The sequence below is a fragment of the Streptomyces sp. NPDC043176 genome (genome assembly GCF_056436715.1).
In genome coordinates, this window is sequence record NZ_JBWKCA010000017.1 from 1 (window position 1) to 184,142 (window position 184,142).

At 73.6% G+C, this 184,142-nt stretch carries 176 protein-coding genes and 1 tRNA gene; 70 read left to right on the forward strand and 107 right to left on the reverse strand.

The window, feature by feature from the left end; genetic code table 11:
- Positions 1 to 124 precede the first annotated feature (124 nt).
- The 3 genes from AC067A_RS25365 to AC067A_RS25375 form a co-directional block, all read right to left on the reverse strand.
- The gene (locus AC067A_RS25365) at positions 125 to 427 is read right to left on the reverse strand and encodes a hypothetical protein (protein WP_479244776.1); all 303 of its coding nucleotides are present in this window, start codon (positions 425 to 427) and stop codon (positions 125 to 127) included.
- 117 nt (positions 428 to 544) lie between these two features.
- Complete coding sequence (locus tag AC067A_RS25370; RefSeq protein ID WP_479244777.1) at positions 545 to 1,858, reverse strand: M14 family metallopeptidase; 1,314 nt, start codon at positions 1,856 to 1,858, stop codon at positions 545 to 547.
- The gene (locus AC067A_RS25375; protein ID WP_479244778.1) at positions 1,855 to 3,915 is read right to left on the reverse strand and encodes a Xaa-Pro dipeptidyl-peptidase; all 2,061 of its coding nucleotides are present in this window, start codon (positions 3,913 to 3,915) and stop codon (positions 1,855 to 1,857) included. The genes AC067A_RS25370 and AC067A_RS25375 overlap by 4 nt, the downstream gene beginning before the upstream one ends.
- A 201-nt stretch (positions 3,916 to 4,116) precedes the next feature.
- Here AC067A_RS25375 and AC067A_RS25380 point away from each other — a divergent pair, with 201 nt between their 5' ends.
- Complete coding sequence (locus AC067A_RS25380; protein ID WP_479244779.1) at positions 4,117 to 5,673, forward strand: M1 family metallopeptidase; 1,557 nt, start codon at positions 4,117 to 4,119, stop codon at positions 5,671 to 5,673.
- Between the two features lie 25 nt (positions 5,674 to 5,698).
- Here AC067A_RS25380 and AC067A_RS25385 read toward each other — a convergent pair whose 3' ends face one another.
- Both AC067A_RS25385 and AC067A_RS25390 read right to left on the reverse strand, forming a co-directional pair.
- Entirely contained in the window at positions 5,699 to 6,580 is an 882-nt protein-coding gene (locus AC067A_RS25385) for an oxygenase MpaB family protein (RefSeq protein ID WP_479244780.1), read from the reverse strand.
- 99 nt (positions 6,581 to 6,679) lie between these two features.
- Positions 6,680 to 7,165 carry a F0F1 ATP synthase subunit B family protein gene (locus AC067A_RS25390; RefSeq protein ID WP_479244781.1) on the reverse strand — a complete coding sequence of 162 codons (486 nt, stop codon included), beginning with the start codon at positions 7,163 to 7,165 and terminating at the stop codon, positions 6,680 to 6,682.
- Positions 7,166 to 7,290: 125 nt separating this feature from the next.
- On the opposite strand from AC067A_RS25390, the gene sph reads away from it, so the two are divergent.
- Positions 7,291 to 8,322, forward strand: coding sequence for a sphingomyelin phosphodiesterase (gene sph, locus AC067A_RS25395; protein ID WP_479244782.1), 1,032 nt, complete (start codon positions 7,291 to 7,293; stop codon positions 8,320 to 8,322).
- 10 nt (positions 8,323 to 8,332) lie between these two features.
- Here the strand turns inward: sph and AC067A_RS25400 are convergent, their stop codons facing one another.
- Together AC067A_RS25400 and AC067A_RS25405 are read right to left on the reverse strand one after the other, a co-directional pair.
- Entirely contained in the window at positions 8,333 to 8,833 is a 501-nt protein-coding gene (locus AC067A_RS25400; protein WP_479244783.1) for a hypothetical protein, read from the reverse strand.
- A gap of 91 nt (positions 8,834 to 8,924) precedes the next feature.
- Complete coding sequence (locus AC067A_RS25405) at positions 8,925 to 9,407, reverse strand: macro domain-containing protein (RefSeq protein ID WP_479244784.1); 483 nt, start codon at positions 9,405 to 9,407, stop codon at positions 8,925 to 8,927.
- A 78-nt stretch (positions 9,408 to 9,485) separates the two neighbouring features.
- On the opposite strand from AC067A_RS25405, the gene AC067A_RS25410 reads away from it, so the two are divergent.
- Entirely contained in the window at positions 9,486 to 10,220 is a 735-nt protein-coding gene (locus AC067A_RS25410) for a MerR family transcriptional regulator (protein WP_479244785.1), read from the forward strand.
- A 235-nt stretch (positions 10,221 to 10,455) separates the two neighbouring features.
- Here the strand turns inward: AC067A_RS25410 and AC067A_RS25415 are convergent, their stop codons facing one another.
- The 4 genes from AC067A_RS25415 to AC067A_RS25430 are packed head-to-tail and all read right to left on the reverse strand — an operon-like array spanning position 10,456 to position 16,226.
- On the reverse strand, positions 10,456 to 12,630 hold the full coding sequence (locus AC067A_RS25415; RefSeq protein WP_479244786.1) for a 3-hydroxyacyl-CoA dehydrogenase NAD-binding domain-containing protein: 2,175 nt from the start codon (positions 12,628 to 12,630) through the stop codon (positions 10,456 to 10,458).
- 38 nt (positions 12,631 to 12,668) lie between these two features.
- Positions 12,669 to 13,883 carry an acetyl-CoA C-acetyltransferase gene (locus AC067A_RS25420; RefSeq protein ID WP_479244787.1) on the reverse strand — a complete coding sequence of 405 codons (1,215 nt, stop codon included), beginning with the start codon at positions 13,881 to 13,883 and terminating at the stop codon, positions 12,669 to 12,671.
- A 46-nt stretch (positions 13,884 to 13,929) separates the two neighbouring features.
- Positions 13,930 to 15,072: an acyl-CoA dehydrogenase family protein gene (locus AC067A_RS25425; RefSeq protein ID WP_479244788.1), complete on the reverse strand. Its 1,143-nt coding sequence runs from the start codon at positions 15,070 to 15,072 to the stop codon at positions 13,930 to 13,932.
- Entirely contained in the window at positions 15,069 to 16,226 is a 1,158-nt protein-coding gene (locus tag AC067A_RS25430) for a CaiB/BaiF CoA transferase family protein (RefSeq protein ID WP_479244789.1), read from the reverse strand. Before AC067A_RS25430 ends, AC067A_RS25425 begins: the two co-directional genes overlap by 4 nt.
- 181 nt (positions 16,227 to 16,407) lie before the next feature.
- Between AC067A_RS25430 and AC067A_RS25435 the strand changes: the two genes are divergently transcribed.
- Positions 16,408 to 17,814, forward strand: coding sequence for a saccharopine dehydrogenase family protein (locus AC067A_RS25435; protein WP_479244790.1), 1,407 nt, complete (start codon positions 16,408 to 16,410; stop codon positions 17,812 to 17,814).
- A 98-nt stretch (positions 17,815 to 17,912) separates the two neighbouring features.
- On the opposite strand, the gene mmpA is transcribed toward AC067A_RS25435, so the two are convergent.
- Both mmpA and AC067A_RS25445 read right to left on the reverse strand, forming a co-directional pair.
- Entirely contained in the window at positions 17,913 to 18,032 is a 120-nt protein-coding gene (gene mmpA, locus AC067A_RS25440; RefSeq protein WP_479244791.1) for a morphogenic membrane protein MmpA, read from the reverse strand.
- Between the two features lie 49 nt (positions 18,033 to 18,081).
- Complete coding sequence (locus AC067A_RS25445; RefSeq protein WP_479244792.1) at positions 18,082 to 18,798, reverse strand: endonuclease V; 717 nt, start codon at positions 18,796 to 18,798, stop codon at positions 18,082 to 18,084.
- 223 nt (positions 18,799 to 19,021) lie between these two features.
- Here AC067A_RS25445 and AC067A_RS25450 point away from each other — a divergent pair, with 223 nt between their 5' ends.
- A complete protein-coding gene (locus AC067A_RS25450) occupies positions 19,022 to 19,555 on the forward strand; it encodes a GNAT family N-acetyltransferase (protein ID WP_479244793.1) in 534 nt (177 codons plus the stop codon).
- A gap of 47 nt (positions 19,556 to 19,602) precedes the next feature.
- Entirely contained in the window at positions 19,603 to 19,902 is a 300-nt protein-coding gene (locus tag AC067A_RS25455; protein WP_479244794.1) for a YciI family protein, read from the forward strand.
- 106 nt (positions 19,903 to 20,008) lie between these two features.
- Here the strand turns inward: AC067A_RS25455 and AC067A_RS25460 are convergent, their stop codons facing one another.
- On the reverse strand, positions 20,009 to 21,085 hold the full coding sequence (locus AC067A_RS25460) for a WD40/YVTN/BNR-like repeat-containing protein (protein ID WP_479244936.1): 1,077 nt from the start codon (positions 21,083 to 21,085) through the stop codon (positions 20,009 to 20,011).
- A 151-nt stretch (positions 21,086 to 21,236) separates the two neighbouring features.
- Between AC067A_RS25460 and AC067A_RS25465 the strand changes: the two genes are divergently transcribed.
- The 3 genes from AC067A_RS25465 (at position 21,237) to AC067A_RS25475 (ending at position 23,867) form a co-directional block, all read left to right on the forward strand.
- Entirely contained in the window at positions 21,237 to 21,392 is a 156-nt protein-coding gene (locus AC067A_RS25465; protein WP_479244795.1) for a hypothetical protein, read from the forward strand.
- Between the two features lie 169 nt (positions 21,393 to 21,561).
- The gene (ssgD, locus tag AC067A_RS25470) at positions 21,562 to 21,978 is read left to right on the forward strand and encodes a spore wall synthesis regulator SsgD (RefSeq protein WP_479244796.1); all 417 of its coding nucleotides are present in this window, start codon (positions 21,562 to 21,564) and stop codon (positions 21,976 to 21,978) included.
- Between the two features lie 245 nt (positions 21,979 to 22,223).
- Positions 22,224 to 23,867, forward strand: coding sequence for an ABC-F family ATP-binding cassette domain-containing protein (locus AC067A_RS25475; protein ID WP_479244797.1), 1,644 nt, complete (start codon positions 22,224 to 22,226; stop codon positions 23,865 to 23,867).
- 154 nt (positions 23,868 to 24,021) lie between these two features.
- On the opposite strand, the gene AC067A_RS25480 is transcribed toward AC067A_RS25475, so the two are convergent.
- The gene (locus AC067A_RS25480) at positions 24,022 to 24,495 is read right to left on the reverse strand and encodes an ATP-binding protein (RefSeq protein WP_479244798.1); all 474 of its coding nucleotides are present in this window, start codon (positions 24,493 to 24,495) and stop codon (positions 24,022 to 24,024) included.
- Positions 24,496 to 24,672: 177 nt separating this feature from the next.
- Here AC067A_RS25480 and AC067A_RS25485 point away from each other — a divergent pair, with 177 nt between their 5' ends.
- From AC067A_RS25485 to AC067A_RS25495, 3 genes are all read left to right on the forward strand, one after another.
- Complete coding sequence (locus AC067A_RS25485; protein ID WP_479244799.1) at positions 24,673 to 25,518, forward strand: helix-turn-helix domain-containing protein; 846 nt, start codon at positions 24,673 to 24,675, stop codon at positions 25,516 to 25,518.
- Positions 25,519 to 25,531: 13 nt separating this feature from the next.
- On the forward strand, positions 25,532 to 25,789 hold the full coding sequence (locus tag AC067A_RS25490) for a hypothetical protein (RefSeq protein WP_479244800.1): 258 nt from the start codon (positions 25,532 to 25,534) through the stop codon (positions 25,787 to 25,789).
- Positions 25,790 to 26,016: 227 nt separating this feature from the next.
- The gene (locus AC067A_RS25495) at positions 26,017 to 26,991 is read left to right on the forward strand and encodes an acyl-ACP desaturase (protein ID WP_479244801.1); all 975 of its coding nucleotides are present in this window, start codon (positions 26,017 to 26,019) and stop codon (positions 26,989 to 26,991) included.
- A gap of 33 nt (positions 26,992 to 27,024) precedes the next feature.
- Here the strand turns inward: AC067A_RS25495 and AC067A_RS25500 are convergent, their stop codons facing one another.
- Positions 27,025 to 27,276 (reverse strand): WhiB family transcriptional regulator, encoded by a 252-nt coding sequence (locus AC067A_RS25500; RefSeq protein ID WP_479244802.1) that lies wholly within the window; start codon positions 27,274 to 27,276, stop codon positions 27,025 to 27,027.
- Positions 27,277 to 27,516: 240 nt separating this feature from the next.
- Here AC067A_RS25500 and AC067A_RS25505 point away from each other — a divergent pair, with 240 nt between their 5' ends.
- Both AC067A_RS25505 and AC067A_RS25510 read left to right on the forward strand, forming a co-directional pair.
- Positions 27,517 to 28,296, forward strand: a complete 780-nt coding sequence (locus tag AC067A_RS25505) for an IclR family transcriptional regulator (protein WP_479244803.1) — start codon at positions 27,517 to 27,519, stop codon at positions 28,294 to 28,296.
- A 54-nt stretch (positions 28,297 to 28,350) separates the two neighbouring features.
- Positions 28,351 to 29,010, forward strand: a complete 660-nt coding sequence (locus AC067A_RS25510) for a TetR/AcrR family transcriptional regulator (protein ID WP_479244804.1) — start codon at positions 28,351 to 28,353, stop codon at positions 29,008 to 29,010.
- A gap of 278 nt (positions 29,011 to 29,288) precedes the next feature.
- Here AC067A_RS25510 and AC067A_RS25515 read toward each other — a convergent pair whose 3' ends face one another.
- Positions 29,289 to 30,188 carry an alpha/beta hydrolase gene (locus tag AC067A_RS25515; RefSeq protein WP_479244805.1) on the reverse strand — a complete coding sequence of 300 codons (900 nt, stop codon included), beginning with the start codon at positions 30,186 to 30,188 and terminating at the stop codon, positions 29,289 to 29,291.
- Positions 30,189 to 30,322: 134 nt separating this feature from the next.
- Positions 30,323 to 31,369, reverse strand: a complete 1,047-nt coding sequence (gene ligD, locus AC067A_RS25520; RefSeq protein ID WP_479244806.1) for a non-homologous end-joining DNA ligase — start codon at positions 31,367 to 31,369, stop codon at positions 30,323 to 30,325.
- 52 nt (positions 31,370 to 31,421) lie between these two features.
- Here ligD and AC067A_RS25525 point away from each other — a divergent pair, with 52 nt between their 5' ends.
- The 3 genes from AC067A_RS25525 to AC067A_RS25535 all read left to right on the forward strand — a co-directional run bounded on the left by AC067A_RS25525 (position 31,422) and on the right by AC067A_RS25535 (position 35,446).
- The gene (locus AC067A_RS25525) at positions 31,422 to 32,480 is read left to right on the forward strand and encodes an ATP-dependent DNA ligase (protein WP_479244807.1); all 1,059 of its coding nucleotides are present in this window, start codon (positions 31,422 to 31,424) and stop codon (positions 32,478 to 32,480) included.
- A gap of 499 nt (positions 32,481 to 32,979) precedes the next feature.
- Positions 32,980 to 33,174, forward strand: coding sequence for a hypothetical protein (locus AC067A_RS25530; RefSeq protein WP_051034050.1), 195 nt, complete (start codon positions 32,980 to 32,982; stop codon positions 33,172 to 33,174).
- Positions 33,175 to 33,352: 178 nt separating this feature from the next.
- Complete coding sequence (locus AC067A_RS25535; protein WP_479244808.1) at positions 33,353 to 35,446, forward strand: MDR family MFS transporter; 2,094 nt, start codon at positions 33,353 to 33,355, stop codon at positions 35,444 to 35,446.
- A 63-nt stretch (positions 35,447 to 35,509) separates the two neighbouring features.
- Here the strand turns inward: AC067A_RS25535 and AC067A_RS25540 are convergent, their stop codons facing one another.
- Positions 35,510 to 36,760, reverse strand: a complete 1,251-nt coding sequence (locus AC067A_RS25540) for an MFS transporter (RefSeq protein ID WP_479244809.1) — start codon at positions 36,758 to 36,760, stop codon at positions 35,510 to 35,512.
- Between the two features lie 78 nt (positions 36,761 to 36,838).
- Between AC067A_RS25540 and AC067A_RS25545 the strand changes: the two genes are divergently transcribed.
- Complete coding sequence (locus tag AC067A_RS25545; protein ID WP_479244810.1) at positions 36,839 to 37,723, forward strand: ArsR/SmtB family transcription factor; 885 nt, start codon at positions 36,839 to 36,841, stop codon at positions 37,721 to 37,723.
- A gap of 145 nt (positions 37,724 to 37,868) precedes the next feature.
- Here the strand turns inward: AC067A_RS25545 and AC067A_RS25550 are convergent, their stop codons facing one another.
- A complete protein-coding gene (locus AC067A_RS25550; protein WP_479244811.1) occupies positions 37,869 to 38,321 on the reverse strand; it encodes a YchJ family protein in 453 nt (150 codons plus the stop codon).
- A gap of 113 nt (positions 38,322 to 38,434) precedes the next feature.
- Between AC067A_RS25550 and AC067A_RS25555 the strand changes: the two genes are divergently transcribed.
- A complete protein-coding gene (locus tag AC067A_RS25555) occupies positions 38,435 to 39,778 on the forward strand; it encodes a 6-phospho-beta-glucosidase (RefSeq protein WP_479244812.1) in 1,344 nt (447 codons plus the stop codon).
- 69 nt (positions 39,779 to 39,847) lie between these two features.
- Complete coding sequence (locus AC067A_RS25560) at positions 39,848 to 41,740, forward strand: M64 family metallopeptidase (protein ID WP_479244813.1); 1,893 nt, start codon at positions 39,848 to 39,850, stop codon at positions 41,738 to 41,740.
- Between the two features lie 74 nt (positions 41,741 to 41,814).
- On the opposite strand, the gene AC067A_RS25565 is transcribed toward AC067A_RS25560, so the two are convergent.
- The 3 genes from AC067A_RS25565 to AC067A_RS25575 form a co-directional block, all read right to left on the reverse strand.
- A complete protein-coding gene (locus AC067A_RS25565) occupies positions 41,815 to 42,633 on the reverse strand; it encodes an SAM-dependent methyltransferase (protein WP_479244814.1) in 819 nt (272 codons plus the stop codon).
- A 73-nt stretch (positions 42,634 to 42,706) separates the two neighbouring features.
- Positions 42,707 to 42,943 carry a DUF397 domain-containing protein gene (locus AC067A_RS25570; RefSeq protein WP_015037566.1) on the reverse strand — a complete coding sequence of 79 codons (237 nt, stop codon included), beginning with the start codon at positions 42,941 to 42,943 and terminating at the stop codon, positions 42,707 to 42,709.
- Positions 42,944 to 43,819, reverse strand: coding sequence for a helix-turn-helix domain-containing protein (locus tag AC067A_RS25575; RefSeq protein WP_479244815.1), 876 nt, complete (start codon positions 43,817 to 43,819; stop codon positions 42,944 to 42,946).
- A 271-nt stretch (positions 43,820 to 44,090) separates the two neighbouring features.
- On the opposite strand from AC067A_RS25575, the gene AC067A_RS25580 reads away from it, so the two are divergent.
- The 3 genes from AC067A_RS25580 (at position 44,091) to AC067A_RS25590 (ending at position 45,830) form a co-directional block, all read left to right on the forward strand.
- The gene (locus AC067A_RS25580) at positions 44,091 to 44,522 is read left to right on the forward strand and encodes an ATP-binding protein (protein ID WP_479244816.1); all 432 of its coding nucleotides are present in this window, start codon (positions 44,091 to 44,093) and stop codon (positions 44,520 to 44,522) included.
- A 5-nt stretch (positions 44,523 to 44,527) separates the two neighbouring features.
- The gene (locus tag AC067A_RS25585) at positions 44,528 to 45,040 is read left to right on the forward strand and encodes a hypothetical protein (RefSeq protein ID WP_479244817.1); all 513 of its coding nucleotides are present in this window, start codon (positions 44,528 to 44,530) and stop codon (positions 45,038 to 45,040) included.
- A 73-nt stretch (positions 45,041 to 45,113) separates the two neighbouring features.
- On the forward strand, positions 45,114 to 45,830 hold the full coding sequence (locus AC067A_RS25590) for a class I SAM-dependent methyltransferase (RefSeq protein ID WP_479244818.1): 717 nt from the start codon (positions 45,114 to 45,116) through the stop codon (positions 45,828 to 45,830).
- Positions 45,831 to 45,922: 92 nt separating this feature from the next.
- On the opposite strand, the gene AC067A_RS25595 is transcribed toward AC067A_RS25590, so the two are convergent.
- The 4 genes from AC067A_RS25595 to AC067A_RS25610 all read right to left on the reverse strand — a co-directional run bounded on the left by AC067A_RS25595 (position 45,923) and on the right by AC067A_RS25610 (position 48,922).
- Positions 45,923 to 46,010, reverse strand: a tRNA-Leu gene (locus tag AC067A_RS25595).
- Between the two features lie 307 nt (positions 46,011 to 46,317).
- On the reverse strand, positions 46,318 to 47,016 hold the full coding sequence (locus tag AC067A_RS25600) for a class F sortase (protein WP_479244819.1): 699 nt from the start codon (positions 47,014 to 47,016) through the stop codon (positions 46,318 to 46,320).
- Positions 47,017 to 47,247: 231 nt separating this feature from the next.
- Positions 47,248 to 47,802 (reverse strand): hypothetical protein, encoded by a 555-nt coding sequence (locus AC067A_RS25605; RefSeq protein ID WP_479244820.1) that lies wholly within the window; start codon positions 47,800 to 47,802, stop codon positions 47,248 to 47,250.
- A gap of 163 nt (positions 47,803 to 47,965) precedes the next feature.
- The gene (locus AC067A_RS25610) at positions 47,966 to 48,922 is read right to left on the reverse strand and encodes a beta-ketoacyl-ACP synthase III (RefSeq protein ID WP_479244821.1); all 957 of its coding nucleotides are present in this window, start codon (positions 48,920 to 48,922) and stop codon (positions 47,966 to 47,968) included.
- 245 nt (positions 48,923 to 49,167) lie between these two features.
- Here AC067A_RS25610 and fdhD point away from each other — a divergent pair, with 245 nt between their 5' ends.
- Positions 49,168 to 49,995, forward strand: a complete 828-nt coding sequence (gene fdhD, locus AC067A_RS25615; RefSeq protein ID WP_479244822.1) for a formate dehydrogenase accessory sulfurtransferase FdhD — start codon at positions 49,168 to 49,170, stop codon at positions 49,993 to 49,995.
- A gap of 36 nt (positions 49,996 to 50,031) precedes the next feature.
- Here fdhD and AC067A_RS25620 read toward each other — a convergent pair whose 3' ends face one another.
- From AC067A_RS25620 to AC067A_RS25630, 3 genes are all read right to left on the reverse strand, one after another.
- Positions 50,032 to 50,415: a (2Fe-2S) ferredoxin domain-containing protein gene (locus AC067A_RS25620; RefSeq protein WP_479244823.1), complete on the reverse strand. Its 384-nt coding sequence runs from the start codon at positions 50,413 to 50,415 to the stop codon at positions 50,032 to 50,034.
- Complete coding sequence (locus AC067A_RS25625; protein ID WP_479244824.1) at positions 50,412 to 50,933, reverse strand: isochorismatase family protein; 522 nt, start codon at positions 50,931 to 50,933, stop codon at positions 50,412 to 50,414. The genes AC067A_RS25620 and AC067A_RS25625 overlap by 4 nt, the downstream gene beginning before the upstream one ends.
- A gap of 239 nt (positions 50,934 to 51,172) precedes the next feature.
- Entirely contained in the window at positions 51,173 to 52,249 is a 1,077-nt protein-coding gene (locus tag AC067A_RS25630) for a bile acid:sodium symporter family protein (protein ID WP_479244825.1), read from the reverse strand.
- Positions 52,250 to 52,409: 160 nt separating this feature from the next.
- Here AC067A_RS25630 and AC067A_RS25635 point away from each other — a divergent pair, with 160 nt between their 5' ends.
- The 3 genes from AC067A_RS25635 (at position 52,410) to AC067A_RS25645 (ending at position 56,322) form a co-directional block, all read left to right on the forward strand.
- On the forward strand, positions 52,410 to 53,276 hold the full coding sequence (locus tag AC067A_RS25635; protein WP_479244826.1) for a LysR substrate-binding domain-containing protein: 867 nt from the start codon (positions 52,410 to 52,412) through the stop codon (positions 53,274 to 53,276).
- Positions 53,277 to 53,558: 282 nt separating this feature from the next.
- On the forward strand, positions 53,559 to 55,385 hold the full coding sequence (locus AC067A_RS25640) for an AMP-dependent synthetase/ligase (RefSeq protein ID WP_479244827.1): 1,827 nt from the start codon (positions 53,559 to 53,561) through the stop codon (positions 55,383 to 55,385).
- Positions 55,386 to 55,527: 142 nt separating this feature from the next.
- Positions 55,528 to 56,322 carry an aldo/keto reductase gene (locus AC067A_RS25645; protein ID WP_479244937.1) on the forward strand — a complete coding sequence of 265 codons (795 nt, stop codon included), beginning with the start codon at positions 55,528 to 55,530 and terminating at the stop codon, positions 56,320 to 56,322.
- 136 nt (positions 56,323 to 56,458) lie between these two features.
- On the opposite strand, the gene AC067A_RS25650 is transcribed toward AC067A_RS25645, so the two are convergent.
- The gene (locus AC067A_RS25650; RefSeq protein WP_479244828.1) at positions 56,459 to 56,668 is read right to left on the reverse strand and encodes a hypothetical protein; all 210 of its coding nucleotides are present in this window, start codon (positions 56,666 to 56,668) and stop codon (positions 56,459 to 56,461) included.
- Between the two features lie 125 nt (positions 56,669 to 56,793).
- Here AC067A_RS25650 and AC067A_RS25655 point away from each other — a divergent pair, with 125 nt between their 5' ends.
- Positions 56,794 to 57,258 carry an RICIN domain-containing protein gene (locus AC067A_RS25655; protein WP_479244829.1) on the forward strand — a complete coding sequence of 155 codons (465 nt, stop codon included), beginning with the start codon at positions 56,794 to 56,796 and terminating at the stop codon, positions 57,256 to 57,258.
- 18 nt (positions 57,259 to 57,276) lie between these two features.
- Here AC067A_RS25655 and AC067A_RS25660 read toward each other — a convergent pair whose 3' ends face one another.
- Entirely contained in the window at positions 57,277 to 58,284 is a 1,008-nt protein-coding gene (locus AC067A_RS25660; protein ID WP_479244830.1) for a class I SAM-dependent methyltransferase, read from the reverse strand.
- 79 nt (positions 58,285 to 58,363) lie between these two features.
- Positions 58,364 to 59,299: an AraC family transcriptional regulator gene (locus tag AC067A_RS25665; protein ID WP_479244831.1), complete on the reverse strand. Its 936-nt coding sequence runs from the start codon at positions 59,297 to 59,299 to the stop codon at positions 58,364 to 58,366.
- Between the two features lie 106 nt (positions 59,300 to 59,405).
- Between AC067A_RS25665 and AC067A_RS25670 the strand changes: the two genes are divergently transcribed.
- A complete protein-coding gene (locus AC067A_RS25670) occupies positions 59,406 to 60,269 on the forward strand; it encodes a Rossmann-fold NAD(P)-binding domain-containing protein (RefSeq protein WP_479244832.1) in 864 nt (287 codons plus the stop codon).
- Between the two features lie 20 nt (positions 60,270 to 60,289).
- Here AC067A_RS25670 and AC067A_RS25675 read toward each other — a convergent pair whose 3' ends face one another.
- The gene (locus tag AC067A_RS25675; protein WP_479244833.1) at positions 60,290 to 61,249 is read right to left on the reverse strand and encodes a helix-turn-helix transcriptional regulator; all 960 of its coding nucleotides are present in this window, start codon (positions 61,247 to 61,249) and stop codon (positions 60,290 to 60,292) included.
- 39 nt (positions 61,250 to 61,288) lie between these two features.
- Here AC067A_RS25675 and AC067A_RS25680 point away from each other — a divergent pair, with 39 nt between their 5' ends.
- Positions 61,289 to 61,774 carry a hypothetical protein gene (locus AC067A_RS25680; protein WP_479244834.1) on the forward strand — a complete coding sequence of 162 codons (486 nt, stop codon included), beginning with the start codon at positions 61,289 to 61,291 and terminating at the stop codon, positions 61,772 to 61,774.
- On the forward strand, positions 61,771 to 62,238 hold the full coding sequence (locus AC067A_RS25685) for a hypothetical protein (protein ID WP_479244835.1): 468 nt from the start codon (positions 61,771 to 61,773) through the stop codon (positions 62,236 to 62,238). The genes AC067A_RS25680 and AC067A_RS25685 overlap by 4 nt, the downstream gene beginning before the upstream one ends.
- On the opposite strand, the gene AC067A_RS25690 is transcribed toward AC067A_RS25685, so the two are convergent.
- Both AC067A_RS25690 and AC067A_RS25695 read right to left on the reverse strand, forming a co-directional pair.
- Positions 62,225 to 62,971, reverse strand: coding sequence for a class I SAM-dependent methyltransferase (locus tag AC067A_RS25690; protein WP_479244836.1), 747 nt, complete (start codon positions 62,969 to 62,971; stop codon positions 62,225 to 62,227). The genes AC067A_RS25685 and AC067A_RS25690 overlap by 14 nt on opposite strands.
- Before the next feature lie 166 nt (positions 62,972 to 63,137).
- A complete protein-coding gene (locus AC067A_RS25695; protein WP_479244837.1) occupies positions 63,138 to 63,443 on the reverse strand; it encodes a 4a-hydroxytetrahydrobiopterin dehydratase in 306 nt (101 codons plus the stop codon).
- A gap of 98 nt (positions 63,444 to 63,541) precedes the next feature.
- On the opposite strand from AC067A_RS25695, the gene AC067A_RS25700 reads away from it, so the two are divergent.
- Positions 63,542 to 64,348, forward strand: a complete 807-nt coding sequence (locus AC067A_RS25700) for a helix-turn-helix domain-containing protein (RefSeq protein WP_479244838.1) — start codon at positions 63,542 to 63,544, stop codon at positions 64,346 to 64,348.
- Here AC067A_RS25700 and AC067A_RS25705 read toward each other — a convergent pair.
- Complete coding sequence (locus tag AC067A_RS25705) at positions 64,329 to 64,754, reverse strand: hypothetical protein (protein ID WP_479244839.1); 426 nt, start codon at positions 64,752 to 64,754, stop codon at positions 64,329 to 64,331. The two genes, AC067A_RS25700 and AC067A_RS25705, sit on opposite strands and share 20 nt — an antisense overlap.
- Before the next feature lie 248 nt (positions 64,755 to 65,002).
- On the opposite strand from AC067A_RS25705, the gene AC067A_RS25710 reads away from it, so the two are divergent.
- Positions 65,003 to 66,211, forward strand: coding sequence for a low temperature requirement protein A (locus AC067A_RS25710; RefSeq protein WP_479244840.1), 1,209 nt, complete (start codon positions 65,003 to 65,005; stop codon positions 66,209 to 66,211).
- Positions 66,212 to 66,261: 50 nt separating this feature from the next.
- Here AC067A_RS25710 and AC067A_RS25715 read toward each other — a convergent pair whose 3' ends face one another.
- From AC067A_RS25715 to AC067A_RS25730, 4 genes are all read right to left on the reverse strand, one after another.
- Complete coding sequence (locus tag AC067A_RS25715; protein WP_479244841.1) at positions 66,262 to 66,414, reverse strand: hypothetical protein; 153 nt, start codon at positions 66,412 to 66,414, stop codon at positions 66,262 to 66,264.
- Positions 66,415 to 66,475: 61 nt separating this feature from the next.
- Positions 66,476 to 66,859, reverse strand: coding sequence for a hypothetical protein (locus AC067A_RS25720; protein WP_479244842.1), 384 nt, complete (start codon positions 66,857 to 66,859; stop codon positions 66,476 to 66,478).
- 135 nt (positions 66,860 to 66,994) lie between these two features.
- Positions 66,995 to 69,145: a phage holin family protein gene (locus AC067A_RS25725; RefSeq protein WP_479244843.1), complete on the reverse strand. Its 2,151-nt coding sequence runs from the start codon at positions 69,143 to 69,145 to the stop codon at positions 66,995 to 66,997.
- A 229-nt stretch (positions 69,146 to 69,374) separates the two neighbouring features.
- Complete coding sequence (locus AC067A_RS25730) at positions 69,375 to 69,779, reverse strand: hypothetical protein (protein WP_479244844.1); 405 nt, start codon at positions 69,777 to 69,779, stop codon at positions 69,375 to 69,377.
- 135 nt (positions 69,780 to 69,914) lie between these two features.
- Here AC067A_RS25730 and AC067A_RS25735 point away from each other — a divergent pair, with 135 nt between their 5' ends.
- Together AC067A_RS25735 and AC067A_RS25740 are read left to right on the forward strand one after the other, a co-directional pair.
- Complete coding sequence (locus AC067A_RS25735; RefSeq protein WP_479244845.1) at positions 69,915 to 70,694, forward strand: MBL fold metallo-hydrolase; 780 nt, start codon at positions 69,915 to 69,917, stop codon at positions 70,692 to 70,694.
- Between the two features lie 94 nt (positions 70,695 to 70,788).
- Positions 70,789 to 71,520 carry a DedA family protein gene (locus AC067A_RS25740; protein WP_479244846.1) on the forward strand — a complete coding sequence of 244 codons (732 nt, stop codon included), beginning with the start codon at positions 70,789 to 70,791 and terminating at the stop codon, positions 71,518 to 71,520.
- Here the strand turns inward: AC067A_RS25740 and AC067A_RS25745 are convergent.
- The 3 genes from AC067A_RS25745 to AC067A_RS25755 all read right to left on the reverse strand — a co-directional run bounded on the left by AC067A_RS25745 (position 71,500) and on the right by AC067A_RS25755 (position 75,359).
- Complete coding sequence (locus AC067A_RS25745) at positions 71,500 to 72,558, reverse strand: MBL fold metallo-hydrolase (RefSeq protein WP_479244847.1); 1,059 nt, start codon at positions 72,556 to 72,558, stop codon at positions 71,500 to 71,502. The two genes, AC067A_RS25740 and AC067A_RS25745, sit on opposite strands and share 21 nt — an antisense overlap.
- Before the next feature lie 278 nt (positions 72,559 to 72,836).
- Positions 72,837 to 74,069 (reverse strand): aminotransferase class I/II-fold pyridoxal phosphate-dependent enzyme, encoded by a 1,233-nt coding sequence (locus tag AC067A_RS25750; protein ID WP_479244848.1) that lies wholly within the window; start codon positions 74,067 to 74,069, stop codon positions 72,837 to 72,839.
- 84 nt (positions 74,070 to 74,153) lie between these two features.
- On the reverse strand, positions 74,154 to 75,359 hold the full coding sequence (locus tag AC067A_RS25755) for a sulfite oxidase (RefSeq protein WP_479244849.1): 1,206 nt from the start codon (positions 75,357 to 75,359) through the stop codon (positions 74,154 to 74,156).
- A gap of 299 nt (positions 75,360 to 75,658) precedes the next feature.
- Here AC067A_RS25755 and AC067A_RS25760 point away from each other — a divergent pair, with 299 nt between their 5' ends.
- Positions 75,659 to 76,495, forward strand: a complete 837-nt coding sequence (locus AC067A_RS25760) for a methyltransferase domain-containing protein (RefSeq protein WP_479244850.1) — start codon at positions 75,659 to 75,661, stop codon at positions 76,493 to 76,495.
- Positions 76,496 to 76,675: 180 nt separating this feature from the next.
- Here AC067A_RS25760 and AC067A_RS25765 read toward each other — a convergent pair whose 3' ends face one another.
- Positions 76,676 to 78,670 carry a DUF5107 domain-containing protein gene (locus AC067A_RS25765; protein ID WP_479244851.1) on the reverse strand — a complete coding sequence of 665 codons (1,995 nt, stop codon included), beginning with the start codon at positions 78,668 to 78,670 and terminating at the stop codon, positions 76,676 to 76,678.
- A gap of 180 nt (positions 78,671 to 78,850) precedes the next feature.
- Here AC067A_RS25765 and AC067A_RS25770 point away from each other — a divergent pair, with 180 nt between their 5' ends.
- Complete coding sequence (locus tag AC067A_RS25770) at positions 78,851 to 79,183, forward strand: DUF6204 family protein (RefSeq protein ID WP_479244938.1); 333 nt, start codon at positions 78,851 to 78,853, stop codon at positions 79,181 to 79,183.
- Here the strand turns inward: AC067A_RS25770 and AC067A_RS25775 are convergent.
- The 3 genes from AC067A_RS25775 to AC067A_RS25785 are packed head-to-tail and all read right to left on the reverse strand — an operon-like array spanning position 79,171 to position 80,349.
- Positions 79,171 to 79,737, reverse strand: a complete 567-nt coding sequence (locus AC067A_RS25775) for a GNAT family N-acetyltransferase (protein ID WP_479244852.1) — start codon at positions 79,735 to 79,737, stop codon at positions 79,171 to 79,173. The genes AC067A_RS25770 and AC067A_RS25775 overlap by 13 nt on opposite strands.
- A gap of 13 nt (positions 79,738 to 79,750) precedes the next feature.
- The gene (locus tag AC067A_RS25780) at positions 79,751 to 80,101 is read right to left on the reverse strand and encodes a hypothetical protein (protein ID WP_479244853.1); all 351 of its coding nucleotides are present in this window, start codon (positions 80,099 to 80,101) and stop codon (positions 79,751 to 79,753) included.
- A complete protein-coding gene (locus tag AC067A_RS25785) occupies positions 80,098 to 80,349 on the reverse strand; it encodes a LapA family protein (RefSeq protein WP_479244854.1) in 252 nt (83 codons plus the stop codon). Before AC067A_RS25785 ends, AC067A_RS25780 begins: the two co-directional genes overlap by 4 nt.
- A 186-nt stretch (positions 80,350 to 80,535) precedes the next feature.
- Here AC067A_RS25785 and AC067A_RS25790 point away from each other — a divergent pair, with 186 nt between their 5' ends.
- Positions 80,536 to 81,309 (forward strand): GntR family transcriptional regulator, encoded by a 774-nt coding sequence (locus AC067A_RS25790; RefSeq protein ID WP_479244855.1) that lies wholly within the window; start codon positions 80,536 to 80,538, stop codon positions 81,307 to 81,309.
- Positions 81,310 to 81,503: 194 nt separating this feature from the next.
- Positions 81,504 to 82,592 (forward strand): adenosine deaminase, encoded by a 1,089-nt coding sequence (locus AC067A_RS25795; protein ID WP_479244856.1) that lies wholly within the window; start codon positions 81,504 to 81,506, stop codon positions 82,590 to 82,592.
- 35 nt (positions 82,593 to 82,627) lie between these two features.
- Here the strand turns inward: AC067A_RS25795 and AC067A_RS25800 are convergent, their stop codons facing one another.
- Genes AC067A_RS25800 through AC067A_RS25815 form a run of 4 tightly spaced genes read right to left on the reverse strand, consistent with a single transcriptional unit; the run spans position 82,628 to position 87,788 of the window.
- On the reverse strand, positions 82,628 to 83,590 hold the full coding sequence (locus tag AC067A_RS25800) for a S66 peptidase family protein (RefSeq protein ID WP_479244857.1): 963 nt from the start codon (positions 83,588 to 83,590) through the stop codon (positions 82,628 to 82,630).
- Positions 83,587 to 85,590, reverse strand: coding sequence for a S9 family peptidase (locus AC067A_RS25805; protein ID WP_479244858.1), 2,004 nt, complete (start codon positions 85,588 to 85,590; stop codon positions 83,587 to 83,589). The genes AC067A_RS25800 and AC067A_RS25805 overlap by 4 nt, the downstream gene beginning before the upstream one ends.
- Before the next feature lie 37 nt (positions 85,591 to 85,627).
- Positions 85,628 to 86,962, reverse strand: a complete 1,335-nt coding sequence (locus AC067A_RS25810; protein ID WP_479244859.1) for a M20/M25/M40 family metallo-hydrolase — start codon at positions 86,960 to 86,962, stop codon at positions 85,628 to 85,630.
- Complete coding sequence (locus AC067A_RS25815) at positions 86,955 to 87,788, reverse strand: M55 family metallopeptidase (RefSeq protein WP_479244860.1); 834 nt, start codon at positions 87,786 to 87,788, stop codon at positions 86,955 to 86,957. The genes AC067A_RS25810 and AC067A_RS25815 overlap by 8 nt, the downstream gene beginning before the upstream one ends.
- Before the next feature lie 429 nt (positions 87,789 to 88,217).
- On the opposite strand from AC067A_RS25815, the gene AC067A_RS25820 reads away from it, so the two are divergent.
- Positions 88,218 to 89,387, forward strand: a complete 1,170-nt coding sequence (locus tag AC067A_RS25820; RefSeq protein WP_479244939.1) for a hypothetical protein — start codon at positions 88,218 to 88,220, stop codon at positions 89,385 to 89,387.
- Between the two features lie 9 nt (positions 89,388 to 89,396).
- Here the strand turns inward: AC067A_RS25820 and AC067A_RS25825 are convergent, their stop codons facing one another.
- Both AC067A_RS25825 and AC067A_RS25830 read right to left on the reverse strand, forming a co-directional pair.
- Complete coding sequence (locus AC067A_RS25825) at positions 89,397 to 91,874, reverse strand: MFS transporter (RefSeq protein ID WP_479244861.1); 2,478 nt, start codon at positions 91,872 to 91,874, stop codon at positions 89,397 to 89,399.
- 239 nt (positions 91,875 to 92,113) lie between these two features.
- Positions 92,114 to 92,557: an SRPBCC family protein gene (locus AC067A_RS25830; RefSeq protein WP_479244862.1), complete on the reverse strand. Its 444-nt coding sequence runs from the start codon at positions 92,555 to 92,557 to the stop codon at positions 92,114 to 92,116.
- 146 nt (positions 92,558 to 92,703) lie between these two features.
- On the opposite strand from AC067A_RS25830, the gene AC067A_RS25835 reads away from it, so the two are divergent.
- The 4 genes from AC067A_RS25835 to AC067A_RS25850 all read left to right on the forward strand — a co-directional run bounded on the left by AC067A_RS25835 (position 92,704) and on the right by AC067A_RS25850 (position 97,491).
- Positions 92,704 to 93,744: an Rv2578c family radical SAM protein gene (locus AC067A_RS25835; RefSeq protein WP_479244863.1), complete on the forward strand. Its 1,041-nt coding sequence runs from the start codon at positions 92,704 to 92,706 to the stop codon at positions 93,742 to 93,744.
- A gap of 138 nt (positions 93,745 to 93,882) precedes the next feature.
- A complete protein-coding gene (locus tag AC067A_RS25840; RefSeq protein ID WP_479244864.1) occupies positions 93,883 to 95,568 on the forward strand; it encodes an alpha/beta hydrolase in 1,686 nt (561 codons plus the stop codon).
- 79 nt (positions 95,569 to 95,647) lie between these two features.
- Complete coding sequence (locus tag AC067A_RS25845; RefSeq protein ID WP_479244865.1) at positions 95,648 to 96,100, forward strand: RidA family protein; 453 nt, start codon at positions 95,648 to 95,650, stop codon at positions 96,098 to 96,100.
- A 134-nt stretch (positions 96,101 to 96,234) separates the two neighbouring features.
- Positions 96,235 to 97,491 (forward strand): MFS transporter, encoded by a 1,257-nt coding sequence (locus AC067A_RS25850; protein WP_479244866.1) that lies wholly within the window; start codon positions 96,235 to 96,237, stop codon positions 97,489 to 97,491.
- Here the strand turns inward: AC067A_RS25850 and AC067A_RS25855 are convergent.
- Entirely contained in the window at positions 97,462 to 98,064 is a 603-nt protein-coding gene (locus AC067A_RS25855; protein WP_479244867.1) for a HEAT repeat domain-containing protein, read from the reverse strand. The genes AC067A_RS25850 and AC067A_RS25855 overlap by 30 nt on opposite strands.
- Positions 98,065 to 98,404: 340 nt before the next feature.
- Here AC067A_RS25855 and AC067A_RS25860 point away from each other — a divergent pair, with 340 nt between their 5' ends.
- The 9 genes from AC067A_RS25860 to pssA all read left to right on the forward strand — a co-directional run bounded on the left by AC067A_RS25860 (position 98,405) and on the right by pssA (position 109,297).
- Positions 98,405 to 100,186: a 3-hydroxyacyl-CoA dehydrogenase family protein gene (locus AC067A_RS25860; RefSeq protein ID WP_479244868.1), complete on the forward strand. Its 1,782-nt coding sequence runs from the start codon at positions 98,405 to 98,407 to the stop codon at positions 100,184 to 100,186.
- Between the two features lie 115 nt (positions 100,187 to 100,301).
- The gene (locus AC067A_RS25865) at positions 100,302 to 101,120 is read left to right on the forward strand and encodes a TetR family transcriptional regulator (protein ID WP_479244869.1); all 819 of its coding nucleotides are present in this window, start codon (positions 100,302 to 100,304) and stop codon (positions 101,118 to 101,120) included.
- A gap of 402 nt (positions 101,121 to 101,522) precedes the next feature.
- Positions 101,523 to 102,860 (forward strand): crotonyl-CoA carboxylase/reductase, encoded by a 1,338-nt coding sequence (gene ccrA / locus AC067A_RS25870; protein WP_479244870.1) that lies wholly within the window; start codon positions 101,523 to 101,525, stop codon positions 102,858 to 102,860.
- 14 nt (positions 102,861 to 102,874) lie between these two features.
- Positions 102,875 to 104,911, forward strand: a complete 2,037-nt coding sequence (locus AC067A_RS25875) for a protein meaA (RefSeq protein WP_479244871.1) — start codon at positions 102,875 to 102,877, stop codon at positions 104,909 to 104,911.
- Complete coding sequence (locus tag AC067A_RS25880; protein ID WP_015037486.1) at positions 104,908 to 105,873, forward strand: HpcH/HpaI aldolase/citrate lyase family protein; 966 nt, start codon at positions 104,908 to 104,910, stop codon at positions 105,871 to 105,873. Before AC067A_RS25875 ends, AC067A_RS25880 begins: the two co-directional genes overlap by 4 nt.
- 5 nt (positions 105,874 to 105,878) lie before the next feature.
- Complete coding sequence (locus AC067A_RS25885; protein ID WP_030320137.1) at positions 105,879 to 106,403, forward strand: MaoC family dehydratase; 525 nt, start codon at positions 105,879 to 105,881, stop codon at positions 106,401 to 106,403.
- 2 nt (positions 106,404 to 106,405) lie between these two features.
- Positions 106,406 to 107,611: an acyl-CoA dehydrogenase family protein gene (locus tag AC067A_RS25890; protein ID WP_015037484.1), complete on the forward strand. Its 1,206-nt coding sequence runs from the start codon at positions 106,406 to 106,408 to the stop codon at positions 107,609 to 107,611.
- 170 nt (positions 107,612 to 107,781) lie between these two features.
- Positions 107,782 to 108,438: a phosphatidylserine decarboxylase gene (locus tag AC067A_RS25895; RefSeq protein WP_479244872.1), complete on the forward strand. Its 657-nt coding sequence runs from the start codon at positions 107,782 to 107,784 to the stop codon at positions 108,436 to 108,438.
- A complete protein-coding gene (gene pssA, locus AC067A_RS25900; RefSeq protein WP_479244940.1) occupies positions 108,431 to 109,297 on the forward strand; it encodes a CDP-diacylglycerol--serine O-phosphatidyltransferase in 867 nt (288 codons plus the stop codon). The genes AC067A_RS25895 and pssA overlap by 8 nt, the downstream gene beginning before the upstream one ends.
- A gap of 83 nt (positions 109,298 to 109,380) precedes the next feature.
- Here pssA and AC067A_RS25905 read toward each other — a convergent pair whose 3' ends face one another.
- From AC067A_RS25905 to AC067A_RS25930, 6 genes are all read right to left on the reverse strand, one after another.
- On the reverse strand, positions 109,381 to 110,382 hold the full coding sequence (locus tag AC067A_RS25905) for a GNAT family N-acetyltransferase (RefSeq protein ID WP_479244873.1): 1,002 nt from the start codon (positions 110,380 to 110,382) through the stop codon (positions 109,381 to 109,383).
- 154 nt (positions 110,383 to 110,536) lie between these two features.
- A complete protein-coding gene (locus AC067A_RS25910) occupies positions 110,537 to 111,802 on the reverse strand; it encodes an ABC transporter substrate-binding protein (RefSeq protein WP_479244874.1) in 1,266 nt (421 codons plus the stop codon).
- Positions 111,799 to 112,893 carry a branched-chain amino acid ABC transporter permease gene (locus AC067A_RS25915; RefSeq protein ID WP_479244875.1) on the reverse strand — a complete coding sequence of 365 codons (1,095 nt, stop codon included), beginning with the start codon at positions 112,891 to 112,893 and terminating at the stop codon, positions 111,799 to 111,801. Before AC067A_RS25915 ends, AC067A_RS25910 begins: the two co-directional genes overlap by 4 nt.
- Positions 112,886 to 113,776, reverse strand: coding sequence for a branched-chain amino acid ABC transporter permease (locus AC067A_RS25920; RefSeq protein ID WP_479244876.1), 891 nt, complete (start codon positions 113,774 to 113,776; stop codon positions 112,886 to 112,888). The genes AC067A_RS25915 and AC067A_RS25920 overlap by 8 nt, the downstream gene beginning before the upstream one ends.
- Positions 113,773 to 114,678 carry an ABC transporter ATP-binding protein gene (locus AC067A_RS25925; protein WP_479244877.1) on the reverse strand — a complete coding sequence of 302 codons (906 nt, stop codon included), beginning with the start codon at positions 114,676 to 114,678 and terminating at the stop codon, positions 113,773 to 113,775. Before AC067A_RS25925 ends, AC067A_RS25920 begins: the two co-directional genes overlap by 4 nt.
- The gene (locus AC067A_RS25930) at positions 114,675 to 115,493 is read right to left on the reverse strand and encodes an ABC transporter ATP-binding protein (protein ID WP_479244878.1); all 819 of its coding nucleotides are present in this window, start codon (positions 115,491 to 115,493) and stop codon (positions 114,675 to 114,677) included. Before AC067A_RS25930 ends, AC067A_RS25925 begins: the two co-directional genes overlap by 4 nt.
- Before the next feature lie 195 nt (positions 115,494 to 115,688).
- Between AC067A_RS25930 and AC067A_RS25935 the strand changes: the two genes are divergently transcribed.
- Positions 115,689 to 116,894: a PucR family transcriptional regulator gene (locus tag AC067A_RS25935; RefSeq protein ID WP_479244879.1), complete on the forward strand. Its 1,206-nt coding sequence runs from the start codon at positions 115,689 to 115,691 to the stop codon at positions 116,892 to 116,894.
- A gap of 29 nt (positions 116,895 to 116,923) precedes the next feature.
- Here the strand turns inward: AC067A_RS25935 and AC067A_RS25940 are convergent, their stop codons facing one another.
- Positions 116,924 to 118,075 carry a glycerate kinase gene (locus AC067A_RS25940; protein ID WP_479244880.1) on the reverse strand — a complete coding sequence of 384 codons (1,152 nt, stop codon included), beginning with the start codon at positions 118,073 to 118,075 and terminating at the stop codon, positions 116,924 to 116,926.
- Positions 118,076 to 118,476: 401 nt separating this feature from the next.
- Between AC067A_RS25940 and AC067A_RS25945 the strand changes: the two genes are divergently transcribed.
- Complete coding sequence (locus AC067A_RS25945) at positions 118,477 to 119,475, forward strand: ADP-ribosylglycohydrolase family protein (protein ID WP_479244941.1); 999 nt, start codon at positions 118,477 to 118,479, stop codon at positions 119,473 to 119,475.
- A gap of 47 nt (positions 119,476 to 119,522) precedes the next feature.
- Here AC067A_RS25945 and AC067A_RS25950 read toward each other — a convergent pair whose 3' ends face one another.
- The gene (locus AC067A_RS25950) at positions 119,523 to 119,726 is read right to left on the reverse strand and encodes a type II toxin-antitoxin system VapB family antitoxin (protein WP_479244881.1); all 204 of its coding nucleotides are present in this window, start codon (positions 119,724 to 119,726) and stop codon (positions 119,523 to 119,525) included.
- Positions 119,727 to 119,790: 64 nt separating this feature from the next.
- Between AC067A_RS25950 and AC067A_RS25955 the strand changes: the two genes are divergently transcribed.
- Positions 119,791 to 120,510, forward strand: coding sequence for an SIR2 family NAD-dependent protein deacylase (locus tag AC067A_RS25955; protein ID WP_479244882.1), 720 nt, complete (start codon positions 119,791 to 119,793; stop codon positions 120,508 to 120,510).
- Between the two features lie 30 nt (positions 120,511 to 120,540).
- On the opposite strand, the gene AC067A_RS25960 is transcribed toward AC067A_RS25955, so the two are convergent.
- The 6 genes from AC067A_RS25960 to AC067A_RS25985 all read right to left on the reverse strand — a co-directional run bounded on the left by AC067A_RS25960 (position 120,541) and on the right by AC067A_RS25985 (position 126,460).
- Positions 120,541 to 121,044 carry a methylated-DNA--[protein]-cysteine S-methyltransferase gene (locus AC067A_RS25960; RefSeq protein ID WP_479244883.1) on the reverse strand — a complete coding sequence of 168 codons (504 nt, stop codon included), beginning with the start codon at positions 121,042 to 121,044 and terminating at the stop codon, positions 120,541 to 120,543.
- 6 nt (positions 121,045 to 121,050) lie between these two features.
- A complete protein-coding gene (locus AC067A_RS25965) occupies positions 121,051 to 122,538 on the reverse strand; it encodes an AlkA N-terminal domain-containing protein (RefSeq protein ID WP_479244884.1) in 1,488 nt (495 codons plus the stop codon).
- A 92-nt stretch (positions 122,539 to 122,630) separates the two neighbouring features.
- On the reverse strand, positions 122,631 to 123,395 hold the full coding sequence (locus tag AC067A_RS25970) for a metallophosphoesterase (protein WP_479244885.1): 765 nt from the start codon (positions 123,393 to 123,395) through the stop codon (positions 122,631 to 122,633).
- Between the two features lie 113 nt (positions 123,396 to 123,508).
- Positions 123,509 to 124,129: an L-threonylcarbamoyladenylate synthase gene (locus AC067A_RS25975; RefSeq protein ID WP_479244886.1), complete on the reverse strand. Its 621-nt coding sequence runs from the start codon at positions 124,127 to 124,129 to the stop codon at positions 123,509 to 123,511.
- A gap of 9 nt (positions 124,130 to 124,138) precedes the next feature.
- Positions 124,139 to 125,542 carry a phytoene desaturase family protein gene (locus tag AC067A_RS25980; RefSeq protein ID WP_479244942.1) on the reverse strand — a complete coding sequence of 468 codons (1,404 nt, stop codon included), beginning with the start codon at positions 125,540 to 125,542 and terminating at the stop codon, positions 124,139 to 124,141.
- A gap of 81 nt (positions 125,543 to 125,623) precedes the next feature.
- Positions 125,624 to 126,460: an inositol monophosphatase family protein gene (locus AC067A_RS25985; protein WP_479244887.1), complete on the reverse strand. Its 837-nt coding sequence runs from the start codon at positions 126,458 to 126,460 to the stop codon at positions 125,624 to 125,626.
- Between the two features lie 223 nt (positions 126,461 to 126,683).
- Between AC067A_RS25985 and AC067A_RS25990 the strand changes: the two genes are divergently transcribed.
- Positions 126,684 to 127,493 carry a serine protease gene (locus tag AC067A_RS25990; protein WP_479244888.1) on the forward strand — a complete coding sequence of 270 codons (810 nt, stop codon included), beginning with the start codon at positions 126,684 to 126,686 and terminating at the stop codon, positions 127,491 to 127,493.
- On the opposite strand, the gene AC067A_RS25995 is transcribed toward AC067A_RS25990, so the two are convergent.
- On the reverse strand, positions 127,447 to 129,000 hold the full coding sequence (locus AC067A_RS25995; protein ID WP_479244889.1) for an NCS1 family nucleobase:cation symporter-1: 1,554 nt from the start codon (positions 128,998 to 129,000) through the stop codon (positions 127,447 to 127,449). The two genes, AC067A_RS25990 and AC067A_RS25995, sit on opposite strands and share 47 nt — an antisense overlap.
- Positions 129,001 to 129,308: 308 nt before the next feature.
- Here AC067A_RS25995 and AC067A_RS26000 point away from each other — a divergent pair, with 308 nt between their 5' ends.
- Entirely contained in the window at positions 129,309 to 129,443 is a 135-nt protein-coding gene (locus AC067A_RS26000) for a hypothetical protein (RefSeq protein WP_479244890.1), read from the forward strand.
- Between the two features lie 62 nt (positions 129,444 to 129,505).
- Here AC067A_RS26000 and AC067A_RS26005 read toward each other — a convergent pair whose 3' ends face one another.
- From AC067A_RS26005 to AC067A_RS26035, 7 genes are all read right to left on the reverse strand, one after another.
- Complete coding sequence (locus AC067A_RS26005; RefSeq protein WP_479244891.1) at positions 129,506 to 130,510, reverse strand: TIGR03842 family LLM class F420-dependent oxidoreductase; 1,005 nt, start codon at positions 130,508 to 130,510, stop codon at positions 129,506 to 129,508.
- 10 nt (positions 130,511 to 130,520) lie between these two features.
- On the reverse strand, positions 130,521 to 131,924 hold the full coding sequence (gene hydA / locus AC067A_RS26010; RefSeq protein WP_479244892.1) for a dihydropyrimidinase: 1,404 nt from the start codon (positions 131,922 to 131,924) through the stop codon (positions 130,521 to 130,523).
- Positions 131,925 to 131,967: 43 nt separating this feature from the next.
- Entirely contained in the window at positions 131,968 to 133,248 is a 1,281-nt protein-coding gene (locus AC067A_RS26015; protein ID WP_479244893.1) for an aspartate aminotransferase family protein, read from the reverse strand.
- On the reverse strand, positions 133,245 to 134,087 hold the full coding sequence (locus AC067A_RS26020) for a nitrilase-related carbon-nitrogen hydrolase (protein WP_479244894.1): 843 nt from the start codon (positions 134,085 to 134,087) through the stop codon (positions 133,245 to 133,247). Before AC067A_RS26020 ends, AC067A_RS26015 begins: the two co-directional genes overlap by 4 nt.
- Positions 134,088 to 134,449: 362 nt before the next feature.
- Entirely contained in the window at positions 134,450 to 136,006 is a 1,557-nt protein-coding gene (locus tag AC067A_RS26025; RefSeq protein WP_479244895.1) for a UL36 very large tegument protein, read from the reverse strand.
- Between the two features lie 90 nt (positions 136,007 to 136,096).
- On the reverse strand, positions 136,097 to 136,477 hold the full coding sequence (locus AC067A_RS26030) for a PPOX class F420-dependent oxidoreductase (protein ID WP_479244896.1): 381 nt from the start codon (positions 136,475 to 136,477) through the stop codon (positions 136,097 to 136,099).
- Between the two features lie 58 nt (positions 136,478 to 136,535).
- Positions 136,536 to 136,787, reverse strand: coding sequence for a helix-turn-helix domain-containing protein (locus AC067A_RS26035; RefSeq protein ID WP_386255443.1), 252 nt, complete (start codon positions 136,785 to 136,787; stop codon positions 136,536 to 136,538).
- A 32-nt stretch (positions 136,788 to 136,819) separates the two neighbouring features.
- Between AC067A_RS26035 and map the strand changes: the two genes are divergently transcribed.
- A complete protein-coding gene (gene map / locus AC067A_RS26040; protein WP_479244897.1) occupies positions 136,820 to 137,587 on the forward strand; it encodes a type I methionyl aminopeptidase in 768 nt (255 codons plus the stop codon).
- A gap of 8 nt (positions 137,588 to 137,595) precedes the next feature.
- Here the strand turns inward: map and ggt are convergent, their stop codons facing one another.
- Positions 137,596 to 139,404: a gamma-glutamyltransferase gene (gene ggt, locus AC067A_RS26045; RefSeq protein WP_479244898.1), complete on the reverse strand. Its 1,809-nt coding sequence runs from the start codon at positions 139,402 to 139,404 to the stop codon at positions 137,596 to 137,598.
- 104 nt (positions 139,405 to 139,508) lie between these two features.
- Between ggt and AC067A_RS26050 the strand changes: the two genes are divergently transcribed.
- Positions 139,509 to 140,243: a hypothetical protein gene (locus AC067A_RS26050; protein ID WP_479244899.1), complete on the forward strand. Its 735-nt coding sequence runs from the start codon at positions 139,509 to 139,511 to the stop codon at positions 140,241 to 140,243.
- On the opposite strand, the gene AC067A_RS26055 is transcribed toward AC067A_RS26050, so the two are convergent.
- Positions 140,194 to 141,450: a cytochrome P450 gene (locus tag AC067A_RS26055; protein ID WP_479244900.1), complete on the reverse strand. Its 1,257-nt coding sequence runs from the start codon at positions 141,448 to 141,450 to the stop codon at positions 140,194 to 140,196. The genes AC067A_RS26050 and AC067A_RS26055 overlap by 50 nt on opposite strands.
- A 148-nt stretch (positions 141,451 to 141,598) precedes the next feature.
- On the opposite strand from AC067A_RS26055, the gene AC067A_RS26060 reads away from it, so the two are divergent.
- Together AC067A_RS26060 and AC067A_RS26065 are read left to right on the forward strand one after the other, a co-directional pair.
- On the forward strand, positions 141,599 to 142,804 hold the full coding sequence (locus AC067A_RS26060) for a hypothetical protein (RefSeq protein WP_479244901.1): 1,206 nt from the start codon (positions 141,599 to 141,601) through the stop codon (positions 142,802 to 142,804).
- Positions 142,805 to 142,896: 92 nt separating this feature from the next.
- Positions 142,897 to 144,444 (forward strand): alpha/beta fold hydrolase, encoded by a 1,548-nt coding sequence (locus AC067A_RS26065; RefSeq protein ID WP_479244902.1) that lies wholly within the window; start codon positions 142,897 to 142,899, stop codon positions 144,442 to 144,444.
- Between the two features lie 38 nt (positions 144,445 to 144,482).
- Here AC067A_RS26065 and AC067A_RS26070 read toward each other — a convergent pair whose 3' ends face one another.
- The 12 genes from AC067A_RS26070 to AC067A_RS26125 all read right to left on the reverse strand — a co-directional run bounded on the left by AC067A_RS26070 (position 144,483) and on the right by AC067A_RS26125 (position 158,473).
- Positions 144,483 to 145,340, reverse strand: a complete 858-nt coding sequence (locus AC067A_RS26070; protein ID WP_479244903.1) for an amino acid ABC transporter permease — start codon at positions 145,338 to 145,340, stop codon at positions 144,483 to 144,485.
- Positions 145,337 to 145,981, reverse strand: coding sequence for an amino acid ABC transporter permease (locus tag AC067A_RS26075; RefSeq protein ID WP_479244904.1), 645 nt, complete (start codon positions 145,979 to 145,981; stop codon positions 145,337 to 145,339). Before AC067A_RS26075 ends, AC067A_RS26070 begins: the two co-directional genes overlap by 4 nt.
- 17 nt (positions 145,982 to 145,998) lie before the next feature.
- Entirely contained in the window at positions 145,999 to 146,913 is a 915-nt protein-coding gene (locus AC067A_RS26080; RefSeq protein ID WP_479244905.1) for a glutamate ABC transporter substrate-binding protein, read from the reverse strand.
- Between the two features lie 14 nt (positions 146,914 to 146,927).
- Positions 146,928 to 147,674: an amino acid ABC transporter ATP-binding protein gene (locus AC067A_RS26085; protein WP_479244906.1), complete on the reverse strand. Its 747-nt coding sequence runs from the start codon at positions 147,672 to 147,674 to the stop codon at positions 146,928 to 146,930.
- Positions 147,675 to 147,810: 136 nt separating this feature from the next.
- Positions 147,811 to 148,254, reverse strand: a complete 444-nt coding sequence (locus AC067A_RS26090; RefSeq protein WP_479244907.1) for a DUF6278 family protein — start codon at positions 148,252 to 148,254, stop codon at positions 147,811 to 147,813.
- Positions 148,255 to 148,334: 80 nt separating this feature from the next.
- On the reverse strand, positions 148,335 to 149,114 hold the full coding sequence (locus AC067A_RS26095; protein ID WP_479244908.1) for an exodeoxyribonuclease III: 780 nt from the start codon (positions 149,112 to 149,114) through the stop codon (positions 148,335 to 148,337).
- Positions 149,115 to 149,247: 133 nt separating this feature from the next.
- Entirely contained in the window at positions 149,248 to 149,880 is a 633-nt protein-coding gene (locus AC067A_RS26100; protein WP_479244909.1) for an MBL fold metallo-hydrolase, read from the reverse strand.
- 9 nt (positions 149,881 to 149,889) lie between these two features.
- A complete protein-coding gene (pcaDC, locus tag AC067A_RS26105) occupies positions 149,890 to 151,149 on the reverse strand; it encodes a bifunctional 3-oxoadipate enol-lactonase/4-carboxymuconolactone decarboxylase PcaDC (protein WP_479244910.1) in 1,260 nt (419 codons plus the stop codon).
- A gap of 117 nt (positions 151,150 to 151,266) precedes the next feature.
- Entirely contained in the window at positions 151,267 to 154,869 is a 3,603-nt protein-coding gene (locus AC067A_RS26110; RefSeq protein WP_479244911.1) for a tetratricopeptide repeat protein, read from the reverse strand.
- Positions 154,870 to 154,873: 4 nt separating this feature from the next.
- On the reverse strand, positions 154,874 to 155,992 hold the full coding sequence (locus tag AC067A_RS26115) for an AAA family ATPase (protein ID WP_479244912.1): 1,119 nt from the start codon (positions 155,990 to 155,992) through the stop codon (positions 154,874 to 154,876).
- On the reverse strand, positions 155,989 to 158,154 hold the full coding sequence (locus AC067A_RS26120) for a VMAP-C domain-containing protein (RefSeq protein ID WP_479244913.1): 2,166 nt from the start codon (positions 158,152 to 158,154) through the stop codon (positions 155,989 to 155,991). Before AC067A_RS26120 ends, AC067A_RS26115 begins: the two co-directional genes overlap by 4 nt.
- A 1-nt stretch (position 158,155) precedes the next feature.
- A complete protein-coding gene (locus tag AC067A_RS26125; RefSeq protein ID WP_479244914.1) occupies positions 158,156 to 158,473 on the reverse strand; it encodes a trypco2 family protein in 318 nt (105 codons plus the stop codon).
- Positions 158,474 to 158,683: 210 nt separating this feature from the next.
- Between AC067A_RS26125 and AC067A_RS26130 the strand changes: the two genes are divergently transcribed.
- Complete coding sequence (locus tag AC067A_RS26130; protein WP_479244915.1) at positions 158,684 to 160,741, forward strand: DUF4139 domain-containing protein; 2,058 nt, start codon at positions 158,684 to 158,686, stop codon at positions 160,739 to 160,741.
- Positions 160,742 to 160,748: 7 nt separating this feature from the next.
- Positions 160,749 to 162,329, forward strand: a complete 1,581-nt coding sequence (locus tag AC067A_RS26135; RefSeq protein WP_479244916.1) for a mucoidy inhibitor MuiA family protein — start codon at positions 160,749 to 160,751, stop codon at positions 162,327 to 162,329.
- 63 nt (positions 162,330 to 162,392) lie between these two features.
- On the opposite strand, the gene AC067A_RS26140 is transcribed toward AC067A_RS26135, so the two are convergent.
- The 6 genes from AC067A_RS26140 to AC067A_RS26165 all read right to left on the reverse strand — a co-directional run bounded on the left by AC067A_RS26140 (position 162,393) and on the right by AC067A_RS26165 (position 168,002).
- Positions 162,393 to 163,100 carry a hypothetical protein gene (locus AC067A_RS26140; RefSeq protein WP_479244917.1) on the reverse strand — a complete coding sequence of 236 codons (708 nt, stop codon included), beginning with the start codon at positions 163,098 to 163,100 and terminating at the stop codon, positions 162,393 to 162,395.
- Positions 163,097 to 164,272 carry an ROK family glucokinase gene (locus AC067A_RS26145; RefSeq protein ID WP_479244918.1) on the reverse strand — a complete coding sequence of 392 codons (1,176 nt, stop codon included), beginning with the start codon at positions 164,270 to 164,272 and terminating at the stop codon, positions 163,097 to 163,099. Before AC067A_RS26145 ends, AC067A_RS26140 begins: the two co-directional genes overlap by 4 nt.
- A 36-nt stretch (positions 164,273 to 164,308) precedes the next feature.
- Positions 164,309 to 165,109, reverse strand: coding sequence for an ATP-binding cassette domain-containing protein (locus tag AC067A_RS26150; protein ID WP_479244919.1), 801 nt, complete (start codon positions 165,107 to 165,109; stop codon positions 164,309 to 164,311).
- Entirely contained in the window at positions 165,106 to 166,161 is a 1,056-nt protein-coding gene (locus AC067A_RS26155) for an ABC transporter permease (RefSeq protein WP_479244920.1), read from the reverse strand. The genes AC067A_RS26150 and AC067A_RS26155 overlap by 4 nt, the downstream gene beginning before the upstream one ends.
- The gene (locus AC067A_RS26160) at positions 166,158 to 167,183 is read right to left on the reverse strand and encodes a sugar ABC transporter substrate-binding protein (RefSeq protein ID WP_479244921.1); all 1,026 of its coding nucleotides are present in this window, start codon (positions 167,181 to 167,183) and stop codon (positions 166,158 to 166,160) included. Before AC067A_RS26160 ends, AC067A_RS26155 begins: the two co-directional genes overlap by 4 nt.
- Positions 167,184 to 167,282: 99 nt before the next feature.
- The gene (locus tag AC067A_RS26165) at positions 167,283 to 168,002 is read right to left on the reverse strand and encodes a GntR family transcriptional regulator (RefSeq protein WP_479244943.1); all 720 of its coding nucleotides are present in this window, start codon (positions 168,000 to 168,002) and stop codon (positions 167,283 to 167,285) included.
- A 155-nt stretch (positions 168,003 to 168,157) separates the two neighbouring features.
- Here AC067A_RS26165 and AC067A_RS26170 point away from each other — a divergent pair, with 155 nt between their 5' ends.
- Positions 168,158 to 169,153 carry a Gfo/Idh/MocA family protein gene (locus tag AC067A_RS26170; protein WP_479244922.1) on the forward strand — a complete coding sequence of 332 codons (996 nt, stop codon included), beginning with the start codon at positions 168,158 to 168,160 and terminating at the stop codon, positions 169,151 to 169,153.
- 54 nt (positions 169,154 to 169,207) lie between these two features.
- Here AC067A_RS26170 and AC067A_RS26175 read toward each other — a convergent pair whose 3' ends face one another.
- From AC067A_RS26175 to AC067A_RS26185, 3 genes are all read right to left on the reverse strand, one after another.
- Entirely contained in the window at positions 169,208 to 170,386 is a 1,179-nt protein-coding gene (locus AC067A_RS26175) for a cytochrome P450 family protein (RefSeq protein WP_479244923.1), read from the reverse strand.
- A gap of 148 nt (positions 170,387 to 170,534) precedes the next feature.
- A complete protein-coding gene (locus tag AC067A_RS26180; protein WP_479244924.1) occupies positions 170,535 to 171,218 on the reverse strand; it encodes a response regulator in 684 nt (227 codons plus the stop codon).
- Positions 171,215 to 172,426 carry a sensor histidine kinase gene (locus AC067A_RS26185; RefSeq protein WP_479244925.1) on the reverse strand — a complete coding sequence of 404 codons (1,212 nt, stop codon included), beginning with the start codon at positions 172,424 to 172,426 and terminating at the stop codon, positions 171,215 to 171,217. Before AC067A_RS26185 ends, AC067A_RS26180 begins: the two co-directional genes overlap by 4 nt.
- A gap of 145 nt (positions 172,427 to 172,571) precedes the next feature.
- Between AC067A_RS26185 and AC067A_RS26190 the strand changes: the two genes are divergently transcribed.
- The gene (locus AC067A_RS26190) at positions 172,572 to 172,793 is read left to right on the forward strand and encodes a hypothetical protein (protein WP_479244926.1); all 222 of its coding nucleotides are present in this window, start codon (positions 172,572 to 172,574) and stop codon (positions 172,791 to 172,793) included.
- A 94-nt stretch (positions 172,794 to 172,887) separates the two neighbouring features.
- On the opposite strand, the gene AC067A_RS26195 is transcribed toward AC067A_RS26190, so the two are convergent.
- Complete coding sequence (locus AC067A_RS26195; RefSeq protein ID WP_479244927.1) at positions 172,888 to 173,817, reverse strand: DMT family transporter; 930 nt, start codon at positions 173,815 to 173,817, stop codon at positions 172,888 to 172,890.
- A gap of 113 nt (positions 173,818 to 173,930) precedes the next feature.
- The gene (locus AC067A_RS26200; RefSeq protein WP_479244928.1) at positions 173,931 to 174,539 is read right to left on the reverse strand and encodes a dihydrofolate reductase family protein; all 609 of its coding nucleotides are present in this window, start codon (positions 174,537 to 174,539) and stop codon (positions 173,931 to 173,933) included.
- Positions 174,540 to 174,709: 170 nt separating this feature from the next.
- Between AC067A_RS26200 and AC067A_RS26205 the strand changes: the two genes are divergently transcribed.
- Entirely contained in the window at positions 174,710 to 175,450 is a 741-nt protein-coding gene (locus AC067A_RS26205) for an SDR family NAD(P)-dependent oxidoreductase (protein WP_479244929.1), read from the forward strand.
- A gap of 357 nt (positions 175,451 to 175,807) precedes the next feature.
- On the opposite strand, the gene alc is transcribed toward AC067A_RS26205, so the two are convergent.
- Both alc and allB read right to left on the reverse strand, forming a co-directional pair.
- Positions 175,808 to 176,923 carry an allantoicase gene (gene alc, locus AC067A_RS26210; RefSeq protein ID WP_479244930.1) on the reverse strand — a complete coding sequence of 372 codons (1,116 nt, stop codon included), beginning with the start codon at positions 176,921 to 176,923 and terminating at the stop codon, positions 175,808 to 175,810.
- A gap of 1 nt (position 176,924) precedes the next feature.
- Entirely contained in the window at positions 176,925 to 178,259 is a 1,335-nt protein-coding gene (gene allB / locus AC067A_RS26215; RefSeq protein WP_479244931.1) for an allantoinase AllB, read from the reverse strand.
- 340 nt (positions 178,260 to 178,599) lie between these two features.
- On the opposite strand from allB, the gene AC067A_RS26220 reads away from it, so the two are divergent.
- On the forward strand, positions 178,600 to 179,409 hold the full coding sequence (locus AC067A_RS26220) for an IclR family transcriptional regulator (RefSeq protein WP_479244932.1): 810 nt from the start codon (positions 178,600 to 178,602) through the stop codon (positions 179,407 to 179,409).
- 343 nt (positions 179,410 to 179,752) lie between these two features.
- On the opposite strand, the gene AC067A_RS26225 is transcribed toward AC067A_RS26220, so the two are convergent.
- On the reverse strand, positions 179,753 to 180,433 hold the full coding sequence (locus AC067A_RS26225; RefSeq protein WP_479244933.1) for an ABC transporter ATP-binding protein: 681 nt from the start codon (positions 180,431 to 180,433) through the stop codon (positions 179,753 to 179,755).
- Positions 180,430 to 181,506, reverse strand: a complete 1,077-nt coding sequence (locus tag AC067A_RS26230; protein ID WP_479244944.1) for an ABC transporter permease — start codon at positions 181,504 to 181,506, stop codon at positions 180,430 to 180,432. The genes AC067A_RS26225 and AC067A_RS26230 overlap by 4 nt, the downstream gene beginning before the upstream one ends.
- Positions 181,507 to 181,618: 112 nt before the next feature.
- Between AC067A_RS26230 and AC067A_RS26235 the strand changes: the two genes are divergently transcribed.
- A complete protein-coding gene (locus tag AC067A_RS26235; protein WP_479244934.1) occupies positions 181,619 to 182,842 on the forward strand; it encodes a sensor histidine kinase in 1,224 nt (407 codons plus the stop codon).
- A gap of 3 nt (positions 182,843 to 182,845) precedes the next feature.
- A complete protein-coding gene (locus AC067A_RS26240; protein ID WP_123456135.1) occupies positions 182,846 to 183,472 on the forward strand; it encodes a response regulator in 627 nt (208 codons plus the stop codon).
- A gap of 121 nt (positions 183,473 to 183,593) precedes the next feature.
- Here AC067A_RS26240 and AC067A_RS26245 read toward each other — a convergent pair.
- Positions 183,594 to 184,142 (reverse strand): transposase (locus tag AC067A_RS26245; RefSeq protein WP_479244935.1); only part of this gene is annotated, 549 nt, incomplete at its 5' end.

Sequence of the window (184,142 nt, forward strand, 5' to 3'; positions counted from 1 at the left end):
CCCCCCCCCAAAGAACAGGTCGGGGGGGGGCCCCCCGCCCCCCCCCCCCCCGCCCCCCCCCGCCCCCCCCCCCCCCCCGGGGGCGGCCCCCCCCCCCCCCCCCCCCCCCCCCCCCGCGGGGGTCCTACTTCCAGAGCGGCGGCTTGCTGTTGTTGTCGGCGTCGGCGCACTGCCGGGCGCGGCGCTCCAGGGCGTCGGCCCTGGCGTAGGCCTTGCGGGCCTCGGCGGTGGCGCCGAGGCGCTTGAGCTGGGCGGCGCGGGCGCGCTCCTTGTGGGCGTCGGCGCGCAGCTTGGAGATGTTGCAGGTGATGGTGCCGGCGGCCGCGGGCGCGGCGGTGGCGGTCTGGCCGAGCAGCACGCCCCCGGCGAGCAGCGTCGTGGCGAGCAGGGCCGTGAGGGCGCGGCGTGCGGGCTTGGTGTGGTGCATGGTGGTTCTCCAACTCCGGGGCCGGACGGCCCGGTTCGAGGCATGGTCAGTACCGATCGGTAACTTTACCTCGGCAAAGAGCGGAATCGCGCCACGGCGCCACCGGTCACCCCATCGTCAACACTCCTCCACAGGACTCCCACTGACGAGGTGATAGGTCGCGCGCCCGTCCAGGAGCAGCGGGACGAGGGCGCGTTCCGACTGCCGCAGCGGGACGAGGACCCCGTCGCCGTCCGCCCTGACGGTGACCCCGTGCAGGTCGAGCTCGTCGCCCACCTCGGCGTACTGCGCGGCGGACAACCGGTAGCCGCACGGCGGGTCGGCGATGATCTCCGCGGGTTCGGGCGGGTCGTTGTCGGCACCGCCGAGATGGACGGGTCCCTGGTCGGCGAAGCCGGCGTGGCGGGCGGCGGCGGTGGCGGCGGTGAGCGGCCCCCGCCGTTCCTTCACGTAGGCGAAGGCTCCCTCCAGCGCCGCGTGCTGGGTGGCGACGCGCCTGCGGTGGTTGCGGGCCGGGTCCTGCTCCTCGGCGTCGTCGAGCGCGTCCACCCGGGTCTCGACGAGGAGACCGGCGGAGTGCTTGATGCCGGCCGTGTTGCGCAGGATCCGTTCCTGGCCGTCGCCGGCGACCTGCTTGACCGGCTGCCCGGTGACGGGGTCGGTCCAGATGCCGTAGATGCCGCTGCTGTACCCGGCGAGTCCGGCCGTGGGGCGGACGTAGGCCTCCGAGAGCGTCCGCGACTCCTCGTGGACGCGCGGGTCGGCGTCGAGGCTGCGGGGCCAGAGGGCCAGCAGGTCCTTGTCGTAGTAGCGGGGCGTGGCACCGTACTCGTGCAGGTCGTAGACGAGTTCGGGGCGCCGGTCGCGGAGGACGGCGGCGATGGCGCGCGCCTCGGCGGTGCGCAGGGCGACGTGGTCGCGGTTGACGTCGACACCGGCTCCGTTGCCCCGGGTGTCGGCGGCCCGGCCGTCGGGGTTGGCGGTGGGGACGACGAGGACGGTCGTCCGGGCGAGGAGGGCGCGGGTCTCCCGGTCCCGGGCGTACGCGAGGTCGCGCACCGTGCTCAGGCAGGCTTCGCGGCCCGCGGGTTCGTCGCCGTGCTGGCTGCAGACGAGCAGCACGGTGGTGGTGCCGTGCCCGCTGCCGAGGGTCGCGAGCCGGAGCGGACGCCCCTGCCCGGTCGTCCCGATCACGCGCACCGACAGCCGGTCGCTCGCCCGGTCGACGGCCGCGAGGAAGTCCCCTTCCTCGGCCTCGCTCGTCCAGCGGGCCCCCCGGCTCGTCTCGAAGCCGGTGCGGGGCGGCGGCGGGGCGGGCGCGCTGTCCGCCGCTTTGGCGGGCACGGTGACGAGCGGCAGTCCGAGGGCTGCGGCCCCCGCCACGAGGGCGAGGGCGCGCCGCGAACTCCGGTACGCGGTACCGAGCCTCACCGGACGGCTCCCGGCCCGGGCAGGCGCGGTCCGCTCACGGCGGCCGGCGGCACGGGGCCGCCCGGGGACGGTACGGCCGCCGGTGCCGACGGCAGGGCCGGGGCCGGTCCGGCCGTGGCCCGGGCGAAGGCGCCCGCGCCGCCGACGAGGGGCAGCCTCGCCCAGGTGCGGGCCAGGTCGAGGGTGAGGGTCGGGGTGGTCGACGGGGGGTCGAGCAGGTCCTTGTCGGTGCCCCCGACGATCAGTGCGAGGCGGTGTCCCGCCGGGACGACGTGGTCGGTGGCGGCGAGGTCCAGGGTGAGGGTGTACGCCCTGCCGGGGGTCAGCGGGCGCTCCCGGCCCGGGTCGGCCCAGGTGCCGAGGTCGGCCCAGCCCCGGCTGACGACCGTGAACCCGACGTCCGCCGTGCGGGCCGCCGTCTCCTTGAAGCAGGCGCTGTCGCCGGGGGTGCTCGCGCCCCAGCAGGTGCGGCCGGCGAGGGTGGTGATGCCCTCCCCGGCCGCCGCGTAGTCGCGGATGGTGTCGGGGCCGAGGTCGACGAGGACGGCGGAGAGGTGGGCGGTGGCGGTGGTCGGGGTGGCGGTGACCGTCACCGTGGACGAGCCGGAGATCCGCAGGTCGCGGGAGAGCGGGCGGGTGACGAAGCCGGCCTTCTCGGGGGTCGCGGTGTCGATCCGGGCGGCCCAGTCGAGTTCGCCGAGGCCCCGGTCGTCGGTGAAGGTCGCGGTGGAGCCGGGAGCGGCGGGCACGCGGCCGAGGACTCCGGCGCCGCTCGCTGTGCCGGGCGCGGGCCGCAGGGTGGTGGCCGTGGTGGCGCGCGGCGGCCACTGGCGGTCGGTGGTCCACCGGTCCGGGGCGCGCTCGATGTCGGCGACCGGTTCGCGGTCGATGCCGTTCTCGTATCCGAGCAGGTAGTGGTCGAACCAGCGGTGCAGGGTGCGGACCCAGTCGGCGCGCCGGAAGTCGAAGGGGTCGACGTGGCCGGTCTGCGAGAGCCAGATCTTCCGCTCGACGCCGTGGGCGGCGAGCGCGTCCCACCACCGGCCGAACTGGTTGGCGCGGACGTTGAGGTCCTGCTGTCCGTGGACGACGAAGACGCTGGCCCTGACCTTGGCCGCGTCCTTCACGTGGTCGCGTTCGTCCCAGGCGGCGGTCCGGTCGCCGCTGTACGGGGTGGCGGCGGTGATCCGGTCCTGGACCGCGCCGCAACGGGCCTGTGCCTCGGGGCTGTTCACGTACGCGGAGAGCCAGCTCGGGTTGGCGTCGTAGAGCGGGGCGCCCTGGGAGTGGAAGTAGTCGTACCAGGAGGAGATCGCACCGATCGGCACGATCGTCCTCAGCCCCTCGACGCCGGTGGCGGCGACGCCGTTGGCGACGGTGCCGTCCCAGCTCTTGCCGATCATGCCGACGTCGCCGGTGCTCCAGCCGGTGGCGCGGGCCGGGGTCGCGCCGGTGCGGGTCGTGTAGCCGCGGGCCCGGCCGTTCAGCCAGTCGACGACGGCCTTGGCGGACTGTACGTCGGAGCGGCCGCCGACGTCGTCGCAGCCGTCGGAGCGGCCGGTGCCGGCGAGGTCGACGGCGGCGAAGGCGTAGCCGCGCGGGACGAAGTAGTTGTCGTAGAAGAGCGGGAGGCCTACGGGGTTGCCGTCGGCGTCGTACGTCTTCTTCTGGCCCTCGTTTCCGCGCCCGCAACAGGCGTAGTACGGGCTGGCGTCCATGATGACCGGGATCCGCCGGCCCGCCGCGGCCGTCTCCCGGGGCCGGACGATGTCGACGGCGACCCGGTCGCCGTGCCCGTCGCCGTCGCCGTCGAGGCCGGTGTCGACCCAGACGGCCTCGCGGATGGCGTCGGCGTACGAGTGGACGGGCCGGGACTCGCGTACGGCGGGTGCGGACGGGGCCGCCTGCGTCGCCGACGCTCCGCCGGGGGCGGTCGCCGCGACGGGCCCGGGCCCCGCGGCGGCGGGAGTGACCAGGGTCGCGAACAGGGCGGCCGTGGCCACGAGGGTTCCGTACGACAGTCGGGCTCCGCGGGTTCTCCGCTTTCGCATCGGCATGCGCCGGAACGTACCCCGGTCGACTCCCGTGCAAAAGAGTGCCGGAGGGAATGGGGTGGCGGAGGGTTCATGTCGGCCGAATGGCGATCGTGTGACAGGGGGTCCACTGGACGTGACGGTGCGTCGGGACGCTGAATAGTGTCGTCGCCAAGGACCCGACGCCACCCACGCGTCCTACGTTTCTTATGACTTGGAGCACCCGTGCATCGCAGAATCACCGTTCCGAGCGCCCTCGCGGCCTCCTTGCTGCTGGCGATCCCGGCATCGGCGGCCGACTTCACTCCTGGTGCGGCCGGCATCGGGGACTCGTACTACCCCGCCAGCGGCAACGGCGGATACGACGTCTCCCACTACGACCTGCGCCTGAAGTACCAGCCGGCGACGGACCTCCTGGAGGGCACGGCGACGATCCTCGCCACCACCGGGCAGAACCTGTCCCGCTTCAACCTCGACCTCGGACTGAAGGTCAGCGAGGTCCGGGTCAACGGCCGGATCGCGCGGTTCGCCACCTCGGGCGACCACGAGCTGGAGGTCACCCCGGCCACCCCGCTGGAGAAGGGGAAGGCGGTGACGGTCGTCGTCCGCTACGCGGGCAAGCCCTCCGAGTTCAAGATCGACGGCTGGTCCGCCTGGGCCCGCACCCCGGACGGCGCCGTCGCCGCGCAGGAGCCGGACTCGGCCGTCTGGTGGTTCCCGTCCAACGACCACCCGCTGGACAAGGCCACCTTCGACGTCTCCGTCTCGGTGCCGGACGGCCACCAGGCCATCAGCAACGGCGTGCTGCAGTCGCAGTCCTCACGGCTGGGCTGGACCCGCTACAACTGGCGCTCCAACAAGCCGCAGGCGACCTATCTGGCCACTCTGGCCGTCGGGAAGTTCGACATCACGACGGACAAGACCGCGAACGGGCTGCCCGTCCTCAACGCCTACAGCAAGGACCTCGGCGACAACGCGGGCGCGGCGCGCGCCTCGATCGAGCGCACGACCGAGGTCGCCGAGTGGCTGGAATCGGTCTTCGGTCCCTACCCGTTCAACTCCCTCGGCGGTTACGTGCCCAACGTGACCAGCGGCTTCGCGCTGGAGACGCAGACCCGACCGTTCTACAGCCCCCGGCAGTTCGCCAACGGCGCGAACGTGTCGGTGGTCGTGCACGAGCTGGCGCACCAGTGGTACGGCGACAGCGTGTCCGTCCGCGACTGGAAGGACATCTGGGTCAACGAGGGCTTCGCCCGCTACGGCCAGTGGCTCTGGTCGGAGAAGGAGGGCGAGGGCACGGCGCAGGAGCTGGCGGACTACGTGTACGCCGTCCGGCCGGCCGACGACCCGTTCTGGACGGTCAAGCCGGGCGACCCGGGCCCGGAGAACCAGTTCCACACCGCCGTCTACGACCGGGGCGCGCTGGCGCTCCAGGCGCTGCGCAACGAGATCGGCGACGAGGACTTCTTCGCGGTCCTGAAGGGCTGGCCGCAGGAGTTCGCCTACGGCAACGCGCGGGTCGGCGACTTCGTGCGGTACGCCGAGCGGATCTCCGGCAAGCCGCTGGCGGCGCTCTTCGACACCTGGCTGTACCAGCCGTCGAAGCCGTCCGCCCCGACGGCGGCCGCGTCCGGCGCGGAGGCCGGGTCGGGCGCGCTCGCGGCGTCGCCGTCCGCCACCGGCAAGGCGGGCCGGGCCGGGAAGCCCGTGCAGCCGAAGTCGTGGAAGAAGATCGCCGCGACGGACACGGTCCACGAGCGGGACGAGCACGGCGGCCACTGAGCCCTGCCGTGACCGGGGCCGTCCGTCAGCGCGCGGCGCTGCGGGCGGCCTCGCGCGCCTTCCTGGCCAGGGGCAGGTAGCGGAGCCGTTCGGGCAGGACGGGGACGACGGCCCGGATGATCCGGGCGTACCGGCGCAGGGTCCGCTCCTGGGCATCGGTCCACTCCAGGCCGATGGCCTCCCTGGCGTCCGCCGGCATCAGGCCGACGGTGAGGAAGGCGCGCAGCCGCAGGAACGGTCGGCGCAGCACGGGCCAGAGGAGCCGGAGCGCGAGCCGGACGGGCAGCGGGCCGCGGTCCGGGGCGGGCACCGGGAGGTCGGTGTCCAGCAGCTCCCGTACGACGACGGTCGCCTCCAGCTCGTCGGCGAGGACCTTGCGGTAGTACGGCCAGAACTCCTCGACCGTCTGCGGCATGTCCCGGTCGTGGATGCCGAGGACCCGGCCGACCTGGAGCCACTCGGCGTACAGCTGCCGCTGCTGCGCCTCGGTGAGGGGGCGGGCGAGGAGGCCGAGACCGCGCAGGTAGACGGGGAATCCCGTCGCGTGCACCCAGGAGTAGTAGGCCGGGGTGAGGGCGTGGTAGCGGCGTCCGTGGGCGTCGGTGCCCTGGATGTCGCGGTGCAGTTCCCGGAGCCGGCGGCCCTCCCGCGCGGCCTCCTCGCCTCCGTAGATCCACAGCTGGACCGAGCGCAGGGAGCGCTCGCCGCGGCCCCAGGGGTCGGTGCGGAAGACGGAGTGCTCGTCGACGCCGGCGCCGATCGCGGGGTGGGCGACCTGCATGGCGAGGGCGGCGGGCAGCATGAGGAGTGCCCGGACGTCGCCGGCGACGGTCCACAGCACCCCGCCGACGGGCGGCGGTGCCGGGTCGTCGGCCGGGGTCCGGTCGGGGCGCGTCCCGGTCGTCATGGTCCCTCTCCTCCTCTGTTCCAGGCTGCCACCCACGACGAAGGGGCCGTCGCCCGGGCTCTCGCGGCCGGGCGACGGCCCCTCTGCGGGGTGTACGGGTCAGCCGCGGTCGGCGCCGACCGGCTCGCCGACGATGCGGGCGGCGAGGGCGTGGGCCCAGGCGTCGACGTCCGCGGTGAGCTCGCGCTCGGCGGCGGCGCGCTCGGCGGCGATCTTCTCGGCGCCGGCGGCGACGATGGCGTCGCGCTCGGCGATGCCCTCGGCGCGGGCGGCGGCGATGGCGGCCGAGCCCTCCTCGGTGGCGCGGGAGCGGATGCGCGCGGCGTCGTGGCGGGCCTCGGCGAGCTCCGCCTCGTACTGCTCACGGATCCGCGTGGCCTCGGCGCGCAGGTCGTCGGCACGGTCGGTGCCGCCCTCGATGGCGTCCTCGCGCTCCTCGAGGGTCCGCTTGATCTTCGGCAGGACGCCCTTCGCCAGGATGAGGAAGGTCAGTCCGAACACCACGAGGCCGAGGATGAGCTCGGCCCAGACGGGGTTGAGGGGACCGAGGTCCGTCTTGAAGATCTGCGAGTTCGCGAGGGTCATGCGCGCATTCTACCTGGTTCAAACAAGGACAATTTCGACACCGGGAGGAGAGTTGGCGTGATCGTGCTCGCTCGGCCAGATTCCCGGCATCCAAAGGCTACCGGAAGGTAACCGCGACTGATTGTATGTGCGGCGCCAGTCCAACCCCCCACGTCTCCACAGGAGTTCACGTGTCGATCGCCGCGTTCCGTCGCGTCCCCGGTGCCGCCTTCTCCCTCGCGCTCGCCGCCGCCACCCTGGCGGCCGCCGCCCCGGCCGCGTCCGCCACCTCCGCGGCGGCCGAGGCCCCCCGGCTGAAGGTCCTCACCTACAACACGTTCCTCTTCTCCAAGACGCTCTACCCGAACTGGGGCCAGGACCACCGGGCGGCGGCGATCCCCGCCGCCCCCTTCTTCCAGGGGCAGGACGTCGTCGTGATCCAGGAGGCCTTCGACAACTCCGCGTCGGACGCCCTCAAGGCGAACGCCTCCGCGCGGTACCCCTACCAGACGCCCGTCGTGGGCCGCAGCAAGACCGGCTGGGACGCGACCGGCGGGGCGTACTCCACGACGACCCCCGAGGACGGCGGGGTGACGATCCTCAGCAAGTGGCCGATCGTCCGCAAGGAGCAGTACGTCTACAAGGACGCGTGCGGCGCCGACTGGTGGTCGAACAAGGGCTTCGCCTACGCCGTCCTCGACGTCGCCGGCAGCCGGGTCCACGTCGTCGGCACGCACGCCCAGTCCACCGACCCCGGATGCTCGGCGGGCGAGGCGGCGCAGATGCGCAGCCGCCAGTTCAAGGCGCTCGACGCCTTCCTCGACGCCAAGAACATCCCGGCGAACGAGCAGGTGATCGTCGCCGGCGACATGAACGTCGACTCGCGCACCCCCGAGTACGGCACGATGCTCGCCGACGCGGGGCTGGCCGGGGCCGACGCCCGCACCGGCCACCCGTACTCCTTCGACACCGAGCTGAACTCGATCGCCTCCGAGCGCTACCCGGACGACCCGCGCGAGGACCTCGACCACGTCCTCTACCGGGCCGGGAACGCGCGCCCCGCAGGCTGGACCAACAACGTCGTCCTGGAGCAGAGCGCGCCGTGGACGGTCTCCAGCTGGGGCACGCGGTACACCTACACCAACCTCTCCGACCACTACCCCGTCACCGGCTTCTGACCGGGCCCCTTCAGTAGGGGTACCGCCCGAAGACGCTGTAGAGCCACACCCCGACCACCCCGGCGACACAGAGCAGGACCACCCAGGAGCCGGCACCCGTGTGCCGCTCCTTCCGGGGCCCGCGGCCGGGCCGGGCGGCGCGTGCCGCCCGGCCCGGCCTCGCGCGCTCCTCCGGCCTGCCGGGCCGCCCCGCCCGGGACGGCCCCGCGGCGGGCTCCGCGGCCGCCGCCACGTCGGCGAGCAGCCGGCGGCACACCGCCGCGAGCTCCGCCGTCCCGGCGGTCAGGTCCACGACCACCTCCGTACGCGCCGGCGCCGTCGTCCCCCCGTCCAGGATCCGCCCCGCCCTCAGCAACGCCCTGTCCTTGCCCCCGGTCGGCGCGAGGCTGATCCACCGGCGCACGTGCTCGCCCCGGATCACCATCCCGCCACCCCGCTCCCGGTACACGGTGTGCTCCCGCCACAGGACCACGGCCAACTCGTCCGCCGTCTCCCTGAGTTGCGTGTACATCCCTCTCCCCCGCTCCCTGCCCCTACACGATCAGCGGCCGACTCTAACCCGCCCTGCCGGGCGCGCCTACGACAGCCCGCCCCAGCGTCCCTTACCCGCCGAAGTCGTACACGGTGACCGGTATCCCCCGGTCCACCAACCGCCGGAGGACGAGCGGCTCGACCTTCTCCCAGGACCCGCCGGCGAGCCCGCAGCCGATGCGCGGCATGTGCACGGACGCACCGAGTTCCGCCGCCCTGTCCCCGAGCGGTCCGAGGGCGGCGTCGATCGCCTCGTACCGCACGGGCACGCCGCTGCTCCGTCCCGTCCGCATCCCCCGCTGTCCGACCAGGTTGGCCACCCAGACGTACGGCTCGACCTGGACGAACTGGGCCGCACCGAGGCCGAAGTCGTTCCGCGCCCGCTCGCGGTGCCAGCGCCGGTAGGCCGTCTCCGGTTCCGGCCAGCGCCGCGAGATCGCCAGGACGAAGCCCTTGCCCCAGCCCCCGAGGTCGTTGCACACGTGCGCGACGATCTTGACGCCCTTGCCGTGCGGTGCGGTCGCGTCCCCCCGGACGTACGTGATCCCGTTCATGACGATCACGCTACGACCCGCCACTGACAGTCGCCGCGCTCTTTTACACGGCTGGTGAGACAGCAATACTGTTGAACCATGGAGCAGGCGAGCGGCGCGCAGGAGCCGGTGTACACCGTGGACGAGCTGGCGGCGCGGGCCGGGGTGACGGTGCGGACCGTGCGGTTCTACGGGACGCGGGGGTTGTTGCCGCCGCCGGTAATCGGGGCGCGGAGGGTGGGGCACTACGGGCCGGACCACGTGTCGCGGCTGGCGTTGATCGAGGAGTTGCAGCGGCAGGGGATGACGCTGGCGGCGATCGAGCGGTATCTGGAGCAGCTGCCGGCCGACCTGAGTGCGCAGGACCTGGCGATCCACCGGGCGCTGGTGGCCTCGTGGGCGCCGGAGTCGGCGGAGACGATCACGCGGCGGGAGCTGGAGCGGCGGGCCGGTCGGGCCCTGGCGGAGCGGGACGTGGAGCGGCTGGCGGCGATGGGGGTGCTGGACCGGACCGACGAGGCCGACACGTACCGGCTCGACGGGTCGCTGCTCCGGCTGGGCGTGGAGCTGCTCGACGTGCCGATCGAGCACGAGACGATCCTGGCCTCGCGGACCGTGCTCCTGGAGCACGCGCGCGCGGCCGCGCAGGAGCTCTCCCGGCTGTTCCAGGAGCAGGTGTGGAACCCGTACCGGGAGAGCGGGGAGGACCCGGACCACCTGAGCGCGATGAGGTCGCTCTCGGCGCACATGCAGCCGATGGTGGTCCAGGCCCTCGTCACGGCGTTCCAGCGCTCGCTGAGCGAGGAGCTGAGGACGGCGTTCAGGAGCCGGTGAGGTCCGGCCGGGAACTCACGGGCTCGCGTCAGGAGCCGGCGAGGGGCCCGGCCGGCGGCCAGGGGCTCGTGGCCGGGGGTTCGGGGCGTGGCGGGGCCCAGGGCGGGGGCCCGGGGCCGGGGGCCCAGGGGCCGGGGGCCCAGGGGCCGGGGGCCCAGGGGCTCGCGTCAGGGACCAGTGGAGGCCTCGCCCGGAGCCGGTCCGTTCAGGGCCGGGCACCGGGCGCGCGCCGCGGTCAGGAGTCGGTGAAGGTCTCGCCTCGCTCGGCCTTCTCGACGAGGAGGGCCGGCGGGGTGAAGCGGTCGCCGTAGGTGGCTGCGAGCTCGTGGGCGCGGGCCACGAAGCCGGGGAGGCCGCCTTCGTAGCCGTTGACGTACTGGAGGATGCCGCCGGTCCAGGCGGGGAAGCCGATGCCCATGATGGAGCCGATGTTGGCGTCGGCGACGGAGGTGAGGACGCCCTCCTCCAGGAGGCGGACGGTGTCGAGGGCCTCGGAGAACAGCATCCGTTCCTGCATGTCGCGGAACGGGATCCCGTGGCCGGGCTTCGTGAAGTGCTCCCGCAGGCCCGGCCAGAGCCTGCCGCGCTTGCCGTCCTCGCCGTACTCGTAGAAGCCGGCGCCGCCGCTGCGGCCGGGGCGGCCGAACTCGTCGACCATGCGGTCGATGACGGCCTCGCCGGGGTGCGTGACCCAGGTGCCGCCCTCGTCCTCGATGGCCTTCCTCGTCTCGTTGCGGATCTTGCGCGGCAGGGTGAGGGTCAGTTCGTCCATGAGGGAGAGGACCTTCGCCGGGTAGCCGGCCTGGGCCGCGGCCTGCTCGATCGAGGCGGGCTCGATGCCCTCGCCGACCATGGCGACGCCCTCGTTGATGAAGTGGCCGATCACCCGGGAGGTGAAGAAGCCGCGCGAGTCGTTCACGACGATCGGGGTCTTGTTGATCTGCCGGACCAGGTCGAAGGCGCGGGCCAGCGCCTCGTCACCGGTCCGCTCGCCCTTGATGATCTCGACGAGCGGCATCTTGTCGACGGGCGAGAAGAAGTGCAGGCCGATGAAGTCGGTCCGGCGCTCGACGCCCTCGGCGAGGACGGAGATCGGCAGGGTGGAGGTGTTGGAGCACAGGAGGGCGTCGGGGGCGACGACGTGCTGGATCTCCTGGAAGACCTTGTGCTTGAGCGCGGTGTCCTCGAAGACCGCCTCGATGACCGCGTCGCAGCCCGCCAGGTCGGCGACGTCGCCGGTGGGGGTGATCCGGGCGAGGAGCGCGTCGGCCTTCTCCTGGGTGGTGCGGCCGCGCGACACGGCCTTGGCGCACAGCTTCTCGGAGTACGCCTTGCCTTTCGCGGCGGACTCGGCCGAGACGTCCTTGAGGACGACGTCGATGCCGGCGCGGGCGCAGGAGTACGCGATGCCGGCGCCCATCATGCCCGCGCCGAGCACGGCGACCTTGCGGACCTGGCGCCTCTCCACGCCCTTGGGGCGGCTCGCGCCCGAGTTCACGGCCTGGAGGTCGAAGAAGAAGGCCTGGATCATGTTCTTCGCGGTCTGGCCGATGACCAGCTCGGTGAAGTAGCGGCTCTCGATGGTGAGCGCGGTCTCGAAGTCGACCTGGGAGCCCTCGACGGCGGCGGCCATGATGGCGCGGGGCGCCGGGTAGGGCGCGCCGTTCAGCTGCTTGCGCAGGTTGGCCGGGAAGGCCGGCAGGTTGGCGGCGAACTTCGGGTTCGACGGGGTGCCGCCGGGGATCCGGTGGCCCGGGACGTCCCAGGGCTGGCGGGACTCGGGGTGCGCGTCGATGAAGGCGATGGCCTTGGCCATCATCTCCTCGGGGGTGGCCGCGACCTCGTGCACGAGGCCGTTGTCGAGGGCGCGCCCCGGGTTGTACTGGGTGCCCTGGAGCAGCACCTTGAGCAGGGCGTCGGTGATGCCCATGAGGCGTACGGTGCGGGCGACGCCGCCGCCGCCCGGGAGCAGCCCGAGGGTGACCTCGGGCAGGCCGATCTTGGAGCCGGGGGCGTCGAGGGCGACGCGGTGGTGGGAGGCGAGGGCGATCTCGTAGCCGCCGCCGAGGGCGGCGCCGTTGATGGCGGCGACGACGGGCTTGCCGAGGGTCTCGATGCGCCGCAGGGCGTTCTTGATCTCCAGGGCCGAGTCGAAGATGTCCTTGGCGTGCTCGGGGCCCGCCTTGATCATGTCCTTGAGGTCGCCGCCGGCGAAGAACGTCTTCTTCGCGGAGGTGTAGATGATCCCGCGGATGGAGTCCTTCTCGGCCTCCACCCGGTCGGCGATGGCGGTGATCGAGGCCCGGAAGGCCTGGTTCATGGTGTTGGCGGACTGGGCGGGGTCGTCGAGGACGAGGGTGACGATCCCGGTCGCGTCCTGTTCCCAGCGGATGGTGGTGCTCTCGCTCATGGCTCTGCTTCTCCGTAAGAGGGGTGCGGACGGGACGGTCAGACGCGCTCGATGACGGTGGCGATGCCCATGCCGCCGCCCACGCAGAGGGTGGCGAGGCCGTAGCGCTTGTCCTGGCGCTCCAGCTCGTCGACGAGGGTGCCGAGGATCATCGCGCCGGTGGCGCCGAGCGGGTGGCCGAGCGCGATGGCGCCGCCGTTGACGTTGACCTTGTCCAGGGTGGTGCCCATGTCCTTCACGAAGCGCAGGACGACGGCGGCGAAGGCCTCGTTGATCTCGATCAGGTCGATGTCGTCGATGGTGAGGCCGGCCTTGGCGAGGGCCTTGCGGGTGGCCGGGGCGGGGCCGGTGAGCATGATGGTCGGCTCGGAGCCGGAGACGGCGGCCGAGACGATCCGGGCGCGCGGGGTCAGACCGTACCGCTCGCCGACCTCCTTGGAGCCGATGGCGACGAGGGAGGCGCCGTCGACGATGCCGGAGGAGTTGCCCGCGTGGTGGACGTGGTCGATCTCCTCGACCCAGTGGTACTTCTGCAGCGCGACCGCGTCGAAGCCGCCCAGTTCGCCGATGTCCGCGAAGGAGGGCTTGAGGCGGGCGAGGGAGTCGGCGGTGGTGCCGGGGCGCAGGTGCTCGTCGTGGTCGAGGACGACGAGGCCGCTGCGGTCGCGGACGGGGACGACGGAGCGGGCGAAGCGGCCGTCCTTCCAGGCCGCGGCGGCGCGCTCCTGGGAGAGCTCGGCGTACTCGTCGACGTCGCGGCGGGTGAAGCCCTCGATGGTGGCGATGAGGTCGGCGCCGATGCCCTGCGGGACGAAGTTGGTCTCCAGGTTGGTCATCGGGTCGGCGAACCAGGCGCCGCCGTCGGAGGCCATCGGCACCCGGGACATGGACTCGACGCCGCCGGCGAGGACGAGGTCCTCCCAGCCGGAGCGGACCTTCATAGCGGCCATGTTGACCGCTTCGAGGCCGGAGGCACAGAAGCGGTTCTCCTGGACGCCGGCGACGGTGTCGGGCAGGCCGGCGGCGATGGCCGCGATCCGGGCGATGTCCGAGCCCTGGTCGCCGACGGGGCCGACGACGCCGAGGACGATGTCGTCGATGGCGGCCGGGTCGAGGCCGGGGTTGCGGGACTGGATCTCGCGGATGAGGCCGACGACCAGGTCGATCGGCTTGGTGCCGTGCAGGGAGCCGTTGGCCTTGCCGCGTCCGCGCGGGGTGCGGATCGCGTCGTACACGTACGCTTCGGTGCTCACGGGAAGCCTTTCGCGATGAGGGTGGGAGAAGACGGGCGGCGGGAGGTCAGCCGAGGAGGGAACGGCCGATGATCTCCTTCATGATCTCGGTGGTGCCGCCGTAGATGGTCTGGATGCGGCCGTCGGTGTAGGCGCGGGCGACCGGGAATTCGCTCATGTAGCCGTATCCGCCGTGCAGTTGCAGGCAGCGGTCGGCGACGCGCTTCTGGAGTTCGGTCGCCCACCACTTGGCCATGGAGGCGTGGACGGCGTCGAGGGCGCCCGCGGCGTGCTCCTCGATGCAGCGGTCGACGAAGGTCCGGGTGACGGCGCACTCGGTGGCCATCTCGGCGATCTCGAAGCGGACGTGCTGGAGCCTGGCGAGCGGACGGCCGAAGGCCTCGCGTTCCTTGACGTACCGGGTGGTGATCTCCAGGAGGTGCTCGGCGGCCGCGATGCCGGCGACGGCGATGGCGAGGCGTTCCTGGGCGAGGTTGGTCATCAGGTGGACGAAGGCGCCGTTGAACTCGCCGAGCAGGTTCTCCTTGGGGACGCGGACGTCGGTGAAGAACAGCTCGGCGGTGTCCTGCGACTTCTGGCCGATCTTGTCGAGGTTGCGGCCGCGCTCGAAGCCCTCCGCGCCGCGCTCGACGACGAGCAGGGAGAGGCCGTGGGCGCCGCCCTCGGGGGTGGTGCGGGCGACGACGACGACGAGGTCGGCGAGGATGCCGTTGGAGATGAAGGTCTTGGAGCCGTTGAGGATCCAGTGGTCGCCGTGGTCCTCGGCGGTCGTGCGGATGCCCTGGAGGTCCGAGCCCGCGCCGGGTTCCGTCATGGCGATGGCCGTGACGATCTCGCCGGAGCAGAAGCCGGGCAGCCAGCGCCGCTTCTGCTCGTCGGTGGCGAGCGAGGTGAGGTACGGGCCGATGATGTCGTTGTGCAGGCCGATGGCGAGGCCGGGGGCACCGGCGCGGGTGAACTCCTCGGCGAGGACGGCGCCGTAGCGGAAGTCGGGGTTGCCGCCGCCGCCGTACTCCTCGTCGACGGCGAGGCCGAGCAGTCCCTGTCGTCCGGCGGCGAGCCAGACCTCGCGGGAGACGATGCCGTCCTTCTCCCACTGCGCGTAGTGGGGCAGCACCTCCTTCTCCAGGAAGGTGCGGACGACCGCCCGGAAGGCCTCGTGGTCGGCGGTGTAGAGCTGGCGCTTCATGCTTCGGTCTCCTGGGTCTCGGTCGGGCTGTCGAGCGCGGGTACGGCCCAGTCGCGGGCGACGTCGGCGGTGTGGGCGCCGGGGAGGGCGGGGCCCGTGCGCAGGGTGCCGGGGGTGGCGGAGAAGCGGGGCGCGGGGGCGGGCTGGGCGATGCCGTCCCGCTCGGTGAAGGTGGCGCGGGCGGTCAGGTGCGGGTGGGCGGGTGCCTCGCGGAGGGAGAGGACGGGGGCGACGCAGGCGTCGGTGCCGTCGAAGACGGCTGTCCACTCCTCGCGGGTACGGCTCCGGAAGCGGTCGGCGACGGCCTTGCGCAGTTCGGGCCAGCGGGCGAGGTCGCGGCGGGCGGGGGCGGCGTCCTCGACGCCGAGGAGGCGGACGAACTCGGCGTAGAACCGCTCCTCCAGGGCGCCGACCGCCATGTGGCCGCCGTCGGAGGTCTCGTACACGCCGTAGAAGGGGCAGCCGCCGTCGAGGAGGTTGACGCCCCGGCGGTCCTGCCAGCCGCCGGCCGCGAGCATCGCGTGGATCATCGTGGTGAGGTGGGCGGTGCCGTCGACGATCGCGGCGTCGACGACCTGGCCCTCGCCGTGGGCCCGCGCGTGCTGGAGGGCGGCGAGGACGCCGATGACGAGGTAGAGGGAGCCGCCCGCGTAGTCGCCCACGAGGTTGGCGGGGACGGTCGGCGGGCCGTCCGGGTCGGGGCCGATCATGCCGAGGGCGCCGGTGATCGCGATGTACCCGATGTCGTGGCCTGCGGTGGGGGCGAGCGGTCCGTCCTGGCCCCAGCCGGTCATCCGGCCGTAGACGAGGCGCGGGTTGCGGGCGAGGCAGGGCTCGGGGCCGACGCCGAGGCGTTCGGCCACGCCGGGACGGTAGCCCTCGATGAGGATGTCGGCGCGTTCGACGAGGTCCAGCACGGTGGCGGGTCCGTCCTCGGCCTTGAGGTCGACGAGGACGGAGCGCTTGTTGCGGTTGGTGAGGTCGCGCGCCGGGTCGATGCCGAGTCCGGCGCCGCCGGGGCGGTCGACGCGGACGACGTCGGCACCGAGGTCGGCCAGGAGCATGGCGGCGAAGGGCCCGGGGCCGATGCCGGCGAGTTCGACCACGCGTACGCCGGTGAGCGGGCCGTTCCCGGCGGTGTGCGTCGTGCTCATCGAACCCCCAGGAGTGTGTGACACCAATGATGTAACACCGGAGATGCTAGGAACGTGTTCCACTCGGCACAAGCCCCTGAGCCGAGCAAGCGCTTGGAAATCGGCGCACCGCCGACTTCCGCTATCCTCCGCCGACGACGACCGCGCGCGGCGGCGCGGCACGGCCGAGACGAGGGCAGGCATGGACACAGGGGCGGGCACCGGACGCGAGGCCGGGGGGAGGCCTTCGGACGCGGTCGAACCGGCGGGCGCCACGGCGGCGGCCGGGGAGAAGTCTCCGGACGCGGCGGAGGCCGGTTCGGCGGCGGAGCCGGCGGACGGTACGGCGGCGGACGGTACGGCGACGGACGGTACGGCGGCGGACGCGGAGAGGCCTTCGGACGCGGTGGAAGCGGAGGGCGCTACGGCGGCGGACGGGGAGAGGCCGTACGACGTGGTCCTCTTCGGGGCGACCGGGTTCGTCGGCGAGCTCACGGCGGAGTATCTGGCCGGGAACGCTCCGGCACGGTGCCGCTGGGCGCTCGCCGGCCGCAACCGGTCGGCGCTCGCCGCCCTCCGGGACCGGCTCGCCGCACGGTGGCCGCACTGCGCCGGGCTGCCGCTCGTCGTCGCCGACGCCGACGACCCGGACTCGCTGCGCGACCTCGCCGAGTCCACCCGGGTCGTGGCCACCACGGTCGGGCCCTACGTCTGGTACGGCGACGGGCTCGTCGCCGCCTGCGCGGAGGCCGGCACGGACTGTGTGGACCTCACCGGCGAGGCCGAGTTCGTCGACCTGACCTACGTGCGGCACGACGCGCGCGCCCGGGAGACCGGCGCCCGGATCGTGCACGCCTGCGGCTTCGACTCCGTCCCCCACGACCTGGGCGTGTACTTCACGGTTCAGCAGCTCCCCGAGGACGTGCCGCTCCGCGTCGACGGCTTCGTCCGGGCCGGCGCCGCCTTCTCCGGCGGCACCTTCGCCTCCGCGCTCACCGCGATGGGCCGGGGCCGGGAGATCCTGCGGGCCGCCCACGAGCGGCACCTGCACGAGCCGCGCCTGGTCGGACGCCGGGCCCGCGCGCCGCTGGGCGGACCGCGGTTCAGCACGGAGACCGGCACCTGGGCGCTCCCGCTGCCGACCCTCGACCCGCAGATCGTGGCGCGCTCCGCCGCGGGCCTGGAGCGGTACGGGCCGGACTTCCGCTACCGGCACTACGCCTCCGTGAAGACGCTGCCGATGGCCCTCGGTGGCGCGGCCGCCGTCGGCGCGAGCGTCGCCGCCGCCCAACTTCCCTCGGTACGGGGATGGCTGATGGAGCGTTACTCGGCGGGCGAGGGGCCTTCGGCCGAGCGGCGCGCCCGCAGCTGGTTCTCGGTCCGCTTCGTCGGCGAGGGCGGCGGGCGACGGGTCTTCACCGAGGTGTCGGGCGGTGACCCCGGGTACGACGAGACGGCCAAGATGCTCGCCGAATCGGCCCTCTGCCTCGCCTTCGACCCGCTGCCGAAGACCGCCGGGCAGGTGACGACGGCGGTGGCCATGGGCGACGCGCTCACCGACCGGCTGCGCGCGGCCGGCATCCGCTTCCGGGTGGCCCACCGGGGCTGACCGTGCCGAGGCGCGATCCGGGCCCCGTCCGGGAACCTCTCCCCGGCGCTACTTTCCGGCCGGGAGGCGGGGACGGGCGGCACGGCGCGGGCGGGCGGTCATCCGAGCGTCCAGTCCGCGAGGACGTACAGGATGGCGCAGGCCCAGGCGAGGGCGGAGACGCCGCCGACGGCGAGGGCCACGGAGAGACCACGGGGTGCGGGAACGCGAGCTGTCATGACCCCCACTCTGCCGCGGGGGTCTGACAACGGGCATCCGTACGGCTACTCACCCGGGGTACTCAGACGGACCCGAGCGACCCCGCGCCTCCTTGAGCGCCATGCGGCAGAGCGAGTCGGCGTGGCGGGTGGTCTCGGGCACGCGGTAGCGCGGGGAGAGGAGCAGGGTGTGGGCGCAGGCGTTGTCGAGGGAGACGCGGTGGCCCACGGAGACGTAGACGGGCTTGACCCCGGCCTGGGTGCGCAGCGCCCTGCCGACCTCCTCCCCGTCGGCGAGCAGCGGGGCGAAGTCGCCGCGCGCGCCGCCCGGTTGCTCGTAGGTGAAGGCGAAGGGGTTCTTGGCGACGCCGATGGACGGCCGTCCGGTGAGCACCCCGAGGTGGCTGGCGAGGCCGAAGCGGCGGGGGTGGGCGAGGCCGTAGCCGTCGCAGACCAGGAGGCCCGGGTCCGCGGTGAGCTCGCCCAGCGCGGCGAGGACGGTGGGGATCTCCCGGAAGGCGAGGAGGCCGGGGACGTACGGGAAGGAGACGCGGCCGACCGCCGTGGCCTCCTCCACCACCTCCAGGGTCCGCGCGTCGAGCACGACGGCCGCGGCGGCGACGAGGTCCCGCTCGTCGTCGTAGGCCACGTCGAGCCCGGTGACGTGCCCCTCCCCCGGCACCGGCCCGCTCTCCCCGAGCACGAGCCGGGCCCGCAACTCCCGCTGCACGTCCCGCGCGGCGCCCTCGTCGGCGGGCCAGCCCGCCGGAATCCCGATGATCGTCATGATGGGTTCAGCCTAGGGCCTGTCCTGCCGGTCGGGCCGGGGTGGGGAGCGGGGCCCGAGGCGTGTGAGCCCGGGGCGGAGCGGGTCCCGGGGCGGAGTGGGCCCGGGGCGGAGCGGGCCCGGGGCGGAGCGGGCCCGGGCGGAGTGGGCCCGGGCGGAGTGGGCCCGGGCCCCGGGAGAAAAGGAATTGCCCGGGGCGGGCGGCTCGCGTTGGCTGGGCGGCATGACCGAACTGCGTACCGACCGTCTCGTCCTGCGCCGCTGGCGTGACTCCGACCTGGAACCGTGGGCGGCGATGAACGCCGATCCCGAGGTCCGGGAGCACCTGGGCGATCTGCTCTCCCGTGAGCAGAGCGACGCTTCCGTGGCCCGCTTCGAGGCCGACTTCGACCGGCGGGGCTTCGGGTGGCTGGCGGTCGAGGTGCGGGACACCGGGGCGTTCGCCGGCTTCGCGGGTCTGGACGAGGTGGACGACGGCCTGCCGTTCAAGGGCGTGGAGATCGGCTGGCGGCTGGCCCGCTCGGCCTGGGGCAGGGGCTACGCCACCGAGGCCGCGCAGGCGGTCCTGGCCCACGGCTTCGAGACGCTCGGCCTTGCCGAGATCCTCGCCGTCACGACGGCCACCAACCTCCGCTCCCAGGCGGTGATGCGCCGGATCGGCATGACCCGCTCCCCGGCAGACGACTTCGACGACCCCACCGCCCCCGAGGGCCCGCTGCGCCCCAACGTCCTGTACCGGATCTCGCGCACCCCGTAGCGGTACCGGTCCGAACGGCCGCCGGGGGCGGGGGTAGCCTGGCGATCATGTTCGTACTCGAATTGACCTACACCGCTCCCGTCGAGCGGGTGGACGCGCTGCTCGACGCGCACGTCGAGTGGCTCGACGCGCGCTACGCCGAGGGCGTGTTCCTCGCGTCCGGCCGGAAGAACCCGCGGGACGGCGGGGTGATCCTGGCCGCCGGGGTCGACCGCGCGGAGATCGAGAGGATCGCGGCGGCCGACCCGTTCAGCGTCGAGGGCGTGTGCACGTACCGGATCACGGAGTTCTACGCGACCAAGACGGCCGACGGGATCGCCGCGTACCGGGAACAGCTGCCCTCCTAGTCCTTCCCGGAACTTCCTGGTCCTGCCCGGGACTTCCTGGTCCTGCCCGGGACTTCCTGGTCCTGCCCGGGACTTCCTGGTCCTGCCCGGTCCTTGCGGTTCCTTCCTAGTTCTTCGTGACCAGTCGGGCGACGCGGCCCTTCTCGCCCGAGGCCCAGCAGGAGCCGTCCGCGGTGCAGTCCACCGTGTCGTACGAGCCGGTGTCGACGGTCCGCCAGGTGCGGCCGCCGTCGGTGGTGAGGTCGGTGCCGGTGGGGCCGACGGCGAGGGCCGCGCTCCTGCTGTGCGGGAGCCAGGCGACGCCGGAGCGGTAGGCGGGGGGCGGCGTGGCCGCGGGGCGCCAGGTGCGGCCGGCGTCGTCGGTGACCGCGCCGGCCTGCGGGGACGGCTGGTCCTTGCGGTAGTCGCCGCCCACCGCGATGCCGTGCGCGCGGTCGCGGAAGGCGAGTCCGAAGACTCCCCGGGCCGGGTCGCCCGCCGGGATCGGCGTGGTGGTGGCGGTCCAGGTCAGTCCCCGGTCGGCGGAGTGGAGCACCCGGGCGGTGGCGCCGCCGCCGGTCGCGAGCCAGACGTCCCGGGGTCCGGAGGACACCAGGCACTGGCCGCTCGCGGCGAAGCCGGCCTCGCCGGGCAGGGCGTCGGGCATGCCCGCGCTCGGCAGGACCTGCCAGGAGCGGCCGCCGTCGCGGGTGGCGAGGATGCGGTACCTGCCGTCGACCGGGTCGCTCATGGCGAGGCCGTGCCGGCGGTCGAAGAAGGTCATGCAGTCGTAGAAGGCGCGCGGGTCGGTGTTGCGGAAGGACTCGGTCCAGGTGGCACCGCCGTCCTCGGTGCGCAGCACCCGCGAGGCCTCGCCCTCGCCGATGGCCAGGACGACGGCGCGGCGGGCGTCGAAGGCCTCCACGTCACGGAACTCCAGCTCGCCCGCACCGGCCGGCGACACGTTTCGCCAGCTCCGGCCGCCGTCGGTGGTGCGCAGCACGGTGCCCCGGGAGCCCGCGGCCCAGGCGGTGGACCGGTCGACCGCGGCGAGCCCGCGGAAGCGGGCGTCGGTGCCGGTGGGTGTCAGCTGCCAGCCGGCCGCCGCCGTGGGGGTCTCCCCGGCGCGCGCGGGTGCCGCGAGGGTGAGCGCGAGCGCCGCCCCGATCAGCCCCACCGACATCATTCGTCTCGTCTTCCCCATGGACGTCATGGCGCCGGAAGCTAGTGCCCCGGGCCGGTCCCCGTCCAGGGTGCGTCCCGCGCCGGGCGTTCCCAGGGGGTGTCCGGCGGAGGGGCCGCCGGAGGTCCCCGGCTCCCCCACCTCCGTCCGCCGCAGCCCCTCCGGGCGGCTCGTGCTCCGCGGGGACCTGCTGGTCAGGGGGCCGTACGGCGACCGGCACGAGACCCGGGCGATGCTCTGCGGCTGCGGGGCCCCGGGGAACCGGCCGTCCCGCGACCACTCGGGACCGCGCGCCGAACCGGACGACGACGTGGCCGAGGAGCGCTGACGGCGGCTACCCGGCCCCGGCACGGCCACGGCGGCGACCCGGACCCGTGACACAGCTCACGTGGAGGCCGAGTGCACGTTCCGGCCGTCCCGCTCGTCCTTCCTTGTGTCAGGTGCCCTGGTGTCGGGGAGACGCACAGGATCCGAAGCCCGCGTGAGAGGAGCCGGACTTGTCCGCCGTCATCGAACAGTGCCTCCAAGCCCGTCTGGTCGCGTCCGCTCCCCGTATGGAGACCGTCCCCGCCACCCTGCGGTACGACCGCGGGGATCCGTACGCCGTGAGCATGGCGTTCCCGCCGCCGGCGACCCTGGAAGGCGTCGAGGTGTCGTGGGCGTTCGCGCGCGAGCTGCTCGTCCAGGGGGTCGAGCGGCCGGCCGGCGTCGGGGACGTACGCCTGCGTCCGTACGGGTACGACCGGACGGTGGTCGAGTTCCACGCCCCGGAGGGTGTGGCCATGGTCCACGTGCGGACGTCGGAGCTGCGCCGGTTCCTCGAACGCTCGGAGGACCTGGTGCCGGCGGGCCGCGAGCACCAGTACCTGGACTGGGACCAGGATCTGGCGGAGCTGCTCCGCGATCACCCGTAGGGGAAGCGCCCCCGTAAATCGTTTGCCCCTCCCCCGGTCCGGTCGTACCGTCGACACCGACCTTGTCGTCACCCGATCGGAGAAGGACGTTGCTCGTCTGAGGTTGCGAGACACCGAGCCGCGCGTGCCCCCTGTGCCGCGTGTGCCGTTCTCGACCTCGGCGTACGAGCCGTTCCTCACACTGCCCGCGCCCCGGTGTCTCTCGCGTTGCCCCATTTCCACGCTCACGCGACCGGGAGGCCTCCATGGCGCATCACCCCACCTTCATCACCTGTTCCGCTCTCTCCTTCTCCTGGCCGGACGGCACCGAGGTCCTCGACGACTTCCGGCTCACGGTCGGCCCCGGCCGCACCGGGCTCGTCGGCCTCAACGGCTCCGGCAAGTCCACGCTCCTGAAGCTGATCGCCGGTGATCTGGCGCCGGCGTCCGGGGAGGTCCGGGTCACCGGGGAACTCGGCTACCTGCCGCAGAACCTGGTCCTGGACACCTCGCGCCGCGTCGACGAGATCCTCGGCATCGCCGCGAAGCGGGCGGCCCTGCACGCCATCGAGGCGGGCGACCCCGCCGAGGAGCACTTCACCGTCCTCGCCGACGACTGGGACGTGGAGGAGCGGGCCCGGGCCACCCTCGACCAGCTCGGGCTCGAACACGTCGGCCTCGACCGGACCGTGGGCGAGATCTCGGGCGGCGAGTCGGTCCTGCTGCGCCTCGCCGCGCTGCTGCTCGCCCGGCCCGACGTCCTGCTGCTCGACGAACCGACCAACAACCTTGACCTGCACGCCCGCGCCCGGCTGTACGAGGCGGTGGAGAACTGGTCCGGGGTCCTCGTCGTGGTCAGCCACGACCGCGAACTCCTGGAGCGCGTGGACCAGATCGCCGACCTGCGCGACGGCACCGTCACCTGGTACGGGGGCAACTGGTCCGCGTACGAGACGGCGCTCGCCGCCGAACAGGAGTCGGCGGAGCGGATGGTGCGGGTCGCCGAGGCCGACGTGCAGCGCCAGAAGCGGGAACTGGTCGACAACCAGGTCAAGTCGGCCCGGCGCAAGCGGTACGGGCAGAAGAGCTTCGAGAACAAGGTCGCCTCCAAGATCGTGGCGAACGGCCGGAAGCGCGACGCGCAGGTCACGGCCGGCAAGCAGCGCACGCTGCACGCCGAGCGCCTCTCGGAGGCCAGGGAGCGGCTGGACGCCGCGGTGGAGGCGGTGCGGGACGACGACGAGATCCGCGTCGAACTGCCCCGCACCTCGGTGCCGCCGGGGCGCGAGGTCCTGTACCTCCGTGACCTGGAGCTGCGGTACGGGGCCCGGGTCGCGGGCGAGTTCGAGCTGCGCGGTCCGGAGCGCGTCGCGCTCGTCGGCCGGAACGGGGCCGGGAAGACGACGCTGCTCCGGACGATCGCCGGGGAGTTGGAGCCGCTCGCGGGCGAGACGGAGGCGCGGGTGCCGCTCCGCTTCCTGCCGCAGCGGCTCGACGTCCTCGACGACGGGCTGAGTGTGGTGGAGAACGTGGCCCGCTTCGCGCCCACGGCGACGGGGAACGCGATCAGGGCGAGGCTGGCACGGTTTCTGTTCCGGGGCGCGCGGGCCGATCAGGCCGTGGGCACCCTGTCCGGCGGGGAGCGGTTCCGGGCGACGCTGGCGGCGCTGCTTCTGGCGGAGCCCGCTCCGCAACTGCTGATGCTGGACGAGCCGACGAACAACCTGGACATGGCGTCCGTGCGGAAGCTGACGGCGGCCCTCGACGCGTACGAGGGGGCGTTGGTCGTGGCGAGCCATGACGTGGCGTTCCTGGAGTCGCTGGGGATCACCCGGTGGCTGCTGCTCGACGGTGAGCTGCGGCCGACGACGGCGGAGGAGGTACGGGGGACGGTGGCGGTGCCGCGCTAGCGGTGCCGGCGACCGCGGGTGTGGCGCCTAGGGCGGCGGATGTGGTGCCGACGGCCGCGGATGTGGCGCCTAGGGCCGCGGGTGTGGCGCCGGGGCTCTGCCTGCGGTGCGGCGCGGGCGGCGTCGGTGCCGCGTCGGTGGCGTCGGTGCCGCGCTAGCGGTGGAGCAACGCCCAGGACTTGGTGCCGCCGCCGGGAGTGAGGACGGGGGTGAGTCCCCAGTCGCCGCCGTGCGAGTCGACCGCCGCGGCCAGCAGCCACATGCTGCGGCTGCGGCGGTCGCGGCATTCCTCGGCCGCGGCGGGTGCGGAGTGGGCCGGATGCTGGTCGTAGACCAGGATCCGCAGGGCCTCGTACTGCCAGCGGACGCGCATGACCATCTCGCGGTCGGGGGTGAACCGGTATGCCGCGGCGACGAGTTCGGAGGCGGCGAGAGCGGCGGTCTCACCGAGCTCGGACAGGCCGTGGCGGTTCAGGAGCGAGGTGACGGACTCCCGGGCGAGTCCGGCGCAGTAGGCACCTCCGGGGAGGAGCATCGAGTAGCTGAGGTTCTCCGTGGCGGGAGGTACGGGCCCGGCCGCGGCGGCGGAGGGGAGGCAACGCAGGGCGCCCTTCATCGGGTTGCTCACATTTCCTGTGCATGGGGGACCTGCACACGGTTCTCGGTAGCGCCGTGTGAGACTTGCGCTACCGACCGTAGCGCACGAGCGGAGCACGGTGCTACTACTTGCGGGTACTCATGCCATTTCGGCCAAATCGACGCCCCTTCGGGCCGTCCCGGTCACGGAGCGAAGGGAAGACGGAGCGTGCCACCCAGGAGCAGCCCCACCGCGCGACAGCAGCGGCTGGGGAGCGAACTGCGCAAACTGCGCGAACAGTCCGGCATGTCGACCCAGCAGGCCGCCGCCCTCCTGGGCGTCGACCGCACCCGGATCCCGAACATCGAGGCCGGCCGCTTCGGGATCAGCGCCGAACGCGTCCGCACGCTCGCCTTCAACTACGGCTGCCCGGACACCGCGCTCGTCGACCAGCTCGCGGCGATGGCCCAGGAGCGGGACCGCGGCTGGTGGGAAGGGCACCGCGGACTGCTGCCGCCCGCACTGATCGACATCGCCGAACTCGAATACCACGCATCGGAGTTGCACACCGCCGTCACCACCCACATCCCGGGACTCCTGCAGACCGAGGAGCACGCGAGGGCCGTCTTCGACACCGCCGTCCCCCCGCTGCCCGAACCCGACCTGGAAGCCCGACTGGCCCTGCGGCTGCGCCGCCAGGAGGTCCTCGACCGGCCCGTTCCCTACGAGGCCGTGATCCACGAGGCGGCGCTGCGCATGCAGTTCGGCGGGCCCGCCGTCACACGGGGCCAGCTGGAGCACATCCTGGAGCACTCCGGCCGGGACACCGTCTCCGTCCGCGTGATCCCCTTCGCCGCGGGTGGTTTCCCCGGCGCCGGGCAGTCGTTCACCTATGTGTCCGCGCCCGTGCCGCAGCTCGACACCGTCCAGCTCGACTCCTCCCACGGCTCGCTCCTCCTCGACGCCGACATGAAACTGCGCCGGTACCGCGGCCTGCTGGACCGACTGCGCGCGCTCGCGCTCTCGGCGACCGAATCGCGCGCGTTCGTCCGCGCCATAGCCCTGGATCTGTGAAGGACCCCTCACCATGAACACCGTCACCGTCACCGCCATCGACGCCGCCACCGCCCCGGCCACCCCCGCACCCGCGCCCGCCGTCGAGATCGACTGGCACGCCCCTTTCTGCAGCGAGGGGGCGAACTGCTTCCGTTTCGGCCTGGACGACTCCGGGCACGCGTACATCGGCTCGACGCTCACCCCCGGCGCGTACGTCAGCGACTCGGTGGAGGCGCTGCGGGCGCTGATCTCCGCGGTGAAGGCCGGGGCCGCCGACCACTTGCTGTGAGCCGCCGGACGCCTGCGCTGCGTAGTCGGCCGGGTGGGCGGAGCACGCCGCCCGGGAGGTGACCTGCGGCTCCGGGAGCGCGCCCTAGCAGCGCACATAACGGAACGTAACCGGACATCGCCGGGACGGGCTTGGCCGAGGCCTTACGGAGCCTTAACCTACGGTTTCGTAACCTACGAATCCGTAGGTATGCCCGTATCCCCTCTCTCCGTCCCCAGGAGTTCCCCGTGACGCTCACCTCCCCCTCTCTCGGCAGCTCGGCAGAGTGGACCGACGCACGGCTGCTCTACGCCCTGGAAGAGGTCGTGGAGAAGGAGCTCAACCGGCACCTGAAGGTCACCAAGGACTGGATGCCGCACGAGTACGTGCCGTGGTCCGACGCCCGGAACTTCCCCGGCCTCTTCGAGGACGGCGAGGCCTGGGACCCGTCGCAGTCCAAGGTGACGGAGATCGGCAAGATCGCCCTCGTCGTCAACCTGCTCACCGAGGACAACCTCCCGAGCTACCACCACGAGATCGCCAGCCTCTTCGGCCGCGACGGCGCCTGGGGCACCTGGGTGCACCGCTGGACCGCCGAGGAGGGCCGCCACGGCATCGTGATGCGCGACTACCTCCTGGCCTCGCGCGCCGTCGACCCGGACAAGCTGGAGCAGTTCCGGATGGCGCACATGAGCGAGGGCTTCGAGTCCGACAACCGGCACTCGATGCTGCACTCCGTGGCGTACGTCGCCTTCCAGGAGCTCGCGACCCGGATCTCGCACCGCAACACCGGCCACCAGTCCGGCGACCCGGTCTGCGACCGGATGCTCTCCCGCATCGCCACCGACGAGAACCTGCACATGGTCTTCTACCGCAACCTGCTGGGCGCGGCCTTCGAGATCGCCCCGGACCTGACCATGCAGGCCGTGCGGGACGTCGTGGTCCACTTCCGGATGCCCGGACACGGCATGCCCGGCTTCGAGCGGGCGGCGGCGCAGATGGCGATCGGCGAGATCTACAACATGCGCATCCACCACGACGACGTCCTCCAGCCCGTCCTCCGCTTCCTCAAGGTGCTCCAGATCGACGGCCTCGGCCCCGAGGGCCTGCGCGCCCAGGAGGAGCTGGGCCTCTACATGGACGGCCTGGACAGCGAGGCGAGCAAGTTCGACGAGAAGCTCGCGGCCCGCAAGGCCCGCATGGCGGCCCGAGCCGCCGGCTGACCCCACCCGGAGAACCCCCCGGCGCGGGCGGACTCAGCGGCTCTGCCGCTTGAGCCGCCCGCGCTCCTTCTCCGAGAGCCCGCCCCAGACCCCGAACCTCTCGTCGTGGCGGAGCGCGTAGTCCAGGCACGCCTGGCGTCCCTCGCACGCCCCGCACAGCTGCTTCGCCTCGCGCGTCGACGAGCCGGGGGCCGGGAAGAAGAACTCGGGTCCGGCCTGGGCGCACAGGGCGTTCTCGCGCCAGGTGAGGTCGGGAGCGGTCAGCGTGTCGGTATCCGTCTGCATGCCTCCTACGGTGCCGCCACGCCGTAAACGGGCCATCAACGTTCGATCAATGGCGGATATCCGGCGCCCCGAGCGGTGTCCCGGCGACCCGGTGCGGCTCCCGCCTCGGCCCCTTCGCCCCGCGGCTGCCACGGTGTGGGACCGCGTATGAACGTCGTGTTTCCGGCCTGGCGGAAGCCCCGTGCCGACTCCCGCCATGTGGCAGCGTGGGAGCCCGATCACCCATGGGGAGCGAACCCAATGACGACCGAGGCCGGCATCGTCCGACCCCCGGCGGGCGCCCAGGCGGTCCGCCGCGCGCTGGACGTGCTGCACTGTTTCCACGACAACGGACCCGACCTGAGCGCCTCCGACCTCGCGCGCCGGCTCGGACTCTCCACCTCGACCGCGCACCGGCTGGCCCGGACCCTGCTCGGCGCGGGCTTCCTGGACCAGGACGCCCGGACCGCCCGCTACCGGCTGGGCCCCGCGATGACCGAGCTGGGCCGCCTCTCGTACCACCAGAGGGGGCTTCACCTGGCGGCGCCCGAGCTGTCCGATCTGGCCGAGCGGACCGGCGCGACGGCCGAGCTGGCGCTGCGCAGCGGTTCGCACGTGGTGGTCGTGGCGGGTGGCCCGGTGACCCCGAAGGTGGCGCTGCGGCGGCCCCTGCACTCGACGGCACCCGGGAAGGTCCTGCTCGCCTGGCCGCCGTCGGACGGTGCCGGGCCGCGGACGCCCCCGGTGCCGCACGCGTCCACGGAACCCCGGGAAGGGGACGCCGAGGCGGCGCGCGTACGGGAGGCCGGGTACGCGCTGGACGACGGCGAGCGCGCGCACGGGGTGCGGACCGTGGCCGTACCGGTCCTGGAGCGGGCGGGGCACGCGCGTTTCGCGCTCGCCCTGCGCTCGCACCCCGAACTGCTCAGCGACGCGCGGCTCGACTGGCACCTGGCGCAGGCCCGGGCCTGCGCGCGGGCCCTCGAAGTGCTCCTGCTGAGCCCTGCGGAGCGCCGGCAGCCCGGTGAGCGGGCCGGATAGGACGGTGCCGGCGGACGGATTTCCGCACGGTCGTGCGTTCAGTACGATGGGAGGATGAGCGGCGACACCGGGACCAAGACCGACGGGCGCGTCGAGCGCGGGAACCAGACCCGGCGCCTGGTGCTCGGCCGGACCATGGACATCGCCTCCGTGGAGGGGCTCGAAGGGCTGTCGCTGGGACGGCTCGCTACCGAGCTCCAGCTGAGCAAGAGCGGGGTCTTCGCCCTCTTCGGCTCCAAGGAGGAGCTCCAGCTCGCCACGATCCGCGCCGCCGTCGCCGTCTTCACCCGCGAGGTCGTCACCCCCCTCCAGGACGTGCCGCCGGGCGCCCGGCGGGTGCGCGACCTGTGCCGGAACTGGCTCGCGTACTCCTCGGGCCGGGTCTTCGCCGGCGGCTGCTTCTTCTACGCGGTCGCGGCCGAGTTCGACGCCCGCACCGGGCCGGTCCACGACGCCGTCGCCCGGACCCGGCTCGACTGGAGCACGTACATGGAGCAGTCCCTGACCGAGGCGCGCGCCGCGGGCGACTTCGCCGGGGACCTGGACGTCGAGCAGCTGGCCTTCGAGGTGATCGCCCTCATGGAGGCCGCGAACGCGCAGTCCGTCCTGCACGGCGAGACCTCGGCGTACGCCCGGGCCGAGCGGGGCATCACCGGCAGGCTGCGCGCCGAGGCGACGGACCGGGGACGCGCGGCGCTCGACGGGACGGCCTGACCGGCCCGGCCCCGAAGCTCCTTCCTTACGCGTCCCGCCACCCACGCATCCCGGGCGGTCCACGCGGTGCCGCCGCCGTCACGGTCACGGTGAGGGTCCGCTCGGCGGGGTCCGTCACCGACGCGGCCTCCGCGACCGCCGCCACCCCGGACCCCCGGACCCCCGGCCGGTCGACGACTCGACGGCGATCACGACGCCGGTGGGCCGACCGGGTGCCGGTCGGCCCGCCCGCTCCGGTGGCCGACCGGCACCCGGCCCTTCCCTGCGGGCACGCCGGTTCAGCCGGCCGCGACGCGGCCCCCGGGCCTCGGGGCCGTCGGTTCCGCGACGGGGCCGGCGGTCGCGAACTCCACGGCCGCGGCGACCACTTCGGGGTCCCTGAGGATGCGGCGGTGACCGAGGCCCCTGGTCACGACGAACCGGGCCCGGTCGCCGTGGGCCCGGGCGAGCAGCCGTGACTGGGCGAGGGGCACCATGTCGTCGGTCTCGTCGTGGAACAGCAGGACGGGAGCGGCGAGTTCGCCGGGGTCCCGGTCGGCGCCGAAGCGGTCCCAGACGCCGGGTTCGTCCGGGGCGAGGCGGCGTTCGACGTGGTCGCGCATGCACCGGATCACCCGCTCGTCCACGCCGAGGCCGGCCCGGAAGCCCGCGAGGAGCATGTCGAAGGAGCCGACGCTGCCGAGGCCCACGAAGCGGGCCGTGCGGACGCCGTCGCGGAGGGCGAAGAGGGAGGCGAGGGTGCCGAAGGAGTGGGCGACGACCGCGTCGAAGTCGCCGTGCCGGGCGTGCAACTCCCGAATGATCTCGCGGTATTCGAGGATGTTGCTGGCCCGGCCGGAGGCCTCTCCGTGGCCGGGGGCGTCGAAGGCGACGGGGCTGTAGCCGCGGGCGAGCAGCGCCTCGGCGAAGGCGGTGAGGCGCGAGGCGCGCGAGGACCAGCCGTGGACGAGGAGGACGGGCCGCCGGCCGTCTCCCCACGCGTAGGTGACGACCTCCTTGCCCCGGATCCGGAGGCGTCCGGTACGCGCGGCGGCGAACAGCTCCCGCTCCTCGGGCTTGAGCCGGGCCCGGCCGAGCGGGCGTACGAAGAGGTGGAAGGCGAGACGGCCGGCCGGTCCGGGGGCGACGCGGGCCGCGACGTTCAGGGTGGTGCGTACGAGCGGAGCCATCGGGTACATGCCGGTTCTCCTCGGTCGTCCTGGCTGTACAAAAATGCTAGCACGACCGTTCGTGTTGTTTTAGGGGTGAGAGGAGGCGGTACGGCGCCCGCCCGGACGGCACCGCCCCCCTTCGGGCCCGCGGAGCCCTCCCGTCAGCCCGCACCCTCGGCCCCGCCCCCCGTGGGCTCCTCCTTCGCGCGGCTCGGCTGCACCCGCTTCGGCTCGCCCGGCATCTTCGGGTGATCCGGCGGATAGGGCAGGTCCCCGAGGCCGCGCTCCGCCTCGTCGCGGCGGGCCAGTTCGAGCAGGGAGTCGAGGCGGAAGCGCTCCTCGTCCATGTCCGCGTGGACGTCGCCGACCTCGGCGTACCGGACGGGCATCGTCTTGATGTCGAAGTCCCGCGGCACGGCGTCGTCGATCTCCTCCCAGCGCAGCGGCGCCGAGACGGGGGCGTGCGGGCGGGGGCGTACGGAGTAGGCGGAGGCGATCGTACGGTCGCGCGCGGCCTGGTTGTAGTCGACGAAGATCCGCTCGCCGCGCTCCTCCTTCCACCACCGGGTGGTGACCCGGTCCGGCATCCGGCGCTCCAGCTCACGGCCGCAGGCGATGGCCGCCCTCCTGACCTGGCTGAAGGTCCACTCGGGCACGATCGGCACGAAGACGTGCAGGCCGCGGCCGCCCGAGGTCTTCGGCCAGCCGCGCAGCCCGTGCTCGTCGAGGACGGCACGGAGTTCGTGGGCGGCGCGGACGGCGTCTGCGTAGTCGGTGCCGGGCTGTGGGTCGAGGTCGATGCGCAGTTCGTCGGGGTGGTCGGTGTCGTCCCGCCGCACGGGCCAGGGATGGAAGGTGACGGCGCCCAGGTTGGCGGCCCAGAGCACGGCCGCCGGCTCGGTGGGGCACATCTCGTCGGCCGACCTGCCGCTGGGGAAGGTGACGTGCGCCGTCGGGATCCAGTCGGGCAGGTGCTTCGGCGCGTGCTTCTGGAAGAAGGACTCCCCGGTCACTCCGTCGGGGTAGCGCTCCAGGGTGGTGGGGCGGTCCCGCAGGGCACGGGTGATGCCGTCGCCGACGGCCAGGTAGTAGTGGACCACGTCGAGCTTGGTGTAGCCGGGCTCGGGGAAGTAGACCTTGTCGGGGCTGGAGACCCGTACGGTCCGGTCGCCGACTTCCAGTTCCAGCGCTGCCGTCTCGCCTGCCATGCGGGCCAGCCTAGAGTTCGCCGCCGACACGCGCATACCGGACAATCGCCCCATGGATCTTCCGGTGATGCCGCCCGTGAAGCCGATGCTCGCCAAGCCCGTGAAGCGGATCCCGCCCGGGATGCAGTACGAGGCGAAGTGGGACGGCTTCCGCTCGATCGTGCACCGGGACGGGCCGGAGCTCGTCATCGGCAGCCGCACCGGCAAGCCCCTCACCCGGTACTTCCCCGAACTGGTCGAGGCGCTCGCGGACCGGCTGCCTCCGCGGTGCGTGGTCGACGGCGAGATCGTGATCGAGCACGAGGGGCACCTCGACTTCGACCGGCTGGCCGAACGGATCCACCCGGCCGCGTCCCGGGTGCGGATGCTGGCCGAGACCACCCCGGCCCGGTTCGTCGCCTTCGACCTGCTCGCCCTCGGGGACGCCTCCCTGCTCGACGTCCCGCTGAGCGAGCGGCGCACGACGCTGGAGCGGATCCTCGGCGGGGTCGACGCCCCCGTCCACCTCACCCCGGCGACCCGGGACGCCGAACTCGCCGCCCGCTGGTTCGAGCAGTACGAGGGCGCGGGGCTGGACGGCGTCGTCGCCAAACCGCTGGACCTGCCGTACCGGCCGGACGCCCGCCTCATGTACAAGATCAAGCACGAGCGGACGGCCGACGTGGTGGTGGCGGGCTACCGCTTCCACAAGAGCGGGCCGGTGGTCGGCTCGCTGCTGCTCGGCCTGTACGACGACGGGGGCGTCCTCCAGCACGTCGGCGTGTGCGCGGCGTTCACGGCGCCGCGGCGGGCCGAGCTGGTCGAGGAGCTGGAGCAGCTCCGGATGGACCCGCCGGACGGACACCCGTGGGCGGCGTGGACCGAGGAGGCCGCGCACGAGGCAGCGCGCCTGCCGGGCGCGCCGAGCCGCTGGTCGGGCAAGAAGGACCTGTCCTGGGTGGCACTGCGTCCGGAGCGGGTCTGCGAGGTCGGTTACGACCACATGGAGGGGGACCGCTTCCGCCACACGGCCCAGTTCAAGCGGTGGCGCCCGGACCGGCTGCCCGGGTCCTGCGGCTACGGACAGCTGGAGGAGCCGGTCTCGTACGACCTGTCCGCGATCCTCACGTGACACCGCGCCCGGCCCCTCGTACCCCACAGGCCCCACAGGCCCCACAGGCCCCATGGGGCCCATGGGCCTCAGGGCCACCGCAGGCACAGGTCCGGTCCGGCCGGAAGCCCCTGGACCGGGGAGTGAGATCCTTCACATTCCCTCGATGATCAATGGGTTCCAAAACCCCCATATCGAGATCCCGTTCGACGGGATTCCGGACGATACGCAGGGAGGGTGCACAAGGCCCGGGCCTCCCGCGCACCCCCGCACCTGCGGGAACGTCGCCGGCGCCGGCCGGGGACGGCACGCGGTCGGCTCCCCCGGCGCCGCCGTGTTCGACCGGGGGTCCGGCGCGCCGCCGTTCCCCCGCGACCGGCCCGTGCCGGAACCTGTACCGCGATCCGGTACGTATGGAGAAGAGAACCTTCCGCACCCTTCCCGGACCGACTAGGACTGACCCGTGATCATCTCGCCCTCGCCCCTCGTCCCCGTACCGATCCCCGATCGCGTGGCCGCCATGATCGGCTCCTGCCTCCCGCTGCACGTCCTCCAGGCCGAGGTCGACGCGGACTGCGCGGCGCGCGAGGTGTACCGGTTCCGTGGACCGCTGTGCGCGGAGGACCGGGCGGACCGCGAGCACGCGCTCGCCGCGCTGGCGCGGGCCAACAAGATCCTGGCGAAGCACCATCCCCAGCTGCCCGTCACGCCCTGACGGAGCACCGGCGGGGACCGTCGTCGCGCCCTGACGGACCACCGGCGTGGGCCGTCGCCCCCTCCTGACGGAACCACCGTCAGGGCCCACGGTCACGCCCTGACGGACCACCGTCGGGGTCCACCTGTTCGGGCGTCCCCCGCATGCAGGCGACCGGTGCCGGTGTGACGCTGCGAGAGTGACCACGACCAGTGACGCAGCGCCCGCGCCTCCGGCCGCCACCGGGCCACCCGTGCTCGACAGCCGCCGCCGCAACATCGTCTTCGGCACGATCATGCTGGGCGTCCTCCTGGCCGCCCTCGACCAGACGATCGTCGGCACCGCCCTGCCCACCATCGTCGCGGACCTGGGCGGCGCCGCCCACATGTCGTGGGTGGTCACCGCGTACCTGCTGGCGGAGACGGTCGCGACCGTCCTCGTGGGCAAGTTCGGCGACCTCTTCGGACGCAAGGTGATCTTCCAGATCTCCGCGGTCGTCTTCATCACGGGCTCGTTCCTCTGCGGACTCGCCACCAACATGACGCTGCTGATCGTCTGGCGCGGCCTCCAGGGCATCGGCGCCGGCGGGCTCATGGTCACCTCGATGGCACTCATCGCCGACGTCATCCCCCTGCGCGAACGGGGCAAGTACCAGGGCGCGATCGGGGCGGTGTTCGGGGTCTCGACCGTCATCGGCCCGCTGCTCGGCGGTCTCTTCACCGACCATCTGACCTGGCGCTGGGCCTTTTACGTCAACGTGCCCATCGCGATCCTCGTCGTCATCGCCGCCGCCCGCACGATCCCCTCCGTGCGGTCCGCGAGCCGTCCCGTCATCGACTACGCGGGCATCGCCCTCGTCGCCGCCGGATCCAGCGCCCTGATCCTGGGCACGAGTTGGGGCGGCAACGAGTACGCCTGGACCTCCGGCGTCATCATCGGGCTCTTCGCCGGCGGCCTGGTCGCCCTGGCCCTCTTCTGCTGGGTGGAGACCCGGGCGGCGGAACCCATGCTGCCCATGCGGCTGTTCGGGAACCCCGTCTTCACCGTCTGCTCGGTCCTCAGCTTCGTCGTGGGCTTCGCCATGCTCGGCGCGATGACCTTCCTGCCGACCTATCTGCAGTACGTCGACGGGGAGTCGGCGACGATGTCCGGCATCCGCACCCTCCCCATGGTCGTCGGCCTGCTCATCGCCTCGATCTTCAGCGGCAACGTCGTCAGCAAGACCGGCCGGTACCGGATCTTCCCCATCGTCGGCTGTCTGGTGATGGGCTCGGGACTCTTCCTGCTCTCCCTCATGGGGCCGGAGACCGGCACCTGGCCGGAGTCGCTGTACATGTTCGTCCTCGGCGTCGGCATCGGCCTGTGCATGCAGGTCCTCACCATCGCCGTACAGAACACCGTCGACTACGCCGACCTCGGCACCGCCACCTCGGGCGTCACCTTCTTCCGTACGCTCGGCAGCTCGTTCGGCACGGCCGTCTTCGGCACGATCTACGTGAACTCCCTCAAGCCCAACCTGGCGTCGGGCGTCCTCGAGGCCACGGCCGTCGCCGGCAGCGTGGGCCTCCCACAGGCCGGCATCGCGCAGGCCGCGCAGAGCCCGGCCGGGGTGCACGCCCTGCCGGACCGGATCGCGGAGCCCATCGTCCAGGCCTACGCCGACACCCTCCACACCGTCTTCCTGTGGACCGTCCCCGTCGCCGCCGTCGGCTTCGTGGTGGCCCTCTTCCTCAAGCAGGTGGCACTCCGCGACTCGGCCCGTGCCGCCGCCCCCGACATGGGCGAGGGCTTCGGCTCCCCCACCATGTCCGGCGACTCGGAGAAGCTCCTCGAACTGTCCGTCGGCCGGATCCTGCGACGCCAGGACATGTCCACGGCCCGGCGCATCGTCGGCGGGTCCGACACCCGGCTCGACTTCGCGGGAGCCTGGGCGGTCATGCAGGTCGAGCTCTTCACCCGGACCGTCGGGCACGCCAGCCTGGGCCTGATCTCGGCCGGCCGGAGGGTGCCGCCCGAGGTGCTGCTCCCGGTCTTCGACCGGATGGTCGACGAGGGCTTCCTCGTACGGAGCGGCAACCTGCTCTCCCACACCACGGCGGGCGAGCGCGAGGCCCACGTCATCACGAAGGCCTGGGGCGACTGGCTCGCCGACGAGGTCGAGCGGGAACGCGGCCGCCCCAGCGAGCCCGAGCTGCGCGTCGCGACGGACGCCATCGCCAAGAAGATCGTCGCCGAGGACCTCGCGCACGGCATGCCGCGAAGCCAGGTACCGGCGGGCGTCGGCTCCCGCTGAGACCCCCCGGGAGCCCGACACCCCCGGGGGGGGCGTGCAGATCAGGCGATCGGCAGGACCCCCCTAGAGCCTGCCCCGGGTACCCCGTACCACCAGCAGCAGCGGTAGCACCGCGAGCAGTTCGCCCAGGGCGCCCGCCCACAGGGCCGTGCGCACCCCCGCGTACTGGCCGAGGAGGCCGCCGGCCAGGGCGCCGAGGGGCATGGCGCCCCAGGCGAGGAAGCGGAAGGTCGCCGTCACGCGGCCGAGGAGCGGGGCGGGGGTGAGCCGCTGGCGGAGGGCCACCGAGCTGATCCTGAAGGTCATGAAGGCGGTCCATCCGAGACCCTGGAGCAGGCACGCCAGCGCGTAGCGCCCGTCCGCCTGGAAGAACGGCAGGGCCAGCAGCCACAGCGCCCCGCTGACCAGGACGGAGACGCACATCGCGCGCCCCTCGCCGAGGCGGGCCGCGATCCGGGTCGTGAGGAGGCTGCCGAGGAAGCCGCCGAGCGCCTCGGCCGTGAACACGAGCCCGCACAGGAACGGCGACATGCCCAGGTCCCCCGCGAGCAGCACGAGGAGCATCGAGGTGCCGAGCGTGCCGCACAGGTTGGAGATCGCGGCGGTGAGCGTCAGCGCCCTCAGCAGCCGGTCACGGAACACGAACCGCAGCCCCTCCGCGATCTCGTCCCGCAGCCGGACGCCCGGGGCGCGCACGGGCCGGGGGTCCGGACGGCGGATCCGGGAGAGAAAGAGCGCGGAGACGAGGAAGCTGACGGCGTCGACGGCGAGCGCCACCGGGGCGGTCACCGCCGCGACGAGGGCTCCGCCCGCTCCGGGACCGCCGGCCGCCGTGACCGTGCGGGAGGCCTCCAGTGCCACGTTGGCCTCCACCAGACGGTCCTCGTCGACCAGTTGGGGCAGATGGCTCTGGTACGCGATGTCGAAGAAGACCGTGCAGACCGACAGTCCGAAGGCCACCGCGTACACCTGGGGAAGGGTCAGCACCCCGAGCCAGGCGGCGAGCGGCAGGGTGGCGAGGAGGGCGGCCCGGCCGAGATCGCCCGCGACCATCACGCGCCGGCGGCGCATCCGGTCCACCCACGCCCCGGCGGGCAGCCCGAGCAGCAGGAAGCCGAGGTACTCGCACACGACGAGCAGCCCCGCCTCGAAGGGCGACGCGTCGAGCGGGCCGATCGCCACGAGCGGGAGCGCGAGGACGGTGACGGCGGTGCCGGCCTGGCTCACGGTGTCACCGATCCACAGCCGGCGGAAGTCCGGCATCCGGAGGAGCCGGGGAGGGGTGCGAGAAGGGACGGGGGAGGTGGTGGTCATGTCGGCGAACACCATCACCCCCGGCCGGAGCCGACCAATGTTTTAGTCTGGGCGAAAAGCTCGTGGGCGGGGGCAGCGGTGGGAGAGATACGGTTCGGGGTGGACGACCTGGCGCAGCTCCGGTTCGCCGTGTCGCCCCTCTGGGAGTCCGTCGCCGCCCTGCGGGCCTCCGTCGACCCGGGGCGCCACGCCCTCCATCTGCCCTGGATCAAAACGGCGTCGACCGTCGGCCGGGAGCGCACCGACCTGCTCCCGCACCTTCCGGAGCTCGAAGCCCTCGCCCCGCCGCCGCGCTGCCCCCTCGCCGAGATCGAGGAGGAACTCGCCGTGCTCACGGGCCGGCCGGGACACGCGGAGGCCCTGCTCGCCTGGTGGCGGGCGGGGGTGCGCCCGTACTGGCCCCGGATCAGGGCCGTACTGGAGGCGGACCTCGCCTACCGCACGCGCCAGCTCGCCGAGGACGGCATCCAGGAGGTCTTCGCCCACCTCCATCCGAGCCTGCGGTGGGCGGAGGACAAGCTCACCGGGGCCGGCCTCCCGGCCCGGGGCGTCGCCCTGGACGGCGGCGGGATCACCCTCGCGCCGAGCGCCTTCACGACCCGCTGCGTGCTGCTTCAGGGACGGGACGCCGAACCGGGGCGCCCCGGCACGCCGCCGTGTCTCGTCTACCCCGCGCGGGGCGTCGGCACCTTGTGGGAGCGGCGCGCGGAGCCGGGCGACGGGCTCGCCCGGCTCCTCGGGCGCAGTCGGGCGGGGCTCCTGGGGCGCGCGAGCACCCCGACGACCACCACGGTCCTCGCCCTGCAGACGGGGCTGAGTCCGGGCGCGGTCTCGCAGCACCTCTCGGTTCTGCGGGACGCGGGTCTGGTGACCTCGCACCGGTACCGGCGGGAGGTGTACTACCGGGCCAGCGAGCTCGGGGAGGCGCTGCTCGGCGGGGCCCCGCGACAGGGCCCGGCCTGACCCGGGGGTTCAGGCCTGGTCGGGGGAAGCCGGGCCCGCGGGTTCAGAGCTCGCCGGGGACGTCCGGAGCCGGGGGTTCAGGCCTGGTCGGGGGAAGCCGGGCCCGCGGGTTCAGAGCTCGCCGGGGACGTCCTGACCCCGGCGTTCAGGCCTGGTCGGGGAAGTCGCCGTCCACGTACACCCAGGCGCCCTCGTGGCGGGCGAAACGGCTCCGCTCGTGCAGCGAGCCCGGCTCGCCGCCGTGCGCGAAGCGGGCGGTGAACGTGACGGTGCCGTGCCGGTGGAAGGCGGTTCCCTCGGTGGCGGCCTCGATCTCCAGGCCGGCCCAGCGCGTCCCGGGGTCGAAGTCGACGTCGTCCGGACGGGTCTCCGGCGCCCAGGTGCGCAGCAGATAGGCCTCGTCGCGGACGACGAAGGCGCTGTAGCGCGAGCGCATGAGGAGCTCGGCGGTGGGTGCCGTGCCGCCGGCTCCCGAGTGGAACCGGCCGCAGCAAGCGCCGTACGCGGCGTCGAGACCGCAGGGGCAGGGCGAGGTCGCGGTCACGGCGGGCGCGGCGGCGGCCGAGGGCGTGCGGGGGCGGGTCTTGCGTCGGGACATGGCGTCATTGTCCCCCACCCGGAGGTCGCGGCGGCGCCCGGGATGTGGACGCCGGCGTGGACGGCGGCCCGGAATCCCGCTGCTCAGGGGGCCCGCCCGAGTAGCGTACGGGCATGAGACTGACGATTCTCGGAGGCGGCGGATTCCGGGTGCCGCTGGTGTACGGCGCCCTGCTCGGCGACCACGCCGAGGGGCGGATCACCCACGTCACGCTGTACGACCTGGACGGCGCCCGGCTGTCGGCCATCGCGCGGGTCCTGGCGGAGCAGGGGGCGGGGGTGCCGGACGCGCCCGCGGTGACGACGACCACGGATCTGGACGAGGCGCTGCGCGGGGCGGACTTCGTGTTCTCCGCGATCCGGGTCGGGGGTCTGGAGGGCCGCGCGGCCGACGAGCGGATCGCGCTGGCCGAGGGAGTGCTCGGCCAGGAGACGGTGGGTGCGGGAGGCATCGCGTACGGGCTGCGGACCGTGCCCGTCGCGGTGCGCGTGGCGCGCAGGATCGCCGAACTCGCCCCGGACGCCTGGGTCATCAACTTCACCAACCCGGCGGGCCTGGTCACGGAGGCGATGTCCCGGATCCTGGGCGACCGGGTCGTCGGCATCTGCGACTCCCCCGTGGGCCTGGGCCGCCGCGTCGCGCGCGTCCTCGGCGCGAACCCGGACGAGGCCTGGATCGACTACGTGGGCCTCAACCACCTGGGCTGGCTGCGCGGTCTGCGGGTCGGCGGCCGGGACGAGCTGCCGCGCCTGCTCGCCGACGAGGCGGCGCTCGGCTCCTTCGAGGAGGGCCGGCTCTTCGGGCCCGAGTGGCTGCGCTCGCTCGGCGCCGTCCCCAACGAGTACCTGCACTACTACTACTACAACCGGGAGGCGGTGCACGCCTACCGGAACGCCGAGCGGACCCGCGGCGCCTACCTCCGCGACCAGCAGGCCGGTTTCTACGACGAGGCGGCCACGTCCGACACGTCGGCGCTCGCCGCCTGGCACCGCACTCTCGCCGACCGCGAGGCGACCTACATGGCCGCCAACCGGGAGGCCGCCGGGACTGGGGACCGTGCCGAGGAGGACCTGGAGTCGGGCGGCTACGAGAAGGTGGCGCTCGGGCTCATGCGGGCGATCGCGCGGGACGAGCGGGCCACCCTGATCCTCAACGTGCGCAACGGGTCGACGCTGGCGGCGCTCGACGCGGACGCGGTGATCGAGGTGCCCTGCTCCGTCGACGCGAACGGCGCCCATCCGGTGTCGGTGGCCCCGCTGCCGTACCACGCCGTGGGTCTGGTGACGGCGGTGAAGGGGGTCGAGCGCGAGGTCCTCGCGGCGGCGGAGAGCGGCTCGCGGGCGACGGCCGTCAAGGCCTTCGCGCTGCATCCGCTGGTCGACTCGGTGGCGGTGGCCCGCCGGCTGGTGGAGGGCTACCGGTCGGAGCACCCCGGCCTGGCGTACCTGCGGCACTGAACCGTCGCGGAACCGTACGGCCGGCGAACATCTTTACGGGGCGAGGGGCGCGGCCTAGGCTCGCGCCCCATGACCTCAGAGCGCAACGGAGCACGCAGAGGCCTGGCCCGACTCGTCGCAGTGTGTCTGCTGGCCGCCGGACTCGTGGGAGCGGGACCGGCGGCCGCGGAGACCCCGACGACCGGTGACGGTCCCGTCGTCGTCCCCGTCCAGACGACCGGGCCCGCCGACCGGCGGTTCAACCTGGTCTTCATGGGCGACGGTTACACCGCCGGGGAGATGCCCGCCTTCCGGGCGGACCTGGAACGGCACCTGAACACCCTGTGGAGCATCGAGCCCTTCGCCTCGTACCGTTCGTACGTCAACGTGTGGGCGGTGGAGGCGCCTTCGGCGGAATCCGGCGTCGACTGCGACCCGTCGCTGACGGCCCCGGCCCGTGACACCGCACTCGACATGGGCTTCTGGGGCGGCTGCAACCCGGACAGCGTGCAGCGGCTGCTCACCGTCGACAGCCGCAAGGCCGCCGCGCTCGCCGACCTCGTCCCCGGCACGAGCCGCGCCAACCGGCAGATCGTCGCCCTCGCCCACAGCTCCACCTACGGCGGCGCGGGCGGCGGTTACGCCACCGCGTCCGGCGGCAACGCGCTCTCCTCCCTCATCACCCCGCACGAGATAGGCCATTCGCTCGGCGGCCTCCAGGACGAGTACGACTACTACGCCCGCGGGGTCCCCGGTGAGGCCTACTCGGGGCCCGAGCCGAGCTCCGTCCACCACACCCTCCTGACGGAGGAGCAGTTGCGGGAGCGGCGGGCGAAGTGGTGGCGCTGGCTCGGCGAGGAGAGCGAGGCGGGCGGCACCATCGGACGCTTCGAGGGCGGTCTGTACAGCACGGCGGGGGTCTGGCGGCCGAGCCGTCACTCCCTCATGAAGACCCTCGGCTACGCCTTCGACCAGGTGGAGCGCGAGGTGATGGTCCAGGCGATCTCCGCGAAGGTGAACCTGGTCCAGGACCACACGCCGAACACCGCGCCGGTCGGCGCGGACAGGACGGTGTGGGTGGACACCCTGCACCCGACAGGCGGCGAACTCGCCGTCACCTGGCGGCTGGACGGCCGGACGCTGTCCACGCGTGGCGCGCGGACGGTCGACCTGCGACGGCTCGGCCTCTCCCCCGGCGCGCACGCCCTGACGGCGACGGTCACCGATCCGACGCCCTTCGTCCGCGATCCGGAGGTCCGCGCGTCGGCCGCGCTCACCCGTACCGTCGCGTGGACGGTGGACACCGCGCTCACCACGCGGGAGGAGCCGGTGAGGCCCGCGTTCACCGGGCACACGCCCCTCGGCGCTCCGGTGGGCTCCGGGTCGGTCGTCCACGCGGACACCACCCACCCGGCGGACCGCACCCCTGCCGTGCACTGGCGCCTCGACGGCCGCCCCGTCCGCCCGGCGGGCCGCAACGACCGTGACCTGGACCTGGGTTCGCTCCGCCTCGCCCCCGGCACGCACACGCTGACCGCGCGCATCCCCGGCACGTCCGAGGAGCTGGCCTGGACGGTGGACGCCCGCCCGGGGACGGCCTCGTACGAACTGTCCGCGCCGCTGCGCACGGTGCGGCGCCCGGACCGGCCCGTCGAGTACGTCTACGACGGCCCGTTCACGATGCGGCTGAGCGCGCGGGACGACCAGGAGGGCGCCGTCGTCAGCCAGTTCCGGGTGGACGGAGACGGCTGGTACACGTACTACGGCTGGCCGACGGACGCGGCCGCCCCGTTCCGGTTCACGCCGGGCGGCACCGTCATCGACGACCTGGTGTACGGGAAGCTCGGCCGCAGCCGCGCCGTGCCGTGGGACGACGCCACCCCGGACTACGGCACGCACACGATCGAGTACCGCACGGTCGACGCGGCCGGCAACGTGAGCCGGGCGCGGAGCTTCCTGGTGACGCTGGTGAGGAAGCCGTAGGACGCGGCGGACGGAGAGGGCCCGTGGACCGGATGCCGGTCCACGGGCCCTCTCCTCGCTCCGTACGTCTCGGGTCAGGGCTTGCGGGCCACGGCGGCCCACCCCGGGATGGGGTCGTCGCCCTGGACCGGGATGGGCTCGCCCAGCTCCGGGTGCCACTCGGCGGTGAGCGAGACACCGGGCTCGACGAACTCCAGGCCCTCGAAGAAGGCGGCCAGCTCGTCGCGCGAGCGGGGCCGCAGGGTCAGCCCGCGCGCCTTGTACATGGCGCTCGCCTTCGCCGCGCCCTCGGGGTCGAAGTCCCCGGTGACGTGCGAGAGGACGAGGTAGCTGCCCGGCGCGAGCTTCTCGACGATCTTGGAGACCAGTTCGTACGCGCCGTCCTCGTCCCCGACGAAGTGCAACAGGGCGAGCATCGACAGCGCGATGGGCTGGTCGAAATCAAGGACCTTTCCGGCCCTTTCGAGGATGACCTCGGGCTCGCGGGCGTCCGCCTGGATGTACTCGGTGGCCCCCTCCGGGGTCGAGCGCAGCAGGGCGGCCGCGTGGGCGAGCACGATCGGGTCGTTGTCGCAGTAGACGATGCGGGACTCCGGCGCGGCCTCCTGCGCGATCTGGTGCAGGTTGGGCTCGGTCGGGATGCCCGTGCCGACGTCCAGGTACTGCCGGACGCCGTGGGCGCTGAGCCAGCGGATGGCGCGGTGCATGAAGGCCCGGTTGACGCGGGCCATGTCGCGGCCCCGGGCGTCGACGGTGAGCAGCTGGCGTGCCATCGCCTCGTCGACCGGGTAGTTGTCCTTGCCGCCCAGGAACCAGTCGTACATCCGCGCGGGATGAGGCTTGCTGGTGTCGATGCGTATCTCACTCCGCGGCGATGCGGGGTCCTGGGTCATCGGCTCTCCTGGTCGGGACGAACGGCTGGCACTACAGCAAGAGTTACGCGATGGTAGCGGCGGGACGGAAGGGTCAGGTGAGCAGGAAGTCAGCCTGACCGGATTTGGCGCCCTGGATGAAAGCGGCGATCTCCCCGTGGGTGTAGATGAGCGCTGGTCCTTCAGGGTCTGCGGACTGTCGCACGGCGACCCTGCCGTCGGCCAGCTTCATGGCCTCCACGCAGTTGCCCCCGTTCCCGCCGCTCCACGGCTTGTGCCAGCCCTCGGCACCGAGCTCCGCGGCGGGCATGCCGTTGTATATGCGATCCATTCACAGCTCCTTGCGGAGATTCCGGAGAATCTCCTTCGTGCGTTGTGCAGTCGCGGCCTGCGCCGCCATGCGGTCCATGACCTCCAGGTGGGATGCCACCTCGGGGCGCGCGTCGAGGTAGACGGCGCCGGTCAGGTACTCGCTGTAGACCATGTCCGGCAGTTCGGGCATGGCGAAGCGGAAGAGGACGAACGGTCCGTAGGTGCCGGGGTGGTGGCCGGACCCGAACTCCGCGATCTGCAGGGTGACGTTCGGCGACTCGGACGCTTCGAGCAGCCGGTCGAGCTGGTCGCGCATCACCTCGGGCCCGTTGCCGACCGGTCGGCGGAACACCGTCTCGTCCATGATCACCCAGAACTTCGGGGCGTCCTCCCTGGTCAGCAGGGACTGGCGCTCCATCCGTAGGGCTACATGGCGCTCGGCGTCCTCGTCCTTGCCGGCATCGCTGCCGCCACCGACCGCCCCGCTGCGCAGAATGGCACGGGCGTACGCCTCGGTCTGCAGGAGACCGGGGATGAACTGGGGTTCGTAGGCCCGGATGAGGCTCGCGGCCCCCTCCAGGCTCACGTACATGGAGAACCAGCCGGGCAGCACGTCGTGGAACCGCTGCCACCAGCCGGGGAGGTTGGCCTCCTCCGCGAGGGCGATGAAGCCCTCGGCCTCGGAGTCCGAGATCCCGTACTCCTTCAACAGGAGCTGTACGTAAGGGATCTTCAGCGCGACCTCGGCGGTCTCCATCCGCCGGACGGTGGCCGGGGCCACCCGGAGGATCTTCGCGGCCTCCTCCCGCTTCAGGCCGGCCCGCTCCCGCAGATCCTGCAGACGCCTGCCGAGAACGACCTGTCCCACCGTGGGGGCGGACCGCGGCTCGCTCACTCTCAGACCTCCCCGACGCACTGTTTCGATGAGTGTGCCACGAAGCCGGGCCAGTGAGAACAAGGCACTCTGCAATTTTCAGAGTGCCACTTGCCAAGTGTCCGACTCAGGAGGACAGTGTTCCGGTGAACCAGTACACGCTGCCGCCGTGCGCCGTCAGGCCACGGCGACAGCGCCGTACGGCAGTCCTGCCCACTGTTGTGAGGAACCGGTCGTGGCTTCTGGTAACGCGCAGCCCTCAGGTCTCATGAGCCCGCGAGCCCATCGGGTCATGGCCCAGCGCCCACAGCAGCACACCGATCCCGTCCGCCGCTTCGCCTTCGAGCTCCCGGCCCTCACCGGATCCGTCGCACGGGCCCGTCGGCTCGCCGAGGAGCGGCTCATCCTCTGGGGCTGCGGCCCCGACATACGCGACACGGTCGCCCTCGTGGTCTCCGAACTCGTCACCAACGCCGTCGTGCACACCGCCAGCGACCGGGTGATCTGCGAGATCCGCGAGGGCGAGGACACCCTCCGCATAGCCGTACGCGACGAGGGCGGCCCGGCGGGACCGCGGATACGCGACTGCGGCGAGGAGGAACGCGGCCGCGGACTCCTCATCGTCGACGCCCTCTGCACCGCCTGGGGCGCCGACCGCACCGGCCACGGCACGGCACAGATCGTCTGGGCGGAGCTCGCCCACGGCATGGGGGAACCATGCTGAGGTCGATGGCCACCCTGCTGACCCCCCGGTCGGCCCGCAAGCCCCCGGAGAGCTCCGCCGTCCCGCGCCAGCGCGGCACCTTCGAGCCCCGCGGACCGCAGCCCAGGAGGATCGGCTCGACGTCCCCCGGCTCGGCGACGCTCGACTCCGCCGAACTCGGCTCCACCCGTCTCGCCGTCCCCGTCGGCCTCCATACGGGCCTCGGCTGCGACGCCGTCGGCGTCCCCGCCCGCTTCGGCTTCAAGATCCTCTCCCGGCTCCCCGGCAAGGGCTGCGTCTACGCCGACTCCGACTGGTGGTGGTGGCTGGTCCCCGCCCGCTCGGACCTCGACCTCGTCTGGCCGCTGCCGACCTGTTACGCCCCCGGCGCCGAGATCCCGGACCGCGGGCCGCGCCTCATCCACCACCCCGACGGCACCTCCCCCTACACGCCGCCGATCCCCCTCTACCTGCTGGCCTGCCAGCTCACGGGCACCGCCCCCGCGTGGCCGGCGCCCCCGGTGGGCAGCGCGCTCTGACGCGCCGGAGCGGGTCTCGCGACCAGGCCGGATCGGGCGCTTTCCGAGGCCGTCCCGGCATAGGGTCGGGGGCATGTTCTCCCCGCAGGGCCCCGGCATCCGCGAGCTGACCGTCCAGGCCCTCTCCTCCGTCGAGCACGGCTACGACCTGCTCGCCGGCAAGTTCGACGCGACCCCGTTCCGCACCTCCGACCGGCTCCTCGCCGCGGTGACCCGCACCCTGGAGACCCTCGGCCCCTTCGACTCGGGACTCGACGTCTGCTGCGGCACCGGCGCCGGACTCGACGTGCTGCGCGCCGTCTGCGCGGGCCGCGTCACGGGCGTCGACTTCAGTACGGGCATGCTGGCCCAGGCCCGGGCCGCCCACCCGGCCGCCGACCTCGTCCGCGCCGACGCGCTGGCCCTGCCCTTCGCCCCGGCCTTCGACCTGGCCGTCAGCTTCGGCGCCTTCGGGCACTTCCTCCCGGCCGACCAGCGCACCCTCTTCTCCCAGGTCCACGCCTCCCTCCGCCCCGGCGGCACCTTCGCCTTCCCCGTCGCGGCCCCGCCCCCCGTCGGCTCACGCCTCTACTGGGTCCTGTGGGGGTTCGACGCGGCCATGCGGGTCAGGAACGCCCTCTGGCGTCCCCCGTTCGTCATGTACTACCGGACCTTCCGTCTCACCGACGTCCTCACCAGGCTGCGGGACGCCGGCTTCGACGCCTCCCTCACCCCGGTCGAGTCCCTCGGCCGCCGGGAGGACGGCAGCCCGGTCTGCAGACTGGTGGTGGCCCGCAAGCCCGCCGCGTGACCCCGGCCCGACCCGTCGGCCCGCGGGCCGGCCGCCGATTCCGGGCATACGGAAAGTGCCGGTCGATTCGAGATCGACCGGCACTTTTCGTGTGGTGTCCGAGGGGGGACTTGAACCCCCACGCCCGATAAAGGGCACTAGCACCTCAAGCTAGCGCGTCTGCCATTCCGCCACCCGGACCAGGTGTCTGTCGCTTCGTGGTTTCCCTCGCGGCGACAGATGTAACTCTACCAGGGGTTCGAGGTGCCTTTCACCAGCGTTTTCCGTGGTCAGTGGGGTGCGGGGGCGCCACGACCCGGATTTCGCCCGGCATTGTCCGCTTACGCATGAGTTCGACCGGCGATCATGGGCTCAGGAGGCGGAGAAAGGGCGGGCGGGGAGCCCGGCGCCCCCCGACGCCGGCTCCCGTGGGGGCCACAGTGGCGACCGCGGCGCGGTCCGGGCCAATGGTGCGGAGGGAGTCCGTCAGGTCCCCGGAACCCCGGAATCAGCGGACCCCGACGAGGCGGGCCGAGACGACCACGTTGCCGGTGTAGCCGTTCTCCTCGGTGAACGCGCCGCCGCAGGTGATCAGGCGCAGCTCCGGGCGTCCGGAGTCGCCGTAGACGCGTTCGGCGGGGAAGGCGTCCTTGGGGACGACCTCGACGCCGTAGACGGCGAAGACGGCGGTCCGGCCGTCGCGGCGGGTGATCTCGACGCGGTGCCCCTTGGCGAGGGCGCCGAGGTCGTAGAAGACGGCGCGGCCGTTCGGGGTGTCGACGTGGCCGACGACGACGGCGGTGCCCCGCTCGCCGGGGGTGACCGCGCCGGTGAACCAGCCCGCGAGCCGGTCGTCCTCGGGCGGCGGGGCCTCGATCCAGCCGTCGGCGTCGAGCCCGACGCCCGTGACGGGCGCGTCGACGCGGACGGCGGGGACGCGGACCCGGACGGGGGCCGAGGGCGGCAGCGGATCGGGTACGGAGACGGGGCCGAGCGCGGCGGCGTCGGCGCGGGTCCCGCCGGGGGCGGTCACGGCGAGGGGCTGCGGCGGGCCGTCGGCGTCGAGTGCGCCCGTGCCGCCGCGCACGAGGTGCACCCCGACGAGGAGGACGACGGCGACGACACCCCAGGCGCCGCGCCGCGCGTGACCGTCCGCCCGCGCCGCGTCGGCCGCCCGGGCGAGCACATGACCGTCCGCCCGCGCCATGTCGGCCGTCCGAGCGGACGCGTGACCGTCCGCCCGTCCTCTGTCGGCCGGCCGTGTCGCCGCCGCACGTCCCGTGGCCGGCGGCGGCACGGCGCCGTCCGGCCCTCCCGTACCGCCCGACCACCCCACGTCCGCCCTCCTCGGCAGCGTCCCACCGTTGGCGCCCCTCCGTCCCGGACCTCGTCACACCGGGGCGGAGGGGCCGTTCTCAGGCCCCCCTGGTCCCGGCCGTCAGGCGCGGCCGCCGGTGCCGCGGCGCCGGGCCAGCACGACGGCGGCGCCGAGCGCGCCGACGATGAGCAGGCCGCCCGTGACCACTTCGGTGGTGACGAGGCCGCCGTCGGCGCCGGAGGCCGCGGCCGTGCCGAAGCCGGCCTTCACGCCCTTGTGCGCTCCGGGAGGCAGGACCTGGTCCTGGCCGTCCGGAGTGGGGCTCGGGTCGCCCTGGGCGATGGTCAGGGTGGTGGTGCCGCGCTCGCCCTTGCAGTCGAAGGTGATCTCGTACTCGGTGCCGGCCTTGGCCTCGACGTCCACGGTCGCGCTGCCCGAGCGGCCCTCGGTGAGGGTCACGGTGTCGAACACGCCGGAGGTGACGGTCACGGACGGCACGTCGCAGCCGTCGGAGGCGAGGGTGACGGTACCGCCGGGGACGACCGTCGCCGGGGTGACGGAGAAGCCGAACGACGTGATGTTCCGGTCGACCTCGTCCGCCGCCGCGCCCGGGGCGGACGTCACCGTGGCGACGGCGCCGAGCAGGACGGCGGAAGCGGCACGTATCGCGCGCATGGACGGCCCTCCGGTTCACGGGAGAGGTCGGACACGGAGCGATTCCGTGGCCGCTGCGAAACGACCCTCACCACGATCGAAGCTAGGTCCGCCCCCGGCGCGCCGCCACCGGTCTCCGCCGAACGGGGCACGCCGGGCGTGGCGCGCCTGGGGTGTCGCCGCGTTACGGGACCCGGACGACCTGGCCCGCGTAGGACAGGTTGCCGCCGAAGCCGAAGAGCAGGACGGGGGCGCCGGAGGGCAGCTCGCCGCGCTCGACCAGCTTGGCCAGGGCCAGCGGGATGGAGGCGGCCGAGGTGTTGCCGGAGTCGACGACGTCACGGGCGACGACCGCGTTGACGGCGCCGATCTTCGCGGCGAGCGGTTCGATGATCCGCAGGTTGGCCTGGTGCAGGACCACGCCCGCCAGGTCCTCGGGCGCGATGCCGGAGCGTTCGCACGCCTTGCGGGCGAGCGCGGGGAGCTGCTGGGTGGCCCAGCGGTACACGGCCTGCCCCTCCTGGGCGAAGACGGGCGGGGTGCCCTCGATCCGGACGGCGTGGCCCATCTCCGGGACCGAGCCCCACAGGACCGGTCCGATGCCGGGCTCGTCGCCGGCGTCCGCGTCCTCGACGGCCTCGACGATCGCGGCTCCCGCGCCGTCGCCGGTGAGGACGCAGGTGGTGCGGTCCGTCCAGTCCGTCACGGCGGTCATCTTGTCGGCGCCGATCACCAGGACCCGGCGGGCGCCGCCGGCCCGCACGGCGTGGTCGGCGGTGGCGAGGGCGTGCGTGAAGCCGGCGCACACCACGTTGAGGTCCATGGTGGCGGGCGACGCCATGCCGAGGCGGGCGGCGACGCGGGCGGCCGTGTTCGGGGAGCGGTCGATCGCGGTGGAGGTGGCGACCAGGACGAGGTCGATGTCGCCGGGGGTGAGGCCGGCCGCGGCGAGGGCCTTGCCGGCCGCGTGGGCGGCGAGCTCGTCGACCGGCTCGTCGGGTCCGGCGACGTGCCGGGTGCGGATGCCGACCCGGCTGGTGATCCACGCGTCGTCGGTGTCGACGAGCTCGGCGAGATCGTGGTTGGTCAGCACCTTTGCGGGCTGGTAGTGCCCGAGCGCGGCGATGCGAGTGCCCGTCATACCCGGGACCCCCTAGGTGGTTCGTTCGTCGGCAGGATCCCCCAGTCTTGCCAGCGACTGATGGGTAACCGGTGACGTAAACCACCAAGATTCACCCGTACCGCTTGGTCGACCGTGACAACGTCCCTGGTGGGGGCGGGGTCCCCGGCCACCGCCGGCCGCGTGTGACGCCGGTGCGGGTGGAGGACAATGGCCCGGTCGGGGCCCTCCCGGCCTCACTGCGGAGAGAATCGAGAACGGTCACGATGGGTCGGGTCACCGAGCGACGGCGTGTGCTGCGGATCCGTGGCGGTGCGGTCAACGCACGGCCCGACACCCTGGTGGCCGAGGAGCCGCTGGAGATCCGGCTGAACGGACGCCCGATCGCGATCACCATGCGCACCCCGGGTGACGACTTCGCGCTCGCGGCCGGGTTCCTGGTCAGCGAGGGGGTCCTCGCGGCCGCCTCGGACGTGCGGAACATCGTGTACTGCGCGGGGGCCACGGACGACGGGCGCAACACGTACAACGTCGTCGACGTCCAGCTGGCGCCCGGGGTGGCGGTCCCGGACATCAGTCTGGAGCGGAACGTCTACACCACCTCGTCGTGCGGCCTGTGCGGCAAGGCCAGCCTGGACGCCGTCCGCACCACGGCGCGCTTCCCGATCGCCGACACTCCCCCGGTACGGCTCACGCCCGCGCTCCTGTCCGAACTGCCCGGCCGGCTGCGGGCGGCGCAGCGGGTCTTCGACACGACCGGCGGCCTGCACGCGGCGGCCCTCTTCACGGAGGACGGCGACCTGCTCGACGTACGGGAGGACGTGGGCCGGCACAACGCCGTCGACAAGCTCGTCGGCCGGGCGCTGCGGGAGGGGCTGCTGCCGCTGGAGCGGGCGGTGCTCCTCGTGTCGGGGCGGGCCTCGTTCGAGTTGGCGCAGAAGGCCGTGATGGCCGGCATCCCGGTGCTCGCCGCCGTGTCCGCCCCGTCCTCGCTCGCCGTGGACCTGGCCGCCGAGACGGGCCTGACCCTGGTCGGCTTCCTGCGCGGGCCGGACATGAACGTGTACGCGGGCGAGCACCGGATCACCGTCTGAACCGGGCCCCGGACGGGCCGGGGCTTGCGGACGGGGTCAGTTCTTCGGCGGGTCGATCAGCTGGAGGGCCAGGGTGGCCGGGGGCGGGGCGATGCCGGGGCCGCCGGCCGCCGTCCACGCGAGGATGTCGTCGAGGCAGTCCTCGTCCAGGGTGAAGCCCACCCAGGCGGCCCGTCCGCCGCGCCGCCGGCCCTCGGTGGAGGGCTGGACGACGACGATGTTCGCCTGGGCGCAGGGGCCGAGGCAGTCGCTGGTGCGGACGGCGAGGCGGCCCCCGGAGGCCGCGGCGGCCTCGCGGAGGCGGGCGAGCTGGCCCGCGTGGTCGGTGCCGGGGTTCTTGCGGTCGTCGCCGCAGCAGCAGCCGCGGCAGACGACGAGCGAGCAGGGGCGGGCCCCGTACCGTATCGGGACGGGAGTCATCGCGGTCCGTCCAGGGTGATCGCGGCGACCGGCGCGACCGTGCCGAGGCGGGGGAAGTCGAGGTCGACGGAGGCGCGGTGCTCGTCGGCGGTGAGGGCCGACATGGCGTCCTCGGCGAAGACGAGTGCGTAGCCCAGGTCGGCGGCGGCGCGGGCCGTGGACTCGACGCCGAGGTTCGTGGCGATGCCGCCGAACACCAGCGTGGTGGCGCCGGCCCCGGCGAGCAGCTCGTGGAGTCCGGTGTCCTGGAAGCCGCCGATCGTGCGCTTGACGACGACGGGCTCGCCCTCCCGGACCAGGTCGGCGACGAGTTCGCTGCCGGGCGGCTGGCTGTCGACGTTCGGCCGCTCGACGCGGATGTGGACGACGGGCGCGCCGGCGTCCCGGAAGGTGTCGGCGAGCCGGGCGGACGCGGCGAGGACGTCGGTGCCGGGGCGGGGAGCGAGGGGCAGCGCGACGATGCGTTCCATCAGGTCGACGAGGACGAGCGCGGTGCGGCCGGGATCGAGTGCGGGCATGGGAGCACCGTAGCGGCCCGGATGATCATCCCGGGGCGGCCGGGGTGCGATCCGGCCTCCGGAGGGGGCGCGGGGTCACCTGCCGGCCCCGGTCCTGGAACGCGCGGGGTCACTCGCCGGCCCCGGTCCTGGAACGCGCGGGGTCACCTGTCGGCCGCGCCCTGGGGGGCCGCGGGATTGTCCGCCGCTCGCGGCCTTTGGGGCCCGCGGGGTCGCTTCGCCCCTGGGGCGGGCGCGGGTCAGGGGGCGGGGACCTCGGGTTCCCTGGTGGCCGACCCGGGAGCCGTGGCGGGTTCCGGCAGGGCCGCGGAGGACTCCGTACCGCCGGTCTCGGGGTCGCGTGAGCGACGTTCGGCGAGGACCGCGCAGACCATCAGCTGCATCTGGTGGAAGAGCATCAGCGGGAGCACGGCGAGGGAGGCCTGCGGGCCGAACAGGACGCTCGCCATCGGCAGTCCGGCGGCCAGGCTCTTCTTCGAGCCGGCGAACTGGATGGCGATCCGGTCGGCCCGGTCGAAGCCGAGGCGGCCGGCTCCGTACCGGGTCAGGGTCAGCATCACCGCGAGCAGGACGGCTTCGACGGCGAGCAGCAGGGCGAGCCGGGCCGGGGTCACCAGGTGCCAGACGCCGGCGACCACGCCCTGGCTGAAAGCGGTGTAGACGACGAGGAGGATCGAGCCCCGGTCCACGTACCCGAGGACCTTCCTGCGGCGGACGAGGAACCCCCCGACCCAGCGGCGCAGGAGCTGCCCGGCGAGGAACGGCACGAGGAGCTGGAAGACGATCTTCAGGAGCGCGTCGGCGGAGAGGCCGCCCGCGCCGTCGCCGAGGAGCAGCGCCGCGAGGAGCGGGGTGAGGACGATGCCGGCGAGCGAGGAGAAGGAACCGGCGCAGATCGCGGCGGGCACGTTGCCCCGGGCGATCGAGGTGAAGGCGATGGAGGACTGGATGGTGGACGGCACCAGGCAGAGGAAGAGGAGGCCGCTGTAGAGCTGGGGGGTGAGAAGGGTGGGCACCAGGCCCCGCGCGGCCAGTCCGAGGAGCGGGAAGAGCAGGAAGGTGCAGCCGAGCACGGTGAGGTGCAGCCGCCAGTGCTTGAGTCCGTCGAGTGCCTCGCGGGTGGAGAGCCGGGCCCCGTAGAGGAAGAAGAGCAGGGCCACGGCCCCCGTCGAGGCGCCTTCGGCGACGCGCGCGGCCGCCCCCGAGGCGGGCAGCAGCGCGGCGAGGACGACCGTGCCGAGGAGCGCCGGCACGTACGCGTCGACCGGGAGCCGGGACGGCAGGCGAAGGGCACGGCGTGGGCTGGGGCGGGTCATGGCTGCACGGCTCCGGGTCGGGGGGCGCGCGGGGTGCCCCGGGGGTACGGCGCGCTGTGCCGGGGAGGGGTCGCGCGGGTCCATCCTGCTCCACGGCCCGGTGATCGGGTATCCCGTACAGCGCTCTGACTGTCATCGCGGTTCGCGATAACGTCGTGGCGTGTACGAGCCCGCGCAGCTGCGCACCTTCCTCGCCGTGGCCCAGACGCTGAGTTTCACGCGGGCGGCCGACCGTCTCGGGGTGCGTCAGTCGACCGTCAGCCAGCACGTGCGGCGCCTGGAGGAGGCGACGGGCCGGCCGCTGTTCATCCGGGACACGCACCGGGTGGAGCTGACGGAGGACGGCGAGGCGATGCTCGGGTTCGCGCGCACGATCCTCCAGGCGCACGAGCGGGCGGCCGCGTTCTTCGGCGGGACCCGGCTGCGGGGGCGGCTGCGGTTCGGCGCGTCGGAGGACTTCGTGACGACCCGGCTGCCGGAGATCCTGGAGGCGTTCCGGCGCGAGCATCCGGAGGTCGACCTGGAGCTGACGGTCGAGTTGTCGGGGACGCTCCAGGCCCGGCTGGCGGCCGGCCGGCTCGATCTGATCCTCGCCAAGCGGCGCGGGGCGGAGAGCGGGGGCCGGCTCGTCTGGGAGGACTCGCTGATCTGGATCGGGGCGCCGGGGCTGCGGCTCGACCCGGACCGGCCGGTGCCGCTCATCCTCTACCCGCCGCCGGGGATCACCCGGGCGCGGGCCCTGGAGGCCCTGGAGGCGCAGGGCAGGGCCTGGCGGATCGCGTGCACGAGTTCCAGCCTCAGCGCGAACGTCGCGGCGGCCCGTGCCGGGCTCGGGGTGATGGCCCACACGCGGGGCCTGGTGCCGCCGGGACTCGTGCCCGTACCGGCCCGCGCCGGGCTCCCCGAGCTCGGCGAGGTCGGCTTCGTGCTGCGGACGGGCCGCCGGGGCGGGGCCGTACAGGAGGCGGCCGACGCGCTGGCGGAGGCGATCCTCGCGGGCGGCGACCGTCTGCACCGGCCGCGCTGAGGGGACCCGCGGGAGACCTCGTGGCGACCCCTGGGGGTTCGGGGCGTGAGCGGTCGGTACAGATTCCGTGGAGATTCGGCCCCACGGGACGTACCGTCCGGTCGGTAACCGCCCCGGGGTGCCCGTGACTTGACCATCTCACCACCCCTGACCTGTGGGAACGCGGAATGTCCCGGCTTGGTGAAGGCCCTCCCACCGGGCAGGTGGGTGGGGTACCGTCACCCGCGCCGTACGGAGTGCGACAGGGGCTTTCCAGCCATCGAGCCGTCGAGGAGCAGGTCAGTGCGCGAGTTCACCGTGCCGCCCGTCGAGGCGGCGCCTCAGGTCGGCGGTCTGGCGGACGCCCTGTTCGACCGCGCCGTGGCGGAGCCCGACCGGATCGTCCTGGGCCGCAGGGCGGGGCCGTACGGGGAATGGCGGGACGTGACCGCCGCACGGTTCCGGGACGAGGTCCTCGGCCTTGCGAAGGGGCTGCTCGCGGAGGGGGTCCGCTTCGGCGACCGGGTCGCGATCATGGCCCGTACCCGCTATGAGTGGACGCTGTTCGACTTCGCGCTGTGGGCGGTGGGCGCGCAGCCCGTGCCGGTCTATCCGACCTCCTCCGCCGAACAGGTCTTCTGGATGCTGTACGACTCCGAGGTCACGGCGTGCGTGGTGGAGCACGAGGACCACGCGATGACGATCGGTTCGGTGATCGACCGGCTGCCCCGGCTCCAGCGGCTGTGGCAGCTGGACGCGGGCGCGGTGGCGGAGCTGACGGCGGCGGGCGGGGACATCGACGAGGAGGTCGTGCACCGGCACCGGCGGGCGGTGACCCCGGAGACGGTGGCCACGATCATCTACACGTCGGGGACGACCGGCCGCCCCAAGGGGTGTGTGATCACCCACGCCAACCTGATGTTCGAGACGGACATGCTGCTGGGCCGCTGGGAGCCGGTGTTCCGCTCCCGGCCCGGGGAGCAGGCGTCGACGCTGCTGTTCCTGCCGCTCGCGCACGTCTTCGGGCGGATGGTGGAGGTCGCGGCGGTCCGGGGCGGGGTGAAGCTGGGGCACCAGCCGGTGATGGCGGCCGCGGAACTGCTGCCGGACCTGGCGGCGTTCCGGCCGAGCTTCGTGCTGGCCGTCCCGTACGTCTTCGAGAAGGTCTTCGACGCGGCCCGGCGCAAGGCGGAGAGCGAGGGAAAGGCCGGCCCGTTCGACAAGGCCGTGGAGGTCGCGGTCGGATACGCGGAGGCGCTGGAGCAGAAGGCGTTCGGGACCGGTCCCGGGCCGTCCGCGGCGCTGCGGGTGCAGCACCAGTTCTTCGAGAAGACGGTGTACGGCAAGGTCCGCGCCGCGCTGGGCGGGCGGATCCGGTACGCGATGTCGGGCGGTTCGGCGATGGACCGCCGGCAGGGCCTGTTCTTCGCGGGCGCGGGAATCACGGTCTTCGAGGGGTACGGGCTGACCGAGTCGTCGGCGGCCGCCACCGCGAATCCGCCCGAGCGGACCAGGTACGGCACGGTCGGGCAGCCGATCCCGGGCACGACGGTGCACATCGCGGAGGACGGCGAGGTGTGGCTGCACGGCCGTCAGGTCTTCTCGGGCTACCTCAACGACCCGGAGGCGACCGCCGCCGTCCTCAACGACGGCTGGCTGGCCACCGGGGACCTCGGCTCCCTCGACGACGACGGCTATCTGACGATCACCGGGCGGAAGAAGGAGATCCTGGTGACGTCGGGCGGCAAGAGCGTCGCGCCCGCCGGTCTCGAGGAGCGGGTGCGGTCGCATCCGCTGATCGCCCAGTGCATCGTCGTCGGCAACGACCGCCCGTACGTCGCCGCCCTGGTCACCGTCGACCAGGAGGCGGTCGAGCACTGGCTCGCGATGCAGGGGCGGGCGCCGCTCTCGCCGGCCGAGCTGGTGCGCGATCCGGCCCTGGAGACGGAGATCCGGCGGGGTGTGGTGGCGGCGAACACGCTGGTCTCGCAGGCCGAGTCGATCCGCACCTTCCGGATCCTGGCCCATCCCTTCAGCGAGGAACACGGCCTGCTCACCCCGTCGCTGAAGCTGAAGCGGAAGGCGATCGAGCGGGCCTACGCGGCGGAGGTCCAGGCGCTGTACGGCTGACCCGGCGGCTGGAATGCGGACCGGTCCGTGATCGTTGACGCTGGGAGTACCTCCGTACAGCCAGTGACGACGACGTAAGGATCCATCCGACGTGAGCACGGACAGCAACGTTCCCTCGATCACCCTCAACAACGGCGTCCGGATGCCGCAGCTCGGCTTCGGCGTCTGGCAGGTGCCGGACGACGAAGCGGCGACGGCCGTCGCCACCGCCCTGGAGGCCGGCTACCGCTCGATCGACACCGCCGCGATCTACCGGAACGAGGTGGGCACCGGCCGTGCCGTCGCCGCGTCGGGGATCGCCCGCGAGGAACTGTTCGTCACCACCAAGCTGTGGAACAGCGAGCAGGGCTACGACACCACGCTGAAGGCCTTCGACGCCTCGCTCGACAAGCTGGGCCTCGACTACGTCGACCTCTACCTGATCCACTGGCCGGTGCCGGCGAAGGACACGTACGTGGACACGTACCGCGCCTTCGAGAAGATCTACGCGGACGGGCGCGCCAAGGCCATCGGCGTCTCGAACTTCCTGCCGGAGCACCTGGAGCGGCTGACCGGCGAGACGTCGATCGTGCCCGCCGTCAACCAGATCGAGCTCCACCCGCAGCTCCCGCAGCAGGCGTCCCGCGAGGCGCACGCCCGCCTCGGCATCGCGACCGAGGCCTGGTCGCCGCTCGGCCAGGGCCGCGGTCTCCTGGAGGTCCCGGCGATCGTCGCGATCGCCCGCAAGCACGACCGGACTCCGGCCCAGGTGGTGCTGCGCTGGCACCTCCAGCTCGGCAACGTCGTGATCCCGAAGTCGGTCACCCCGTCGCGCATCCGGGAGAACATCGACGTCTTCGACTTCGAGCTGGACGGCGAGGACCTGGCCGCGATCGCCGCGCTCGACGAGAACCGCCGTCTCGGCCCGGACCCGGCCGAGTTCAGCGTCGGCGCCTGAAGGACACGGAGGAGCCTGCCGCACCGCGCCGCCTCGGCGGTGCGGCGGCGCCTCGGGGACGGACGGCGGCCCCGGTGACCGCGGGTGCCGGGCCCGGTGTCCCTCCGACGGCGGGCCCGGTGACCCGGACCCGGGCTCAGTGGCCGTCGACGCCCAACTCGGTGATCGAGGCGAAGAGGTGCTCCCACACCTCCGCGCCGGGCGCGCCCTCGGCCTGCGCCCCGGCGTCCACCTCCGCCATGGCACGGAGGAACTCCTTCACCCCATCCTCCCCTTCGTACGGATCCCAGCACGCGCCCATGTACCGGCGGACGCCCTCCAGGAACCGGAGATCGGGGTCGGTCACCGGTCCCATGGTGCCGGCCGCCGTTGTCGTACCCGCGACGTAGAGTCGGTGACGACCCGGCGGGGCGGCCCCGCGGCCCGCGCGCCGCGCGTCCGACAGGCTTGCGAAGTGAAGGAGTCGGTACGGTGAGCGGTGCTCCGGAACCCGTCGAGGCGGGCCTCTACCGGGTGCGGAACGTGGCGAGCGGACTGCTCCTCGAGGTGTACCAGGGGTCGAGCCGCAGCGGGGCCGACGTGCGGCAGGGCACCGAGAACGGAACTCCCGGGCAGCACTGGCACATCGCGCCCGTGCCGAACGGCGGCGGGCTGCACCACCTCGTCAACGCGGCGAGCGGCAAGCGCCTCGACGTGGCGAACGCGTCCACGGAGAACGGCGCGAACATCCAGCAGTGGAAGGCGAACAACTTCGGCGCGCAGGAGTGGATCATCGAGCAGGACCTGCAGTCGCCGGGGACGGTGGCCCTGGTGAGCTTCGTCAGCGGGCTGTTCCTCGAGGTCGCCGGCGAGTCGAAGGAGGACGGCGGCAACGTGCGGCAGTGGGAGGACACCGACTCCCCGTTCCAGTGGTGGCGGCTGGAGCCGGTGTCCTGACGCGGCGCGGCGGGGCCGTCAGCCCTTGCGCGCGGTGTGGACCGTGCGGGCCGTGAGGTGGAACAGGTCGGTGCGGTGGTGCAGCGACAGCGCGTCGGCCGGGTCGAGGAGCCGGTCGAGCGTCGCCTTGTCGTCCGCGCCGACGCGGGCGCCGACGCCCTCCCGCAGGCGCGTGTAGTGGGCGACGGCCAGCTCCCGCACGACCGGGGACACCGGCGCGGGCATGTCCGTGAGGAAGGTACGCGTTCCGGACGGGGTGAGCCCGGCGCCGGCGAGGAGGGCCCGCCAGTCGTCCGGCTCGTCCTTGACGCCGGGCAGGTCGGCGCGCATCTCGCCGAACCAGTCCGCGTGGGCGGCGTCGAGGCGGGCCTCCAGGCCCGGCCGGCCGATCCCGATGTGCCAGGGCAGGTGGCGGGTGGGCAGCCCGCCCTCGACGAGGACCATCAGGCCGCCGGGATAGAGCAGTTCGGCGAACGCCGCGAGCGCGGCGCCCTGGTCGCCCATGTGGTGCATGGAGTTGCCCGCCCAGACGACGTCGGCACGCCCCAGGGAGGCCACGTCTTCGGGAAGTTCGGCGTGCAGGGTGGAGACGCGGTCGCCGAGTCCGCGGGCCTCGGCGCGTGCCGCCGCCAGGGCGAGGAGCTCGGGGCTGCCGTCGACGGCGACCACCTCGGCGGCCGGGAACGCCTCGGCGAGCAGGGCGGTGATGACGCCGGGACCGCTGCCGATGTCGAGGATCCGCCGGACACCGGGCGCCGGGACGAGCGTGCCGAGCCATGCGGCGGCGTCCGTGTAGGCCTGGCTCGCGACGTCGGCCTGCCGCTCCAGGAGCGAAGCCAGCTCGGACCAGTCCAGGTGGGTGCCGTCGTGGTGGTGGCCGCCGTGGCCGTGCTTGTGCCCGCCGGCGTGCCCGGCGGTGTGACGGTCGGCGGCGTCGGCGTGGGCGTCGGTGTGCGCGTCGGTGTGCTGGGTGCCGTGGCCCTCGCCGTGCGAGTGGCCCTGGTGGGATCCGCGATGCTGGCTCATGCGTCCAGGGTGCGCCGGGGCCGCCGTCGGTGCGAGAAATGTTGCCGATCCGGCAAAGCGAGCCCGGCCGCGTCGCGCGTCAGTCCCGGGCGGCCCGGTGCTCCTGCGGGCTGACCCCCCGCACCCGTTTGAAGGCGGCACTCAGGGCGAACGCGCCGCTGTAGCCGACCCGTCGGGCGACGGCCTCGACGGTGGCGTCCGGCTCCCGCAGCAGGTCGGCGGCGAGCGCGATCCGCCAGCCGGTGAGGTACGCCATCGGGGGCTCGCCGACGAGGGCGGTGAAGCGGCGGGCGAGCGCGGCCCGGGACACGCCGGCCTTCACGGCGAGCGAGGCGACGGTCCACGGGTGGGCGGGGTCGTTCTGGAGGAGCCGGAGCGCCCGGCCGACGACGGGGTCGCCCATGGCGCGGTACCAGGCGGGCGCCTCCGCGCCGGGCCGGGCGAACCAGGCGCGGACGGCGGCGATGAGCAGCAGGTCGAGGACCCGGTCGAGGACGACGGACTGGCCGGGCTCGTCGCGGGAGATCTCCTCGTCGAGGAAGGGCATGAGGGGGCAGTTCCACACCTCGGCCGGCAGGTGCACCAGACCCGGCAGGGCGTCGAGGAGCCGCCGGCCGACCTCGCCGTCCATCAGGTAGGTGCCCACCAGGACCGTGGTGGTGCCGTCCGGGGCGTTGCCCCAGGTTCGGACGCCGAGCCGCATGGACTGGGCGAGCGGCTCGCCGCCGAGCGTGGTGCAGGTGCCGTCGGGGCCGATCCGGGCGCGGGGCGGCGCGCCGGGGGCGTCGGCGACCGTGTACGGCTCCGGGCCGCGGACGACGGCGATGTCGCCGGGGCGCAGGAGGACGGGTTCGCCGGTGCCGGGGACGATCCACGCCTCTCCGGCGGTGACGCACATGAGGCAGATCGGGGCCTCGTCCTCGACGCGCACCGACCACGGCGGCTCCATGATCATGCGCAGCAGGAAGGCGCCCCTGGCGCGTGGACCGTCGAGGAGTCCGGCGAGTGCGTCCATGGTGGGCAAGGGTAGGGCGTGTCCGCGCGTGCGGGTGAGACGGAGGCGTAGGTCCGTGAGACGGCGCAGCATGGGCGGGGCGGCCCCCGGCCGGGAGCCTTGAGCCATGACGACGAACACGCAGCAGACGAAGCCCGCGTCGACCGCCCGCACCTCGACGGTCCTGGTGACCAGCGCCACCGGCAAGACCGGGCGGCGCGTGGCCGAACGGCTCGCGGAACGCGGCGCCACGGTCCGCTCCGGGTCCCGCACCGGCGCCACCCCCTTCGACTGGGAGGACCCGGACACCTGGGCCCCGGCGCTGCGGGGCGCCGACGCCGCGTACGTGGCGTACTACCCCGACCTGGCCGCCCCGGGCGCGGTCGAGGCGATGGAGACCTTCGGCCGGCTGGCCGTGGAGAACGGCGTACGGCGGCTCACGCTCCTGTCGGGGCGAGGGGAGCCGGAGGCGGTCCTGGCCGAGGAGTCCCTGCGGTTCGCGGCCTCCGGGGCCGAACTGACCGTGGTGAGGGCCTCGTTCTTCGCGCAGAACTTCTCGGAGGGGCTGCTCGCGGAGGGGGTCGCCGAAGGCGCGGTCGTCTTCCCCGCCGGTGACACGGCCGAGCCCTTCGTCGACGCGGACGACCTCGCGGACGTCGTCGTCGAGACCCTGACGGCGGACGGTCACGCCGGACGGGTGCACGAGGTGACGGGCCCCCGGCCCGTCGGCTTCGCGGAGGTGGCTGCCGAGATCTCCCGCGCCTCGGGCCGCCCGGTGGTCTACGAGCCGGTGTCCGAGGCCGCCTACGCCGGGCTGCTCGCCGGGTTCGGGCTCCCCGCCGCCGAGGCGGAGTGGCTCGCCGCCCTGTTCGCGACGCTCCTCGACGGCCACAACTCCTCGGCGACGGACGGCGTGAAGCGGATCCTGGGCCGCGAGCCGCGTTCCTTCGCCGACTTCGCGGCCGAGACGTGGGGCGGCCCGGACGCCTGAGGCGCACGGGTCCCGGCTGCTCAGGCGTACCGCTCCGCCAGCGTCCGTACGGTCGCGGCGATGCGGTCGCGGAGGTCCTCCGGGGCGAGGACCTCCACGTCCGCGCCGAGCCCGAGGAAGGTGTCGTGGGCGTGCTGCGGCGACTCCACGGGGAGGGTGGCGCGCGTCCAGCCGTCCGGCTCCGCCGTGCCGGTGGCGGCGAGCGCCCGGGCGGCGGCGCCGGTGAGGCGGGCGGCGCCCGCCGCGGAGACGCGTACGACGGCCTCGCCCTGGTGGAGCCGCCGGTGGAAGTCGGCCCGGCCGGCCCGCCAGTGCGCGGCGAGGTCGAAGCCCTCCGGGATCACGGCCTCCTCGTCGGTGACGGTGAGGGCGAGGAGCTGGTCGACGCGGTAGGTGCGGGGGCCGGGCCCGGCGACGAGGTACCAGCGGCCGGCCTTGAGCACGAGGCCGTAGGGCTCCAGGCGCCGGTCGACGTCGGTCGGTTCCTTCCAGCGGCGGTAGCGGACCTCCAGGACGCGGCCGGTGCGGACCGCGTCGGCGACCTCGGGCAGGAACGGGGTCTCGTCGCCCTCGGCGTACCAGCCGGGGGCGTCGATGTGGAACCGGGCGCGCAGCCGGTCCACGTGCTCGCGGAGGGCTTCCGGGAGGGCGGCGCGCAGCTTCAGTTGTGCGTCGGCGAAGTGCGGGCCGAGTCCGAGTCCTTCGGCGGCGCCGGGCATTCCGGCCAGCACCAGTGCCTCGGCTTCGGGGGCGAAGAGGCCGGTGAGGCCGGTGAGGCGGGTGCGGTGGCCGGGCAGGAGCCGGTAGCCGCCGCGGTGCCCGGCGTCGCCGTACAGCGGGACGCCGGCGGCGTGCAGCGACTCGACGTCCCGGTAGACGGTGCGGACGGAGACCCCCAGCTCCTCGGCGAGCCGGCCGGCGGTCATCCGGCCGCCGGTCTGGAGCAGCAGGAGGATCGAGAGGAGACGGCTGGACTTCACTGACACAAGATGTCAGTGAAGGGTTCGTACGGTCCACTCATGGCTTTCACGGAGAAGACACTCCTCACGTTGCCGCCGGTCGAGATCGCCGGTCGGCACCTCAAGCGCTACCACGTCCACGCCGGCTCCGCGGGCATCGAACCGGAGGTGGAGAAGGCCGCGTACGCGCTCCTGCCCGAGCTGCTGCCGGAGCCGGACGGCACCCCGGCGGCGGGCTTCGTGGTGCTGCACCGGGGCGGCGACAGCGGCGCGTACCTCAACGCGTACAGCTGGGTGTGGGACAACGCCCTCCACTTCGCCGGCGCCGTCGCCGGCCAGCCCGCCCTCGACTGCCCCGACACCGACCCCGCGCACTTCGTCCGCAACGACCGGTCGTGGATCGGCTGCGTCTGGGAGCTGGCCCCCCTCGGTCACGAACGGAGCGCCTGGATACGGCACGTGCTGGCGCCCGGGTCCCCCTCCCTGGACGGCTACCTCGCGGACGCGCTGCCCTCCGGCACGACGGCGGCGGGGGCGGGCCGGTGACGCGCCGCGGCTTCGACTTCCTGGACGGGGCGTGGACCGTCCGCAACCGACGGCTCGCCGATTTCCTCGACGCGGACGGCGGCTGGGAGGAGTTCGACGGGCACACGACGGGACAGCTGCTTCGGGACGGGCGGGCGCACGTCGACGAGATCGTGTTCCCGTCGAAGGGATTCAGCGGCCTCACCCTGCGACTGTACGAGCCGGAGACCGGCGAGTGGACCCTGAACTGGTCCGACAGCCGGACGGGAAGGCTGGACCCGCCGGTCAGGGGCCGGTTCGCCGACGACGGGACGGGCACCTTCCAGGGGACCGACCACTACGCGGGGCGTCCGGTGCGGGTGCGGTTCCACTGGTCTGGGATCGGCCCCGGCACGGCCCGCTGGGAGCAGGCGTTCGCGCCGGCCGACCGGGAGGACGGGGCGGAGTGGCTGACGAACTGGGTGATGGAGTTCAGGCGCGCTTGAGGAAGGCCGCCAGCCGGTAACGGGGATCGGCCCGGGGGCGGTCCTGGTCCGGGAGGGCGGTGAGCGCGGCGGCGAGGGTCCCGGTGGTCGCCGGGTCGCCGTCGAACCAGGAGGCGAAGTAGCCGGCGCGCAGCTTGCGTACGGTCTCCCGCGGGCTGATCCCCTGCCCGTGGCCGGTGAAGCGGGTGCCGGGGACGGGGTCGAGGCCGTGGGCGGCGGCGTGACCGGTGATCAGGTCGGCGCGGTCGGAGGCGGGGGCGGCCGAGCGGAGGGGGCGGAGGACGTCGTCGACGTCGCTGCCGACGTCGTGGGCGGAGTCCTTGTCGACGGTGGCGACGAGGAGCCCGCCGGGGCGGAGCACCCGGGCCGCCTCGGCGACGATGTCCGGCGCGAAGGGGACGAGGTGCAGCAGCCAGACGGCGGAGACCGCGTCCACGGAGGCGTCGCGCAGCGGGAGCCGCCGGGCGTCGGCGCGCACGGTGCGGCCGGGGACGCGGCCGGCGGCCGCCCGCAGCATCGCGTGGGCGGCGTCGGCCCCGTACACGGACAGGCCGGGCCTGGCGAGCCGTTCGGTGACGAGACCGGTGCCGCAGGCCAGGTCGAGCAGGGTGCGGGTGCCGGGCGGCACCAGGGACAGGACGGCCCGGGCCGCCGCCTCGGCCCGGGGCACTCCGCCCCGGGTCCGGTCGTAGTGCGCTGCCTCTGCCTCGTAGTCGAGCACGGTCTCCCCCATGGGAACGATCCTAGGGGGCGTCTTGTCGATCAGGCCGGATCGGGGAGCGGACCCGGTGCGTGCGATCGCACGGCGACCGACGACAACGCGGCGAGCGTGCGTGCCGGGCGAGGCGGACCCGGCGGGAACGGTCGGACAGGCCCTGGGAGGGACCGCGCCGCCGGGATCAGTTCGCGCCGTGGCCGGGGGCGATCCGCTCGACGCGCTCGGCGAGTTCGAAGTCCTTCTCGGTGACGGTGCCGCCGGCGGAGTGGGTGTTCACGGCGAGGGCGACCGTGTTGTAGCCGAGCGTGAGGTCCGAGTGGTGGTCCAGCTCCTGCTGGATCCGGGCCACGTGCACGACGAGCGCGGTCGCCGCGAAGTGGTCGCCGAGCCGGTAGGTCCGGGTCAGCCGGTCCTCGTCGACGGACCAGCCGGGGAGCTCCCGCAGGCGGTCCTCGATCTCCTTCTGCGACAGCGGCTGTGTGGCCACGGCGGTGTTCCCTCCGGTCGGGCGGTGCGGTGACGGGGTGACGGACAGGGGCCCCGGGAGAAAGGTACCCGCGTCCCCCTCTGGGATACCGTCTGACCATGACAACTGTCGTGAGCGACACGGGGGTAGGGCCGCTGTTGCGCGGATGGCGTGAGCAGCGGCGGCTCAGCCAGCTGGAGCTGGCGTCGCGCGCCGACTCGTCGGCGCGGCACATCTCGTTCGTGGAGACGGGCCGCTCCCGGCCGAGCGAGGAGATGGTCCTGAAGCTCGCCGAGCACCTGGAGGTGCCGGTGCGGGAGCGGAACGCGCTGCTGCTCGCCGCCGGGTACGCCCCCCGGTACAAGGAGTCGCCGCTCGACGCCCCGCGCCTGGAGGCGCTGCGGGAGGGCATCGAGCGGCTGTTGCAGGGCTACGACCCGTATCCGGCGTTCGTGGTGGACGGCTCGTACACGGTGGTGGCGGCCAACCGGGGCATCGGGCTCCTCCTGGACGGCCTGCCGGAGCACCTGCTGACGCCGCCGCTGAACGCGATGCGCCTCACCCTGCACCCGGAGGGCCTCGCGCCCCGGATCCTGAACCTGCGGGAGTGGCGCGGTCACCTGCTGGCCCAGATGGAGCGTCAGATCGGGCTCGCGCGGTCGGAGTCGCTGCGCGCGCTGTACGAGGAGGTGGCGGCGTATCCGCTGCCGCCGGGCGCGGAGGCCGACGACTCCCCGGTGGAGGAGCCGTATCCGTACTTCGCGCTGCCGCTGCGGATCGCTCACGACGGGCGGGTGCTGTCGTTCGTGTCGTCGATCTCGACGTTCAACACCCCGTTGGACGTGACGGTCGCCGAGCTGGCCATCGAGACGCTGCTCCCGGCGGACGCGGCGACCGTCGGGTACCTCAGGTCGCTCGGCGGGTAGCGGCCCGCAGCGCCGCCCACTGGAGGCCGGCGAACCCGGCGACGGTGGCCGCCTGCATCGGAGTCCAGAGCAGACCCGCGACGGTCGGCTCCAGCCAGGCGACCAGTGCGACGACGCTCAGCAGCGCCCACAGCGCGTTGACGTCGACCACCAGCTTCACGGCCGCCACCGGCGGCTGCGGCCGGCTCGCCAGCCACGCCACTCCGGCCGCGAACACCGTCAGTACCAGGCCGAGTTCGAGCAGCAGACCCGAGTCCACCCCGAGGAGCTCCCCCAGCGGTCCGGACGCGGTCAGGTACGCGATCCCGTTCGCCCCCGTCACGAAGGCGTCGAGAGCGAGGAACCGGCGCACCGCCTCCTGCGGGCGCGTGGTGCGGGAGAGACCGGCGAGCAGGGCCTGGGACATGGCGGATCACCCTCCATGGGGGACGTTCGTACGGGTGGTGGTCCCGGAGCCCGGGCGGAGTGCGCCGCCCGGGTCCCGGTGTCTCCGAGCATGCCGTCCGCCGCCGACGGGGTCGATTACGCGAGAGGTAATGGGGCGCTCCGGCCTTGTGGGGGGCCGGAGTTCGGACGGGGGCTCGTGCGGGGACGGGCGTGGGTATCCTTCGCGCCGGGGCGGCCGAGAGCGGTGCCCCGGAGGGGGAGACAGAGATGGCGTGGAGCAGGGAACGGGCCCGTATGGTGGCCACCGCCGACGATCACAAGGTGACGCCGGCGGAACTCTTCTTCGACCTGGTGTTCGTGTACGCGATCACGCAGGTGACGGCCCTGATGGCGGCGGAGCCCTCGCCGGTGCGGGTGGTCGGCGGCATGGTCGTGCTGGCCCTGCTGTGGTGGTGCTGGTGCTGCTTCGCGTGGCTGGGGAACGTCGTACGGGCCGACTCCGGCGCCCTGTTCGCCGTGCTCGTGACCGTGATGGCCGTCGTCCTGATCGTGTCGCTCGCCGTGCCCGAGGTCTTCGCCGACGCGCCCGGGGGGCTTTCGGCGCCGCTGCTCTTCGTGCTCTGTTACGGGGCGGTCCGCGTCCTGCACCTGGCGTCGTACTGGATCTCCAGCCCCGGCGACCCCGCCCTGCGCGCCACCCTGCGGCGTACGGCCCTGGTGTCCGTGGCTCCCCCGCTGGTGCTGCTGCTGATCGGCAGCGCGTACAGCGGCCGGGTCCAGCTCCTGCTGTGGCTCGGGGCGGTGGCCGTGGACTACGGCGGCATCTACGTCACCGGATCCTCCGGCTGGCGGGTCAACTCGCCCGGGCACTTCGCCGAACGCCACGGCCTGATCGTGATCATCGCGCTCGGCGAGTCCATCGTGGCGATGGGCGTCGGCGTCTCCGGCTTTCCCCTCACCTTCGCCGTGCTCGGTGCCTCCGCCGCCGGGCTGCTCCTCTCGGCGGGGCTGTGGCGGCTGTACTTCCGCCGGCTCGGCGAGGCCGCCGAGCACCGGCTCACCTCGCTCGACGGCGACGACCGCACCCGCTTCGCCCGTGACGTCTACACCTTCCTGCACCTTCCGCTCGTCGCCGGCGTCGTCCTGTGCGCCCTCGGCATGAAGAAGGTGCTCCAGCAGGTCGCGGACACCGGTCACCACGGTCTCGCCGAGCCCCTCCACGGGGTCGTCGCCTGGTCCCTGACCGGCGGTGTCGGCGTCTTCCTCCTGGGCTCCGCCGCCATCGTGCTGCGCACCTCGGGCCGCCGCCCCACCGCCCTCGCCACCGGTGGCGTCTGCTGCCTCGCGGCCGGCCCGCTGGTCGGCCTCGTCCCCGCCCTCCTCGCCCTCGCCGTCCTCGCCGTCGTCGCGGCGGCCCTGGTCGGCCTCCACGGCCGCCGTACCGCGGCGCCGGTGGGCGCGGCGGAGACGGCCTGAGGCCGGGCGGCGCAGCGGCGGCCGCCCGGCCTCGGCAGGTCGCTCCCGGCTCAGCGGTCGCGCCGCTCCGGGGGCGTCGGCGGCTCGGGCACCGGTGCGGGCGCCGGGCCGGCGGCCTCCGGCGCGGAACGGTCGGCGCGCTGAGCGCGGGAGGCCTCGGCGCGCAGCAGGGCCTGGAGGACGGCGTACGGGTCGACGGGCATGACGAAGCTCCTCGTTGTGCGGGGGGTGATGTCGGAGGGACTGCCGGGAGGCACGGGCCTCTCAGCAGCGCATCACCACACACCGGAGCCCGTCGGCGCGCGGGGCGGGTACGGGGAGGGGGGCGGGGCTTCGGCGACGCGCGGGCGCGCCGTGGGATCCGCGGCGGGAGCGGACGGGCCGCAGACCCGTGCGGTGCCGGCGGGTCCGGCCGGGGAGTCCGGCCTCGGCGCCGGCCGGGTCGTGTGTCTCGCCGCCCGGGTCGGACGCCGGGGACGCGGCCGCGGCGCGGAGTTCGAGGGCGGGGAGACCGGCCGTGGCACCGGCGCCGCACAGGGCGGCGAGGACCAGGAGCAGCGCGATCCAGCAGCGCCCGGCCCGGCCCGGGCGCGTCTGGCGCCCCGCCGGGGTGGCGGGCGGGGCGGTCGGTCCGGGCACGGGGCTCACGGAGATCCGTACTGCCCCGTCCGGCGGCACGGGCGGCGCCGGGGAGGCCGGTTCCGCCCGGGCGGCCTACAGCGGGGACGCCGGATTCACCGCACCGGCGGTCCCTCGTCCGGGGACGGCGAACGGGCGTCCGCGTCAGTGGTTCTTGTCCGGCACGACCGGCACGACCGGCCCGTCGGCCGGAAGAGTTGATTCCGGTCCGGCGGTGGACGGGGAGAACTCCAGCGGAACCTGCGGGCCCGACGACTCGCGCAGCCAGCGCCGCAGGACCCGGTGGACGTGCTCCGCGCCGACCAGCTCCTCCCCCGCGCCCACGGGCGGCGAGAGGTCCGGCGGCGAGAGCAGGAAGGGGTGGGACTGCTCGCCGCCGAGGCCGCCGTGGGAACCGATCTGCTCCTCGAAGGCGTGGACGGTGCCGGTCGCCGGGTCGTACATGGAGTTGACCATGATGTCGGCGACGTGCGGGAAGCCGTCGGTGCGCCGGACCGCGTCCGCCGCACCCGGCCCGAAGACGGCCAGGGGGCCGTCGTCGGCGAGGTCGGCGACCGGCACCTCGGCCCCGTCGCGGGCGAGGACGACGGAGCCGTGCTCGGCGCTCGCCACCAGGACGAAACCGACGCCCGGGTGGTGGGCGAGGGTGCGCAGGAGCGCCGGGTGGCGGCGGTCGATCTCCTCGCGGGTCATCCGGTGCGGCACGTCGGGGAAGGAGACCAGACCGAGGTTGCCCGAGGCGAGCACCACCGGCTCGGACGGCCGCGCGGGCAGCTCGCGCGCGGTCTCGCCGGTCTCGTCGACCGGTCGGTGCAGCGCGCTGCGCAGCGCGTCCCTGGCCGCGTCCCGCGCCTCCGAACCACTGCGGGTCCGGCGCACCCGGCGCGGCACCGGAAGCCCGCACCCGGCCCGCACCAGCTCCTTGAGCGTCAGCCCGTACGCCCCCTCGAAGGTCTCGCCGGGGCTCTGTCCGTGGTCGGAGAGGAGCACGATCCGGTACGGCCGCGGGGCGTGCTCGGCGACGGTGGCGATGAGCCCGATCGCCCGGTCGAGCCGGCGCAGCACCTGGTCGGTGTCACGGCCGTGCGGGCCCGAGTGGTGCGCCACCTCGTCGTAGGCCACCAGGTCGGCGTACACGGCGGTCCGCCCGGCCAGCATGTCGCCCATCACCGCGGAGACGACGACGTCCCGCTCGACGACCGTCGCGAAGGCGCGTACGAAGGGGTACGTGCCGCCGCGCGAGACCCTCGGGGTCTGCCGGCGCAGCCGGGCCCGGGCCGACTGGCACACCTCGCGGAGGCACTCGGTGACGAGCGATCCGGCGGTGCGGACGGCGTTGGCCGGGTCGGAGAAGTACGCGAAGTACCCGGCCCGGGAGCGGTTGCGGCGGCCGCGCCGCGCGGCCATCGAGAGGACGAGCGCGAGCTGGTCGGCGCCGCCGCTGAAGAGGTTGCCGCGAGAGGCGCCGTCGAAGGTGAGGAGCCCGCCGTCGCCGGTGCGGCGCACGGCCCGGCGCTGGAGCTCCACGGCGCTCGCCGGCCGGTTCGACACCATGAGGCGCCCGGTGTCCTTCTCGTACCAGCGGAAGGCGGGCACGTCCTCGTTGGAACCGTGCAGGATGCCGAGCTGGCTGGCGCCGGTCTGGCTCGACCAGTCGGTGCGCCAGGGCGTGAGCCGGTGCCCGGACTCCAGCCAGGCGGCGACGGTCGGCATGAGGCCGTCGGCGACGGCTCCGCGCAGGACGTGGTGGCCGACGCCGTCGAGCTGGAGGAAGACCGTCCCCGCGACCGCCTCCGGCGCGTCGCCCGGGTCGCGGGGCCGGGTGCGGCCGGTGAGCCGGTACAGCCGGCGGCGGTAGGCGTCGTCGTCGCGGACGGCCAGCGCCGTGGAGGTGGCGGAGGCGACGGCGGACATCACCGCGGCGACCACGACGGCGGTCTCGGGGGCCGCGGCGCCGCGGCCGTCGGGGATCAGCCAGAGCGCGACGAGCAGCAGCGAGCCGTTGAGGAAGAACACGAGCAGGCCGAGGACGAGCGCCGGGACGAGCAGCAGGGCCCGGACGAGCACCGGCCAGACGAGCGCGCCGAGCAGACCGAACGCGCCCGCGGCCGCGGCGGCGGTGAGCGCCGTCCTCGTGAAGCTGTCGCCGTCGGCGGACTGGAGCTGGAAGTCGGGCAGCAGACCGGCCAGGACGAGCATGGTCAGCGAGGACACCGCCCAGACCGCGGCCACCCGCGACACCGTCCTGCCCGCGGACCGCCAGCGGTCGGCGCCACCCCATCGCCCGTCACCCACGCCCGCTTCACCTTTCGCCCGTTTCCTGTCCCAAGCGTGGCACAACGCCCAGGACGGGGCCGGTGAACGGATGACGGCGGGCGGCCCGGGTGTGTCAGGTCGACCGCGGACGGCGGGTCAGGTGCCGTCGCGCGGGGCCGCCGACCGGCCGCCGCGGCGCCGGACCGGGCCCGTGGGGTGCCGTCGCCCGGAGCCGCCGCCCCGGCGGCCGTCGGGTCGGCGGGCCTCGTCAGGAGCCGTCGTAGCCCGCGGTCGGCATGGAGAGGCGACGGTGGACGCCCGCCTTGGCCGCCGCGTCGTAGGCCGGCTCGTCCGGGCGGACGGTCTCCAGACGCACCCCGCGCCGTTCGCACTCGGCGCGGAAGCCGGAGACGGAGGTCAGCGCGCGGGCGAGGACGCGCTCGTTGGCGGCGACGAAGAGGTCGACCGCCCCCGCCTCCACGTCCACCCAGAGCGCGTCGTGGTCGGGCCGGATGCCGTAGAACAGCAGCTGGCGGGCGATCACGTACCCCCTGTCGTCGGCCCATCGGGCGCAGATCGCGTGCTGGCCGCGCGTGTCGACAAGGAAGGGGTCGCTGTCCAGCTCTTCGAGCGGGGTGAGGCTGGCGATCGCCGCCACCCGAACGTCGTCCATGGACCGACCCTACTGGGGATCGGCACGGCCGAACATCCTCCGGAGCGCGCTCCGGACATTTACCCTCGTTACGGAGTTACGGAACGGCCGCGGACATCGGGCACGGCGGCCGGGCCCCCGAGGACGGAAGGCGGCATGCCGGTGGAGGTCACCTGGTGGGGTCACGCGACCTGCACGGTCGAGGACTCCGGGGTCCGCTTCCTCACCGACCCGCTGTTCACCCGGCGGCTCGCCCATCTCCGGCGGCGGCGCGGCGCCCTGCCGCCGCCCGAGGCCGCCCGCGCCGAGGCAGTCCTCGTCTCGCACCTGCACGCCGACCACCTCCATCTGCCCTCGCTCGCCCGGCTCGCGCCCGGCACCCGGCTCGTCGTGCCCCGCGGGGCGCCCGCCGCCCTGCCGGGCCTCCGCAGGCTCGGCGCCGACGGGCTGCGGCTGACCGAGGTGGAGCCGGGCGACACGGTGACGGTCGAGGGCGTGACGGTACGGGCCGTGCCGGCGCTCCACGACGGGCGGCGCCTTCCGGTCGGGCCGCACCGCGCCCCCGCCCTCGGGTACGTCGTCGAGGGCGAGGCGCGGACGTACTTCGCCGGCGACACCGGCCTGTTCGACGGCATGGCGGAGGCGGTCGGCCCGGTGGACGTGGCCCTGCTGCCGGTCGGCGGCTGGGGCCCGTACCTCGGGCCCGGCCACCTCGACGCGGGCCGCGCGGCCGAGGCGCTCACCGCGCTCTCCCCGGCCGCCGCGGTGCCCGTGCACTACGGCACGTACTGGCCGATCGGGCTGGACGTCGTCCGTCCGCACGAGTTCCACTCCCCGGGGGACGAGTTCGTACGGCACGCCTCGCGGCTCGCCCCGAAGGTGGCGGTCCACCTCCTCGGCCACGGCGAACGGGTGCGGCCGGAGGTCGCCCGGTGAGGGCCGGGACACCGCTGCGGCCGGGGACGGCCGCGAGGACGGGGCCGACACCGCTGCGGCCGGCCGCGCGAGGGGTGCGGCCGGAGGTCGCCCGGTGATCGGTGGGGCCACGGCGGTGGTCACGGCGGTGCGGGAGCTGCCGCCGGAGTCGACGCAGCAGGCCGTCGGATACCCGTCGCTGTTCCTGCTCGTCGCGCTGGGCGCGCTGGTGCCGATCGTGCCGACGGGCGCGATCGTCAGCTCGGCGGCGGTGGTCGCCTTCCACCAGACGTCGCCGGCGGCGCTGCTCTTCGTCTTCCTGGTGGCGGCCTCCGCCGCGCTCCTCGGCGACACGGCCCTGTACTGGCTGGGGCAGCGCGGGATCCGTTCCCGCAACGGCTCGCGGTGGCTCGCCGCCCTGCGCGGCCGGGTCACGCCGGAGCGGCTCGCCCAGGCGCAGGAGCGTCTGGAGACCCATCAGGTGTCGGTGCTCGTGCTGTCCCGCCTGGTGCCGGCCGGGCGGATCCCCGTGATGCTGGCGTGCCTGCTCGCCGGGATGCCGCTGCGCCGGTTCGTGCGGGGCGACCTGGCCGCCTGCCTGGCGTGGGCGGCGACGTACCAGCTGATCGGCATCCTGGGCGGTTCGCTCTTCCCGGAGCCCTGGCAGGGGGTCGTGGCGGCGGTGGGCCTCACGGTGCTGGTCAGCGCGGTCCCGGCGATGTGGCGGCGGACCCGCGGAAGGCGCCGGACCGGCGGGGAGCGGGCCGCGGGGGACGCGGCGCCCGGGAACGGGGTGCCGGGCGACGGGCTGCCGGGGAACGGCGCGTCAGGGCACGAGCACCCGTGAGCCGCCGACCGGCAGGTCCCACAGCTCCTCGCGGGGCAGCCCGGCCTTCTCCCAGGCGGCCCTGACCCGGGTGAGGGGTTCGAGGACGGGCTCGGAGGAGAGGACGAAGGTCGCCCAGTGCATGGGGGCCATCCGTCGCGCCCCGAGGTCCTGGTGGGCGCGGACCGCCTCCTCCGGGTCGGTGTGGACGTCGCTGAGCCACCAGCGCGGGTCGTACGCCCCGATGGGGAGGAGCGCCAGGTCGATCCCGGGGTAACGGCGGCCGATCTCGGCGAACCAGTGGCCGTACCCGGTGTCCCCGGCGAAGTGGACGCGGCGCCCGGAGCGGTCGGTGAGGACCCAACCGCCCCACAGGGAACGGCAGGTGTCCAGGAGGGTGCGCTTGGACCAGTGGTGGGCGGGGACGAAGTCGAAGCGCACGCCGTCGAGTTCGGCCGCCTCCCACCAGTCGAGCTCGGTGACGCGGAGGAACCCGCGGCGGGCGAACCAGCGGCCGAGGCCGGCCGGGACGAAGACCGGGGTGTGGCGGGGCAGCCGCTTCAGGGTGGGGGCGTCGAGGTGGTCGAAGTGGTTGTGGCTGATCACGACGGCGTCGACGGACGGCAGGTCCTCCCAGCGCACCCCGACCGGGGTGAGCCGGGCCGGGGTGCCGAAGATGCGCCGGGACCAGACGGGGTCGGTGAGCACGGTGAGTCCGCCGATGCGCAGGACCCAACTGGCGTGCCCCGCCCAGGTGACGGCGATCGTGTCGGGGCCGGCGGGCGGCAGCGGGCCGGGTTCGAAGGGCAGCAGGGGGATGTCGCGGAGCCCCTCGGGGCGGGGGCGTACGGCGCCCTCGCGAGCGAGGCGTGCCAGGGCCCGGACGCCGGGGAGCGGCGCGGTGAGCCGGTCGACGAAGGTGCGGGGCCAGTCGTGCCGCAGCCGGCCGACGGGGTGGAGCACGGGGGTCGGTGCCGGAGCGGGCGCGGAAGCCTTGACGGGATCGGGGTCGGGCGGGGCCTGGCCGGCCCGGGCGGGATGTGCCGTCCGTTCGGTCATCTGCGGGCTCCGTTCTGCGCGGCTCGTGCGGGTCGTCGCCGGTACGGGGGCGGGGTGCGGGGTGCGGGGGCCCGCCTGTGTGGGGGCGGGGGCGAGGTGCGGGGTGCGGGGGCCCGCCTGTGTGGGGGCGGGGGGCGGGGTGCGGGGTCCGCCGGTGCGGGAGGCCGGTCACCGGTGCGGGGCGCGGGGCCGCGGGTGCCGGTGCGCGGCGCGGGGCGCCGGGTACCCGTGCGGGGTGCGCTGTCCGGGACCCGGTGGGGGTCCGATCGGGCGCGCCGTCACCGGAGTTCCTCCAGGGCTCCTCCGAACTCCGCGAGTTTCCGCGCCACATGGGGCAGCTCCAGCGGGTCCCGTGCGTCGAGGGTCTCGGCGCGCTCCTCCTCGGTGGTGCCCAGGAACATGACGGTGCCGAACCGGACGCGGAGCGCGCCGAGTTCGTCGCCGAAGCGGTGGCCGCCGGGGACGGGGGCGCCGAGCCGTGCGGTGAGGTGGCTCTCCAGCTCCAGGGAGTCGGTGACGCCCCGGGAGGCGAGGCCGGCCCTGAGCGGTCCGAGGTCGGCGTAGAGGTGGCGGCCCGCCTGCGGGGGCCGGGCGAGGGCCCCGGCGGCGCGCACGGCGCCGTGCGCGGCCGCGGCGAGCCGCCCGTGGACGGCGGCGGCGTGCCGGGCCCGTACCGTGACGTCCTCGGGTTCGTCGAGGGCGTGCGCGGCGGCGGGGGCCACCGGGCCGGGGACGACGGCGCCGAGGACGGTGAGCACGTCGAGGACGCGGGACCTGCGGTCGGTCCAGCGGTCGGCGCGCGAGGGGTCCGTGGGCGGGAAGCGGGCGACGGCGCAGGGCCAGGCGGCCGGGGTGAGGGCGCCGCCGAGGTCGGTGAGGACGGTGACGTCGTCGGGGCACATCTCGGCGGGGCCGAGGAGCACGGTGTCGTGCGGGGCGTGGAGGGTGTCGCGCCAGGTCTCGTCGCTGATGACGTGCAGCCCCTCGGCGACGGCGGCCTCGCAGGCCTCGCGGACGAGCTCGGGCGGCGCGACGGTGGCGGTGGGGTCGTCGGCCACGGAGATCAGCAGGACCCGGGGGTCGCCGCCCTCGGCACGGACGCGCCGGACCGTCTCCAGGAGCGCGTACGGGTCGGGGACGCCGCCGCACTCGGCGGGGGTGGGCACGTGGTACGCCGGGCGGCCGAGGAGCCGGGCCTGCGGGGCCCACCAGGCGGGACAGGGGCGGGGCAGCAGGAGGTCCCCGCCGTGAGCGGCGAGCAGGGCCATGAGGAGGGGGGCGGCACCGGGAGCGGCCACCACGTCCTCGGGGTGGGTGCGCAGGCCGCGGCGCCACCAGTGGCCGGCGGCGGCCTCGCGGAGGACGGGCCCGCCGCCGGGCGGCTCGGCGACCGTCCGCGCGGCGGCCGCGGCGAGGAGGGCGGCGAGTCCGGGCAGGACGGGCAGGCCGGTGTCGGGCGTGGGAGGGCCGTAGCGCACCGGGCCGCGGCCTTCCGGAGCCGTCTGCCGCATGTCCCGTACCTCCTGAGCGCACGGGGGGCGCCGGGCGGGCACCCCCCGTGCCCTTTATACGAAGGTTCGGGCGGTTGTGCCGCTTCAGACGACGGTGATCGGGTGACGCACGACCGCGTTGAAGAGGTACCCCTGGGTGTTGTGGACGGCCCGCTCGGGCTGGGTGTTGCCGGCGGTGTCGGTGGTACGGGAGAGCAGGGTGACGGGTCCGGTGGTGTGCGGGCGCCACGGCACGGTCCACCGGACCCAGCCGCCCCGGCGGGGGGTGTCGAGGAGCCGGGCGTGCCGCCAGTGGGCGCCGCCGTCGGTGGAGACCTCGACGGTCCGCACGGGTGCGAGGGCGGACCAGGCGCGTCCGGTGAGCCGGTGGACGCGGCCGGACTCCAGGGTGGCGCCGAAGGGCAGCTGGTAGGCGGACTTGAGCGTCTGGCGGCTGATCGGCTCACCGCCGCCGGCGGGGTGCGCGGCGCCGAAGAGGCGGTACCAGTCGGTCGTCCAGGGCGAGCTGAGCGGTCGGGTGGAGACCTCGATGTCGCCGAGCCACTTGATCGAGGCGATGCCGACCCAGTTCGGCACGACGAGCCTGACCGGGAAGCCGTGATCGTACGGCAGCGGCTCGCCGTTCATCTCGTACGCGAGGATCACGTCGTCGAAGGCCTTGGCGACCGGCAGCGGGCGCCGCACCCGGCCGTGGTCGACGCCGCCGGAGACGTACGGGTCGTCGAGGCCGCGGGGCTGGACGTCGACCGCGTCGTGGGCGATTCCGGCGCGCCGCAGCACGTCGGAGAGGCGGACGCCGCGCCAGCGGGCGGCGCCGACCGCGCCGAGGGTCCAGGCGGTGCCGGTGACGGGCTCGCCCTGCTGGCTCGTGTAGAGGCTGCGGCCGTTTCCGGCGCACTCGATCAGGGCCGTCCGGGTGACGGAGGGCAGGTCGCGCAGCTGCCCGTAGGTGAAGTGGACCGGATTCCGGCCGTGGAGGCCGTCGCCCCAGAGGGTCAGCCGCCAGTCGGCGGCGTCGAGGACGGGGGTGCTGGTGTGGTTGCGGACGAAGAAGCGCTCGGCGGGGGTGAGGAGGCCGGTGTCCGCGAAGGCGTCGAACCGCGCCTCGGCGTTGGTGCCCCGGACGGTGAAGTGATCCGCCGGGAGGGCCTTGACGATCCCGGGCGCGGCGGCGGCCGTCGTGGCGTGCGCGGGCGCGGCGGCGGCGAGCCCGCCGACGGCGGACACCGCGGGGCCCGCCGCGATCAGCTTGAGCAGGGAGCGGCGGGCGGGCGCGGGCGAGTACGGCACGGGACTCCTCGGCACGGGGGAGGCGGACGGGCCGCCGGGCGGCGGCGCGCCGATCCTAGGGGCGCGGACCGGGTCCGCACGGGTTGTTCACAGGGCTGTCATACACGGATCCGTCAGGTCGGGCGCGCGGGGTGCCCGTGAGGCGCGGATTCCGGCGCGGCGGACGGGCGCGCGGCGAACTCCGCTGCGGCCGAGACCTGTTCAAGGAAGATCGCGTCCACATCGCAAGATGCATATCTCAGCATCCGGCCACCCCGCGTACGGTGGGGCCACGCACCCACACCGAGGGAGTCGCTTCCATGACGCACGCCTCCGCACCGTCCGCGGCCCACGAGACCGCCGTCTACACCCACGGCCACCACGAGTCCGTCCTGCGCTCGCACACCTGGCGCACCGCCGCCAACTCGGCCGCCTACCTGCTGCCCGAGCTGCGCGCGGGACTGGACGTCCTGGACGTCGGCTGCGGCCCCGGCACCATCACCGCCGATCTGGCCGCCCTGGTGGCGCCCGGCCGCGTGACCGCGGTCGACGCCGCCGAGGACGTCCTGGCCAAGGCCCGCGCGGTGGCCGGCGAACGCGGCCTGGACAACGTCGGGTTCGCCGTCGCCGACGTCCACGCGCTGGACTTCCCCGACGACTCCTTCGACGTCGTCCACGCCCATCAGGTGCTGCAGCACGTCGGCGACCCGGTCCAGGCGCTGCGCGAGATGCGGCGGGTCTGCCGGCCCGGCGGCGTCGTCGCCGCCCGCGACAGCGACTACGGGGCCTTCACGTGGTATCCCGAGCGGCCCGCCCTGGACGGGTGGCTGGACCTGTACCACCGCGTCGCGCGCGCCAACGGCGGCGAACCGGACGCCGGGCGGAGGCTGTTCGCGTGGGCCCGGCAGGCCGGCTTCACCGACGTCACGACCACGGCCGGCACCTGGTGTTACGCCACCCCGGAGGAGCGCGCCTGGTGGAGCGGCCTGTGGGCGGACCGTACGACCGCGTCCGTCTACGCCGAGCTGGCCGTCTCCGGCGGCCACGCGACCGCCGCCGAGCTGGCCTCGATCGGCGAGGCCTGGCGGGAGTGGGGCGAGCAGGAGGACGCCTGGTTCATGGTCCCGCACGGCGAGATCCTGTGCCGGGTGCCCTGACGGCCCCGGACGACCCCCGGCCGGGCCGGACCACGGCCCCGGCGCCGTACGGCCCCCGGCCGCCCCGGCCCCGGGCGGCCGCACCGCCGCCGGGGCCGCCCATCGGCTCGGGCGCCGCGCCCCGGCACCCGACCGGGAGCTCGGGCGCCGGGCGCGACACCCCACCCCGGCGCCCGCTCGTCAGCTCGGCCGCATCCTGAACTCGTAGGCGTACGGGAGGGGTTCGTCGGTGAACTCGGCCCAGAGCTCGCCGATGGTCTCGGCGCCCTCGCGCAGATCGGCGACCTCGAAGCCCGCGTCGAAGACGGCGCGGGCCTCGGCCGTCCTGCCCCGCGCGAGGAGGATCCGCACCTCCAGGAGGCGGAACGCGCCTCTCCCCCGCACCTCCTCGGGAAGCCGCGCCCACACCTCCGCGGCCGCCCCCGGCCGCCCGGCGGCGAGCAAGGCGTCGATCGCCTCGCGCCCCAGCGCGGCCGTGACCACCGAGCCCGGGGCGGACGGGGGCTCATCCCCGCCGGCGTCCCCGTCCCCCTCCCCGTCCCGGTCCGCGCTCTCGGCGAAGGCCTCGGCGAAGCGGTCCGCCGCGCGGGCCGGGTGGCCCTCCTCCCGGTCGGCCACGGCCAGGCAGTACAGCAGGGGCCAGCGCACCTCGGCGTCCCGCAAGCCGCGCTCCCAGCTCCGCACCGCCTGGGCCCGGTCACCGGCGTGCCACTGGGCGATGCCGAGGTGGTATTCGGTGGAGGGGTCGGCGGGAGCGGTCTCCAGCATGTCCCGCCACGGCGCGGCGACCAGCGGCGGGCCCGGCGCGGCGCCCTTGGCCGGGGCGGGCAGGACTCCGGTGCGCAGCAGCGCCAGCCAGGGCTCCTGGTCGGGCCCGAGGGTGGACTCGGGGAAGGGAGTGCCGGGCAATACAAGGCGCCCGCGCAGGACTTCGAGGGCTCCCCAGCCCGAACCGGCCGCGAGGGGCGTCTCGGGTTCGGCGTCCGCGGCACCGTCCCGCCAGGCGGTGCAGGCCGCGTCGACCGCGGCCCGGGGCAGCGCCGCGGTGAGGGCGCCCTCGACCGCGGCGCGGGCGGCGGCCCAGTCGTCGCCGAGCGCCCGGGCGGGATCGGCGGCCAGCGGCCCGTACGCCTCCAGCCAGCTGAACTCCGCGCCGCCCGCCAGCTCCAGGTGCTCCAGCTGGGTGCGGGCGAGCCCGGCCTGGATCTCGGCGTAGCCGGGGGTGCCCGGCTCGGTCAGCCACTCCTGCCAGCGCCTGCCGCCGCGCCCGGTGCCCCACAGGAAGAGCTTGCGGCCGCGCAGCGGGTCGGTGGAGGTCTGCACGAGCCCCGTGCCGTCGGCGTCGAGCGCGGCGATCCAGCGGCGCTGCCCGTCGGGCAGGTCGTAGAACCAGTCGGCGGCGTGCGCGCCGGCCGACGGGTACGAACGGTCGGTGCCGTCCTCCGTGACCGGCACGGGCAGCCGTCGCAGCCCGCGATCGTAGCCGTGGTGCCAGGCCGCGTCGGCGGGCGCGAGGATCCGGCGGTCCTCGGGGACTGCGGTGTTGGACCACCAGTAGACGGGGGCGGTGTGCTCGTGGGGGTTGCGGACGCGGATCCCGACGTACAGGAAGTCGGATCCGTCCGGCAGCCACAGGTCGACCTGGAAGGGGAGGTCGCGCAGGCGCTCCCACTCCCAGAGACGGAGCATGGGGCCGCCGTCGGGAGCGCGGACGGCGGCGGCGTGCAGGGGCGAGCACGACAGGGCGGTGTGGCCGGTGGCGCCGATGTTCCACTCGACGCCGCCGGAGTACCAGGCGCCGTTGAGCGCGAAGGCCGCGGGCTGGAACACCGGGTTGCGGTAGAGGAGTTCGCGTCCGGTGGGCTTGTGGTGCAGGGAGTGGATCCGGCCGCCGAGGCCGGGCAGCACGGTCGCGCGGAGCCGGTCGTTCTCGATCACGATCGCGGCGAGGTCCGCGGGGGTGCGCTCGCGCCCGTATCCGTCGCGCACCGGCACGGGCAGCAGGCTGCGCAGGGGGTCGCGCCCGACGCCCCGGGCCATGTCGCGCGGCAGGGACGCGAGGGTGTGCGCGTCGACCGCGTGCGTCCCGTCGTGGGGGCGCAGCGCGGGCAGCGGGCTGTCCGGGCCCAACGGGGCCGCGGGCAGCGTCAGTACGGCACGTCGTACGGTCGTCATCGCCCCATGGAACACGTCACGGCCCGTCCTGACCAGGGGTTCTCCACGCCGGTCTTCGGCAGGGCGGCGGCGGCCCCAGGGGCCCGGATATTCCCGGCGGCGCGGGTGCGCGCCGCCGTACTGTGGAGGGTCGGCGCCGCCCCGGCCGCCGACGGGACCATGGCACAGGGAGTACGAGGAATGGGCACGCAGCACACCTACCGGGTCATCGTGCGCGGCACGTTCGACGGTCTGTCGGAGGAGAGCCGGACCCGGCTGCTCGCCGAGGTGGACGCGCACGGGCTGACCGCGATGCAGTTCACGGAGGAGGGCTCACTCGCCTACGACCGGACGCTGAAGCACTTCTCGTACCGCCTGGTCGTCGTCTCCGACGCGGCGGACGGCGACGAGATGGCGGGGGCGCTCGCCGAGGACCGGGTGGAGTCCGCCCTCAGGAAGCTCGGCCACGCGCACGGGCCGCTGCGCTCGACCGTGACGGACCTCGACACGATGAAGATCAACTACAAGCGCTGAGCCGCGCCCGGCGGCTCCGGGGCCGTGATCGCCCAGCGCTCGTGGTCCCGCCAGGCGCCGTCGACGAACAGCATCGCCGGGGAGAAACCCTCCAGGCGGAAGCCGGCGCGGCGGACGAGTGCGCGGGACGCGGTGTTGCCCGGCTGGATGTTCGCCTCCAGGCGGTGCAGCTCCAGCGGTCCGAAGGCGTACGCCATGAGGACCCCGAGCGCCTCGGTGAGCAGACCGCGCCCGGCGGCGTGCGCGAAGGCGCCGTAGCCGAGCGCGCCGCTCCGGAAGGCGCCGCGGACGATGTTGTTGATGTTGACGAACCCGGCGATCCGGCCGTCCTCCGCCCGCTCGCACACCAGGAAGCCGGCGCGCGCCGGGTCTCCCAGGAGCGTGCCCGCGTACGTCGCGTACGCCTCCGCCGTGCACGGCGGGAAGAGCCACGGCCTGTGCAGCTCCCGGCTCTCCCGGGCGCGGGCGGTGAACTCCGCCGCGTCGTCGGGCGAGAAGGCGCGCAGGCCCACGCGGGGGCCGGCGGCGAGGTACCGGCCGGGATCGTCGGACATGGGGCCAGGCTACTCAGCGGCGGGCGCTCCGGACGCGCGGCGGGCAGCTCTCGCCCTTGCGCACGACTCCGATCATGACCGTGGTGCGGCGGTCGATGCCCGTGCCCGTCGCCGGGTACTGCGTGCAGACCCGCCAGCGCGGCGGCCACAGCACCCGCCGGTCCCGCCCGCTCACGTCGTGGACGTCGAGCCGGGTCCGGCGCGGGAGGTGGGTGAAGACCCGCCAGAGCCCGCAGCCCAGGAAGTCCGGCATCGGTCGCGCCCGGGCGTCGTCCCCGGTGGCGGCGGACTCCTCGGTCGAGGTCACGGCGACGGCCGCGAGCGCGAGGACCGCTCCCGCGCCCACGACGGCGGCCCGCCTCACTTCCGCCTCCGGGCCGCGGCGTAGTAGCCGCAGGCGGCGCCGAGGAGGGCGGTGGCGAACAGCGCCACGTACAGGGGCATGGTCACTTCGGGAATCAGCAAGCGGATCTTGACCTCACGGGTGTTCTGGAAGATGAAGACGAGGGTGAGCACCGCGACGGCCGTCATCGCGATCCGGCCGGGGGTGAAGGCTCCGTCGAACCGGGACGTGCCCCCGTGGGCCGTCCTCTGCGTCTCCCTGGGACTCATGCCCGGCCTCTCCTCCGTCGTGACGTCGGTCGCACCGGGCGACCGCCGTGGGACCAGAATGGGCCGAGCGGCGCCTCACTGGATCGGCGAGGAGAGCCGTACGGGTGACTTGTCAGACAACGAGGGCCGCTACCGTGGGTGCCGGACACCGGCGGAGAGCAGGCCGGGACGAGACGAGGAGGGGCCGTGGCGGTCAGCGGACAGCGGCGGCGACCGGTCGTGGCGCTCTACGAGCGGATCGCGGACGCCGTCCACGACGGCACCTACCCGCCCGGCTCGACCCTGCCCTCCGAACCGAAGCTCGCCGCCGAGCTGGGCGTGAGCCGGCCCGCCCTGCGCGAGGCGCTCCTGCTGCTCCAGGAGGACGGCGTCCTGACCGTACGCCGAGGGGTCGGCCGCACGGTCAACGACCGCCCGCCCCGGCGCGGGTTCGAGCACGTCCAGCCGCTGGAGGAGCTCATCGGCGCCGGCACGCCGCTGCGCGTACGCGCCCTGCTGCGCACCGTCGAGGAGCCGACCGACTTCACCACCCAGCACCTGCTCGCGCCGGCCCGGGCCGAGCTGCGCTTCTGGGAGTCCGTGCTGACCGGCGAGGGCACCGCCGCGGCCCTCAGCCACGAGTGGGCGGCGCCGGACGAGCTGCTCGACCGGGTCCACCCCGAGTTCGCCCGCGCCCTGCGGGCGGCGGAGACCGGCACCCCGGCGGGGACCGGAGGCGGCGGCGCCGTCTCCATGCTGTCGGTCCTCGTCGGGGCCTCCCGCGAGACGGCGCTGAGCGCGCACAGCGGCATCACGGCCACCCTGCTCGGACGCCGCCGCGGCGAGCAGCTCGGCCGCCCCGCCGACACCCCCGCGGTCCTGGTCACCCAGGTCGTGCGCGTCGGCGAGACCCCGGTCCTCGCCGCCAAGCACATGCTCCCCACGGGCGCCCCCGCCCTGCCGGTCCTCCAGTCCCACTGAGACCCGGCGGACCGCCCGCGGCCCGGGGCGGCCGCGACCGGACGACCGGTCTGCGGCTGCCGGGCGCCTCCCCGTCCGGCAGCCGCAGACCGGTCGCCGCCGACCGCCGACCACCGCCCGCCGCACGTCGTGCGACCGGGTCCTGTCATGACCCTCACCGCGCCCGTCCCCGGCGTGGCGTACACTTCCCGGCCATGCACTTGTCTGACAACCCTGCCACGCCTGCCGCCGCCACCGTCTCCGAGTGGATCCGCCGGGCCCCCAAGGCCGTCCTCCACGACCACCTCGACGGCGGGCTGCGCCCCGCGACCATCGTCGAGCTGGCGCGGGAGTGCGGCTACACCGCGCTGCCGACCGAGGACCCGGCCGCGCTCGCGGTGTGGTTCCGGGACGCCGCCGACTCCGGCTCGCTGGAGCGCTACCTGGAGACCTTCGCCCACACGTGCGCGGTGATGCAGACCCGCGAGGCGCTGACGCGCATCGCGGCCGAGTGCGCCGAGGACCTGGCGGCGGACGGCGTCGTCTACGCCGAGATCCGCTACGCCCCCGAGCAGCACCTGGAGGGCGGGCTGACCCTCGACGAGGTCGTCGAGGCGGTCAACGACGGCTTCCGCGAGGGCGAGCGCCGGACCGGCGGCCGGATCACCGTCCGCACCCTCCTCACCGGCATGCGCCACACGGACCGCTCGCTGGAGATCGCGCGGCTCACGGTCGCCCACCGGGACAACGGCGTGGCCGGCTTCGACATCGCCGGCGGCGAGATAGGCAACCCGCCCGCCCGCCACCTCCCCGCCTTCCAGCACCTCAAGCAGGAGAACTGCCACTTCACGATCCACGCCGGCGAGGCCGTCGGCGCGGAGTCGATCCACGAGGCCGTGCAGGTCTGCGGCACCGAGCGGATCGGCCACGGCGTGCGGATCACCGACGACATCGCCGAGGACGGCACCCTGGGCCGGCTGGCCTCGTACGTCCGCGACAACCGGATCGCGCTGGAGGTCTGCCCGACCTCCAACCTCCAGACCGGTGCCGCCAAGGACTACGCCTCGCACCCGATCGACGAGCTGCGCCGCCTCGGCTTCCGGATCACCCTCAACACCGACAACCGCCTCGTCTCCGGCACCACCATGAGCGAGGAGTTCCAGCACATGGTCGACGCCTTCGGCTACGGCCCCGAGGTCTTCGAGGAGTTCACCGTCGCCGCCCTGGACGCCGCCTTCCTCCCGCTGCCCGAGCGGCAGCGCCTCATCGACGAGGTCGTCCGCCCGGGCTACGCGGCCCTGTAGGGCACGGCGGCCGGGAGGGTCCCGCGTGCCGGCGCTCAGAGCAGCGCCGGCACGTCCAGGGTCAGGGTCGCCGACTCCGTGTCGAGCACGGCGGGCACACCGAGGGGGATGGTGAGGGCCGTCGCGCTGTGGCCGAAGCCGAGCTCTTCGACGACCGGGACGCCGAGGGGGGCGAGACGGTCGTGGAGGACGGCGCGGACGTCCTCGTAGGGGCCGCAGTCGACCCAGGAGCCGAGGGCGACGCCCGCGAGGCCGTCGAGGAGGCCCGAGCGGAGGAGCTGGGTGAGGACCCGGTCCAGTCGGTACGGCTCCTCGCCCACGTCTTCGAGGAGGAGCAGGCCGCCGCGCGCCGAGGTGCGGCCGTGCGGGGTGGCGAGGTCGGCGGCGAGGAGGCTGGCGCAGCCGCCGAGCGTGACGCCCCGCGCGCGGCCGGGCACCAGCGCCCGGGCGGTCTCCAGGCCGAGCGTGCGGACCGTCTCCGGTTCGAACAGGGTAGCCCGCAGCGACTCCTGGGTGCGCGCGTCCGAGAGGAAGGTGCCGGCGGCGACCATCGGGCCGTGCAGGGTGGCGAAGCCCGCGCGGACGGCGAAGGCCTCGTGGAGGGCGGTGACGTCGCTGTAGCCGACGAACGCCTTCGGTCCGGCCGCCCTGATCGCCCGCCAGTCGACGAGGTCGACCATCCGCTGGGCTCCGAACCCGCCGCGCGCGCAGATGACGGCGGAGACCGAGGGGTCGCACCAGGCCTCGGTCAGGTCGCGGGCCCGCGCCCGGTCCTCGCCCGCGAGGTGCCCGAGGGTGGGATGGGCGTCCAGGACGTGCGGGGCGACGACCGGGTCGAGGCCCCAGCGGCGCAGGACGTCGAGCCCCGCCCCGAGCCGGTCCTCGGGGATGGGACCGCAGGGGGCGACGACGGCGACGCGGGCCCCGGGGCGGAGCCGCTCGGCGCGGGTCAGGGGCTCGACGGCGGGCTGCGGGGTTCCGGTGGTCCCGGTGCTCATGTGCGGTACTCCAGGGGCGGTACGTCCGTGCGGCTGATGCCGAAGACATGTGTGTACAGGGCGAGTTCGGCCTCCAGGGCGCGGATGATCGTGTCGTCCCTGCGGAAGCCGTGACCCTCCCCCTCGAAGGCGAGGTAGGCGTGCGGGACGCCCCGGCCGGCCGCACGGGCGAGGAGGCGCTCGGCCTGGGCGGGCGGGCAGATGACGTCGTCGAGCCCCTGGAGCAACAGGAAGGGGGCGGTCACCCGGTCGACGTGCTCGACGGGCGAGCGCTCCTTGTAGCGGGCCGGGACCCGGTCGAGCGGTCCCACCAGACCGTGCAGGTACTGGGACTCGAAGTCGTGCGTCTCGCCGGTCGCCCAGGCCCGCAGGTCGAGGACCGGGTAGATGATCGTGCCGCAGGCGTACACGTCCGTGCCCACGAGGGAGGCCGCCGCCGTCCAGCCGCCGGCACTGCCGCCCCGTACGGCGAGCCGGGCCGGGTCCGCCGTGCCCTCGGCGGCGAGGGCCGCGGCCACGGCGGCGCAGTCCTCGACGTCCACGACACCCCACTGCTCGCGCAGCCGCTCCCGGTACTCCCGTCCGTATCCGGTGGAACCGCCGTAGTTGACCTCGGCGACGCCGATCCCCCGCGAGGTGAAGTAGGCGATCTCCAGGTCGAGGACGAGCGGGGCGTGACCGGTGGGTCCGCCGTGCGCCCAGATGACGTACGGCGGCCGTTCGTCCGCGGGTCCGGTGAAGCCGGGGTGGCGGGGCGGGTGGACCTGCGCGTGGATGTCCCGCCCGCCGGGGCCGGTGAACGTGCGCAGGCGGGGCTCGGGGTAGTAGGCGGGATCGACGGCGTCCCTGTGCGCGGCGCCCACGACCCGGGTGCGGCCGGTGCGGGTGTCCAGCTCGACGAGTTCGTAGGAGGTGTGCGGTCCGGCGGCGGCGCCGACCACCCGGGTGCCGTGCGCGGCGAGGGTCGAGGCCCACTCGGTCCAGGGTCCCGCGGCGTCGGCGAGGGTGCCGCTGTCGGGGTCGAGGATGCCGAGAGAGGTGGTCCCCTTGCCGTGGACGACGGCGATCAGCCCGTTCTCCAGGGGGGTGAACCAGCTGAGCCCGATCTTCCAGAGCGGGCCGCCGAACTCCTCGGCGCGGGGGCAGAGGGCGACGGGTTCGCCGAGTTCTCCGCGGGCGCCGAACTCGGCCCGGTAGAGGTTCCACCATCCCGTGCGGTCGCTGACCAGCAGCAGGCGTCCGGCCGCGTCCCACCCGACCTGCGGGATCGACTCGGCGGGTCCGCCCGCGACGGTCCTGACCTCGTGGAAGGTGCCGTCGGGGGCGACGTCGGCGATCTCGACCTCGGTGCCGTCCCAGGGCATCCGGGGATGGTCCCAGGCGATCCAGGCGACCCGGCGCCCGTCCGGCGAGACCCGGGGACCGGTGACGAACCGGTGCCGCGCTTCGGTGAGTTCGCGTACGGCCGCGCGGTCCTCGGCGGCCGTCGCGTCCAGCGGGACGGCGGCGAGTGTCCTGCGCACGTCGGTGGGCCCGGGGCCGGTGAACTCCTCCAGGACGCACCACACCTCGCCCAGCTCCGGCCGGACCACCGGGTCCACCCAGCGCAGCCCGCCGCCGGTCGCGGAGACGGGGGTGAGGGGGCGCGGCGGCGCACCGGGCGCGGCGTCGGGCTCGTACGCGTACAGCCGCTGGTCGGGGAAGTGGGAGAAGACGACGAGCGGTCCGCCGGCGGGGCGGGCGATCGCGGCCCAGGGCTGTCCGCCGTACTCGACGACCCGGCTCCGGACGTTCCACGGAGGGGGCAGCACGCTGTCCTCGGTGCCGTCGGCGCGCCGCCGGACGAGGGCGCGCCGGCCGCCCTCGGCGGGGCGGGGCGCGGTCCACCACAGTTCGTCGCCGACGGCGCCGAGGTAGTCGGGCCGTCCGTCGTGCGCGGCGGTGAGCACCGCGTCGACGGGCGAGGGCCAGCTGCCGTACCCGGCCGTGGTCGTGGTCATCTCCGCTCCCCCTGTCACAGGTCCGTCCCCCTCTGTCCTAGGCGGACTTCAGATAGTGGTCGAGCACCCTGGTGCCGAAGTGGAGGGCGTCCACCGGCACGCGTTCGTCGACGCCGTGGAAGAGCGCGCCGTAGTCGAGGTCGGGGGGCAGCCGGAGCGGCGAGAAGCCGTAGCCGGTGATGCCGAGCCGGGAGAACTGCTTGGCGTCGGTGCCGCCGGACATCGTGTACGGCACGACGTGGCCGGACGGGTCGAAGCGCTGGACGGCGGCCCGCAGCTTGGCGAAGGTCGGGGAGTCGACCGGCGCCTCCAGGGGCACTTCGCGGTGGTGGAACTCCCAGGTGACGTCCGGTCCGGTGAGCCGGTCCATGGTCGCGGCGAACTCGTCCTCCGTGCCCGGCAGCATCCGCCCGTCGACGTAGGCGACGGCCTGGCCCGGGATGACGTTGACCTTGTAGCCGGCTTCGAGCATCGTCGGGTTGGCGCTGTTGCGGACGGTGGCCTCGACGAGCGCGGCGGCGGGTCCGAGCTTGCCGAGGAGCAGGTCGACGTCGAGGTCGTGCGCGGCGGTGTCGATCTCGACGCCGTACAGCGCGGCGAGTTCGGTGAGGGCGGCGCGGACGGTCGTGGTGAGGCGGACCGGCCAGGCGTGGGCGCCGATGCGGGCGACGGCGGAGGCGAGGCGGGTGACGGCGTTCGCCGTGTTCACCTTGGAGCCGTGGCCGGCCCGCCCGTGGGCGGTCAGCTTGAGCCAGGCGGTGCCCCGCTCCCCCGCCGCGATCGGGTAGAGCGTGGTGCCGGGCGTGGGGTGGAAGCTGAACGCGCCGGACTCGCTGATGCCCTCCGTGCAGCCTTCGAAGAGTCCGGCGTGCCGGTCGGCGAGGAAGCCGGAGCCGTCCTCGGCGCTGGCCTCCTCGTCGGCGGTGTAGGCGAGGACGATGTCGCGGCGGGGCCGGACGCCCTGGCGGGCCCAGGAGCGGACGACGGCGAGGACCATCGCGTCCATGTTCTTCATGTCGACGGCGCCGCGCCCCCACACGAGGCCGTCGCGGACCTCGCCGGAGAAGGGGTGCACGGACCACTCGGCGGGGTCGGCGGGAACCACGTCCAGGTGGCCGTGGACGAGGAGCGCCTCGGCCGACGGGTCGGTGCCGGGGATGCGGGCCACGACGTTGGTGCGGCCGGGGGTGCGCTCCAGGAGCGTGGGCTCGATGCCGGCGGCGGCGAGCCGCTCGGCGACGTACTCGGCGGCGGGCCGCTCCCGGCAGTCCCCTCCGCCGCGGTTGGTGGTGTCGATGCGGATCAGCTCGGAGGTGAAGGTGACCACCTCGTCGAGCGCCGTCGTGTCCGGTCCGCGGACCTCCTCAGCCATACTGCTCCTCCACCGCGGCCGAGACGATGGTCGTGACCGCCTTGAACGTACGGATCGCCTCGTACATGGTCCCGCTGGTGTAGGCGACGCGCCGCTCGCCGCTCCGCGCCACGCCGGGAACCACCGTGGCGGCGGCGCCCAGGTGCTCGGCGTCGAACTCCAGCTCCACGGTGAAGGGCCCGCCGCGTACCGGTTCGTGCCGCACGGCGAGGGCGGTGGCCGATCTGGCCGCCTCGCGGATGTCGGCGGCGGTCCTGGCCGGGGTGCGGCACACCGCCGCGTACCGGGAGACGTGGTCCTTCACCGCGACCTTGGGCGCCTGCGGCGCGTATCCGAGGGCGTCCTCGCAGGTCAGGTCGTCCCCGGTGACGAGGATGACCGGGACGCCGTACTCCGCGACGACGTGGGCGTTGAGCAGGCCCTCGCCGGCCCGCTCGCCGTTGAGCCAGACGCCGGTGATCGAGTTCGCGAGGTAGGTGTGGGCGAGGACGCCCTCGGTGCCGGCGCCCGTGTGGTAGCCCACGAAGGCGATGCCGTCGACGTCTCCGTGCTGCACGCCCTCGACCATCGAGAGGGACTTGTGCCGGCCGGTGAGCATCTCGGCCCGCTCGTCGAGGCGCTCAAGGAGCAGGTTCCGCATGGACCAGTGCGCCTCGTTGATCAGCACCTCGTCGGCGCCGCCGTCGAAGAAGCCGAGCACGGCGGCGTTCACGTCGGAGGTGAACATCGCGCGGCACCGCTCCCACTGGGGCGTGCCGGGCAGCACGTCGGCGGGCCAGGTCACGCCCGTCGCGCCCTCCATGTCGGCGCTGATGAGGATCTTCATGCCTGGCACCGTACGCGCCGCCCGGCGGCCCTACCACCCCTGTGGATAACCTCCGTTGGCGTGGACCAATGACGCTCACCGGGACGGCGGTACGGCAGGGCCGCGCGGTTCCGCATGCCCCCGGGGCCCGCTCGCGGCGGGCCGGGGCGGGGCCCGCGCCGCCTGTTTCCCGGGAGGTCACGCCGGAACGCGGCGTGGGACCGAATGGGGCGAAACGCCGCCAACGGGTCCGTATAGGCTGTCGGCCGCAGTTGTCGCACCCGACCTTCCGGAGAGCTCTCGGTGACCATCGCCTTCACCCCGTCCGAAACCGCGCCCGTCGAGTCCGAGCACGCGGGGTCCGTTCCCGTGGAGTCCGTTCCCGTTGAGTCCCTTCCGGTGGAGTCCGCTCCCGTGGAGTCCACGGCCGTCGAGCCGGTCGTGCCCGTCATGGCGGAGGAGCCGGAGTTCTGGGAGCCGTCGGCCCCCGAGCCGCGGGTCGCACCGGACGCCGAGGGCTCCGGGGAGGCCCCGGACACCGAAGGCTCCGCGGACGTCGCCGGCGCCCCGGACGCCGGCGGCTCCCCGGACGAGGAGGACGGCGCGGACGGACGCGGCGACGAGGAGCACGACCCCGTCGTGGTCCGTGACGCCCATGACTTCGGGGTCTACGCCCGGACCGGCGGCTGGGCGTTCGCGCTGAAGGTGGCCCGGAGCGTGCGGCCCGGCGGCCAGGCCGCCGAGGGGACGGCGCGGACGAAGGTCTCGGCGAAGGCGTTCGCCCGGCTCGCGGGGTGCTCGCCGGAGCGGGTCATGCGCTACTACAGGGCCTGGGACATGGCGGCCGACGACGGCCTGGTCCCGCAGTTCGAGGTCCTGGTCCCGGGCGCGGACATCGAGCTGCCCGACGCGGACGTCTGGCTGTCGTACTACACGTCCCGCAACAGCGCGTCCTCCGTGCGCGGCCAGGCGATCACCGCCGCCGCCGAGGCGGAGGGCATCCGCCCGACGAAGGCCCTGGAGGTCGCCGAGAACCCGACGGCGCTGCGGGCCGCCATCCTCGCGGACCCGGGCACGGCGGAGGCGGCGCGCGGCGCGCTGCTCGACCGGATGAGGGAGGACCCGGCCCTCCAGACCGAGATGGCCCGCGCCATCGCCCGCACCGACGACCTGAAGAAGGCGGTGGCGAGCGAGGCGAAGGCGGCCGACCGCATCGGGTACGTCCGCCAGATCGTCGAGAACGGCCGGATCAGGACCCCGGCCGGGCAGACCGTGGAGGCGCCGGCCGAGCTGCGGGCCGAGGCCGAGCGGCACCTGTCGCTGCTCGACGAGCTCGACGACTCGGAGGAGGCGGGCGAGTGGGCCGGCGAGGCCTACGACGCCGTCAAGGGCCTGGTCGCCAAGGCGGTCGAGGAGGACCCCGCGCTGCGCGTCCAGGAGCGCCGGACGAAGTTCTACAACAGCCTGCAGAAGGCGACGAAGGTCTTCGAGGAGCTGACGCTCGACGAGGTGATGGAGGAGGACATCTACGAGGCGGACATGCTCCAGCGCCTCGAAGCCCTCCAGGAGGCGATCGGCACCTGCATCAGCGCGCTGCGCAAGGCGACGACCACCTCCTGAGGGTGCCGGTCAGTCCTGGTGGCCGAGCTGGAGGTCGCGCTCGGTGCGGCCCCCACCGGCCATCTGGAGGACCGTGGCGACGGGCGGGTACCCGGCGGCGATGACCGTGTACTCGCCGGAGGACAGATCCACGAAGCGGAACGTGCCGTCCGCGCCGGTGGTGAGGGTGTCGACGACGTTCCCGGCGGCGTCGAGCAGGGTGACCCGGGCGTCCTCGACGGGACGCCCGCCGCCGGCCCGCACCGTGCCGCGCAGCACCGCGCCGCCGGCCAGCTCGATGTCCTGGCGGGTCTCGCGGGAGGCCTGGACGCTCACGGGGAGCGCGGCGGGGCGGAAGGCGGGGGCGCTGGCGGCGAGCGTGTACTCGCCCGCGACGAGCTCGCTGATGACGTAGCCGCCCTCCCGTCCGCTCCGGGTGGAGGCGACGACCTCGCCGCGTACGTCGGTGAGGGTGACGGCGGCGTCCCGCACCGGGGTGCCGTCGGCGGTGACGACGTCGCCCGCGAGCCGTCCCGCGCCGCCGAGGACGACGTCGAGCTCGACCGGCCGGTCGCCGACGGTGACGGACACGGCCTGGGGCTGGTGTCCGCCGGCCGCCGCGATGAGGACGTACGCGCCGCCGCCGGGGACGCTCAGCGCGTACCGCCCGTCCTCGCCGCTGGCGCCGCGGCCGACCTGCCGTCCCTGGACGTCGATGAGGGTGAGGGCGGCCCGGGGCACCCGGCTGCCGTCGTGGTGCTGCACGGTGCCGCAGACGGGCACCCCGGGGCGCTGGGGGGCGGCGGCGGGCGCGGGGGCGGCGGCGTGGCGGGCGTGCGGGACGGCCTGGGCCCCGCCGAAGTCGTCGGCGTGCGGGGCGTCGGTGGCCTCGGTGAGCGGGCTGTGGTGGGACACCAGCGGTTTCTCCTTGAGGAAGAAGGCGAGGACGAGGCCGAGCACGAGGACCGGCACGAGGTAGAGGAAGATCCGCGGCATCGCGTCCGCGTACGCCTGGATGTACGCGTCGCGGAGGGCGGGCGGCAGGGTGTGGACGCCCTGCGGGGTGATCGACGCGACGGGCGGCGGCGCGGCGGCGCCCTGCGGGAGGACGCCCGCGAGCCGGTCGCCGAGCGCGTCGTCGAACCGGGAGGCGAAGAGGGTGCCGAAGACCGCGGCGCCGATGCTGCCGCCGATCTGGCGGAAGTAGTTGTGGGCGCTGGTGGCGGTGCCGAGGTCGGCGGGTCGTACGGAGTTCTGCACGGCGAGCACGAGGACCGGCATGACGAGGCCGATGCCGGTGCCGAGGACGGCCTGCCACAGGCTGTGCTGGAGGCGCGGGGTGTCGGCGTCCATGCGCGAGAGCAGCCACATGCCGAGGACGGAGACGGCGCCGCCGGCCACCGGATAGATCCTGTAGCGGCCGGTGCGGCTGATCAGCCGGCCGGAGACGACGGAGGCGATGACGATGCCGCCCATCAGGGGCAGCATCAGGAGGCCGGACTCGGTGGCGGTGGCGCCCTCGACCATCTGCAGGAAGCTCGGCAGGTAGCTGGCGGCGCCGAAGAGCGCGATGCCGACGACCGCGCCGACGAGGGCCGTGACGGTGAAGACGGAGTCACGGAAGAGCCGGAGCGGGATGAGGGGTTCGGGCGCGAAGTGCTCGACGACCAGGAAGAGCAGGGTCGTTCCGGCGGCTCCGCAGGCGAGGGCGAGGACGACCCGGGAGTCCCAGGCGTACTCGGTGCCGCCCCAGCTGGTCAGCAGGACCAGGCAGGTGGAGGCGGCGGCGAGGAGCAGGGCGCCGAGGACGTCGAAGCGCGCGCGTGTCTGCGGCTTGGGGAGCTTGAGGACGGCGGCGACGACGGCGAGGGTGACGAGCCCGAAGGGCACGTTGAAGTAGAAGCACCAGCGCCAGGAGACGTGGTCGGTGAAGAAGCCGCCGAGGAGGGGGCCGGCGACGGAGGCGAGGCCGAAGGCGGCGCCGATCAGGCCCATGTACCGGCCGCGTTCGCGGGCGGGGACGATGTCGGCGATGATCGCCTGGACGCCGATCATGAGTCCGCCGGCGCCGGCGCCCTGGATCGCCCGGAAGGCGATGAGCTCGTCCATGGACCGCGACCAGCCGGCCAGGCCCGAGCCGACGACGAAGACGACGATGGCGAAGAGGAACACGCCCTTGCGGCCGAGGAGGTCGCCCAGCTTCCCGTAGACCGGCAGGCCGATGGTGGAGGTCAGCAGGTAGGCGGTGATCGCCCAGGACATGCGGTCCAGGCCCTGGAGCTCGCCGACGATCTTCGGCAGGGCGGTGGCGACGATCATCTGCTCCAGCGCGGCGAGGAGCAGCGCGAGCATGAGGCCGCAGAAGACGAGCCGGACGCGACGGGGGTCGAGGGCGGCGGGGCCGGGGTCGGGCGGGGGCGCGAGGTCGGTGGGCGGGCCGTCCGCGGCGAGCGGTTCCGCGTCCCCCGCGGCGCTCTCGCCGTCCTTCACGATGGTGATCGCACCCACGTACCTGCTCCCCTCGTCACGGCGTCTGCGCCGCGCCATTCTTCGCATTGCACGCGAAGGGGGAGCAAGTCGGGCGGTACGGGCCACCGGTGGCGCCCAGGGGGACGAACATCCCTGCGCCACGGCGCACTTGGGTCGCTCATCAGCGCGTTTACGAGGAGGCCCGCGCCCCTCCGGTGCGCGGGGGCTCCGGTACGGGGGCGCGGGCGATCCACTCGAATCGGTGAACGCCCAGGGCGTTACTTCTCGACCTCTTCCGCCAGCTTGGCGAGGACGGCGTCGTAGATCCGGCCGAGGCCCTTGGGCGCGAAGGTCTTCTCGAAGAAGCCGCCGATGCCGCCGGCGCCGTTCCAGACGGTGGTGACGACGGCGCGGGACTTGCCCTCGCCGGCGGGGGTCACGGTCCAGGTGGTGACCATGGACGAGTTGCGGTCCTTCTCGACGAGCTGCCCGTCGGTGGGCTCGGTGACCTCCAGGAGGCAGTCGCGGACGCGCTTGCTGGTGGCCTGGAGCTTCCAGTGGACGAGGGTGCCCTCGCCGTCGCCGCCCTCGCGGACCTCGTACTCGCTGAAGTGCTCGGGGAGCACCTTCGCGCGCGTACCGCTGTAGTCGGCCAGCGCGTCGAACACCGTCTCCGCGTCCGCGGCGATGATCCGTTCCGTGGTGGCCTCGACCTGCGCCATTGACTTCCTCCAGCTTGTGGTTCCTCGGGGGTGTGGGCCAAGCGAACCACGTGGGGTCCGGCGGGCGAAATCCGGGTTGCGACGATCAAGGGAACAGGTGTTCTATTCTGGGCGCACGGTCGAGAACGTCAACCGAGGAGGCGTCCATGCGCTGGGACCATCTGGGCGACACCCCGGGCGGCGCGACGGCACCCGCCGACATCGCCCTGTTCGGCACGGACGCGGTCACCACCCGCACCTTCGACACCCCCGAGTTCCGCGGCATCACCTTCCACGAGGTGCGGGCCCGCTCGATCCTCAGCCAGGTGCCGGGCGCCTCCCGGATGCCGTTCGAGTGGACGGTCAACCCGTACCGGGGCTGCGCGCACGCGTGCGTGTACTGCTTCGCCCGCAAGACCCACAGCTACCTCGACCTGGACACCGGACTCGGCTTCGACTCCCAGATCGTCGTCAAGGTCAACGCCCCGGAGCTGCTCACCCGCCAGCTCGCCTCCGCCCGCTGGCAGGGCGCGCACATCGCCATGGGCACCAACGTGGACTGCTACCAGCGCGCCGAGGGCCGCTACCGCCTCATGCCGGGCATCCTCACCGCCCTGCGGGACCGGGCCAACCCGTTCTCGATCCTCACCAAGGGCACCCTGATCCTGCGCGACCTGGAGCTCCTCACCCAGGCCGCCCGGGTCACCGAGGTCGGCATCTCCGTCTCCGTGGGCTTCACCGACCGGGAGCTGTGGCGGACCGTCGAACCAGGCACCCCCTCGCCGCAGCGCCGCCTCGACGTCGTCCGCGCCCTCGGCCGGCACGGCATCGACTGCGGCGTCCTGATGGCCCCCGTGGTGCCGTTCCTCGGCGACCGGCCCGAGCAGCTGCGCGAGACGGTCCGCGCGATCGCCGAGGCCGGGGCGAGCTCGGTCACCCCGCTCGTCCTGCACCTGCGGCCCGGCGCCCGCGAGTGGTTCATGCGGTGGCTGCGCGAGCACCACCCCGGCCTGGTGGGGCGATACGAGCGGATGTACGCGTCCGGGGCCTACGCGCCGACCTGGTACCAGCGCCGGATCACCCGTCAGGTGCACGAGCTGGCGGCCGAGTTCGGCATCGGACCCGCGCACCGGGGCGCGACGCGGCGGATTCCCGTACCCGAGGGACCGGCGGAGGCGGCCGCCCCGGAGCAGCTCACCTTCCTCTGAACCGGCCCCGCCGAACGGCCCGCCCGCCCGGTCCGATCATCGGACCGGTCACCTGACACGCCGTCGGATCCTCCTCTGTTCGGGTCAACTCTGGCCGAAACAGGTCCTGCCGAGGCCCGCACGGGACACAAAGGCCCCATGACCCCACGCGCAGGAATGCTGATCGCCGCTGGAGCGCTGGTCGCCGGGACGGTCACCGTCCTGCCCGCCGCTCCCGCGGGCGCCGGAGAACCGGCCCCCCGTCCGCTGCCGCCGCTCGCCTGGGCCGGCTGCGCCACCAAGGCGTACCCGAAGCTCCAGTGCGCCACCCTGAAGGTGCCGCTCAACCACGACGACCCGGCCGGGCGGAGCATCACGCTCGCCCTGACCCGGGTCCCGCACACCGCGAAGACCTTCCAGGGCCCGCTGCTCGTCAACCCGGGCGGGCCCGGCGGCAGCGGGCGGGCGATGGCCGGGTTCGTGGCGGCCTCGCTGCCCCCGAAGGTCGCCGCCGAGTACGACGTGATCGGCTTCGACCCGCGCGGGGTCGGCAAGAGCGAGCCCGCGCTCGACTGCAAGCCCGGCCACTTCGCGCCGGTCCGCGCCGACTCGGTGCCGACCGGGGCCGACGCCGAGCGGGCGGCGGTCGACCGGGCCCAGTCCTTCGCCGAGGCCTGCGGCGCGAAGTACGCCGACGTCCTGCCGTACATCGACACGGTGAGCGCCGCGCGGGACCTCGACTCCCTCCGCGCCGCGCTCGGGGCCCCGCAGATCAACTACCTCGGCTACTCGTACGGCACCTACCTGGGCGCGGTGTACGCACGGCTCCACCCGGACCGGGTGCGCCGCATGGCGCTGGACTCCGTCGTCAACCCGCACGGCGTCTGGTACGAGGACAACATCTCGCAGGACTACGCCTTCGACACCCGCCACAAGGACTTCATGGCGTGGGTGGCCCGCCAGGACGCCGTCTACAAGCTGGGCACCGACCCGGCGGCGGTCGAGGCCGCCTGGTACCGGATGCGCGACGCGCTGCGTGCCGCCCCGGCCGGCGGAAAGGTCGGGCCGGGCGAACTGGAGGACACCTTCCTGCCCGGCGGGTACTACAACGGCTACTGGCCCCGCCTGGCGACCGCGTTCTCGGCGTACGTCAACGACGCCGACCCGGCGCCGCTGACGGAGGCGTACGAGCGGTACGGGGAGGCCGACGCGGCCGCCGACAACGGCTACTCGGTCTACACGAGCGTGCAGTGCCGGGACGCGGCCTGGCCCCGCGACTGGAACGTCTGGCGCAAGGACAGCTGGGACGTGCACGCCAAGGCGCCGTTCTCGACCTGGAACAACGCCTGGTACAACGCGCCGTGCGCGTTCTGGCCGGTCGAGCCGCTGACCCCGCCGGACGTGACCAACGACCAGCTGCCGCCGGTCCTCATCCTCCAGGCCACCGACGACGCCGCGACCCCGTACGAGGGCGGGGTCGCCCTGCACCGGCTCGTCCGCGGCTCCAGCCTGGTCGTCGAACAGGGCGGCGGGAACCACGGAGTGACCCTCGGCGGCAACGACTGCCTCGACGACCACCTGGCCGCCTACCTCGCCACCGGCAAGGTGCCCCGCGCCGAGGGCGACGCCGAGGTGGACGCGGTCTGCGAGGCGCTCCCGGAGCCGGAGCCCGCGTGGGTGGCCGCGGCCGGGAAGAAGGCGCCGGACCGGAAGACCCAGGGCAGGAAGGCCGCGGAGCAGGCGGCCGGGGAGCAGGCCCCGCAGGAACGCGACAGGCGGGCCGGCATCCCGTTCGCGGAGCCGGTCGGCGTCGCCCTGCACGGGCTCCTCGGCCAGGTGCGCTGACCCCGCCGCACCGTCCGGCAGTGCCCGCGCCCCACGGGGGTGGCGGGCACTGTCGGTGCCGTGGGCGAGGATGTGCGACATGACGAGCCACCTCACCCACGTCCCCGCCCCCGACGGCCTCGCGCCCAGCCCCCAGTACAGCCACGTCGTCTGGGGCACGGGCCGGTTCGTCGCGATATCCGGGCAGTGCGCCCTGGACGCCTCCGGGGCGGTCGTCGGGGAGGGCGACCCGGCGGCCCAGGCCCACCAGGTGTTCGCGAACCTGGAGCGATGCCTCGCCGCCGCCGGCGCCGGCTTCGGGGACGTGGTGAAGCTGACCTACTTCGTCACGGACGTCGCCCACCTCCCGGCGGTCCGGGACGCCCGGGACGCCCACTTCGCGGGCGCGCCGCTGCCGGCCAGCTCGGCGGTGCAGGTCTCGGCGCTCGTCCGTCCGGAACTGCTCGTGGAGATCGAGGCGTTCGCGCTCGTGCCGGAGCGTGCCGGGACGGCACCCGGAGACACCGGGTCGGAGCCCCGCTTGATACGTTGACACGCGTGTTCCTCTTCCGTGCGTAGGAGTCTCCCGACCGGCGTCCGTGCCCCCGGCACCGGCGCGGTCCTCCGCGACCCCGCACACCCAGGCGCCGCAGGCACGTCCCGGCGCCCTTTCTGAGGAACTCCGTCGTGTCCGTGACCTCCCCTGCCCGTTCCCGCGCGCCCGGCTACGCCGTGTTGCTGCGGACCCCGCACGCCCCCCGTGCCGTCGGGGCGGCCCTCGTGGGCCGGCTCTCCAACGGCATCGCCCCGCTGTCCCTGGTCCTCTCCGTCAAGGGCGGCACCGGCTCGTACGCCGCGGCCGGCACGGTCATGGCCGTGTTCGGCCTCGCCGGTGTCCTGCTGTCGCCCGCGCGGGCCGGTCTCGTCGACCGGTTCGGCCCCCGCCGGGCGCTGCCGCCCCTGGCCGTCGGGCACGCCCTGCTGCTCACCGCGCTGGCGGTCGCGACGGCCGGTCGCGTGACCTCGACGGCCGGGCTCGCGGCCCTGGCCGCCGCCGCGGGCGCGCTGGTCCCGCCGCTCGGACCGGTGACACGGGCGCTGTGGAGCGCGATGCTGCCCGACCGCGAGCTGCTGCGGCGCGCGTACAGCCTGGACACGGTGGCGGAGGAACTCCTCTTCGTCACGGGCCCGTTGCTGGTGGGACTGCTCGTGCGGTACGCGGCGGCGCCGGCCGGGCTCGTGGTGAGCGCCGCGCTGGTCCTGGCGGGCACGCTCGGGCTGGTCACCTCGCCGGTCGTGCGGGGCGTGACGAAGGAACGGGAGCGCGAGGCTCCGCAGACGGGGGCCGGTCCGGCGGGGGCGCCCGGTGGCGGACCGGCCCGGGCGGCGGCGGTCGCGGCGGCGATGGGCATGTGCCTGGGCGCCCTGGACCTGCTCGTGATCGCGTTCGCGGACGCCCACGGGTCGCCGGGGGCGGTGCCCTGGGCGCTGGCCGCGCTGTCGGCGGGCAGCGCGGTGGGCGGCCTGGTCCACGGCGCCGTGTCCTGGCGGCTGCCCACCGCCGTGCGCCTGTCCCTGCTCACGCTGGGCCTCGGCGGTGTGCTGGCGGTGGCGGGGCTCTCCCCGCACCCGTACGCGCTGGTCGGCTGGGTGGCGCTCGGCGGTCTGTTCCTGGCGCCGGCGCTCACCAGCGCGTACCTGCTGGCGGACGAGTCCGCCGGCCCCGGACGCCGGACCCGGGCCGGCGCCTGGGTCAACACCGCGTTCAACGCGGGCAGTACGGCGGCGACGGCGGGCGCGGGGCTGCTGGTGGGACGGCTGCCGCTGTCCCTGTGCTTCGCGCTGGCCGCGTTCCCCGCGGTCCTCGCGGCGGCCGGCGTCCTGGCCCGGGCGCTCCCGCGTCCGGGTCTCCGGTCAGCCGGCGGGGCCGAGCAGGTGCAGTGACCGTGCGGCGGCCACGCCGAGCCGGGGGTGCGGGAGGGCGGCCTCCAGCGCGGGGCGGGCCGCGGGGTCGCCGAGGGCGCCGAGCCCCTCGACGCAGGCGAGTCCGACCCGCCAGTGGGGGTCGTCGGCGGGAAGTCGCCTTTCGAGGACGGCGATCAGGGCCGGGACGGACTCGGGGGCGCGGAGCGCGGCGAGCAGCCGTACCGGCAGGAGGGCGTAGGCGGCCCGGAGTTCGTTGGTGGCGAGCGTGGCGGCGGCCCGGGCGGTGCGCGGGTCGCCGAGCCGGGTCAGGGCGTGGGCGGCGGTGACGCAGCGCTCGGGGTCACGGTGGTTGAGGAGGAGGACGAGGGCCTCGAAGGCGCGCGGGTCGCCGGCGACCCCGAGGGCGTACGCGGCGATCTCACGGGCCCAGAGGGGCTGCCCTGGTGCCGTGAGGACGCGGTGCAGTTCCTCGGGGTCGGCGGTGGCCGCGAGGCGACGGAATGCCTCGGGGACCTCTCCGGTCTCATTCTCGATCTCGTCGCGCAATCGATCGATCATCGAGCAGAATTCCGGATCCTCGGCGTATTCCATGAAACGGAGCCTATCCGCGATCCAGATCACATTTTCCTCAACTTCCCGGGACTGGCGCGCTCGTTACCGGCCGGTTAGTCTCAGGTGAGCGGGCCACCACCCGCACCTCCCACAACGGCCTGGTGACGCAGCCGTTGTGTCGTACGTCGGTTCGGCAGTTTCGATGTGACTCCGGGACAGAGTCCGTCGACCCCTTTCCCAGGGCATCGCCCTCATTACCGGGCATCGCCCTCCTCTCGGGCAGCGCCCTCTTTCCGTGGCATCGCCCTCGCTCTTTTCCCGCGCCCTTTCGCGCGCGCAACTGCCCTCAGTCGTCACTCTTCCTCCCTGGAGTCCCCTGATGGACACCCCTCTCTCCACCATCGCCGTCGTCGGTCTCGGCACCATGGGCGCGGGTATCGCAGACGTCCTCGCCCGGGCCGGCCGTGAGGTCATCGGCATCGACATCGACGACACCGCCGCCGCCCGGGCCGTCTCCGCCCTGGAGGCGTCCACCGCCCGAGCGGTGGCCCGCGGGCGGATCACCGAGGAGGAGCGGCAGGACGTGCTGGCCCGCTTCCGTACCTTCTCCGACCTCCAGGCGGCCGCCGAGGCCGACCTCGTGATCGAGGTCGTGCCGGAGTCGTACGAGGCCAAGCAGGAGGTCTTCCGCGCCCTCGACGCGATCGTCCGCCCCGATGCCATCCTGGCCACCGGCACCAACGCGCTCTCCGTGACCCGGCTCGCCGCCGACTCGGCCCACCCCGAGCGGGTCCTCGGCCTGCACTTCTTCGCCCCGGTCCAGGCCATGAAGCTCGTCGAGGTGGTCTCCTCCGTCCTGACCGACCCGAGGGCCGTCGACGCCGTCACCCGGCTCGCCCAGGACCTCGGCAAGGAGCCGGTGGCGGTCGGCGACCGGGCCGGCTTCATCGCGGACGGCCTGCTCTTCGGCTACCTGAACCAGGCCGCCGCCATGTACGAGGCGAAGTACGCCTCCCGCGAGGACATCGACGCCGCCATGAAGCTGGGCTGCGGCCTGCCCATGGGGCCGCTGGCGCTGCTCGACCTGATCGGCGTCGACACGGCCCGGACGGTCCTCGAGGCCATGTACGCCTCCTCGCACGACCGCCTGCACGCCCCCGCCCCGATCCTCAAGCAGCTCAGCGAGGCCGGGCTGACCGGCCGCAAGGCGGGCCGCGGCTTCTACACGTACGAGGCGCCGGGCTCCGCGCAGGTGGTGGACGACGCGCTCACCCCCTCGGCCTCCGCCGAGGCGGGCACGGGCCGCGAGGTCCGCTCGGTCGGCGTCGCCGGCTCGGGCACGATGGCGTCCGGCATCGCCGAGGTCTTCGCCAAGGCCGGTTACCGGGTCGTCCTCGCCGCCCGCTCCCAGGAGAAGGCGGACACCGCCAAGGCCCGGATCGCGAAGTCCCTGGCCCGCTCCGTCGACAAGGGCCGGATGACGGGCGAGGCCCGCGACACCACGCTGGCGCTGATCACGGCGGCGGGCTCGCTCGACGCCTTCGCCGAGGTCGACCTGGCCGTCGAGGCGGTCGCCGAGGACCTGGAGATCAAGCAGGAGCTGTTCGCGCGGCTCGACAAGATCTGCAAGCCGGGCGCGGTGCTCGCCACCACGACCTCCTCGCTGCCCGTCGTGGCCTGCGCCCGCGCCACCACGCGCCCGCAGGACGTCATCGGGATGCACTTCTTCAACCCGGCTCCGGCGATGAAGCTGGTCGAGATCGTCCGTACGGTTCTGACCGCCGACGACGTCCACGCCACCGTCCGCGAGGTCACCACGAAGATCCGCAAGCACCCGGTGGACTGCGGCGACCGCGCCGGCTTCATCGTGAACGCGCTGCTCTTCCCGTACCTGAACAACGCGATCAAGATGGTCCAGGAGCACTACGCGACCCTGGACGACATCGACGCCGCGATGAAGCTGGGCGGCGGCTACCCGATGGGCCCGTTCGAGCTGCTCGACGTGGTCGGTCTGGACGTCTCGCTCGCGATCGAGCAGGTGCTGCACCGCGAGTTCCGCGACCCGGGCCTGGCCCCGGCGCCGCTCCTGGAGCACCTCGTGGCGGCGGGCTGCCTGGGCCGCAAGACGGGTCGCGGCTTCCGCGAATATGCCCGACGCTGAGCCCCGTACGGCCGGCTGGGGCGGTCTGCTGAGTTCCCCGGGCGCCGTCGGTGCCCCGGGGGGCTCCCCGCCCCCACCTGGGCACACTCCCGCTCCGATGCAGTACGTTCGGACCATGCCCAAGGCCGCGAAGACACCCCGTGCCACGTCCCCGTCCGACGCTCCGGAGAGCGCGGCGGGCACTCGTGCCGCCGCCCAGCGGCTCAAGATGCGCCGGGAGCTCGCCACGGCGGCGATGGAGCTCTTCGCCACCAAGGGGTACGAGGCCACCACGGTCGACGAGATCGCGGCCACGGCCGGGGTCGCGCGGCGGACCTTCTTCCGCCACTTCCGCTCCAAGGAAGAGGCGATCTTCCCTGATCACGACGACACCCTGGTGCGGGCGGAGGCGGTCCTGAACGCCGCCCCGCCGCACGAGCACCCGCTCGACACGGTGTGCCGGGGCATCAAGGAGGTCATGAAGATGTACGCGGGGTCGCCCTCGGTGTCGGTGGAGCGCTACCGGCTCACCCGTGAGGTGCCGACGCTGCGGGAGCGCGAGATCGCCTCGGTGGCCCGCTACGAGCGGCTGTTCACCCGCTATCTGCTCGGGCACTTCGACGAGCGCGACCACCACGACGGCAACGACGACCCGCTGCTCGCCGAGGTCGCCGCCTCGGCGGTCGTCACCGCCCACAACCACGTGCTGCGGCGCTGGCTGCGGGCGGGCGGCCAGGGCGACGTGGAGGCGCAGCTCGACCACGCCTTCGCCATCGTGCGGGAGACCTTCGGCTCGGGCATAGGCGCGGGCCGTCCGGCCCCGTCCCCGCAGCCCGAGCCGGCGCCGCCCGCGCGGGTCTCCACCACCGGCGACGTGGTCATCGCGGTGGCCCGCACGGACGCACCGCTCGACGAGGTCATGCGCACCATCCAGCAGGCCCTCAAAGAGGCCTGAGCACCTTCCACGCACGAGGGCCGCCCCCGGTTTCCGGGGGCGGCCCTCGTGCGTTCGCCCAGCTCACGGGCGGTTTCGATCGATCATCGCTCATCCGTGACGGGCGGATTGCATCTGAGTGAAATTGTTGGCACCGAGTGCCTTGCCAGGTGACACGGCGTGCCATACGTTGATGTTGTCCGGGCGGCCGGCGCGCAGAGATCACACCTCGTGCGCCGGCTGTCCCCACCAGCCACGGCCGGTGCGCCCGGACGCCTGCGTCACAGGCACCCCGCGCTCCACCACACAGCGCCGCCACCGCACCACCGAGCCGAACCGACGGCACACCTCCACAGCAGCAGCACTCCCCGTCGTAATCCTCAGGCGTCCCTCCCTCAGGACGCTCACCGCCGGAGGCAACCCGTGAAGGAAATCCTGGCCGCGATCCAGTCGCAGGACGCCACGTCCGCCGACTTCGCGAACATCCCGCTCCCCGACTCCTACCGGGCGATCACCGTCCACAAGGACGAGGCGGAGATGTTCGCCGGCGTCGCCAGCCGCGACAAGGACCCGCGCAAGTCGCTCCACCTCGACGACGTCGCGCTTCCCGAGCTCGGCCCGGGCGAAGCCCTGGTCGCCGTCATGGCGAGCTCGGTGAACTACAACTCGGTCTGGACGTCGATCTTCGAGCCGGTCTCGACCTTCGGCTTCCTGGAGCGCTACGGCCGGCTCTCCGAGCTCACCAAGCGCCACGACCTGCCGTACCACATCATCGGCTCCGACCTCGCGGGCGTCGTCCTGCGCACCGGCCCGGGCGTCAACGCCTGGCAGCCCGGCGACGAGGTCGTCGCGCACTGCCTGTCGGTCGAGCTGGAGTCCTCCGACGGCCACAACGACACGATGCTCGACCCCGAGCAGCGGATCTGGGGCTTCGAGACCAACTTCGGCGGCCTGGCGGAGATCGCCCTCGTCAAGTCCAACCAGCTCATGCCGAAGCCGGACCACCTGAGCTGGGAGGAGGCCGCCTCCCCCGGCCTCGTCAACTCCACCGCCTACCGCCAGCTGGTCTCCCGCAACGGCGCCGGCATGAAGCAGGGCGACAACGTCCTCATCTGGGGCGCCAGCGGCGGCCTCGGCTCGTACGCCACCCAGTTCGCCCTCGCCGGCGGCGCCAACCCGATCTGTGTCGTCTCCTCCCCGGAGAAGGCCGACATCTGCCGGTCCATGGGCGCCGACGCGGTCATCGACCGCAACGCCGAGGGCTACAAGTTCTGGAAGGACGAGAACACCCAGGACCCGCGGGAGTGGAAGCGCTTCGGCTCCAAGATCCGCGAGCTGACCGGCGGCGAGGACATCGACATCGTCTTCGAGCACCCGGGCCGCGAGACCTTCGGCGCCTCGGTGTACGTCACCCGCAAGGGCGGCACCATCACCACCTGCGCCTCGACCTCGGGCTACATGCACCAGTACGACAACCGCTACCTGTGGATGTCGCTCAAGAGGATCGTCGGCTCGCACTTCGCGAACTACCGCGAGGCGTGGGAGGCCAACCGCCTGATCGCGAAGGGCAAGATCCACCCGACGCTCTCCAGGGTCTACTCCCTGGAGGACACCGGTCAGGCGGCCTACGACGTCCACCGCAACCTCCACCAGGGCAAGGTCGGCGTGCTCGCCCTCGCCCCGCAGGAGGGCCTGGGCGTGCGCAACCCCGAGATGCGTGCCCAGCACATCGACGCCATCAACCGTTTCCGCAACATCTGAGCCCGGGACCATAGATGACTGAGCGCCAGAAGGACCGGCCGTGGCTCATGCGGACCTACGCCGGTCACTCCACCGCCGAGGCGTCCAACGAGCTGTACCGGCGCAACCTCGCCAAGGGTCAGACCGGCCTCTCGGTCGCCTTCGACCTGCCGACGCAGACCGGATACGACCCCGACCACGTCCTCGCCCGCGGCGAGGTCGGCCGGGTCGGGGTCCCCGTCTCGCACCTCGGTGACATGCGCAGGCTGTTCCAGGACATCCCCCTGGAGCAGATGAACACCTCGATGACCATCAACGCCACGGCGATGTGGCTGCTGGCGCTCTACCAGGTGGCCGCCGAGGAGCAGGGTGCGGACATCACCAAGCTCCAGGGCACCACCCAGAACGACATCGTCAAGGAGTACCTGTCGCGCGGGACGCACGTCTTCCCGCCCGGCCCGTCGCTCCGGCTGACGACGGACATGATCTGCTACACGGTCAACAACATCCCGAAGTGGAACCCGATCAACATCTGCAGTTACCACCTGCAGGAGGCGGGGGCCACGCCGGTCCAGGAGATCGCCTACGCGATGTCCACGGCGATCGCCGTGCTCGACTCGGTCCGCGACTCGGGCCAGATCCCCCAGGACCGGTTCGGCGATGTCGTGGCCCGCATCTCCTTCTTCGTGAACGCGGGCGTCCGCTTCATCGAGGAGATGTGCAAGATGCGCGCCTTCGGCCGCATCTGGGACAAGATCACCCGCGAGCGGTACGGGATCGAGGACGCGAAGCAGCGCCGGTTCCGCTACGGCGTGCAGGTCAACTCGCTCGGCCTGACCGAGGCCCAGCCGGAGAACAACGTCCAGCGGATCGTCCTGGAGATGCTGGCCGTCACCCTCTCCAAGGACGCCCGCGCCCGCGCCGTCCAGCTCCCGGCCTGGAACGAGGCCCTGGGCCTGCCCCGGCCCTGGGACCAGCAGTGGTCGCTCCGCATCCAGCAGGTGCTCGCCCACGAGTCCGACCTGCTGGAGTACGAGGACATCTTCGCCGGCTCCCACGTCATCGAGGCCAAGGTCGACTCGCTCGTCGAGGAGTGCCTGGCCGAGATCGAGCGGATCCAGGAGATGGGCGGCGCGATGGCGGCCGTCGAGTCCGGCTACCTCAAGTCGCAGCTGGTCTCCTCGCACGCCGAGCGGCGCGCCCGGATCGAGGCCGGGGACGAGAAGATCGTCGGTGTGAACATCTTCCGGTCGACCGAGGAGAACCCCCTCACCGCCGACCTGGACACCGCGATCATGACCGTCGACCCGGCCGTCGAGGCCCGGGTGGTCGGCTCGCTGAAGTCGTGGCGGGACAACCGCTACCAGCCCCCGTTCAACCACCCGCGCCCCTGCAAGGCCCTCGAACGCCTCAAGGAGGCCGCCCGCGGCACCGGGAACCTCATGGAGGCCACCCTGGAGTGCGCCCGCGCCGGCGTCACGACCGGCGAGTGGACCGGGGCCCTGCGCGAGGTCTTCGGCGAGTTCCGGGCGCCCACCGGCGTCTCCTCCGCCCCGGTCGCGGTGACCGCCGAGGCGGGCACGCCGCTGGCGGTCGTACGGGACAAGGTGGCGCGGACCGCCGAGGAGCTGAACTCCGGGCGACTGCGGCTGCTCGTCGGGAAGCCCGGCCTCGACGGCCACTCCAACGGGGCCGAGCAGATCGCCGTACGCGCGCGCGACGCCGGTTTCGAGGTGGTCTACCAGGGCATCCGGCTGACCCCGGAGCAGATCGTCGACGCGGCGCTCGCCGAGGACGTGCACTGCGTGGGTCTGTCGATCCTCTCCGGCTCCCACTCCGAGCTCGTGCCCGACGTCCTCGACCGCCTCCGCGAGGCCGGAGCCACCGACATCCCGGTCATCGTCGGCGGGATCATCCCCAACGCCGACGCCGCAGAACTGAAGCGCGCGGGTGTCGCCGCCGTCTTCACACCGAAGGACTTCGGTATCACGGAGATCATCGGCCGTATCGTCGACGAGATCCGCACAGCTCACAAGCTCAGCCCCCTCGAAAGTACGGAGGTCCTCGCATGACCAGCCCCGTGAACCGGCTCCGCCCCCGCCGCTCCTGCCTGGCGGTCCCCGGCTCCAACCCGCGCTTCCTGGAGAAGGCCCAGGGCCTCGCGGCCGACCAGGTCTTCCTCGACCTGGAGGACGCGTGCGCCCCGCTGGCCAAGCCCGAGGCCCGGCACACCATCGTGAAGTTCCTGAACGAGGGCGACTGGACCGGCAAGACCCGCGTGGTCCGCGTCAACGACTGGACGACCCACTGGACGTACCGCGACGTCGTCACCGTCGTCGAGGGCGCCGGCCAGAACCTCGACTGCATCATGCTGCCGAAGGTCCAGGACGCCCAGCAGATCGTCGCCCTCGACCTCCTGCTGACGCAGATCGAGAAGACCATGGGCTTCGAGGTCGGCAAGATCGGCATCGAGGCGCAGATCGAGAACGCCCAGGGCCTCACCAACGTCAACGCGATCGCGCAGGCCTCCCAGCGCGTCGAGACGATCATCTTCGGCCCGGCCGACTTCATGGCCTCCATCAACATGAAGTCGCTGGTCGTCGGCGAGCAGCCGCCCGGCTACCCGGCGGACGCGTACCACCACATCCTGATGAGCATCCTGATGGCCGCCCGCGCCAACAACCTCCAGGCGATCGACGGCCCCTACCTGCAGATCCGCAACCAGGAGGGCTACAAGGCCGTGGCGCAGCGCGCCGCCGCCCTGGGCTTCGACGGCAAGTGGGTGCTGCACCCGGACCAGGTCGCCGCCGCGAACGAGATCTTCTCGCCCTCGCAGGAGGACTACGACCACGCCGAGCTCATCCTCGACGCGTACGACTACTACACGTCCGAGGCCGGCGGGAAGAAGGGCTCCGCGATGCTCGGCGACGAGATGATCGACGAGGCCTCCCGCAAGATGGCCCTGGTCATCTCCGGCAAGGGCCGCGCCGCCGGCATGCAGCGCACCAGCAAGTTCGAGATCCCGGAGGCCTGAGTCCGATGCAGTTCGGCCGTACCTACGAAGAGTTCGAAGTCGGTGCCGTCTACAAGCACTGGCCCGGAAAGACGGTCACCGAGTACGACGACCACCTCTTCTGTCTGCTGACGATGAACCACCATCCGCTGCACATGGATGTGAACTACGCCGAGAACACGACGGATTTCGGCAAGAATGTCGTCGTCGGCAACTACATCTACTCGCTGCTGCTCGGCATGTCCGTGCCGGACGTCTCGGGCAAGGCGATCGCCAATCTGGAGATCGAGTCGCTGCGGCACGTGGCGCCGACCTTCCACGGCGACACGATCTACGGCGAGACCACGGTCCTCGACAAGACCCCGTCGAAGTCGAAGAACGACCGCGGCATCGTCTACGTCGAGACCAAGGGCTACAAGCAGGACGGCACCCTCGTGTGCGTCTTCCGCCGCAAGGTGATGGTCCCCACCGAGACGTACATCAAGGAGCGCGGCGGCGAGCAGCCCGGCCGCCCCGAGCTGATCGAGCCCGCCAAGAAGACGGAGAAGTAGCCATGGCCCGACTCGCCCAGACCGCCGGGCTCACGGACGTCCAGCAGGAGATCCTCAAGACCGTCCGGGAGTTCGTCGACAAGGAGATCATCCCGGTCGCCACCGAGCTGGAGCACCGCGACGAGTACCCCCAGCAGATCGTCGACGGGCTCAAGGAGCTCGGCCTCTTCGGTCTGATGATCCCCGAGGAGTACGGGGGTCTGGGTGAGTCGCTCCTCACCTACGCGCTGTGCGTGGAGGAGATCGCGCGCGGCTGGATGTCGGTCTCCGGCATCATCAACACGCACTTCATCGTGGCGTACATGCTGAAGCAGCACGGCACCCAGGAGCAGAAGGACTACTTCCTTCCGCGGATGGCGGCCGGCGAGACGCGTGGCGCGTTCTCGATGTCGGAGCCGGGCCTCGGCTCGGACGTGTCGGCGATCACGTCGAAGGCGGTCAAGGACGGCGACGAGTACGTCCTCAACGGCCAGAAGATGTGGCTGACGAACGGCGGGACGTCAACGCTGGTGGCCGTTCTCGTCCGAAGTGACGAAGGACACCCCGAGGGCACGGCCCCCCACAAGTCGATGACGACCTTCCTCGTGGAGAAGGAGCCCGGCTTCGGAGAGGTCCGCCCCGGCCTCACCATCCCCGGGAAGATCGACAAGATGGGCTACAAGGGCGTCGACACGACCGAGCTCATCATGGACGGACTGCGCATTCCGGCCAATCGGGTGCTCGGCGGGGTCACCGGCCGAGGGTTTTACCAAATGATGGACGGCGTGGAGGTCGGCCGCGTCAACGTGGCGGCCCGTGGCTGCGGCGTCGCTCAGCGTGCTTTCGAACTGGGTGTCTCGTATGCCCAGCAACGTCATACTTTCGGCAAGGCGATCGCCCAGCACCAGGCGATTCAGTTCAAGCTGGCCGAGATGGCTACCAAGGTCGAGGCCGCTCATGCCATGATGGTGAATGCAGCACGCAAAAAGGACTCCGGGGAACGAAACGACCTGGAAGCAGGGATGGCGAAGTACCTCGCCTCCGAGTACTGCAAGGAGGTCGTCGAGGACGCCTTCCGCATCCACGGTGGGTACGGTTTCTCGAAGGAGTACGAGATCGAGCGCCTCTACCGGGAGGCACCGATGCTGCTCATCGGCGAAGGTACCGCCGAGATCCAGAAAATGATCATTGGTCGTCGGCTGCTCGAGGAGTACCGATTCCAGGGTTGATTGTCGCTTTTGAGTCGGTTCGGCCGCGAAGAAGATCACACCCTGTGTTCGTCTTCCGGCCGTCGACTCGGTTCCTGGCTTGCCCAGTTGCGCCCCGCAACCGATAGCATCGCCGGAAAGCCGCCGTCCCCCCGTTGCCAGCGCGGCATCATCCGCTACGAAGGTCATCCATGCCCCACAGCCAAACCTCTGCACACCGCGACAGCCTTGCCGGCGTACGCCTCGCGCGCGGAGCATCGCCGTGGCTCCTCCCGACCGTCGCCACCGCGGCGCTCAGCCTCGTGCGCGCGCGCAAGTCGAAGCGTGCCGCGGCCATCGCCGTGCCGACCACCGCACTCGCGGCCGGCATGCTGTGGTTCTTCCGCGACCCCGAGCGCGAGATCGCTCCGGGCCGGGTCATCTCCCCCGCCGACGGTGTGGTGCAGAGCATCATGCCGTGGAAGGACGGACGCACCCGGGTCGCCATCTTCATGAGCCCGCTGAACGTGCACGTCAACCGCGCGCCGCTGGCCGGCACCGTGACGTCGGTGGAGCACGTCCCCGGCGGGTTCGTCCCGGCGTTCAACAAGGAGAGCGAGAACAACGAGCGCGTTGTCTGGCACTTCGACACCGAACTCGGCGACATCGAGATGGTGCAGATCGCGGGGGCCGTCGCCCGGCGCATCGTGCCGTACATCCCGCAGGGGACGAAGGTCGAGCAGGGCGACCGGATCGGCCTGATCCGCTTCGGTTCGCGGGTCGACATCTACCTCCCGGAGGGTGTCGAGGTCGCTGTCGAGGTGGGGCAGGCCACGACCGCGGGGGTGACTCGCATTGACCGTGATTGATCCCGACACACGGGCCTCCGAGTGGGCCGCCGACGCAGAGGCGGAGGCGGCCGCGGAGGCCGAGGAGATGCCGCTGTCGTTGAGGCTGTCCATAGCTGACGCCCTCACGCTCGGTAACGCCACGTGTGGCTTCATGGCGGTCTACTTCACCACGACCGGCATCCTGATCCCGCACCTCACCGGCAGCACCGAGACCGGCATGGCGCGGAACAGCGCCGCCACCGCGGTGATACTGATGCTGTGCGCGGCGATCTTCGACCTCTTCGACGGCATCGTGGCGCGCAAGCTCCGCAGCTCGCCGATGGGTGCCGAGCTCGACAACCTGTCGGACCTGATCAGCTTCGGTCTGGCCCCGGCGTACTTCGTGCTCGTGTACGGCATGGTCGCGGACGACGCGCAGCAGAAGGTCTCGGCCGTGGCCGCGATCGTGGTGCTGCTCGCGGTGGTGCTGCGACTGGCGAGATTCTCGTGCGTGACGATGAAGGACGGCATGTTCCAGGGCATGCCGAGCCCCTTCGGCGCGCTGACGGTGGTCTCGATCGTGCTGCTCGAGCTGCCGTTCATCCCGACGCTGCTCGCGATCATCGGGGTGGCCTGGCTGATGGTGAGCCGGGTCGAGTACCCGAAGCCGCGGGGCATCCTCGCGGTGGCGATGCTCAGCTGGATCGTCGGTGCGATGGCCATGCTGGCGGCCTGGGCGTTCGACGCCCCGGGCGGGGCGTTCCTGCTCCAGACCGGATGTGCTCTCCAGGTCGTGCTGGGCGCCGTGATCCCCCTCTTCGCGACGGCCCGCCGGGTGAACACCTTCCGCGGCAACCGGCGTGAGAGCCGGGAGGCGCGGGCGGCGCAGCTGCCGTAGCGGAACCGAGCCGTATGGAAGGGCCCCGGAAGGCGATGACGCCTCCCGGGGCCCTTTCGCGTGCCCTCCCCGTTCGCCCTTCTTCAGCCGAGCCGCTTGTAGTACAGCGTGGTGGGGCGGAGGGTGCCGGACGGGTCGGCGGCGAAGTCCGGGATCGTGCCGGCCGCCGTCCAGCCGGCGCCCCGGTAGAGACGCTCGGCGGGGCTGTCGGTCTGGGTGTCCAGGACGAGCAGGGAGAGTCCGGTGGCGGCGGCATGGGCCTCGGCCGTCGCGAGCAGCCGCCGCCCCAGACCCCGGCCGCGGGCGGAGCGGTGCACCAGGAGCCGGGCGATCTCGCCGCGGTGCCGGCCGTTGGCCGTGGCGGTGCGGACGAGGGTGACGACGCCGGAGATCCGCCCGTCGGGGCCGCGGGCCGCCCAGACGTCCCGTACGCCCCCGGCCGCCTCCTCGGCGACGCCGGCCCACCAGGCGGCCGCCTCGGCCGTGTCCAGGGGCGCCCGGAAGCCGACCGAGGCACCGCCGTCCACGGCGTCCACGAGGAGCGCGGCGAGGCCGTCGGCGGCGTGGGCCCGTACGGCGTCGGGGGTCAGCCGCTCGACGGCGTCGAGCGGCTTCTCCAGGCAGAGCAGGTCAGGCCGGTCGTCCCAGGGGTCCACGACGGCGAAGCCGAGGCTCCGGTAGAGCGCGAGGGGCTCGTCCCGCCAGGACCAGACCGTGAGGCGCACCGCGGGCGCGCCGGCCGCGGCGGCCCGTCGCAGGGCCTCGGTCATCAGCGCCTTCGCGAGGCCCTTCCGCCGCGCCTCGGGCGTCACCCAGAGCCGCTTGATCTCGGGGGCCGGGCCCTCGCGGGGGGCCTTGAGGACGACGCAGCCGGCCGGCGCTTCCGCACCGGCCGGCGTGGCCAGCAGGACCGTGTCTGCGGCGAAGGCGCCGGCCGGGTCCTCGGCCTCGACGCGGTACACCGCCGGGAGCTCGGCGACCGATTCCACCGCCGTGCCCTTCTCCGCCTGGTTGACCAGGTGGTACGCGCCGAGCAGCCCGGCGAGTCGGGGATGGCCCCGGTTCTCCTCGATACGTGGGTTCATGGGTCCCGAGCTTCACACCGAGATGTTTCGGGCACGTGAAGATCTTCCGGGCCGGGCCCCGGTCCGCGCGGTGGCGGACCGGGTACGCGCGGTGGCGGACCGGGTACGCGCGGTGGCGGACCGGGTACGCGGGGTGGCGGCCCGGGTTCGCGGATCAGGGCGTGTAGGTCTTGGCCGCCTCCGAGACGAAGGGCTGCCGGACCGTGCGCATGCCGCCGGGGACGGACTTGTCGGGCTGGAGGATGACGGACTCGCGGGAGGACGGTGCCTCGGGGTCGCCGAGGTCGTGGGTCATGCCGAAGCCGGCGTCGTGGGCGTTCATCGTGAGGAGGGCCTTGTCGACGCCCTCGCGGGTGAGGTCCTTGTTCACGCAGGCCTTCTTCAGCGCCTCGCCGAAGACGCTCGCCGCGGTCCAGCCGGCGACGATGCCGTTGTCGAGTCCGTCGCCCGGGTAGGCGGCCCGGTAGTCGGCGACCAGCTTCTTGGCGGTGGGGGTGTCGGCGCCGATGGGCAGGCTCGGGGAGGCGAACCAGTACATCTTCTCCAGGGCGGGGCCGGCCTGGGTGCCGAGCAGCTGCGGGGCGAAGGCCGAGTTGTTGCCGACGACCGGGACCCGCAGGCCGGTGGCGGCGGCGACGCCGACGAGGGACGCGGCCTGGCGGGGGCCCGCGCTGATGACGACGGCCTTGACCCCGGCCTGCTTGAGGGCCGCCACCTGCGCGGACATGTCGTTGTCGGTGGGCTTGATCTTCTGCTCGACGACGACCAGGCCCGCCTTGCCGGCCGCGTACTTCGAGCCCGCCAGCGCGTTCTCGCCGTAGTCGCCCTCGAAGTAGACGTGGCCGAGCTTGTCGCCCGTCTTCAGGCCCTTCTCCGTGACGAGGAAGTCGACGGCGTTGATCGTCTCGACGTCGTACGTGGCGCCGAGGACGCGGATGTACGGGGAGCCGAGCAGCGAGGCGGACCACGCCTGCGGCAGGACGAGGCCCTTGTCCTGGCCGTCGACCCGGGACTTGACCGCGGCGACGAACGGGGAGCCGATGAACTGGGTGTAGCCGACGACCTTCGGCTCCAGTTCGGTGTAGGCGGCGAGCGCCTTCTGCGGGTCGTAGCCGTGGTCGCGGACCGTCAGCTCCAGCTGCCGGCCGCAGATCCCGCCGGCGGCGTTGACCTGCTTCACGTACAGCTGCTGGGCCTGGGTGACGCTCTTGCCGAGCGTGGCGTACACACCGGTCATGTCGGTGAGCGCGCCGAGGGCGATCGTCTTGTCCGTGACGCCCTCGCCGGTCTTCACCCCGCCCGCGCCGGTCTCCTTGCCGTCGCCGGTCTTCGCCTTGGAGCTGCAGCCGGCGGCGGTGAGCGCGACCAGTGCGGCAAGGGCTGCGGCCAGGCCCCGCACGGCCTGTCGTCGGTGGTTCATCGTGCTTCTCCTGAGGGTCGGTCTGACGTCGGGGTCTTGCGTGTCCGGGCGGCGAGGCGGACCAGGCCGCCGGGCAGGAAGAGCACCACCGCGACGACGGCGGCGCCGTAGAGGTAGCGCGCGGCCTCCCCCGGTGCGATCCCGCCCGTCCCGGGGGCGGAGACCAGGGGCAGCGCGTCGCTGTAGCGGGTGAGGAGTTGCGGCAGGAGGGAGACGAAGACGCCTCCGGCCACCGCGCCCGCGACCGAGCCGAGACCGCCGATGACGATCATGGCCAGGTACTCGAGGGAGAGCGCCATGCCGAAGTACTCGGGCACGGTGCGCTGGAAGACCAGGGCGAGCAGGACGCCCGCGAGGCCCGCGTACATGGACGACAGGACGAAGACGGCCGCGCGGTAGCGGGCCACCGGGATGCCCATCACGCCGGCGGCGATCCGGTGGTCCCGGATGGCGTTCATGGCGCGCCCGGGGCGGCCCCTGAGGACCCCGCGGGCGAAGAGGACCCCGCCGGCGAGCAGCACGAGCCCCAGGTACCAGAGCTTCTCGACGGCGCCGAACGGCACCTGGGCGACGATCAGTTCGGTGTCGTCGAAGGTGAGGCCGAAGAGGGAGAGCGGCGGGACCGCGCGGCCGTTGTAGCCGCCGGTGACGTCGTGGGCGTTGAACAGCACGTGCTGGCCGATGAAGATCAGCGCCAGGGTGGCGATGCCCAGATACGCGCCCCGCAGCCGTCCCGCGATGGGGCTGAACACCCCGCCGGCCAGGCCCGCGAGGGCGACCGCGAGGACGGCGGCGAGCCATCCGGGCAGCCCGAGGCCGGCCAGGCCGTCGGAGCCGTCCCCGGCGAAGGCGCAGTAGCCGTAGGCGCCGACGGCGAGGAAGAAGGCGTGTCCCATGGAGAGCTGTCCGGTGGCGCCGGTCAGCAGGTTGATGCCGACGGCCCCCAGGGCGGCGGCCATCGCGAACAGTCCGGCCTGGAGCCAGAAGCGGTCCAGGTAGAACGGGAGCGCGGCGAGGAGCAGGCCCGCGGCTGACCAGCCGTACACCAGGGCGCGGCCCCGGACGACGGGGCGGGCGAGGGTCTCAGACACGGGCGAGCTCCTTCGTGCCGAAGAGTCCGGCGGGGCGGATCAGCAGCACCGCGACCATCACGAGGTAGGGGGCGACGTCGCCGATCCCCCGGCCCAGGAAGGTCAGATCGCCCTGGTAGCCGGTGGCGAGCGACTCGGTGATCCCGACGAGCAGGCCGCCGACGAGGGCGCCGGTGGTGGAGTCGAGACCGCCGAGGATGGCGGCGGGGAAGGCCTTCAGCGCGGCGAGCGAGGTGGTCCGCTCCAGGCCGGGGGTCGGGAAGACCGTGAGGAACAGCGCGGCGACGGCGGCGAGACCGCCGGCGACCGCCCAGGCGCCCAGCGACACCCGGCCCAGCCGGATGCCCATCAGGGCGGCGGTCTCCTGGTTCTCGGCCGCGGCCCGCATCGCCACGCCCCAGGAGGTGTACCGGAAGGCGAGCAGGAACGCGGTGATGAGCAGGGCTGCGGCGAGGAGCGCCGCGATCCGGGTCTCGGCGATCGTGACCGGGCCGACGGTGACGACGGCGTCCCCCCACGGGTCGCCGAGGGCGAGGATGTCGGTGCCGATCCGCCGGGTCAGCTCGGTGGCGAGGAGGATGTCCACGCCGATCGTGACGATCGCGAGGACGCTGTGGTCGCCGCCCCGGTGACGGCGCATCACGAGGAACTCGACGGCCGCGCCGACCACCGCCGCGCCCGCGACGCCGGCGAGCAGCGCGGGCCAGAAGCCGATCGTGTCGTGGAGCACGGCGGTGACGTAGCCGCCGGCGAGCAGGAGGGAGGCGTGGGCGAAGTTGACGACCTCGGTGGCGCGGAAGATCACCACGAAGCCGAGGGCGATGAGGGCGTAGATCGAGCCCAGTGAGACGCCGTTGATCAGGAATTCGGCGAAGGTGCTCACGCGGCGGTCTCCTCTCCGAGGTAGGCGCGGACGACCGCCGGGTCGTTCTGGACGTCGGCGGGGGCCCCGTCGGCGATCCGGCGGCCGAAGTCGAGGACGGTGACGGAGTCGGCGAGCCGCATCACCAGGCCCATGTCGTGTTCGACGAGGAGCACCGAGATGCCGAGGCTGTCGCGGACTCCCGCGATGACCGAGGCGGTACGGCGCCGCTCGTCGGCGGTCATGCCGGCGACCGGCTCGTCGAGCAGCAGCAGCTTCGGCTCCATGCACAGGGCACGGGCCAGTTCCGCGAGCTTCTGCTGCCCGTACGGCAGGGAGCCGGCGGGTCGCGCGAGTTGGCCTTCGAGGCCCACGAAGGCGGCGATCTCCCGGACCCTCGCCCGGTGCCGTGCCTCCTCCCTGGCCGCCGACGGCAGCCGCAGTCCGGCCGCCAGGAAGCCGGTACGGGTGAGCCGGTGGCGGCCCAGCATCAGGCTGTCCTCGACGGTGGCGCGCGGCGGCAGCGCCAGGTTCTGGAAGATCCGGCCCACCCCGAGGTCCGCGATCCGGTGCGGCGGCAGGGCGGTCAGCTCGTGCGCGCCGAACCGGACGGAGCCCTCGGTGGCGCGGTACACCCCGGAGAGCACGTTGAAGCAGGTGGACTTGCCCGCCCCGTTGGGTCCGATGAGGGCGTGGACGGTCCCGGGCCTGACGGTGAAGCCCACCCCGTCGAGGGCGGTGAGACCGGCGAACCGGACGGTGACGTCGCGGACTTCGAGGGCCGGAACGCCGGGCCCGGCCGCGGGCGGCGCGGCGGCGCCGGACCCGGGGTCGCCGGGGACGGCGGGCGAGGGGCCGGCGGCCGTCGGCGTGGCGGCGCCGTCGGCGCCCGGCTCTTCGCCGGGCGGCGGGGTGCGCGTCATCGGGTCTCCTCCCAGCGGGACAGGACCGGGTGGGCGGCCCGTGCGTCGGCGGCGTCGGCGGCGGCCGTCTCGTCGACGACGCCGAGGTAGCGGCGGCGCACCTCGTCGGAGGCGGCGAGTTCGGCGGCGGGGCCCGAGAGCGTGACCTCGCCGACCTCCAGGACGTACGCGAGGGAGGCGAGCCGCAGCGCGAGCGCCGCGTTCTGCTCGACGAGGAGGACCGCCGTGCCCTGGGCGTTGATCTCGCGGACGGCGTCGGCGATGCGGGCCGCCATCAGCGGCGCGAGGCCGAGCGACGGTTCGTCCAGGAGGAGGAGCCCGGGCCGGGCCATGAGGGCGCGGCCGACGGCGAGCATCTGCTGTTCGCCGCCCGAGAGCAGCCCGGCCCGCTGGTGGGCGCGGTCGGCCAGGACGGGGAAGAGCTCGTGGACGCGCCGGAGCGCGGCCGTCTTCGCCGCCCGGCCGCCGCGCCCGCCGAGGGCGCCCGCGCGCAGGTTGTCCTCGACCGTCATCCGGGCGAAGACCTGGCGGCCCTCGGGGACCTGCGAGACTCCGGCCGCGACGACGCGGTCGGGCGGCAGTCCGTCGAGCGGCCGGCCGTCGCGGCTCACCGTGCCCGAGACCACGGCGCCGCCGTGGAAGCGGAGGGTGCGCGAGACCGCCCGCAGCAGGGTGGACTTGCCGGCCCCGTTGCCTCCCAGGACCGTGACGACCGTGCCGGCCGGCACGGTCAGCGACACCCGCCGCAGCGCGTGCACGGGGCCGTATCCCGCCGTCAGGTCCGTCACCTGGAGAGCGGGTGCGGTACCTCCCATGGTTCCCCTTTCCCCGGCCGCACTTGCCACCGGCCGTTCAGTGGCGCTCACCCCAGCACCGCGCCGGACCGCGCGTCCACGTTCCGCGGCCGAAACGCTGCCGGTGACCAGCGGGCGCGGCGGCGGGCTGTGCATGCGCACAACGCTGCGCGTCAGGGCTGTGCGCGGGGGCCCCGGGCGGTGGATCCTCCCGGCATGGGACGGCGCAGACGGCGGACCGGTGACGACTGGAAGGTGCTCGCTCAGGCGTGCGCGACGCTTCTGGAGCGGGTACCGGAACTGGTGGACGAGCATCTACGGGAGCTCCACGCGTACGAGCCCGCCTACGGGCGGATCCTTCCGTACGACCAGCACTGGCAGGAGGCCCGGGAGGCGATGCGGATCGGGATCGAGATGATCTCGGCGCCCCGCAACTCGCCCCGCCGGGACCTCGAGCACGCGGACGGGATGGGCCGGCGGCGGGCCGCGCAGGGCATGCCGCTGGAGCTCGTCGTGCACGCGTACCGGCACGCCGGGCACCTGGTGTGGGACGCGCTCATCGAGAGCGCCGGCACCGATGCGGGGCAGCTGGCCGCGCTGATGCAGTCCGCGACGACGGTGTGGTCCGCGGTGGACGCCCAGGCCGACACCGCGTCGGAGGCGTACCGGGCGGCCGAGCTGGAGCTCCGCCGCCGTACGGACGAGCAGCTCCAGGCCCTCCTCGACGCCCTCCTCCAGGGCCGGCGCTCCCCCGAGCTGGTGTCACGGGCGGCGGCCGGCCTCGACCTGCCGGAACAGGGCCGGTACGCGGTCGTCGTCCTCCGCTACGACCGGCGCGAGGAACGCGAGCCGTTCCACCGGCAGGTGCAGGGCGAAGGCGTCCGCTTCCTGTGGCGCATGGGCGCCGACTGCGAGCTGGGGGTGGTGGCGCTCGCCGGCGACACCGGACTCGACGCGCTCTCCGAACTCCTCGACGGCCGGTGCCCCGGTCCCGGCGGCATCAGTCCCGTCGTCGTCGGCCTCACCGAGCTGGGCCGCGCCCGGCGGCTCGCCGAGCTCGCCCTGCGCACCTGTCCGCCCGGCAGCCGCGAGATCGTCCGCCTCGACCGGCGGATGGCCGGCGCGCTCGTCGTGTCCCAGCCGGAGATGGCCGGGCTCCTCGTGTCCGACGTGCTCGGCGGGCTGCTCGAACTCGATCCGGCCGACCGGGCGGTCCTGCTGGAGACGCTGGACGCGTGGCTGGACTGCGAGGGGTCCGCGGGGCGGGCGGCCGGTCGCCTCTACTGCCACCGGAACACCGTCTTCAACCGGCTCCGCCGGCTCGAACAGCTCACCTCGCGGTCCCTGTCGCGGCCGCGCGACCTCACCGAGATGACCCTCGCGCTCGACGCCTTCCGCCTCACCCCCCAGCCCGGCCCCTGACCCGGGGCTCGGGCCTGCGAAGGGGTGGGTCAGGAGAGGAAGTCCTGGGCCAGGACGGCGGCGGTGGCTTCGAGGAGGGGCCCCGCCTGGGCGATGCAGGTGGCGGGGTCGGGCTCGAGGGCCGTGAGGGGGTACGCCCGGCGGATGCCCGCCGCCGCGAGCGCCTCGGGCGGGAGCACGAGACGGCCGCAGACCGCGACGACGTCCTTGCCGGCGGCCCGCGCGGCCGCGGCGACGCCGGCGGGGGCCTTGCCGTGGAGGGTCTGCTCGTCGAGGGAGCCCTCGCCGGTGATGACGAGGGTGGCGCGCTCCAGGGCGGGGGCGAAGCCGAGGACGTCGAGCATGAGCTCGATGCCGGGCCGGAAGCTCGCGCCGAGGATGAGCGCGCCGTAGCCGATGCCGCCGGCGCCGCCGGCCCCGGGGGCGAGGGCGGCTTCGGCGGCCCGGGGGCCGACGGCCTTCTCCAGGACGGTGGCGTAGTGGGCGAGGGCCGCGTCGAGGGTGCGGACGTCGTCGGGGGTGGCGCCCTTCTGGGGGCCGTAGACGGCGGGGGCGCCCTTGGGGCCGGTGAGCGGGTTGTCGACGTCGCTCGCGAGGATGAGGTCGATGTCGGCGAAGCGGGGGTCGAGCCCGGTGAGGTCGGCCGTGGCGAGGGCGGCGAGCGGCGCGCCGCCGGGGCCGACGGGTTCGCCGGCCGCGTCGAGGAAGCGGGCGCCGAGGGCGGCGAGCATGCCGGCCCCTCCGTCGGTCGTGGCGCTGCCGCCGACGCCGAAGACGATCGTGGTGGCACCCGCGTCGAGTGCGGCCCTCAGCAGCTCCCCGGAGCCGTACGTGGTCGCGGTGAGGGGTGCGAAGACGCCCCGCGGGAGGAGCTGGAGGCCGGAGGCCTCCGCCATCTCGACGACCGCGGTGGTGCCGCGCAGCGCGAACGCCGCGGTGACCGGCTCGCCGAGCGGTCCCGTCACGCGCACCTCGCGGCGTTCGAAACCGGCCGCGACGGCGGCCGCGACGGTGCCGTCGCCGCCGTCCGCGACGGGCAGGGTCTCCACCGTGAGCTCGGGGACGACCCGTCGCAGTCCTGCTGTGACCCGCTCCGCGACCTGTACGGCCGTGAGCGAGCCCTTGAACTTGTCGGCCGCCACGAGCACGTGAGCGACCTGAGTTGCTGCTCCGTCCGTCACCTTGCATCCCTTGCTTTCGAACGTGCAGTCGCGCCGAGGCTGACCCTATCCGGACCGCCGGACGGCGTGCCACCCCCTGATGAGGCGATATTCCGCACCATAGTGGGGTCACATGAGCACGGAACGGATCGAACGGGGACCGCGCGAGCGGCCCGCGCCCGAGGGCCCGGGCGCGGGCCCGGCCCGGCACCACGCCCCGCACGGGCTGCGGGACGCGGTGCGGACCCCGGTCGGGGAGGCGAGGGCCGAGCGGGGCGGCGACCCTCACCACCGCCCGCGCCGGGCCGCGAGGGCCCGTACCGGCGGGGAGCCTTGCGAGGGGGAGGGCTGAGGTGGACCTGGGACACGACGCGCTCGCGGACCGGATCCTGGGCGGCTGGACGGGCCGGATCGCCGGGAACATGCTCGGCAAGCCGGTGGAGCGCGGGGACCACTGGACCCGGGAGCACATCGACGCGTACCTGCGGCTGACGGACGCGCTGCCGCTGACGGACTACCTGCCGCCTCCGCCGCCGGACGCGACCGGTTTCGAGCTGCGGCCCGAGTGGCCGAGGTGCGTGCGCGGCGGCGTCGACGGCAGCTGCCGGGACGACGACGTCGACTGGTCGGTCCTGGGGCTGCACCTCCTGGAGACGCGCGGCTTCGGCTTCACGACCGAGCAGCTGGGCGAGGAGTGGCTGTCGCGGCTGCCGTACCTGCAGACCTTCACCGCCGAGCGCGTCGCGTACCGGAACCTCGCGAACGGGCTGCGGCCGCCGCTGACGGCCACGTACGACAATCCGTACCAGGAGTGGATCGGCGCCCTGATCCGGGCCGACGCCTACGGCTGGACCTGTCCGGGCGACCCGCGCCGGGCCGCCTCGCTGGCCCGCCGGGACGCGGTCCTCTCGCACACCGGGAACGGCGTGTACGGCGCGATGTGGGCGGCCGCGATGATCGCCGCCGCCTTCACCGCGCCCGACGTCCGCTCCGTCCTGGAGGCGGGCCTGGAGCGGATCCCGGCGAGCAGCCGGCTCGCCAGGACCGTGCGGGGGACGATCGCCCTGTACGCGTCGGGGCTCGGCTGGTCCGACGCGCTCGACGAGGTGGCGGAGCGGACGGCGGGGCTCGGTTGGATCCACACCGTCCCGAACGCGGCCGTCCTGACCGCCGGACTCCTGTACGGCGAGGGGGACTTCACCCGCACGATCGCGCTGACCGTGCGCGGTGGCCTCGACACGGACTCCAACGGCGCGACGGCGGGCTCGGTGGCGGGGGTGATGTGCGGGGCCGCCGCCATCCCGTCGCGGTGGAAGGAGCCGCTGCGGGACCGCGTGGACAGCGCGGTGTTCGGCTTCGACGGCGTCCGGATCAGCGAACTGGCCCGGCGGACGCTGCGGTTGGCGGCGCCGTCGGCGTGACGGGCGGGAAGGCCGTCGGCTCGGCGGACCCGTCCGGCAACGGGGGCTCAGCCCTGCGGGGGCTCCGGCGGGACGATCTCGCCGGTGCGGTGGGGCTCGTCGCGACCGGCGACCCGGGCCTCGGTACGGTGTCCCCGCGCGATGTAGTCGCGGACGACGGCCTCCACCGCGTCCTGCGGGCTGCCGACCCCCGCCAGCACCATGACTTCCACGACGAGTTCGGCGTCGAGCGCGATGTTCACCTTGGCCATGCCGGCAACGTAGCACCCGGAAACCCGTTCGCGGGAGCGGGCGGCCCGTGCCTAGGGTCGTCCCATGACCATGGTGGCGATTCTCAGCGGGGCCGGCATCTCGACGGACTCGGGCATCCCCGACTACCGGGGGCCGAACGGCCTGTGGCGCCGGGACCCCGAGGCGGAGCGGCTCGTCACCTACGGGCCCTACATGGAGGACCCTGAGATCCGCCGCCGCTCGTGGCGGATGCGGCTCGACGGCCCGGTGCTGCGCGCCGAGCCGAACGTGGCGCACCGCGCGATCGCGGCGTACGAGCGGGCCGGCGGCCACGCGCTGCGGGTGATCACGCAGAACGTGGACGGGCTGCACCAGGCGGCGGGGGTGCCCGAGCGGAAGGTCCTCGAACTCCACGGCTCGGCGCGGTCGGTGGTGTGCACGGCCTGCCACGCCCGCTCGTCGATGGCGGAGGCGCTCGACCGGGTGCGGGCCGGGGAGGACGACCCGGCGTGCCGGGTGTGCGGCGGGATCCTGAAGTCGGCGACGGTGATGTTCGGCCAGCGGCTCGACCCGGTGCTGCTCGGTCAGGCCATGTCGATCGCCAAGGCCGCCGACGTGTTCGTCGTGGTCGGCAGCAGCCTCCAGGTCCAGCCGGCGGCCTCCCTCGCGGGGATCGCCGCCGAGCACGGGGCCCGCCTGATCATCGTGAACGCCGAGCCGACCCCGTACGACCCCGTCGCCGACGAGGTCGTGCGGGAGCCGATCGGCACGGCGCTGCCCGCGCTCCTGGACCGGCTCCGGTAGGCGGGACCTTCCGGACGGGGACCGGGGGCCCTAGAAGAGGGCGGCGGGCTCCTGCGTTCCCGACTCGAAGGCGAGGAGGCGCTGTTTGCGGTCGAGGCCGCCGCCGTAGCCGGTGAGGCCGCCGCCCGCGCCGATCACCCGGTGGCAGGGGACGATGATGCTGACGGGGTTCTTGCCGTTGGCGAGTCCCACGGCCCGGGACGCTCCGGGGTTGCCGAGCTCCTCGGCGAGTTCGCCGTACGTCCGGGTCTCGCCGTACGGGATGCGGAGCAGCCGGTCCCAGACGCGCAGCTGGAACGGCGTGCCCATCAGGTTCAACCGCAGGTCGAACGAGGTGAGTTCGCCCGCGAAGTAGGCGTCGAGCTGGCGGATCGCCTCGCCGAAGGGCCGCGGGTCGGGCTCGCCGAACGTCTCCTCGGGCGGCCGGTGGCGCTGGCCGGTCATGTGGACGCGGCTGAGGACGCCGTCGACGGCGACGAGCGTCAGCGGGTCGTACGGGCTGTCGACGACGGTGTGCCGGACGGTGGGGGCCATGGTGCTTCAGTGTCCTTCGCTGGGCAGGTGGTTGATCGGGTGGTCGTCGGTCGCCCAGAGGTACTGGACGGCGTAGGCGCGCCACGGGCGCCAGTGGGCGGCGCGGGCGACGAGCGCCGCCGGGGTGCCGGGCAGGCCCAGTCCCCCGGCGGCACGGCGGACGCCGAGGTCGCCGGGGAGGAAGGCGTCGGGGTCGTTGAGCGCGCGCATGGCGATGATCTCGGTGGTCCACGGCCCGAAGCCGGGCAGGGCGAGCAGCCGGGCGCGCGCCTCCTCCCGGTCGTCGGCGGGCCCGAGGGTCAGGGAACCGTCGGCGAGGGCCCCGACCAGGGTGAGCAGGGTGGTCCGGCGGCTGCGCGGCAGGGCGAGGGTCGCGGGGTCGAGGGCGGCGAGCGCCCCGGGGTCCGGGAAGAGGTGGGTGAGGCCGCCCTCGGGGTCGTCGACGGGGACTCCGTGTGCGGCGACGAGCCGGGCGGCGTGGGTGCGGGCGGCGGCGGTGGAGACCTGCTGGCCGAGGACGGCCCGTACGGCGAACTCGGCGGGGTCGACGCTCCCGGGCACCCGGCGGCCGGGGGCCGCGTCGACGAGCGGTGCGAGCAGCGGGTCGGCGCGCAGCCGCTCGTCGACGGCGACCGGGTCGGCGTCGAGGTCGAGGAGCCGTCGGCAGCGGCTGATCGCGTGGGCGAGGTCGCGGGGGTCGGTCAGGGACAGCCGGCAGGCGATGTGGTCGGCGCGGGGGGCCAGGGCGACGATGCCGTGCCCGTACGGGAGGCTCAGCGTCCGGCGGTAGGCGCCGTCGCGCCATTCCTCGACGCCGGGGACGGCGGTGGCGGCGAGGTGGCCGAAGAGGTTGGAGGGCTCCAGCGGGGCGCGGAACGGCAGCCGGAGGCTGATCACGCCGGGGGTGGCGGACGCGTCGGCCGGGGACCGGCGGGCGGCCCGGGCGCGGAGTTCTCCGGGGGTGAGCGCGAAGACCTCGCGGACGGTGTCGTTGAAGGTGCGGATCGAGGAGAAGCCGGCGGCGAAGGCGACCTGGCCCAGCGGCATCGGGGTCGTCTCGATGAGCACCCGGGCGGTCTGGGCCCGCTGGGCGCGGGCGAGGGCGAGGGGTCCGGCGCCCAGTTCGGCGAGGAGCTGGCGCTCGATCTGGCGGGTGGACCAGCCGAGGCGCCGGGCGAGGCCGGGGACGCCCTCCCGGTCGACGACGCCGTCCTGGATGAGCCGCATGGCACGGGCGACGGCGTCGGCCCGGACGTTCCACTGGGGCGAACCGGGGCTGGTGTCGGGCCGGCACCGCTTGCAGGCCCGGAAGCCGGCGCGCTGGCAGGAGGCGGCGCTGGGGTGGAACTCCATGTTCTGCGGCTTGGGCGGCACGACGGGGCAGCTGGGCCGGCAGTAGATCCGGGTGGTGCGGACGGCGGTGAAGAACACGCCGTCGAAGCGGGCGTCCTTCGACTGGACGGCCCGCACGCAGCGCTCGGTGTCGGTGTGCATGCCTCCAGGATCGGGGACGGACGGCTCGCGGGCTGGCGAGAAAACGACATGGTCGTCCGGCCCCGCTCCCGGGGGCGTCCGCGACGGCGGCGTCAGACGGTGACGGTCCGGTAGTGGGTGGTCAGCCGGCCGTCGTCGCCCAGGACGTGGAAGGCGAGGCCGGGCGGCAGCCCGAGGTGGACGTTCTCGTCGTCCGGGCTCGGGTTCTCCCAGGGCAGCCGGAGGGTGGAGACGACGCCCGGTGCGACCAGCAGCGGGCGCCCGGCGAAGGTGGTGGCGGCGGCGGTGTGGGCGTGCCCGGCGAGGAACGCCGTGAGGTGGGGGTGGCGGTCGGCGAGCGCGGCGAGCCGCTCCTCGCCGAACTGCCGGATGCCGTCGACGTACGGGGTGTGCAGCGGTACCGGCGGGTGGTGGAAGCCGACGAGCACGGGCACCTCGTGCGGGGTGTCGGCGAGGACGCCGTCCAGCCACTCCAGCGTCTCGTCCTCCAGGTACCCGTCGTCCTCGCCCGGGACGGAGGAGTCGCAGAGGGCGATCACGAAGCCGTCGCCCCGCAGCACCTGGTTGACGGGCGCGTCCGGGCGCGTGCCGGCGCCCTCCGGGAGGAGGCTCTTGCGGAAGTCCGCCCGGACGTCGTGGTTCCCGGGGCAGACCAGCAGCGGGTGCCGGGAGACGAGCAACTCCCGCGCGACGGCGTATCCGTCCGGGCTCCCGAGGTCGGCGATGTCGCCGGTGACGAGGACGGCCGCGAGGTCGTGCGGGAGTTCCTCCAGGTACCGCATGACCGCCCGGGTGCGGGCGGCGCTGCGCGGGTCCACGTCGACGTGGATGTCGCTGACATGGGCGATGACGATCACGTGACTCTGTCCTCCGTCGGTTCGGGTGAGCGGATGCCGTCCCGACCGTACGGTGATCACCGTCCGTTCCGTAAGGGCCGCCGTGCGGGTGGTGGCCCGTTCCCGGCGTCGTCCTACTCGAACCGGGTGGTGTCCCCGGCCCCGCGCCGCACGATCTCGGGCTCGCCGCCGGAGAAGTCGACGACGGTGGTCGGTTCGGTCCCGCACTCGCCGGAGTCGAGCACCGCGTCGACCTGGTGGTCGAGGCGCTCCTTGATCTCCCAGCCCTGGGTGAGGGGTTCGGCCTCGTCGGGCAGGAGGAGGGTGCTGGAGAGGAGCGGCTCGCCGAGTTCGGCGAGGAGCGCCTGGGTCACCACGTGGTCGGGGATGCGGACGCCGACCGTCTTCTTCTTGGGGTGGAGCAGCTGGCGGGGCACCTCCTTGGTGGCGGGGAGGATGAAGGTGTACGCCCCGGGGGTCGCCGCCTTGACCGCGCGGAACACGTCGTTGTCGATCTGCACGAGCTGGCCCAGCTGGGCGAAGTTCTGGCACATCAGCGTGAAGTGGTGCCGGTCGTCGAGGTCGCGGATCGACCGGATGCGGCTGATGCCGTCCCGGCTGCCGAGCCGGCTGCCCAACGCGTAGCAGGAGTCGGTCGGGTAGGCGACGAGCGCTCCGTTCCGGATGCTGTCGGCCACCGCGGAGATGGTGCGGGGCTGGGGGTTGTCGGGGTGGACGTCGAAGTACTTGGCCATGGGGGCAGTCTATTTTCGCAGCCGTCGCCACACGGCCTTCGCCGCGTTGTGGCCGGACATCCCGTGCACGCCGGGGCCGGGCGGGGTGGCGGAGGAGCAGATGAACACCGCGGGGTGCGGGGTGGCGTAGGGGCGCAGCGAGAGCGTGGGGCGCAGCAGGAGCTGGAGGCCGCGTGCGGCGCCGCAGGCGATGTCGCCGCCGACGTAGTTGGCGTTGCGCGCGGCGAGTTCGGGCGGTCCCGCGGTGGCGCGGGCGAGGACGCGGTCACGGAAGCCGGGGGCGAAGCGCTCGATCTGGCGCTCGATCGCCTCGGTGAGGTCGCCGCGCCAGCCGTTGGGCACGTGACCGTAGGCCCAGAAGACGTGCTTGCCCTCGGGGGCGCGGGACGGGTCGACGAGGCTGGGCTGGGCGGTGATGAGGAAGGGGGCGTCCGGGGCGGTGCCGGAGGAGGCCTCGCACAGCGCGGTGTCGATCTCGCCGGCGCTGGGGCCGACCTGGACGGTGCCGGCCCGGCGGGCCTCCTCGGCGGTCCACGGCACGGGGCCGTCCAGGGCGTAGTCGATCTTGAAAACGCTCGCGCCGTACTTGTAGTGGTCGTAGTGCCCGCCGAAGCCCGCGATCCGGGCGAGGGCGGTCGGCGACGTGTCGAAGACGTAGGCGCGGGCCGGCGGCAGGTCGTCGAGGCGCTTGACCTCGAAGTCGGTGTGGACGGCGCCGCCGAGGTCCTTGAGGTACGCGGTGAGGGCGTCCGAGATCGACTGGGAGCCGCCCCGGGGCATGGGCCAGCCGCCGGCGTGCGCGGCGAGCGCGAAGACCAGGCCGACGGCGCCGGTCGCGAAGCCGCCCAGCGGGGCGATCACATGGCCGACGAGGCCGGCCAGGAGCGCCGGGGCCTTCTCGTCCCGGAACCTTCTCATCAGCCAGGTGGAGGGCGGCAGCCCGGCGAGGCCGAAGCGGGCGAGGGTGACCGGATCGCGGGGCAGCGCGGTCAGCGGCAGCTGCATGAAGTCCCGGGCCAGGGTGTCCCACTTGCCGACGAAGGGGGCGACGAGCCGGCGGTACGTCCCGGCGTCACGCGGCCCGAAGGAGGCGGCGGTCTCGGCGACGGAGCGGGCGAGGACGGCGGCGGTGCCGTCGTCCCAGGGGTGGGCCATGGGAAGTTCGGGGTGCAGCCACTCCAGGCCGTACCGGTCCAGCGGCATCGTCTTGAAGACGGGCGAGCCGGCGCCGAGCGGGTGCACGGCGGAACAGGGGTCGTGCCGGAAGCCGGGGAGCGTCAGCTCCTCGGTCCTGGCGCCGCCGCCGACGGTCGGCTCGGCCTCGAACACGGCGACCGAGAAGCCGCGCCGGGCCAACTCCACGGCGGCGGTCAGTCCGTTGGGCCCCGCCCCCACGACGACAACATCGAGCATCGACGTCCTGTTCGTCACCTTCGGACTCCTTCGTCAGCCGATGGCCAAGGCTCCCAGGATAGGCCGGTGGTCCGGCCGGGCTCACCGCCCCCCGAGGAGTCCGCGGATCCGCTCCGCGGTCGCCGCGTCCCGGGCCGCGGTGAACGGCATCGCGTTGCCCCCGGTGATGCGGAACGGCTCGCCCGCGACCGTCGTGTCCGCACCGCCCGCCTCGGCGACCAGGAGCAGTCCGGCGGCGTGGTCCCAGGCGTACTCCCAGTTGAACGCGACGGCGTCCAGCGCCCCCCGCGCCACGGCGAGGTACTCCAGCCCGGCGGAACCGCACGGGCGGCGGCGCACGCCCTCCGTGTCCAGGCTCAGCAGGGCGCGCTTCTGCTCGGGCGTCGTGTAGTCCGGGTGCGAGGTGGCGACCTCCAGGACCGCGCCGGGACCGGGCGATCCGGACCGCAGCGGGCGCCCGTCGAGCGTGGCCCCCCGGCCGCGCACCGCGACGGCGAACTCGTCCAGGGCGGGGGCGAAGGTCCAGGAGGCGAGGACCTCGCCGTGGCGGGCCAGCGCCACGAGGGTGCAGAAGGCGGGGTCGCCGTGGACGAACGGGCGGGTGCCGTCGACGGGGTCGACGATCCACACCGGCGCGTCGCCGCGCAGCGCCTCGTAGACGACCGGGTCGGCGTGCACGGCCTCCTCGCCGACCACGACGGAGCCGGGCAGCAGCGCGGTCAGGGAGGCGGTGAGATGGGCCTCCGCGGCCCGGTCGGCCACCGTGACCAGGTCGTGCGGCCCGTTCTTCTCCACGATCTCGTCGGCGGAGAGCTGCCGGAACCGCGGCATGATCTCGGCGGCGGCCGCCTTGCGGACCGCCTCCTCCACCTCGGCCGTGCCACCGCTGAGGACGTGCTCAAGGAAGTCTCCGATCATGCCCCCAGCTAAGCACGGCCGTCTGACATCCGGACCACCGCTGCGGCCACCTCCCGTTCACCCGGCCGGCCGCGCCCCGCGCCGGTCCCGGCGTCAACCGGCCGTGACCGGGGTGGGCCTTGATCGTTGACGAGCAGGCGGGCCGGGACGGCGCGCGGGACGGGCAGAGGAAACGTCCCGGCAGCGCGCGGGCCCGGGATGCGTGGTCGAGGTCGGAGGGTTCATGGGCTGGGCGAGGAAGGTCGCGGCGGCGGTGGCGGGGGCGGCGGCCGGAGCGTGGGTGCTCGGAGCGGGGGCCGCGGAGGGGATCGTGGGCGGGCAGGAGGCGAGTCCGCACCAGTACCCGTACATGGCCGGTCTGGTGGACCTGGAGGAGAGGAGGGTGATGTGCGGCGGGGCGCTGATCGGGGAGCGGTACGTGGTGACGGCGGCGCACTGCGTGACGGGCTCGTACAGCCGCACGGAACGGGTCGGGGTGCTGCTCGGCGAGCATGACCTCACGTCGCGGGAGGACAGCCCGAACGCGGTGATGGCGGCCGCCGCCCGGATGATCGTGCATCCCGAGTACGACCCCGAGAGCCAGCGGAACGACATCGCGCTCGTCCGGCTGGCCGAGCCGGTCGCGTTCGGCCGGGACGTGCGTCCGATCGACCTGCCCGCCCCGTTCGCCCGCGGGGCCTTCGACCGCACGTGGGTCGAGGCGCCGGGCTGGGGCGCCACCTCGTTCGGCGGGCGCACCTCGGACGTCCTGCGGACGGTGACGCTGGAGACGATGAGCAACCCGGTGTGCGGGAGCCGGGGGATGCCGGACGTCACCCCCGCGCAGCTGTGCACGTACGCGCCCGGGCGGGACACCTGCCGGTACGACTCCGGCGGACCGCTGGTGCGCACGGTCGCGCGGAAGCCGTACCTGGTCGGCCTGGTCTCGTACGGGAAGGGCTGCGCGACCGACACCCCGGCGGTGAACACCCGGGTGTGGTCGTACCTCAGCTGGATCGAGCGGACGACCGGGCGGCCGGTCCGCGCCTCATGAGGGCGGTGTGCAGGAGCAGGGAGGCGACGAGGCCGACGGCCCAGCCGTAGTCGGCGAGGGGCTTGAGGAAGGGGATGAGGCCGTCCTCGGGGAAGGGGCCGGTGCCGGGGGCCGAGTGGGAGCCGCCGACGGCCAGGACGCCGCCGACCGCGAAGGCGAGGACGGCCGCCGGGTTCCAGCCTCCCCGGTACCAGTAGGGCCCGTCGGCGCGGTAGAGCCCTTCGAGGTCGAGGACGGTGCGGCGGACGAGCCAGTAGTCGGCGATGAGGATGCCGGCGACCGTGCCGAGGAGCCCGCCGACCAGGCCGAGCCAGGTGAAGATGTACAGCTCCGGGGTGGCGGTGAGCTTCCACGGCATGACGAGCACGCCCACGACGCCGGTGATCAGCGCGCCCGTGCGGAAGTTCACCAGTTTCGGGGCCAGGTTGGCGAGGTCGTAGGCCGGGGACACCACGTTCGCCGCGATGTTCACCGACAGGGTGGCGACGAGGACGGTGACCAGGGCGAAGAGGAGCCCGAAGACGCTGTCGGTCTTGGCGGCGAGGGCCACCGGATCCCAGACGGGCGCCCCGTACACGGCCTGCGAGCCCGAGGTGACGAGCACCGACAGCAGCGCGAACAGCGTCATGGTGGTGGGCAGGCCGAGACTCTGGCCGAGGATTTGGGAGCGCTGCCCGGCTCCGAAGCGGGTGAAGTCCGGGATGTTGAGGCTGAGGGTCGCCCAGAAGGCGATCATGCCCATGAGGGCCGGGAAGAAGACGGGCCAGAAGTCGGCGCCCCAGCCGAGCCGTGAGGGCTGGTCGAGGAGGGGGCCGAGGCCGCCCGCCTCGACCGTGATCCATCCGAGCAGGGCGAGCGCGCCGACGATGACGAACGGCGCGGCCCAGTTCTCGAAGCGGCGCAGCGCCTCCATCCCCCGGTGGATGACGGCGAGTTCGAGCACCCAGAAGAGACCGAAGCAGAGCCAGAGGGTCCACGGCTGCCCGGCGACCCGCGCCGCGTCCGCCCAGCCGCCGCCGGTGAGCTCCTGGAGGATCTTGTCGAGCAGGACGAAGACGCCCTGCCCGCCGATCCAGGTCTGGATGCCGAACCAGGCGCAGGCGACCCCGGCGCGGATGAGGGCGGGCAGGTTGGCCCCGCGCAGCCCGAAGGAGGCGCGGGCGAGGACCGGGAAGGGGATGCCGTACTTGGGGCCGGCGTGGCCGGTGAGCAGCATCGGGAGCAGGACGACGACGTTGGCGAGGGCGATGGTGAGGACGGCCTGCTTCCAGTCCATGCCGAGGGCGACGAGACCGGAGGCCAGCATCCACGACGGGATGTTGTGGGCCATGCCGACCCAGAGGGCGGCGAAGTTGTACGTGGTCCAGCGGCGCTCCGCGAGGGGGACCGGGAGCAGGTCGTCGTTGACGAAGCGGGAATCGGCGGGGGCTGCGCCGGGCGCGAGCTCGACCCGCCCGTCGGAGGGGTCGGATATGCCGGGTTGCCCGGAGGAGGCGGTGGCGGTCATGGACGGAACCTTTCGTTCGGGGACGGAACGAGGTCACGTGCGGCGGAGCGGTCGCGTGCGGCGGAACGCGGTCAACGGGCAGCTGTACCCGAAGCACCCCGCGCCTCACCTCCTGCACGATCTGGGCACGACGATCCGGCGGGACCTCGCGTTCTGGAGCGAGGAGGACATGGCCGGGTTCCTGCCGGATCCGGTGGGGGCGAAGCCCGGCGAACCGCTGCCGGCGGCGACGGCCACCACGGGGGAGACGGTCTTCCTCCGTGTTCCCGCGGAGCCCTCGTCGCCCTGGCGCGTCCTGGTCCAGGAGTATGGACAGTCCGTCCTGGACCCTCTACGAGACGACGTTCGGCCCGTGGCTGCTCGCCTACCTCAAGGGGAGGGACGTGACGCCGTGTTCCCGCGGCCGCGCCCCTGACGGTCCGACGTACGAGTTCCTTCCCTGACGTCCTCGGGAACGGCCGGCCCCCCCGCCGCCCCGTCGCGGGGTCCTGCCGCTCCCCGGTCCTCACGCGCCGCCGAGGGCGGGGATGATGTCGGATCCGTACGCGTCGATGGTGGCCTCCTTGGCGTCGTGCATGGCGTAGACGGCGAACTGGTCGACGCCCATGTCCCGGAGGCGCCGGAGCTTCTCGACGTGGGCCTCGACCGGGCCGAGGAGGCAGAAGCGGTCGACGATCTCGTCGGGGACGAAGTCGGTGGACGGGTTGTCGGCGCGGCCGTGGTGGCTGTAGTCGTAGCCGTGCCGGTCCTTGATGTACGCGGTGAGCTCCTCCGGCACCATCCCCGAGTGCTCGCCGTACTTCTCCACCAGGTCGGCGACGTGGTTGCCGACCATGCCGCCGAACCAGCGGCACTGCTCGCGCGCGTGGGCCAGGTCGTCCCCGACGTACGCGGGAGCGGCGACGCAGATGGTGAGGGCGTCGGGGTCGCGGCCGGCCTCCCGCGCCGCCTCGCGCACGGCCTTGACCATCCACTCGGTGAGGAAGGGGTCGGCGAGCTGGAGGATGAAGCCGTCGGCCTTCTGCCCGGCGAGGGCGAGCGCCTTGGGCCCGTACGCGGCCATCCAGACGGGCAGCTTGCCGTCCTTGACCCACGGGATGCGGATCGGGTTGCCGTCGACCTCCGCCTCCCGGCCCTCCGCGAGGTCGCGGATGACGTCGATGGCCTCGCCGAGCCGGGCGAGGGTGTTGGGCTTGCGGCCCGCGACGCGCATGGCGGAGTCGCCGCGGCCGATGCCGCAGACGGTCCGGTTGCCGTACATGTCGTTGAGGGTGGCGAAGGTGGAGGCCGTCACCTCCCACGTGCGGGTCCCCGGGTTGGTGACCATCGTGCCGACGTGGAGCTTGGTGGTGTGTTCCAGGATCCGGCTGTAGATGACGAAGGGTTCCTGCCAGAGCACGGCGGAGTCGAAGGTCCAGCCGTAGCGGAAGCCGTTGCGCTCCGCCCGGCGCATCAGCCCGACGACCTGCGAGGCGGGCGGGTCGGTCTGCAGGACGAGTCCGAAGTCCAACGTCGTTCTCCTAGTTCAGGTACTGACAGGTGGAGCGGGGGGTGAAGACGCCGTGTCCGGCGCGGCCGGTGAACTTCCGCTGGTCGATGACGGGTTCGCCGCGCGAGAGGACCGTCTCGACCTGTCCGGTGATCGTCTTCCCCTCGTACGCGGAGTAGTCGACGTTCATGTGGTGGGTGGCCGCGGAGATGGTCTGGCGGGCGTGCGGGTCGTAGACGACGATGTCCGCGTCGGCGCCGGGCGCGATCGTCCCCTTCTGCGGGTAGAGGCCGAACATCCGGGCCGGGGTGGCGCAGGCGATCTCGATCCAGCGGCGGCGGGAGATGTGCCCGTCGACGACGGCCTGGTGGAGGAGGTCCATGCGGTTCTCCACGCCCGGCAGGCCGTTGGGGATCTTCGAGAAGTCGCCGCGGCCGAGGTCCTTCTGCCCGGTGAAGCAGAACGGGCAGTGGTCGGTGGAGACCACCTGGAGGTCGTTGGTGCGCAGTCCGCGCCAGAGGGCCGCCTGGTGCTCCTTGGGTCGCAGCGGCGTCGAGCAGACGTACTTGGCGCCCTCGAAGCCCGGCTCCGCGAGGTTGTCGGTGGAGAGGAAGAGGTACTGGGGGCAGGTCTCGCCGAAGACCGGGAGGCCCTTGTCGCGGGCGGCGGCGATCTCGGCGACGGCCTCCTCGGCGGAGACGTGGACGACGTAGAGCGGTGCGCCGGCGACCCGGGAGAGCTGGATCGCGCGGTGGGTGGCCTCGGCCTCCAGGAGCGCCTTGCGGACCTCGCCGTGGTAGCGGGGGTCGGTCTCGCCGCGGGCGAGGGCCTGTTCGACGAGGACGTCGATGGCGATGCCGTTCTCGGCGTGCATCATGATCAGCCCGCCGTTGTCGGCGGAGCGCTGCATGGCGCGCAGGATCTGCCCGTCGTCGCTGTAGAAGACGCCGGGGTAGGCCATGAAGAGCTTGAAGGAGGAGATGCCCTCCTGGACGAGCCGGTCCATCTCCTTGAGGGTGTGCTCGTTGACGTCGGAGAGGATCATGTGGAAGGCGTAGTCGACGGCGCAGTTGCCGTCGGCCTTGGCATACCAGGTGTCGAGTCCTTCGCGCAGGCTGCGGCCCACGCTCTGCACGGCGAAGTCGACGATGGTGGTGGTGCCGCCCCAGGCGGCGGCGCGGGTGCCGGTCTCGAAGGTGTCGGAGGCGAAGGTGCCTCCGAAGGGCAGCTCCATGTGGGTGTGGGCGTCGACGCCGCCCGGCAGGACGTAGCGGTCGGTGGCGTCGATGGTCCGGTCGGCGGTCCAGCCCGCCGCCGCGTCCGAGCCGTGGGCCGCGAGGGCGGCGACGCGGCCGTCCTCGATCAGCACGTCGGCGTGGACTTCGTCGGCGGCGGTCACGACGAGACCGCCCCGGATGAGGGTACGGGTGCTCACGGGACTTCTCCCCTGCCAACTAGAGGGTTCGGAGGGCGTGTTCCTAGAGGGTTCGGAGGGCTTGTTCGAGGATGGCGGCGCCCTCTTCGGCCTCGGAGACGGTGAGCGAGAGCGGCGGGGCGATGCGCAGGGTGCTCGTGTTGTGGCCGCCGCCCTTGCCGATGAGCAGTCCGCCCTCGCGGGCGGCCTCCAGGATCGCGGCGGCCGCGTCCGGGTTCGCCCGTTCGGTTCCCGGCTCGGTCAGCTCGATGCCGATCATGAGGCCGCGGCCGCGGACCTCCCGTACCTCCGGGACGCCGGCGCAGGCGGCCCTGACGCGTTCGATGAGGAGGCCTCCGACGCGCCGGGCGTTGCCCTGGAGGTCGTGTTCCAGGAGGTACGAGAGGTTGGCGAGCCCGGCGGCCATGGTGACCGGCGAGCCGCCGAAGGTCGAGATGGAGTTGGCGTCGAGGCAGTTCATGATCCCGGCGCGGGCGACGACTCCGCCGACGGACATGCCGTTGCCGATGCCCTTGGCGAAGGTGAGGATGTCGGGCGGCCCGGCCTGGCCGTGGGCCTGCCACCCCCAGAAGTGTTCGCCTGTGCGGCCCCAGCCGGTCTGCACCTCGTCGGCGATCCAGAGGATGCCGTGCCGGTCGAGGACGCGGCGGAAGGCCGCGTACAGGCCGTCGGGCGGGGAGGTGAAGCCGCCGACGCCCTGGATCGGCTCGGCGATGAGGGCGGCGACGTCCCTGGTGTGGCCGAGGAGGTCCTCGAGGTCGGCGACGCAGGCCTCCACGAACCGCTCGTCGGTGTACTGGGCGTACGGGCCGCGGGTGCGGACACCGCCGTGCACGTACAGCGTCTGGAGCGGGGAGAGGCCGGTGGGCGACCAGGCGCGGTTGCCGGTGATGCCGACGGTGGAGAAGGAGCGGCCGTGGTAGCTGTTGCGCATGGCCAGGATCTGGTTCGAGCGGCGGTACGCGGTGGCGAGCAGGAGGGCCGTGTCGTTGGCCTCGGTACCGGAGGTGGTGAAGAAGACGCGGGCGTCCGGGATGCCGGAGAGACCGGCGATCCGCTCGGCGAGCTCCACCATGGGCCGGTTGAGGTAGAGCGTCGAGGAGTGGATGATCCGCCCGGCCTGCTCGGCGACCGCCTTGGTGACCTCGGGCAGGGCGTGGGCGGTCATGGTGGTGAGGATGCCGCCGAAGAAGTCGAGGTACCGGCGTCCGTCGGCGTCCCAGACGTGGCGGCCCTCGCCGTGGGTGATCTCGATGGGGTCTCGGTAGTAGAGGGCGACCCAGTCGGGGATGACGGCCTTGTGCCGGTCGAAGAGGCTGCTCACGGCTGCACCAGCCCGTCGTACGCGTCGGGGCGGCGGTCCCGGTAGAAGGCCCACTGCTGGCGCACCTGTTCGATGAGGCCGAAGTCCAGGTCGCGGACGATCAGTTCCTCCTCCTTGTCGGAGGCGACGTCGCCGACGAACTGTCCGCGCGGGTCGACGAAGTAGCTGGTGCCGTAGAAGTCGTTGTCGCCGTACTCCTCGATGCCGACGCGGTTGATGGCGGCGACGAAGTACTCGTTGGCGACGGCCGCGGCGGGCTGCTCCAGCTGCCAGAGGTGGGAGGAGAGGCCGCGGTGGGTGGCGGAGGGGTTGTAGACCAACTGCGCTCCGTTGAGTCCCAGTTGGCGCCAGCCCTCCGGGAAGTGCCGGTCGTAGCAGATGTAGACCCCGACCCGGCCGACGGCGGTGTCGAAGACCGGCCAGCCGATGTTGCCCGGGCGGAAGTAGTACTTCTCCCAGAAGCCCTTGACCTGCGGGATGTGGTGCTTGCGGTACTTCCCCAGGTAGGTGCCGTCGGCGTCGATGACGGCGGCGGTGTTGTAGTAGAAGCCCTCGCCCTCGACCTCGAAGACGGGGACCACGATCACCATCCCGGTCTCCCGGGCGAGCTCCCGCATCCGGGAGACGGTGGGGCCGTCGGGGACGGGTTCGGCCCAGCGGTAGTGCTCGGGCTCCTGGACCTGGCAGAAGTAGGGGGCGTTGAACACCTCCTGGAAGCCGATCACCTTCGCACCCTGCCGGGCCGCCTCCCGGGCGTGCTCCTCGTGTTTGGCGATCATGGATTCGGTGTCGCCCGTCCAGGTCGCCTGGACGAGCGCGGCGCGTACGACGTCGGTCATGAGCTGCTCCTTCGGCACGGCGTCAGAGAGCCTCTACGCACGTAGACGCGATGCGTAGGAGGAGAACGTAAGCCCCGTCACACCCCGGAGCAAGACCGCCGCCGTGAAGCGGCCGGGTCGATCATGTTTCATACCCGAGTGGTCCACGTCGGACACGTACCGACACGTACGGACCCGTACCGCCTCGTACGGAAAAGGCCCGCGACCGGGCCCCCACGGACCGGCGACGGACGGGTCGGACCCGGCGGCAAGCGGGGGCTCGGGCCTGGCGGCAAGCAGGGTCCCGGCCCCGGCCTGCTCGGCCGGCGCGAACGAACGGCCGACACGGCCGGGGCGACCAGCGCGACCGGGGCGACCGGGCGTCAGACCGCCGCCAGGCCGGCCACGCGCAGGGCGTGCAGCAGGTCGCGCTCGCGGGAGTCGGACACCGCGCGGGCGGCGTCGAGGAGTTGGGGGACGAGGCCGCGCGGGTCCACGCCCGCGAGCCGGGCCGCGTCCTCGGGGGCACGGACGCGGACGAACGCCGTGAGCAGGGCACGGGCCTCGCGGTGGTGGCCCTCGGCGCGCAGCGCTGCGCACGCCCCGGCCAGTTCATCGACGGGCCGGGCCACGCCCTGGCGCAGGAGGTGCTCGCAGTCGGCCGCGCGGCCCGCGTCGGACAGCGCGCCCGCGACGGCGGCGAGCCGGCCCGGCGGCAGCGAGGCGGCCTCCCAGAGCAGGGTGGCCCAGTCGGCACCGAGCCCGGCCCGGTGCAGCTCCGCCGCGAGGGCGGGCAGCCGGTCGGCCGGTCCGCCGAGCGCCTCGCACAGCAGGGCGTGCGCCTCGCCGCTCCGGCCCTGGGCGCGAAGCCTGCGGAGCGCGTAGACCGCGTTGGCCGCGGCCCGGACCGCCTCCTCCGAGTCCGGCAGCGGGGCCCGGTCCGCGCGGCCCGGCCCGTCGGGCTCCGCCGAGCCCCCGAACCTGGCCCCCCGAGGTGCGTTTCCCCAAGCCGGCAGCACGGGCAGCGGCTCGGGCACGGTCGTCGCGTCCGGCCCCTCGGCGTCCTCCTCCAGCCAGGCGTACCGGGCGCCTCGCGGCCGCCGCCTGCCCTTGAGGGCCTTGGCGCCGTCCGCCGCCGGGCCGGCTGCCGGGGCCGGCGCGGCGAGCACCGGGCGGGCCGGCCGCGTCGGCGTGCCGACCCGCGGCCCCACCGGCCGGGTCGGCGCGGTCACCGCCGGGCCGTCCGGGCGGGCCGACGTGGCGATCTGCGCGCCGTCCGGCCGGCCCGGCGTGGTGGTCGTCGCGCCGTACGGGCGGGCCTGCACGGCGGCCACCGGGCCCACCGGCCGATTCCGCTCGGCCGCCACCGGGACCGCCGGGCGGCCCGGCATGGCGACCACCGGGCCGACGGGGCCGGTCAGGGCCGGGCTGCGGGCCTCCTCGGCCGCCGCACGGGCGAGACGGTCCGTCAGTTCGTGGACGCGGGCCACGGCCCTGGCGTGGTCGTCGTGGAGCCAGGCGAGGTCGTGCTCCAGCCGGGCGGTCTCGTCGGGACCCGGTGCGGGGGAGGCGCGGAGGCGGGCGCCGAGTTCGCGGGAGCGGGATTCGGCGTGACGGCGTTCGCGTTCCATCAGGTCCCGGCGTTCGGCGAGCGCGGCCGCTCCGCCGGGCCGGCGATCGTGGGCGGCGGCGGCCGCCGCGTACAGGGTCCGGCCGCTCGCGGCGAACGGCCCGTCGGCGGCCTCTCCGGCGTCCTGGAGGAAGGACTCGACGACGTCCCAGGGCAGCAGCTCCGCCCCGTCGAAGCAGGCGCGCAGACCCTCCGGGTCGCGTTCGGCGAAGACGCCGTACCAGCCGGCGCCGGGACGGAGGCGGACGGCGAGCTCCGCCAGCCACTCCGTGAACGTGCCGTTCTCCACCGGCGATCGATACACCGTCATGCGTTACGCACCTGCCCCGCGGTCGACTGGAACCGTCCGGTCCGCGGGTATTGGACCGCAGTCGTGTTACGGGACGACTACGGACCGTTTTCAGAACGTCACGACGATCCCGGTGTGCGGGCGCTTGCCGCGCCGGGCGATCATGGCCGGCACGTCGGTCAGCCAGAACTGCCAGCCGTACTTGCGCGACAGCAGACCCCTGATCCGGCGCAGCTCCTCCCCCTCCACCAGCCTGCCCTCGCCGCTGACCCGCTCGGCCCCCTCGGCGACCTTGCCGCGCACGTCGCACACGGCGACCTCGACCCGGGGGTCCTTCCGCAGCCGCTTGACCTTCCACGAGTCGGTGCGGGTCCAGGCGTACAGCTCGGAACCCTCCACCGCGTACCAGACGGGCGTGGCGACGCCGGTGCCGTCCTTGCGGAAGGTGGTCAGGCTGACGTAGCGGCCGCGCCGCAGCTCTTCGGAGATCATGCGAGGAGCCTACGGCCGCCCGATGACGCGCGTCGGGCCAGGCCGGGGCCGGGTGGGATCAGACCGGGGCCGGGGTGCAGAGCACCACGAGCTCGTCCATGGAGAGGTCGAGGACCCCGGCGAGCGCGGCGACGGTGAAGAAGGCCGGCGTCGGGGCCCGGCCCGTCTCGATCTTGCGGAGGGTCTCGGCGGACAGGCCGGCGGCGGCGGCGATCTCCACCATGGACCGCTCGCCGCGTGCCGAACGGAGGAGGAGGCCGAGCCGCTCGCCGCGCTCGCGCTCTTCCGGGGTCAGGGGTGTGCGTACCATGCCGCCATTCTAATACCGGTATAGTAATTGGCATGGTGGAGATCAAGACGAACGAATCCCTGGCGGCCATGCGCGAGGCGGGGCGCGTGGTGGCACGTGCCCTCGCGGCCGTACGCGAGAAGGCGGCGCCCGGCGTGGCGCTGACCGAGCTCGACCGCGCCGCCCGCGAGGTCCTGGCGGAGGAGGGCGCCGGCTCCCCCTTCCTCGACTACCACCCGGAGTGGGCGCCGGTGCCGTTCCCGGCCGTCGTCTGCCTCTCCGTGAACGACGCGATCGTGCACGGCATCCCGGGCACGACCCGGCTGGCCGACGGCGACCTCGTGTCCGTGGACTGCGGCGCGACGCTGGGCGGCTGGGTCGGCGACGCGGCTGTCAGCTTCACCGTCGGCCGCGCCCGGCCCGAGGACACCCGCCTGATCGCCACGGCCGAGCGGGCCCTGGAGGCCGGCATCGCGGCGGCCGTCGTCGGCAACCGCGTCGGCGACATCGCGCACGCCGTCGGCCGGGTCTGCCGGGACGCCGGATACGGCATCCCCGACGGCTTCGGCGGCCACGGCATCGGCCGCACCATGCACGAGGACCCGGGCGTCCCCAACGAGGGACGCCCGGGCCGCGGCATGAGGCTCCGGCACGGCATGGTGCTGGCGATCGAGCCGATGGTCATCGGCGGCGGCACGGACGACCACTACACGGCCCGTGACGGCTGGACCATCCGCACCTCCGACGGCTCCCGCGCCTCCCACGCCGAGCACACCGTGGCCGTCACGGACGCCGGCCCGCGCGTCCTCACCGCGCCGTAGCCCCGGCCCTAGGGCGCCGGGCGGACCACCATCGCCGAGCCGCCGCCCCTGCGGACCGTCTCCGCGGCGGCCAGCCAGCGGCCGTCGGGGAGGCGCTGGACGCCGGTGGCCGCGCCGATCTCCGGGTTCTGCCGGAAGCCGTGCCCGATCGCCTCCAGCCGCGCCCGCAGCGGACTGTTCCACAGGGCGGGTTCGAGTTCGGTGGTGGCCTGGTTGCGCTGGCTGGCGCGGGGCGCGGCGATCGCGTCGACGAGCGGGAGGCCGCGGTCGACGACGCCGGTGAGGGTCTGGAGGACGGTGGTGATGATGGTGGCGCCGCCCGGGGAGCCGAGGGCGAGGACGGGCCGGTCGTGGCGGTCGAGGACGATCGTCGGGGAGATCGAGGAGCGCGGCCGCTTGCCCGGTCCCGGCAGGTTCGGGTCGTGCACGGCCGGGTTGGCCGGCGCGAAGGAGAAGTCGGTCAGCTCGTTGTTGAGCAGGAAGCCCCGGCCCGGCACGGTGATCCCGCTGCCGCCGGTGGACTCGATGGTCAGCGTGTAGGCGACGGTGTTGCCCCACTTGTCGGCCACCGTCAGATGGGTCGTGTTCTCGCCCTCGTACGTGGTCGGGGCCGCCGTCCCGCCGCTCGCGCACGGCACCGGGTTCGCCGGGTCGCCGGGCGGGAGGGGGCTGGTCAGGGCCGTGTCGTCGCGGATGAGGCAGGCGCGGGAGTCGGCGTAGCGCTGGGACAGCAGGCCGCGCGTCGGCACGGACTCGAAGGCCGGGTCGCCGACCCAGCGGCCGCGGTCGGCGAAGGCGATGCGGCTGGCCTCGATGTGCCGGTGCAGGTACCCGGCCGGGGAGGCGGCGGCGAGGTCGGTGCCCTCCAGGATGTTCAGCGCCTCGCCGACGCTCGTGCCGCCCGAGGACGAGGGCGCCATGCCGTACACGTCGAGCCCGCGGTACGAGACCTTGGTGGGCTTGCGGAACTCGGTGCGGTACGCGCCGAGGTCACGCTCCGTCAGGTCGCCGGGACGGACGATCCGGGTCGCGCCCGGGCGGACCCGGGGGGCGCGGACGGTGTTCACGATGTCCCGGGCCAGCGGCCCCCGGTAGAGGGCTCCGACGCCCTCGCGGCCGAGCTTCTCGTAGGTGCGCGCCAGGTCGGGGTTCTTGAACGTGGCGCCGACCACCGGCAGCTGCCCGCCGGGCAGGAAGAGTTCCGAGGTGGCGGGGAAGTCGCGGAACCGGGCCTCGTTGGCGGCGGTCTGGGCACGGAAGGTGGTGTCGACGGTGAAGCCGTCGCGGGCGAGTCGTTCGGCGGGTTCGAGGAGGGCGCCGAGCCGTTTGCTGCCCCACGCGTCGAGCGCGGCCCGCCAGGTGGCGGGGGTGCCGGGGGTGCCGACGCCGAGGCCGCTGGTCTGGCCCTCCTCGAACGGGATGGGCTTGCCGTTCTCCGTGAAGAGGTTCGCGTCGGCGGAGCGGGGGGCGGTCTCGCGCCCGTCGATGGTGTGGACGGTGCGGCTCTTCGCGTCGTAGTACACGAAGTAGCCGCCGCCCCCGATGCCCGCCGAGTAGGGCTCGGTGACGCCGAGGGCGGCCGCGACGGCGACGGCCGCGTCCACGGCGTTGCCCCCCTTGCGGAGCACCTCGACGCCGGCGGCCGAGGCGTCGGCGTCGACACTGGCGACGGCCCCGCCGTACCCGACGGCGACGGGTTCCTTGACGGGTGGCGGCGCGGCGGCCGGCGGGGACTGGGCCGGGGCGGCGGCACCCATCGAGAGCACCGTCGCCGCGACGGCGAGAGCGGAGACCTTCCCAGCGGCGGAGCGACGCATTCCTACCTCCAGTCAACGACCGTCCGCGCAGCGTAACTTCCTCCCGCCCCTTCCGTCAGGACCGCCTCGAACAAGGGGCCGGTCCGCCGATAGCATGCGCGCCCATGAACGAAGACGTGCGGAACATCGTGCTCGGGGTCCTGGCGACCGGGGTCAGCGCCTCCTTGGGATGGCTGGCCCGCACGTATCTCTGGCGGCGCCGGCTCCGCCGCAAGCAGGCCTTCTTCGGCCTGCCCTCCGGCACGGAGTGCCTGCTCGTGGTGAACCGTCTGGCCGGCAGCGAGCGCGGCGTGCACGCCACCGACGTCTCAGCGCTGATCGAACTGTCGGCGCTGGTCAAGGACTGCGGGGCACGGCCCCGCATCGTGCAGCACGACACGGCCCGGCAGGGCCTGGGCGAGATAGCGGAGTTCTGCATCGGCGGTCCCTACTCCAACCGGCGCATGGCAGCCCATCTGCCGAACCTGCTGCCGGGACTCACCATGAACGTCGAGCAGGAACCGGTCGAGGACCGGGGGATGTTCACCGTGGCGGGCGAGGCCTACCGCGCGGAGTGGGGAGTGAGCGAGTACGTCGTCCTCGCCCGCCTCACCCGCGGCGAGGGCGTCCGTCCCGTGTTCCTGCTCTGCGGCCAGGCCGCGGTCGCCAATCAGGCCGCGGCGAGACATCTGGCCCGCCACCACAGGGAACTGGCCGGCACGTACGGGTCGGACGGCTCCTTCGTACTGCTCCTGAAGGTGGTCAACTCGCAGGCCTACGGCCCCGACGTCGTGGAGCTCGTCGCCGACGTCACGCGGGTCGCGCTGTCGGCTCCTTCAGCCGCACCGGCAGCGACTTGATCCCGTTGATGAAGTTGGACACCAGCCTGCGGGGCGGCCCGGCGAGCTCCACGCCTCCGCAGGCCCGGCGCGCCTCCTCGTACAGCACCCGGAGCTGAAGCCGGGCGAAGTGGGCGCCGAGGCAGACGTGCGGGCCGTCGCCGAAGGAGACGTGCGGGTTCGGCGTCCGGCCCAGGTCGAGGCGGTGCGGATCGGTGAAGACGCGCTCGTCGTGGTTGGCCGAGGCGTGGAAGACGACGACCTTCTCGCCCGCGCGGACGACCTGCCCCGCCAGTTCGGCGTCGCGGTTCGCCGTGCGCCGGAAGGAGAGCACCGGCGGGTGCACGCGCAGGAGTTCGTCGACCGCCGCCTCCACGGGAACCTCCGCGTTCCACAACCTCCGCTGTTCGCCGGGGTGTTCGGCCAGGGCCAGGAGGCCGCCGGGGGCGGCACTGCGGACCGTGTCGTTCCCGGCGACGGTCAGCAGGAAGAAGAACATCTCCAGTTCCGCGTCGGCCAGTTCGGACGTGGCCAGCGACGTCATGACGTCGTCGGCGGGATGCGCCCGCTTGTACGCGGCGAGTTCCTGGGCGTACGCGAACATCTCGGCGAGCATCGCGGGCGAGCGGGGGTTCACCGGCCGGCCCTGCGGGTCGAGGACGGGCGGCTCGTCGGGGTCCTGGTAGGCGATGACCCGCTCGGTCCAGGTGTGGAGCAGCCCCCGGTCGCTCGCGGGCACCCCGAGCAGGTCGGTGAGGTTGAGGAGCGCGTAGTCGTCGGTGACGGCCCGGACGAGGTCCACCTCGCCGCCGGCGGCGAGCGCTTCGGCCAGCAGCCCCCCGGCCCGCTCGCGCGCCGTCACCGCGAACCGCTCGATCCGCCCCGGCGTGAAGGCCCGGCTCACGAGCCGCCTCAGCCTCCCGTGCTCCGGCGGGTCCTGATTGAGCATCATGCGCCGGATGAAGGGCAGGTCGGCGGGGTCCGGGTCCCGGATCTGGGTGGCGCCGAGGTGCGAAGAGTACGTCTCCGAGTCCTTGAGCACGCGGACGACGTCGGCATGCCGGGTCACGGCCCAGAAGCCGGTTCCGGCGGGCCAGCCGAGGATCTCCGGCTCCGCCTGCCGGGCGACGGGGTGGTGGTCGCGCAGCTCGCGGAAGCGGTCGTGCGGGACGCCCGCGGCGTAGATCCGCGGATCGAAGACGTCGGGTGCGACGATCCTGCTCTGCACCAGGCCTCCCGTCGGAGTGAAGACGTCACCATCATGACAGGTCAGAGGCCGTTTTCGTAGGACGGAACGCACAGTTCGAGAGCCTTGTCCGGCCCGTCCCCCGACTCCCAGAATCTCCGTCGTGCATCACACGGAGAACAGGGGGCACATGGGAGACACACGGAAGTACGACGAGGACGCGGTACTGCGGGCGCGGGTCCTGCTGCTCGGGTCGGAGCGGCTCGGCACGCGGGAGCTGCTCGATCCGTACCGGGTGCTCGCCGAGGTCAGTCCGCGGGCGTATCTGCCGAAGCTGGTGCGCGCGCTGGTCAGGCGTGGGTGGGAGGTCGGCGATCCACGGGTGCGGGTGGCCCTGCACGCCGAGGCGGCGGAGGCCGCGCGGCGGCTCGGCGCGGAGGCACAGGACCGGGAAGAACGCCTGCACGACGTCCTGGACAGCTACGCGCACTCGCTGTTCGCCGTCGGCCGGCGGGCCGAGGGGCGCGCGGTGTGCGAGGAACTGGCGGCGGGCGGGCGGTACCGCCGCCTCGCGAACGTGCTCGCCGAGGAGGGCCGCCACGCGGAGGCGGCCGAACTGTACGGGCGGCACATCGTGCCCGGTGACGAGGACGTGTCCGACTGGACCCTGATCGAGTGGGCGGCGGAACTCGACGCGGCCGGGCTGCGCGCGGAGGCGCTGGAGGTGTTCGGCCGCGTCGTGGACGCCGCCCGGGGCAAAGCGGCGGAGGACCGGGGACCGCTGGCCACGCCGGTGTGGCGGCTGAACCACTACGCGGGGATGCTGCGGGCCGCCGGTCGCCGGGCGGAGGAGGCCGCCTCGCGGCGCGAGGCGCTGGCCCTGCTCGCCCGTCTCGCGGCGGGCGGCGAGCCGGTGAGCTGGAGCAACATCCAGGCCTCGTGGGTCACCCTGTTCGTCCTGTCGGGGCGGGAGGCCGAACCGGCCGCCGCGCCCGACGCCCCGCTTCCGCCGTTCGGGGCCTGTCTCGCCCACGGCTGGTCGCCCGACACCCGGGAGGCCTATGTCGACTCGATCCCGGCCCTCGAAGCGCGGACGGCCGCCCTGCGCGAGTCCGGCGACCTCCCCGGACTCGCCGTCGCCCACCGCCGCCTGACCGTCCGCCGGGCGCTGCGCTGGGAGACCGCGGGCCGCAGGGCCGCGGAGTCGCTCCGTCCGTCCTTCGACGAGGGGGTGGGCCTCGCCCGCCGCCTCACCGCGGATCCGGGCGCCCTCGCCCGGGCCCTGACCGACCGGTCGATGTTCCTCGTCGCCGTCGGGCAGTACGGGGAGGCCCATGCGGACCTCCTGGAGGCGGAGGACCTCCTCACCCCGCCCCCAATCGTTACCCGCACGTAACTTACCGACTGGTTACCACGGGTAAGGCACTCCCGTTACCGTCGGGTCACTTTCACTGCCCCCCATCAGTGACCCCCAGTGAGGAGTGCCCCGTGCGCACATCCCTGGCCCTCGCCGTCTCGGCCGCTCTCGTGGCCGGGACGGCGCTCGGGCTCGCACCCGCCGCCCAGGCCGCCGACACCTCGATCCGCTTCGTCGACATCGCGGGGGACGGCGGCACCGTCCTCAAGGCGAACGTCGTCACGCCCGCGGGTGGTGACGGCTCCGCCCGCTACCCCGTGATCGTGCTGCCCACCAGCTGGGCGATGCCCCAGATCGAGTACCTCGCGCAGGCGCAGAAGCTCGCCGACTCCGGTTACGTCGTGGTGAGTTACAACTCGCGCGGGTTCTGGCAGTCCGGCGGGCAGATCGAGACCGCCGGTCCGAAGGACGTGGCCGACGCCTCCAAGGTGATCGACTGGGCCCTCGCGAACACACCCGCGGACCCGGCGCACATCGGCATGGCGGGAGTGTCGTACGGCGCCGGCATCAGTCTGCTCGCCGCCGCGCACGACCCGCGGATCAAGGCCGTCGCCGCGCTGAGCGGCTGGGCCGACCTCATCGAGTCCATCTACAGCGGGCGGACGCAGCACCTCCAGGCCGCCGCGCTCCTCGGGGGCGCCGGGTACCTCACCGGCCGACCGGGCCCCGAACTCCAGGAGGTGCTGGGAGACTTCCTCTCGTCGAACCTCGACAAGGAGGACGAGATGATCGCCTGGGGCCGCACCAGGTCCCCCGCGACCCACCTCGACCGGATCAACGCCAACGGCGCCGCGATCATGCTCGGCAACGCCTGGGGAGACACGATCTTCCCGCCCAACCAGTACGCGAGCTTCTACGAGAAGCTCACCGGCCCCAAGCGGCTGGAGTTCCGCCCCGGCGACCACGCCACCGCCGAGGCCACCGGCCTGTTCGGGCTCCCCAACGACACCTGGACCAGCGCCCACCGTTGGTTCGACCACTACCTCAAGGGCGCCGACAACGGCATCGACCGCGAGCAGCCGGTCCAGCTCAAGTCCCGCTCCACGGGCGGCTACGAGGGCTACGCCGACTGGAAGTCGGTCCACGCGAACCAGCACAAGTTCGCCCTCGGCGGCACGCAGCGGGTCTGGGCGAACGTCGACTCCGGCGCCAACGGCGGCATCACGCTGCTCACCAACGCCCTGGACCAGTTCCTCCGCACCCCGCCCGTCGTGTCCGTCCCGCTGCTCCCCCGCGCCTTCGCCGGCGTCTGGCAGTCCGAGTGGTACGACACCCCGCAGCGGGTGCGCGGCACGGTGAAGGTGCACACCACGGTGACCTCCACCGACGAGAGCGGCACCCTCGTGGCGTACCTCTACGACGTCGGTCCGCTCGGGATCGGCAAGCTCGTCGCCAACGCCCCGTACACCTTCCACGAGCGGACCCCGGGGCAGTCGTTCCCCGTCGACCTGGAGCTGTTCTCCACGGCGTACGACGTACCGGCCGGACACCGGCTCGCGCTGGTCGTCGACACCGTCGACCCGCTGTACATCGAGCACAACCCGACCGGCGCGCAGCTGACCTTCTCCTCCCCGCCGGCCGACCCGTCGTACGTGTCGGTCCCGCTGCGGAAGGAGTGATCACCGGCTGCTGCCGGGCGGGCAGGCCTTCACACCGGCTACTGCGCTCCCGGCAGCAGCGTTCCCGGTTCGGCCGGAGCGACGTCGACGGCCTTCGTCCTGGGATCGCGGCGCTCCCGGCGGGCCACCCAGGTGGCGAACCAGGAGAGCAGCATGCACATCCCGATGTAGATCGGCGAGATGACGAGCACGACGGGGATGAACGGCAGGTCGTAGTCCAGGTTGGACGCGATCAGCTTGCCCCCGTGCAGGAACTCCTCGTAGGTGATGAGGAAGCCGAGCGAGGTGTCCTTGAGGGCGACGACCAGCTGGCTGATGATCGCCGGCAGCATCGCCCGGACGGCCTGCGGCACCAGGACGTAGGTCATGACCTGCGTCTTGCGCATGCCGAGCGCGTATGCCGCCTCGCCCTGGCCGCGGGCGACGGCGTGGACGCCGGTGCGGAACACCTCGGCGAGCACCGAGCCGTTGTAGAGGGTCAGTCCGGCCACGAGGGCGGGCAGCGGCTGCACCTTGAGCGCCACGAAGATGAAGAAGATCATCACGAGGACCGGCATGGCCCGGAAGAACTCGACGACCAGGCCCGAGACCCAGCGCAGCGCCCGGTGTTCGGAGAGGCGGCCGGTGGCGAGGACCGCGCCCAGCGCGAGCGAGAGCACCGAGGCGTAGGCGAAGGCCTTGAGGGTGTTCCCGAGGCCCCTGAGCAGCAGTTCCTGGATGCCCTCGTAGGCGAAGGGCGCCCATTTGGTGGTGGTGAACTGTTCGGTGTCGAAGAGGAGGTAGAGGATCCAGCCGGCCAGCGTGAGGAGCACGACGGTGGACAGGAGGCCGTAGATCAGGTGGCGCCGCCGGGCCTGGGGCCCGGGGACGTCGTAGAGGGCGGTGGACTCGGTCATCGGGCGACTCCCCAGCGCTTCTCCATGACGTGGAACAGGGCGCTGATGGTGAGGGTGATGATCAGGTATCCGACGGCGATCCAGACGAACGTCCACACGATGTTGTAGCCGAGCTCGCTCAACGTCTTGTAGGTGCCGAGGAGTTCGGTGACGCTGAACGCGCCGGCGATCGCCGAGTTCTTGGCGAGGGCGATCAGGTTGGAGCCGATCGGCGGGATCACCGTGCGGAACGCCTGCGGGAGGACGACCGTGGACAGGGTCTGCGCGAAGTTCATGCCCAGACTGCGGGCCGCCTCGCCCTGTCCGCGCGGCACGGTGTTGATGCCCGAGCGCAGGGCCTCGCAGATGAACGCCGAGGTGTAGCAGCCGAGCGCGAGGACGGCGAACACCTCGAAGGGCAGCACGAGTCCGAAGCGGGGCAGGCCCAGCATGACGGCGAAGAAGAGCAGGGTCAGCGGGGTGTTGCGCAGGACGGTGACCCAGACCGTGCCGAAGACCCGGAAGGAGCCGACGGGCGCGACCCGGAAGGAGGCCATGACGAAGCCCAGGGCGAGGGCGAGCACCGAGGAGTAGACGGTGAGTTCGACGGTGCCGAGGAAACCCTCGCCGTAGAGCGAGAAGTTGTCTGTCAGTACGTCCATGTCAGCGGGGAACGTCCTCAGTTGGCCGGGTAGCGGTCGATGGCGGGCGGCGTCGGGGCGGGGACGCCGGAGAGGCCGAGAGTGGCGTCGTACGCCTTCTTCCAGTCGCCGTTCTTCTCGTGCGCGGCGATCGCGTCGTCCAGGGCGAAGCGCAGGGCGTCGTCCCCGTGCGGGACGCCGATGCCGTAGGGCTCCTCGGAGAACGGCTCGCCGACGACCTCGAGTTCGTCGGGGACCTTCGCCGCGTAGCCCATCAGGATCGTGTCGTCGGTGGTGACCGCGTCGACCTGGTAGGTCAGCAGGTTGTCGACGCAGACGGAGTACGTGTCGTAGGCGACGAGTTCGGCCTTCGGGTAGTTCTTGGCGATCCGCTGGTACGGGGTGGAGCCGGCGGCCGAGCAGACGCGCTTGCCGTCGAGGTCCTGCGGCCCGTCGATGTCGTCCTCGTCGGTGCGGACCAGGAGGGACTGGCCCGCCTGGTAGTAGGGGCCGGCGAAGCCGACGAGCTTCTTGCGGTTGTCGTTGATGGTGTACGTGCCGACGTAGTAGTCGATCTGGCCGTTCTGCAGGGCCGTTTCGCGGTTGGCCGAGGCGATCGTGCGGAAGTCGATGCCGGCCGGATCGAAGCCGAGGGAGGCGGCCGTCATCTTGGCGATCTCGATGTCGAAGCCGGAGTAGCGGCCGGTGGCCGGGTCCTTCTCCCCCATGTAGGGCTGGTCCTCCTTGGCGCCGACGACGAGCCTGCCGCGCTTCTTCGCCCGGTTCCAGGTGGCGGAGCCGGGCAGGGTGAAGGCCGACTGGACCTGGTAGTGAGGGAGTCGGTCGGGCTGCGGGCCCTTGACGGGCGGGCTGCCCTCCTTGCCGCAGCCGCCGAGCGCCGACACGGCGAGCAGCAGGGCGAGCGCGGCGAGGGTCCGGTGCGTACGCTGCATGGTTCCCACCCCGGTCAGTGCTTGAGGATCTTGGAGAGGAAGTCCTTGGCGCGCTCGCTGCGCGGAGCGGTGAAGAACTCCTCCGGAGTGCGGTCCTCGACGATCCTCCCGTCGGCCATGAAGACGACCCGGTTCGCGGCGGAGCGGGCGAAGCCCATCTCGTGGGTGACGACGACCATCGTCATGCCGTCCCGGGCCAGCTGCTGCATGACCTCCAGGACCTCGTTGATCATCTCGGGGTCGAGGGCCGAGGTCGGCTCGTCGAAGAGGAGGGCCTTGGGGTCCATGGCGAGGGCGCGGGCGATCGCCACCCGCTGCTGCTGGCCGCCGGAGAGCTGCGCGGGGTACTTGTCGGCGTGTGCGGAGAGTCCGACCCGGTCGAGGAGTTCGCGCGAACGCCGGTCGGCCTCCTCCTTCTTGCGCTTGCGGACCTTGATCTGCGCGAGGGAGACGTTCGCGAGCACGGTCTTGTGCGCGAAGAGGTTGAACGACTGGAAGACCATGCCGACCTCGGCGCGCAGCCGGGCGAGCGCCTTGCCCTCCTCGGGGAGGGGCTGCCCGTCGATGACGATCTCGCCCGACTCGACGCGCTCCAGCCGGTTCATCGCCCGGCAGAGGGTGGACTTGCCGGAACCCGACGGACCGATGACGACGACCACCTCCCCGCGCCCGACGGTGAGGTCGATGGACTGGAGGACGTGCAGCGTGCCGTAGTGCTTGTTGACGCCACGCAGTTCGATCAGCGGATCGACGACGGCCATGCGCTGCCCTGTCCCCTTCTCGGCGGTGTCGCGGTCAGCGCAAACTATTCACGAGAAAAAGGGACTTCACGCCCGACACGCATGAAACCGGAATTAGCAGTATTTACTGCGAGAGGGTGGCGGGCGGGGCCCGGAATCAGTACTCGGCGGCCTCGGCGTACACGTGGTAGAGCTCCGGCGAACCCGTCATCGCCCAGTCGAGACCGGCCTCGACGACCTGGATCTCCCGGCCGGAGACGAGCCGCACCACCGGGCCGCCGCCGGGCCACACCTGCCACCGCGCGTCCGGCACGTTGCGGACGATGACGGTGCCGAGGTAGAGCCCGGCGTCGTTCCCGATCCAGGGCAGCTCCTCCGCGTCGTTCCGCCAGCGCGGCGGCAGCTGGTCGAGCTCCTGGAGGGAGTGGGGGGTGTCGTCCAGGACCACGCCGGCCGCGCCGACCCTGGCACGCAGCAGCTCGCACTCGGAGAGCAGCTCGGCCACTCCCTCCGGGTCGCGGTCGAAGGCCGCGGCCAGGGGAGCGTCGACCGGCTCGGGCTCATGCCGCTTGCGCCAGTTGTCCAGAAACGGGATGTTCATCCGAACAGCCTTGCACCGTCACCCGCCGGTCGACCACCCGGCGCGCGGAAACGATCTCCGCGGCCGGGACGGACCACCGGTCAGACGTCGAGGTCCACGACGACGGGCGCGTGGTCCGAGGCGCCCTTGCCCTTGCGCTCCTCGCGGTCCACGTAGCCGTCCGAGACGGCCTCGGCGAAGGGCTTGTTGCCGTAGACCAGATCGATCCGCATGCCCTTGTTCTTCGGGAAGCAGAGCGCGCGGTAGTCCCAGTACGTGAACGGGTGGTCGTACTTGAGCGGGCGCGGCACCACGTCCGTCAGGCCGGTCTCGCGCAGCCCGGCGAGCGCCGCCCGCTCCGGCTCCGTCACGTGCGTGGCGCCCTCGAAGACCGCCCGGTCCCACACGTCGTCGTCCGTCGGGGCGATGTTGTAGTCGCCGAGGACCGCGAAGGGCCGCTCCCCCGCCGCGTCCTCCGCGACGGCCGCCTTCAGGGCCTCCAGCCAGCGCAGCTTGTACGCGTAGTGCGCGTGGTCCACCTCGCGGCCGTTCGGCACGTACACCGACCAGAGGCGGACCGGGCCGCACGTCGCCGAGATCGCGCGCGGCTCCTCCACCGCGTCGTACTCCGGACCGCCGGGCAGCCCCGTGACCACGTCGGCGAGGCCGACCCGGGAGACCAGGGCCACGCCGTTCCACCGGCCGGTGGCGTTGACCGCCGACTCGTACCCCAGGGCACGGAGCTCCTCGACGGGGAACTGCTCGGCCGTGCACTTGGTCTCCTGGATGCACAGCACATCCGTGCCGCTGCTCTCCAGCCATGCCAGGAGCCGGGGCAGCCGGGCGGTGATCGAATTGACGTTCCAGGTGGCGATGCGCATGCCCGCAAGCCTACTGGCGGGGTGTGACAGTCGTCCGGCACGGCGGCGCCGGGTCTCGGCGCGGGTGCGGCCACGGGGCGTCGGCCGCGGACGGGTCCCGCTCCCCCAGGTGGTCTCCGCCGCCCGGCTCCGGTCAGACCTCGGCGGACGCCCCCGAGGCGAGGCGGGAGTGGTCGGTGCCGCCGAGGGCGCCGATCTGGCGGTCGTAGATGGGCCGGGCCAGGTCGGTGAGCAGTGCGTCGTGGATGTCGTACGCCCGGCGCGGCTTGACCTCCCTGACGTAGTCGATGACCTCGGAGATCTTGTTCCAGGGGGCCATGACGGGCAGCAGCAGCGTGTCGACGGGGTGGTCGGGCACGGTGAGCGCGTCGCCGGGGTGGAAGACGGAGCCGTCCACGAGGAACCCCACGTTGGTGATGCGCGGGATGTCCGGGTGGATCACCGCGTGCAGCTCGCCGTGGACCTGGACGTCGAAACCGGCCGCCGTGAACGTGTCGCCGTGGCCCACGGTGTGCACGCGCCCGGGGAAGGCCGCCGAGAGCTGCTCCGCGACGCTCCGCAGCGTCCAGATCTCGGCGGCCCCGTTCGCCTCCAGCGCGGCGCGCAGCCGGCCCTCGTCGAAGTGGTCGGGGTGCTCGTGGGTGACGAACAGGGCGTCGGCCCCGCGGACCGCGTCCTCCTCGGTGAACATGCCGGGGTCCAGGACGAGCGTCCGCCCGTCCTTCTCCAGCCGAACGCACGCGTGGGACTTCTTCGTCAGCTTCACGCCGTCAGGTTACGCCGGAGGCGTCGTCTCCTCCTCGATGACGCGGGCGACCACCCGCAGGCCGGTCTCGGCGGCCGGCAGCCCGCAGTACACGCCCGCGTGCAGGACGACCTCGCGGATCTCCTCCGGCGACAGGCCGTTGCGCAGGGCGGCCCGCGTGTGGTCGGCGAGCGCCTCCCGGTGGCCCCCGGCCACCAGCGCGGTCAACGTCACCACGCTGCGCGTCCGCCGGTCCAGGCCCTCCCGGCCCCACACCTCGCCCCAGGCGTAGCGGGTGACCAGCTCCTGGAACGCGCCGTCCGGGTCGTCGGCCAGCGCCTGGTCCACACGGGCGTCGCCCAGGATCTCGCGCCGCAGCCCGAGGCCCTTCTCGTACGGGTCGGGCCGCCCCGCCCCGGCGGGCCCGGCCACCGGCACGGCCACCACGGGCTCGGCCGCGGGAGCCGGGCCCGCGGGCATCGGCGGCACCGTCAGCGTCCCACTGGTCTCCTGTGCCGTCCCGGCGAAGTGCTCGGTCAGCAGGTCCGTCACGGCCGCCGGCTGCTCCACCGGCGCCAGGTGCGAAGCGCCCGGCACCACCGCGAGGCGCGCGTCGGGTATCCCCGCGACCAGCGTCCGCGCCTCCGCGGGACCGGTGACCTGGTCCTCGGAGCCCACCAGCACCAGGGCCGGCACGCCGATCCGCCCGAGCGCCTCCCGTACGTCGAACACCGCCAGCGCCTCGCACGCCGCGATGTAACAGGCCGGGTCCGTCGTACGCACCATCTGCACCGCCCAGTCGACGATCGCCGGCTGCGCCCCCGCGAACACCGGGGTGAACCATTGCTCCGGTGCCGCCCTCGCCATCGGCTCCAGCCCGTTCGTCCGGACGATCACGCCCCGCTGCCGGAACTCGTCCGCGCTCCCGAACCTCGGCGACGTCGCCACCAGCGCCAGCGACGCCACCCGGTGCGGCGCCCTCAGCGCCAGGTCGAGCCCCACGGCCCCGCCCAGCGAACAGCCCGCGTACCCGAACCGCTGCACCCCGATCCCGTCGAGCGTCGCCAGCAGCCGGTCCCCCAGCTCCGCCACCGAACTGAACGGCCGCGCCGGCGCGCCCCCGTGCCCCGGCAGGTCGAAGCGCACCACCCTCCACTCCCGCGCCAACTCCGGCACCTGCCGGTCCCACATATGCCACGTCGTCCCCAACGATGGCCCGATGACCAGAACCGGCGCGTCCTCCCGCCCGTCGACGCGGTATTGCAGGGTGTCCGTCGATGTCTCACTCACCCGCAAGACCCTCTCATCTCGGGGCGGGGGAGTGCGCGGGCGGGGGCGGAGCAGGCCGGACCGTTCCGGTGGACATAGGATGAAAAGTTCGGGAAAGGGGCGGGGGAAGGCCGTGCTCTAGCCGAGGGAATCAGGGTTCCCCTCGCTTTCCACAGGCACTCCCCGCGCGAGAGCACCCGCCCCCGCCGCCTGCCTCACCTGCTCGTAGGAGTACGCGAGCTCTTCGGCGGCGCTACGCGTTTCGGGATGCGCCGACCCGAAAAGCCGCTCGGAGTCGGCGTACACGCGCTCCTGCAGAGCGACGGCCTCGTTCAGCCGACCCGCCGACTTGTAGGAAACGGCAAGGTTGATGCAGGCCGTCATGGTTTCGGGATGGTCCGGACCCAGGATCCGCTCGCGGTCGGCGAGAACCGGCTCTTCCATGGCGATGGCCTCTTCCAGGCGATCCGCCGTGAAGTAGATGTAACCGAGGTCGGCACGGGCGGAGATCGTGTCGCGATGCTCCCCACCCAGGATCCGCTCACGGTCGGCCAGAACCTGCTTCGCCAAGGGGATCGCCTCGTCGATCCGTCCCGCCTGCGCGAAGGAGCCGGCGAGGTCGGCACGGGCGGTGAGGGTGTCCGGGTGCTCCGGCCCCAAGATCCGCTCGGAGTCGGTCAACACGCTCTCTTGCAGGGCGAACGCCTCATCCGTCCGACCCACCGCCTCGTAGGAGAAAGCGAGGTCGGCGCGGGCGAGGAGGGTGTCGGGGTGTTCTTCGCCCAAGACGCGCTCGCGGTCGGCGAGAACCTGCTCCTCCACGGCAATGGCCTCGCCGATCCGCCCCACCCGCCTGAAATCGAGCGCGAGGACGGCACGGGCAGTGATCGTGTCGGGATGCTCAGGCCCCAGAGCCAGCTGGGAGTCGACAAGCACCCGCTCCCGTAGAGCGATGGCCTCCTCGAGCCGCCCCGCCTTTCCGTAGGAGAAGGCGAGGGCGATCCGGGCATGGCGAGTGTCGGCGTGCGCCGGACCGAGAACCCGCTCGGAGTCGACGAGAACCTGCTCCTGCAGACCGATGGCCTCCTCGACCCGGCCCGCCTGCTCGTAGGAGTCCGCGAGCGCGGCACGGGCGTCGAAGGTGTGCCGGTTCTCCGGCCCCAGCACCCGCTCCCGGTTGACGAGAACCTGCTCCGCCAGAGCGATGGCCTCGTCGATCCGCCCTGCCTGCCTCAACGAGCGGGCAAGATCGGCGCCGGCGGCCAGCGTGTTGAAGTGGTCCGGGCCCAACACCCGCTCGCGGGCGGCGAGTACCTCCTCGTGCAGGGCAATGGCCTCATCGGTCCGCTCCACCTGCCAGAAGGTGGAGGCGAGGTCGGAACGCGCGGTGAGGGTCTCGGGATGTTCCGGCCCCAGGACCAGCTCGCAGTCGACGAGCACCCGCTCCTGGAGGGCGATGGCCTCATCGGTCCGGTCCGCGTCCATGAAGGAGAGGGCTAGGTCCGCCCGGGCCGTGAGCGTGTCGGGATGCCTCGGGCCCATGACCCTCTCGAAGTCGACGAGCACCCGCTCCTGCAGGGCTATGGCCTCATCGACACGGTCCACCTGCCAGAACGTGAAGGCGAGGTCCGAGCGGGCGCTGAGCGTCAGAGGATGCTCCGGTCCCAGAACCCTGCCGAAGTCGACGACCGACCGCTCCAACAGGTCGATGGCCTCGTGGGTCCTCCCCACCCGCCGCAAGGAGAGGGCGAGGTCCGCCCGGGCTGCGAGCGTGTCGGGGTGGTCCGGACCCAAGGCCCGCTCGCGGTCGACGAGCGCCTGTTCCTCCCGGACGACGGACTCGTCGGTCGGCTCCTGGCCAGGGGCGGTGCCGCCACCCTGAGTGTCCGGCAACCGCGTCTCGGACCTGTCACCGCCCGGAACGGAAGACGAGCCGGAGCCGGCCGGCCGAACCTCCGCTTCACGCGGTTCTCCCTGAGCGGCCGCTGCCGCTCGCTGGAGTGGCGCGGCCTCCGCCGCATCTGCGGCCGGGGAGTGGGCGGCACCACGGCGCGGTTCCAGCGACTCCGCTTCCGGCGCGGCCGTGGGCCGGAGGCCGAGTCGTGCCAGGAGTTGTGTCCGGAGCCAGCCGAAGGAGTGCGCCGTGCCTTCGACGAGCGTGGTGCCGTCGGGATGGCCGACCCAGGCGGGGAAGACGGCGGCGCGGCCGACGGCGGATTCGATGCGGCGGGTGAGGGCGTCGGCGGTGCGGAGGAGTTCGCGTGGGGGGACGGCTGTGAGGAGGACGCGGCGGGCGTCGGCGGCGAAGTCGAAGCGGCGGAGGTGCGGGAGGCGGCGGGGCTCGGTGGGGTCGAGTTCGTGCATGAGGCCGCCGAGGAAGACCTCGGTGAGGTGGCCGGGGTCGGTGGGAGGGCCGACGGCGGCTTGGACGAGGCGCATGACGGGGGGTGTGACGGGGGCGACGGCGGCCATGTGGGCGGCGAGGCGGTAGGCCTCGGTGGAGGCGGCCGCCTTGAAGCGGAGGACGGCGTCGGCGCCGGTGACACGGGGGTGGGGGCCGGTGTCCTGGGTCCGGGGGTCGGGGGCGCGGTCGGCGTCCTTGGCCCGGGCGCCGGGGGCGGCGGACACGGGTTCGGAGGTCCTGGCCGGGGCCGTGGGGCCGGTGGGCGGGGCGGCGGGGGCCCAGAGGGGGAGGAGGGTGGTGGTGCCGGGGGCGGCGATGAGGTGGGCCCAGTCGGCGATGGCGGTGGGGGTGGGTTCGAGGACGGGGACGGGGACGGAGTCGAAGCGGACGAGTTCGGGCGGGAGGGTGGGGTCGGTGACGTGCCAGGCGCGGGTGGGACCGCCGCGGCCGGGGGTGGTGACCTGCCAGGGGCGGGCGTCGATGCCGGAGCTCGACCAGAGGCGCGGCGGGAGGGCGTGGACGATCGCGGTGGGGCCGGATCGGGCCCACCGCTCCATGACGCGGAGCATCCCGCCGTCCCGCCAGGCGGGGCCGACGCCGTCGCTGACGACGAGGACGAGGGTGTTGCCCGTGGGGTCGCAGAGGGTCTTGGGGGACTCGGGGCGGGTGCCGTGGCCGTAGGGGCTGCTGCGCAGGGTCGGCGTGGCGGTGCGGGTGTCGAGTCCGTACACGCGGACGTCGCGGAACGAGCCGGCGCGTTCCATGAGGGCGCGGAGGTCGGAGGCCAGACGCTGCCACAGGAGCATGGAGATGCCGTCGTCGACGACGAGGCCGAGGGTGAGCCAGCGGCTGCGGAGGGGCCGGGTGACGGTCTCGGGTACGCCCGTCTCTGCCATGGCGCTGACGGTGCCGGGGATGTCGAGGGAGCGGCGGCGCGGGTCGGGGAAGCGCTGTCTGAGGGGGCGGAGGGATTTCTCCAGCCGGAGGCGGCCGGGACCGAGGGAGTGGTGGTCGGGTACGCCGACGGGATGGGCCGGGTACGAGCCCGCGGCTTCGTCGCCGCTGCCGCGGCGCCCGTGCGGGGCGGCGAGGAGCGGGTGTTCCGGGCGGGCCGCCCGGCGGGGTTCGGTGGGTGGCGAGTCGGGCTGCGGCGCCTCGGGGCCCTCGGGCCGGTGGGGCGGGGGCGCGTCGGGGTGGGACGACGGGTCGAGGGCGGCCTGGATGAGGGGGCCGGTGGGGTGGGGCAGCCGCCCCGCGAGCCAGAGGGCGTCGAGGAGTTCCTCGTGGGAGAGGTCGAGGCCGCTGGCGGCGAGGAGGTCGGTGACGTGGGAGATCACGGGGTCACACGGCTCCGCCGAGGCGGTGCAGGACGGCGTGGAGGAGGGGGCCCGCGTCGAGGTTGATGCCGCCCTTGCGGAGGAAGACGGCGTTGAGGAGCTGGTCGGTGGCGAGTTCGCCGGCGGCGCGGCGGGCGAGGAAGGTCTCCAGGAGGTCGTCGACCTGGTCGAGGGCGGCCGGTCCGAGGTGGGCGGCGACGATGTCGCGGAGGCGCCGCTCGTCGGGTTCGGGGAGGTCGAGGCGGACGCAGCGGCGGAGGAAGGCGGGCGGGAACTCGCGTTCGCCGTTGCTGGTGATGATCACGACGGGGAACTCGGCGCAGCGGACGTGGCCCCGTTCGACGGGGGCGGGCCGGTCGGGGTCGTCGGTCCGTACGTGGACGGGGGCGTGGTCCCTGGGGAGCCGGGCGAGTTCGGGGATGACGAACTCGCCCTCCTCGAAGACGGTCAGCAGGTCGTTGGGGAGGTCCACGTCGCCCTTGTCGAGTTCGTCGATGAGGAGGACGCGGGGGCGTGCGCGGTCGCCGGGCGCCCCGGCCCCGCGGCGGCGGCCGCGGTCGACGAGGACACCGGCCCCGCGGGGGCGGCCGCGGTCGACGAGGGCGTTGCCGAGGGGGCCGAGCTGGATGTACCGGCCGATGTCGGGTTCCGTGCCGTCGGCGTCGCGCGGGAGGGTGGCCTCGCGGAGCCGGCCGACGGCGTCGTACTGGTAGAGGGCGTCCTGGAGGGTGGAGCGGCTGTTCACGGGCCACTGGAGGACGCGGCCGAGGTTCAGTTCGTGCGCGATGGCGTGGGCGAGGGAGGACTTGCCGGTGCCGGGCTGGCCGGTGACGAGGAGGGGCCGGCGCAGGTGCAGCGCCGCGTTGACCACGTCGGCCTCGTCGGGGCCGATGAGGTAGGGCCGGGGGTAGGGGACCTTGGCGCCGGTCCCGGTTGCGGGGCGGTCGAAGCGGCGCCACGGGGGCGCTTCGGGGAAGTCGACGTCGCGGCGCTCTCCGTTCCCGCGGAAGAGGCGCCAGTCGCTTCCGGCGAGGCGCGGGGCGTCTTCGTCGAGGAGCCGGTCGTCTCCGGCGGGGGCCCGCTCCGGGGAGCGCGGGCCGGTCGGCTGTTCGGGGGTGGTCATGACGCGTGGGTTCCTCTCCAGGGGTCCCTCAGGTGCAGCTGTTCGGTCCTCGGGTAGGAGCCTTCGGGTTCCCAGACGAGCGAGGGGCGGGCCCGTCGTTCCTCCGGGTGGGCGGCGGTGCGGCTGCGGAAGACGCGTACCCGTTCGGCGAGTCCGTCGAGCTCGCCGGAGGGCGCCAGTTCGCCGAGCCGGTCGGCGTCGTCGTAACCGGTGGCCTCGCGGTCCCAGAGCACGACGGGCACGCCGAGGGCGAGGCAGGTCTCGAGCCGGGCCACGCGCTGGTCGGCGGGGCCGTGGAGGACGACACGGGCGGTGTCGCGGTGTTCGGTGCCGAGCAGGTGCATCAGCTTGCGCACGTCGCCGCAGGACGGTTCGGTGACGACGACCGAGGTACGGCCCTTCTTCCACCGGCGTTCCCGGTCCTGGCCCCGGTCGGGGACCATCCGGTCGAGTTCCGGGCAGCTGAGGGAGATCTGGTAGTCGGCGCCGATCGGGGAGGGCGGGAGGAGGCCGCCGGGTGCGCCGGACTCCCATTCGTCGACGGTCAGGTGGAGGCCCGGCCGGTCGACGACGACGGTCACCCAGGGCACGTGGTCGTACCCGCCGGGCTCCTGCCGTGCGGCGCTGACGGCCTCGGCGAGGGCGCTCGCCGCCTCCCGCGGGGTCTTCGGCTCCGACGACGGGCTCTTGAGGATCCGGTGGGTGCCGTCGGTGCGGAGGAGCAGGATCCGGCACACGTACCGGTCGCCGTCCCCGGCGCCGTCGCGCTCCAGTTCCATGACCACGCGGGACACCAGCGAGTTCCGGCGGCGCTCGGCCCACCGTGCGGCGTCCATGCGCCGCTCCCCCAGGGCGTCGCCGTGGACGCCGATCCGGTCGGCCGTCCGCTTCGACCAGGCGCGCAGCTCGTCCTGTCGTACGCCGTCCACGGCGGCCGCCACGTACTCGACGAGGCGGAGGAGCGCGGGGACGGGCGGGCTGCCCTCGGGGATGCTCTCGCCGTCGGGGAGTTCCTCCAGTGCCTCGACCGCCTCGGCGAGTTCGTGCTCCTCGATGCGGGGCCGGTCGAGGCAGCCGGGCAGTGCCGCGTACGGCAGCGCGTCGCGGGCGGCCTGGGGCAGGAGCGCCGACTGCTCGTCGCGGATCCGGCGCAGCAGGTGCAGGAGGTCGTCGAACTCCTCCGGCGAGAGGAAGGGACCGCGGCCGAGCACCCTGGCGTGGGAGAGGAAGGCGGTGAGGCAGGAGCGGAACGCCTGGTCCACGGCGCGCGCGGCGAGGGCCTGGCCGAGTGCGGCGTGCGCACGGGGGTGCGCCAGGAGGAGGGTCACGAGATCGGCGGCGGTGGGGGCGTAGTCGGCGGTCTCGTAGCCGAGTTCGCCCGCGAGTTCCCGGGCGTGGGCGGTGCGGGCGGCGGGGTCGGCGAAGAGCGGGCGGAGCAGCTGCTCCAGGGCCCGTTCGGCGGGGGTGCGTTCGGCGCCGGGCGCGGCCCTCGGCGCCGGTACGCCGATCGCGACGAGCTCGGCGGAGGCGCACGCGTGCTCGGCGAGGTGGTTCAGGAAGTCCGCGTCCTGGACGAAGGAGTGCGCGGGGACGGCGAGCAGCCTCCTGGCGCCGTAGGCCTCGGGTTCCTGGACGACGACGCCGACGAGCCTGTGGTCGCAGAAGACGGCGGCGCCGGAGACCCCTCCCCAGGCGTTCTTGCCGTCCTCGCCGGGTTGCGGGGCGGGCCCCTGGTCGAGGACGTAGTGGCGGCCGGAGCCGGAGAGGGGCGACAGCGTGCCCCGCAGGTTCTCGACCTCGCGCGTCTCGACGGTGGCGGCCTTCGGGTAGCCCAGTCCGGCGTACGGCAGCGGCGCCCGGCCGGCGGGGCGGCCCCAGAGGACGGCGCCGGGGAGGTCGACGGCCTGGTCGATGCGCAGCAGCGCGACGTCGAGGCCGTCGGGCGGGGTCCACAGCAGCTCGGCCCTGACGGTCCGCGTGGGGCCCTGCCCGGGGTGGCCGATCTGGACGGAGATCTTCGGCCATGGCGTGCCGGTCCCCCGGTCCACCAGGAGGTGACGCGCCGTCAGCACGAGTCGCGGGCCGATGAGATACCCGGAACCGGTGCTGCGCCGCCCGTCCTGCGTACCGCCGCGGATCAGCGCCAGTCTGCCCGGCTCCACGTCACTCCCCGTCGTCCCACGACCCGGTCTCGTCGTCGTTGACCTCGGGTCGGGTGCCGCCTGCGGCCTTGTCCGCGACGGACAGCCGGATCCTCAGCGTGTGGGTGCGGACGCTCGCCCGCTCGACGCCCCCGCCGACGGTGACGACGCCGAAGGAGAGCTTGCCGTCGCCCTTCTGCGAGTGGCGCAGTTCGAGCTGGAGTTCCAGCTCCGCCTCTTCCACGCCGAAGGCGAACTGCTGGCCGGCGCCCTGCCGCTGCGCCTCGTACAGCTCCTGCCGCAACTCCTCGATGGCCGCGGCCAGACCGATCGTCGACATCCCGGCGACTCCCCCGCTCGGACCCTCGGACGGACTCTCGGACAGGCCCGAGAACAGTGGGTCAGCGGTACGTTACAGCGAACGGGGGATGCCTCGAACGCGCCTGTTGACAATCGGCCAACGGGAGGGCGGCGTCCGGAAACGCCTGCCCTGCGGGCCCCGGCCCGGCGTACGCTTCGGTTGGCGTGAAAGCGACGGGGGGCGGAGTGCATGACGGACGGTCCGGAGCAGCGGTGGGCGTCGGCTCTCGATGCGGTGGTGGTGTACGCGCGGGGCGCGGTGTGCCGCCGGCTGGCGCGGGGGACGGTGGCGCCGGGCGGACGGGTGCGGGTGACGGGGCTGCCCCGGTCGCTGGACCCGGGGTCTCTGCGGGCCCGGGTACTCGGCGCGTCCGGGCTGCGGGTCACCGAGGCGCGGGTGGTGGTCGAGGCGGAGCCGCTCGGGCCGGACGTGTCCGACGGGGCACGGCGTGAGGTCGAGCGGCTGAGGGACGCGCGCGTGGCGGCGGAGGCCCGGCGGGACCGGCAGCTGGGTCTGATCAAGGAGGTCGAGGGGCTCCATCCGGTGGCGCCCGGCCGGAAGCGGGACGAGCCGTACCGCCGGACCCCGGTCGACGCCTGGCTGGAACTCGCCGACTTCGTGGACGAGCGGCTGACGGCACTGCACACGCGCCTGGCCGAGCTGGAGGAGGCGGTGGTCGAGGCCGAGCACGCGTTCGCCGTCGCCGCCGACCGTCTCGGCCGTGCCTCGACCGACGCGCCGTCGGAGCACGTGGGGACCGTGGTCTGCGCGGCCCTGACCCTGGACGGCGCCGGTGCCGGTGACGTCGAGGGCGAGGTGGAGGTGGAGCTGGAGTACGGGGTGCCGGGCGCCGTCTGGGTGCCGACCTACCGGCTGTCGCACCGTCAGGGCGACGGCAGCGGGAGGCTGCTGCTGCGGGCCTCGGTGGCCCAGCGCACGGACGAGGACTGGACCGGCGTGCGGATCGCCCTGTCGACCGCCGATCTGCGGCGCCGCACCGACCTGCCGAGGCTGCGGTCGATCCGGCTCGGCCGCCGTCAGGAGGCCCCCGCGCCGTCGGGCTGGCGCGAGCCGCCGGCCGGGCTCGCGGACCTGTTCGCCGGGTACGACGCGGCGGGCCCGCGCCCCTTCACGCCCTCCGCGCCGGGCGCCGTCGCGGCCGGAGCGGCCGAGGCCGGCGTCCCCGTGCCCGTGCCCGTGCCCGTTCCGCCGCCGGTGCCTCCGCCGGCGCCCGCCGTCCGCGCCCGGCGGTCGGCCGTCCCGCCCGCGCCGCAGCCGCCGGGCGGCGCGTACGGCGGAGCTCCGCCGGCGTTCGCCGGGCCCCCGGCCTCCTTCGCGCCCGCGGCGCCCTTCATGCCGGGGGCTCCCGGTGCGGCGGCGCCGGCGCCTCAGCCGCCGCCACCGCCGGGACCGCCGCAGCCGAGCGGCGCCGAGCTCGACTACGCCGCGCTCGTCCTGCGCGGCCCCGACGAGCAGGGCGACCGCCGGGGCCGGCTGTTCCCCGACGTGTCCTTCGACCCGGTGGCGGCCGAGTGCCGTCGCCGCGCCGAGACGGTGGCCGGGCTTCCGCTGCCCGGACAGGCCGTGTGGCCCCGCGAGTCGGCGGGCTCCTTCGACCACCGCTTCGACGCGGCCGCGCGCGCCGACATCCCGTCGGACGGCACCTGGCACACCGTCACCGTCGGCGAGATCGCGGTCGGTCTGCGCACCGAGTACCTGTGCGTGCCGTCCGTCGAGCAGACCGTGTACGCGACGCTGGTCCTGTCCAACGCCACCGACCAGGCGCTGCTCGCCGGTCCGGTGGAGGTCACCGTCGACGACGACTTCCTGCTGACCGCGGCGCTGCCCACGCTCGCCCCGGGCGGGGTCCGGCGGGTGGGACTCGGGCCCGCCGAGGGCATCCGGGTCACCCGCCGGACGAACCTGCGGGAGTCGACCGCAGGTCTGCGCAACAACGTCACCGTGCTCGACCACCGCGTCCACGTGGAGCTGGCCAACCGGCTCGCGAGGCCCGTCACCGTCGAGGTCCACGAGCGGGTGCCGGTCACCTCGGACGGGGACGTCAGGATCGAGGAGCGGGCCGACTGGACGACGCCCGAGGAGGGCGCCGGAGCCGACCGCCACGCACCGGGCACCCGCGTCTGGCGCCTCGACCTGCCCGCGGGCGCCACCGCCGCCCTCGACGGCGGCTACGAGATCCGCATCCCGACCGGCAAGGCCCTGGTCGGCGGAAACCGCAGGAGCTGACACCGCCATGACCACGACCACCCACACGACCACCGCCGTGCAGCCGATCGCCCTCCCCGTCACCGCCGTGACGTGCCTGGAGGACCGCGCCCACGTCGAGCGCACGGCCGTGCTCGACCTGGCGGCCGGCGTCCAGCGGCTGCGCCTCGGCCCCGTCAGCGCGCTGGCCGTCGACCGGACCCTGCACGCCGAGGTGACCGCCGATCGCCCCGCGACCGTGCTCGACGCGCGGATCGTCCGGACCTGGACGCCACGCGCGCCGCTGCCCGCCCACGACGGCGACTCCGCCCTGCGCCGGCGGTCGGACGCCCTCGAAGCGGAGCAGTCGTCCCTGGAACGGCAGGGCGACCGGCTGCGCGCCCGCCTCGGTCTCCTCGGCCGGCTCGCCGCCGACCTGCTGCGCGAGATCGGCGAGGGCGTCGGCGCCGGGGAGAGCGAGCGGTCCCGCTGGGCTGCCGAACTGGACCGGGTCGACGGCGAGCGCGACGCGTACGCCGAACGGCTCCGCCGCGTGCAGGCCCGGCTGGTCGAGCTCGACGCCGAGTTCGACGAGACGCAGCTGGCGCTGTACGCCTCCGGGGACGAGCCCGCCGAACTCGTCGGCCACGTCGAGCTGACCGTGGAGGCCGCGGCAGCCGGGCCGGCGGAGCTGCGGCTGACCCACCTCACCCCGTGCGCGCTGTGGCGGCCGGCCTACCGGGCCGTGCTCGACGGCGACTCGCTGACCCTGGAGACCGACGCGATGGTCTGGCAGCGGACCGGCGAGGACTGGTCGGACGTACGGCTGACGCTGTCGACGGCCCGGTCGGCACTGGCCACCGATCCGCCGCGCCTCGCCGAGGACCGGCTGACGCTGAAGGACCGCTCGGCGGCGGAGCGCCGTACGGTCGACGTGGAGCTGCGCGAGGAGGAGGTCGGGGAGCTCGGCCCGGCGGCCGTGCTCGGTCTGCCGGGGGTGGACGACGGCGGCGAGGCGCGGGTGCTGAGCGCCCCCGCGCGGGTCTCGGTGCGCGGGGACGGCCGCGCCCACCGGGTGCCGCTCTCCGCGTTCACCACGGCGGCGCGCGGCGAGTACGCCTGCGCGCCGGAGCTGTCCCCGCTGGTCACCCAGGTGGTGCGGTGCGACAACCTGTCCGGCCACGTGCTGCTCGCCGGGCCCGTGGACCTGGTCCGCGACAGCGGGTTCGGCGGCCGCGGCACGCTGGACTTCACGGCCGTCGGCGCCCCGGTCGAGCTGGCCTTCGGCAGCCGGGACGACTACCGGGTGGTCCGGCGGACCGAGGAGTCCCGCGACTCCGTCGGCCTCACGCAGCGGACGGTCGTCACCCGCACGGTGCGGCTGCACGTCTCCCGTTTCTCCGCGCCCGGGGAACGCGGCGAGCGGACGGTCGTCCTGCGGGAGCGGATCCCCGTCTCGGAGGTGTCGGCGGTGGAGGTGCGGCTCCACAAGGACGCCTGCTCCCCGGCGCCCGACGTGATCGACGCCGACGGCATCGCCCGCTGGGACCTCGCCCTCCCGCCCGGTGGCCGCCGCACGGTCACCCTGGTGTACGAACTGTCGGCGAGCGGCAAGGTCACCGGGCTCTAGGAGGCGTCTTGCCGATCAGGCCGGGCTCGCGGGGGCCGGCCCGGGCGGGTCCCGCCACCGCCGTCAGGGGCTGGTGGCGGAGACGGCGTACACCCGGGGGAACGCCGGGTCGGTGAGGTCGACGGTGATGTCGGTGTCCGGCCGGGGTTCCTCACGGGTGACGGTGGTGCCCGCCCAGACCGTGGCGCCGGTCGTCCCGTCGGTGGCCCCGGTCGCGCCGGTGGCGGGGCCGCCGGTGGCCGGAGCGGCGGTGCCGGCGGTCGCCGGGGTGACGGGGGCGCCGGTCGCCGGGGTTGTGGGGCCGCCGGCCGGGCCGTCGTCGAAGGTCCAGTCGGCGATGTCGGCGTCGCGTTCGCTGACGGTGACGTGGCCCGGGGTGAGCTGGGCGCGGCTGGTGCCGGACTCGGCGAGGAAGGCGTCGAGACCGGTGGCGGTGGTCGTGAACTGGACGTACAGCCGGCTCGTCTTCCAGTTGCTGGTCTCGTAGTAGGCGACGTCCCAGGCGCCGGCGGGGATCGGGACCTCGAAGACCCGGCGCTTCATCTGGGAGGGCCGGTTCGCCTGGAGGCCGGCCGCCGAGGACTCGCGTTCCTTGTCGCGGCCGCTGTCACGGCTCTGGCCGGCGGAGATGACCAGGTAGCCGGCCGGGATACCGACGAGCAGCACGATGATGACGGCCGTCAGCCAGCGGCGGCGGATCATGTGCCGGCGGTCCTCGGGGAGCTTGGCCCGCGGATCGTGCGGAGGGGGGGACGGGTGGGGCAGGGTCATGAAGGGGGGTCCTCGGGGGTACGGGGGGCCCGGCCCGAGGTCCCGTTGCGCAGGGCCTGGGCGTAGCGCTCGTACCGTTCGTACCGCTCGACGCGGCGCCGGTTGGCGCGGCGGAAGCGGCGGGCGACGAGCCGGGCGAGGTCGGCGGCACCGACCATGCCGGCCTCGGGGCCGAGCTGGGCGCGGGTGATGCGGGCCTCGGGGCGGTAGCCGCGGCCGGTGAGGTGGCGGCGGAAGGCGTCCCGGGCGGGGCCGATGAGGAGGTCGTCGGCGGCGGAGACACCGCCGCCGATGACGAAGCAGGAGGGGTCGAGGGCGGCGGCGAGGTTGGCGATGCCGACGCCGAGCCACTGGCCGATGTCCTGGAAGAGCTCGACGCACATGGCGTCGCCCTCGCGGGCGAGCTCGGTGATGAGGGGGCCGGTGATCTCGGGGACGTTCCCCTTGACCCGTTCGATGATCTCGTACGCGACCGGGGAGTCGGCGGCGGCCAGCTCGCGGGCCTCGCGGACCAGCGCGTTGCCGGAGCTGTACTGCTCCCAGCAGCCGCGGTTGCCGCAGGGGCAGCGGTGGCCGCCGGGGACGACCTGCATGTGGCCGAACTCGCCGGCGACGCCGAACTTGCCGCGCTTGACCTGGCCGTCCTCCAGGATGGCGCCGCCGATGCCGGTGCCGAGGGTGATCATGACGAGGTGGTCCTCGCCGCGTCCGGCGCCGAAGCGCCATTCGGCCCAGGCGGCGGTGTTGGCGTCGTTGTCGACCATGACGGGTACGGCGAGGCGGCCCTGGAGGGCGTCGCGGAGGGGTTCGTTGCGCCAGGCGAGGTGCGGGGCGAAGAGGACCCGGGCCCGGTCGGCGTCGACCCAGCCCGCGGCGCCGATGCCGACGGCGTGCACGTCGTGCCGGTCGGAGAGGTCGAGGACCAGTTCGACGATGGTGTCCTCGACGACCTTGGGGCTCTTGGACTTGTCCGGGGTCTCCGTGCGGAGCTTCTCCAGGATGTTGCCGTCGGCGTCGACGACACCGGCCATCACCTTCGTACCGCCGATGTCGATGCCGACGGTCGGCACCCGCGGCGCGGTCAGGTGGGAGCGCCGCTCCCGGGTCCCCACGGTCCGCAGGACCGTGCCGCGGGCCGAGCCGCGGTGGGTCAGGTCACGGTAGGTACTCATCGGCTCGATTCTGCCAGGTGGGGTGTGAGGGGCGCGTCACGAAGCGGCGGGCCGCTCCAGTTCGTGGCGGAGGTCCTCCAGCTCGGTGCCGCCGGCCATCTGCCGGGTCAACTCGTCGAGGGTCACGGAGTCCTTGGTGTGGCTGCCGGCCATGACGCCCCGCTTGAGGAGGACGAAACGGTCGCCGACGAGGTAGGCGTGGTGCGGGTTGTGGGTGATGAGGACCACGCCGAGACCCTGGTCGCGGGCGGCGGCCACGTACTTCAGGACGACGCCGGACTGCTTGACGCCGAGGGCGGCGGTCGGCTCGTCGAGGACGAGGACCTTGGCGCCGAAGTGGACGGCGCGGGCGATGGCGACGCACTGGCGCTCGCCGCCGGAGAGGGTGCCGATGGGCTGGTCGACGTCGCGCAGGTCGATGCCCATGCGGAGCAGCGCCTCGCGGGTGGTGGACCGCATCAGGCCGACGTCGAGCCGCTTGAGGGGGCCGGAGCCCTTGGTGGGTTCGGAGCCGAGGAAGAAGTTCCGCCAGACCGGCATGAGGGGGACCACGGCGAGGTCCTGGTAGACGGTGGCGATGCCCCGGTCGAGGGCGTCGCGCGGGTTGGCGAGGGCGACCTCCTCGCCCTCGATGCGGAAGGTGCCGGCGTCGTGCCGGTGCAGCCCGGCGACGATCTTGATGAGGGTCGACTTGCCGGCGCCGTTGTCGCCGAGGACGCAGGTGATCTCCCCGGCGCGGACCTCCAGGGACACCCCTTCGAGGGCCCGGATGTTGCCGTAGTACTTGCTGACGTCGTCCAGCTCGACCAGGGAGGCGGAAGCGGTCTCGGTCGTCACTTGGTGGCCTCCACGCGCTTGCGGATCCAGGCGTTCAGCAGGGTCGCGAGCAGCAGCATCGCCCCGAGGAAGAACTTGAACCAGTCCGGGTTCCATTCGGCGTACACGATGCCCTTGCTGGTCATGCCGAAGATGAGGGCGCCGACCGCCGAGCCGATGGCGGAGCCGTATCCGCCGGTGATCAGGCAGCCGCCGATGACGGCCGCGATGATGTAGATGAGCTCGTTCCCGACTCCTTCGCCGGACTGGACGACGTCGAAGGAGAAGAGCAGGTGCTGGCCGGAGATCCAGGCGCAGAACGCCACGCCCAGGTACAGGCCGATCTTCGTCCGGTAGACGGGGACGCCGACCGCGCGGGCCGCGTCGGCGCCGCCGCCGACGGCGAAGATCCAGTTGCCGAAGCGGGTGCGGAGCAGGATCCAGGTGGCGAGGGCGACGAGGCCGAACCACCACAGGATGGTGACCTTGAACTCGACGCCGCCGATCGTCAGCTGCGAGGCGAAGAGCTTCCGGGCGGAGGGGAAGCCCTCCATGTCGGCGATGCTCTTGGTGGAGACGGTGCCGCTGATCAGCTTGGTGAGGCCCAGGTTCAGGCCGGTCAGCATGAGGAAGGTGCCGAGCGTGATGATGAAGCTGGGCAGCTTGGTGCGGGTCAGCATGAAGCCGTTGAAGAAGCCGATCGCCAGGGTGACGAGCAGCGAGACGCCGACGCCGACCCAGACGTTCGCGGTCATCTGGTAGCTGAACATCGACGAGATCAGCGCCGAGCTCGTCACCAGCACGCCGGCGGACAGGTCGAACTCGCCGCCGATCATCAGCAGGGCGACGGGGACCGCCATGATGCCGATGGTGGAGGCGGCGTAGAGGACGGTGCCGAGGCTGGAGGCGCGCAGGAAGCTGTCGGCGGTGACCGAGAAGAACACGAAGACGGCGAGGGCGCCGACGACCGAGCCGAGCTCGGGGCGGGCGAGGAGCTTCTTCAGCGGGGTGGTGCGCAGGAGCCGTTCGTCGACGTGGTCGACGCCGTCCGACGGCGGGGCGGTGGAGCTCATCGGGTGCCCCGCTCCGCGTAGCCGACGAGCGCGGCGGCGTCGTCCTCGGTGATGATCTGGGGGCCGGTGAGGACCGGCTTGCCGCCGCCGAGGACGTCGGCGTTGTAGCGGTACAGCCAGAGCAGGTCGACGGCCTCGTAGCCCTGGAGGTAGGGCTGCTGGTCGACGGCGAAGCCGAGGGTGCCGGCCTGGAGGGCGGTGGCGACCTTGGCGTTCAGGTCGAAGGTGTCGACCTCCGCCGTGCTCCCGGCGCTCTTCGCGGCCTGGACGGCGGCGTCGGCGAAGGGGGCGCCCAGGGTGACGACGGCGTCGATGGCCTTGTCGGACTGGAGCTTCGCCTCGATGGACGCCTTGACGTCCGGCATGTTGGTGCCGTCGACGTAGAGGTTCACGAGCTCGCCGCCGAAGGTCTTCTTCGCACCGGCGCAGCGCTGCTCGTGGCCGACGTTGCCCTGCTCGTGCAGGACGCAGAGGGCCTTCTTCCTCCCCCGCGCGTCGAGTTCCTCGCCGACGGCCTCGCCGGCGACGGTCTCGTCCTGGCCGATGTGGGTGAGCGCTCCGTAGGCCTTGGACTGCTCGGCGCCCGAGTTCACGGTGATCACCGGGATGCCGGCCTTGACGGCCTTCTCGACGGCGGCCTTCATGGCGTCGGGCTTGGCGAGGGTCACGATGAGGCCGTCGACGCCCTTGGAGACGTACGAGTCGATCAGCTGCGCCTGCTGCTGCGCCTCGTCGCTGTGGGCGTAGAGGAAGTCGACGTTGTCCTTGGCGGCGGCCTGCTGGGCGCCCTTCTGGACGATGTCCCAGAAGGTGTCGCCGTCCCCGGAGTGGGTGACCATGGCGAAGGTCCACTTCGGGGTGTCGACGGCCGCGCGGCCCTGGGCCTGTGCCTGGGCGGCCTTGCGGGCGTCCTCCGCCCGCTTTCCGCCGGTGCTGCTGCACCCCGCGAGCGCCCCTGTGAGTGTGAGCGCGAGCACGGCGCCGACGACGGCGCGTACCCCTCCGGTCCGAAGCCTGGTCACGAGGCCGTGCCCTCCTTTGTGTCCTTCTGCGTGCATTGCAGTATCGGTCATGCGGGTCATGGCGCTCGCCAGGGGGCCCCGTCCTGGTCCGTGCACCCCCTAGGGACGGGCCATCAGCCGGAACTCGAACGAGTAGCGGGCGGCCCGGTAGAGGTGGGAGCCGTGCTCGACGGCCCGGCCGGTGTCGTCGAAGGTGGTGCGCTCCATCGTGAGGAGCGGTGCGCCCTCCTCCTCGTCGAGGAGCGCGGCCTCGGCGGCGGTCGCGGCGCGGGCGCCGACCGACTGCCGGGCGCTGTGCAGGGTGAGCGCGGCGGAGCGGAGCATCCGGTACAGGCCGGTCGCCTCCAGGAGCACGGTGTCCGGGGCGACGAGCCCCGCGGGGAGGTGGTTGCGCAGGTACGCCATGGGTTCGCCGTGCGCGGTGCGGAGCCGTTCCAGGTAGTGGACCTCGCTGCCCTCGGGTACGCCGAGGGCGGCGGCGACCGGGCCGGGGGCGGGTTCGAGCCGGTTGACGAGGACCCGGGTGGCGGGGCGCTGTCCGGCGGCGTCGAGGTCGTCGTAGAGGCTGCCGAGTTCCAGCGGGCGCCGGACCCTGCTGTGCAGGACCTGGGTGCCGACGCCGCGGCGGCGGACCAGGAGGCCCTTGTCGACGAGGGTCTGGATGGCCTGGCGGACGGTGGGGCGGGAGAGGCCGAGGCGGGTGGCGAGGTCGATCTCGTTGCCGAGGAGGGCGCCCGGGGCGAGCGTCCCGTTCTCCACGGCGCTCTCCAGCTGCCGGGCGAGCTGGAAGTAGAGCGGGACCGGGCTGGTGCGGTCCACGGAGAGCGGGGGCGGGGCGGAACCGGACTGCTTGGACACGGGGGGAGCGTAGCCCCGGGGGGCGGAGGACAGGAAGCGTGATGACGGGAGGTCGTGACGTCCGGATGTCCTGACAAATCCTTGACAGTCGGGCAGGCCGCCCCCACGGTGGGGGCATGCGCATCGGACTGATCGGTACGGGACGGATCGGGAGCTTCCACGCGGGTGTGCTGGCCCGTCATCCGGAGGTCGGTTCGCTGGTCCTGGCGGACGCGGACGCGACGCGGGCGGCCGGGGTGGCGGGGGCGCTCGGCGCCGAGGCTGCACCGGACGTGGACGCGCTGCTCGGGCACGCGCTGGACGCCGTGGTGATCGCGTCGGCGACGGCGGCGCACGCGGAGCTGATCGCCCGCGCCGCCCAGGCGGGTCTGCCGGCGTTCTGCGAGAAGCCGATCGCCCTGGACGTGCCGGGCACGGCGACGGCGCTGGCGGCGGTGTCGGCGGCGGGTACGCAGCTCCAGCTGGGTTTCATGCGCCGCTTCGACGCGGGGTACCGGGCCGCGCGCGAGGCGGTGCGGTCGGGGCGGCTCGGCCGGCTGCACACCGTCCGGGCGGTGACCTCCGACCCGGAGCCGCCGCCCGCCGCGTACCTGCCGCTCTCCGGCGGTCTCTTCCGGGACTGCCTGGTGCACGACTTCGACGTCGTCCGGTGGGTGACCGGCCGGGAGGTCGTCGAGGTGTACGCGACGGGCTCGGAAGCGGGCCCGTCGATGTTCCGGGAGGCGGACGACGTCGCCACCGCCGCCGCCCTCCTCACCCTGGACGACGGCACGCTCGTGACGGTCACCGGGACCCGGTGCAACGGCGCCGGGTACGACGTGCGGATGGAGCTGGCGGGCGACCGGGACCAGCTCGTGGTCGGCCTGGACGACCGCGCCCCGCTCACCTCCCTCGAACCGCAGGGCCCTCCCCCGCCGGGGAAGCCCTGGCCGGGCTTCCTCGACCGGTTCGGCCCCGCGTACGAGGCCGAACTCGACGCCTTCGTACGCCTCGTGCGCGGCGAGGCCGCCAATCCCTGCGACGGCCGGGAGGCTCTCGCGGCGCTGCGCATCGCCGAGGCCTGCGAACGCTCGCGCCGGGAACGGCGTCCGGTGGGCGTCGATTCCCGCTGACCGCTCAGCGGCCTTCCGAGGGGCTTCCGGCCCCGGTCGGGTGCACGCCTCCCGTCACCACCGCACCGGAAGGGCGCGCACGCCCCGCATGAGGAGGCCCGGCAGCCACTCCCAGGGGGCGCCCTCGGGGTCGAGGGCCAGGTCGGGGAAGCGGTCGAGGAGGGTGCGGAGCGCGATCCGGCCCTCCAGGCGGGCGAGGGGTGCGCCCAGGCAGTAGTGGATGCCGTGGCCGAAGGCGAGGTGGCCGCGGGTGTCGCGCCGGATGTCGAAGCGGTCGGGGTCGGGGAAGCGGGCGGGGTCGCGGTCGAGCGCGCCGATCCCGACGAGGACGCTGTGGCCCGCCGGGATCTCGGTGCCGCCGAGGGCGACGGGCTCCCGGGTGAAGCGGAAGGTGCCGGTCTCCACCGGCCCGTCGTACCGCAGGGACTCCTCGATCGCGCCGTCGAGGAGGTCCGGGTCGGCGCGCAGGGCGGCGAGCTGCTCGGGGTGGGTGAGCAGGTTGCGGACGGTGTTGGAGATCAGGTTGACGGTGGTCTCGTGCCCGGCGATGAGCAACAGGTAGGCCATGGCGCGGAGTTCGGGTCCGGAGAGCCGGTCGCCGTCCTCGGCGCGGGCGGCGATCAGACCGGACAGCAGGTCGTCGGCGGGTCCGGCGGCCCGCTTGTCCTCGATGAGTTCGTCGAGGTACCCGCCGAAACCCTCCAGCGCCTCCTGGATGCCGCGCTCGCCGGTCGGCACGACGAGCTCGTGCGACCAGCGGCGGAAGGTGTCGCGGTCCTCCGCGGGCACCCCGAGGAGTTCACAGATGACGGTGATCGGCAGGGGGAACGCGTACGCGTCGACGAGGTCGGCGCGCCCGGCCGGTTCCATCGCGTCGGCGAGCTCGTGGGTGAGCCGCTCGATGCGGGGCCGCAGGCCCTCGACGCGGCGGCCGGTGAACTCCGCCGTGACCAGGCGGCGCAGCCGGGTGTGGTCGGGGGCGTCCGCCGCGAGGAGGTGGACGCCGATGACGTCCTCCTCCGGCGGCCGTACGCCGATGACGGACGGGGACTTGGCGAGCCGCGGGTCGGCGAGCGCCGCGCGCCCCTCCTCGTGCCCGACGACCAGCCAGAACCGGAAACCGTCGGGCATCCGCACCTCGTGCACGGGACCTGCTTCACGGAGCTTCGCGTAGTAGGGGTACGGGTTCGCGGTGAAGTCCGCGCCGTACTCCCCCAGTTCGATGACGGACATCGACGCAGACTATCCGACGGGCCCTGTCCGACGGCTCGTGTGCGGCAGTCCACCGGACGGGCCTGCGGCCTCCGCGCGGCGGGTGCCCCCAGGGTCTCCGGGCAGGTCCAGGCCTTACCGGACAGGCCCAGGACGTTCAGGGCGGGTCCTAGCCGTTCGCGTTCCCGTCCTCGTCGCCGTCCAGGAGGCCCGCGTCGTGGACGAGGAGGGCGATCTGGACGCGGTTGTTGAGGTCGAGTTTGGCGAGGACGCGCGAGACGTGGGCCTTGACCGTGGGGACGCTCATGTACAGCTCGGCGGCGATCTCGGCGTTGGAGCGGCCGTGGCCGACGGCCACGGCCACCTCGCGTTCGCGCTCGGCGAGGCGGCCGAGGCGCTCGGCGGCCGTGGCGGCCCGGGGCCGTTCCGGCCCGCCGGCGACGTGGCTCATCAACTGGCGGGTGACGGCCGGGGAGAGGACGGGATCGCCGGCGGCGACCCGGCGGACGGCGGCGACGATCTCGGCGGGCGGGGTGTCCTTGAGGACGAAGCCGGCGGCGCCGGCCCGGAGGGCTCGGAGCACCTGCTCGTCGGCGTGGAAGGTGGTGAGGACGACGACCTCGGGGGCGCCCGGGTGGGCGCGGAGGCGTTCGGTGGCGGTGAGCCCGTCCACACGCGGCATGCGGATGTCCATCAGGACGACGTCCGGCGCGTGCCGGGCGACGAGTTCGGGTACGTCGCCGCCGTCGGCGCCCTCGCCGACGATCTCCAGGTCGTCGGCGCCGCCGAGCATGAACGTGAGGCCCGCGCGGACCAGGGGGTCGTCGTCGACGATGAGCAGCCGGATGGTCATGCGGGCCACGGTAGCCAGGCGCGCAGGGCGAATCCGCCGTCGGGGTCCGGTCCGTGGTCCATCCGGCCGCCGGCGAGGGTGGCGCGTTCGGTGAGGCCGATGAGTCCCTGGCCGGAGCCGGGGACGTGCGGGACGGGCCCCTCGGGGGCCGGGTTGTGGACGGTGACGGTGAGCCCTTCGCCGGGGCGGCCGCCCACGGTGACGGTGACCTTGGTTCCGGGGGCGTGCTTGCGGGCGTTGGTGAGTCCCTCCTGCGCGATGCGGTAGGCCGTACGGCCGGTGGAGGCGGGGACGGCGGCGGGGTCGTCGACGTCGACGTCGAGGACGACGTCCGCTCCGGCCTCCCGGGACTCGGCGGCGAGCGCGTCGAGGGTGGCGAGGGTCGGCTGGGGCCGGTCGCCGTCGCCGTTCTCGCCGGGGGCGCGCAGGACGCCGATGATCTCGCGGAGGTCCTGCAGGGCCTCGTGGGCGCTGTCGCGGATGACGCCGGCGGCCCGGGCGATCTGCTCGGGCGGGGCGTCGGGCCGGAACTCCAGGGCGCCCGCGTGGACGCTGAGCAGGGTCAGCCGGTGGGCGAGGATGTCGTGCATCTCTCGGGCGATGGCCTCGCGGGCGAGCCGCTGGGCCTGGGCGGCGCGCAGTTCGGCCTCGGCCTCGGCGCGGCGGGCCCGCTCGCGGAGGGCTTCGACGAGCTGGCGCCGGGAGCGGACGAGCATGCCCCAGGCGGTGACGAGGAGGATGAGGATCGAGCCGATGGCCACGCTGAGCCCGGCGTTGGTGGTGGGATCGGGGCGCGCGAAGACCTGGGCGGCGGAGGTGGCGACGGCCAGCGCCCCGATCCAGGCCACCTCGCGGAAGGGACGGCGTACGGCGACGCTGAACAGGCTCGCGAGGAGCGCTCCGGCGGCGACGGGGGCCACGACGTTCGCCAGGGCGAGGGCGACGGCGAGCCCCACCGGCCACCGCCGGCGCAGCCAGAGGGCCGAACAGGCGGCGGCCCCGGCGAGCTGGTCGACGAGGGTGACGGTCTCGCTGGTGTACTCCGCACTGGCGTCGGCGGCGAGCAGACCCACGAACGCGGCGAGCAGGAACAGCGAGGTGTCCACGACCCAGTCGCGGACGGTTCGGCGCGGCCGTCCCCCCTCGCTCCCGCCCGATTCGACCAGGTGGGAGGGGAGCAGCCAGCGCTGCCGGTCCGTACGCGTCATATCCGCAATGTACGCAGTTCAGGGGCCCGTAACGGGCACGGGCGGGCGGGACGCTACCTAAGTCGCGCGGGTCGATACTTCGGTAGCGGTGGTCGTGGACCGGTGGCGGACGCGGCCGGCCCCCCGCCCCGACCATGATCACGGCATGAAGAGATTCCTGGAGGTCGTCGGTTTCCTGCTCACCGTCTTCGGCGTCTGCGGGGTGGTCCGCGAGCTGACGGACGGCTGGTTCGGTCTGATGGGCCTGACCCGCTTCCTGACCGACAACGTGGGGTTCCTGGAGGGCCGGGAGCTGTTCGCCAACATCGTCATAGCGGTCCTCGGCCTGGTCCTGATGGTCGCGTCGGACCGCGTACCGAAGTCCTGACCCCCACACCGCCGCCGGGGGCGTACGGCTCGGACGGTCGTCGCCCCCGCGCAGGTACCGCTCAGGCTGCCGGCCGCCCCCGCGCAGGTACGGCTCAGACGGTCGTCGCGCCGTCGGCGGCGCGGCGGCCCCATGTCGTGCCGGCCAGGACGAGGACGGCGCCGGCGAGGCCGAGGACGCCGGGGCGGTCGCCGGCGACGGCGATGCCCGCGGCCGCGGCCCAGAGGGGCTCCGTGCCGAGGAGGAGACTGACCCGGGACGGGGAGGTGCGGCGGACCGCCCACATCTGCACGAAGAAGGCGAAGAGCGTGCAGAAGACGGAGAGGAACAGCAGCCCGGCCCACTCGCGCGGCCCGAAGTCGAGGGCCACGGCCCAGGGTGACGCGCCGGTGCCCGGGAAGGCCGCGATGACGGCGAACACGGCGACGGCCGAGCCGAGCTGGACCGTGGTGAGCGACAGCGAGTCGGCCGAGCGGACCGCCTTGATCCGGGACATGGCCAGGACGTGGACGGTTCGGGCGAGGGCGGCGAGCAGCATGAGCAGGTCGCCGGCGGACGGCGCGGTGAACCCGCCGTTCTGGGTCAGCAGGACCACGCCCGCCACGGAGAGCGCGGCCGCGGCGAGGAAGGCGCGGGGCGGCCTGACCCGCGTGACGGCGGCCTCCGCCAGCGGAGTGAAGATCATCGTGAGGCTGATGATCAGGCCCGCGTTGGTGGCCGAGGTGTGCACGACCCCGTACGTCTCCAGGAGGAAGATCCCGCCGAGGATCAGGCCGAGGGTCGCGGCGCCGCGCCACTGCGCCGCGTCCAGGGCCCTGAGCTTCCGCCGTCCCGCGGCGGCGAGGACCGGCAGGACCACCGCGAAGCGCAGGACGAGGACCGCGATGACCGTGTGGGTGGTGGTGATTCCCTTGGCCGCGAGGTAGCTGGCGCCCCAGACCACGGCGACGAGCAGCACGGGCAGATCGGCGAGCCAGGCCCGGCGGGGGGCGTCGAGGGACAGGGGTGCGGCGATCGAGGACATGGCGGCCGACTCTCCGACTCTCTGGGGGTGGTGGAGACTTCGGCGGCTCGCACGCGGAGCGATCACCGTACCCGGACAGGCCCGTGGTGGCTACACCTTTCGCCCGGACCCGCTCAGTAGCTGCCGTACTCGGGGCGGCCGGCCAGCTCGTACGTGTGGAGGGCGACGCCCGTGCCGGTGGTGCGCGCGTCGGTGAGGCGGAAGGCGGTGGGCCGGACCCCGTCGGTGAAGAGGCGGCGGCCGGTGCCCAGGACCACGGGGAAGACGTGCAGGTGGAGGGTGTCGATGAGGTCGTGGTCAAGGAGGGTCCGGGCGAGGTTCGCGCTGCCGTGCATCTGGATCTCGCCGTCCGTGCGTGCCTTGAGTGCGGCGACCTCCTCGACGACGTCGCCGTTCAGCAGGGTGGTGCCCTCCCAGTCCGCCGAGGTCAGGGTGGTGGTGGCGACGTACTTGGGGAGGGCGTTCAGCTTGGTGGCGACGGGGTCGGCGGGGTCGGTCCGCTTCGGCCAGTAACCCGCGAAGATCTCGTACGTGCGGCGGCCCAGGAGGAAGGCGGTCGGCCGGGCGAAGATCTCGTCGATGCGCCGTCCGAAGTCCTCGTCGCCGAACGGCACGGACCAGCCGCCGTGCCCGAAGCCGCCGCTGCGGTCCTCCTCGGGGCCGCCGGGCGCCTGCACGACGCCGTCGAGGGTGAGGAACTGGGTGAGACTGAGGGTGGCCATGGCGGTGCCCTTTCTGTTCTCGGGACCATCGTGTCCCACCCCTTCCGACTCCACCCCCCGGCGGAAGTCATCGGTGCCCGGGTCGGCGTCCGATTCCCGCCAGCCTCCCGCCACTTCTCCGACTTTCATTGAACCCGCAACCACTCAGTACTTCTCACGGAGGTTTCGGGATGTCCACGATGAACGGCACGGCGGTCCTGGTCACGGGCGGCAGCCGGGGGATCGGCGCGGCGACGGCCGTACGGCTGGCCCGGGAGGGCGCCGACGTGGCCTTCACCTACGTCCAGGACGAGGCACGGGCCAAGGAGGTCGCCGCGCGCATCGAGGAGACGGGCCGCAAGGCGCTCCCCCTGCGGGCCGACGCGGCCGACGCCGGCGACGCCGCGGGCGCGGTGGAGTGGGCGGCGGACGCCCTGGGCCGGCTCGACGTCCTCGTGAACAACGTGGGCGTCGGCGTCCTCGGCCCGCTGGAGTCCCTCACCCTCGCGGACGTGGACCGGGTCCTCGCGGTCAACGTCCGCGCCGCCTTCCTCGCCTCCCAGGCGGCGGCCGCGCGCCTGCCCGACGGCGGCCGGATCGTCACCATCGGCACCTGCATGACCCAGCGCGTGCCGGGCCCCGGCGGAAGCCTCTACACGATGAGCAAGGCCGCGCTGACAGGCCTGACGAAGGCGCTCGCCCGGGAGCTGGGCAGCCGCGGCATCACCGCCAACATCGTCCACCCCGGCCCCGTCGACACCGACATGAACCCGGCGGACGGCCCGTACGCCCAGGACCAGGCCGCCCTGACGGCACTCGGCCGCTTCGGCACCCCTGACGAGGTGGCGGCCATGGTCGCCTTCCTCGCCGGCCCGGAAGGCCGTTACGTGACGGGCGCCGAGTTCTCGGTGGACGGCGGGCACGCGGCGTGAGGATGACGGCCGAAGGACACCCGGGCCGCGACACCTGAACCGAGCCGAACCCACCGAGCAACGCCCACCCGCAGGCCCCGTCCCGTGACGCCCACACCCAGGACCGGCGAGTGAGCCGAAGGGCGCCGCCGGGGGAACGGCCCCGAGCGCGCGGAGCCCCCTGAGGAACGAAGGGGGCGAGCACGGTCGGGGCCGTGAGCCCGGCTGGGGGCGCCCGGAGGCGAACGGGCCCAAAAGAGGCGGAGGGCGCACCGGTGCTGTCGGGTCGGTGCGCCCTCGCGGGCCGGGCGGGGTGTCGTGCCCGCCCGGTTCGGGGGGCCGGTCGCGTGGACGCGTCCGGCCCGGGAGCGGGTGGTGTCAGCCGCCGAGCTCCTGGTGGCGGGCGGTGAGCCGCGCGGTGCCGGCTTCGGTGAGGGAGCCGAAGAGGCGGAGGCGGGAGATGCCGCCGTCGGGGTAGATGTCGATCCGGACGCGGGAGCCGACCGCCGGGGTGTCGAGGACGAAGCGGTGGTTCGTGTCGGGCTGGAGGCGGGTCCGGGGCAGGATCTCGGTCCAGTCCTCGGAGCCTTCGGCAGCGACGGAGACCGCGGCCCAGCCCGCGCTGTTGCCCTTGAGGTACGCGGTGTCGATCTCGACGGCGCGGATCTCGGACTCGGCGACCAGGCCGTAGCGGATCCAGTCGTTGCCCTTGTCGCGGCGGCGGCGGGTCTCCCAGCCGTCGTCCATCTTGCGGGAGCGGCCCGGCTGGATGGTGTTGGTGGCCGGGGAGTAGAAGCGGTCGGAGGCGTCCTCGACCTGGCCGCCGTTCTCCAGGGCCGCGAGGTCGAAGGTGCCGAGCACGCCGAGCCATGCCGGGTCGGGGGCGACCTCGCCGTGGACGCGGAGGCGGGCGATGCCGCCGTCGGGGTGCTGGTTGACGCGCAGGTGGGTGAAGCGCTGCTCGACGTCGACGGCGAAGCCGTTGGCGGCGTGGCCGCCGACGGCGGTGCGCGGGACGAGCGTCGTCCACTTCACGTCGTCGGCGAGGAGTTCCTCGGGCGAGGGCGAGCCGGTGACGGAGGTGGCCTCGACGGAGACGGCCTGCGGGTAGTTGCCGCGGAAGTGGGCGGTGTCGACGACGATGCCGCGGACCACGCCGGGGGCGCCGAGCCGTACGAGGGCCCAGTCGTGGTCGTCCTCGGTGGGGTGCGGCTGCCGGGCGGAGACGCCGCGGCGGCGGCGGGTCTCCCAGCCGTCCATGATCTTGCCCTTGTGGCCGAAGTGCTCGGGGTCGAACTCGGCGGCCTCGGGCTTAAGGAGGTTCTCGCGCTCGGCGAAGAACTCGTCGTTGGCGGCGATGACGCCCGCGCCCAGGCGGCGGTCGGCGAGGTCGGCGTACCGAGTGAAGGGGAAGTCGGCCGTCCGGTAGTCGGCGTACGGGTCGCCGCCGCCGTAGGGGCTGGCGTCACCGGTGAAGCTGGGTATGGACGACACGTCAGTTGTTCCTTTCGAGGAGGCGGCCGGAGGGCTCGGCGAGGGTGCCGTGGTCGGCGATGCGCTCTCCGCGCAGCCAGGTGGAGGTGACGACGCCGCTGAGGGTCCTGCCCGCGTAGGCGGTGATCCGGTTGCGGTGCTGGAGTTCGGCCGGGTCGACGGTGAAGGTGGCGTCGGGGTCGAGGACGGCGAAGTCGGCGTCGCGGCCGGCCTCGATGGCGCCCTTGCGGGTGAGTCCGGCGAGCCGGGCGGGGGCCTCGGACATCCAGCGGGCGACGTCCGTCAGGTCGAAGCCGCGGCGGCGGGCCTCGGTCCAGATGGCGGGCAGGCCGAGCTGGAGGGAGGAGATGCCGCCCCAGGCGGAGGCGAAGTCGGGGGTCTTGAGGTCCGCGGTGGACGGGGAGTGGTCGGAGACGATGCAGTCGATCGTGCCGTCGGCGAGTCCCTGCCACAGGGCGTCCTGGTTGGAGGCCTCGCGGATGGGCGGACAGCACTTGAACTCGGTGGCGCCGTCCGGGATCTCCTCGGCGGTGAGGGTGAGGAAGTGCGGGCAGGACTCCACGGTGATCTTGACGCCCTCGTCCCTGGCGGCGGCGATGAGCGGCAGGGCGTCGGAGGAGGACAGGTGCAGGACGTGGACGCGGGCGTTCAGCCTGCGGGCCTGGTTGATCAGGTTCTCGATGGCGGTGTTCTCGGCGTCCCGGGGACGGGAGGCGAGGAAGTCGGCGTAGGCGCCGCCGGAGCGCTGGGGCGCGGCGGCGAGGTGGTGCGGGTCCTCGGCGTGCACGATCATCAGGCCGTCGAAGCCGGAGATCTCGGCGAGCGAGGTCGCGAGCTGCTCCTGGTCGAGGGAGGGGAACTCGTCGACGCCCGAGGGCGACAGGAAGCACTTGAAGCCGTAGACGCCGGCGTCGTGGAGGGGCCGCAGGTCCTTGACGTTGTCGGGCAGGGCGCCGCCCCAGAAGCCGACGTCGATGTGCGCCTTGCGGCGGGCGACCTCCTGCTTGACGCGCAGGTTCTCCACGGTGGTGGTGGGGGGCAGCGAGTTCAGCGGCATGTCGAGCAGCGTGGTGATGCCGCCGGCGGCGGCCGCGCGGGTGGCGGTCCAGAAGCCTTCCCACTCGGTGCGGCCGGGGTCGTTCACGTGGACGTGGGTGTCGACGAGGCCGGGGAGGACCACGTCGTCGCCGACGTCCTCCAGCCGGGCCCCGGCGGGTACCTCGGCGTCGTACGGCAGCACGGCCGCGATCGTCCCTCCGGAGACGGCGATCGACGCCGGGCGCGTCCCCTCGGGGGTGATGACGCGTGTCGAGCGCAGGACCAGGTTGACGTCCACCCGTACCCCTTCTTCAAGCACTTCGGTTCAAGCACTTCGGCAAGAAATTCAACGAACTGTTGAAGGAGTCTTCACTTCCGGACGACATGTCGTCAAGGGCACACTTCCAGCATCGGCCCTCGATGAACCCGTCTTGGACGTTTCCACAAAGTGGAATGGAAATTCCGTACAGTAGAAGGTAGCTCCGCACATGTGGGGCGGACCCGGACCCCGCCGGGCCCTCGCCGACACCGGACAAACACCCCCTGACCGGCCCGTACACCGGGGCCGGGACCATGTGCCCCGGCCGGTGGCCCGGTAGGCTGCTGCCTTGCCCGCCTGCCTCGAAAGGACCGTTGACGTGCCGACGTCCAGCGCCAGCACCACCGACGCCGCCAAGCCCTCCGCCGCGAGCGGTGGCGTCCAGTCCCTTGAGCGTGCCTTCGACCTCCTGGAGCGGATGGCGGACGCCGGAGGCGAGGTCGGGCTGAGCGAACTCTCCGCCAGCAGCGGGCTCCCGCTGCCCACCATCCACCGCCTGATGCGCACCCTGGTGGCCTGCGGCTACGTACGCCAGCAGCCCAACCGGCGGTACGCGCTCGGCCCCCGTCTCATCCGGCTCGGCGAGTCCTCGGCCCGCCTCCTCGGCACCTGGGCCCGCCCCTATCTGGCGCGGCTCGTCGAGGAGACCGGCGAGACGGCGAACATGGCGCTGCTCGACGGCGACGAGATCGTCTACGTGGCGCAGGTGCCGTCCAAGCACTCGATGCGCATGTTCACCGAGGTCGGCCGCCGGGTGCTGCCGCACTCGACCGGCGTCGGCAAGGCCCTCCTCGCGCACACCCCGGCGGACGAGGTGCGCGCGCTGCTCGCCCGTACCGGCATGCCGGCCGCCACCGAGAAGACCATCACCACGCCGGACGGCTTCCTCGACGCGCTCGTCGCGGTCCGAGAGACCGGCTACGCCGTCGACGACAACGAGCAGGAGATAGGAGTCCGCTGCCTCGCGGTCTCCGTGCCGGACTCCCCCACCGCCGCGGCCATCTCCATCTCGGGCCCCGCGGGCCGTGTCACGGAGGCGGCCACGGAGAAGATCGTCCCGATCCTCCAGGAAGTGGCCCGGGAGCTCTCGGCCGCGCTGGCGAACACCTCGGGCAGCGGCCAGGCCTGACGCCCTCGCGGGGGCCGACGCCGACGGCGTGATCGGGGTGCGCGGGCCCGGCGGGCGCTGGGAGTTCCCCCTCGGCCTGCCGCAGTCCGCGCTCCGGCGCGACCGGTGAGCCCGGGAGTGCCTCCTCGGCTGCGGCGGGTCCTCGCGCCCCGCAGCGCCGCCGTGACCCGCGTGGAGACGCCTCCGACCCGGGCCGGTGGTTTTCAGGCCCGGACCGGTGGTTTCAGGCCCGGACCGGTGGCTTCAGGCCCGGGCCGGTCGCTTCAGGCCCGGGCCGGTGGTTTCAAGCGCGGCCGGTGGCTTCAGGCCCGGTCGGTGATTTCAGGCCCGGGGGCCGGTCGCTTCAGGCCCGGGCCGGTTCCGCGACCCTGCCGTCCTGGACCGTGACCGTGTGGTCCGTGCGGGCCAGATGGGTGCGGTCGTGGGTGACCAGGACGGTCGCCGTGCCGCGCTCGGCCGTCAGGGTGGCGAGCAGGTCCATGACCGCGGCTCCCCGCTCGTGGTCCAGCGCGCTGGTCGGCTCGTCGACGAGGAGCACGGACGGCTCGTTCATCAGCGCCCGGGCGATGTTGACGCGCTGGCGCTGGCCGCCGGAGAGCTGGTGCGGCCGCCGGTGGGCCTGGTCCGCGAGGCCCACCGCGTCGAGCAGCTCCAGGGCCCGGCCCCGTACCGCCTGGGGCGGACGCCCGGAGAGGTGGGCCATGACCTGGAGCTGCTCGGCCGCGCTGAGCGAGGGCAGCAGGTTGGGCTGCTGGAAGACGATCCCGATGTGCTCGCGCCGCAGCTCCGCCTTGGCGGCCGGGGTGAGCGGCCCCGTGTCCGTACCGGCGACGACGACCCGCCCCTCGTCCGGGGTCACCAGGGTGGCGGCCACCGCGAGGAGGCTGGACTTGCCGGAGCCGGACGGTCCGACGACGGCCGTGAGCGTACCGGCGGGGACGTCGAGGGAGACGGCGTCGAGGGCGGTCAGCCGGCCGTCGCCGTCGGGGTAGGTGAGGGTGACGGCGTCGAGGACGAGACTCATCGGGCGCTCCCGAGGGCGGTGAGGGGGTCGACGGCGGTGATCCGCCGGATGGACAGGGCGGCGCCGAGCACACCGAGGACGACGATCACGGCGGCCGGTCCGAGGACCGTCAGCGGCTCCAGGACGAACGGCACGTTCCCGCCGCTGACCAGCGCCCCGATGCCGACCGCGAGCGCGGTGCCGAGCAGGGTGCCGGCCGTGAGCATGAGGACGGCCTGCCCAAGGGCGTCCTTGAGGAGGTACGGGGTGGAGGCGCCGAGCGCCTTGAGGACGGCGACGTCACCGCTGCGCTGAATGGTCCAGACGGTGAAGAAGGCTCCTATGACGAGGGCGGAGATGGCGAAGAGGAAGCCGCGCATCAGCTGGAGCGAACCGTTCTCGGCCTGGTAGGACCCTATGGCGGTCAGGGCTCCGTCGATCGTCCGGGCCTCGGTCCCGGCGGTCTCGTCGCCGGCCGCCCAGTCCGTGCCGTCGCCGCTCAGCGCGATGACGGTGGCCTGCTCCTGCGGGGTGGTGCCGCTGCGGCCGAGCTTCTGCCAGTCGTCGAGCGAGGTCCACACCACCGGGGTGTGGCTGTACGAGGCGTCGCCGGACACCGCCGTGACCGTGACCTCGAGGGATCCGAGGCGGACGGTGTCCCCCGCCGCCACGCCCAGCTCCTCCGCGGCCGACTCCGAGAGGACCGCCTTCCCCGCGCCGGCGGGCACGGGCGCGAGCCCCGCGTCCGGCTCCGTGCCGAAGGCGGAGACGGCGGCGGTGCGGTCGCCGGCGGCGGCGTTGAGCGTACGGATGCCGATCGGGTCGGCCTGCGTCACCCCGGGCCGCCCGTCCCACCGCTGCCACTGCTCCTCCGTCACCGTCGAGTTGGTGAAGGACACCGACTGCCCGGACGGCGGTGCCGCGAAGGCCAGCCGGTCGGCGGGCAGGCCGGTGATCGCGGAGACGTTCTCCCGCGCGAGCCCGGCGGTCAGCCCCGACAGCAGCCCCACCAGCAGGGTGATCAGCACGATCACGGTCCCCATGAGGGCGAACCGCCCCTTGGCGAATCTCAGGTCTCTCCATGCCACGAACATGCTGACCAGAGTGGTCGGCGAGGTGCCCTGCGGGCATCGCGCCACGGATGGCTCCGCAATCAAACTTTCGGTTGAGTCCGGATTGTCTCCCGCTGTCTACCCTGGAGGGATCATGGATCCCCGCTCCTCCCTCCACCCCGCCCGGCGTCCCCTCACCCCCGCCCTGCGCGCGCTGCGCCTCTGCCTGCACCTCCTGATGGCGGGTCTGCTCGTCCTGGCGGCGGTACGGGCGGACTCGGCGGCCGGGACGGTCTTGGCGGCCGTCGTGGGCGCGGTCTACGCGGCGGGCTCGTACCTGCCGTCCGTGCGGAGCTCGCAGCGCGCCGCCGGCGTGTGGCTGGCGGTCCTCGGAGCGTCCTGGCTCGCGCTGCTCTGGCTCACCCCGGAGGCGCTCTGGCTGGCCTTCCCCCTGTACTTCCTCCAACTGCACCTGCTGTCCACGCGCTGGTCGCTGCCGGCCGTGGCGCTCACGGCGGTGGCGGCGATCCTCTCGTACGTGGGACACGGCGCCGCCCTCAACCCGGGGGTCTTCATCGGGCCGCTGCTCGGCGCGGCGGTGGCGGTGGCGACGGTCCTCGGCTACCAGGCCCTGTACCGGGAGAGCGAGCGGCGGCGGCGGCTCATCGAGGAGCTGATCGCGACGCGGGCGGAGCTGGCGGCGGCCGAGCGGCACGCGGGGACGCTCGCCGAGCGGGAGCGTCTCGCCCGGGAGATCCACGACACCCTCGCGCAGGGCCTGTCCTCGATCCAGCTGCTGCTGCGGGCGGCCGAGCGGGTGCTCCCCGCGGACTCCCCCGCCGCGGGCCACATCGGCCGGGCCCGCGAGGCGGCGCAGGACAACCTGGCGGAGGCCCGGCGCTTCGTCCGGGCGCTCTCGCCGCCGGACCTGGAGCACGGCTCCCTCGCGGCGGCCCTGGAGCGCCTGTGCGAGCCGGGTCCCGGCCACGCTCCGGAGGGTCCGGCCGGGGCGAGCCCGTACGGGCCGGGGCCCCGGATCCGCTTCTCGGTGAGCGGCACGCCGGTCGAGCTGCCCACCCCGTACGAGGTGGCGCTGCTGCGGATCGCGCAGTCGGCGCTGGCGAACACGGTGCGGCACGCCTCGGCCTCGCGCGCGGAGATCACCTTGTCGTTCATGGACGCGTCGGTGACCCTGGACGTGGTCGACGACGGCCGGGGCTTCGACCCGGCGTCCGTACGCCCCTCCTCGGACGGCGGTTTCGGGCTTCCGGCGATGCGCTCGCGGGCGGAGTCGCTGGGCGGGACGTTCACCGTCGAGTCGGCGCCCGGTCAGGGCACCGCCGTCGCCGTCGCCCTCCCTCTCCCGGCTGGAGCCTGAAGCATGACCATCCGACTCCTCCTCGCCGACGACCACCCGGTGGTACGGGCGGGCCTGCGCGCGGTCCTCGACACCGAGCCCGACTTCGCGGTGGTCGCCGAGGCCGCCACGGCCGAGCGCGCGGTGGAGCTGGCCGCCGCCGGGGACGTGGACGTGGTCCTGATGGACCTGCAGTTCGGCGCCGGGATGCACGGATCGGAGGCGACGGCGGCGATCACCGCGGCGCCCGGCGGGCCGAAGGTGCTGGTCCTGACCACGTACGACACGGACGCGGACATCCTGGCGGCGGTGGAGGCGGGTGCCTCCGGCTACCTCCTGAAGGACGCGCCGCCGGAGGAGCTGGCGGCGGCGGTCAGGACGGCGGCGGCCGGTCAGTCGGCGCTCGCGCCGGCGGTGGCGCACCGGCTGATGGACCGCATGCGGACCCCGGCGGAGGCCCTGACCAAGCGCGAGCTGGAGGTGCTCCAACTGGTGGGCGAGGGCCTGTCGAACCAGCAGATCAGCAAGGCGTTGTTCCTCAGCCAGGCGACCGTGAAGTCCCACCTGGTGCACGTCTTCGCCAAGCTGGGTGTGGACTCGCGGACCGCGGCGGTGGCGGCGGCGACGGCGCGCCGGCTGATCAGGCGGTGAGCCTCTCCGGCCGGCCTTGGGCGGCGTCTTGTCGATCGTGCCGGGTTCGCGGGGCCTGGCACGCACCCCGACCGGCCTGGTGGAGAGGACGGCCTCTAGACGATTAAGTCCGAAGTCCGGGTCAGTGGTCGTAGGCGATCAATGACCTGGTCAGCGGTGTTCCGTTGGTCCGGTTGTGCCAGATCGCGGCGGTCAGGGCGAGGATGCGTTGGCCGACGCGGGCCAGGACTCCGGCGGGGGTCCTGGCTCCGTGGCGTTCGAGGTCGAGCTGGCCCTTGAGGGTGTCGTTGACCGACTCGATGAGCTGCCGGATCGGTTTGAGCAGGTGCTCCCCGGGCCGGGGCTTGAGGTTGCGGTAGCTGGGCCGCAGCAGGGTCAGGCCGTGGTCGGCCATGAAGGCGTCGAGGTGCTTGGAGACGTAGCCCTTGTCGCCGACGATCGTCTGCCCGGGGTGGGTGGCCCATAGGTCCTGGTCCCCGGTGAGCATGTCGGCGAGGACTTCGCGTTCGTCGGTCTTGGGGTGGGCCAGGGCCCAGGCGATGGGCAGGCCGCCGGGGGTGCAGAGCAGATGTAGGCGCAGGCCCCAGAAGAAGCGGGAGTGGGAGGGGCAGTAGCCGTAGCCGGCCCAGCCGGCCAGGTCGGAGCGTTTGACGGTGGGCCGGGAGCGGGC

Coding starts and splice junctions, on each gene's coding strand:
- AC067A_RS26070 (WP_479244903.1), bottom strand. CDS start 145,340: ATGACCGAGTCCACCGCCCTCTACGACGTCCCCGGGCCCCAGGCCCGG.
- AC067A_RS25390 (WP_479244781.1), bottom strand. CDS start 7,165: ATGACCCTCGCGAACTCGCAGATCTTCAAGACGGACCTCGGTCCCCTC.
- AC067A_RS25875 (WP_479244871.1), top strand. CDS start 102,875: ATGACTGAGCGCCAGAAGGACCGGCCGTGGCTCATGCGGACCTACGCC.
- AC067A_RS26060 (WP_479244901.1), top strand. CDS start 141,599: ATGGGAGACACACGGAAGTACGACGAGGACGCGGTACTGCGGGCGCGG.
- AC067A_RS25735 (WP_479244845.1), top strand. CDS start 69,915: ATGCCGGTGGAGGTCACCTGGTGGGGTCACGCGACCTGCACGGTCGAG.
- AC067A_RS25460 (WP_479244936.1), bottom strand. CDS start 21,085: ATGGGGAAGACGAGACGAATGATGTCGGTGGGGCTGATCGGGGCGGCG.
- AC067A_RS26145 (WP_479244918.1), bottom strand. CDS start 164,272: ATGAGTACCTACCGTGACCTGACCCACCGCGGCTCGGCCCGCGGCACG.
- AC067A_RS25475 (WP_479244797.1), top strand. CDS start 22,224: ATGGCGCATCACCCCACCTTCATCACCTGTTCCGCTCTCTCCTTCTCC.
- AC067A_RS25715 (WP_479244841.1), bottom strand. CDS start 66,414: ATGCCCGTCGACCCGTACGCCGTCCTCCAGGCCCTGCTGCGCGCCGAG.
- AC067A_RS25985 (WP_479244887.1), bottom strand. CDS start 126,460: ATGATCGGAGACTTCCTTGAGCACGTCCTCAGCGGTGGCACGGCCGAG.
- AC067A_RS26125 (WP_479244914.1), bottom strand. CDS start 158,473: ATGTCGACGATCGGTCTGGCCGCGGCCATCGAGGAGTTGCGGCAGGAG.
- AC067A_RS26085 (WP_479244906.1), bottom strand. CDS start 147,674: ATGGCCGTCGTCGATCCGCTGATCGAACTGCGTGGCGTCAACAAGCAC.
- ggt (WP_479244898.1), bottom strand. CDS start 139,404: ATGCGTCGCTCCGCCGCTGGGAAGGTCTCCGCTCTCGCCGTCGCGGCG.
- AC067A_RS25630 (WP_479244825.1), bottom strand. CDS start 52,249: ATGACCCGCCCCAGCCCACGCCGTGCCCTTCGCCTGCCGTCCCGGCTC.
- AC067A_RS25580 (WP_479244816.1), top strand. CDS start 44,091: ATGGCCCAGCGCCCACAGCAGCACACCGATCCCGTCCGCCGCTTCGCC.
- AC067A_RS25745 (WP_479244847.1), bottom strand. CDS start 72,558: ATGACCGAACGGACGGCACATCCCGCCCGGGCCGGCCAGGCCCCGCCC.
- AC067A_RS25820 (WP_479244939.1), top strand. CDS start 88,218: ATGGCGGAGGAGCCGGAGTTCTGGGAGCCGTCGGCCCCCGAGCCGCGG.
- AC067A_RS25965 (WP_479244884.1), bottom strand. CDS start 122,538: ATGCACACCGACACCGAGCGCTGCGTGCGGGCCGTCCAGTCGAAGGAC.
- AC067A_RS25975 (WP_479244886.1), bottom strand. CDS start 124,129: ATGGCCAAGTACTTCGACGTCCACCCCGACAACCCCCAGCCCCGCACC.
- AC067A_RS26115 (WP_479244912.1), bottom strand. CDS start 155,992: ATGACCACCCCCGAACAGCCGACCGGCCCGCGCTCCCCGGAGCGGGCC.
- AC067A_RS25525 (WP_479244807.1), top strand. CDS start 31,422: ATGGATCTTCCGGTGATGCCGCCCGTGAAGCCGATGCTCGCCAAGCCC.
- AC067A_RS25700 (WP_479244838.1), top strand. CDS start 63,542: ATGACAACTGTCGTGAGCGACACGGGGGTAGGGCCGCTGTTGCGCGGA.
- AC067A_RS26140 (WP_479244917.1), bottom strand. CDS start 163,100: ATGACCCTGCCCCACCCGTCCCCCCCTCCGCACGATCCGCGGGCCAAG.
- AC067A_RS25610 (WP_479244821.1), bottom strand. CDS start 48,922: ATGACGGGCACTCGCATCGCCGCGCTCGGGCACTACCAGCCCGCAAAG.
- AC067A_RS26170 (WP_479244922.1), top strand. CDS start 168,158: ATGCGCATCGGACTGATCGGTACGGGACGGATCGGGAGCTTCCACGCG.
- AC067A_RS25935 (WP_479244879.1), top strand. CDS start 115,689: ATGGGACGGCGCAGACGGCGGACCGGTGACGACTGGAAGGTGCTCGCT.
- AC067A_RS25690 (WP_479244836.1), bottom strand. CDS start 62,971: ATGGGGGAGACCGTGCTCGACTACGAGGCAGAGGCAGCGCACTACGAC.
- AC067A_RS25830 (WP_479244862.1), bottom strand. CDS start 92,557: ATGGCGCAGGTCGAGGCCACCACGGAACGGATCATCGCCGCGGACGCG.
- AC067A_RS25710 (WP_479244840.1), top strand. CDS start 65,003: ATGGCGTGGAGCAGGGAACGGGCCCGTATGGTGGCCACCGCCGACGAT.
- AC067A_RS26075 (WP_479244904.1), bottom strand. CDS start 145,981: ATGGACGTACTGACAGACAACTTCTCGCTCTACGGCGAGGGTTTCCTC.
- AC067A_RS25410 (WP_479244785.1), top strand. CDS start 9,486: ATGGAGCAGGCGAGCGGCGCGCAGGAGCCGGTGTACACCGTGGACGAG.
- AC067A_RS25990 (WP_479244888.1), top strand. CDS start 126,684: ATGGGCTGGGCGAGGAAGGTCGCGGCGGCGGTGGCGGGGGCGGCGGCC.
- AC067A_RS26185 (WP_479244925.1), bottom strand. CDS start 172,426: ATGACGCGTACGGACCGGCAGCGCTGGCTGCTCCCCTCCCACCTGGTC.
- AC067A_RS25885 (WP_030320137.1), top strand. CDS start 105,879: ATGCAGTTCGGCCGTACCTACGAAGAGTTCGAAGTCGGTGCCGTCTAC.
- AC067A_RS26025 (WP_479244895.1), bottom strand. CDS start 136,006: ATGACGGTGTATCGATCGCCGGTGGAGAACGGCACGTTCACGGAGTGG.
- AC067A_RS25845 (WP_479244865.1), top strand. CDS start 95,648: ATGACGAGCCACCTCACCCACGTCCCCGCCCCCGACGGCCTCGCGCCC.
- AC067A_RS25450 (WP_479244793.1), top strand. CDS start 19,022: ATGACCGAACTGCGTACCGACCGTCTCGTCCTGCGCCGCTGGCGTGAC.
- AC067A_RS25490 (WP_479244800.1), top strand. CDS start 25,532: ATGAACACCGTCACCGTCACCGCCATCGACGCCGCCACCGCCCCGGCC.
- AC067A_RS25570 (WP_015037566.1), bottom strand. CDS start 42,943: ATGGATCGCATATACAACGGCATGCCCGCCGCGGAGCTCGGTGCCGAG.
- AC067A_RS25860 (WP_479244868.1), top strand. CDS start 98,405: ATGGACACCCCTCTCTCCACCATCGCCGTCGTCGGTCTCGGCACCATG.
- AC067A_RS26155 (WP_479244920.1), bottom strand. CDS start 166,161: ATGAGCTCCACCGCCCCGCCGTCGGACGGCGTCGACCACGTCGACGAA.
- AC067A_RS25425 (WP_479244788.1), bottom strand. CDS start 15,072: ATGAAGCGCCAGCTCTACACCGCCGACCACGAGGCCTTCCGGGCGGTC.
- AC067A_RS25605 (WP_479244820.1), bottom strand. CDS start 47,802: ATGCGCGCGATACGTGCCGCTTCCGCCGTCCTGCTCGGCGCCGTCGCC.
- AC067A_RS25590 (WP_479244818.1), top strand. CDS start 45,114: ATGTTCTCCCCGCAGGGCCCCGGCATCCGCGAGCTGACCGTCCAGGCC.
- AC067A_RS25430 (WP_479244789.1), bottom strand. CDS start 16,226: ATGAGCACGACGCACACCGCCGGGAACGGCCCGCTCACCGGCGTACGC.
- AC067A_RS25705 (WP_479244839.1), bottom strand. CDS start 64,754: ATGTCCCAGGCCCTGCTCGCCGGTCTCTCCCGCACCACGCGCCCGCAG.
- AC067A_RS25585 (WP_479244817.1), top strand. CDS start 44,528: ATGGCCACCCTGCTGACCCCCCGGTCGGCCCGCAAGCCCCCGGAGAGC.
- AC067A_RS26135 (WP_479244916.1), top strand. CDS start 160,749: ATGACCACGACCACCCACACGACCACCGCCGTGCAGCCGATCGCCCTC.
- AC067A_RS26020 (WP_479244894.1), bottom strand. CDS start 134,087: ATGACCGACGTCGTACGCGCCGCGCTCGTCCAGGCGACCTGGACGGGC.
- AC067A_RS26000 (WP_479244890.1), top strand. CDS start 129,309: ATGGACAGTCCGTCCTGGACCCTCTACGAGACGACGTTCGGCCCGTGG.
- sph (WP_479244782.1), top strand. CDS start 7,291: ATGTGCGGCGCCAGTCCAACCCCCCACGTCTCCACAGGAGTTCACGTG.
- AC067A_RS25995 (WP_479244889.1), bottom strand. CDS start 129,000: ATGACCGCCACCGCCTCCTCCGGGCAACCCGGCATATCCGACCCCTCC.
- AC067A_RS26225 (WP_479244933.1), bottom strand. CDS start 180,433: ATGAGTCTCGTCCTCGACGCCGTCACCCTCACCTACCCCGACGGCGAC.
- AC067A_RS26230 (WP_479244944.1), bottom strand. CDS start 181,506: ATGTTCGTGGCATGGAGAGACCTGAGATTCGCCAAGGGGCGGTTCGCC.
- AC067A_RS25960 (WP_479244883.1), bottom strand. CDS start 121,044: ATGGCCCCCACCGTCCGGCACACCGTCGTCGACAGCCCGTACGACCCG.
- AC067A_RS25785 (WP_479244854.1), bottom strand. CDS start 80,349: ATGAGTCCCAGGGAGACGCAGAGGACGGCCCACGGGGGCACGTCCCGG.
- AC067A_RS25980 (WP_479244942.1), bottom strand. CDS start 125,542: ATGCTCGATGTTGTCGTCGTGGGGGCGGGGCCCAACGGACTGACCGCC.
- AC067A_RS25645 (WP_479244937.1), top strand. CDS start 55,528: ATGCCGCAGCTCGGCTTCGGCGTCTGGCAGGTGCCGGACGACGAAGCG.
- AC067A_RS26180 (WP_479244924.1), bottom strand. CDS start 171,218: ATGACCATCCGGCTGCTCATCGTCGACGACGACCCCCTGGTCCGCGCG.
- AC067A_RS25505 (WP_479244803.1), top strand. CDS start 27,517: ATGACGACCGAGGCCGGCATCGTCCGACCCCCGGCGGGCGCCCAGGCG.
- AC067A_RS26175 (WP_479244923.1), bottom strand. CDS start 170,386: ATGTCCGTCATCGAACTGGGGGAGTACGGCGCGGACTTCACCGCGAAC.
- AC067A_RS25930 (WP_479244878.1), bottom strand. CDS start 115,493: ATGGGAGGTACCGCACCCGCTCTCCAGGTGACGGACCTGACGGCGGGA.
- AC067A_RS26205 (WP_479244929.1), top strand. CDS start 174,710: ATGTCCACGATGAACGGCACGGCGGTCCTGGTCACGGGCGGCAGCCGG.
- AC067A_RS25680 (WP_479244834.1), top strand. CDS start 61,289: ATGGCTTTCACGGAGAAGACACTCCTCACGTTGCCGCCGGTCGAGATC.
- AC067A_RS25560 (WP_479244813.1), top strand. CDS start 39,848: ATGACCTCAGAGCGCAACGGAGCACGCAGAGGCCTGGCCCGACTCGTC.
- AC067A_RS25455 (WP_479244794.1), top strand. CDS start 19,603: ATGTTCGTACTCGAATTGACCTACACCGCTCCCGTCGAGCGGGTGGAC.
- AC067A_RS26190 (WP_479244926.1), top strand. CDS start 172,572: ATGAAGAGATTCCTGGAGGTCGTCGGTTTCCTGCTCACCGTCTTCGGC.
- AC067A_RS26130 (WP_479244915.1), top strand. CDS start 158,684: ATGACGGACGGTCCGGAGCAGCGGTGGGCGTCGGCTCTCGATGCGGTG.
- AC067A_RS26035 (WP_386255443.1), bottom strand. CDS start 136,787: ATGGTACGCACACCCCTGACCCCGGAAGAGCGCGAGCGCGGCGAGCGG.
- AC067A_RS25415 (WP_479244786.1), bottom strand. CDS start 12,630: ATGAGCGAGAGCACCACCATCCGCTGGGAACAGGACGCGACCGGGATC.
- ligD (WP_479244806.1), bottom strand. CDS start 31,369: ATGGCAGGCGAGACGGCAGCGCTGGAACTGGAAGTCGGCGACCGGACC.
- AC067A_RS25795 (WP_479244856.1), top strand. CDS start 81,504: ATGCACTTGTCTGACAACCCTGCCACGCCTGCCGCCGCCACCGTCTCC.
- AC067A_RS26050 (WP_479244899.1), top strand. CDS start 139,509: ATGAACGAAGACGTGCGGAACATCGTGCTCGGGGTCCTGGCGACCGGG.
- AC067A_RS25550 (WP_479244811.1), bottom strand. CDS start 38,321: ATGTCCCGACGCAAGACCCGCCCCCGCACGCCCTCGGCCGCCGCCGCG.
- AC067A_RS25540 (WP_479244809.1), bottom strand. CDS start 36,760: ATGACCACCACCTCCCCCGTCCCTTCTCGCACCCCTCCCCGGCTCCTC.
- AC067A_RS25865 (WP_479244869.1), top strand. CDS start 100,302: ATGCCCAAGGCCGCGAAGACACCCCGTGCCACGTCCCCGTCCGACGCT.
- AC067A_RS26240 (WP_123456135.1), top strand. CDS start 182,846: ATGACCATCCGACTCCTCCTCGCCGACGACCACCCGGTGGTACGGGCG.
- AC067A_RS25515 (WP_479244805.1), bottom strand. CDS start 30,188: ATGTACCCGATGGCTCCGCTCGTACGCACCACCCTGAACGTCGCGGCC.
- AC067A_RS25945 (WP_479244941.1), top strand. CDS start 118,477: ATGCTCGGCAAGCCGGTGGAGCGCGGGGACCACTGGACCCGGGAGCAC.
- AC067A_RS25770 (WP_479244938.1), top strand. CDS start 78,851: ATGGGCACGCAGCACACCTACCGGGTCATCGTGCGCGGCACGTTCGAC.
- AC067A_RS25760 (WP_479244850.1), top strand. CDS start 75,659: ATGACGCACGCCTCCGCACCGTCCGCGGCCCACGAGACCGCCGTCTAC.
- AC067A_RS25510 (WP_479244804.1), top strand. CDS start 28,351: ATGAGCGGCGACACCGGGACCAAGACCGACGGGCGCGTCGAGCGCGGG.
- AC067A_RS25530 (WP_051034050.1), top strand. CDS start 32,980: ATGATCGGCTCCTGCCTCCCGCTGCACGTCCTCCAGGCCGAGGTCGAC.
- AC067A_RS26235 (WP_479244934.1), top strand. CDS start 181,619: ATGGATCCCCGCTCCTCCCTCCACCCCGCCCGGCGTCCCCTCACCCCC.
- AC067A_RS25925 (WP_479244877.1), bottom strand. CDS start 114,678: ATGACGCGCACCCCGCCGCCCGGCGAAGAGCCGGGCGCCGACGGCGCC.
- AC067A_RS25730 (WP_479244844.1), bottom strand. CDS start 69,779: ATGGACGACGTTCGGGTGGCGGCGATCGCCAGCCTCACCCCGCTCGAA.
- AC067A_RS25435 (WP_479244790.1), top strand. CDS start 16,408: ATGGACACAGGGGCGGGCACCGGACGCGAGGCCGGGGGGAGGCCTTCG.
- AC067A_RS25855 (WP_479244867.1), bottom strand. CDS start 98,064: ATGGAATACGCCGAGGATCCGGAATTCTGCTCGATGATCGATCGATTG.
- AC067A_RS25555 (WP_479244812.1), top strand. CDS start 38,435: ATGAGACTGACGATTCTCGGAGGCGGCGGATTCCGGGTGCCGCTGGTG.
- AC067A_RS26030 (WP_479244896.1), bottom strand. CDS start 136,477: ATGATCTCCGAAGAGCTGCGGCGCGGCCGCTACGTCAGCCTGACCACC.
- AC067A_RS25880 (WP_015037486.1), top strand. CDS start 104,908: ATGACCAGCCCCGTGAACCGGCTCCGCCCCCGCCGCTCCTGCCTGGCG.
- AC067A_RS25895 (WP_479244872.1), top strand. CDS start 107,782: ATGCCCCACAGCCAAACCTCTGCACACCGCGACAGCCTTGCCGGCGTA.
- AC067A_RS25815 (WP_479244860.1), bottom strand. CDS start 87,788: ATGAAGATCCTCATCAGCGCCGACATGGAGGGCGCGACGGGCGTGACC.
- AC067A_RS25385 (WP_479244780.1), bottom strand. CDS start 6,580: ATGACGACCGGGACGCGCCCCGACCGGACCCCGGCCGACGACCCGGCA.
- AC067A_RS25375 (WP_479244778.1), bottom strand. CDS start 3,915: ATGCCGATGCGAAAGCGGAGAACCCGCGGAGCCCGACTGTCGTACGGA.
- AC067A_RS25805 (WP_479244858.1), bottom strand. CDS start 85,590: ATGACCACGACCACGGCCGGGTACGGCAGCTGGCCCTCGCCCGTCGAC.
- AC067A_RS25775 (WP_479244852.1), bottom strand. CDS start 79,737: ATGTCCGACGATCCCGGCCGGTACCTCGCCGCCGGCCCCCGCGTGGGC.
- AC067A_RS25910 (WP_479244874.1), bottom strand. CDS start 111,802: ATGAACCACCGACGACAGGCCGTGCGGGGCCTGGCCGCAGCCCTTGCC.
- AC067A_RS25835 (WP_479244863.1), top strand. CDS start 92,704: ATGCGCTGGGACCATCTGGGCGACACCCCGGGCGGCGCGACGGCACCC.
- AC067A_RS25890 (WP_015037484.1), top strand. CDS start 106,406: ATGGCCCGACTCGCCCAGACCGCCGGGCTCACGGACGTCCAGCAGGAG.
- AC067A_RS25670 (WP_479244832.1), top strand. CDS start 59,406: ATGACGACGAACACGCAGCAGACGAAGCCCGCGTCGACCGCCCGCACC.
- map (WP_479244897.1), top strand. CDS start 136,820: ATGGTGGAGATCAAGACGAACGAATCCCTGGCGGCCATGCGCGAGGCG.
- AC067A_RS25840 (WP_479244864.1), top strand. CDS start 93,883: ATGACCCCACGCGCAGGAATGCTGATCGCCGCTGGAGCGCTGGTCGCC.
- AC067A_RS25905 (WP_479244873.1), bottom strand. CDS start 110,382: ATGAACCCACGTATCGAGGAGAACCGGGGCCATCCCCGACTCGCCGGG.
- AC067A_RS25750 (WP_479244848.1), bottom strand. CDS start 74,069: ATGCGGCAGACGGCTCCGGAAGGCCGCGGCCCGGTGCGCTACGGCCCT.
- AC067A_RS25950 (WP_479244881.1), bottom strand. CDS start 119,726: ATGGCCAAGGTGAACATCGCGCTCGACGCCGAACTCGTCGTGGAAGTC.
- AC067A_RS25405 (WP_479244784.1), bottom strand. CDS start 9,407: ATGAACGGGATCACGTACGTCCGGGGGGACGCGACCGCACCGCACGGC.
- AC067A_RS25600 (WP_479244819.1), bottom strand. CDS start 47,016: ATGGCGCGGGCGGACGGTCATGTGCTCGCCCGGGCGGCCGACGCGGCG.
- AC067A_RS25400 (WP_479244783.1), bottom strand. CDS start 8,833: ATGTACACGCAACTCAGGGAGACGGCGGACGAGTTGGCCGTGGTCCTG.
- AC067A_RS25660 (WP_479244830.1), bottom strand. CDS start 58,284: ATGAGCCAGCATCGCGGATCCCACCAGGGCCACTCGCACGGCGAGGGC.
- AC067A_RS25765 (WP_479244851.1), bottom strand. CDS start 78,670: ATGACGACCGTACGACGTGCCGTACTGACGCTGCCCGCGGCCCCGTTG.
- AC067A_RS25500 (WP_479244802.1), bottom strand. CDS start 27,276: ATGCAGACGGATACCGACACGCTGACCGCTCCCGACCTCACCTGGCGC.
- AC067A_RS25365 (WP_479244776.1), bottom strand. CDS start 427: ATGCACCACACCAAGCCCGCACGCCGCGCCCTCACGGCCCTGCTCGCC.
- mmpA (WP_479244791.1), bottom strand. CDS start 18,032: ATGACAGCTCGCGTTCCCGCACCCCGTGGTCTCTCCGTGGCCCTCGCC.
- AC067A_RS25625 (WP_479244824.1), bottom strand. CDS start 50,933: ATGCCCGCACTCGATCCCGGCCGCACCGCGCTCGTCCTCGTCGACCTG.
- AC067A_RS25665 (WP_479244831.1), bottom strand. CDS start 59,299: ATGGACGCACTCGCCGGACTCCTCGACGGTCCACGCGCCAGGGGCGCC.
- AC067A_RS26200 (WP_479244928.1), bottom strand. CDS start 174,539: ATGGCCACCCTCAGTCTCACCCAGTTCCTCACCCTCGACGGCGTCGTG.
- AC067A_RS25810 (WP_479244859.1), bottom strand. CDS start 86,962: ATGGCTGAGGAGGTCCGCGGACCGGACACGACGGCGCTCGACGAGGTG.
- AC067A_RS26095 (WP_479244908.1), bottom strand. CDS start 149,114: ATGCGCATCGCCACCTGGAACGTCAATTCGATCACCGCCCGGCTGCCC.
- AC067A_RS25800 (WP_479244857.1), bottom strand. CDS start 83,590: ATGAGCACCGGGACCACCGGAACCCCGCAGCCCGCCGTCGAGCCCCTG.
- fdhD (WP_479244822.1), top strand. CDS start 49,168: ATGGGTCGGGTCACCGAGCGACGGCGTGTGCTGCGGATCCGTGGCGGT.
- AC067A_RS25955 (WP_479244882.1), top strand. CDS start 119,791: ATGACCATGGTGGCGATTCTCAGCGGGGCCGGCATCTCGACGGACTCG.
- AC067A_RS25620 (WP_479244823.1), bottom strand. CDS start 50,415: ATGACTCCCGTCCCGATACGGTACGGGGCCCGCCCCTGCTCGCTCGTC.
- AC067A_RS26090 (WP_479244907.1), bottom strand. CDS start 148,254: ATGAACATCCCGTTTCTGGACAACTGGCGCAAGCGGCATGAGCCCGAG.
- AC067A_RS25565 (WP_479244814.1), bottom strand. CDS start 42,633: ATGACCCAGGACCCCGCATCGCCGCGGAGTGAGATACGCATCGACACC.
- AC067A_RS25445 (WP_479244792.1), bottom strand. CDS start 18,798: ATGACGATCATCGGGATTCCGGCGGGCTGGCCCGCCGACGAGGGCGCC.
- AC067A_RS26080 (WP_479244905.1), bottom strand. CDS start 146,913: ATGCAGCGTACGCACCGGACCCTCGCCGCGCTCGCCCTGCTGCTCGCC.
- AC067A_RS26195 (WP_479244927.1), bottom strand. CDS start 173,817: ATGTCCTCGATCGCCGCACCCCTGTCCCTCGACGCCCCCCGCCGGGCC.